The sequence below is a fragment of the Dyella sp. PARNA 12/25 genome (assembly GCF_055702865.1).
Map to the genome: position 1 here is coordinate 56,895 of NZ_JBVQCI010000004.1, position 230,686 is coordinate 287,580.

Here is a 230,686-nt window from a genome sequence, read left to right on the forward strand (position 1 = left end):
GGGGATGACGGTGAGGGGCATGCGACGGTGAGGGGGGCACGGGTGCTCGCGAGCACCCACCCCTCACCCCAACCCTCTCCCGGAGAGGGAGAGGGAGAAAAGCACGCTCAGCCCGCCAACCGCCACCGCGCCCCATCCCCCGACACCCTCGAATGCGCCAATGCGGACTCGGGAACATAGCGCCACTGCGCCAACTCCCCAGGCAACCGCGCCTGCGCGCAGGTCATACGAGTAGCGATCAACGCCGCTTCCGCCGTCTCATGACGACCTATCTCTTGCGCCTCGCACAACACCCGCCACTGGCGACCGTGCCGGACGATGCGAAATAAGCCAATTTTTGAGGGGTAAACATATTGCGCCAGCATGGGATCAGACGATCTTCTTTTGACTGATGGCGCATAGCCTGCCGCATGCCCATGACTCCCCTGTGATTCCTGTCTGGCTTCTCCGTGACGCCCATGCTGCGTTTCTGTTGCGGGCGTCATGTGAATCAGCGGCGCGTGAAAATGCCATTTGGTGGCCGCAAAAAGAACGGCCCGCATCGCTGCGGGCCGTCCCTTACGCACTTCGTCGATCGCCTTTACTTGCGCTGCGCTGTCGTCGCGTCGCGGGCGGCGCGGAATTCCGAATCCTTGCTCCAGTTCGGCCAGGCGTCGGAATTGGCCAGGTCGCTGCCCAGCGTGTAGAGGATCTGCAGGTCGCGCGCCATGCCGGTGAACGGCCAGCTTGCCTGCCACTCATCTGACGGCTGGTGATAGTGCTTGGTCACGTACTCTTCCTCAGCAGCCTTGCCAGCCGCCACACCACCATCGACCCAGTCGTTGCCCGACTCGAACGAGATGGCCGGCACGCCACGCTTGGCGAAAGAGAAGTGATCGGAGCGGAAGAAGTGACCGGCTTCAGGCTTCGGGTCACCTGAATACACCAGATCCCACTTCTTCGCGGTACCGGTCAGGTCATCGAGCAGACCGAGCTTGGCGCTGCCGGAGATGCTGAAGTTGCGCGCCGGACCCTGCGGGCTGAAGCCGTCCATGTTGATCACGCCGACCGTCGTAGCGAGCGGATAGAGCGGCTTGGAGGCGTAGTACTCCGAGCCCAGCAGGCCCTTCTCTTCGGCGGTGACGTTGAGGAACACCACCGAACGCTCCGGCTTCGGCTGGCTGGCGAACGTGCGGGCCAGCTCGATCAGCGCGGCGGTGCCGGTGGCATTGTCCACCGCGCCGTTGTAGATCTTGTCGCCCTTGGCATCCGGCGCGCCGACGCCGAGGTGGTCCCAGTGCGCGCTGTAGATCACCGTCTCGTCCGGGCGCTTGGTGCCATCGATGCGCGCCACGATGTTGTGCGAGGTGATCACCTTCGAGTCGATCTTGTAGTCAGCTGAGAAGGTTTCGCCCTTCAGCTCAACCGGCTTGAACTCGCGCGTTTGCGCCTGCTTCTTCAGCGCCTCGAAATCCAGCCCGGCAGCCTTGAACAGGTTCACCGCCACGTCGCGTTGGATCCATGCTTCCAGCGGCGTGTGCACAGTGGAGGGGTGGTCACGCACCACGTCGAACTGGGTGTTGGTGTTGGAGTTGGCCACCGTGGCCCAGCCATAAGAGGCCGGTGCGGTTTCGTGGACGATCAGCATGCCGGCCGCACCCTGGCGGGCGGCTTCCTCGTACTTGTAGGTCCAGCGGCCGTAATAGGTCATGGCCTTGCCGCCGAAATCACCCACGCCGGTTTCGAAGTCCGGGTCGTTGATCAGCACCACGGCGATCTTGCCGTGCAGGTCCACGCCCTTGAAGTCGTCCCAGTTGCGCTCCGGCGCCTTCACGCCGTAACCCACGAACACCAGGGGCGCATTCTTGATCGACACGGCCTTGGAGCCGTCGAGTGCCGATCGCACGGCGATTTCCTTGCCCTGGGTCAGCGGCTCGGCTTTGCCGTTGACGGTGAAGGCCAGCGAAGGCTTACCCGCGATATCGGACCGCAGCAGCGGTACGGCCTGGGTCCATTCGCGCTTGCCGTTCTTGAGGTCGCCGCCTGGCTGCAGGCCGGCTTCCTTGAACTGTGCCACCACGAAGTCGATGGTCTTGGTTTCGCCTTCCGTGGCAGGACCGCGGCCTTCAAATGCGTCGGACGACAGTGTTTTGACGTCTTCGGACAGGCGATGCGGATCAAAGGTAGGAGCGGTGGGGGCAGCGGCAAACAGCGCGGACGACACCGACAGGGCGAGCAGGGATAAGGCCAATCGCTTCATGGACAGCACCTAACGTGGAAACGAACCTCGATAGTAGAGAGCGCCGCCGCCGCGGGTCCATAGCAGGGTTGCCCTACAAAGGTCGAGGCGGCCGGCCCGAGCGAAAAAAAAGCCCTTAAAAACAGGGTTTCCGAGGGGGTAATCGTGACTTTCTTCACCCCTGCCGGGCTTTGGAAGCAAAAAATCCATATTTTTTCTGCTTTGCCGCTTGGCGACATGGGTTTCTTTGCCATACATTCCGCATGCCGAGAGGCATTCAAACACCAACACTTTGATGACCACGGGGAAATGTATGGCGAAGGCGCAAAAAGCAGCAGCAAAGAAGAAGGCCGCTCCCAAGGCCGCAAAGACCGCCGCTAAGGCAGTCGTGCACAAGCCGATCAAGGAAGCGCTGGGCAAGTCGGGCCTGGTGGCCCACATCGCCGAGGCCAGCGGCGTGATCGCCAAGGACGTGCGTGCCGTGCTGGCATCGCTCGAAGCAGCCGTGACCGGCTCGATGCACAAGAAGGGTGCCGGCCATTTCACCATGCCGGGCCTGCTGAAGATCACCGCCGTCCAGGTTGCGGCCAAGCCGAAGCGCAAGGGCATCAACCCCTTCACCAAGGAAGAGCAGTGGTTCGCTGCCAAGCCCGCCACGGTGAAGCTGAAGATCCGCGCGCTCAAGAAGCTCAAGGACGCTGCTCTCTAAGAGCGGCTTTCCCATAGCTTCAAATGTCAGGTGCGGCGTTCGCGCCGCACCTGACGAAAAGTGGAAAACATGGTTGTCCGCTGTCAAAGTGGGCAAACAGAGAAGAAGACGCCGGTGGCGTCTTTTTTTTTGGCCCCGCCACTGATCGCATCCCCAATTGACGCCTCTGGCCACCAGGCCCACCCGTGACATCGGCGTCACGATGGGAACGATAGTGTCCTGAGAATCCGCATGGCCTCCAGCACTGCGCGCGGTGGTGACGTGACAAAACCACCGGTCAGTGCTTGCGATGGCGCGACAGCGGTCATCATCTCGTTCATTGGGGATAAGGCCATGACTACCCAAAGCGACCTGGCGCTGAATCTCTACAAGACCAACAGCGAACTGCAGCTCCGCATCAGCAAACTGGTGATGGAGAACTGGAAGAAGTGGCTGGAGCTTTCTACGCGCGCGGTCGACGATGGCATCGCCGAGTCGCAGGCGAGAGTGGAGCAACTGCTGAAGGCGCAGGACTGGGCCGCCCTGTCGACCCTGCCCGCCGAGACGTTCTGGCGCCTGCTGCAGCAACGCATGGGCGACAGCAACCTGACCAACCATATAGCCGCTAATGTGCAGGCCCACTTCGCCAAGGGTCTGCAGGAAGCCATCCAGGTCTGGCAGCAGGACACAGCCCGTGCGATGGGTAGCGTCGGTGACCTGGGTGCTGCCAGCCAGCCGTGGAGTGACATGATGGAGCAGTGGGGGCACATGTGGCCGTGGGCCGAGGGGAAGGGCGCCACCCGCGATAAGTAGTCCTGCCTCCGCGTTTCGCGGATTTCCGACCGTCATCCTGCAGCTAAGAGATGCGCGGGCGTCGAATTTGGCATTTTGCATATGGCTGCCGTTACCCAGGCGCGACCGCCGTGTGCGGCGATCTGCACACTGCATCGCGTTACGGTGGCCCCGCTCATGTTGAACTGCAGCGCCCCTGCGGCCGAATCGACTGCGCAGCCTGGACAGGCGAGATTCGCCAGCGAGCAGCCAGATCGCCGCGGGCAGAGAGGGGAAGCGTTTCATTGTGCTGGACAGCTCGCCTCCGGGACTACGCCGACAGAGGCAACCCTTGGTTGCGCGGAAAACGAAAAGGGCATGTTGGTTACTAGTCTTGTCACAAAGGTCTAGTTATCTACGGATACCCTGCTTCGGCCAGAGTGCGATGCGCTCCGGTGCCGTGCATTCCAGGAGTGTCAGGTGCCGTAGGTGAAAAGACGAACGAGACGGGTGATATGAGCGTGGTGGAACAGGAACAACGCGTGGCGTTGTGGAGCCGGAGCGACGACGTCCTCTCCGGGGAAAATCCCTTGGGTCGGCACGGCGTGCCGGCTGAACTTGCTACCCGTCACTTCTCTGGCGGCTGTACGTCGCTGGTGCCGATGGCGGATGACTGATGCGCTACGCGATCTACTTCTGCCCCGCGCCGGCCAGTGCGCTAGCGTCCCTGGGGCGTGACTGGCTGAGTACCGAGATGACGCCCAACGGCATCCCGGGCATCCCCCCGAGCCGCTGGAACGCGCTGCTGAGCGACGTTCGCCGCTACGGCTGGCATGCCACCTTGCGCTCGCCGTTTACGTTGTCGCCGGACCATGACATCAACGATTTGCGCAGCGCGATGCGTAGCATCGCCAGTGCACATGCACCGATCAATCTCACGTTGCGCTGCACACGTCTTGCTGGCTTCCTGGCCCTGCGTCCCGTTGGAGACTGCAGGGCGGTCCATGCACTGGCCAATGCCTGTGTCGAAGCGGTGGAGCCGTTACGGCTGCCCTTGGCCGAGCACGATTTCCAGCGCCGCGCTTCCGAGCTCGACGCTATCGAGACTCACTTTCTTGGACGTTACGGGTATCCCTACGTGTTTGAACGTTATCGGTTCCATATGACGCTGTCGGCGCCAGCTTCGGTGGATGAAGAGCGCGCACTCCAGCGTTGGCTTTCCATTCGTGCGGCGATGCTCCCCGCGGCGCGCATCGATGCGCTGACGTTGTGCGTTGAGACATCGCCCGGCGCGGCCTTCGAGCCTCTCGAGCGCATTTCGCTGGCCAAGGTTTCTGCTGCATGAGAGCGGGCCGCCTCTATTACGTTATGGGCTCCCCTGGGGCTGGCAAAGACAGCGTGCTCGGCTGGGTGCGCGAGAATGGTCCTTCCCATGGCGTGGTCTGCGCGCATCGTTACATCACGCTGCCGGTGCAATCGGCTGGCGAAGATCATGTGGCGCTCAGCCCGGTCGAGTTCGACCTGCGTGAGCGTCGTGGACTGTTTGCGCTCACCTGGCAGGCGCACGGCTTGCGTTACGGTCTCGGCAAGGAGATCGAACATTGGTTGCGGCAAGGTGTGGACGTGCTGGTGAACGGCTCGCGTGAAGTGTTTCCGCTTGCACATGCGCGTTTTATGGACATGGTGCCCGTACTGATCGCCGCGAGTCGCCAATCCAATGTCGGCCACCTGCACACGCGCGGACGTGAGGCGCCGGAGCAGGTCGAACAACATATTGCGCGCTGCGGCGATGATGTCGTGACGGAGCCGATGCTCACCATCGTCAACGAGTCCAGCCTGCCAGAAGCGGGAGAGGCGCTACTCAGTGCCATTTGCAGGCACGCGTCGAGTCGCTGAGTAAAGCGACAGCGAGGCAAAAGCGGTTGCTTAGCGCATGTGGCCGTGGCGCTGTCTTTGCTGCATGGTGGTCGCTGTTGTCTCCGCGTCGCCATCGCCCGCGCCCGGGATGAGGTGCAAGACCCTTTTACCCGTCCATTCGCAGGAACTCACACGCGGTTGACGCCCAGGCGCACAATCTGCAGTCGGCACGAACGTGCCGGCGGCGCAACATGTCCTGTGGCCCGCGCCGCCAGCCTTCCTGATGCACGATCTGGGAGCGCGCGATGAAAAAGACTGTGTGGATCGTGGTGGCCAACCGCGCCGTCGCGCGCGTGTTCCAGACCAACCAGCCCGTAGGTCCGATCCAGGAACGGGAGTCGTTCATCCATCCTGAGAGCCGTCTGCCTGACCAGGAGCTGGTGTCAGACCGTCCTGGCCGGGGATCCGATCGCATGGGCCCGGGGCGACACGCCGAGGACCCGGATACCACCGTAACCGCCGTGGAAACCGCCAATTTTGCCCAGGAACTGGCACGATTCCTTCTGAAGGGGCGCAACGACGGGTATTTCGATGCGCTGGTGCTCATCGCCGCGCCGGCCTTCCTGGGTGCCCTGCGTGAACGCCTGGACGGCCAGACGCGTGAACGCGTGATGCTGGAGGTGGACAAAAACCTGGTGCACCTCGATGCGGCGGCCCTGCGTGGCTATTTGCCCGATCGCCTGTATTCGTCGGTTGAGGGCTAGGGGTGTGAAGGGGGCGACGCCGGACCCGCTGGGTCGTTATGTGAACTGGAGCACATTTCTCATATGCCGTTGTGTACGTGCCGTCTATTTGTCAGAACAGGTGCCGATCAGGCATTTGCGGAGCCCACGGCGGACTGCGAAACTCGGACGAGCTGCGGGTAGCCAACTGGCGTTCTCCCACTATCGACAGGGTTGGATTCACTGTTTCTTCACTGTGATGCTTATTGGATCCATTCCTTTGTATGGCGATTCGCGTACGGGAATTGCCGACCGAGTACCTTCTTGAGCTAAGGGGTAGCCTGAGATGCGAAATGGAACAGGGGACCGTGCCTGGATGGCGCATGTCGCGGTCGCGCTTGCGTATGCCGTCGGCTCGACGCTCCTTCATCAGATTTCCTTTTCGCACTGGGTGATTTTCTCCGGGTTCCGGCTGTGCGCCCTGTTGTTCGTTCCCCTTCGGTACTGGCCTGCACTCGCGGTGGGCGAGCTCGTGCCACTTTCATACATCAGCATCACTTGCATGGACGAGTTCGGCTGGCTGTGGTCGTTGGTGGCGGCCATTCCCCCTATCGTGGTGGCTATGCCGGTGGTCTACTGGTGTCGCGAGCGTCTTCGCATTTTCCCCAGTCCGTCGACCGTGAAGATGGGCGTGCTGCTGCTGTGCATGTTTCTGGTATCGATACTCTGGACGCTCTGCAATCTCTCTTCGCTTGCGGTGACCAACCTGCCCGCCGATTACCCGACACTGCATTGGGATGTGGTGTCGTCGAACTGGTTCATCGGCAACTTCCTTGGCGTACTCACGCTGACGCCGGTTGCCGTCTGGGTTCGTGAGTGCCTGGCGGTGACGCCCAAGGGCGCTCGTTGGGGGCAGTTCCTCGAGAGCCGGCTGCTGCTCGAAGGCATGTCCACGCTGTTGCCCACGCTTGCCTTGCTGATCTGGCTGAGCTTCCATGCCGGCAGCGAAATGGCGCGCGAGGCAGCGCGCATGGCTATGTTCCTGCCAGTGATCTGGGTGGCGGTGCGCCACGGCTGGCAGGGCGCAGCCATCGGTGGCACCGCGGCCAGTATTGCGGTGGTGCTGACCATGCCCAACAAGTACGAGCTGAGTACGTTGCAGGTGCAGGTGTTTATTGCGTTTGCCATCACCTCGATGCTGCTGTTGGGGGCGCGCATTTCCGTCCTCAATCATCGCGACCGCGAGGAGCGCGCCGAACTCCGGTTCGCCCTGGCCATCGCGCAGCGCAATATCTACATCAGCGAGATGCAGTTGCGGCAGGTGTCGCAGGCGGTCGAACAGATTCGTGAGTCGGTCAAGATGGGTTACGGCCATCTGATCACGCGCTTGCGTCATACGGTGCCCGTCGTCGATGAGCGCAGTTATATGCGGCAGGCGGCGGTTGCACAGGAGCAGCTGTTCCGCCTGTCCGACAGTCTCTATCCCACCATTTGGCGCGAGCGTGGCCTCCCCGCAGCTCTACGCGAGGGTTCCATCGCACGTGGGCTCGAAGAAGTGGGTGTGTCGTACTGGTGCGAAATAGAAGGGCGCGGGCTGAGCCGACTTTCTCCCAACATCCATATCGCGCTTTATCGCCTTGCCTGCGAATGCATTGTGCTGGTTTGCACCAAGCACAACGCCAGCAACATTCATCTGCGCATTCGTGGCGGCATGTTCCAGGGGCGCCGCTGGGCCGTGCTTTGCGTGGACAGCCAGGCGAACGCAGCGCGAGGTGCGCATGCTCGCCCGGATGACCTGATGGTGCGGTTGGCTTGCAGCGGTATGGGCTTCGATGCCATTCAGCATCGTGCACAGGCTTTTGAGGGAACAGCGCGCCGCAGGGCAACTGAAGCCGGTGAACGGATTAGCCTGATCCTTCACGATCCCGAACTGTAGCGACGGCACGGCCGCCGCTATAGTTCAACAACCGTCAACCTCGACGGACAGTGCCTTACTGATAGCGCGTGTTACATGTGATCGGGTCGCAGCCCGCGGCCATCGCCTTCAACTGCATGGTGCCGTCGCTCAGTGGCGTCGCCGTTACCTGCGTGGCGGTGTCCTGATAGACCGTGGTGGACGCAGCAGCGGGAGCTGCCGTCGACACGGCAGGTGCCTGCTGCGGTGTGCTCACCTGCTGTGAGAAACGTCCGATAGGCAGCGTGATGAATTGGCCATTGGACGTGCCTACGGCGCCGAGCACGTTGCCATTGGCATCGTTGATCTGCACGTATTGAATGCCGCCAAGCACAAACACATAAGCGTGGAAGTTGGGGCTGCGGCTCACGTCCGATGCGTTGGGCCAGGATTGGCCAAGACCGGAGGCGGGTGGCTGGGCGGCAAAAGCAGCACCCGACAGGGCGAGAGTCAGCAGGCCGGCAAGGCATGCGCGAGACGACAGGGCTTTCATCATATGGGACCCCTTTCTTGGTAACGTGCTCAGGCGTTGAGCAGCGAAGCCGAATGTAGCATCAACCCAGTCCCGTGCCCTGTGACAGTTGGCTGATGTGCGCCCAGATGTGGGGCCAGGGGTACAGCCTTCAGACGTCCATTCGGAGATGAACGCCTTGCGCCCGGAATGAGCCTGTTAAGAACAGCTGGCGCGCGGATCATTCCCGCAGTACCCGTTTAGTGTGCTTTGGAAATCATGGGCTTAAGTGGCCTTGGTGGTCATTGGGGAGGCTGTTGCACCACGGCGTATGGCCTGCGCTCAACCTGGCCCGGTTCATTCAGGTCACCGCAGCGATCCACGGCGCTGAAGCGAGGCTTGCGCTCGTCAGTCATCCTCGTCAGTGCCGTCCACGATCTTCCGCTGAATACGGTCAAGATATTCGTCGAGTTCCTTCACGCTGGAAAAGACATCGCTCACCGGCACGGCTTTGACGATCTCGAACACCTTGCGCACTTGCGGCTGGGGGTTGCACAGCAGGGTCTGGCCTTCACGTGAACGCATCGACTTGCGGATCTTGGCAATGCTGCGCAAGCCCGCGCTACTGATGTACTCGAGCGAGGAAAGCTCGAGCACCACGGTGCTTCCCGTAGCCATCTGATGTAGCACCTGCGCCGCCGCGGCATCGAACTCGCCGAACGTCACGGCGTCGAGTCGCCCATGCAGATGCAAGGTGGAACGCTGCGGCGACACGTGGTCAGCGTGCAGACTGAAGGTCATGGTCCTGCTCCGGCCGATTGGGGTAGATGAAACGCAGTTGAAGATGATTGCCCAGCTCGTCGTGCGCGTAATTGAAGTCGCTGGCCATGGCGCGTACCAGGTGAATCCCCAGACCACCCTCGGCATCGGCATCGGCGATGTCGCCGCTAAGCACCGGGGCAGGGGACAGCAAAGGGTCGAACGGTTGGCCGTCGTGATGCAGCTCGACGGTGATGGCGTCGTCGGCTGCGGTCAGACGCAGCTCGATGGTTCGGTCATGTGCCGTCGCGTTGCCATGCTGCACCATGTTGACCATCAGCTCCTCGAGAACCAGCCGTACATCCGCGCGCACATCGGGATCGATACCCGCTGCGCGCAACGCCTCGTCGCAGCGTTCGAGCGTCTCGAACACATGCGTTATGGAAGCGGCGATGGTGATGTCGAACATGGACGCCTCCGTTTCCGTCCCATCGTGATGCCAGCGTAGTGCAAGCACAGTGATATCGTCGGCCTGGTGCTGGCCGGTCGCAAAATGTTCCACGTCGGCCACCAGGCGGTCGACAGGGGCCTCGTCGCCATCGGCAACCTGTTGCGTCAGGCAGGCCAGCATGCGTTCCTGACCGTACATGGTCATGCTGTGGTCGGTGGCCTCGGTGATGCCATCGGTATACATCAGCAGGGTTTCGCCGGGGCGCAAGCGGATGCGGTGCGCTGGATAGGTGGCGTCCTCATCCAGGCCCAGCGCAGGGCCAGTGCTTAGCTCCAGCAGGCGCGGCGCGTGGCGGCCCCATAGCACCGGCCGTTCATGGCCTGCGCTGGCCAATGAAAGGTTACCGGTAACGGTATCCAGCAAGCCGCACAGCAGGCTGACGAACATGCAGCCGTCGTTGTTGCGGCATAGCTCCTGATTCAGCAGCTGCAGCAACTGCTGGGGCGACTGGGCGCGCGGCGCCAGCGCCTTGGCCAGCGTGATCGCACGCGCCATGAACAAGGCAGCGGGAATGCCCTTGTCTGACACATCGCCCACCATGATGTAGAAGCGCTGGTCGTGCAGCATGAAATAGCTGTACAGATCGCCGCCGACCGTTCGCGCCGGCTTCAGCACCGCATGCAACTCGAAGTTGTTGCAGCGAGCATCCAGGTAATGCGCGCCAGGCAGCAGCGCCGTCTGGATCTGCTGGGCAATCTCCAACTCACTGGCGAGCCGTTGCTGTTCGCGTGCTACGCGCGTCAGTTCGGCCATGTGCTCGGCCAGCTCGGTGCGCATGTGGTCGAAGGCGCTGGTGAGTCGGCCAATTTCATCGTGCCGCCGCACCGCAGGCAGCTCGAAATCGAGTGCGCCGCGCGCCACGTGCTCGGCGCGCTCCGTCAGCACGCCCAGCGGCTGCATGATGCGGCGGGTGATGGCAAAAATCATCACGGTCAGGATCAGCAGCGCAAGCCCACCGACAATCAAGGCGAGCAGAAACGCCTGGCGCACACCGGCGTAAGTGCTGGACTCGGGCACCATCATCGCAAACTGCCAATGGGTTCCCTTGATGGGGGCGTGATAGAGCCACACCGGTTCGGTGGCGCGCGAGTGCCGTGTCAGCACCAGCCTCACGGGGGCGACAGTGGGCTGGTTCAGTACGCCAAGCACATCGGCACTCGTCGGTTGGCCGACCAGCTCGGGATAGTCGCTGGCGAGGTATGTGCCTCGCTGGTCGATGACAAAGGCTTCGGTGCCCGGTGGCTTGTTCAGCGACTTCAGCACGCTTTGCAGCCATTCCAGCGTCACGTCCGCATTGAGCACGCCGATCGGCTGGCCATTGACCATGATGGCCGACGAATAATTGACTAGCTTGCGATGCCGGGACTGAGAGAAAAACGGTTGCTGCCAGCAGCCCGTGGTGCAGGTCAAACCCGTGCGAAACCATGGGCGATCCCAGTACGGGGCGGGATCCAGCAGCAGGTCGCGCGTCACCAGCGAACCATCGTCACGGCGACTGACGAAAGGCGACTGACCCGCCGCCAGAGCGGCAGCCGAGTGCGGGATATAGGCTGCCGACAACCCTGCCAGATCCTGGTTGTGTTGCACGGCATCGTGAATCAGTGACGCCGCATCGTCGGGCCGTGGACCAACCAGAGCGGCGAGCATCTGCGTGGTATCGATGATCTTGTCGAGACGTTGCTCGATGCGGTTGCCAGCATCGCGTGCCAGCGTGGCGGACTCCCGATGACTCCGCTCGAGGATCTGATGACCCATGACGCGAAAGAGCAGATAGCCGCCAGCGACGATCACCAGCGCCGTGCCGGCCAGAACGCCCAGGGCAAGCCGTGAAGCAATGCTGCGCAACACCATGCGACTCCCCCTGAAGTGAAGACAATCTAGCTAGTCCGCGCAGGACCCTGCAAGAGAACAGAGTCTCAGTGGCGTTTTGGTACGGGCGTCTATCCATCCGCACATCGGTTGTGATGGCGTCAACGCCATCCTCACATTTCACCAAACTGTTACCGCCTTGTTGCATTGCGTGGCATGCCACCCGCGGCGTAACCTGCGGGCGTTAGCCGGACGTCTTGCTTCGAGGGCCATGCACCTTATGGGCAGCCGCGACATTGGTGAGATGCACCATGCCGACCCACAGGGCAGCGAAGCGCCCATGGCAACTCGCGCACAGGAAATGGCGCATGTGGGAACCCTGGAGTGGGATATCCCCTCGCATCGGGTCGTTTGGTCCTCCGAACTATGTCGCATCCACGGCATGGAGGGCGACCGATACGAGTCCACCATCGAAGACTATCTGTCACGCCTTCAGGCCGACGATAGGGAGCACGCAGCACTGTTGTTCGGGCAAGTGCGCAGCGATCACAAGCCGTTCGAATTCGACGCGCGGGTGAGTCTTTCCGATGGCACCGTTCGCATCCTTGGCCATCGCGGGCTCGTACAGGTGGACAAACACGGCCATGCAAAGCGTGTGCTGGTGGCCTGCCAGGACATCACCGAGCAGAAGCGTTCGCAACAGCTCGCCATGGGGCAACACGACATTCTTGTCGGCATGGCGGCCCAGCATCCGTTGTCGGAAAGCCTGGATCGCATCGCGCGGCTGCACGAATCGCTCAACCCCGGCGCGTTGTGCTCCATCCTGCTGGTGGATGACGAGGGGAGGCACGTGCTTCATGGTGCAGCACCCAACCTTCCCAGAGCTTACAGCGCCTTGTTGAATGGTCTGGAGATCGGCGACGAGCAAGGCTCATGTGGTACGGCAGCGTGGCGCCGTGAACGTGTGGTGGTCGGCGACATCGAAACGCACCCCTACTGGGCCGATTACAAGGCGCTTGCGCTGGCCCACGGCCTCCGGGCGTGTTGGTCCACGCCGGTGCTTGGCAGTGATGGGCGGGTACTGGGCACCTTCGCCGTGTATTTCAACGAGCCACGCGAACCACGCCTGGACGAACTCGAAAGCATCGACCAAATGGTGCCCATTGCGGGTGTCGCCATCGAAAGCGCGAAACTCATCGAGCGACTGCGTGTCAGAGATCGCTTCTTCGACATGTCGCTTGAGCTGTTCTGCATCATGGACCCGGTGGCGGACCGACTAATCCAGTTCAACCCCTCGTTGCAACGGCTTACCGGTTACGATGCCCAAGAGCTCACCAGCCGAAGCTATCGCGAGCTGTTTCTGGAAGAGAAGGGCGAGCACGTCGAATGGAGCGGGCCGACCTTTCATGGCCCTACGCGAGCGATCCGTGAATTTGTCACACGTTGCATCTGCAAGGATGGCACTGAACACATCCTCGAGTGGGTGTCTTTCGCTGCACCGGATGGCTTGCTCTATGCCGTGGCGCGTGACATCACCCAGCGACTGGCGGTAGAGGACAAGCTTGCCTATGCCTCCTCCCATGACGCCATTACCGGCCTCAAGCATCATCTGCTGTTCGAACATCACCTCGCCGACCTGTTGCACGAGGAGCCGTCGCTGCTGTCGGTGATGGTGATCGGCCTGGATCGCTTTCAGGTGGTCAACGAATCCATTGGTCACATCGCTGCGGATGATGTGCTGAGACGACTGGCCGTTCGGCTTCAGACGGCGCTGCCCGAACATGCCTTTATGTCGCGCATTGCAGGCGACCAGTTTGTTATTGCGATCCCCGATGTCGAGCCGACCGTGGCGCGCGATCTTGCCGCACGCATGCGGGCCGTAGTGGCCAGCCCGATGGAGTGCGCCGACTACCGCTTGATGTTGACGGCCAGTGTCGGCGTGAGTCACTACCCTCATCACGGGCGTAATTCCGAGGATCTGCTTCGCCGGGCCGAAGCTGCGATGAATCAAGCGAAGCGGGACGGTCGCGACCAACTTGCCGAATTATCGGTAGCGCAGATGGTCGAGCTGGAGGACAGAGTGCTGCTCGGCACCCGCTTGCAGGACGCCATCAAGCGGCGAGAGCTGGAGCTCTACTTTCAGCCGCAACACACTGCCAACGGGTTACGCCTGATCGGTTTCGAAGCCTTGCTGCGCTGGAACTGCACTCAGTTTGGGCCACTGCCGCCCGCGCGCTTCATCCCCATTGCCGAAGCGCTGGGCCTGATGCCTGAAATCGGCGTATGGGTGTTGGATACCGCGTGTCGCCAGACGCGTGCATGGATGGATCTTGGGCATTGCGGCTTCATTGTTGCCGTCAACGTATCGGCGCAACAACTGATGCGACCTGGTCTGGTCGAGAGCGTAAGTGACATGCTTCAGCGCCACGGGGTTCCCGCCGCGATGCTCGAAATCGAGATGACGGAAAGCGCGCTGATGGAAGACGTCACGCGCACCCGGGATACGCTCGGCGGCCTCAAACACCTTGGGACGCGTCTGTCGCTGGACGACTTCGGCACGGGCTACTCAAGCCTCTCCTATCTCCGCCAGTTCCCCATCGACAAGCTGAAGATCGACAAGAGCTTCATCAACGGCCTGCCGCTCGACGCGAAAGACGTAGCCATATCCACGACCATTGTTACGCTCGGCCACCAGCTCGGCATGGAAGTCGCCGCGGAAGGCGTGGAAACGCAAGGGCAGGCCACCTTGCTTGCAAAGATGGGATGCGACGTGCTGCAAGGGCACTACCTCGCGCCCGCATTGTCGGCGCGTGAGGCCCAGGTTTACTTCGGCAATATTCATTACGGCGCGGCCTGAGCGCCACCGCAGCGTGCGCCGGTGGCATTGGCGCGGTCGACTGGCCGGATCCGTCGTTGTGCTTACCCATGCCTTTGGGCGTAAAGACCTGACGGCAGATCCGTTGCACCTGACGGAACGCCTGGTCGACTGGTACGCCGTGATCTTTTCGGGGAATACTAGCGAGAGCAGCCACCCCGCGACCCGCAGGGTGCGGCCATTCGACCTGACCTGAAGGCGAGGTGTAGCGAACTTATGAACCCATCAGAGCGCATTGACCAGCTCATCGCAGAACTCACCGACTGGCGCGGCAAAACCATAGCCAGCATTCGCAACAACATCCTCGCCACTGATCAGGACATCGTCGAGGAATGGAAATGGAAAGGCAGCCCGGTGTGGTATCGCGACGGCATCATCGCTGTCGCCAATGCCCACAAGGCCAAGGTGAAAGTCACCTTCTATCACGGTGCACATCTCGACGACCCCGACAAACTGTTCAATGCCGGACTAGAGGGTAACGCGTGGCGAGCCATCGACTACCTCGAAGGCGACAAGGTCAATGACCGCGCCCTGCAAAAGCTGATCAGAGCTGCGATCGAGTACAACCAAAAGAAGCCTAAGAAAAAGCCGACGGCAGCCACCCCAGCGAAAGCGGCGAGAAGCAAGAAGGCATGAGGTGGGCGGGCCACACTTCCGGCAATATCGCCACGGTGATGCGACTTGAGCGTCGGCTCCCGTTGATGTCGCTTGAGTGATACCCAAGGGGCGCTTGAGGTGTCCGTCTTCGACCCAGAGCGGAACTTTCGCGGGTAGTGATCTGAGATACTTACCGTGCAGTTACGCTATCAAGTACAAGGAGGTGCCTATGAAAGTGCTGACTTCCTTTGGAACGTCATTCCTGAGCGCATTGGCAACCGTTATCGTGCTGATGCTTGTGTTCGCCTTATTTGATACCCACGCGTTCAGGCCTTTGGTTGGTGTTGGCATTGCGACTGGCATCGGGCTAGCCAATGCTATCCGCGCATGGAAAGGTTTGTCCTTGAACACCTTTGCCTTGCTAGTGGCCGTCCTGGTGTCGCTTGGGTCTGCAATGGGCAGCTGGTTCTCAAATGGATAGATGTTGTTGAACAGCGTGAGAGGTCCGCTTCCGACCCGAAGCGGACCTTGTCATGATCGATTTCCCGGTAGGGTTTCAAGCCAAGAGGGATGGAGCGGCACATGAGCACTAAGGCCAAATGGATGCTGATTTGGGCTGTGATGCTTATGGCGGGAGCGGGCCTCATAAGTTCGGCGATTCATCATTCGGTATCCGGCACGCTGGTCTCTTCCGGTGGCCTTCTTGCTGGAATATCCCTTCTCCTGAACGTCCGTCTACTTCTCAATAAAGTCGATAAGATTCCTGTCGCCGCGAAGTCAGCTGGTTATGATCGACGCAGCCACTTCTACTCTAGAGCAGCCGCTCTACTACTGTTCGCGGGCATGCTGGTTGCGCTTCTCGGTCACTAGCCGCCGGGCGAGTTGATGCGTCCGCTTCCGACCCGAAGCGGACATCGTTGCCGAGCGAATTGAGACTTCAATGGGAGGGGGTATGGGGTTTCCGCTGCAAACTAAGAACCTTCGGCGCCTTAATCGGTTGAGGTCACTTCTGTACATCTTGATGGCTGTGATTGGCTTCGTGGCCTTGGGTATCGGCTTGCTCACGAGACACTCATGAAGCTGTTTGGTTACGAAGAAAGGAATGAGCAGCAAAGGCAGCCCTTGCGGCTTTCGGAAGCAAGCATCCTGACGAGCTCGATCGAACTCAGGGCAATCGCTAAGGTGCTCGCAGAGTTGGCGGACGAGATGGAGAATCAAGGCTTCGGCCATGTGCACCTCTCCGATAGGCTCCAGGGCCTAGGTGATGATGTGGACCTGATCGTGGTCAAGGCTGAATAGCCAAAATCTGAGGGTCCGCTTGCGACCCAAAACGGACACTTCGATTTCTCAATCGGATCTTAAGCAGAGGCCCGCCAAAGGAGAGGCAATGCCAAACCTATCCCACCGTGAATCTGGGCTTCCTAGGCGGGCCCTACGGCTTGTCCGGTGGCTGGCGTTTATTCCGGCTGCGTGGGAAACATGGGGTGTTCATGGATTGATACTCAAAGCCTTTGGCGTGCCGATGAGCGATTACGCCGTCTCGGTCAACGACAGTGACCTGCTTGCTTGGGCGGTTGCCGGCTTGCTAACGCCCATATGTGTCGTTGCTGTTGGTGCTTGGGTCTACCCCAGCAAGACCAAGATATGGCCAGTATTGGCCCTGTGTGCGCTCTGTATATATGCCGGAGTAAGCGTTCTGCAACATGCAGGCACGCTTGGAGGAATCGCACGTCCTTTAGGCTTGAATGGCGTTCTCACGATTGGCATTTCGGTTGCGATTGCGGGTGGTTGGCTATTCGTATCTTGGTGGCGACGTCCCAGTCATTGAGGGCAACGGAAGCATCACGCAAACTGTCTTGGAGTGTCCGCTTTCGACTGCGGATTCAGTCGGTCGATGCAACACTCCTTCCGCTTGGGCGTCTATAGTGTGTTGCATCGACCGACTGAATCCGCAACCCATAGCAGACCTTACGAAGAAGTACACCTGCGCCACCAAGGGTTTGATGGATGAGCGAGCCACCGATCCAAAATCTCGAAAACATTGATGTTCTTGGGCGCCGCAGGGATGGAGGCATCGACCTTGTCATTGTGGTTAGCGGCCCTTTGCGGAATACGGCGGATCACCTCGATCGAGTTGAAAGGAAGGTTCGGGGCTATGTCGACGAAATCTCATCATTTGGGTTTTCCGAGCAATTCCCTGCCAATGGAGTCTTGCGACAGATTTTGCTTGCCACCGAGCACACCCTCGATCCGGCTGTTCTTGCCTTGATTGGCTCGCTTCGGCACATTGCCATGAGTGCTGGTGCGGCCTTGGAGATTGTTACTCCCAGTTACTTCTCCAACGACCAGCTCCGACATGTTCAAGGATTAGCGGACTAACCTACATGTCCGTTTTCGACCCGAAGCGAACATAAGAGATCCGGTATGTGGCACAGGTGGAATCGTTCAAATGAGCAACGTCGTCTCTATCGATTATGAGGATCGCTTCGTCGGCAGTTGGAAGTGCTGCGACGGCTTTTCGGATATCACTTTCCATGTTGCGGCCATGGACGGATCTTTCACCGTGTCCGTTGATGACCCCGACAGGGAGTCGGTTCCGGAAGTGTTTGGCGTTCTGTATCAACCTGCCAAACGAACGCTGGAGTTCTCGGTTCACTGGAGTCACACGGGGCGGTGCGTGAAATATCGCCTTATCCCTTCACCGATAAACGGGCGCGTGGATGTGACCTTCACTTATACGGCTCAAGAGCTTTGGGAGCGGATAACGTGACCGTTCCGAAGGGCCGGCTGGGAAATCGCTGATCGACAGCCATGTCCGCTTCCGACCCGAAGCGGACCTAAACCACACGTGAGACAGGTTAGGTTCGAGATGGAAATCGAGTGCGTGGAACTTCCTCGGAAAGGCGCGTCCCTCCATAGAGGGATGGGAGACTTTCAGCTTCGCACGCCCGGTGGTGAGCATCGGGTGGAGGTTCTCTATCGGGGTGAGCCGCCCCATGGCGATTCTTTCCATGAGATCGTCGTTGATGGCGTTAGCCTGCCGGGTTACGCATGGGGATGTAACTTCGCTTGCACCGAAGATGATCGCTATCTGGCATTTAGCTGGATGGAAAGACGAATCGAACGCATCACGGCCGTAGTCGACATGGCTGATAGGAAGTACTTCCTTTCGCCAACTTATATCTACGATTTCGTTTTCAGTTGGCCCAGGCTAGAAGGTGTTGGCAAGTATTCGAATTTGTCATTCGAATTTGTGGGCGACGAGCACTGGCTCAGCTACGTCCGCTGCCGTCCCGAGGACGATATTTGCTAACGTTGAATCGTCCGCTTCCGACTCGAAGCGGACATCGCCGCTATCGACATGTAACAGGCATATATTCGAAAGTTGGCCTTGCTAACCGCGATGGGCGAGTAACTGGTCTGCGACCGGATCCGGATGCTCTTTCCCGCTAAGCCAGTGAGTGAATCAGCAGAAGGTTGCCTTTCCGCTGAGGGTGCCCAAAAAACAAAAAAACCGCCTGCGAAGGCGGTTTTCTTTTCATCCTGCACGCGACTGAGTAATGCGTTAGGAGGTCACTGCGCAGCGGCAGTAGAGGTGGCATCCGCCGGCTCGCACGTAAAGACTACCTCGGCTTCCGCGAAGTGGCCGCCGCCGCCAATCGCCCAACCTTGGCCCATGCCAGCAACTCCCTGCTCTGCCCGCTGCCCGCTGCCCGCTGGCCGATTCCATCACGGCCTCGGTCCCGGGTTTCTTCTCTACGCAATATGCGTTGGCGATCTTCATCGCCTTGGCCTGCAACTTACCTGGCGATCCGAAAACAGTGTTGGCGCGACCGCCGATCATGTAGCGCCCCTTGCCAAGCGGGGTGACATCGGACAGGCCGGCGTGCGCCGATAGAGATGCCAGCGCGAGGGCGCTGGCGATTACGATGGTACGGGCGTGCATGGAAAGAGTTACCAGGGGGGGAGTTACGACCCAAGAACTATGCATTACCGTCCGTGCTTCTTCCCCCCTCCTTATGGAGGGGAAGACCGCCCCGCGCGTGTCGCGCGGGTATGCGACAGCGCGCCTTACTTCATGTCGCGGAAGTTCAGCCTCAACTAGAAGAAGGTGTTTCGAAAGGATCTGAAAGTTTCCATGGAGGGCTTACGAAAAGAGTTGGGCGAACCCATATTTGAGAGCGCCATCCATGGTGCCAGGACAATGTTTGAACGGATCGAAGCTAGCAACGAAAATTACTGACCGTGGCTCGTGACTTTTACCGCCTGGCAAAGGAACTGTGCCCCGATGCAAAATTCGTGAAGATTGGCCTCGACTATGAAGCCAATGCGCAATACACGCCCCACGTCGTGATTTCACAAGCAGCTCGTCGATGCCTAACCATGGTGGGTCGCCATCAGGGCGCAGTCCAGGCCCGATCCAGGATGGTGAAAAAGGTCCGCTACCGACCCGAAGTGGACCTAAAGCTGTGAGCAATGGAGAGAGGCTTGTGATGATGGCCGAACGGCCTGCAGAGGCTGGATGCCCGCTTGCGTTGGAGGTTCGGGAAGGGCGCGGGGATCACGTCTCCGACCAGAACGAGTAGCCGCCAAAGGCTTATGCGCCACTCATTGACGAGTTGAGACGGCGGTGCCCAGGCTACCGCGATGACGAATACGGTCGTGTCCTAGCGGACGGTTTGTTCAATAGTAGATAGCGTCCGCTTCCGATCCGTTGCGGACGCTTCACAGTGGTTCAGTCGAGAATCGCGAGGGGCGGAACGGGTGACAAGATCGCAACTGCGATAAAGGATCAACGTGCTTCTGTCAGGGAACACGCGAGCGAAATTACCACTCGCCCCATTTGCTTGGTTATCGCCAAATTGCCTGGCTGCCGATGATTGCTTTATATTCACGCCGTTGATTCGACACTTGGCGGGTTGACCGACGCCCAGCATGCAGAGGTCGAGCCGCGGCGGTGCAGGAGGCAGGCATGGGATCTTTTGCCAGACCCGAGTCAAAGCCCGATCAATCGAAGCGCGACGCAGCGTTGATGCGAAGCTTCGCTCCACGCTCGGTGCATGAAACGCTTGCCGCTCCGGGCCGCTCGCTCGACACCGACTCGCAGCAGAAGTTTGGTGCCGCGTTCGGTTTCGATTTCAGTCGCGTCCGCATTCACGATGATTCGCAAAGTGCACGCTCCGCGGATGACGTCGCTGCACGCGGCTACACCGTTGGCGAACACGTTGTCATGGGCCATGACAGCGATGCGCACACGCTTTGCCATGAACTGGCGCATGTTGCGCAACACCCCGCACCGAACGGTATTCCTCTGCATTTGCCTATTGGCGATGCACAGTCCTCGCAAGAGACGACCGCGCGCCATGCTTCAGAAAGGGTGATGGCCGGTGAGCACGTGCGGGTGCCGCCCACCCATGGTGTCGTTACCCTTCAGCGCGATCCAAAGCCGGGCGATCAGGGCGCAAAGGCCGGAGACGACAAAGGCGAAGCAAAGAAAGAAGCGCCCGAGCCCACGCCGTGGCTCACGCTGCAGGCGGAGGGTCTGCTTCAGTACTCGCGCTTCTACACCATACCCGCGCCGCCGCCCTGGATGCTGGGCGCACAACTTGCCGCGAACGTCCAATTCCACAGCGCTCCCAACAGCAGGGGATTTGAACTGGCGCTGGTTGGCCAGTACGGACGAATCATGAAGTGGCATAGCAGTGCGACGGCTCCCGGAAACCAGTGGTCTGGAGCGCTGCAGCCTTCGTATCTCATTATCAACACCGGCAGCACGCAAGTCGCCTTGTTCGGTCAGGGTGGATTTGCCTCCACTTCGTCCAGTGACCCCGCTCTAGTCGGCAAACAGTTCAGTCTGCTGGGCGGCGCGCAGGTCACGCAGGATATCGTGCCGATGGGGCCGCTGAAGTTGCAAGGCGTGGCGTCCCTGGCTGGCGGCGGGGCGTGGTCAAAAGGACCGACGGATGATCGCTATGCCGGGGCTCTCACGTGGCAGGTAAGCGTCGGATTCCAGATCGCCTGGGACGCGGTGAAGCGCAAGCCAGCGCCGCCTCCGGAAAGAGTGGAAGTGAAGGTGCCCGAGGAGGTGAAGTCGCCCGTTGAGGTTCCCAAGAAAACGGACGATCAACAGAAGTGCACCGGCCCCACCAAGGAGACTACGAATCCGCCAGAGAACAAACCTGCTGATAAGCCCGCCGACAAGCCCGTCATTCCGCCGCCACCATCCGACGCCAAGTTTTTCTTCGCCAAGGATCGCCCGGCGCACGGCGCGGGGAACGACGGAGGAGTTTTAGTAAGTGGCGATCTCAAGACCCTCAAGGCGCAAGTTGAAAAAGCGCTGACCGCTGATGCGCAATTGAAGATTTCCATCTTGGGAGCCGCCTCCATCGAGGGGACCGCTGATTACAACTGTGATCTTGGATTGCGTCGCGCCGAGTGGCTGCGGCAGCAGCTGAACGTGCCGTTGGCTCGCGTTGCCGATCCCGAATCAGAATGGCTGGCAGGCGCTTGCGTCGATCACAACGGACTGGTCAGCTTCGGTTCCACCAAGGCAACGGACACCACGGACGAGTCAAAACGCGCCGCAGATCGCTACGCCGTGGTGCACTTCCACCGCGGAAAGTAGCTTCCGTCGGGTCACGTCGCACGTGCTGCCGTTGACGGGGGACTCCGGCATCGGGCGGCACGAAACAGCTGAGTTTTCGAGCACGAGACGCTTCGAAAGGTGGCCCGTCAGGGCCAGGGTTGGGATGATGTCGGGAGTGCCCCTTTCCTACTCTCCAGCGGCCTTCCAAGCACGGCCATTGTCGAAATGGATCAAGCTGATTCGTCGTCTTTGTAAGCACCGCTGCCGGGAGGAGCACGATGAGGGAGTTGATCTTGAAGATGTCCATATCCATCGATGGCTTTGTGGCCGGCCCGGATGGTGGAATCCAATGGATATTCGATACTCGCGATGACAAGGCGGCGCAATGGGTCGTCAACACCATCTGGGACGCGAGTCTGCACATTATGGGCAGCCGCACCTTTCAAGACATGGCCGCCTACTGGCCGACGTCCACGGATGTGTTCGCGGCGCCGATGAACGAAATTCCCAAGGCGGTGTTCTCTAGGCAAGGTACATCGACGCTCACGGGGACCAACACCACGGCCGCGCTGAGTGATGCCCGTGCCCATGCTGGGCGCGAGCAACGCGGTACGCTGCAACCTGGCGCCGAAAGCTGGGCACAAGCCCATGTCGCCCATGGAGAGTTGCGCGAGGAAATTTCGAAGCTCAAGGCCCAGCCAGGCAAGCCTATCGTTGCCCATGGCGGAGCCAGCTTCGCACGCAGCCTCGTCGCCTCAGACTTGGTCGACCAGTACGTCTTGCTGGTGCACCCGGTTGCGCTTGGCAAGGGTTTGCCGCTGTTTGCCGGCTTGTCAGCACCTAGAATCTTCAAGCTAGTGAGTTCCACAACATTTCCACGGGGTACCGTCGCGCAGGTTTACCGACCGGCGTAGTCCTTGCCAGGCATGGTCAGTAAGGTTGGAATGCCCGCTTCGGACCTGTGGTGGACCTTACAGATCCGAGCAGAGCGAGCGTTAAGGGTTGCAACACCAGATTCTGATTCGGATGGCACTGAAATGTTTTTCGGCGCATAACAGAATCCACACTTGGGCTATGCCGAGTCACACCCCAAACTTGGTGTAACCTGAACGGGAACGGCAAGGGAGGTCGAACAAATGGCTGCAGAGTCTGCCTCTGCTGCGTGGATTGCGTTCGATACGGTCCAGATCGACACCCTGGGCCATCGCCTGTTTGTTGATGGCGAGGAGGTCGGGCTGGAGCGCAAGGCGTTCGCCGTACTCGTGCTGTTGGCACGGGAGCCAGGCCGCGTCTTGAGCCGTGACGAGATTCTCGATGTGGTCTGGGGGCATAACCACGTCACGCCCGCTGTACTTAGCCGCATCATCGCGGTTTTGCGTCACGCGCTTGGCGAGAGCGGCGAAGAAAGCCGTTACTTGCATACCGTGCATGGGGTCGGCTTTCGCCTTGATGCCGAGGTGCGATTCGGTCGGTCGCGTGAAGAGTTGATGACGGGCGGCGCGTTGGCGGGCACCGAACCCACATTCGTGCCGACCCTCCCCAGAAATGTCACGGCGCTACCGGTGGCGGCGGTTGCGAAACCGACAACACCCTCGCGACCCGGTGAGATGCCTTGGTTCAAAAGACCACTCTTTGCAGCCGTGATCTCGGGATTGTTCGTGGTGGCGGCCGCGCTGCTCGGTTGGCATCAGTTCGGGCGGCACCCTGCGGAAACGGTGCCGGTGGTCGATCTCAAATCCATAGCGGTGCTGCCATTCGAGAGTCTCAGTACTGACGAGAACAACGCCTACTTCGCCAGCGGCATGCAGGACATGATTCTGACCGAGCTGGTGGGCATCGGCGGACTCAAGGTCATTTCCCGCACCTCGACCGAGCGGTACCCGAGCCATCCTGAAGACGTGAAATCCATCGCGCGACAACTGGGCGTCGCGACGCTGCTGGAGGGCACGGTGCAGAAGGCCGGTGATCAGGTGTTGGTCAATGTGCAGCTGATCGATGCAAACAGTGGAAACCATCTTTGGGCCAAAGCCTATACGCGCACGCTGGATAACGTTTTCAATGTGGAAGGCGAAGTCGCGCAGAACGTCGCAGAGGCGCTGAAGGTGGAGCTGACATCGGCCGAGACCGCGCGAATCGACAGCGTGCCGACCCGTAACGCTGTCGCCTACGACCTGTACCTGCAAGCCGGCGCGCATGCCAATCGCGCCTACGATGATCCATCGATGTCATCGTCCGAGCTGCCCACGGCCATATCACTGTATCAACAGGCCCTGGCCAAGGATCCGAACTTCGCATTGGCCGCGGCCGGCCTGGCGCGCGCCCATATGCATATGTACTTCTTTGCACCCGATCGCACCAACACGCGGTTGGATGAAGCGAAGGCCGCCGCCGATCACGCCTTGGCGCTGCAGCCGAATCTCGGTCAGGGGCATTACGCGCTGGGGTTGTACGACTACTGGGGGCACAGGGACTATGCCGGAGCAACCACGCAGTTGGCGTTGGCGCGGCAGGCCTTGCCAAGCAGCGCCACGGTCGAGCTACTTATCGCTGCGATCGCCCGGCGACAAGGTCGTTGGGATGAAGCGATGTCGATGTTCCGCGAGGCCACGGTGCTGGATCCACACAGTGAATTTGCGTTCAACCAACTCGGCGTCACTTACCAGAGCATGCGCCGTTACGCAGACGCCGACCGGGCCTACGCCGCTGCCCTTGCAGTGAGTCGAAACCCGAACGGCGAGCGCGTGTCACAAGTCTTCAACGAGCTGATGTGGAAGGGCGATACGGCGCCGTTTCGCGCGATGGTTGCGGCCATCAAACCGGGTACGGACGCTTATGCCGGCAATATCATGGGCATCTATTTTGACCGCACGTTGGCGCACGACTATGCCGGCGCCGCCAAGATAGCTGCCGCGGACAAACGGGAGAATTGGGACGATGCGGACAATATCGCTTTGCCCCGACGCTTATTTGTGGCGTGGGCCCTGCAGGAGGCGGGCGAGACGGCTAAAGCAACCGCAGCGTTTACCGAAGTGGCGGAAAGCACTCGCACGGCCCTGATTGAGCGGCCAGATGACGCTGACCTGCATCTCGCACTCGGGTATGCCTATGCCGGGCTTGGGCGAAAGTCGGAGGCTGTCGCTGAAGGCGAGCGTGCCGTTGCCTTGATGCCGGTCGCCGAGGACGCGATCACTGGAGCGGATATGCTCGAGCACCAGGCGCTGCTCTATGTGCAGGTCGGCCAGCCTGATCAAGCTATTGCCCTGCTCGACCGCGTGTTGTCGATGCCTGCGGGTGGCGTCATTTCGAGTGCCTTACTCCGGGTCGATCCGGTATGGGACCCGCTCCGCGCCGATCCACATTTCAAGGCGTTGCTGCAGAAGTACCCCAGCAGCAGCTAGTCCGCCGTTTACGTCATTCGATTCGATGGCACGCGCTTCTTCGGGCCTGTTCGGCCGAGGGTTCGGCATCCCTTGTTGGTCGTCGCGAGCGCGACGAATCGTGAGGTCTGTATCCCATGCAGAGTACGGCGTCGTGAGTCCGCACCAAGATCAGTCTGCCATGCGCTGGCGCGACGGGTATCGGTGATCAGTCGATCGTAAGCATGTTCGCGCTGTCTGCTTCGACACGAAACCCTGAGGCTTTCATCGCGCGCACCAAAGGTGGTGATCCGTTGGGCATGGTCGCGCCGGGCTATCGCGCCGACCCGATCCTCTCTGCGGACAATCCACTCGACACGCTTCGCACACTCCGTACGCCCATGGGTGTGATGGCGCACGGCCAATGGTGGGATGCCAACGCACTCAAGAAGCTGACTGACAACGTGCGCCAGAGTTACCAATAAGCGTCGGAGACTCTCTGAATTCGGTACGCCGGTTGGGTGTTGGTTTTCGGCGCTAGACGCTCACGTTGCCGAGTACCCCATCAACGAGCGTCAAGGCATTTCCGCCGATCCAGATATCGCGGCCACCGGCATTCACGTGAATGGTTCCGGCGCGTCCCAGCACTCGGCCTTGATGGATCACATAGTGGTCAGGCGCAAGCTGATCGCTGTTGAGCCATTGCGCCAGACCGGCAGCGAGGCTACCAGTGACTGGGTCTTCAGGCATGGCGTCGCCAGCGATAAAGGCGCGCAGTTCGAACGCCGCACTGTCGTGCTCCTGGCTCGCTGGCCATCGCGCAAAAATCCCGACGGGGGTGTCCCCAAGCTGGGCTAAATCGGGCTTTGCGCGAAGAACGACGTCAGGGCTCGATAGGCGCAAGGCAAGCCAGCCGGCACCGTTATCCACCCATTGCGCATCCAGCACATCATCCGTGTCCACGCCCAGCGCGTGGCAGATGATCATCACCTGTGCTGCTTCTACCCGGCCCGAGCGCAACAGTGGTGGTGCCGTGAATGCAAGCCGGCCCGTCTCCCGTCTTATGCGCACCAGGCCGACGCCGCACTCTTGAATGATCTCTTCGCCCTTGGGTTTGCCACCGGCTTCGAGCCACGCGTGACAGGTTCCCAGGGTAGGGTGTCCGGCGAACGGTAGCTCATGCAGGGTCGAGAAGATGCGGACTCGATAGTCGGCGCTGGGATCCACCGGTGCGAGCACGAAGGTCGTTTCGCTGAGGTTCGTCCAGCGCGCGATGGCCGCCATCTGTACTTCGGAGATGTCATCGGCATCCAGGACAACTGCGACCGGGTTGCCCTTGAAGGGCTGGTCGGAAAACACGTCCACTTGCTTGAACGGACAACGGAACACAGCGAACTCCTCGGGTGATCGCCACAAAGGCAGAAAATCGTACCCGAAGGATGCAAGGGCCGGTTGCCCGGTTCGGCAGATCGGCCGTCAGTCGTCCGCAGTGATGCCGTGCACGACGCCCGGAGCCTTGCCGAATTGGGAGGCCAAACCATAGGCGATGGAGCCGTAGATGGTGATGCCGAGCAGTGACAGGAAGATCAGCGCGACCGTCGTTCCGGTCGGTTTCTTCAGCTTCAGTTTTTTCATGGTCATGTGGCGCTCGGGGGATAGCCCGCGCGAAGGCTCTGGATGGGGATGGGAAGTCTGACAGCTGGCTGGATCAGCCTTGTGCGGCAAGGAGGCGCATGCGGCAAAATGCTCGTAGCCACATCCAGGCATTGACGGTGCGCAAGTTTTTTCGTTGGACGGCCAGTTGGCTTCTGTGCTCAATGCCGCGTTGGCACTTCCGTGAGGGTAAAAATCCCTTCGACCAGCATGATCTTGAGCGTCGCCTCGTGCGGCGTGTTTGAGAACACGCATACCGGTCTTGCAGTTGCGAGCTCCTCCCACAACAAGCATTCCACGGGCATGGCCTCGCGAACCAGGTTGGGTAAGCCAGGGGCGAACAATAGCGGGGGCTCGTTGAATGGCCAGCCACTGGGGTGTGTCACAAGGGTGGCGTGCTCTGCGTGACCTAACAGCATCGCGTGGTTGTCAGGCCATGCCGTGGGCACAAACATTTCCCGCCCCAGGACGGCGCGATAGATGGCTTGCTCGATGCGGCACCAATACAACGCTGCAGGGTCGTGCCGCAGGTCGTTGGCAATGAATTGCAGGAACGCGATTGCTTCCTCCGCACCAAACGCGCCGCGGCCGCCGCCTCGATCCACCCAGGCGTCGATCAGCACTTTGCGTCGCTTGAGTGGCAGTGCAGAGAGTGTGTGTTTCGCGAGCAGGCTGACCCGCCCCTCGCACCATGACCGTTGTATGCAGCGGGTAAAGGCGAAGCCCGTGCTCGCCAGCAACGCATCCAGTGATGCGCGTCCTTCCGATGGACGCTCACCGCCTTTTGCATCGGGCGTTGATGACTCGGATAGGGCCTTGCCAAGGGTCGCCTGGAAATCACGAAGCCGCATAAATCCTCTCTTGCGGCGCGTGGTGGCGCAGCCAGATATCGCGCGCGCGTTCCAGGTTGCGGGCAATCTTGCCAATGCCCAGCTGTATCGCGTACGGCTCGAGCAGCTCAAACACCACGCCGCCAACATTTGGGCAGCGGGGCAGTGTGTGCTCCAGAAGATCCCAGACCACGTCAGGCACAGCGCTATCGTGGGCGTCGGTCCAATAGCCGCTATCCCAATGCCCGCCGGCGACATGAATCTCCACCACGCGCTCGAGCGCGAAGTGCTCCACGGCGTCAAAGGGATCAAAGCCGCCGTTGATGGCATTGCAATAAAGATTGTGCAGATCAAGCAACTGACCACAGCCAGAAGCGCCCGTGATCCGATTCATCAGCGCGAACTCGTCGGCTATCGCGGGTTCACAGGGTAAGTCGGTGAGGTAGTGGGCCGGATTCTCCAGCAGAAACGGCACGCCGTAGCGTTGCAGCAGCGTTGTGCTGCGCATCGTCACCAGATCGGCCGCCTCTTGTGTCATCGGCAGCGGTAGTGGCGTGCCGGTGGGTACGTCGTTGCCACTGGCATCCTCGTAAGTCTGGAAGTGGAGATGCTCGCTGTGCCACAGGAATGGCCAACGCTTCTGCAGGTCGTCCAACATATCGAGGTAGGGCAGGTTCCATCCATGCGCCGAGCCGATGGACAGTTCAACGCCGTGCACCACCATCGGAAGCTCAGCGCACGTGGCGCGTGCTTGATCGTAACGTTCCGGCGTAAGCATCAGCGCTCTACCGCTGGGCGTCAGTTGTTCGCTGCATAGCGTCTCAGGTGTGAGCTCTACGAAGTCCAGCAAGTCCGAGGTATAGATCTCCGCTGGCAAACCGATGATGTAGCCCAGGCCAACGCCGAGCGCACGTGGAGGCGCCCCGGCGAACCGGGACGCCTCTCCACGCAATGGCATGACGACGGACAAGGCGACACCTAGAAGCCTTGCAGCTGCACCGACGTGGCGCCGTTCTTCGAGAAGTCGGGTGCCGGGTCGGACACGAAGTCGACATGCAGGATGGCCAGCCGACCACAGTGCAGGCATCCGCTGACTTTGAAGATCTCATCAACGACCGCGTGCACGCGTTCGCTGGTCTGGCCGCGTGGATCCAGCATCACCGTGGCATGCTGGGAACGGGAAGAGTGTGCGTTCATGGTTCGCTCCTAAGGAAGAGTCCGGCGATGGCGCAGCGCTGTCCGCACTGCCGGTAGGTGCGGGCAGGTCGATGAACTCTGGAGAGATGGTTCGGTGCGGGGTGGGAGGGCACCAGGCGCGCTGTGGCGCATCACGGGCAGATTGTACGCAGCGCCCGTCGCAATGCGATCTGTCATTCGCTAAAGATGAGCACGGCTCTACGGCGTAGGAAAGCGCTTACGCCGAGAGCCGTGATTCGCGAAGCGCAATGGGTCCGCTTGATGCATGCAGTTTTGAGGTCTTTTGCACGTGGGCTCCGATGACGGGAGCCCACGTGCGATCAGCGCCGCCATCCATGCAACCCAAACACAGCGGTTGCCGGTTGGCGGCCAGGTAACGTCAATGTATTTCGCTATAGCTCACCGGAATCCACTGATAGCCAGCGCCCGCTTTGCGGATGTGGCCAAGGCCCGGGAACGATACGTGCGCGGCGGCAATGAGGTAGCCATGCGCGTCGGCATCAGCCAGCAGTTGCTGGCGTGCTTTTTCCGCAAGCTGCACATCCGTGTCGAAGCTCATGCGCACATCCGGATGGGGGATCTGCAGCTCCGCCACGTGCACCGTATCGCCCCAGACAATCATTTTCTGGCCCTTGCTTTCCACCACGTAGGAGGTGTGGCCAGGTGTGTGGCCAATAAGATTGACGGCGCGAATGCCGGGCACCAGATCCGTGTCGCCCTGGAACGGCTTGAAGCGATCAGCTTGCATATACGGACCGAGCATCGCGGCGGCGCCGTCAAAGCGTTCCTTCAGATCCGCCGGCGCCTTCTCCCTGTTCGCCTTGCTCAGCCAGTAGTCCGCTTCGCGTTGGTCGGCACGCACTACCGCATTGGGAAACATCCGCTTGCCATCCACCGTCAAGCCGCCGATATGGTCCGGGTGCATGTGGGTGATATAGATCTCATCGACCTGCTCAGGCTGATAGCCAGCCGCTTTCAGGCGATCGGCCAGTTCGCCCAGGGTGGGCCCAAGCGAGTGGCCCGCACCCGTGTCGATCAACACCAGCTTGCTGCCGGTGTTGATGAGAAATGCGTTGAAGGTCATCTCATAGGGTTGCGGCTTGTACACCGCATCCAGGGCCTGATGGATCTTGTTGGGGGTCGTGTTCGAAAGCAGCTTCTCAATCGGTAGCACCAGCGTGCCATCCGAGAGCGACGTCACCTCGAAATCGCCCAGCATCATGCGGTAATACCCGGGTGCCGAAGTCTTCACCATCGGCGCCGCCGCGTGAGCGATATCCGGTGACGCCGCCATCATCGCGCCGCCAAAGATCAGAGCGGCTGCCAGAGCCGCGTGCGCGAATGCTTGCCTTGTCTTCATCATCTGTTCCTTGCTGTATGAGGTGACTGACTTGCGGATACCTGACGCGATCGCCGCTTGTTACTATCCATTGGATCCCTGTCCTGCCGTTGACCCCGCGTTTGATGATCGAGCTAACGACAGGTTTGGTCGCAGGCCGTCAGGTGACGTGCGACATGGTTATGCTGCGAAGGATTTCAAGCGCACGTTTGCTGACAACGTGTGATGTCCGTCCGCTTTCAGAAGTGCTTTGACATGGGTGTGGAGTAAAGCGAATGGAACCTAAGACTGATGTTTGGGAGCGGGTGAAAGAGTTTGCGACGCTGCTTGCCCGCGAAGACGAGCCGGAAAGCTATCGAGTCAACTACAACGCCTTCAATGACTATTGTGTAGCGCAAAGTCTTGGCGGTTATAACCATCCGTTCCTGTGGGAAACCCTCGCGGATTTCACGCTGGATGATGACGCCGCCATTCCGCTTTATCTGCGTGCGCTGGATCTTTCCGGGGGTGATGAAGCGCGTGAATACCGCGTGTCGATACGGTTTGCACTGGCAGAGCGCTACAAGAGCAAAGGTGACGTGGCGCTGGCGCGTCAGTACGCCATCGAGGCGGACGATGAAGCCAGGGAAACCGACGACAGGGAATTGAGGCGAAGGATAAGCCGCTTCCTGTTGGCGCGAGAGTAAGGGCGAAGCGGGGTCGGCTTTCATGCTCGCGGCAAGGCAAGCATTCCCAATCCCATTCGATCAGGTCGATTGCACGCCCGCCGGGACTGCCGGCTTGCCAATCACTTCGCACGCCATGGCGTAAACGCGCCTCGCGAACACCATGCCGATAACAAACTTGGCCTTGGCGTCCGCCTCAAGCTGCAGGTCGCCCTTGGCCATCTCGATGCCCATGGTGAGCGTGTTGTAGAGATCCCTGATGCTGTCCTGAAACGCTTCGTTGATTGCTTGCTGCTCATCCATCGCGTGTTCTCCTTGTATGTTGGTGAGGTAAACATCAGGTGGTCGATGCCTCAGTGGAGGCGATCTGAGCAGGCGTAGCCTTCTTTTTGCTTACCGTGGCATGGTTCTCGTCAGCCAGGCCGCTCAGGCGATCGCAGGTCATCCATCGGTTTTGCCGATGCCGTGTATCGAAAATTCCCGTTTCTTTGTTGGGGTGCCGATGGATTACAACGTCGCTCCCATCAAGGAGATCTGCCATGCAAGACACCCAGAAGGCCTCGGAGCACGTGCTTATCGTGGGCGGAAGTTCGGGTATGGGCCTGTCATTGGCTGCGACGCTGCTTGCCGACGGGGCAAGGGTGACCATTGCGGGGCGCACGCAAGAGCGTCTCGATGAGGCCCGCCGCCAACTACCACCGAGTTCGCAACTTTCGACCGTCATGGCGGATATCACTAAGGAAGACGAGGTGGTCGAGCTATTTGCACAAGTAGGGCCGCTCGATCACATCGTGACCACCGCAGCGACGCTCGACGGCGTCTACCGTTTGTTACCTGAGCTCGAGCTGCCGGCGATTCGCCGCGCGATCGATTCCAAGCTGTTGGGTCCATTGCTGTTGGCGAAGTACGGTGCATCTTCATTATCCAGCCACGGCTCCATCACTTTCACGTCCGGCATCGCGGCTTATCGGCCTGCCGCGCGGGGTTCCGTCGTTGCCGCCGTCAACGGCGCGCTGGCGTCGTTGGCGTATGCATTGGCCATTGAACTCGCGCCGATACGCGTGAATGTGGTGTCACCCGGTTGGGTGGATTCACCAATCTGGGCGGCGGTCGCGGGCGACAAGAAAGCCGAGATGCTTGAGGCGATGGCGCAACGTTTGCCGGTAGGGCGCGTCGGGCAGCCCGCCGATATTGCGCAGGCAATTCAGTTTCTGATGCGCAACGGCTTCGCTACCGGCACCGTGCTACACGTCGATGGGGGTCATCGTCTCGTGTGAGGCCTCGGTGTCACCCAGCACCTCCATGAAGGTCTGCAGCGCCGGCGTGGGTATCGCCTGCTGGCGCCGCAGCACATGGATGGCTGCGGAACGTTTGGTGCCATGCCAGGGGCGCATCAAGATGCGCTTATCCCGAATGGGAACCGCCATGCGAGGCATCAGGGCGCAGCCTGCACCCTGTGCCACCATGGCGCAGATGGCTGCGAGGCTCTCGAACTCGCCGACGATGTTCGGCGCGACTTCACTGCCACCCAGGGTCGCCTGATCAAAGATGCGTCGATAAGTGCATCCTTTTGCGGTCACCAGCAAGGGTTCACCGCTGAGATCGGCGGGGCAGATGGTCCTCTGTTTTTTCCAGTGATGGTGCGCAGGTGCGACGACCACCAGCTCGGACCTATCGACGACGATGCTGGCAAGGCCGGGCTCCGGCTCGGCATCAAAGACCACGCATGCGTCCAGGTCGCCGCGACGGACGCGAGCAAGCAGATCGCCGGTGCCTGCCACTTCGACCTTCAAGGTCACGCCAGGCCGCGCTTGCCGCAAACGCTCAAGGGGTGCCGACAACCAGTGAGCGCTCAAGGTCTCGAGTGCGCCGAGCGAAAGCTCACCGCCTGCCACCGAGGTACCGGCAACGGCACGGCGTGCTTCGCGGTCCAGCTCCAGCAAGCGATCTGCATACTCCAGCAGTCGATGGCCCGCCTCAGTCAGCCTCAGCTTGCGGCCGGACCGGTCAAACAGCGTTGCGTCCAGCTCGGTTTCCAGCAAGCGGATCTGTTCGGTCACGCTGGATTGAGCCAGATGCACCTTCTCGCCTGCCCGCGTAAAGCTCAGCGTGGAAGCGACCGCCACAAAGGTGCGTAGATGTCGAGGCTGCATGGCTAGGTCATCTCCGGGGACTCAGGCCCATGCTCGCACAGGATCCTCATCAACGCGGCCGTGTCGTTCGTTTGCCGCGATATCGTGATCAATGGGCGCTTGCTCAAGGCATTGGCTTTTCTTGCTTCGTTCGTCTTATCGTCGCCGTATGATCGTACGAGAACAACAGCATCACCAAGGAAGGAACTTCATGAAAGCGCGCTCGTTGCCTGTTCTTCTCGCCGTCCTGACACTGGCGGGCTGCGCTACGTCGCCTACCGGGCGCTCGCAGTTGATGATGGTGTCCGACAATCACATGAGTCAGCTTGGCTTGTCGTCGTTCAACGACATGCGTAAGCAAGGCAAGTTCGTGGATATGCCACGCGAGCGCACCTACGCCACCTGCGTTGCCGACGCTCTGATTGGCGTGCTGCCCACGCCTTGGAACACCCAGGCGTGGGAGGTGCAGATTGTCGACGACGACAGCGCCAACGCATTTGCTTTGCCTGGTGGACGTATCGGCGTCAACAAAGGCATGTTCAAAGTCGCCACGGACCAGGACCAGCTTGCCGTCGTGCTGGGGCATGAGCTGTCGCATGTGGTGGCACGGCATGGTGCCGAGCGCCTCTCCGACAACATGGCAGCCCAGGCTGCTGTTGCCGCAGGAACCATCTACGCTGGAAGCCGTGGCACCGACGCGGGCTATGCGGCCGCTGCGCTGGGTCTCGGCGCTGAAGTAGGCATCCTGCTGCCATTCTCGCGCACCCAGGAAAGCGAGGCAGACACCCTGGGGCAGCGATATATGGCACAAGCCGGCTTCGATCCGCGCGCTGCCGCGACGCTATGGCAGAAGATGGCGGACCAAGGTGGCGCCAAGCCACCGGCATTTCTCTCGACGCATCCGGCGCCGGGAAATCGCGCGCAAGTATTGGGTCAGCAGGCGCAGGCACTGATGCCTGTCTATGAGAACGCGCAAGCGACTGGGCATAAACCTGACTGCATCATGTAAAGCGGTAATCAACAGGCATGCATTGATGGTTGGGTTGGGGATTGAAGCTGAGGCCCAGAACGCTGATCGCTAAGGAGCCGTACGCCATTGCGCGGCGTGCTCCTGGATAAGCTGCCAGAGTTGGTTCGCCACTGGCCCGTGTGGACGATCCTGGCGACGCGCAGCCACCAGTTCTTCCACGCTGCCAGGCAGGTATCGGCCTGCGAGGGATATCAGGCTACCTTTCCGCAGCTCCTTCTCGATGAGGAAGCGAGGCAGGTGCCCCCAGGCCATGCCCTGCAGGATGACTTCCTTCTTCATGAGTTGATCGGCGACCGTGCATTGCGGCGCGCCATCCACCACAAAATAGTCGCGTGCCTCCGGGCTTTGCGCCGTGTCACGCATGATGCATTGCGTGTACTCGCTCAATTGCTCGCGCCGTATCGAACGCGTCGTGCGAAATGACAGAAAGCCCGGTGCCGCTACGGGTATGAACGGCACCGGGCACAGGTCCACCCATTCAATCCGCGCATCGTGCTTGTCCACGCGATGGAAGATCAGGTCGGCGTCGTCATTGAAGAGGCGTTCCCACGGGCCCGTGACTGCCTCGAAATGGAGATGCAGTCGAGTGCTGGGGTGCTGTGCAAAGAAACTGCCTAGCAGGCGCAACGTCTGTTGCAATGGGCACATGTCCCCAATCACTACTCGCAGTTCACTTTCCGCTCCCATGGCCAGTTGTGCGGTGTGAGCGTGCAGGCCTTCCAGTTCGCGTAGAAGCGATTGTGCGCGGCGATGAAAGGACAGGCCGGCTGCGGTGAGTTGTACCCGGTAGCCGCCACGCTCCAACAACACGAACCCCAGCTGCCGCTCGAGCTTGGCGACAGCGGCAAACACCGCCGGGTGCGAGCGGTTCATTCGCTGTGCGGCGGCTTGAAAGCCGCCTTCCTTGACCACGGCATCGAAGCATTGGAGGTCGTGCAGGGTAAAGGCGCTCATGTCCGAAATTCCTACAGAGATGTTCCAAACTTTGTAATTTATACCTGAGGCGACGGCGCTTAGCATCCTCACCCGAACCGAGCCCTTGCCCGGCCCCATCCTGAGGAGCGCAGCGCCATGAATGACACCACTTACATCACCACCGGCGACGGGTACCGTCTGGCCTACCGCCTTGATGGCGAAGAGACGAAGCCGGTACTCGTCCTTTCAAACTCCATCGGTACGACGCTGCACATGTGGGACGGCCAAATACCCGCGCTGACCCAGCACTTTCGCGTCCTTCGCTACGATGGCCGCGGCCACGGCGGCTCGGATGCTCCGGCAGGCGCCTATTCGATGGATCGGCTTGGCCGCGACGTGATTGAGTTGCTTGATGCGCTCGACATCGAGCGTGCGCACTTTCTTGGCTTGTCGCTTGGTGGCTTCGTCGGGCAATGGCTTGGCATCTACGCGCCGGATCGCATCGGTCAACTTATTCTGAGTAATACCTCAGCCCACCTGGGGCCTGCCAGCGAGTTCGATGCACGCATCGCCGCATTGAAGACATCGCCCGATATGGCCGCTGTGGCGCAGGCCTTTCTGGCCAATTGGTTTCCGGCGCATATGCTCGAAGCAAGTGACCCCGCCGTCGAGCCGTTTCGGGACATGCTGCTCGCCACTACTCCTCAAGGGCTGGCAGGTTCCTATGCGGCGGTACGAGACAGCGACATGCGGCGCACGATCGCGCTCATTACCCGTCCCACCTTGGTGATCGCAGGCACCGACGATACGGTCACACTGGCAAGTCATGGCGAGCACATTGCATCGACTGTGCCGGGCGCACGCCTGGTGATGCTGCCGGCTGTCCACCTGCCCAACGTGGAGCATCCGGATCTGTATGCACGCACGGTGGTGGACTTCTTGATGGAAGACCGGGCTGCATGAAGGGTTGAGACGGGCACAGATGATTTAACGGCGCGATCATCAAATCAACACGCCGATGGTGGTTCGAGGGCGTAAGTTTGCGGCGATATCGCGAGCACAGCTTGCGATATCGCTGCGTGCAAGGGGTTCGGGTATCCGTTGGATACCCGTTCAGAGCGCCACTCGACGCGGCAGAACCCTTTTGCGCTCCTCTTCTCGACCTGACTTCGAAGTAACCCAACGCAGATCTTCAGAAACCGGAGGTGGGTTATGTCCAGGTGTGATGAAAGATCCCGCTTCACGCATATCCATGCGGGTACGGCGCGGGCATCGCTGGTTTGCAAAGAGGGACCAAGCTGGAACACGAACATAAAGATGGTTGCCAAGCTTGTCGCATTCGGGATTGCTTGTGCCATGGCGCCCCATGCTGCCGCGCAGGCAAGCGGCAACTACAGCTTTGATGCGGAAGCCGATGACATCACCGGTACCGTGACCTGCGCTGATGGATCGGTAAACACGATCGCCCCTGATGTTCAGGACGTCACGGATCAAAGTGGCGGCAACTATCGAGAGAATTCGCAAGAGCCCATCACCGCATGCGGAAAGACCATCGCATCATTGAGCAACGGTCTTGCGATCAGCGATGCCGATGACACGACGTCACAAGATGGCGGATTCGGAGAGATCAACGAGGGCGCGGGCAGCCTGCTGGGCGGCATCGTCAGCTGGAGCGCTCTTCAGTCGGCACTGGAATGCGACAGTGCCAGTCTTGGTGCCGCCACATGCTGGGCTCCCACGCAGTTCGCGGCGCTGGCGATTGATGGACAACCAGTGGCTCAAAGCATTTCGCCCGGCGCAACGTACAACTTGACCCAACTGACGGTCCTGGGCTCGAACTGTACAGGTGTCGAGTTGTTCACCGGTCAGGTGACCCTGCAAGAGGTGACTCAACGCACCCACTCGACCACCGAATCCGTCGACGTGGTTGCCATCCATCTCAAAGGTTCCTCGACGTGCGTTGGCCTTCCTCTGGGAACGACACAGTACGACCTGTCTGTCGCAGGACCCTATGTCCAAATGAACCTCGTTAGCGGTGATGTGCCGATCACCAATGGCGGCGACAAGGGAACCAATGTCGCCGAGCCTGCGCTCATCAATCCATGGGGGACTCAGCTGACTTATACGGATGCAGCCTATGCTCCGCCTGGAACCTCCGGCAACTATGCGTCGTATGGCCTGCCAAGTTATTAGCCGGCGTTGAGGTACTTTGTGCAACGAAGGGGAAGAGTGCTTTTCTAGGGTAGAGAAGAGCACTCAACCCCTTTTCCTTTCGGCGTATTGCACAAGCGGGAGTTACACAGGTGATGCCAATCCAATGGGCGCTTGGCGCATTCGCTGGCAGCCTGGTGGGTTTCACACTCGGCCTCGTGGGAGGCGGCGGCTCGATCCTGGCCGTCCCTCTTATGGTCTACCTGGTCGGCGTCAGCGACCCACATGTCGCCATGGGTACCAGTGCCATGGCGGTGGCGCCCAACGCGCTGATTGGCCTGACCCATCACGCTCGCAACAACCATGTGAAATGGCGATGCGCCTTGCTATTCGCTACAGCGGGCGTCGCTGGGGCTTGGCTAGGTTCGTTGGGTGGTAAAGCGATGGACGGGCAGCAGCTGCTCGCTCTCTTTGCCTTGCTCATGCTGGTGGTGGCTGCATTGATGTTTCGTTCGCGCGGGCAGGAGGGCGACCCGGCCGTTGTGTTGAATCGTGCCAACGCACCCAAGCTGCTGGCGTCGGGCGCAGCAACGGGTGCGCTCTCTGGCTTCTTCGGCATCGGCGGGGGATTTCTTGTCGTGCCTGGCCTTATTGCGTCCACCGGCATGCCCATTCTGTTTGCGGTGGGCTCTTCATTGGTGGCCGTCACGGCCTTCGGCTTGACCACCGCGATCAGCTATGCCAGCTCAGGACTGATCAACTGGCCGCTGGCGGCGAGTTTCATTGCCGGTGGCGCCTTGGGCAGCCTGCTGGGCACTCGCTTGGCGGAAAGGCTGGCCGATCGCAAGGGTATGCTCACCTTGACCCTCGCCGTGCTCATCATTGCGGTTGCGCTATTCATGCTGTATCGCTCAGCCGCGCAGTTCGGTTGGCTTTAGTGGTTCCATGGGGCGCTTTGTCATCGTTCCCCGCGGCAGGCATCACGGTCCGCGACGTATGCTCTGATTCATAACGATCAAAGAAGGGGAGGCCGATGCCACACCGTCACCGCGAGCGCCACGTTATCGAACGCATCGGTTGGCTTCGCGCGGCGGTGCTCGGCGCCAATGACGGCATCGTGTCCACCGCAAGCCTGGTGATGGGCGTCGCGGCGGCTCACGCCACCCGGCCGTCCATCCTGGTCGCCGGTATCGCCGGCCTGGTCGCCGGCGCCATGGCTATGGCGGCGGGCGAGTATGTGTCGGTCCACTCGCAGGCAGATAGCGAAAAAGCCGACCTGGCTCGCGAAAGCAAGGAGCTGGAAACCGATGTTGAAGGCGAGCACAAGGAGCTGGCAGCGATCTACGTCAAGCGTGGACTGGATCCGCAGTTGGCCCGTCAGGTGGCCGAGCAGTTGATGGCGCACAACGCGCTTGATGCGCATATGCGCGATGAGCTTGGCATCACTGAAGCGCTCAAGGCACGCCCCCTGCAGGCTGCGGCCGCCTCGGCGGTAAGCTTCGCCGCCGGTGCAGCATTGCCGCTACTGGTGGTTCTGCTCGTTTCGGTGAAGGGGCTGCTGATATGGGTCTTTGTCACCGCGCTGATCTTCCTGGCGGTGCTCGGCGGTATTGCTGCACGTACCGGTGGTGCCAGTGTCCGCACGGGTGCGCTACGCATAACCTTTTGGGGCGCGCTGGCGATGGCCATTACCACCGGTGTGGGCATGTTGTTCGGGGGCGTGGCTTGAGGCGGGCATTACCATCACGCATGGCAGGGCGTGGGTGAGCGGCCTATCTGCACATCCCGAGCTGATTTGCGCTCAATGCTTGCCGGTTAGCGAAGTCAGATTGCCGTTTCGGTCAAAGCCTTGAGTACTGTCTTGTGACCTGCCAATCACGCCGGGCCCACTAGCATGCTGTCGCGCCGCTGAGCCATGCCCACGCCCAGGAGCTGATCATGAGCTATTACTTCTCAAAGCAGCTGAGCATGGATTTCGAGCAGGCCATCGAGCGCGTCACAGAGGCGCTCAAGCAAGAAGGCTTTGGCATCATTTCGACCATTGACGTACAGGACACGCTGAAGAAGAAAATCAACGTCGATTTTCGTCCCTACCGAATCCTTGGCGCTTGTAATCCGAAGCTCGTTTACGAAGCCCTTTCCGTTGAGGATAAGGTGGGCACCATGTTGCCGTGCAACGTCGTGGTACAAGCGCGGGAAGATGGAACCATCGAGGTGGCCGCTGTCGATCCGGTGGCGTCGATGCAAGCCATCTCCAACCCGAAGCTCGAAGCAACGGCTGGGGGCGTCCGCAGCAAGCTCAAGAAGGTCATCGATTCGCTCTAGCCGCCGTATTCGTCGTCATATCGCCAGGCTCACCTAAGGGAGGGGTTTGCTTTGAATATGTATCGCGCGACGCTGATCTTCGTGTTTACGCTGGCAACCGGCACGGGCGCTGCCCTGGCAACTACTGCCGACACCGTAGCAGTGAACAACGCTTCGACGATGACGCGGGAGGACGTCGCGCACATCATCGACAACCATCGCATGATCGTCTCGCCGCAAGGTGTGGATGAAACAGTCATGTTGCGCATCGGTGGTATCGACCAATGGGTGTCCATTCGTGGCAAGGATCGCCGCAATCCGATTCTGTTATTCCTGCATGGTGGCCCGGCAGCGCCCGCGATGGCGGAGTCGTACATGTTCCAGCGGCCCTGGGAGGACTACTTCACCGTCGTGCAGTGGGACCAGCGCGGCGCCGGCAAGACGTATCGCGCCAATACAGAGGCCGCGATGACGTCGGGCCTGAGCATCGAGGGCATGACCGACGACGCGGCGCAACTGGTGCAATACCTGCGTGAGCACTACAGCAAGCAGAAGATTTTTCTGCTTGGACATTCCTGGGGCACCATCCTTGGTGTAAATCTCGCGCAGCGTCACCCCGAATGGTTCTACGCGTATATATCGGCTGGCCAGGTAGTGAACACCCACCGCAACGAAGAAATCAGCTATGCGTTTGCCTTGCGTCGCGCCAGAGAAGAAGGCAATCAGACGGCCATTCGCGAGCTGGAAGCGATAGCGCCATACCCAGGCACCGGCAAAATGACAGCGGCTCGCATTGGTGTGCGTGGCAAGTGGGAGACGTATTACGGTGGCCTTGCATGGGGTCGCAAGGATCACAAGTACGAGGACGATGCCGAGCAGCTCTCGCCGGACTATAGTCGCGAGGACCTGGAGGCCATGGGGAAAAGCAGGCTGTATTCATTGAATCGTCTGCTGCCGCTGGCGCTGAATGTCGATTTCGATCACGTCACCACGTTCGGTTGCCCGGTGCTCGTGTTCGTTGGTGCGCACGACTACACCACGCCGTTTGAGCTTGCCGAGGAATGGTTTGGCCACATCGAGGCGCCATCGAAAAAGCTGGTGACCTTCGCCGATTCGGCGCACATGATGATGCTGGAGCAGCCCGGTCGTTTCCTGACCCATCTGGTGACCGATGCGCTGCCGCTCGCGCAGCAGGCGGGAGATGTGGCGCCGGCGGAGGCTGTGCGTGAAAGGTAGCGTGCGAGTTCTTGTCGAGGACAAACCAGCTGGCCGGTTGCCCCCTTGCCGCACCTTTGCAACGAAGCTAGATTCCGAAAAACGCCCGCAACCCAGGAAGGATTGCCATGGTCACGCAGAAACTCCCTGTAGCATCGCTACTCTGCATCGCCGTTTTGTCTTCCTCCATGGCATTCGCCGATGATGATCTTTCGCAGAAGACCATTCCGACGGATGCGCCGACCGGCAAGGTGGCGATGGTTCGCGTCGATGACCCGGGCAAAAGTGTCGACCGCGGCTTCAATACGCCCACCGACGACGGCCGACCCGGTGAGTATTACTTTGCGCTTGGCGTGCAAGCGGTGAAGAAGGGTGACTATGAGCACGCCATCGCCATGTACAAAGTGGCTGCCTCGTGGGCGTACAAGCCAGCCGAATACAACCTTGGCGTGATGTACCTGAGCGGCCAGGGGACACCCGTCGACCTGCCTCGCGCGTTGGCATGGATGGCACTTGCCGCCGAGCGCAATGATCCCCAGTACGTGCATGCGCGCCAACTGGTATACCAAAACCTGACGCCGGAGCAGTATCAGCAGGCTAATGTGATCTGGCGCGAGCTGCTGCCCACCTATGGTGACGAGCATGCATTGGCGCGCGCCAAATCACGCTGGCGTGAAGCACTCAGTGACGCCACGGGTTCTCGCGTTGGTTCGTCCGCAGCACCCGTACAGGTGGGCGGTGTCGATGGCACGGCCAGCCACATTCGCTCTGCGAACTACGACGTGCACGACCACGGCCACGTCGGAACCAGTGCGGTCGAGCTGGTCGGGGCGCACAAGGCGGACGGCTCCACGGCGTACCAGACGCTCCGCACTTCGGATAATCCGTACGATGCAAAGGTGATGCCGGTGAGCGGTCAGGTACAGGTGGGTGATGTGTCGACCGTGGACCCGAAGGAGGGCGCGGCAACCAAAGACCAGAACAAGGACGGCGAGGGCCATCCTTGAAGGGTCGACGAGAGCCATTGCCGCGCAGCCGCGGCAATGGATGAGAGTCCGCGATGCGCTGCAGCGATCAACGCTACATAGGGCCAAGCCGTTGTCGACGCCAATTCCTCAAGTCCGTCGCGTCCCTGGTGGGTTCTATCGAGCCACGTTCTGATGCGACATGCTCAGCGAAGTCATAAATGTCTCGAGATCGCGGTTGAATTCGTCTGGCTGATCAAAGAACACCGCATGTGCAGCGTTATGTATGGCGATGAACTTTCCTGATGGAAGCATATCGAGCATATGGCGCTGCTGTTCCAGCAAGGGACTCTTGTCCGAAGCGACCACCAGCGTTGGCTTCAGGAACTGACGCAAAGCCGGTCGACGATCGGTGGTAAACATGTCCTGGACCAGCATGGATATGCCGACATCGGATGGCGTCTTCATCGCTTCATCGTCCAGTTGTTCATAGACTCGCGGCGACGTGGGTGTGCTGATGATCGCGTGCATCAAGCCGTCCACATAGCTTCGTGGTTGGCTCGAATAGGTGGGGATGCCGTGCAGAACCGTGGAGACAAACCCGGCATTTTCCTGCACGTCGGCGGTGCCTGAGCTCGCAGGGCTATCCACCAGAACCAATCCGCTGACTGCGTCGGTACCGAAGCGCGCCACATAGGCACACACGTCTTGCGCGCCCTGTGACCAACCCACCATGACCACGTTGCGCAGCTTCAATTGCGCGATCAGGTGATCAATATCCGATGCTCGATTTTCAGGGGCGTTACCGGTCGTAACGACGGTCGACCCGCCCTGTGAGCGTGAATTTATCGCGATGACGCGATATCCATGCGCTGCAAAGTAGTCGATCTGTTTGTTCCAGATGGCCGCGCTTATGGTCCAGCCGGGTATCAGCAACAACGCATGCTGGGCGTTTTCCGGCCCTGCTGCCAGGTAGTGAATGTGTACGCCATCGTCGACGTCGGCAACTTTCTCAAGAGGCGCAGCGCCTGCGCTTCCCGCGATGGCCAACAGAACAAGCGACCAGAGCCAGCAGATTGATCTCATATCCCACTCCTGGTTTGCGCATGGCAAGAAGATCAGGCTAGCGGGAAATACCTGGATGGGAATGAGGCGCTCAGTGCAACAGGGACTTGCGCCACAAGTCCGCTTTGGCCTGATTAAAAATGGGGGAAAGCTAGATAGGCAAGAAACCCTACCCGGTAGAGCGGAAGGCACTCTGCTCCCGCCACTCACTTTCTTCAACCCCCATGCTTCACAGAGGCCGTTTCAAATGGTGCAGCAGCAGCAGGGGGCACCAACGGCGCCACGGGTCTGCTTGCACGTCGCCGCAGCGAAGGCGTTAGCGGCGACGGGTGCGCCGTCGACCCATCACAATATGCGTGACGAACATCACTGGCATGGCCAGGCCCAGCCCCCAGTGGGTGATCGAGCTGATGCCTCGCCAGTGGTCATCGGTGAGGTAATAGAGCAGGTAGCCGGTCACGATCAGCAACCCCAGAGCCGCCACCGCAATGCCGCCAGAGATACGCTGCCGTCTCGTGTGCCAGCCGGCCACGATATGCACGCCCCATACGAGGCCAAAGCTCCACAGTGCCGCAAAGGCAAACACAGCGTGCAAACGCAACCACCATGGTTCGAGCGGATGGGGCGTATCGCCGAACTCGCCCTTGCTCATGAACGCGTAATGGAACAACAGCCATAGCGCACCACTGAGCCAAAGCAACCAGCCCACCGTGTAGACGAAATAGCGGCGTTGGCGTGACAGCCGCAGGGGTGCCCGGTGCTGGCCGATGACGCTGTGGGGAGGGAGATGTTTCGTCATGGGGTGGCACCGATGCCGATCCAGCGCCCGCTTGCGTCCTGAAGATAGGCGACGGCATCGAACTGTTGAAGGATAGCCGCGCTCGCTTCGCCCAGGGCCAGCACGACCTTGGTCAGCGCGTCGGCATGCATGCAGCGTGCGGTGACGACCGTAGCCACCTTGTCTAGGCCGGTGTCGACGTGCTGCCTGGCATCGATATGGGGGCCCCTGCCTTGGGTGGCATAAGCGCGGCCGCTGCTGGTGGCGACGGCGGCTTCGCCGATTTCCAGGACGGGGACGTGACTGGGGTTCGTTTCGTCGGTGGCAATGGCGATGCGGTGCGGGCCCTCGCCCAGCGTGCGCAAATCACCACCTGCATTGACGCAGCCGTGGGTCACACCACGGGCGCGCAATGCGTCGATGGCGCAGTCCACCGCATAACCTTTGGCGATGCCGCCAAGATCAATCCATGCCGCACGCCGAAGGCGGATGTAACCCGCATCATCGAGTTCGATGTCTTCCCAGCTGGCATCCGCCGTCGCAGGGGTTTCGGTGGCTGGCATGGGCAGCAAACCACGATCCACCAATCGCTTGCCGACCGTAACGTCGAACGCCCCGCCGCTGAGGGCCGACAACCTCAACGCTTCGCGCAGCACGTCGGCTGTCTGCTTGTCTACCGGTACCCATTGGCCAGGGCCGGCAGCGTGCAGACGCGAGATATCGCTCCCGCTTTCGTGAAAGCTCATCAGCGTATGGGCGCGCGCCACCGCATCGAAGGCTGCGCCGATGGCCGCATGCGCGGCGGCATCGTCGTCGTGTTCAACGCGGATAGTGACCGTGGTGCCCAGTAATGGGCGTGCACGCTCAATGTGGCTGCTTGGAGAGCACGAGGTCATAGGTTGTCAGCAGGCGTTTGATACCGTCGGTGATGTGGCGACTCGACAGCGTGGCACCCGAAATGTTCTGGATGTCGGTGCCCAGCTTGAGCGGCGCGGCGTGCGTCTTGCCGGTGAACTGTGCACGCCAGGCTTGGTTGCGCACCTGGTCACCGTAGGTTTCGCGGTACTCGAGAATTTCGACGGACTTCACCGCGCCCTGGTCGTCCAGCGCCAGTGCAAACGGAATGAACTCGTGCTTGCCCACCACCTGGTCTGCAATAAACCAGCCGCCGGTGGAGACGCGCCAGGCCTTGAGGTTGGGGCTGAGCACGTTGACGTCAGTGGCCTTTTCAATGGCCTTCATCTGCTCTTGCGTGAGTGTCACGAAGTCCGGCGTGAACGTGGCGCCGGGGAACATTTGCGCCTGGGCCTGCTCGACGCTCATGTACACGGTCGCCTGCGCCGGTGCGGCGACGACGAGTGCATAGGCGGGGATCAACAAAAAGCGGGTTTTCATGGCGATGCCTCAGAAATACCAGCCGGCTTTGACGCGAACGCGATACCGCTCAAAGTCGTTGTCGTAGATACGGCCGCCAACAATGGCGCCGGGCACGGTGTCCGCATGGTGTGTCGCCCACGGGAGTTGTTCGAGGAACGTGGCGGTCAGAAAGAAACTCTTGCCGCCGTAGTGGATCACGGGGCCAACGAAGTAACCGTCGTTGGACTCGTTGCTGAAGTTGTAGCTGTTGTATTCGTGCTCGTTGAGGAACTCGATGCCTGCCGACCAGTTGGGCGCAAAGCGATACGAAGCGGCAAGGTTGAGATTGACGTCGGTCTCTTCCTGCCAGCGCTTGTGGGTCATCGCGTCATCGGCCCAGTCGTAACGCAACTCTGGCGCATAGGTGAAATTGAGGGCCGTCACCAGGCGATCGTCGAGAAAGTTCTTTTGCAGGATCAACTTTGTTTCCAGCTCACGGAACTGGGGGCCGACGGTCGGTTCCACATAGACGGCCACGCCGAGCGGGTCGGTGTAGGGACTCCAGATGCGATAGATCGCCTCGCCCGAGAAACCGACAAAACGCCTGGCGTTGTAGTGATCATCCGGGCCCGGGCGGTCGTAGGAGAGCGGCTCAGGCGGCGTGGTCTCTTCGAACGGGCCATTGTGAAAGGCGCGGGCCCATACGTAGTTGGCATAGAACGCCAGCTGCAGTCTGTCGGTCGCCCCACACTCGAACGCCGTGCGGCCGTCGATCTGGTCGAAGTAGCCGGCCACCTTCTGGTGGCGCCAGGTGGCCCACTGCTCAATTTCTTTCGCGCCCTGGGGAAGGAGGTCGGTGGTGTAGACGTAACCGAACGCGGCTTCTTCCGCGTGAAGCGTGCTGCCCATGCTGACCCCGAACAGGCCTGCTGCCACGACGAGACAAGCACCGGCGCGGATGCACCGGTAGAACGGGAAATGCATGAGACGGCATCCTTGGGTCAGGGCAAACGGATGCGTAATTTTAAATAAGAGTAATTCGCGTTTGCAATCCGGCTATCGCGAATCGCAGGAAATTGCGCGCATTGGGCGGCGGGCGCGTTTCGGGGCGAGAGCAGGCGAGTCGGGTATGGGCCCTGGAAAGCCCAGGTAGGGGCAGGGCAGCGTGCGCCTCTGGTGCGGGAAAACTACGCCGATTGTTTTGGCTGCCACGAGTTATGGCGGACAGCCAGTAGCTGGCCGCATGCTGGCGATATAGCTTTCGGCAGCTTACCCACCCCTCCAGGAGCCCCTGCATGTACACCAAGACCCTCTACGCCGGCTGGGGCGACATGGATTTCAACTCACACATGCGCAATACCGCCTATCTGGACAAGACGGCGGATGTACGGCAGATGTTCCTGAAGGAACACGGATTTCCGTTGGAAGAATTTGTGCGCTTGAGGGTCGGCCCGGTCGTCATGAAAGACGAGATCGAGTACTTCAAGGAAGTGGGCCTGCTGCAGGAGATCACGGTCACCTATGCCATTGCAGGCCATTCCGACGATGGCAGTCGCTTCCTGCTTCGGCACGAAATCTTTCGCGCGGACGGGAAGCTCAGTGCGCGCGTCACCAGTGCGGGAGGGTGGCTCGATCTCACTGAGCGCAAGCTCATTGCACCGCCGCCACAACTGATTGCCGCGATGAATTCGCTCGAAAGGACGAGCGACTTTGTGGTGCTGCCTTCGAGCATCAAAGCGCGCGTTTGAACGTTCGCTGGTGATGGCTACAAAAGAGAGAGCGGTGCAGCAGAGGAAGCGCCGATAACCTCTCAACCTAGGGCCATGCGTTTGAGCGGAAGCGTGGTCACGCTCAAGTTTCTTTCCCCCATGCGATGTAGCGGCAAACGCTGACAGGCGCTGCGTACTCGCGTTTGCTAACGTCGGCCTGTCGCTTGCGCCGTTGCTTTCGGGGCATCGTGGGCGACCACAGCAAGCCTGCTGTGAGTAGCGCGGGCCGCATGAGCGGACACTCATACGACCCGCTAACCATCAACAACTTAACAGGAGTTGATCATGGCTACGCCAGATCATACGTCACGTTCGCACCCGCCCTAGTCCCCCTTCGGCACCGTCACCCGACATCCCGATCATTCAGCGGCCGCGAGGATACCGTTGAGACTGCTCCGGTCCGTTAATGCGTCGACAAAGCCGCAGGCACTGCCATGCGCGACGTATGACGGAGGGCTTGGAACGGAGGCCACACAAGGGTTTCAACGACATGCCGGGATGCCCGGACACGGGCCAAGGGTGACTCACCAACGTCCGATGATCCGCCCCCGTGGCGTATCGGCCCGCACGGCGATACGCCACACCTGGGACTTCACGGACAGCAAAACCGGGTTTTACCTTACACGGAAGGCGGCGAGCGCCTAGCCGTCGATCCGCCATTTCTGATCACCGGGAAAGGGCAGGGCACAGCACTGCTGACGCCTGCTTTGGGACTTACGCGCTAGCCGGCAGACGTAAGTACAGGCGCAAAGCCGCCACCCGGCGTTCTGAAGTTGGTGGTCTGGCCCTGATACAGGCGTGCCGCGTACAACAATGGCTGCCCTTGGTAGGCATAGCAGCGGATATCGGTCTTCAGCGGTTCGTCGACGTTGGGCGTGTGTCGCTCACTCGGCGGCACCAAAGCCTGCGCGATGTAGGTGCCTTCGCCAATGCTTTCCCATACGCGGCGCGTCAGCTTGTCGCCACGGTAGCTCGCCTTGCTGCCGAAGCCTGCCGCTGGTTTGAAGAAGAGTTCGCGTCGGCGATGCCACAGTTCATCCCGATTCTCCGGCGTCACCAGGATCGTCGCCGGCACGGCCTCCGCGAGTGTGTCGATGACGTGGTCGGGAGTACCCGTGCTCTGCAGAAACGCCCTGTCGCCCAGCAGCGCCAGATTTCGCTTGTCGGCGTAGAGCGCGTGCGCGCGTGGATGGGGTGAAAGAACAACTTCACCCGCAAGATAGCTGGCGCGGATGACTTCGTGGCCGGGTTCTGCAAAAGAGAAATCGGTCAACCGGTTGTAGATCATGTCCACGGCTTTGCCGTGAACCCAGAGACGGCCATCTCGACGCTCGAGCTCGATCGGATCGCAGATCGTGGCGTCGATACCGTGTCGAAGAAACAGCTCACGGAACAGCAGAAACTCGGGATAGAGATACTGGGTGGTTGGGTCTGCGTCGACAATCGCGATGGAGCTGAGCGGCCGGCTACCGCGCTGCAACTTCCACTCGTGTCGCATGCTCTCCAAAACGTGCTGCTCGGCTTTCGCCACGTCGGTGGAAGCGCTGATGATGTCCTGCATGCACTGATGCACGGTGTCACCCGCGAGCGTATTCAGCAGGGCGCCACCAGGATTGGTGTTGATCTCAATCAGCCGAGGCCCCGTGGGCGTGATATGAAAGTCCAGCCCAAGCATGCCACCCGGCGATCCAGGATCGAATTGCGCAATCGCCGGTGCCCATGAGAGTACTTTCGCCTGATAGCCAGGCAACGCGACCACAACCTCAACCGCCGCAACCATGCGATCGATCGCCGCCAGGTGCTCCCGCGCTACGTACACGGGCAACGCAGCAAACAGATGAGGGTGGGAATCGGCAGAGGTGACTGGCAGTCCATGCGCGCCGATGGCGGCCGTCAACGCAGCATGCATGGCGTCGGGCGCCAGGGCCACGCAATGGCAAACGCGATTGAGCGCCTCCATGGGGCCCGGGCTCCCAAGCGCAACATTGCAGGCAGCTGGACGCATATTGGATGGATCGTCGATGGTGGTGGCCATGTTGTATCCCTACGAATGTGTTCTGGACACCTCAGGTGGGTCGTTCGTTCCCACCATCGCAGGCGGATTTGTTACTCGTATGGTGACCGGTCGCTGGCAATGGCGAGTCGGGTGAGGTGAGCCATCTTTCGACTGCGAGTGCCACCAATGCGCCTGCAGTTTGCGACGCAACGAAGCCGGCCACATCGTTCGGGCGAATCCCTGCGAAAGTCTGGGTTAGTGAGCGTGCCAATGCGACCGCTGGATTGGCGAACGAGGTGCTTGCCGTGAACCAATACGCTGCAAAGATGTAGCTAGCCACCAGGGCCGGAATGGCAGTCGGACGGTGCCGTGCGCCGAACAGGATGGTTATCAGCAATCCAAATGTCGCGACACCCTCGCTGATCCATTGGGCAAACCCCGTTCGCGTGTGGGTGCCCAGTTGAATCAGTGGTTGGTTAAACATTGCGTGGGCCAATAACACGCCGGTGATCGCTGCAATGATTTGAACAAGTACATATGCGCCAGTGTCGCGGCGACTGATATCGCCGCGTAAGTGCATCACCAGCGTGACCGCAGGATTGAAGTGGGCGCCGGATATGGGGCCGAAGAGCACAATCAAAACATAGAGCGCGCAGGCGGTTGCACCGGCGTTCGCGAGCAGTGCAACGGCGTTGTTCCCGTTGGCCAGCATCACGCCCATGATGCCGGACCCAACGACAGTGGCCAGCAGCAGCGCCGTTCCAAGAAATTCTGCGACCAGCTTGCGCGAAAGGCCCATCACAGCTCCGATAGAAGCTGCTTTACGCGCGCTGCAATGTCATCTCGCACGGCGCGATAGCCGGCATCATCCATGTGCTTGGGATCGGGCAGGCCCCAATCTTCGCGTCGCTTGGCGGGTACCCAAGGGCAGTTGTCACCACAGCCCATCGTAACAACGGCGTCGAAGTCGCCAGTGATGTCACTCAGCGACTTGGAGGCATGCGTAGTCAGGTCATAGTCCAGTTCGCTCATGAACCGGATCGCCTTGGGATTGATGACGCCAGAGGGCTTGGAGCCGGCGCTAAGCGCTTCGACCTCCTTGCCGCCGTAAAGGTGCGCGAAGGCTTCAGCCATTTGGCTGCGATTGGCGTTTTCAACGCAAACAAACAGGACGCGCTTCATGTTGGCTAACCCGGAGGAAGGTTTCGTGGCAAAAGGACAACACGCTGCGAGTCCCTTGGTTCATCGTGCGCTTCGGCGTGGACGTGGCGTACAGAGTGGGGCGGGACTGCAGTCGACCCCGTCAGCGCAGCAGTTTTCGGTGAGATAAGTCAGCAAGGCATTCATCTGATCGAAGTTTGCCGTGACACGGATAACCCGTCCTTCGCGCTCGTCCTGCACCATGGAGGCCATGCGCAACACATTAAGGTGCGCTGTCAGCGTGGCAGGGGGCACATCGAGTTCGTCACGCAACTCGCCCACAGACAAGCCGGCAGGTCCGGCCTTCACCAAACGGCGAAACGCAGCCAGCCTCGTTTCGTGGCTCAATGCATTAAGGGCGGCGAGGGCGCTATCCATCTTCATATTTCTACTATTCCAGAAATTAGGAACTATTGCAAAATCGACCATTGAGGTGTTTAGGGGCTCCGAAGGAACAATGACAGGTCGCATTCTTTCCCGGTCGGCACATCAATCGGGTACAGCTGTCATGGAGCTCTGCCTTGCCGGGAGGTGCTGCCGTTACGGTTGGTGTCTCATGCCCTGAGATGTCGTGCCGATAACGTCATGCCATGACCACTCGCGCCCAGCTCCAGAAAGCCCTGAATCGCATCGAGGCCTATCTGCCGCATCTGCTGGATACCTTCCCGGAGCCGGCGGAGTTCTGGCCGGCCTTCGCGGGCGAGGCCGAGGCCGTCATCGAAGGCGCGCCACCGGCGGATCACGAGTGGGTCTGCGACAAGCTCGAGAGTATGCTGGCCTTCCACGGGGCGCCGGCTCCGTAAAGGAGCGTGCCGTGTGCTACTCCGCACAGGTCTGGTCCGACTTTCAAAAGTACGAGCGCCTGGGCGGCAAGCTTGATATCAAGGCGTACGTAGAGCTGTTCTGGGAACGCAAGCGCAGTGGCGACTGGATCAAGGTGATCCCCAAGGGCATGCGCGATGGCTTCATGCACCCGCGCAATGCAAGCGAAGAAGAAGCCAAGGTGGCATCGCTGGCGGCTTATCGCACCGTGTCATTGGGGCTTGAAGAAGAGATCGCCAAACAGACCGAGCGCCTCGCCAAAGCCGAAGCCGTGCTGGCATCGCCCAAGCCGACCAAAACCGCAGCGAACGACAAGCGCGTAGCCACCAACAAAATCGAAGCAGCCAAAGAAAAGCTCGAAGAACTAGGTCGCTTCGCAGAAACCGACGGCTACGACCGCATCTGGCCCGGCCACTACTGCCCGGTACTGATCCGCGACCACGCGACAGGCGAGCGTCACATCGTACCCATGCGCTACCGCTGCCGCCTGCCCGGATGGACCGAGCAGATGGAGCGCGAGAAACCCGGCACCTACAACGCACGCCGCGACAAACTCTCCACCGTCTGGAAGCAACTCTTCGGCCACAACCACGGCGTCATCGTGGCCAGCCGCTTCTACGAAAGCATCTCGCTCCATCGCTTGCAGCATCGCGAACTGGTTCCCGGTGAACGCGACCTCGCAGTGGAAGTTGAGTTCGAACCCGAACCCGCGCAGGACATGTTCCTCGCCTGTCTGTGGCGGTACGTTGAAGGAGAGGGCGATCACTCCGGCTTCTACTCATTCGCTGCCATTACCCGCGATCCGCCGGCAGAGGTGGAAGCTGCAGGGCATGACCGATGCATCATCGCCATACGCCCCGAAAACCTGGACGCCTGGCTTGATCCAGACGCGAGTCATCTGTCAGCGATGTACGCGATTCTGGATGACCCGATAGATGTGTACTACCAGCACGAGTTGATGAAGAAGGGCGGTGATGGGGGGGATGAGTCGTATTCACCTGTAGAAAACGAAGAGAGGCCGAGGTTTTTCTGATAGAGGGAGACGCGCTCTTCCCTCATTCTTCAGATCAAGGAAAGTGCACTCCGACCCTGATGCTTCGACTGCGGCCGCCTATCGCTGCCAGTTTATGGCTGACCGATTGGGCGAGGCTTTTGCAATATCCAAGTCATGCCGTAGGTGGTCAGGTCTTCTTCTGGGTAGGTGGCGAGCAGCTGCTTGAATTCGTCCGATGCTCCCGCCTCTGGGAGAGTGAATCCACGCTGGGCTTCGTGAAAGAGCACTTGGAGCCCGGAGCCCTCGACCGCATCGTCGAACGCCTTAGGCGTCCAGCCGTTCAGGCTATCCAGAATATTGTCCACCTCATTCGGGACGCCTCCCTGATCGAGGATTGCTTGCCTGATTTGCTCGCGCGACATTAACAAATGCGCCCATGGCTTCATTAATCCAACGGTCCCTGGTAAGTGCGAGCCGCTGTCCGAGAAGTACAGAGGTGAGAACTGCAACAGGGCGATGCCGCCTGGGCGAAGCACGCGGTGGATCTCGATCAGCGCCCGGTCTGGATGGGGAATGTGCTCCATCACGTTCAGTGAGTACACCAAGTCGAAACTGGCGTCGTTAAAGTCTAGCGCCTCCGCGCTCATGGTAATAAGGCGCGTCCGGCGCATCACTTTGGGAATGTGCTCCGGATCAGCGAGCTGCGCCAGGCGGGGGATACGTTCGAGAACGGTCCTTTGAAGGCGAAAGGCTTCCTCAAGTCGCTGCCGTGGAGGAATCGGCGCCTCAGCGTCATATGTCGCGATATCAATGCCTGTCACCGAGGCGCCACTGTAGGCGGCCATCAATGCACTTAAATGACCCTCACCCGAACCAATCTCCAGCAGCTGGTGCGATGTATCGAAGGGATAACTGGACAGCGCCTCATAGAACTTTCCACCCCTCGGAGAAAAGATTGCCAACTTATCGTCCATTACGTACCGGTCCGGAAAGTCATCCGTGGCGACATCGATGATGCGCACGTCATACAGCGCGACATGGTGAACGGCTGGCGTGTTATCGCCGCAGGACGTCGATACCCGCAATTCAACATTGCGACCGCGATGTTGCTCAACGACTGCAGCTGGCAGTTCAAAATAGTAGTTTCCGTAGCCCGGAACAGGCTTGGTCGCGAGCACGTGCCCGTTGATGCGTACGGTCAACGTTGCGCTAGGTGTTGATGAGAGCGCGCGTATCACGAGGTAGGGCGAATGGAAGAGGCGATCCTCGACTGCGGTGTAGCACAGCACCCTATGACCAATCCAGCGAAACCCGTCAGGCAATTCGAGCTCTCCAAAACCTTGGCTGGCGGGTTTTCCGTAGACAAAGCCGAGCCCCTTCTGAAATAGGTCAGTACGTGGCAGCAGGGTGCGGCGAAGCAGGGCCATCGATTGCTGGAACATCCTTTGTCCTCTGGCGTGCAGATCAGTTGGCGGACGTACGAACCTAAAGACGCGGCCACGTTGGCTCGAATACGGGTTGCTTCAGGTGATTGCGTCTGACTGGGAGTATGGGCATCCGCTTCGAGCCAGAGGCGGACTGCATCAGCATATAGCGGATGGCGCACCCCAAACCAGTAAGACGGCGAACAAGATGTAGAAAAGGGGTTAGAGTGCTTTTCTTGTAGTGGGAAAGCACATTGACCTCCAATTGTGCGCCTACGTGCTGCGACTACTGCCTTAGGTCGATTCCGGCAACGCCCAAGACAAACCCGCCGGCAACGGCGGACCATAAAGAAAGTGCAGGACTCGGCGATGCATCGGAGACTGCGACTTGCTGGAAGAGTGAATCAGCAATGGCCGCATAACAAGCACACCGCCACGCGGCACCACGCATTTGATCCTGTGCCCGGCATGCCGACTGACCTCGGCGCTTGCCAGCCTGCCCTTGGCGTGGCTCCCTGGAACAACTTCTAGCGGCCCCGTCTCCGATGCATTCGCATCAAGTTGAAGACGCACTGCTATAAGGTCTTCGAGGAAGGGTGTAGGGGGCTGGGTAAACCAGACGTTTTCCTTCCTGGACCATCCTGACCAACCGTGAATATCGGCACGCTCGGATACGGGGACGCTTAAGTCTTGATGCGGCGTCACCGACCAATTTGCGACATCTCCTTTGGCAAACAAGGAGCATTGGACGGCGCGATGTCGTTCGCCGATTAGGCCCAGGCCAAGAAGGTGCTGATGCAGGACGTCCGCAGTGCGCGCAATGACTTGCTGGCCAAGCAAATCGCGTGATCCGGGTTTGCGTGGATCCCTGCTTGAGATCGCCTGGATCAGCTCATCGCATGCCTCCGGCGAGATCACGTCAGGAACGATGGTGAAGCCATCGTTTGGAAACGTCACTTCTTTTCCCTGAGGCACACGATTTCAAAAGCAAGGGTTGAGTTCATTTTCATAAGGTCAACTCTGCGCCTGTTCTGACAGGTGTTTTGGCACCATTTCTCTGCCGTTGTCTTGCCGAAGCTCAGGCTGTCCGAGGGTGAATGTGGCTCAATCCATTTCCGATGTTGCGCCGTGCACACTCCAGCGCGTAGCTCTGCTGCAGTTTGAGCCAACTCTGGACATCGGTGCAGAAGTAACGCGCCAGGCGCAGAGCGGTATCCGCGGTGATTCCACGTTGCTCGTTCACTATCTCGTTGATGCGTCCTGGCGTGACGTGGATTGCGCGTGCAAGTGCGTTGCTCGACAGCCCTATGGGGGCCATGAACTGTTCGCGCAGTATTTCACCGGGATGGACTGGGGGTAAAAGCTTTTTGGTCATGGTGCCCTCCATCAGTGGTAGTCCACGATTTCAACGTTGTAGGCATCGCCATGAAATCGTAAAGGGGATGGAGGTGCTTCAGGGAAGAATGTGTCGCCCAGTACCTGTAGGGGATCAGCGCTTTCTCACCTGCCAGCATGACGGCAACACAAAGAAAAAGCCCGCTCTCTCGAGCAGGCTTTTTCTTTGAATCGATGGTGGCCGGGGACGGAATCGAACCGCCGACACGGGGATTTTCAATCCCCTGCTCTACCAACTGAGCTACCCGGCCAAATCTTGTCCAGCAAACGTCGATGACGTCGCGTGGAGCCGTGCATTAAATCGGATGTGGGGCTCGGCGTCAAGACTTGGCGTCGGGGGCTACGTAGCCTTCGGGCTGTTTTACGTCGCCACCGAACAGGAATTTCTCCATTTCTTCGCTCAGAAACTGGCGCGATTTGGGGTCGAGCGGGTTGAGGCGGTATTCGTTGAGCAGCATGGTCTGGTGGGCCAGCCATTGCTGCCAGGCCTGCTTGGAGATTTCAGCGTAGATGCGCTGGCCAAGCGGGCCGGGCCAGGGGGCGAAATCGAGGCCTTCGGCGTCTTGGCCAAGCTTGGCGCAGTGGACGATGCGACTCATGCGGTGGGGCTCATGATGGGTGGTTCAAAGGTCCTGCAGCAGGCTGCGCACGGGGGCGGGCAGGCCGAGGGTGGCGCGTTCGCTGGCATCGCACCAGCGCAGGCCGGGATTATCGGCGATTTTTCGATGTGCCGTCGCTGCGTCGAATAGCAGCGGTTCTACTTGCAGGCGGTAGTGGCTGAATACGTGCACGAACGGCGTCAGCTGCTGCGCGTCGTCGATCTTCGCCAGCGTTTCCGCGGTGCGCCATGCGGTGTCGTGGTCGCTGGCTTCGGGCAGGCTCCATAGGCCGGACCACACGCCTTGCGGCCCGCGTCGCTCGAGCAGCACGCGGCCCTTGGCGTCGCGCAGTATCAGCATCACGGTGTCGCGTGTGGGGATGCGCTTGGTCGGCTTGGTGGTGGGCAGTTGCGCGGTGAGGTTGTCGCGCTTTGCTACGCAGCTTTCCGCAAGCGGGCAGGTATCGCACTGCGGCCGTGCGCGAACGCAAACGGTGGCGCCGAGATCCATGATGGCTTGCGTGTAGTCCGCCGTGCGTTTGGCCGGCATCAACGCATCGGCGTGCTGCCACAGCACGTTTTCCACCGCGCTTTGGCCGGGAAAACCGTGCACGCCGAGATAGCGTGTGAGTACGCGTTTGACGTTGCCGTCCAGTATGGGAAAACGCAGCCCGTGCGCTTGCGCAAGGATGGCACCTGCAGTGGAGCGGCCGATGCCGGGCAGGTCAGCGAGCGCATTGAAATCGCGCGGCAGTTCGCCACCGTGTTTCTCCACGCAGATCTGCGCGGCGCGCTGCAGGAAACGCGCGCGCCGGTAGTAGCCGAGGCCAGCCCACAGGGCGAGCACGGTGTCTTCTTCGGCGGCGGCGAGATCGCGCAGCGTGGGCAGTGCCGAGACAAAACGCTGGAAGTACGGAATGACCGTAACCACCTGCGTCTGCTGCAGCATCACTTCGGAAAGCCACACGCGATACGCATCGCGCGGGTGCTGCCAGGGCAGGTCTTTGCGGCCGTGGTGATCAAACCAGGCCAGTAGTGCTTGGGCAAACGGTGTCATGGCTTGCGCGTTGCCGCAGGTTTGGCAGGCGTGGGCTTGGCCGGTGTCGGTTGTGCGGGTGCTGCGACGGTGGCGGCAGGCGCGGGCACATCGGCGCCGGCCCTGATGGTGAGACCTTCGATGGTGTAGTCGCCGGATTCGATCTTGGCGATTTCGGCATGCCCGCTACCGGGCGGCACCGAGAGTTTCGGGCCGTCGTCGTGATCGAGCTGTGCCCACCAGCTGGTAAGTGCCAGCGGTGGAATCTGCAGGTCGGCGTGGTTGTCGGGGCCGTCGAGTTTCAGCGCCAGCATCAGCGGGCTGCTTTGGTCCGCTGGCATCAGCTTGAGTGAGGTGTCGTACTGGCCGGTGTCTGCGTGGTCGAGCTTGCCGGTGAGGCTGGCCGTGGCGTCTGCCGCGCCGCGCCAACGTGCGTCGCCGTCGAGCTGCAGCGTCAGTGTGGTGCTATGGGTGAAGTGCAGGGCGATGTCGTCCAGCTCCAGCGCGCCGCTCTTGACGCGCGGGGTGAGCGAGAGGCGCAACTGCGTGGGTACGTCGCGCGCATCCTTGGCGGAAACGGTGAGTACGAAGCGATGGCCGGCGGCAAGTCGGCCGGTTTCCAGTTCCATGTCACCCAGCAGCAGCTGGTTGCCGCGTACGAGGCTGCCACGTGTGATGTGGACGCCTGCATCGATGCGTGGAATGTCCGACGGTGGCGTGGCCGGGCCGGAGGGCAGGTCGTCGAGCCACGATTGCAGTGCGTCCAGGTCGACGCGTGGCGAGTCGATCTGCATCTTGGAGATCACGGTTTCGCCGCGAAACAGCGTGCGCCACGGCAGCGCGAGTGTGCCGCGCGAGGCCAGCAGAATCGGCAGGTTTGCGTTCTGCGCGCTGAGCGTGATGCCTTCCAACTCCAGTGCCGGGCGCGGGAACAAGGCCGGTGTGGCGGGGCTGGCGAGGCTAAGTTCCAGGCCCGCACTGCGCGCCTGGCTTTGCAGCATGGCGGTGATGCGCTCAGGCTGCAGCATCACGTGCACGGCGATAAGTGCAACCGCTACCAGCAGCAGCGTGGTGCTGCTGGCGATGAGTAAGGTGATGCGGAGCCAGCGCGGCACCGGGCGCGGCTCCTCAGCCTTGACCCAGGGTGGCTGGGAGCAGGCCGTCCACATAGGCCTCCGCGTCGAATACGCGCAGGTCAGTGGCGGTTTCACCCAGGCCCACGTAGCGAATGGGCAGGCCAAACTCGCGTGCCAGTGCAAACACGACGCCTCCCTTGGCAGTGCCATCGAGCTTGGTGACCACCAGGCCAGTGACGCCGACGATCTGGCGGAACTGACGCACCTGGTTCACGGCATTCTGGCCGGTGGTCCCGTCGATCACCATCAACACTTCGTGCGGTGCTTCGGTGTCGATTTTCTTGAGCACGCGGGCGATCTTGCCCAGTTCGTCCATCAGGCCGCCCTGGGTGTGCAGGCGCCCCGCGGTGTCGGCAATCAGCACATCGGCGCTGCGCGAGCGGGCGGCCTGCAGGGCGTCGAAGATCACGCTGGCGGAGTCGGCGTCCTGACCCTGGGAAATGACTGGCACGTTATTGCGTGCGCCCCAAGTCTTGAGCTGTTCCACTGCGGCGGCGCGGAAGGTGTCGCCGGCGGCAAGCATCACCTGGCGGCCATCGTCGCGATAGCGACGCGCCAGCTTGCCGATGGTGGTGGTCTTGCCCACGCCGTTGATGCCCACGGTGAGAATCACGTAGGGCTTGAAGCCATGCACGCTCAGCGGCTGCTCCACCGGCTTGAGCTGGGCCACCAGTGACTGGCGCAGCGCAGTGAGCAGGGCGCCGGCATCGGCGAATTCGCGCTTGTGCATGCGCTTGCGCAGGTCTTCCACCAGCGCGGTGCTGGCTTCGACGCCGACGTCAGCGGTGATGAGCGTGGTTTCCAGCTCGTCCAGCAGGTCGTCGTCGAGTTTGGGGTGGCGCGTGAACAGCGAGTTGAGGCCGCGTGCAAAGGCGCTGCCGGAAAGACGCTCGCGCCAGCTGCGCTTGGCCGGCACCGCTGCCTCGGCAATGGCGGCGAGTTCAACCGCTTCGTCTTCCGCGGGAGCTTCCGGCTGAGGCGGGGTTTCGGCCAGTGCTTCGTCCAGCGTGGGGCTGGCGTGGTCCAGTGAAGCGGCATCCGTGTCGTGTGCGAAACCGGCCGCTGGCGTGGGCTCAGCCGCAGGTGCGGCCGGCTGGCCCGGTGCGGTTTCGGCGGGTTTCTTCTTCCAGAACTTGAGCATTGAGGCGGCGATTCAAAGACAATGGACGGCATGCTACCACCCCCACCTGTACTCACCGCTGAGTTGTTCCTTTCATGAGGGCGGCGCCAGGGCGCGTCCGCATCATTGGCGGCCAGCTGCGTAATTCACGTCTCGATGTCCCCGACCTGCCGGGCCTGCGCCCGACGGCGGAGCGGGTGCGCGAAACCCTGTTCAACTGGCTGACGCCGGTCATCTCTGGTGCCCGCTGCCTGGATTTGTGTGCCGGCACCGGGGCGCTGGGCGTCGAGGCCCTGTCGCGTGGCGCCAGCAGCGTGCAGTTTGTGGAGCGCGACGCCAAGGCGGCGCAGGCCCTGCGTGACAACCTGTTGCGGCTGAAGGCACAGGGCGGCCAGGTGACCACGCTCGATGCGCTGGCGTTTCTGCAGGGGACGCCGCAGCCTTATGGCCTGGTGTTTCTGGATCCTCCCTTTGCGCAGGACCTGTGGACGCCGCTCGCGCAACGGCTGGAGCAGGGCGGCTGGCTGACCCCTGGGGCATGGATCTACGTGGAGTCGCCCAAGGTTGGTGTGCTCGCGTTGCCGGGCAACTGGTCGGTCCATCGAGAAGGTACGGCGGGCGAGGTGCGTTACGCGCTCTATCGCCGGATAACCCCGGCTGCCTGACGGCGGCGTATGGGTTTTCAGCATTTAAACGGGCTAGGCGGAGGCCCCGAACGGGCCTAAGCTAGCCGCCCCTGTCCCCCAGTGATCCGTCACGTGAACAAGTCGCCGGTCAACAAGCGTCTCGCCGTCTACCCGGGCACCTTCGACCCCATCACCAATGGTCATGCGGATCTGGTAACGCGTGCCGCCCCGCTGTTCGACCGCATCATCGTGGCCGTGGCCGAAAGCTCCAGCAAGGGTCCGGGTTTCAGCCTCAACGAGCGCATCGCGCTGGCGCGGCTGGCCCTGGCGGATCTGAAGAATGTGGAAGTGCGCGGTTTCGACGGTTTGCTCGCCCACTTCGTGGAAGAGGTGGGCGCGGGCGTGATCATTCGTGGCCTGCGCGCGGTGTCCGACTTCGAGTACGAATTCCAGCTGGCCAGCATGAACCGCCACCTGATTCCGCAGGCTGAGACGCTGTTCCTTACGCCGGCGGAGCAGTACAGCTTCATCTCGTCGACGTTGGTGCGCGAAATTGGCCGTTTGGGCGGCGATATCTCGGGGTTTGTGCATCCGGCTGTGCAGCAGGCCATGCGGCAGCGTTGGCAGCGTGAGCGCCATAGCGCGGCGGATTGAGCGTCGGCTTCGGTTCCTTGGCGCGGCTGTTGTCGCCTTGCCGTCATTTCCACCTCACCGTCATCCCCGCAAAAGCGGGGATCCAGCGACTTTCGGTTTCCCTCTGCGCCAAAAGGCACTGGATCCCGGCTTTCGCGGGGATGACGGTGAGGGTTTGATCGCGGTGAGGCACGGCTAACGGTCGGCGGTCGATAAGAGTGCACCACCCCGCACCGCAGCACGTCCGCCCGTGTCGGGCCAGCCCATCGTCGTGTATGCTCGCTCGCATCCTGCGGACAGGACAGTCGCTCGCCGCGGATCAGGGGTAGCAAGGCTGGCATGGCTGCATCGTCGCCATGGTGGCTTGTCGATATCCCGATCCACCGGCCCTGTCGCGTGACAGCCGGAAGGCCAAGTCATCCAACGGATTCAATAACCAGATTCCACCATCCAAGGTGACCACCATGTACAAGTACGCCCTTCTTGCCGCCCTCGCGATCACCGGCCTCACCGCTTGCAACCAGCAGGACGAGTCGCAGCAGTCCTCCGAGCAGCAGGCTGCCCAGCCGGCCGTTTCCAAGCCGACCGACCCGAACGACTCCAAGGCCTGGAATGCCTACCTTGGTTCGATCGTCCAGAAGAACATGCAGGGCATGACCGCCGCCCAGCCGTACCCGTACCTGGTGCCGGCAGGTGAGGGCGACGACGCCAACGCCGTGCGCCAGCGTCAGCTTGAGAATGTGCAGGACACCGTGGCCCGTGGCGTGCTGCCGGGCAACATGCTGGTGTTCGCCGGCCCGAACTCGGGCAAGACCGCTGACTTCGTGACCGAGGCGTTCAAGGACGCCAAGCCGGGCCAGTTCAAGGACGTGATCATCCTGGTGATCGGCGACGCTGCCGACAAGGATCGCGTGAGCACCGTGCTGCAGCCGACCGGTGCCACCGTGCGTTACGTGAACATGTAAGTTCCGGTTTTCCGGAGTGTTACCGAGCCCGCGGCACGTGAGTGCCGCGGGCTTTTTCTTGGCTCTTTCTTGGCTTTTTGAGGGCGGTGGAGGCGGTTTTCTGCGGCGGGTCAGGGCACGCCGGGGGCCCCCTGCATGTAAACTTGCGCGATGTCTCTGAAAATCCTTGATACCTGCGTCAACTGCGACGTTTGTGAACCGGTTTGCCCCAACAAGGCCATCTCGCTGGGCGAGGAGTACTACGTGATCGATCCGTCGCTGTGCACCGAGTGCATCGGTCACTACGACGTGCCGCAGTGCATTGAGGTCTGCCCGGTCGAGTGCATCATCATCGACCCCGAGCACACCGAAACGCATGACCAGCTCGACCTGAAGTACCGACACCTGATGGCCGCAAAGGAAAACGGATGAAGCACTTGTTGAACTGGCGTGTGACGCTGCTGGCTCTGCTCGTTTCCTCCAGCGTCGCTTACGCCGACAGCCGCCCGTCCGCCCCTTCCGCCACCACCCCTGCCACGCATGTCATCGCGCAGCGTCCCGGCCATGCCGGCATTGCCAGCGCCAACTTCCACGCGACGGATGCAGGCCTGGAAGTACTGGCCAAGGGCGGCAATGCGTTTGATGCGGCCATTGCAGTAGCGTCCACGCTTTCCATCGTGGAGCCCGAAAGCTCGGGCATCGGCGGCGGCTTCATGGCGGTTATCCATCGTGCCGACGGGCACGAGGTGTTTATCGACGCGCGCGAGACCGCACCGGCAGCGGTGAACCTGGACGACTACATCAACAAAGACGGCTCACCCAATCGCGACAACGCCCTCAACGGCCCGTTGTCGGCTGGCATTCCCGGTGAGCCCGCCGGCCTGGTGTGGCTGGCCGCGCATTACGGCCGGCTGCCGTTGAAGGAGTCGCTGGCGCCTGCCATCCGCATTGCGCGTGATGGCTTCAAACCGGATGGCCGCTTCATCAATGCCATTACCGAGCGCGAGCAGGAGATTCGTCGCTGGCCGGCCTCGGTGGCCAAGTACCTGCCGGGTGACAAGCTGCCTACGGCAGGCGAGGTGTGGCGCGATCCGGATCAGGCCCGCACGCTGGAACTGCTCGGCGAGCATGGCTTCGACGGTTTCTACCGCGGGGCAACCGGCAAGCAGCTGGTGGACGCCGTGCGTGCCGCCGGTGGCAACTGGACCGCAAAGGATCTGGAGAGCTACCAGGTGAAGGAGCGCACGCCCATCACGGTGGACTACCGCGGCTATCGCGTGGTCACCGCGCCGCCGGCTTCATCGGGCGGTGTGGCGGTGGCCCAGATCCTCAACATCCTGTCGGGCTTCGACCTCACCAAGCTGGATGATGCGCATCGCACGCATCTGGTCATCGAAGCCATGCGTCGCGCGTTCCGGGACCATAACGACTACCTTGGCGACCCGGACTTCGTGAAGATGCCGCTGGACATGTTGCTGTCGCCCTACTACGCGGCGGGTCTGCGCATGACCATCCTGCCGGACAAGGCCACGCCTTCGTCGATGCTGCCGGTCAGCATCGGTGTTGATCCGGGCATGCACACCACGCATTTCTCGGTGATCGACAAGGACGGCAACATCGCCTCGATCACGCTCACGGTGAACTACACCATGGGCTCCACCTTCGTCGCCGCCGGCACCGGCGTGCTGCTCAATGACGAGATGGACGACTTCGCGTTGGTGCCGAACAAGCCCAACGTGTACGGCCTGCTGGGCAGTGCGGCCAACGCACCCGCACCGGGCAAGCGCATGCTGTCGTCGATGACGCCGACCATCGTGTTCGGCCCGGATCGCGTTGGTGTGATCGGTTCACCCGGCGGCTCCACCATCATCACGCAGGTACTGCAGGGCGTGCTTGCCTTCATCGATGGCAAGGATGCAGCGGGTGTCGTGGCGCAGAAGCGCTTCCATCATCAGTACATGCCGGACCGCGTGGATATGGAGCCGGGGGTGTTCGACGCGAAGACGGCCGAGGCACTGACCCGCATGGGCCACACGCTGAGGGAGCGCAACCCGTGGGGCTTCATGAACGTGGTCACGTGGGATCTGAAAGCGAACAAGCTCGATGCGGCGAGTGATCCGCGCCGCGAGTCGGGCCTGGGCAAGGTGCAGTAACGATGCAAATGTGGTCGCTGATTGGAAACTCCCAGCAACTTGATGGCGGTGCCATGTTTGGCAACGCGCCGAAAGCGTTGTGGTCCCGCTGGATTGCACCGGATGCGGAGAATCGCATTCCGCTGGCATGCCGCTGCCTGCTGGTGAAGGATCTGGACGGCCGTAACGTGCTGTTCGAAACCGGCATCGGCGCGTTCTTCGAGCCGGCGCTGCGCGAACGTTATGGCGTGGTGGAAGATCGCCACGTGCTGCTCGATTCGCTGGCTCAGATCGGCCTTACGCACGAAGATATCGACGCCGTGGTGCTGTCGCATCTGCATTTCGACCATGCCGGCGGCTTGCTTGCCGCGTGGGAAGAAGGGCAACCACCGCGCTTGCTGTTTCCCAACGCGACCTATCTCGTCGGCGCTGAACATTGGCGTCGCGCGCTCAAGCCGCATCCGCGTGATCGTGCATCGTTCGTGCCCGAATTGCAGTCGCTACTTGAAGCGAGTGGGCGGTTGGAGCTGGTGGAAGGCGAGCACTCGCGCACGCTCGGTGAGGCGGTTCGATTCAGCTATTCAGACGGCCATACGCCGGGCTTGATGCTGGCGGAAGTCGGTGGCGTGGTGTTTTGTGCCGACCTCATTCCGGGGCGCTTCTGGGTACACCTGCCCATCACCATGGGCTATGACCGTTATCCCGAAACGCTGATCGACGAGAAGCGCGCCTTCCTGGAAGACAAACTGGCGCGCAACGTGCAGTTGTTCTTCACGCACGATCACGATTGCGCCGTGGCGAGTGTGGTGCGTGACGAACGTGGCCGTTATGGCACAGCAGGCGAACAACGCGAGCTGCGAGGCTGAGCTTCGCGGACAGAGGGCAGGGGGATCGACATGCAGCAGTGGATACGACGCGTGCTGGGGGCACTGTTGCTGCTGAGCGGCGCGGGCCTGGTGGCCATGACCGAGCAGGGGCTGCTTGATAACCGGCATGCCTCAGACCGACACGGCGGGCAGATTCTGGACGTGGGCTCGGGTGAGTCGCCGGACATGGCCCAGCACGGCTATCTCGTGCGCGTGGCGGGTCCGGTGAGGGTGGTGGAAGAGCCCTACGATCCGGACTTCGGCCAGCGAGCGAAGGTGCCGGTGTTGATTCGCCGTGTGGAGATGTTCCAGTGGCGTGAGATACGCGTGGGCGGCGACGTGCACTACGAACAGGACTGGGTGGACCGTCCGGTCGACTCGCGTCGCTTCGCGCAGCCCTCAGGACATACCAACCCGGAACGTTTCCCAATCGAAGGCAAGCAATTCGATGCGGGCCAGGTGCGTGTGGGCGGTTATGCCTTGTCGCCGACGGTGCTGCACGCGCTTCCCGGCAACGATGTCGTGACGCCGGACTTGAAGTCCGTGCCCTCCAATCTCGCCGCGAGTTTTGCGTTGCACGATCAGTATCTGACCACTAGTTCCCACCCGGATCAGCCGCGCCTGGGTGACTTGCGGGTGAGTTGGGAAACGGTACCCGTGCAGGTCGTTACGGTCTTCGCGCAGATCAACGGCGATGAATTGGTGCCGGCGGCGCATGCGGCCGACGGCAAGGGTTACGACGTGCAGACGGGTGAGCGCTCGTTGGTGGATGTGGTGCCTGACGTGCCGGCGCCGCCGTCGTTCGTCTGGCTGCGCCGTATCGCCGCGTTGTTGCTCGCCGCATGTGGTGCCTTGTTGCTGCTGCCGGAGCGGTCGCGTACGCATCACGACTTGCTGCTGGCCTCAGGGGCGGGGGCGTTGTTGGTGGCGGCGGTGGCTTGTGTGTTGTGGTTGGGGACGGATATGGCGGCGGGTGCGATTTGGTTTGGGGTGGCGCTGCTGGGGATGGCGGTGGCGGTTTGGCGGATTCGTGCTACCGCTGGGTGATGCTTTTGCGCCCTCTCTCCTCCGGGGGAGGGTCGAGGTGAGGGGCGGGTGCTCCCGATAAGGCGTGTTCCCCTCACCGTCATCCCGGCGCAGGCCGGGATCCAGTGACTTTCGCCTTTGATCCAGCGTCTCCGCCAGCGTGCCGCCTACGCGGCGGGCGTTTCGACCTTCTGCCGAAGGCCGAGTCACTTTTCTTTTGCTGGCCCAAAAGAAAAGTAACCCAAAGAAAATGGCCTATAGAGCTCTCGTAGCGTCGTGTGGAATACAAGCCTTGAAGGCTTCGATAATCGGCACCGCACGATCCATCCGACACACGGTACGGCTAAACCGCAACGCGCCATAGCGCAGAGGTGCTCTGCATGGCGTGGAATACAAGCACTGAAGGTTCCGGAGCCCGGATTGCGACAGGCGCAGCGCCGCCACACCGCGGCTACCCCGCAACGCGTCGATACCAAGAGGGCTTAAAGCGGCGGCTCGCTTTGCGACATGGCGTCCCGGCATTTCTGTAGGAGCGCACTTGTGCGCGACCGCAACGTGAGGTTCCAGCGCAAAGGTTCGGACACGCGAAAACACCCCATGAGGTAATGACAACGCTCTGCGGTCGCGCGCCAGCGCGCTCCTACAGGGTGGCGTTGGCTCTGGGCTTTTCGTTTTTGATCGTCGGGCCCCCTGTGCGGCGGTGAGGGGCGGCCGGGCTTTTTGCCCGGCAAGCGCCAAGCGGGGGTGCTCTTTCTTTTGGTAACTTTTGACGCGAAGCTAATCCCCGTGGGACTTTGGGCAAGCAAAGAAAAGTGACCCGGCGATCGGCAGATCGTCGGAAGCCCGCCGTAGGCGAGCCGGGTCGCCGTATTGCGACAACCGAGCGCAAAATCACTGGCCCCCGACCTGCGCCAGGGTGACGGTTCTAATGAAACGGTGAGTCGAGCACCCGCCCGTCACCACCGTGAAGGTGGCAATGCCACAACGCTCTCCCCCTAAGGGGAGAGGGTGCAAAGGGCCAACTCAATTCGGCCGCTGATCCGCAAACGCGTAAACATGATCCGCCCACTGCGTCGCCTCTAGATAAACCGCCGCCATGCGACGAATCACCTGTGGCTGCACTTCACCGCCACGCAGATCACCCGCTTCCCACGCACGAATCTGTTCCAGCAGTGGGGCAAACGGGCCGGTGTTTTCCAGCAGCGCACCACTGATCTCGCGTGCCAGCGGCAAATGCCACAGCACGAAATCCATTGGTGCTTCCATCAAGGTATCGAGCAATGAGAACAGGCCGGCGGTGAAGGCCATTTCGCGTTGTTCGGCGGGCATGTGCTGGGCAAGCTTTTCGCACATGTGCGCGCGGATGAGTGCGGCGCGCAGGAGTTCGGGCGGGCGATCCCCCATGCCGCTGAGCGCCATGGTGTAGATCCAGTTGCGGATGCGCGCGGCGCCAAAGAAGATCGCAGCCTGTTGCACGGATTTGAGCTGGCGCGGCAATGCGAAGTAGGCGGAGTTCACGCAGCCCAGCAGCTTGTAGCTGAGGATGGCGTCGTCGCGCACGATTTGTCCCAGTTCCACCGGGCCGGGGTTGCCGTCCTGCAGTGCTTTCATCAGGCGCAGCAGGTTCAGGCGGTTGGCGGTGAGCACGGGTACTTCCACCGGCTCGGGCTTGAGCAGGAAGCGGCCCTGGATGGCGTGCACCGGCAGCTCTTCGCAGCGGTGGTAGGTGGCGTGGTCGTCGACCTGGCCAACAATCACATGGGTGCCGCGGCCGTGCAGGTATTCACTGCGCGAGCGCAGGGTGGCTGCGTCGAGTTTGCTGGCGTCCAGTCGTACGAACTGCACGAACTTGAGCAGCGGCTCGACCGCGGCGTTGTATTCCAGCGGTGTGTCGCCGGCATCGAGCATCAACGGGCAGCCACGCTGCGCCATGCGCGCGAGGCGCTCTACCAGTGCAGGATCCGCCGCAGCTTCCGGCTTCAGCAGCACGCCGAAACGCGGCTGGTGCTGCAGCACATCGGTTTCTTCCATCAACAGTTCGCGCGTCAGCCGCAGAAAGGTGCGGTTGCCACGCACCAGGCGCGCGAGCGCGCCGTCGGTGATGGTGGCCAGGGCGCGGCGCATCAGTGCGGCCTCATCCTCGGCGTCGTTCTGGAACACGATTTCGTACGCGAACAGTTCGCGCTTGGTGTCCAGCATGGGCAGACGGATGACCGGCAGCGGGTGATCGCTGGCTGCAGCGGATGCGTCGTGGGCAGAGGGGATGGCCGCGGCTTCGCTCATGGTCACTCGATGTGATCGTTTAGTGGGAAAGGGCAGCGGGCGCTGCCGACAGGCGAGCGCGCGATTTCGTAGGGGGCGCGCGCATCATGGTTCTTACGCTTCGGCCAGGGATTGCGAGCGCAAGCTGGTGTGCAGTTCGCCTCCGCGGCCGTACACGCTTGCTTCGGTGTCGTTGCCGGTGAGTACCGCCAGCGCCTTGCGCACCTGCTGCAGGCGGATACCGACCAGGTAGCCGTTGCGCTGGTTGAGCTGTTGGCAGGCACGCAGCGACTGCAGAACTTCTTGCCACTTCGGCGCCAGCGTGCGGCTGGCGTCAGGGGCGCCCTGGCTCAGTTGCACGCGCTCGCCGTCGAGCTGTTCCAGCCGCAGCATCAATGCGTGCTTACTGGCGCCCGTGTGGTTGAGCGCTTCGACGTCGGCGGTTTCCAGGGCGGTGCGCTCGGTTTGAAGCGCATCCGTCAGTTGCTCCACTGCGAGCCGCATCTCCTCGACCGCAGCCGTCAGGGCATGGTCCAGTTCGGCTTGCAGGGCGGAGTTCATGGCTTGTTGTTGAGCTGGTTTTCGAGCGCGAGCATGCGGTCGGCAATGCGGCCGGCGTCGACCTGGTAGGTGCCGTTAGCCAATGCCTGACGAATCTGCGCCACCTTCTTGGTGTCGATCTCGGCGCCATGGCCGGCACGGGAGGCTTCCTGCAATGCGCGAGCGGAATCGGTCAGTTGCACGCGGTCATCCGAACCTGTGGTGCTAGCCGTGGCTTCGCTGCCGGCGGCGCCGGTCGCGTTCTGCGTCGAACTGCCCTGGCCGCTGGGGGCCTGGGGAAGTTTGGGCAAGCCGTTGTTGAATATGGTGGTGTTCATGGGGTCCGTTCTCTGAAGCGGTTTTGGCCCTGTTGCCAACAGCATCGGCCGTCAGGCCGCAAACTTTAATGTTACGTAGGGTCGCAAGCTATGGGAGGGCGAGTACCTCGCCCGGGGCGGTGACCATGGCATCCACCACCTTGCCCGAGCTGCCGTTGCGCACCCGCAGCCGCGAGCCGCTATCCCCGCTGCCCAGGGCCACCCCGTTGGCGCGCACTTCGATGCCGTCCAGGCGGGAGACCAGCTGTACCTGGTCGCCGGCCTTGACCGCGCTGCGGCCACCCAACGCACCGGGCGTGAGCACGCTGCCCACGCCAAGGGCGCGCGATAGCGAGCGTCCTTCGAGCTCGCCCATGTCGCTGACAAAGCCGTAGCCCAGGCGGGTGATGTCGCGTTCCTCGCTGTGCACGTCGTCGGCGCGCACGCCGTCACCGCGCTGCAAGGGGCGGGTGACTACCAGCACCTGCCGGAACACCTGCAGCTGCACGGGTATGCGAACGGTCCAGCCGTCCGCTCCGGGGCAGCGCACGGTGACGTTCATGCGTGGCATCAGCCGTGTGCCTTCCTGCAGGCTCGCATTGAGCGGTGCGGGGCAGGGCGCAAGCTGCAGGCGCGGATCGATCGCGGCGGCCTGGGCCACCACGCGATTGCCCTGCGTGCTGTACTGACCACGCAGCCATTGTTCGGCCAGCGTGCGTGCAGCTTCGGCCGGCTCCGCGGCGTGGGCGGGCAGCACGAGGGCGAACAGCAGCGTTGTAGCCAGCCGTCGCAAGGTCATAGATCGGAAAGCAGCACGTTGAGTTGGGCCAACAGCGTTTCGCGCTCGCTTTCGAGTTGCTGCACGAGCTGGCCGGCCTGATCGAGCTGGCCGTCACACAACAAGGTGGCGAAGGTGCTGCCTTGCTCGCGCAAGCGTGCTCCTGCGGCGGTCAGTGCGCTGGCGGCGGGGTGATGGGCGCGGCCTTCGGTCAGCCGATTCAGCGTGCGATTGAGTGCCTGCGTGTCGAACCAGCGACGATCGAGTGCGGCCGGCTCCTGCAAGGCCAGCTCCATGGCCTGGCGCAGGCTCTGCGCGGCTTCGCGGATGGTCAGGCTGAGGCTGGCCGGGTCGGAGCCGCTCTCAGTTTCCAGCCAGTCCAGCGCCAGTCGATGAGCGAGCAGGGCACCTCGGCTCAGTGCTTCGGTCTGGCGGCTGGCTTCCGCCGCGCGGCGATGCCACGCACCCAGCGCTGCCTGCGCGGCAACGGCGCGGGCGTGCTGGGCATCCTGATTCTTGTGCATGGTGCTGATGCGCTCGCCGATCTGGCGCAACGCCTCACCACTGTCCTGCAGCGAGGTTTCGGTTTGCGTCAGGCCGCCTTGTGCACGTTCGAGACGCTGCAGGCCTTGCTGCACATCGCTATCGAGCTGCTGTGAGAACTCGCCGATGGAACTGGTGACGCCTTCGATCTCACCGGTGGCCTGGCTGGTTTTCTCAGCCAACTGCTTCACCTCATCGGCCACCACGGCAAAACCGCGACCCGCCTCGCCGGCGCGTGCCGCTTCAATGGCGGCATTGAGCGCCACCAGGTTCGTCTGGTGCGCAATCTCCTGCACCACGCCGGTGAGTTTGCGGATCTGCGCTACTTCTTCGGCAAGCTTGCTCTGGTTGCGGTTCATCGCCGACAGGGCTGTACGCAACAGGCGAAGCTGGCCATCCAGCTCGCTCACGCTGCGCTCGCTGGCTTCGCCGGTTTGACGTGCGTAGTCCAGGCCGGTGGCAATCTGCTGCAGAGATGTCGAGATTCCGGCGCTGCCATCCGTCAAGCGACCGACGTCGTCACGACTTTCCTGCGCCGACTGGTGCATGGCCGACTGCTCGCGCACCAACTGTTGCGCCGAGCCCAGCACCAGGCCCTGCTGCTCCAGCGTCTGCAACGCCACGGCCGCTGGCGGCTTGGTGGTGGAAACCGCTACCAACAGCGGCGCCAGTGCCTTCGCGGCGCGCGGGTGGCGGGCGGACAACTGCGCCACCCGCGCCTGGTCGCCCGCCGCGGCGGCGTGCGCAAGCTCGGCTAGATGCTGGCTCCAGATCAGACTCATGGGTGGATCATTCCTTCCTATAAGGGTCGCCCCGGCATCGGCGGCAAACGTCGGAACTTGAGAAGCAAGCGACGTGCCACGTGTCGCAGGGCGCGCGAACAAGCGCTGTTCAAGCTGACGCGGGACTGGCCGATACGTGGGCGTAACCTGCGGCAATGCCGCCAAGCGAGGAGTCCGCATGAGCGGCGCGTGGATGGACAAGATCGAACAGCAGACCCGGCTGGCCGGGCACAACCGCATTGCCATGCTGTTGTTCCGCATGGGTGACGAGCAGCTGTTCGGCATCAACGTATTCAAGGTGCGCGAAGTGATGCGCCGACCGCCCATGGAGCGCATGCCCGGCGCACTGCCCTTGGTGGCCGGCAGTTGCGACTATCGGGGCACGACCATTCCGGTGATCGATCTGGCGGTGGCGCTTGGCTACCCCTCCTTGCGCGACGAGCCCTCCGCGCACCTGATGGTCACCGAGTTCAGCCGCACCGTGCAGGGCTTTCTGGTAGCTGAGCCGCAACGCCTGATTCACTGCGACGGCGAATCCATGGCAGCACCCGCACCGGCGCTGGGTTTCGGCACCCGCGTCAACGCGGTGACGCGAGTCGACGGCGCGCTGGTGGCGGTGGTCGATGTGGAACAGGTCCTGGCCAGCCTCAATGCGACACCCACTGAGCTGTCCGCCCCCATGCAACGCATCTCCCGCGTACACGACCTGCAACCGCGCCGCGTGATGGTGGTGGACGACTCGCTGGTCGCGCGTAATCAGCTGGTGAATCTGTTCCGCCAGATGGATGTGGAATGCATCGTGGCGCAGGACGGAAAGGAAGCCTTGCAGCGCCTGCAAGAGCTCGCGCAGGTGGCGGAGGATGACGGCGTGACGCTGGTGGTGTCGGATATCGAGATGCCGCGCATGGACGGCTACGCACTGACGCGTGCGATTCGCGAGACGCCTGCGCTGCGCTCGTTGAAGGTGGTGCTGCACAGTTCTATCAGCGGCATCTTCAATGAGGCGATGGTGCGAGAGGTGAGTGCGGATCGCTTTGTGGCGAAGTTTCAACCGGATCTGCTGGCGCAGACGGTGTTGGAGTTGATGCCGGAGAGGTTTGAGCAGTTCTGAGGCTTGTGGGCGCGCGGTCGCGCCCTAACTCCCTCTCCCCTCTGGGGAGAGGGTTGGGGTGAGGGAAAGGTGCTTGCGGGAGCGTGTGTTCCCTGCGGCGTCATCCCCGCGAAGGCGGGGACCCAGCGCCTCTGCTCTGATGTGAGGTTCTCGCAATTTGGCTCGCCTACGGCGGGCTTCCGACGATCTGCCGATCGCCGGGTCACTTTCTCTTGCTTGCCCAAGAGAAAGTAACCAAAGAGAAAGGCACCCCCGCTTGGCGCTGGCCGGTGAAGCCGGCCAGTCCGTGAGGGGCTGCCGGGCTTTTCGACAGGACATCCTTGTCCTGTTGAAAAGGGATCGGCGTCCTGCCGATCCCCCTGCGGGCCTGATCGTCCACCCCTCACCGCCGCAAAGGGGCCCGAAGATCAAAAGCGAAAAGCCAAAAGCCAACGCCGCCTTGTAGGAGCGCACTCGTGCGCGACCGCAGAATGTTGTCGTTGCCTCACTGATTGGCTTTCGCGTGTCCTACCGCTGAGCCAGAACCCAGCGTTGCGGTCGCGCACGAGTGCGCTCCTACAGAAAAAGCCGGGGCGCCAGGTCGCTAGGCGAGCCGTAGATTTAAGCCCTCTTCGCTGCGGCGCGTTGCGGGGTAGCCGCAGTGTGGCGGCGCGACGCCTGTCGCAATCCGGGCTCCGAAACCTTCAGTGCTTGTATCCGACGCCATGCAGAGCACCTCTGCACTATGGCGCGTTGCGGGGTAGCCGTGCCGTCTGTCGGATGGATCGCACGGTGCCGATGACCGAAACCTCCAAGGCTTGTATTCAACACGACGCTACCTGAGCTCTGAAGGCCGTTTTCTTTGGGTTACTTTTCTTTTGGGCCAGCAAAAGAAAAGTGACTCGGCCTTCGGCAGAAGGTCGAAACGCCCGCCGCGCAGGTGGCACGCTGGCGGTATCGCTCATCCAGAACTAAGAGCAAAGTCACTGGATCCCCGCTTTCGCGGGGATGACGGCTCGGATGAGGCGGTGAGGCGGTGAGGCGGTGAGGCGAGAATGCTGCCACCCACAACCATGTCGAGGACAACGCCCCCACCTAATGCCTAGCCTCCAACACAATATTGAACGGCGTCTCCGCCGCCCTCCGAAACCTGCTAAACCCACCACCATCAACAACCACCTCCCGCAACCGCGCTTCCCCCGCCTGCGCCCCCAACGCCGGCCCATGCCGCGCCAGCGACACCGGCACACAGATCTGCGACGACGCGCCGTAATACACCCGGCCGACCGGGTTGAGGTTGTCCTTCACGCGATCCCCGGCAAACGGCTCCACGATCATGCAGCTGCCGTCCTCCTTCAACGCCTCACAGGCATGCCGGGCAGCGCCCACCGGGTCGCCCATGTCGTGCAGGCAATCGAAGAAGGCAATCAGGTCGAACTCCTTGCCGTCGTAGCCCACCGCATCCGCCACCTCAAACGACACATTGCTGACGCCGGCCGTGCGAGCACGCTCACGTGCCACGTCGATCGAGGGCGCGTGGTAGTCGTAACCCACGAACTCCGCCTCGGGGAACGACTGCGCCATGAGGATGGCACTCGCACCATGGCCGCACCCCACGTCCGCCGCGCGTCCGCCATGCTGCAGCTTGTCCACCACACCTTCCAACGCAGGTAGCCATGCGCCGATCAGGTTGGCGTTGTAGCCAGCCCTGAAGAACCGCTCAGTGCCCTTGAACAGGCAGGGATGGTGTTCGCCCCACTCCATGCCTTCGCCGTTGCGGAAGTGGTCCAGCGTGCGGTCCTTGGCGTGGAAGATCGCCTCCACGATCCCGTACGCACCCGGCAGATCCACCGGGCCGTTCGGGTTGGCCAGGCATAGCGCCTGCTCTTCGTTCAACCCATAGGTACCACTGGCTTCGTCGTAGTCGACGTAGCCGCCGGCGGCTTGATTGCCAAGCCACTCACGCACATAGCGCTCGTTGGTGCCGGTGCGCGCGGCGAGCCCCGCCGGGTCCAGCCGTTCGGCCGCAAGCGCCCGATAGAAACCCAGTTCGTCGCCGATTTCGATCAGGGTGGCGCTGATGGCCGCCCCAAGGTCGCCCACGGCCTTGCCCAGAAACGCCTGCAGTCGCTGCTCGTCGATTGCCATGACACACGCTCCGCGGCACCGCCCACGTGGCGGTGGAGTACGATGAAACACCCTGCATACGCCTTCGACCGCCAACGCGCCTCTCCCAAACCGGACAGCGCGAAAGCCATAGGTTGATGGCTGGAGCCCTCCATGCGAGAGCCGTCGCGGCATCCGGTGACGCGGGAACCACACGCAAGTCCCTTACCTGGCGCTTGCGACGCGGAGCTGCTGTCCACCCTGCTCGATCAACTGCTGATCGGCGTGATGCTGGCCGACGCTTCGGCGCGGCTGTGCTATGCGAATCGACGGGCGCAGGAGCTGCTGGCTGAGCGCGACAGCCTCGTGCTGGGCCCTTCCGGATTGGTCGCCGCCACCAACGGCGATACGCGCCGGTTGCGCCACGCGCTGGCTCTGACGGCCGCTCCTCGTCCCGACTCGCCGCTGCCCACCCGTTACCTGGCCCTGCCAAGGCGCTCGCCGCAGGGGCGCGTGCTCTTGCTGCGACTTTCCCCCTTACCAGGCACCGCACCGTTGGCGGCCATCTTCATCACACCGCCTGAACATCTGCCACTGGTACCGCGCGAGGCCATCACCGAAGCGTTCGGGTTGACGCCCCGGGAAGCCGCGCTGGCCGGCCTGCTGGCCGAGGGACACGAACTGCGCGATTGCGCGCGGCTGTTGCTGATGGGGGAAGGCACCGCCCGCAGCCATCTCAAGCACGTCTTCGAGAAGACGGTAAAACACAGCCAGTCCGCGCTGGTGGCGGAGCTTTGCCGGATCGCCGGCCCCTGCCGGTGAGCGGTGGAACAGGTGCTGGAGCCCGCTAGGGATGCCCGGATTAAATCGCCGCACCCGTCACCGCACGGTAGGCGCGCAACGCTTCGCCCCGCCACCTCGACAGGCAACCAGCCTGCCTTTGACGGCGTGACTGTGCGTTGCGCGCCTACCGTGCGGCCCCAACAGTTTGAATGTAAATGAAGGGGTGACATCCAGAAGGCCCACAAGCGGCGGCGCGCGACTTGAACAGACGGCCAGTCTGCCCTGCGTCACGCACCACCGCCTGTGGGCCTTCTGGATGTCATGCCGGGCACGGGGATTTGATCAGGGCATCCCTGGCCCTGACCTAGCGCTGACCGCACAACCAAGTCTTGCATTGAGCCCGATGCGCTCCATGGTTAAGCTCTTAACGCTTTTCGGCCTCGTGTGAGGCAGCCACGGGGACCGTTTTGAGTAACGCATCGAACCACGACAGCCGGCATCCGCTGCTCACGGCTACTCTGCTCGCCCTGATCGTGGCGGCCATGAATATCGGCCTGTGGTGGTGGAGCAATCTCCCGCATGGCCCCGAGGACTGGAAAGGGCCGATCGGCGGCTTCGCCCTGTCCGCCTTCCAGCGTTACCAGAGCCCGCTGAAAAACGATTTTCCGTCGGACGACGAGATCGAAGGCGACCTGAAACTGCTCAAGCAGTACACCTCGCGCGTCCGTACCTACTCGACGTTGGAAAACCCGCAGGTGTACCGCCTGGCGGAGCGGCAGGGTCTGCACGTGCTGGCTGGCGCCTGGATTGATCGCCGCCTGGACAACAATGAAAAGGAAATCGAAACGCTGATCGCACAGGCGCGTCGTTTCCCCAATTCGATCGACCGCGTGCTGGTCGGCAACGAGGTGCTGTACCGCAACGACATTCCGGCGGAGCAGCTGATGGCCTACGCCGATCGCGTGCGCGCGGCGGTGCACCAGCCGGTGTCGATTGCCGAGCCCATTGGCGTGTGGCAGAAGTACCCCGAGCTGGCCGATCACGTCGACTTCATCACCGTGCACCTGTTTCCGTACTGGAACGGTATTCCGGTGACCGGCCCTGGCAGGGGGCTGAATGCGTTCCCCGCCGTGGCCGATGTGCTGGGCAGCTATGAAGTCCTGCAGAAGATGTTCCCCAACAAGCCGATCGTGATCGGCGAAGTCGGCTGGCCGTCGAACGGTGACCGCTTCAAGTACGCCGACCCGTCGGTGTCGAATCAGGCGATCTTCCTGCGCACATGGTTCAACGAAGCCAAGAAGCGCAACATCGACTATTACGTCATGGAAGCCTTCGACCAGCCCTGGAAGGAGAAGCTGTCGGGTCGCACCGAGGCGTACTGGGGCATGTTCAATGCCGACCGCCAGCTGAAATTCCCGTTCACCGGCCCGGTGACGGAAGACACCGCCTGGCCGTGGAAGGCGCTAGCCGCCAGCCTGCTGGCGCTGTTGCCGATGATTTGGTTCGCCAGCCGCTACAGCCGCTTCAAGCTGATGGGCCGCTTCTTCTTCTGCGCGCTGATCCAGCTGGCCTGCGGCCTGATCACCTGGTCGGCCACGCTGCCGTTCAATTTCTATCTGAGCTGGATCGACTGGACCATGCTGGCCCTGCTGTTCCCGGCCCAGATCGCAATCCTCGCCATCCTGCTCATCAACGGCTTCGAGTTCACTGAAGTCTTGTGGCGCCGCAAATGGATTCGTCACGCCGGCCTGCTCGCACCCGACCCGGTGGAAAAGCAGCCGTTCGTGTCCATCCACCTGGCCTGCTACAACGAGCCGCCGGAAATGGTCATGGTGACGCTCGACTCGCTGGCCGCGCTGCACTACGAGAACTACGAAGTCCTGGTGATCGACAACAACACCAAGGACCCGGCGATCTGGAAGCCGGTGCAGGAGTACTGCGAGAAGCTCGGCAGCAAGTTCCGCTTCTTCCATCTGGAACCGTGGCCCGGCTTCAAGGCCGGTGCGCTGAACTTCGGCCTGAAGGAAACCGACCCGCGCGCTGACGTGGTGGCGGTGATCGACGCCGACTACGTGGTGCGCGAAGACTGGCTGTCGGCACTGACCGGCTACTTCCACGACCCGAAGGTGGCCGTGGTGCAGTGCCCGCAGGCGCATCGTGACTTCGAGCACAACCGCTTCCGCCGCATGACCGCGTGGGAGTACGACGGCTTCTTCCGCATTGGCATGCACCACCGCAACGAGCGCAACGCCATCATCCAGCACGGCACCATGACCATGGTGCGTCGCTCGGCGCTGGAAGGCACTGGCGGCTGGTCCGAGTGGACCATCTGCGAAGACGCCGAGCTGGGCCTGCGCCTGATGCACGCCGGCTATGAGCTGGTGTACGTCGATGAACTGATGGGCGTGGGCCTCACCCCGGCCGACTTCAAGGCGTACAAGAGCCAGCGCTATCGCTGGGCATTCGGCGCCATGCAGATCCTCAAAGGTCGCTGGGACTGGATGACCAAGAAGGGCCCGCTTTCCGGCGGCCAGCGCTTCCACTTCCTCACTGGCTGGTTCAGCTGGTTCGCCGATGCGCTGCACCTGATCTTCACCATGATGGCGATCTTCTGGACCGCCGGCATGGTGGCCTTCCCCACCTTGTTCACGCTGCCGATGCAGCTATTCCTGATCCCGGTCATCGGCTTCTTCTTTGCCAAGGCCATCTTTGGCATCGTGCTGTACCGCGTGCGCGTTCCATGCAGCTGGTACGACACGCTGATGGCCTCGCTGGCCAGCATGGGCCTGTCGCACGCCATCGCGCGCGGCATCCTGCACGGCCTGACGCGCGAGAAGACTTCGTTCGTGGTGACGGCCAAGAGCCGTCGTCTGGGCGGTAGCAATTTCGCTGCGTTCGCTCCCGTGCGTGAAGAGCTGCTCATGGCCATCGCCCTGACCGGCTGCATTGTCGGCATGGCATTGAGCTTCGGTACGCAGTACATCGAAGGCACGTTGTGGATGTTCATCCTGGCCGCGCAGTCCATTCCTTATGTGTCCGCGGTGATCGGCGCTTGGATAGCGCATAAGGCTGGCGACAAGGCGGGTTGATATCCGTCGTCTCGGCGAGCCGCTGTTCACCAGCGCTCGCCCATGGATCGGCTAAGCTTCGGGTCGCCTGTTTTTCACCCCACAGGCGACCCCACTCCAGGACGGAACCAGGATCGGATGCGCCGACTTCGAGGCCTGACACTACTGTTGCTGTGGCTGCTCCCCATGCTTGCGCATGCGGGCGTACAGCTGGTGGTGGAAGGCGTGGACGATCCGCTCAAGAACGCCGTGACCTCGGGCGTCGACATCTCCGCTTACGCCAATCGCGAGGTCACCGAAGCGCAGGTGCACCGCCTGTACAACCAGGCGCTCGATCAGGCCAAGAGCGCGCTGGAGCCTTACGGCTATTACGAAGCCCAGGTGCACGGCCAGCTCAATCCGATAGGTGACGGCTGGCGCGTTACCTTGCACGTCACGCCGGGCCAGCCGGTGGTGGTGACGGCCGTGAACATCACGCTCGACTCGCAAGCGACTGCCATTCCCGCTGTACGTCGGGCGCAACGCGCCATTGAGAACCTCAAGGGGCAGACGCTCAATCACGGTGACTACGATTCGGCACGTGACGCCTTGAGCGGTGCTCTCACCGCCAACGGCTTTCTCGATGCGCGACTGGTCACCCGCCGCGTGGAAGTGAATCGTGGCGAACGCAGCGCCGTGGTTCGCCTGGCATGGGAGACCGGCCCGCGCTATCGCTTCGGGCAGGTGCACTTCGAGGGCTCGCAATTCCGCGAAGGTTTCCTGCAACGCTACGTACCCTTCAAGGCCGGCGACTACTTCTCGCAGGAAAACCTGCTGCGGCTACAACAGGCATTGAACTCCGCCGACTACTTCTCGATGGTCAATGTGCTGCCCGATGTCGAAGACAAGAAGAACAACGTAGTGGACGTGAAGGTGGAGCTTTCGCCGGCCAAGCGCACCATCTATTTCGGCGGCCCCTTCTACGGCACCGATACCGGTATTGGCGTGCGCATCGGCAGTGAACGACGCTGGATCAACCGCCGCGGCCACAAGTGGCGCAACGAGGCGGTGATCTCGCAGAACCTGAAGACGATCTCCACGCTCTACACCATCCCCATGCCCGGCTCGAACCAGCGCAGCTTCAACTACGGCGCAACGTACGTCGACTCCAATACCGACACCTCTAAATCGAAGACCTTCCAACTGGTGGCCAACGAATCCCGCCAATGGCATGGCTGGGTGCGCACCATCGGCTTGCGCGCGCTCGACGGCACCTTCACGGTGGGACAGAAGAGCGGCGAATCCTACAACACACCGGGCGTGGAGCACGGCAGCAGCAACCTGTTCTACCCAGAGGCCACGCTGTCGCGCAAATCCGGCGACAATCCGGTGTTTGTGCGCAGCGGTTGGTCACTCGCATTCAGTGCACGCAGCACCGTCGGCGGGTTCTTGTCCAATGCCGCCTTCAGCCAGGTCACTGCCGACGGCAAGTGGATCGACAGTTTCTGGGGCAACAATCGCCTGATCCTGCGCAGCTCCGCCGGCGTCACCTGGACCAACGACTTCAATTCCCTGCCACCGCAGTTGCGCTTCTTCGCTGGCGGCGACCGCTCGGTGCGTGGCTACGGTTTTCAGGCCATCGGCCCCAAGAATTCTTATGGCCGCGTGGTGGGTGGCAAGAACCTGCTGGTGGGTAGCTCCGAGGTGGAACACTACTTCACGCGGCAATGGGGCATGGCAGCGTTTGTCGATGCGGGCAACGCGTTCGATGGCACCGATTACCGCCCCAAGGTGGGTGCGGGTTTAGGCGTACGCTGGTTGTCGCCGGTGGGCATGATCCGTGTGGATGTCGCCACGCCGGTGCATAACCCGGATGACCACGGCGTGGAACTCCACGTGGTGATCGGACCGGATTTGTGAGCACGCCGCGATGACCGACACGCCCTCGCCCGCACCCACCCAATCGCGCCGCCGCTGGCTGCGTTGGACGCTGCTGACACTGTTCGCCCTGGTGGTGTTGCTGCTGGCGTTCGTCGGTTGGCTGCTGGGCACCGCGCCGGGCTTGCGCTTCGCACTCGCGCGCGCCGAGGGGCTGACCAACGGCGCACTCACGGTGCAGTCTGCGCAGGGGCGCCTTATCGGCCCGCTCGATATCACAGGCCTGCGCTATGCCGACGGCAGCGGCCTCGACGTCAACGTTGCCAAGGCCCACCTGGATCTGCGTGCGCGTTCGCTGCTGCGCAAGCAACTGCACGTGCTCGATCTCCATGCCGATGGCGTGGAAGTGGCCCTGGCGAAAAGCCAGCCGGACCAGTCCCAAAGCAGTTTTTCCTGGCAGCCTCCGATCAACATGGTGCTCGACCGGGCGCGTGTCGGCACGGTGAAGATCACCCAGGACGGCCAGCCGGTGTTCGCCTCCGATGCACTCGATGTGGCTGGCAGCTGGACCGGCCACGGCATCGAGCTGCGCCAGCTGACACTGCGCGCACCTGATGGTCATGTGGATCTCACCGGCAACATCATCGTCGGCGGCAAGTATCGTGGTGACGGCAAGCTCAATTTTGCATGGACGCTTAGCGGCACCGAATACGCCGGCGAGCTGCAGGCACGCGGCGATGGCAAGCAAGCGCATCTCGATCTCGAGCTTACGCAACCCATGGCGGCGCATTTGCAATTGCAGCTGGCTCAGGGCGGCGACTATGCGTGGACAGGGCGTGTCGACGCGCCGCGTTTCAATCCGAAGCCGTTGCTGGGCGACAGCTCACTCACTGGTCTGGCCGTCGCACTGAGCGGCCAGGGTAATCGCCGCAGTGGCACGCTCACTGGCCAGCTCGGCCTCAACGACTACCAGCTGCAACTGCAGCCATTGAGCGCACGCTTCAGCGAGGACCTCAAGACCCTGACGGTGGAACAGCTCGGCGTCAGCTCCACGCAGTTCAAGGGCAACCTTGCCGCGCGCGGCACGATACAACTCGCCCATCAGCCGTTGACCGCTGACCTCACCGTCGACTGGAAGGATGTCGAATTGCCCGAATCCATGGTCGGGCAGCTCTTGCTCAGCCACGGCAGCCTGCATGCCACCGGTGGCATCGATCAGTTCCATGCTGAAAGCGCTCTGGCCATCGGCCCGCCCGACAGGCTGGCCGACATCACGCTCAATCTCGACGGCACACAGCAGCTGCTCAACCTGCACGCGTTCACCATCAAACAAGCGCAAGGCGAACTGCAAGCCAACGGCACGATCGCGCTGCAACCCGTGCTGGGCTGGCAACTCGAAGCCACCGCCAAGACGTTTGACCCCGGCCATCTGCTGGCCAAGTGGAACGGCTCGCTCGATTTCGATATCGCCACGCAAGGCACGCTGCCGCAGGATCGTCCGGACGTAGCGCTGGAAATCCGCAAGCTGGAAGGCCGTCTGCGTGACCGCACGGTTCGCGGTGAGGGCAAATTGCACCTGCCACCGGAAGGTGTGGTCGAAGGCCGGTTGCATCTGGTATCCGGCGGCAGCGATGCGGTGATTGAGGCGCGTCCTGGCAGCAGCAACGACGTCACCATCCGCCTCGCCGTTGCCACGCTCGGTGACTGGTTGCCGGATGCAGCAGGCCGGCTGCAAGGCACCATCCAGGTGCGCGGCAAGCACCCGCGACTTGCGGTCGATGCGAATCTGCAGGGACAGGCGCTGAGTTATGCAGGCCAGCGCGTGGACAGCCTTCGCCTGCTCGCCAATGTGCCTGATATCAGTCATCCCGGTGGCAGGCTGGATCTGCAGGCGGGTGGCGTGAATGCAGGCGGCCTCAACTTCACTCAGGTCAACGTGCGTGGCGATGGTACGGCGGAGCATCACAGCCTTAGCTTGAACGCACACGGCTCGCCGCTCAGCACCGATCTTGCCGTGAACGGCAGCCTGCGAGGCTCGTCGTGGAGTGGCACGCTGTCCACGTTGAATATCGACCTTGCGGGGCTGCCACGTTGGCGCCTGCAGCAATCCACGACGCTGTCGTACAACGACGGCGCCATGAACTTGTCTGAGCTATGCCTCACCGCCGGCGAACCGTTGCTGTGTGCGGCGGCCAGGCAGGACAAGGCCGGCAATCTCGACGCCAGTTACCGTCTGCGCAACATGCCTATCGCCTTGCTGATGAGCGCCATCAGCAGCAGCAAGGTGCCGATGCGCGTCGCCGGCACGCTCGAAGGTGACGGTAATGTCCGTCGCAACACCGCAGGTGCGTTGAATGGCACCGCGTCGATTACCTCGGCTCACGGCGCCATCGCTTATGCCGACCGCCCCGACGAGCCGCTGATCACCTACAACAACCTCACGCTCAATGCGCAGCTGAGTCCCGCCAACCAGCATATTGAACTGCACGCGGGGCTCAGCAATCAGGGGCGTCTGGATGGCCAGGTCAACATCAGCGGCGCACAGCAGGCGCTCAGTGGACGTGTCTCTGTTCAGGCCAACAACCTCGCGTTGCTGGAAATCTTTACGACCGAGGTGGTGAATCCGAAGGGTGTCATCCAAGGTGACTTCACGCTTGGCGGAACACTTGCACAGCCTGCCATCAACGGCCAGGCCGGCCTCAATAATTTCGCTGCAGAAATTCCTGCCATGGGCCTGAAGCTCAGCCAGGGTCATGTCACCGTCAGCACACCGGATACTCAGCATTTCCGCATCGACGGCAGCTTGCATTCCGGCGATGGCAACCTGGTCCTGCAAGGTAATGCGTCACTGGGTGTCGATGCGCAAAGCGTGTTGACCGTAAAGGGGAGCAACGTCACTGCCGTGGATATTCCGGCAGCCAAGGTCACCGTCTCGCCTGATCTCGCCTTGCGCCACGGCACCGAGGGTCTGGACATCACCGGCAGCGTGACCGTCGACAGCGCCGACGTGAACCTGGACAAGCTACCGGGATCAGGCGCCACCCGCGCCTCGCCCGATGTCGTGATCGTGGACGCCAAGGAGCCGCAGGAACAGGCCAGCCGCATGCCGATCACGGCGACGGTCACTGTCGATCTCGGCCACAAGACGCACTTGGTCGGCATGGGCCTGGATGGTCGTCTGCGCGGCCAGCTGGTGGTCAGTGAACGCCCGGGTCGCGCAACCACCGGACAAGGCCAGATCCTGGTGGATGGCACGTACAAAGCCTACGGCCAGAATCTGCAGATCGATCGCGGCCAGTTGTTGTTTGCCTCAACGCCCATCGACAACCCCGGCCTCAACATTCGCGCGGTCCGCCGGATCAACCCCAACGCCACCGTCGACGATGGCCAGCAAGTGGGCATCCATGTCGCCGGCACGGCGCAACGACCTGTGCTCACCATATTCTCGCAACCCGCGATGGATCAATCCGACGCGCTTGCTTATCTGGTTACCGGCAGGCCGCTGAACCAGGTGAGGAGTGGCGAAGGCAGCACGGTGAATGCGGCCGCGCAGGCGTTGGGTTCCGCTGCCGGCAATTTATTGGCCAAGAGCATTGGCTCGCGTCTTGGCTTCGACGACATTGGTGTCAGCAATAGCGATGCCCTCAATGGCGGCTCAGCATTCACCATGGGCAAATTCCTCTCGCCACGCCTGTATATCAGCTACGGCGTAGGCCTGTTTGATCCGGGCCAGGTCATCACCTTGCGCTACCACTTCAATTCGCGCTGGAGTTTCGAGGCGCAAAGCGCAACGGATTTCAGCCGTGCGGCGCTTAACTACCGTATCGAGAGATAGCGGCGCCTCGGGCCTTCTCTCTCACTCGTCATTCCGGCCTGTGCTGGGGTGAGCGACAAATACATGCGTCTTCAATCTTCCTTTTTGACTCGAGCGTTTTCAGCTTTTGGTGTTACAAAATAAGGCCTGGTATGAATCGAAATAGGGAAGGCTTGTTTGAAACGACCGCGAAGACATGCCTTCGTCGTCGCATCCCAGAACAAATGCCCCTCGCTAGCAATCACATGTTGCCGACGCAAGCCTCCAAGGGCCAAGACGCGACTCAGTCGCGGTTCGCCAACAAATAACCTACGCGATACGGGCTAATTATTTCTTAAACGGTCGATCGGGCGGGTCTATTCCATCCGCTGCTGAACGCCAACCTGTGTACTTCCCGCACTTCGGATAGGTCGTCGTACCGTCGTCGTGGTCGACATAAACGGCATACTTTATGACACCACCATTGACGCTCTCAACGCAAAAATAGGTAGCAAACATCCTCACAAATCCTGTCTTGTCTGGGATGCCCTGCAAAACGAACATATAGGTTTCACCGGCAGCAAGTGGCTTTCCGCCCCCCATCTTGGTGTAACCCGGAACGGGCTTGTTGTAGGTAATGCAAGCGCCCGCTCGCAGATGCACAGGCTTTGCGCCTTGCTGCAACACTATCGCCCATTCTTCGGGCGGCCACTCCGCATGAAATGCCATAACGCCAGCGGCGCGCAAATCGAAGGCCTCGGACCCACTCGCCAGACAGCCCTTTATGACGCTTCCTTCCTGCGTCAGGTCTAAGGCGGGGAAGTGCACCGGACCATCGCTTGCATAGACGTTTCCCGCCAGGAAAGAAGCGCCGATAAACAATAGAATGCAACGCATAGCGTTCTACTTGGGCAGGTGGGAAAGACTAAGCGGATTCACAAACGGCGCCATAACTCGATATAGATCGAAGAAGTTTGCATTCGGATTGTACGCCGCCCATCGGTGCTTATAGATGCAAATCATGTAGTAGTCAGAGATTAGATCGCCTTGTTGCTCCATGTTGAAATCACTTAGTTTGCTTGTTGGCGTCAAGGTGTAGCTGTAGGAGGATGAACCAGCCAATTGCAACGCGAGCCCATTCCGCTTTACTCCGTAGCCTCGTTGAAATTGCCATACATGCACCATTTCATGGATGAAGCGGCGTTTATCGTCGTCCGGCGCTATTGAAAAGTCGTCTTGATAGATCAGGGATGGAAAATACATTTCACCATCCGGCGTCATTGCTCTACCGGGATCTTGAAAGCCGAACGCGTAGCCAGAACCGCGGTGATGTACCTTCACCGTACCGTAATTGATGCCATCACCGAACACCGTGCGCGCCATGAGTTGCTCACCTGCGGTGAGGCCACGTGATCGTCCTTTGGGCAACGGTACGGACGTAACTAGCGGCGCGTCCGTCTTCGTGGTTGTTGCGAGCGCACGTGCGCCCCCTCCCAAATAGATGCGTTCTTCATCGTTCCACCACAAATCCGGCGCATGGCAGCACATCGTCTCGCGACGGTCCCTTATTGCCGTCAAAGTCATTGTCTGTATATCTGCCGGCCTGGGTGTCGAAATAACCGCCGATAGCCCGTTCGCGTCTGTGGTCCCGCTAGGACGGGAGCCGTCGCTCAGGTCAAGGCAATACTTAACATTGCGTACCGGCTGGCCTTCGCCTTCAAATACAACGCGAATTTGCGCGTTGTAGTCGTAGGGGTTGATCCTCGGTGCTGGCCATTGCCCCCTAAATTCTGGCCAGCAAGTAGCACAGCGGCTCTCTCGTGGGCATTTTTCCATCGAACAACCCTCTAGCGTGTAGAGGGCTCATGTGAGCCGACAGAGAAAGCCGCCACAATCAGCAATTGACTCCCTTTCACGTAGGTGCGCCAAACATGGCGCATTCCCCCCGCGTTTCGAATCGCGCGGCCTTGCTCGTGCTGATGCCTTGACCTCTGATCGGCAAGCAGCCAGCACTCAAGGTTGCATTTGCCGCAATCGCTGCAGCTCACCCTTCAGCCAAACTGCCGACAACTGTTCCTTGCCGTCGCAATTCACCTTATAGGGTTTGCCGCTGAAGCTGCTCTCGCTCCCTGCGCGCTCGATGAACTGCTCCGCTGAATTCACGATGTTCTTGCGCACGAGATAGTCCAGCTTCTGCCGCAGATGTGCTTGCGCTTGTGTAGCGCTGTACGCGCTGCCGTTGCGAATGAAGGTGCAGTGGCTGCTGCCAACGAAAGCCAGCAATGCATTCACCTCCCGCTGACCGGTTGCATCCAGCGCTGCGTGCGCATTCACCGATAACCCACTCGCGCCGGCCAGAAGCACCGCAATCACGCCACCACGCCACCTACCCTGCATCACCTTGCCCTCCCATGGCAGGCTCGCCCATCGCAAATAGTCACGAATTATCACCGTAGCCCATTGGTCATACCCCACGCACCCTCGCCTCGGGCTATTGTGGTGCCCTTTTTATCCTCAGGAGTATGCGGCCATGCGGCAATTTCGTTGGATTCTCACGGCAGCGGCGCTGACCAGCACCTGCGCGTTGGCGGCCACCCCGACCGAACCCGCAGCGGCCCACGCACCCGCCCGTAGCGTCAGCGGCATCGACCTTGCCGGCATCGACCACGGCGTGCTGCCAGGCAACGACTTCGATAACCATGCCAACGGTACCTGGAAGAAGACAGCCGAGATTCCGGCCGACCGCTCCAGCACCGGCGTGTTCCTGGAAGTGTTCCAGAAGGCCGAGCAGCGCACCGCGGATCTGATTCGCGACGCGGGCAAGGGCAATCCGGCCAGCGGCAGCAACGAGCGCAAGATCGCCGACTACTACGCCGCCTACATGGACGAAGCCGGCATCGAGAAGCTTGGCCTCGCCCCGCTGCAGCCGGAACTGAAAAAGATCGACGCCATCAGCACCAAGGCGGACCTCGCCCGCGTGCTCGGCGAAGGCCTGCGCGCGGATGTGGACCCGGTGAACGCCACCAACTTCCATACCGAGCATTTGTTCGGCTTGTTCGTCTCGCATGGTCTGGTGGACGCGCAGCACAACATCCCGTACCTGCTGCAGGGCGGTATTGGCATGCCCACGCGCGACTACTACCTGTCGGACGACAAGGCGATGGTCGAAACGCGCGGCAAGTACCAGACCTATATCGCCGCCCTGCTCAAGCAGGCTGGCATCGCCGATGCCGACGCGAAGGCCAAGTCCATCCTCGAACTCGAAACGAAGATCGCCAAGGCGCAAGTCGACATCGTCGAAAGCCAGGACGTGCACAAGGCCAACAACCCGTGGCCGATGGCGTCGTTCGCGAAGAACGCACCGGGCCTCGACTGGGCCGCGTTCTTCAAGGCGGCTGGTCTTGATCAGCAGAAGATCGTGAACGTGTGGCAGGTACCGGCCATCAAGGGCCTTTCCGCGCTGACCGGCAGTGAATCGCTGCAGACCTGGAAGGACTACCTCACGTTCCACGCGCTCAACGAAAGCGCGAGCTTGCTGCCCAAGGCGTTTGCCGACCTCAGCTTCGGCTTCAACGGGCAGACCCTGTCGGGCACGCCCAAGCAGCGTGATCGCTGGAAGCGCGCGGTGGCCAGCACCAATGTGTCGCTCGGCGACGCGGTGGGCCAGATCTACGTGAAGAAGTACTTCCCTGCCTCGTCGAAGCAGCAGGTCGAGCAGATGGTGAAAAACATCCTCGCCGCGTTTGACGACCGCGTGGATCACCTCGACTGGATGACTCCGGCCACGCGCGAAAAAGCCAAGGCCAAGATCGCCGCTATCCACGTCAGCGTGGGTTACCCGGAAACCTGGCGTGATTTCAGCACGCTGGAGATCAGCCCGAACGATGCACTGGGCAATCAGCAGCGCGCACTGAAGTTCGAGTACCTGCACCAGCTCGCCAAGCTTAACCAGCCGGTGGATCGCGGCGAATGGTGGATGACGCCGCAGACGGTAAACGCGGTCAACCTGCCGCTGCAGAATGCGCTGAACTTCCCGGCCGCCATTCTCGAATCGCCCTTCTTCGATCCGAAGGTGGATGCTGCCGCGAACTACGGTTCGATCGGCGCCATCATCGGTCACGAGATCAGCCACAGCTTCGACAACCTCGGCGCCGAGTTCGACGCGCAGGGCAACCTCAACAACTGGTGGACACCGGAAGACCAGGCGCACTTCAAGGCCGCAGGCCAGAAGCTGGTGGAGCAGTTCAACGCCTATGAAGCGCTGCCGGGCCTGCATGTGAACGGCCAGCAGACGCTGGGCGAGAACATCGCCGACGTATCGGGCCTGACCATCGCCTATCTCGCGTATCACAAGTCGCTTGGCGGCAAGCCGGCACCGGTGCTCGACGGCCTTACGGGCGACCAGCGTTTCTTCCTCGCCTTCGGCCAGTCGTGGCGCGAGAAGGTTCGCGAGGCCGCCATGCGCGCACGCGTGATCGGCAACGAACACGCCCCGGGCCGCTTCCGCGCGCAGACCGTGCGCAATCTTGACGCGTGGTACGACGCCTTCCAGCCGAAGCCGGGCCAAACGCTGTATCTCGCGCCGGCGGATCGCGTGAGGATCTGGTAACACACCACCCATGCGATTAAACGAAAAGCCACGCCTCGTAAGAGGCGTGGCTTTTTCTTGGAGCACTCTTCAGACCACACTGTAGGAGCGCGCTTGCGCGCGACCCCAGCCAGCCTCAGTCCCGACTATGGGGACCCAAATGCCGCGCTAGACCACATCGAACGTACGCATCATGAACACGCTGTACGGATCCTCGACATAGTCCGCAAACGGCCCGCAATAAACGAAACCGAATCGCGCATACAACTGACGCGCCGCCTCGAAAGCGACGGGTGACCCTGTTTCCAGACTTAGCCGACGGTAGCCTCGCCGCCCGGCTTCATCAAGCAAGTGCTGCAACATCAGCGCAGCCACACCCCTGCGTCGATGCCGGTTGGACGTGCGCATGGATTTGATCTCCCCATGCGACGCATCCAGCTGCTTGATGGCGCCACAGCCGAGCAACTCGTCTCGTTCCCAGACAGTCCAGAACGTGATTTCCGGCTGGCGTAATTTCGCCAGATCCAGCGCATGGATGCTCTCCGGCGGCGAGTGCAGCGCCATGTCGTCGAGATGTTCCTGCAGCAGGGCGGCGATGGCGGCGCCGCTCAGATCATCGATGCGGATGTCCAAGTCATACCCCCTTCACATGAGGCCCCAGTCTACGCGACAGCGCCGCCTTCTCTGTAGGAGCGCACTTGTGCGCGACCGCAACACTACCCGGTTGCCGCTCCGTTTGGTTGTCGCGCACAAGTGCGCTCCTACCGAAAACGAGAACGCCCTCAGGCGATGCCCAAACCTTCGATACCAACGATGTCGTGCGCATCAAAACCAGCCATCTCCGCGAATCGGCGACCGCGATCGGCGTAGTCGTGGAATTGGTCGAAGCTTGGCGCGCCCGGTGACAGCACGATGGTGCCGCCCGTGGGGGTCATGGCACGCGCTCGCACCACGGCCGCAGCCAGGTCATTCACCTCTTCCACCTTCACGCGCGCTTTGCGCAGCGCATCCGCGATGCGCGGGCCATTGGCACCCTGTGCCACGATCGCGTGCGGAGCGTGCGCCTTCATCGCAAAGACAAACTGACTCCAGTCCAGACCGCGGTCATGCCCACCCACGATCACAGTGACTGCCCGGCCCTGCAGGCTGCCCAGTGCCGCCAACGTCGCCAGCGGCGTAGTACTGATGGAGTCGTTGACCCAGTGAAAACCGTCATGCTCACCCAGCGGCTGCAGACGATGTGGCAGAGGACGGAAGGTAGCAAGCGCCGCTGCGGCTTTCAGCGCATCGAAGCCCATCGCCTCAAGCGCCGTCAGCGCAGCACAGGCATTGAGTGCATTGTGAGCGCCCGGCGCTCGCAGGCCCGCGATTTCAAACACGGGCTGCGAACCTCGGCGAATGAAACCGCCCGCCACATGCCAGCCATCGACGTGGCCAAACACGATGCGGTGCGGATGCTTCGCCGTGCGTTTGAGTAGAAACGATTGCGTGGCATTGACCAGCAGCTGCTTCGACACATCCGCCAGCTTGAGCTTGTCGTCGATGTAGCGTTCACGCGAGCCATGCCAGTCGAGGTGTTCTTCGTAGAGGCTGGTGATCACGCCAAGCTCCACCGGGCCGGCTTCACCCGTCTGGAAACTGGAAAGCTCGATGACCCAGAGATCGGCCGACGCATCCAGCAGCTCCAGCAAGGGCATACCGATATTGCCGGCCAGTGCGGTGCGCACGCCAAGGCTGCGCGCAAGGTGCGCCAGCATCGCCGTGGTGGTGCTTTTGCCTTTGGTGCCTGTAACGGCGATGACGCGAGCCTGGGGCTGCTCGGCAAACCACAGCGCGGTGCCGGAGGTGATGTGGATACCGGCCTCGTGCGCCGCAAGCAGCGCCGGCTTGTACGCGGAGATGCCAGGGGACTTCACCACCACGTCGAACATGGCCAAGGCGGTTGCGTCGGGCTCGTGCCCGCGCACATCCAGCGCGGCGTCGAAGGCCTGAGCCGATACCACTTCGGCATCGGCGCAGAACAGCGTCAACGGCAGCTGCGGCAAGCGCGCGCGGATGGCCGAGATGGCGGCGCGCCCTTCCCGGCCAAAACCCCACACGGCAACACGCTTGCCAGCGAGATCGGCGATGCGCAGTGGTGACGCTTCGCTCACGCGAAGAACGCCAGCGCCGGCTGCAAGCGTGCGGGAATTCGGTGCTCCCCCGAAGGCTGCAGCCACGGCTCCAGTGCCAGCTCCTGCACATCGAGTTGCGGCAGGATCTCGCTGCGGAAGCGGGCCACCAGGGCATCTTCCTGCCACTCCGAACGCTGGCTCAGGGCTACCATCGCCGCGCGCGCTTCCGCGCCTTCACCCACGCATTCGAACGGCTTGTGGTCCTGGTACTCCAGCAAGGCATCGAAACCCGGCGCAAGGTTCTCGTCGTCCAGCAGGTTGCGGCCGAAGATGGACAACAGCCGCGGCTTGGCCAGGAACGGCGCCAGGGCCAGAAACACAAAGTGGCACTTCGGGCACTGCCCACACCAACGATCAGCCGGCTTGGGGCCGAGCAGCTTGAAGTTGCGGTTACAGCTGGAGAACACGTCGAAGTACAGCGTGAGTTTGGAGAACGAACGGGTGACCGCCAGCTCCGAATACGGGCGCAGCAGCGAGCAATAAGTGAGATCGGCAGCGACATGCTGGTGCAGCCAGTCGCCCAGCAGCTGTTCAAAGGTGTAGCCCTTGCTCCACTGATGGTTCACCTGCTGGCCTTCGTACTCCAGCGTGGCAGCGGAAGCGGAGCGCTCGTTGGCAAACGCAATGCTGTCAAAACCATAGAGAATCGCCGCCACCGCGAGGATGGCCGAGTTCACCGCCGTCACCGGAATATGGCCGTTCCACGCGCCCAGGCGGTTCAACTCGAACAGCACCGGTGACAGCTCGCGCTGGATGTTGAGCATCGGCAGGCCGGTACGCTCGGCGCAGGTGGCGATCAGCGGTGAATTGCCGACCCACACGGCGGTGGCTTCGCCGCCGATGGATTTGATGGCTTCCACCGCGACCAGCGAATCCTTGCCTCCGCCGATGGGCACCAGGGTGCGATGCGGCAGGTTCAACGCCTTGACGGCAGGCTGTGCGGCCGCGCCGCGCGGGAAGCCAATGCGGCCGCGCAGATCCAGGCCGTTGCGATAGGCGAACTCCGCCAGGCCGTGCAGATAAAGCGCGTCGAGCAGGTCGGCGGTAGCGTCGTCGAGCGGACCACTGGCCACCTCGATTCGCGGCGGCACACCGGCCTTGTAGTAGCTGACACCAGCGATCAGATGCAGCAACTTCAGCGCCTGATCAAACGCCGCCTGGTGGCTGGACGGGATGGCCGGCGCATTCGGAAAGCGCACGCGCTCGATCAGCTCTTCGCCGTGGTCGAAGGCATACACCAGTTCGGCCACGCCATCGGCGTAGCTGCAGCGCACGAAGCGGAATACCTGGGTCAGGCGGGGGTTGATGTTGGTCGTCACGCCTCAGTCTCCATTGCATGCTCCCTCTCCCCTCCGGGGAGAGGGTTGGGGTGAGGGGTCGGGGCTGGCCAAAGCCTCCAGAATCACCTCGAGCACGCTGTCAGTGTTTTTCAGTACATCATTGTTCCAGAAACGCAGCACTCTGTAGCCCATGGACTGAAGCTCGCAGGTCCTGCGTTCGTCGTAAATCAGCTGATCGCCATGCTGGCCGCCGTCGCGCTCCACAATCAGGGCCGCATCCGGGCAGACAAGATCGACGATATACGAACCGATCTGATGCTGCCGCGGGAATTTCCAGCCCGAAAGGCGACGATTGCGCAGGTGATACCAAAGCAATTGTTCTGCGTCGGTTTGACCGATCCGCAAGTTGCGAGCCCGATCTACGTGCAAACGCTTCATCCTGAGCGTCCCTGATTGATACGTCACCGCGAGCACCCGCCCCTCACCCCAGCCCTCTCCCCGGAGGGGAGAGGGAGAAGTGGGGTTCCCGGTTACTCCAGGATGATCTCCTCGGCGTCATCCCGCAGGTTATACGGCGACGACATCACCTTGCCGTACGCGCCCGCCTGGGCCACCAGCATCACGTCGCCTTCCTGCGGCTCCGGCAGGCGACGGTCAGTGCCCAGCACGTCGCCGCTTTCGCAGATCGGGCCGACCACCTGGAACAACGCCGTTGCCGACTCTTCCAGCCGCGTGAGGTTCACGATCTCGTGCCAGGCCTCGTACAGCGCAGGGCGAATCAGGCTGTTCATGCCCGTATCCACGCCAAGGTAGCGGATCTGGCCGTGGCCCTTGCCCTTGGTCTGCGTGACCTTGGTAATGAGCACGCCGGCATCCGCCACGAGATAGCGGCCCGGTTCCATCCACAACTTGTAGTGCGGATAGGCGGCCTTCACCTCGCGCAACACCTTGTCGAGCGCGGCGATATCCAGTCGCGCCTCGCCCGGATGCGACGGCACACCGAGGCCACCGCCAATGTCGAGGAAGGTGACGCTACCAATGCGCTCGGCGAGGCTGGCCAGCTGGCCGTACACCTCACCCCAGTGGGAATCATCAAGGATGCCCGAGCCGAGATGGGCATGCAGGCCACGCACGGTCACGCCATGGGTGTCGGCCAGTCGTAGGAACGCGTCGAGCTGTTCCACCGGCAAACCGAACTTGCTGCCGCTGCCACCGGTGCGCACCTTCTCGTGGTGGCCGAGGCCACGACCGAGGTCGAGACGTAGCACCACTTCCTTGCCACGGAACAGCTCACCCCAATGTTCCAGCTGATAGAGCGAATCCAGCGACAACGTGGCGCGCGTGGTGAGTGCCCACTCGTAATCCTCGCGTGGCGCGAAGTTGGGCGTAAACAGCAGCGGCGCTGAGTCGGGCACCACGGCCATCACAGCTTTCAGCTCGCCCGGCGACACGCACTCGAAACCGAAACCCTCTTCGGCCAGTGCCTTGAGGATGGCCGGATGCGTGTTGGCCTTCACCGCGTAATGCAGGCGATCCACTGCTGCCAACGTTTTCAGCTCGCGCGCCTGCTGGCGCACGGTGGGCAGGTGGTAGACGTAGCGCGGCGTGGCGCCAGCACCGATCTTGAGCAGATCGGCACGACGCTCCTCGCGCCACCACGACGCAGCGGGCGGCAACACTTCGCCCGTGCCGTACAGCGCCTGCCAGCTCGGACCGAACAGCGCGCTGTCGTCCGTGCGCAACGCGCCAGCGGTGATCAGCAGCTCGTGCAGGTGAGGCAGCAGTTCGTCGACGACGTTCTCATCCACCACGAAGGTGAGGTTCAAATTGTTGGACGACTGCGAAATCATGTGCACGCGCAGCTGGCCGAACTCCGCGAGCACGGTGGACAGCGTGTGCAGCATGGAACGCATGCCGCGCCCCACCAGCGTGATCGCAGCGCACGGCGCGATCACCTTCACGCGACATACCTTGGCCAGATCGCTGGCCAGCGCGGCGAGCGCGTCGGAATCGAGCAGGTTTTCGGTGGGATCCAGAGAGACCGTCACGTTGGTTTCAGCCGAACCGATCATGTCCACCGACAGACCGTGCTGCTTGAACTGCGCGAACACGTCAGCGAGAAAGCCAACCTGCTGCCACATGCCCACCGATTCCATCGACACCAGGGTGATGCCCTTGCGTGCGCTGATGGCTTTGACGCTCGGCGCATGCTCGCGCACTTCCGGGCCGATCAGGGTGCCTTCCAGCTCGGGCCGGTTGGTGTCCTTGATCAGCAGCGGCACGCGCGGCTCGCGCAGCGGCGAGAGACAACGCGGATGCAGCACCTTGGCGCCGGTGGAGGCGATTTCCTGGGCTTCCTCGTAGTCCAGACGTTGCAGCAGGCGAGCACTGGGTACCTGGCGCGGGTTGGCAGTGAACATGCCCGCCACGTCGGTCCAGATTTCCACGCGCTGCGCTTTCAGCAATGCGCCGAAGTACGAAGCCGAGGTATCCGAGCCACCACGGCCAAGCAGCACCGTGCGGCCCTGCGATTCGCGCGCAATGAAACCCTGCGTGATGAACACATCACCCAATACGGCGAGGCGCGCGTTCAGTGCCGGATCCGGTTTGGCCTCGACCATCGCCGAGAGCAGCTTGGTGCGCTCGTTCTGGTTGGGCAGTGCAATCGCCGAGAGGCAATCGCGCGCGTCCACCCACTGCGTGTTAAGTCCGCTATGGGTGAGAAACGCCGAGCCCAGCGCGCTGGACATCAGCTCGCCATGGGCCTGCACCAATGCTGCCCAGGCAAGCTCGCCCAGCAGCGACGGGCCCTCTTCGGCCAGTCGGGCGAGCTCGGTGAGGCGAGCGTCGAGGGTGTCCGGAACCGCCAGCTGCATGTGATCGAGCAGGTCGTAATGACGCTGTGCGATCGCCTTGGCAGCCTCGATGCGTTTGCCCTTGTCTTCCTGCGCGCACAGATGTTTGAGTGCGTCGGTGATGCCGGTGAGCGCGGACACGACCACCAGCACGCGGGCGCCTTCGGCGCGGCGGCTGGCAACGAGCTCACGGATGTTCTGCCAGCGCGGCAGGGTAGCGACACTGGTGCCGCCAAACTTCATCACGATCCAGGATGCGTCAGCAGGAAGCGACGCGGGGCTTTGCGGGTTCACGAGTACCTTCGTTGGTGGTTGGGGAAAACAATTTGGCCAGTGTTGCGCCGCAGCAGGCGGATTGCAACCGCTGGGGGCTGTATGTGTTTGGATGGCTAAATGCGGGGGTGTACGGGAAGCGAGCCTCGGGGCGCAAGATCAGCCAGCCCCATCGCATCCTAAGAGCCGTCATTCCCGCGAAAGCGGGAATCCAGTGCCTTTGCAGCCAAGCCTCGCGGTGTAGCGGTGGAAAGGCGCTGGATTCCCGCTTTCGCGGGAATGACGGTGAGGGTCACTAACTTTGTCGCTAGCCCCTCACCTTATCTCCCTTCCCCGGAGGGGAGAAGGAGAAGTGTGGTGTTACGCCACCACCACAGGGATCTTGCCAATGCGCGCCTGCCATTCTTTCGGACCGGTCTGGTGCACGGAGGTACCGGCCGAATCCACGGCGACAGTCACAGGCATGTCCTTCACTTCAAACTCGTAGATAGCTTCCATACCAAGATCAGCGAAGCCAACCACGCGCGAAGCCTTGATCGCCTTGGACACCAGGTAAGCAGCACCGCCCACGGCCATCAGGTACACCGACTGGTGCTTCTTGATCGCCTCGATGGCCGCCGGGCCGCGCTCGGCCTTGCCGACCATGCCCAGCAGGCCGGTCTGCGCCAGCACCTGCTCGGTGAACTTGTCCATGCGGGTGGCGGTGGTCGGGCCGGCCGGGCCCACCACTTCGTCGCGCACCGGATCGACCGGGCCCACGTAGTAGATGAAGCGGTTCTTGAAGTCGACCGGCAGCGACTCGCCCTTGTTGAGCATGTCGACCATGCGCTTGTGCGCGGCATCGCGACCGGTGAGCAGCTTGCCGTTGAGCAGCAGCACTTCGCCCGGTTTCCAGCTGGCGACGTCTTCGCGCGTAACGGTGTCGAGGTTCACACGACGACCCTTGCTGGAGTCATACGTGAGCTTCGGCCAGTGCTCCAGCGACGGCGGGTCGAGCGCGACCGGGCCCGAACCATCCAGCGTGAAGTGCGCGTGGCGCGTGGCCGCGCAGTTCGGGATCATCGCCACCGGCAGATTGGCCGCGTGAGTCGGGTAATCCTTGACCTTCACGTCGAGCACGGTGGTGAGGCCACCCAGGCCCTGCGCGCCAATACCCAGCGCATTGACCTTCTCGTACAGCTCGATGCGCAGCTCTTCGGCGCGGTTCTGCGGGCCGCGGGCGATCAGCTCCTGGATGTCGATGTGCTCCATCAACGATTCCTTGGCCAGCAGCATCGCCTTCTCGGCGGTGCCGCCGATGCCGATGCCCAGCATGCCCGGCGGGCACCAGCCGGCGCCCATGGTCGGCACGGTCTTGAGCACCCAGTCCACGATGGAGTCGGACGGGTTGAGCATGGCGAACTTGGACTTCGCCTCCGAACCACCACCCTTGGCGGCCACGATCACCTCGACGGTGTCGCCCGGCACGATGGACATGTTGATGACGGCGGGCGTGTTGTCCTTGGTGTTGCTGCGCTTGCCGGCGGGATCGGCCAGCACGCTGGCACGCAGCTTGTTGTCCGGGTCGTTGTAGGCGCGACGTACGCCTTCGTTGACCATGTCTTCCAGCGACAGGGTGGCGTCCCAGCGCACATTCATGCCGACCTTGAGGAAGACGGTGACGATGCCGGTGTCCTGGCACAGCGGGCGATGGCCTTCGGCGGCCATGCGCGAATTGATCAGGATCTGCGCCATGGCGTCTTTCGCGGCCGGCGACTCCTCGCGCTCATAGGCGGCGGCGAGGTTGGTGATGTAGTCGACGGGGTGGTAGTAGCTGATGTACTGCAGGGCGTCGGCGACGGACTGGATCAGATCGTCTTGCTTGATGGTGGTCATGGCGATTGCTTCGACTCCGGGGAAAGGCGGCGTCGAAAACGGGGCTACCCACGACGCACAACCCTTCTATTGTGCCGCAAACAGCTCTCCGGCCCCAAAAGACCATGGTCTGGCCGTCGGGGGGGTCCTGCGGTCTGGGGGAGTCGCCGCCAGCGCGCCCTCAGGCAACTTCGTCAGCCAAATGACATACGCGCAATTTCTTTCGTCGCGTTTTGAGGCGTGGTGCGGGTTTCGTCAGTTCGTGCGATTGCTCAGGCACTTCACGGCGAGTCGCCCGCATTGCTAGGTTTTCATGGCCGGGGCGAGTGGTTTCTTCAGGGGGTCGCCCGGGTGTTAGGGGAAGGTGACCAAGTCCGTCTCACAGACTCCCGCCGAAAGGCGCGGCGACGTGCAATGCGTCGTCGACGCGCGGCAGGGGATCCATTTACCCTGGAGAAAATCACATGCTTTGGAACTTGCACCGCAAGTCGCTCGCAGCCTCTCTTGCCGTATTGCTCACGTCTGTCTCTGCCGGCGCTATAGCAGCAGACGTCAAGCCGGCCATCGATACGGGACCGGCCAATAACTCGCAAGTCATCAATGTCACGCTTGTCCTGCGATTGCATAACCAGGAGCAGCTGGAGAATTACATCCAGCAGACGGTCACCCCCGGCGGCCCCAATTACCGGCGCTTCCTTTCCACCAGCGAATTTGCCGGCAAGTACGGCGCGACCGATGCCGAGATTGCGCAGGTGCAGAAGTTCCTCAAGCAGAACGGCTTGAGCGGCACTGTGCTGGGCAACCGCATGGCTATTCGTACCAGCGGCACCATGGCCCAATTCAGCGCGGCGTTCAAAACGCCGATCCACACCTTTACGTCGAAAGAGAGCGGACGCTCGTTCCACCGCCCCACGCAGTCGCTGGTGTTGCCCAACGAGCTGACCAACACGCTGCTGTTCGTCTCCGGCCTCAACACTGAACACAAGTACGCGTCGCATGCCGTCAAATCGGTAGAGAGCCGTCAGGCGGCTGCCGGCACGAAGGCGTTGGCCCGCAGCACGCTCAGCGCACCGTCCAGCTCGAATGGCAATCCCACCGCGACCGGCACGCCGGGTGAGTTCACGGTCGGCGACGTGGCCAACATGTACAACATCAATCCGTTGTACGCACAGGGCGTCACCGGCCAAGGCTCGACCATCGCTATCGTGACTCTGTCCAACTTCTATCCGAGCGATGCAGAGACGTACTGGAACGGCATCGGCCTGACCACCAAGCCCAACCGCATCACGCAGATCCATGTCGATGGCGGCGGTGCGTTTGATGGCGGCAGCGGCGAAACCTCGCTGGATGTTGAGCAGTCCGGCGGCCTCGCGCCTTTCGCCGATGTGCTGGTGTACGACGCGCCCAATGCCGGCAACGGCTTCACCGATGCCTTTATGCAGGCCGTGGTCGACAACAAGGCCGACACCATTTCCACCAGCTGGGGCACGCCGGAGATCTTCAACTTCGCCGCGCTCAATGTGCCCGGGGCCAGCAACACCGATACGAGCGACGCTGGCGATCTGCAGACCTTCCACCAGATTCTTCTGGAAGCTGCCGTGCAAGGTCAGTCCACGTTCGCCGCGAGCGGTGACTCCGGCGCCTATGACACGGTGCGCGACCTTGGTGTGGGTACCGGCCCAGGCACGTACAACGCACCGCTCACCGTCGATTCGCCCGCATCGGATCCGTACATCACGGCAGCTGGCGGCACGACCGTACCCTTCACCTATCGTTTCCACCATAACGGCGTCCCTGGCCCGTATGCATCGATTACCAAGGAGCAAATCTGGGGCTGGGATTACATCCAGAATTACTTCGACAAGAATTTCGGCAAGGGCTTGATCAATCTGTTCTCGGTCGGTGGCGGCGGTGGCGTCAGCGTGTACTGGCAGACGCCGGTGTACCAGTGGTTCACCAATGGCATCCGCCGCAGCGAGAAGAAGCAGACGCTCACCTATATCGACCCTGTCGCCGGTGCGCAGACGCAGCTGGTATTGCCGGGCAACTTCCATGGACGCAACGTGCCGGATCTCGCCCTCAATGCGGACCCCGAGACGGGCTACATCGTGGTATCGACGGTGGATGGCGGCGTAATCACCGGTTACGGCGGCACCAGTTTCGTGGCGCCGCAGCTCAATGGCATCAGTGCCCTGCTGACCCAGAGTACCGGCCATCGTGTCGGCTTGTGGAATCCGCAGGTGTATTTCCTGCAGAACGCGTTCGGCTACGGCAAGTGGTCGGCGTTCAACGACATCCGCGAGGGTGACAACTGGTTCTACTACGGCAAGAACGGCTATGAACCGGGCGCCGGCATTGGCACGCTCAACGTGACCAACCTGGCTTTGTTCCTGCAGAGCTTCTGATGCAGAAGCCGTGCATGGGACTGCCATGCACGGTTGATCGACAAGAAGCCGGCTCCCCACGGAGCCGGCTTTTTTTGTGCCGCTGCACACTCCCTGTCGATGACAGTTCTGCAGGACTTGCCGCAGGTCGCCGCACCCGCCATCCTCGCTGGACTTTCCCGCAGCGGGTATTTCATGAGCGACACCCCCACTTCCGGCGGCTATGTCCGCCGTCTCCGACCGTGGGACGCCGCCCTGATCGTGGTCGGCGGACTGATCGGCGGTGGCATTTTCCTCAACCCGTACATCGCGGCGAACCGGACCGAGTCCGGCCTGGCGCTGCTGTTGGTGTGGATCGGCGCCGGTGTGCTCACCCTGATCGGCGCTTTGTGCTACGCGGAACTAGGCGCGCGTCGCCCGCATGCTGGCGGCAGCTATGTTTACCTGCGCGAGGCGTTTGGCCCACTGGCCGGCTTTCTGTTCGGCTGGACCATGCTGCTGGTGATCTATTCCGGCTCCAGCGCCGCCGTCGCCACCATCTTCGCCAGCTATGCCACCGCCGTTTTCGGCATGCCGGCCACCATGGTGACGCCGCTGGCCGCCGGTGCACTGGCCTTCGTGGCGCTGATCAACCTGTTTGGTCTGCGCATCGGTGCGCAAGTGCACAACCTGTTCACGCTGCTGAAGCTGCTGGCGGTCGCGGTGCTGGTGGTGTGCGGCCTGTTCCTCGCCGGAGCCGGCAACAGCCATCCGCTGGCAGCCGATCCCGCACGCGCCGGCGTAGGCTTCATGGGTGCGGCGCTACCAGTGTTGTTCGCCTACTCGGGTTTCACCTACCTCAACAATCTCGCCGGTGAGGTGGCCGAGCCGCAGCGCACGCTGCCGCGAGCGCTGTTCATCGGCATGACGCTGGTCATCGCCGCCTATGCCCTGGTAAACCTGGCCTACCTCGCCGTGCTCGGCCACGACGGCCTTGCCGCCAGCCACACACCGGCAGCTGACGTCATGCAGCGCGTATTTGGCACCACGGGCGCGAAGATCATGGCCATCGGTATCGCCATCTCGACGCTGGGCTTCTGCAACATCACCCTGGTGTCCGGCGCCCGCGTGCTTCAGGTGATGGGGGAAGACGGCCTGTTCTTCCGCAGCGTGGCGCGCCTGCACCCGGTGCATCGCACGCCCAACGTCGCGCTACTGCTGCTCTCGGGCTGGGCCATCGTGCTGGTGCTGTCGGGCAGCTATGGCCAGTTGCTCGACTACGCCACCTTCGGCGACTGGCTGGCGTGTGCCGTGGGCGTGGGTACGCTGTTCTGGTACCGCCGCAACGAGGGCTCGCAGGCCAGCTTCCGCGTGCCAGGCTACCCGCTGCTGCCGCTGGTCTTCATTGGCACGGTAGGCCTGGTGGTGGTGCAAAGCCTGCAGGCAAGTCCCAAAAACACCGGCATAGGCGTGCTGATCATGGCTGCGGGCATCCCGGTTTACCTGGTGTGGCGACGCCTGTTCAGCCGGGTCACCTCCTAACACCCGTCCTCCAATGCCACAATGCGTGGATTGCGAAGGAGAGTTCCACCGATGGCGAGCGCGCAAGACCAGATCCTGACACCCCGATCGAGCAGCACCATCGTGCCCGAGAAGGTACGCGAGGGAGTCGACCTGGCGATCAACGGCAGGAGTTACCGCCACACCGGCGATGATGAGATGCCGCTGCTGTGGTATCTGCGCGACGTACTGCGGCTCACCGGCACCAAGTACAGCGGTGAGCACGGCGAAGGTGGCTATGACCTGGTGCTGGTGGACGGCAAGCTCACCTCCGCCAACAGCGTGCCGATGGCCAAGCTCGCCGGCAAATCCGTCACCACGGTGGAAGGTCTCGCGGCAGCCGACGGCAAGCTGCATCCGCTGCAGCAGGCCTTCGTGGATGAAGACGCCATTGGCTGCGGCTACTGCACGCCGGGCTGGCTGATGGCTTCGCTCGACCTGCTCAATCGCCACCCGCAGCCGAGCGACAACGACATCGACCAGTTACCCAACCTCTGCCGCTGCGGGTGCCAGACGCGCGTGCGCAAAGCCATCAAGCGCGTTGCCAAGGGAGGCCACGCATGAGCGGGCACAGCGACCATACCGTGCAGCTCTCGCGCCGCCGTTTCCTGCAGGTGCTGGCCGGCACAGCCGGTGCGCTGGTGGTGGGCATTGGCTTTGCCGACGCCGCGGATCTTCCGGTACCCGCCGCCCTGCGCGGCGACACGCTTTACGGTCTGGGCGGTTATGTGCGCATCGATGCCGACGGCAACGTGCTGATTGGCGTGCGCGACCCGGATACCGGCACCGGCACCTCCACCTCGCTGCCGCGCATCATCGCCGATGAACTCGATGCCGACTGGACGCGGGTCAGCGCCGTATCGCTGGGCTTGGGCGTGGAAGACGACAACGGCCAGCCGCACTGGACCTTCGGGCACCAGATCGGCGGCCAGGGCAATGCGATACCCGCCGCCTGGGCCGATCTGCGCCAGGCGGGCGCGCTGGCGCGCTGGCTGCTGTTGCAGGCCGCCGCGCGCCACCTAGGCGTGCCTGCCGATCGCCTGCACTGCGATGAAGGCTCGGTGATCTCGCCGGATGGCCGCCGCTTTGGCTACGGCACCCTGGCCGCAGCCGCAGCGAAGATCGCGCCGCCGAGCTCGCCGGTACCCGTCAAGACACCTGATCGCTACACCCTCATCGGCCAGCCAGCGGGCGATATCGATGCCCGCGCCATCGTCACCGGCCAGACCATCTACGCGCTGGACAGCTATCTCGGTGATGCGCTGGTGGCTGTGCTCAATCATTGCCCGTGGACGGACGGCTCGGTGGAAAGCCTGGACACCACCGACACCATGGCTGTGAAGGGCGTGGTCAAAGTGGTGCAGCTAAAACCCGAAGCCGGCTTGCCGCTGGGACAAACCGTCCGCGCACCGGCCGTGGCCGTGCTGGCAGAAAACACCTGGGCGGCGCTGCAAGGTCGCGCCAAACTCAAGCTTGCGTGGAAAGCCGGCAGCCAGAGCGAAAGCAGCGCCGCGTTTGAGCAGCAGGCTTCTGACCTGCTCAACGACAAGAACGCCGCGCCCACTGCGCGCGTGCGCAACGATGGTGATGTCGAGGTTGCGGGCAAGAAAGCCGCGCATCGCGTCGAGGCCACTTATGTGCAACCGTGGCTGGCGCATGCCACGCCTGAACCGATGAATTGCTTGGCGCGCATCACCAAGGATGGCGCCATGCTGGTGGTACCCACGCAGGCACCACAGCAGGCGTGGAAGGTGGTGCAGCGGCTGACCGGCTTCGCGCCCAGCCAGATCGAGATTCGAGTGCCGCGCGTGGGTGGTGGCTATGGCCGCCGCCTCGATCACGACTATGTGGCCGAAGCGGTGCTGCTGGCCAAGGAAATGGAACGGCCGGTCAAGCTGATGTGGACCCGCGATGAGGACCTCACGCAGGACTATTACCGCTCCGCTTCCGTGCACAAATTCAGCGCAACCCTCGATGGCAAACGCCAGCTCATCAGCTGGAACCAGCGCATGGCCAGCGCGTCGGCACTCACCCATCGCGGCGTGCCTGACGACCGTCTCTGGTCGTCCGAGGTCGATGCGCACCAGTTGCCTGCCGGGCTCGTACCCAACCTGCGCAGCGACTGGTATTCGCTGTCGTCGGCCATGCCGCGCGGCCCGGCCCGGGGCATGCCTCACCTGAGCAATGCGTTCGCGGTCGAAAGCTTCGTCGACGAAATTGCGCATTCGATGAAGGAAGATCCGCTGGTCACGCGTCTGCGCCTGATCGGCGAGCCACGCATGATCCCGCTCGGCGACGGACAGACGCTCGACACCGGCCGACTGATCAATGTGCTCAAGCTGGTGGCCGACCGCATCGAGTGGAAGAACTGGCTGCGCACCGTCAACGGCCTGGGCATTGCCTGTTGGCACATCAACGGCACTTACGTCGCGCATGCCGTGGAGGCTTCGCTGCAAGGTGAACGCCTCAACATTGAGCGTGTGGTATGCGCGGTGGATGTGGGTCGCGTCATCAACCCCACGGGTCTCGAAGGTCAGATTTCGGGTGCCACGCTCGACGCCTTGTCCACGGCGCTCAACCTTTCCATCAGCTACAAGGACAGCCAGGTCCAGCAGCGCAATTGGAAGGACTACCCGCTCGGCAGCATGGCGCAGCTGCCCGACACCACCGAAGTCATCCTGGTGCCGGGCGATCGCGACCCGAGCGGTGCCAGCTTCCTGGCCATGCCCACCGCGGCGCCAGCACTCGCCAATGCGGTGTTCCGTGTCAGTGCAGTGCGCGTGCGTCGTCTGCCGCTGATGAAAGAAATGTTGCGCTTGCTCTAAGTGACATGGGCCTGCGCAGGCCCATGTCTTTCTTATCGCATCACGATCGCGAGACGCAGCGTCAGCAGAAAATTTTGTGACGAAACCGTGTATCGGCCTTCATGCCGATGCACGGTTGTGCTTACATCAACGCAAACGACATCGGTTCTATCATAGGATGCCGTATCGTCGGCAATGCCTGGCCTTGCCGCGTCCCTTCAGAAAGGACTATCAATGCGCCGTTGTTTCGCACTGATCGCGTTGCTGTTGCTATGTACGCAGGCATTGGCAGGATCGCCATCATCGTCCCCTACCCCATCTACCACGCCGTGCATTGGTCTTGTGCTCGGCGGCGGTGGCGCGCGCGGCGCGGCACACATTGGCGTGCTCGAAGTGCTGGAACGCGAACACATTCCGATCTGCCGCATTTCAGGCACCAGCATGGGCTCCATCGTCGGCGGCCTGTACGCAGCCGGCTTCAAGCCGCTGGAGATGCAGGACATCATCACGACGCTGGATTGGAATGATCTGTTCTCCGACGACCCTGCACGCTCGGAGATGCCAATGCGGCGCAAGGACAACGACTATCGCTACCTGCTGAATTTCGAAGTGGGCTACAAGGACGGCCGCATCGTGACGCCTGCTGGCGTGGTGCAGGGGCAGAAGCTGTTGCTGCTGTTGCGTCGCTTGCTGTTGTCCACTTGGGACGTGCACGACTTCGACCAGCTGTCGATTCCGTTCCGGGCGGTGGCCACCGATATCGTGGCGGGCAAGCCGGTGGTGTTCGGCTCGGGTGACCTGGCCTTGTCGATCCGCTCCAGCATGTCGGTACCCGGCGCTTTCGCGCCCACCAACGTGGATGACAAGTTACTGGTCGATGGCGGCCTGATGGACAACGTGCCGATCGACGTGGTGCGCGGCATGGGTGCGCAACGACTCATTGTGGTCAACGTGGGCTCACCGCTGTTGAAGAAGGACCAGCTGACCAACCCGGTATCTGTGCTCAACCAGATGGTGAGCGCACTGATGGAGGAAAAAACCCAGCGCCAGCTCGATACGCTGGGCCCGGAAGACATCCTCATTACGCCGGCACTTGGCGACATGAGCGCCGCCGAATTCAATCGCGGTGCTGAAGCCGTCGCGATCGGTCGCGCTGCGGCGGAAGCCGCCCTTCCCCGTTTGCGTGCGCTCTCGGTGGGGCCCGATCAATGGGCGGCCTTCGTGGCCCAGCACCGCAAGCGCGATTTCGATCCGGGGCTGGTGGCCTTTCTGAACGTGGATCGCAGCCACACGGTCAACGCGCACTATGTGGACCAGCGCCTGGTCAAGAACGTCGGCCAACCGTTCGACCCGGCCAGCCTGGAGAAACAGATCGGCAGCATTTATGGCACCGGTGACTATCAATCGATCGACTATCGCCTGCAACAGAAAGACGATCAGCGCGGCGTACTGATCATTCCGCGCGACAAGCCCTGGGGCCCCACCTACGGCAAGGTGGGCTTTGAGCTGAATGACGACTTCAAGGGACGCAGCGAATACCTCATCTCCGCCCAGATCACCGCCACCAACGTCAACCGCTACGCGGCGGAATGGCGAAACACCGTGTGGGCTGGTCGCTTCGGAGGTCTGGAGACCGAGTTCTACCAACCGTTCGGGCGAGGCGCTTCGACGTATGTCATGCCTTATGGGCTGCTACGCAACGAGGACTATCCGTACTTCGTCGACGATGCCAAGCAACAGCTGGCGGAATACCGCATCAAGCGACGGTACCTTGGCGTGGAGACGGGCTGGACGCCCTCCACCAACCTGCGCTTGTACACCTCGTTCGCACGCGGGCGCGACAACGGTGATTTGCGCGTCGGCAACCCGGTCGACTTCTTCAACAGTACGGAAGACTACAGCGTTGCCAAGATCGGCGCGGACTGGGACAGCCTGGATAACGCGCAATTTCCCACCCGTGGCGCGCACGTCAATTTCGACTACAGCTTCTATCGCCCGTGGCTAGGTAGCAACTCCAAAGGTGATGTCGCCCGCTTCAGTGCCGACTGGGTACCCAACCTCGGCTTGACCAATACTCGCTACCACCTGCTGCTGGGCGTGCGCGCGGCAAGCGCCATCGACAATGCAAACTTCTTCGAAGCGCAGAGCTTCCTGGGCGGCTTCCTCAATCTGTCGGGCTATCCCGAGCGCTCGCTGTACGGCAATCAGTCGGCTTATGCGCATGCCGTGCTTTACCGGCGAACCGGCCAGATGGACGCCATCTTCTCCACGCCCATCTATGTGGGCGCCAGCCTGGAGGCGGGTAATACCTGGCATGACAAGAGCCAGGTCGAGCTCAATTCACTGCTCTACGCAGGCAGTCTGTTCCTTGGCATCCAAACGCCGCTGGGGCCGTTGTTCCTGAGCTACGGCTATGGCGAGGGCGGCCACTCGTCGGTCTACCTGACCTTTGGCTCGCTGCTGGGACAGCAACCGTGAACCCGGGCGTGGCCTGACGGTATCAACACGTGTGGCGGAAAGGGCGTTGCGCGGCAGTAATCGCGCGGCGTCCACAGGGGCGGACACACAATGCGCTGCCGCCCCCAAGGCGCGCCCATACCTGGAGTCCATGCCATGAAACCGATGCGCTTACTCATGCTTGTCACCGGCCTGCTGCTCAGTGCCTGCCAGACCGTGAGCGTCACGAATCAGTGGCGCGACCCGTCCTGGCCGGGCCCGCCGGCGTCCAGCGTAGTGGTGGTGGGTATTTCTCGCAGCGACACCATGCGCCACATTTTCGAGGACACCTTCTCCCAGCAGCTGCAGGCCGCCGGCGTGCAGGCATTGCCCAGTTACACGCAGATTCCCCCAGGCACAACCGGTGCCGTGAGCTTGCGTGATCTGGTGAAAAAGAACGGTGCCCAGGCCGTGCTGGTCACGCGAGTGCAGCGCGTGGAGCAAAAGATCAACGTGACACCGAGTGGCCCGATGTATGGCGGGTTTTATGGCTGGTATGGCGGTGCGTGGGCATCCGCCCCCAATGTGTATCAGTACGACGTGGTGACGCTGGAGACCAGTGTGTGGGATGCGAGGACCGAAAAGCTCGTCTGGACCGTGACCACGCAAGGCGTGAGAACCGACGACATTCCCAAGACCACGACACAGCTGGCGCAAACGCTGATTCCAAAACTCAGGGCCGATGGCATTCTTCGCTAAGCGTCATTGATAGAACACATTGCCATTCCAGCAAAGGCTGGAATGGCAATGTCGAGCGGTCGCGAGTTTTCTTTACGGGCCCCGATGCAGGATGCCCTCAAGGGGACTCCGGCTTAACGCCGGAACCCACCACGGAAACCGCCACCGCCAAAGTGACCGCCACCGAACGACGGACGGTAACCACCCATCTGGCCATGAAATCGGTCGTTGACGTTGCTGCGGTCGAACTGCTGGCGCTGGGAGTGATCCTGCGAGCCGTTGAACGACGATCCATTCATACTGCTGCCACGGGCGACGCGGTCCTGCTCCGTACCCGCGCCGTCGGGGCTGGCGACATGGCTGAAGTTGCTATTGGCACCGGCTTTTTCCCAACCTTGCCCCGGGTTGTACCGGTACACGTTGCCGTCATGGCCTGCATAAATATGGTCATTCGCATTGACCACACCGCCATGGTTAACTTGGCCCGTTGAGCTGTTGTAGTTCACGTAGCCCGCACCGTGTACGTTGCCGGCCACTCCCTGCGAATTGAAGGCGCCCGCCGCAGCCGCACCTTGATTGGTGCGACCGGCAACGCCGCCGGCCTGCGTGACACGACCGGTATGGGTGTTCACCGCCGTATGTTCACCGCCAGCGACGGCATTGCCCGTGTACGGATTCACCGCCGCACCACCCTGACCCATAACCGCGCGACCGGTCTGCGGGTTGTAACGCATGCCAGCCGCGCCGCCGGAGGTGATGCCGGTGTAGGCGTTGGTGTTGCGCCATGCATAGCCCTGGCCATGCCCGCCGGTGGTCGGGTTGTAGTACCCGCCACGTACGGCACCGCCGTAGTTCCCCGTCCACGGGTTGCTCCACGCCACGCCACGACCGGCCACCGCGCTGTTACCCCAACGGCCATAAATATTTGCCGCGGAAATGGCACCGCCCCAGTAACCAGGGTAATAACCGCCCCAATAACCCCACGGGCCCCACCAGGGTCCGTACCAGGCCGAAGCCCAGGCAGCACCCCAGGCAAAACCAAAGGCCCAGCCTGCCCACGGCGTCCAGCCGAAGGACACATCGAAACCATAAGTAGCCGGGCAGCCGTACCACGCGTTGCCCACCCAGGAGTTGCAGGCGTAACCCGTGCCGTAAACCACCACACCATCCGTCACCACGGTGCCAAAGTAGCCCGGTGAGTAGCCAACGTAAACCTGATCGTCTGAATGACCGTAGACATACACGTAGGTGATGTAGTGCAACGGCGAGCTCGCGGGAATCGAATAGATCACCGCCGGCACATTCATCGCCACCGACCAAGGGCCGTTCGGCGCTCCTGAGGTAAACCAGACACCGTTCTGCACCGAGTAGTAAGCGTTCGCACTTACCTGGATGACCGGCACGGGCGTGTTCCATGCATAGAAAAGCGACGTGCCATCAATCGGCTTGAACTGGGGCGCACCGTCGTAAGACAGGTGCAGCTCCGTCGTGTGCGTGTTGACGGTTGCCGTCTGCGGGATGCTGTTGGCGATCAGCGACTCCCGCGCCTCGGGTGTGCCGGGGATCGATGCAAGTACCGCGCTCTTCGGGCTGTCGGAAGGAATGTTGGCGAAATCCGCCGGCAGATCCTTGCCCGCCACGTAATGCCAGGGACCGTTTGTCGAATCCGCGGTAAACCAACGACCGGAGACCAACAAGTACCACGCAGCACCATGCGCCTGATCGACAAACACATCGGCCGACGTATTGGTGACATAGGCGAGTTGGGTACCGGGAATGGCCTCGAACTGCGGATCGCCATTCACCATGATCAGTTCGGAAGGCTGCGTGCGCACCACGATGTCGGGCGTCTGGCCGGAGGCCAGCACCTGCTTCAGGGCGTCCGATGGATGGTCCAGCGGGTCCACCTGCTCGGTCTTCACGGCAGCTTCCCCTGCCTGCACGACGGCAGCCGGTGGCGTCTTCACCGATACCCATGGGCCATCCAGCGTGGACGACTTCACCCAGCGGCTGGCGAACTTCAGGTAGTACTGATCACCTTGTTGCAGCAGCAGCGAACGCGTATTGACGACACGGCTGACACCGGCCGAACCGGTGGGTCGTGGCGCAGGTGTGCCGTCGATCAGCACCAGCAGCGCCGGCTTGAAGGAGAAAATGATCTGCGGCGGGTCGTTGCGCACGGCCACGTTCTTCACGTCGCCCTGCTCGTGACTGATGGCCAGCGATGCCTCCAGCGTATCGAGGTCGGCTACCTGATTGCCGCGAGCGGCGATGCCTTGCAACACGTCCTTGTAATGTGCCTCCCGCGTCGTATCCGTCGGGAACGCCACCTTGTCGATTGTCGCGTTTACCAGGGTAACTTCGCGCGCCATTTTGTCGGTGACGGTGCGCGCCGTGAACCAGGCGACGCCGTAGGCCATGACGTCGTGCGACTTGCCATCACTGCCAAGTTGCGTGCCGGTTTTCACCTCCACCGCAACGCGTCCCTTCAACTCATTGCCAGTCCAACTGTCGAGTTGAGGGTGATGCATGATCAGGTGCAGGCCGTCGACATCGAACGTATGTGGCCAGGGCCGCAAGTCCACCGAGCTCTGCGTGGAAACAGGCGCATGGGTGGGAGTTTGCTGGGCGAGACCCGGGTCGTTCATGACCAGGCCCAACGCCAGCACCAGAGCAGACCAACGCGCTATGTACATGCGGTACCTCATGGCAATGAACCCTTGTCATGTCATTGGCTCGCGCCAAAGCAAGGGTGTGGCGGTGACACTGCCGAGCATGCGGGGCGATACACATGATCGGTAGCGCAATTTTTCGAAGCGCTGGTAAGTAGATCTACCTAGCAGCAACCGGTCGGACGGAAATAGTGCGCCGTCTCATCGACTACCCATGCTCGCGACGGCATCCGACTATTTGTCTTCGCTGATGGTCAGCGCGCCGACGGTTACGCCCATCTCCAAACCGTGCCCGACACCGGCGATCGCCAGCGAGACGACGCCCTTGGTAAGCACCTGCGCATCGCCGGCTTTGATGGCGGTTCTCGCATTGACGTCGGCGTAAGTGCCAGGCACTTCCGTGATGGAATGCAGCGCGGTGAACACCCCGGTGCCATCGTCGACGCTCGAGCTGCCCACCGAAAGCCCACCGCCGTGCGCCTCAAGCTTCACCTTCATGGATTGGCCGTTGCTGCAGGTCACCACGCCGTTGCCGCTGACGTGCTCATAAATGAGCGACCAGCTGCTGAGGTTGTAATGCAGCTTGCAATCCAGCTCTTCATTGGCGTGCGCATGCGTCCCAACCAACAAGCCGGCGAGCAACAACGGAGCGATCAGGTAGTTCTTCATGCGCTGGCCTCAGGCAACCAAAACGGCAGCCTAGCCACCCGTCAGAGCGCGTTGCTATCAACCTTTTCCTACAGCCCGCAACGCAAAACTACCCGGCACCGGCATCGGCGTACGCGATGCGCCCGCTCGGGTCAGTGGAACTGATCGCTGGCAGGAACCCACGTGCTACCACTGCGCGCAGGGCTTGCAGGGATGACTGGAGGATCGATCTGACACCCCGGCGGTAGGGGTCCGCCTGCAACACGAGCGGCAGCGCACTGAGCGCTGTTGTCCAGTTTGATGGTCGCCGTGTTGGGCGTGGCGCTGGCAGGTGCCGGCGGCGGAACCAACGGATTGGTTGGTGCGAGCTTCATCTTGTCGTAGACCACATCGTCCACCGGCTTGGGCGGCGGATCGCCAGAGCCGCAACCAAACAGCGCCACCGGGAACAACGGCATGACCACGCACTCGACACGCACGCCGCGCGGCAGATGGAACGTGTGGCGCATGGTGGTTTTCTCCACCGCATGTCGCAACGCGGTGTCGATCGAGCTTTCACCCTCCGGCGTCCAGTCCTTTTCGAAGCGCGTGGACTGGTAGCCAATGTTCGGCGTGTTGTGCGACATGATCTCCGTATTGCCGTGCGGCTTGAGTTGCACGTAGCTGCCAGTGCCGCCTTCAGACTCGCCCTGCCCCTTGTTGCCCTGACCGCTGCCCTGGCCCGGCGGCAAGTTGAGGTTGAGGCCGCTGCTGCCAGCGGTGCTCGGCGACTGGTTCACACCGTTGGGTTGGCCCGGTGTTCCGGATGCGCTGCCTTGCGGTGTTGCGTTGGGCGCGCTACTCACGCCGCTTTCGCCAGGCGCACGGCTCGCTTCGTTGCTGGCGGTGCTTTCCTTCGCGCTCGAGGCACTGGACGTCTGCGACGCCGCGGGTGCCGCAGGTGAGGCGGCGCTGGCCTGTGTGGGTGACGCCACCGAAGGCGTTTCCGTGGATATCTGCGGACGCTCGATGGAGGGTTTGTTGTCCAACGCAACCGCTTTGGGTGCCACCGTCTCAAGACGCGGCGCCTCCGGTCGCTCCAGGCTTGGCTGCGGATTGGGCGGCAGCGGTACCGCTTCCAGCTCCGGCTCCTCGGCGACGCGAACGGCGGGCGATGCGACCTTGGGTTGCTCGCGCGGCACCACCGGTGTCACCTGGTTGGGCTGCGGCTGCAGATTGACGGTGGGTGCCGCCTGCGCGGGCAGCGGCACGGCCTGCATTTCCGGCTCCGGTGGCGATACCGGCTCTTCCGGGCGAACGGCGGGTGCAATGCTGGGCTTGCTCGCGGTGGGAGCGGCCTTTTCCATCGCGATAGTGGGCGGCGTCACCATGGGCGCCGATTGCGGCGGCACCTCGGGAATGGCCAGCGATGCCGGTGGCGGCATGGCCTGATTGCCTTCGGCCTGCGGTTTGCGCACAGGTTCGGGTTGGAATTTCGGTGGCACCGGCTTTTCCACCGCTGGCGCCTCCATGGCTACCTGTGGCGGTTCCGGTGCGACCGGTACCGGCTGCAACTGCTCGGTCGGCGCCGGCTTGGGCACCGTCACCGGCGGCAGCGGCGCCGCGGTGATCTCCGGCTTGGGCGTGCTGGCCTTGGGTACGTCGGTGACCACCGGCGTCTGCAACGCCGGCACCGGAACGGGCGCGAGTTCGTTGTTGGTTTTCGCGGAGGACGTGCTTTGACGTGCCGTTCGCGGCGCCTGACTGGCGTTGCCGTGATGCACCGGCCCAACTTCCTTCGGTGGCGTACCACGCACAGGGGGCGGCGGTGGCGGCTCTTCCTTCGGCTTCTCGATCAGACGCACCACCAACGGGGCGTTCGACTCCTCGTTGTGCTCTTCCATCTCATAGGCGGACCCGAGCACAGCGCCAAACAGAAACACCAGGTGCACGATCAGCGCACCTGCCAGACCCACAATGCGCAGCCAACGCTCGCGCGGCTTTTCTGCGCGACGACGGCGATAGACGAACGCACGCTCCGCCGCCGACTTGGGCGATGGAAGCGTCACGGTCAGTCGGTCTGCGGATTCCCGGTCCATGCGTGCAGTGTAGCGGGCGCCATGGGCGTTCTGAGAAGCCCGGCGCGCCGATCACCCGCCTCCCTGATCGTTTTGATGTGCTGCACGCTCGCGCATCTCGGCATCCACGGAACGAGTGGGTGTATCGACCGGGCAGCCTTGTGGCAACGGTTTATCCGCGCGATAGATGGCAATGCATTCCTCGACGCTGGGCGTCTTGGGTGCCGAAGGAGCCGGCGCCAGTACATTGGCGGGTGCCATATTGAGGCGCATATCGCTGCTCTTGGACGATGGCGTTGGCGGCGGGTCGCCGCCGCAGCCACCCGCCAGCGCTGCGAACGATACGGCACAGTGGATGCGTACGCCCGGGGCGACATGGAACGTGTGCTTCACCGTCGTGCTGTCGACTGCATTTTTCAGCGCATCCTGGACGACGTTGCCGCTGCTCTTCGACCAATCCTTGTCAAAGCGCGTTGCCTGGTAGGTAACGGGGCTGTTGTGCTGCATCACGTTGCTGTCGCCGCGTGGTCCGCGCTGCACGTAATCGGGCGTCCCCGGCGACGGCGCGCTGCCGACACCCGCCGGCAGCGCAATCTGTCCCGATGAGTCATAGAGTTGCGCCGCTGGTGGCGCCACCGATGTCGCAGGTGCGGGCGGCAGGCTCACCGTCATCGCGTTCTTGGCCGGCGACTCATGCACAACCGGCGGCTTGGGTACCGGCGCGGGTGCAGGCAGCGGCGATGGCGGTGATGGCGCTTCGATGGGCGGCTTCGGTGCGGGCCGGGGAATCAGCCGTACCTGCAACGCCTCGCGCTGGCCTTGCTTCGCTGCTGCCACTTCCGGTGGTGACTGCATTTCGTGCCAGGTCAGCCAGATGAACAGGGCGTGCAGCACCAGCACGATGCCCACCACCAGCCAGCGCCGCCCGCGGCTAGGCGGGGTCTTGCGCCAGCGAAGCTGATGCAGCAACGCGCGTGTGGGGCCATCGAGGGGCGCCAGCCCGCGTGCGTTTGGGGCGGGCAGCGTCCAGCGATGGTGTTCGACCTGCTCGGTGTGTTCGATGGGGATTCCCTTCTCACATGGGAAAACACCTCACGCTAGCTTCCTGCTGGTGGCGTAAGGGGGGACTTCTGCTGACAAGCAGGACACCCCAAGGGTTCCCCTTCCCCGCACTGCAACTTGACCCCGCCGGGCAATGGTTCAAGGCTATGCAAACGGTCACCCCTGACCGTACCCGCCATGACCGCCCCCGCGTCCCGCACGCCTGGACGACCATGACGGCCCGCCATTGTCAGCCGCTTGCGCGGCTTCGTGCGGCGCCGCAGGTCAACGTCGGCACGATTCCGCGCCCAGCCATGGGAGGGTCGCATCGTGTCGTACAACACGGAAAACATCCGCAACATTGCGCTTGCCGGACATGCCGGCACCGGCAAAACCACGCTATTTGAAGCCCTGCTGCATGCCGGCGGTGTCATTCAGACCCAGGGTTCGGTAGAGCGTGGCAGCACGCAATCGGATACGGACGAACAGGAAAAAGCGCGCGGACACTCCATCGACACCGCTATCGCCGGCGTGCCGTTCGGCAGCAGCCATATCAACCTCATCGATACCGCCGGTTATGCGGATTTCCGTGGGCCAACGCTTTCTGCGTTCGCTGCCGTCGAGACCGTGGCCATCGTGGTCAACGCGTCCAACGGCATCGAGTACGGCACGCGACGCATCATGGAGCGCGCCGCCGAGCGCAGCCTCGCTCGCGTGCTCGTGGTGAACAAGATCGACTGCGATGGCACCAAGCTTGCGGCTCTGGTCGACGCGCTGCGCGATGAGTTCGGTACGCAGTGCCTGCCGGTCAACCTGCCGGCGCAAGGTGGCAAGCAAGTGCTCGACTGCTTTTTCCACGGCGATGGCGTCACGGATTTCTCCTCACTCACCGATGCGCATCAACGCATCATCGATCAGGTGGTGGAGATCAACGAATCCGTGATGGGCCACTACCTCGATGCCGGCGAAGGCGATCTGAGTCCGCAGGAGCTGCACGACGCCTTTGAACAATGCCTGCGCGAAGGTCACCTGGTGCCGATCTGTTTTGTCAGCGCCCGTACGGGTGTCGGCATCAAGGAATTCCTGGAACTCGCGGATCGCCTGCTGCCCAACCCGGCCGAAGGCAATGCCCCGCCCTTCCTCAATGGCGAGGACGAAGCCGTCACCGTCAACGCCGACGCCAGACAACATGTGATTGCTGACGTCTTCAAGATCGTCAACGACCCGTTCGTGGGCAAGCTGGGTGTGTTTCGCGTATGGCAAGGCACCCTTCGACGCGATACGCAGCTGTTCATCGATGACAGCAAAAAGGCCTTCAAGGTAGGGCACCTGTTCCGCTTGCGCGGCAAAGCGCATGAGGAGGTGGATCAGGCCATTCCTGGCGACATCGCCGCCATCGCCAAGGTCGAAGAAATCCATTTCGACGCGGTGCTGCACGATTCACACGATGAGGACCGCATCCATCTACAACCCATGCGCTTCCCGCAACCCATGTTCGGGCTCGCACTCGAGCCCAAGCACAAAGGTCAGGAGCAGAAGCTCTCGCAGGCGCTGGCGCGACTGGCGGAGGAAGACCCGTGCTTTCGCGTGGAGCATCACAAGGAGCTCAACGAAACCGTAGTGCGCGGGCTATCCGACCTGCATCTGAAGGTGATGCTCGAGCGCATGAAAGAGCGTTATGGCGTCGAGGTGACCACGCATCCGCCGCGCATCGCCTACCGGGAGACCATTGCGGCTCGCGCCGAAGGCCATCACCGACACAAGAAGCAGACCGGTGGTGCCGGTCAGTTTGGCGAGGTGTTCCTGCGCGTGGAGCCGCTCGATCGTGGCGCTGGCTTCGAGTTTGTCGACGCCATCAAGGGTGGCGTGATCCCCGGGCAATTCCTGCCGGCGATCGAGAAAGGCATTCGCCAGGCGCTGGAGGCTGGCGCCATCGCCGGCTATCCGATCCAGGACGTACGCGTGATCGTGTACGACGGCAAATACCACCCAGTGGATTCCAAGGAAGTGGCCTTCATCAGTGCAGGCAAGAAGGCGTTTCTGGATGCCATAGGCAAGGCACGTCCGATCGTGCTGGAACCCATCGTGGACGTCGAAGTGGCGATTCCCGAAGCCAGCGTGGGCGACGTCACCGGCGGCCTCGCCGGCAAGCGCGCCCGCATCCTTGGCACTGATTCGCTGCGCGGCGGCGAATTGGTCATCAAGGCACAGGCGCCGCTGGCGGAACTCACCGACTACCCCACCGAGCTAAAGGCGATGACTGGAGGTCGTGGGCGCTACAGCCTGGATCTCAGCCATTACGAACCGGTGCCGCCGCCGGTCCAGAAACAGCTCGCCGAGGCATGGAAGCCACACGTGGAAGACGACTGACCGCTCGCCTCCAGCAGACCGGCGCGGCGTGAACCGCGCCAGTCTGCCCCGCGAACGAAGCTTGAGGCGCGACGACAACGTCGCCATGTATTGACCGACGATATGCACCGGATCTCCGGCGCTGGAGGCATGCGATGAGTCGCTCCTTCGTGAAGGATGCGGATGAATCCGCGGGCGAACGCCTACCGGATATCCCGCTGAGCGAACATCCCAACTACGTGACCCCGCGGGGGTTGGCGCAGCTGCGCGCGCGTCTGGTAGCGGCGCGTGAGCAGCGCGATGCCCTGCATGCCTCGGGCGGCGAGACGCTGCCACAACAACGGGAGCTGGCCGCCATCGAACGCGAGCTGCGCTGGCTCAACGCACGCGTAGGCAGCGCCATCGAAGTGGATCTGGCACAGCAGCCGCGCGACCGCGTGGCCTTCGGTGCCCTGGTGACCGTGGACAGCAACGATGGTGAAGCACGCTATCGCATCGTCGGCGAGGATGAGGCCGACGTGGAACATGGTCTGGTGAGCTATGTGTCGCCGCTGGCTGCCGCACTACTGGGTGCGCGGGTGGGCGATGAGGTGGTGTGGCAAAGGCCGGCGGGTGACATCACGGTCGAAGTGATCAGTATCGACTACCCCGACGACACCTGATGGCGCTGGCTGTAGGAGCGCACTCGTGCGCGACTGTTACGTCTCTCGTAACTGCTGTACCCGGTTGTTGCCAGGTATCCATCGATCAATCGCCAGACCACGGCGTCTACGGCCATCGGCGACAGAGATACACCCCATCCCTGCGGTCGCGCACGCGTGCGCTCCTACAGGGATGGGTGGGTGGCTTGGTTCAGCGCTTAGACTTGAGCAGCGTGCCCGTGCACTTCTTGGAACCGCAGCGGCACTCCCACAGCTTCTTCAGCCGCGCGGTATGCGGCATATCCAGCGTGATGCCGTAGTCGTAGGTCAGCTCTTCGCCCGGCTTGATGTTGCGGATGGCTTCGATCAGCACGCGGTCCTTGCGCGGATTGCCATCGGCGTTCTCTTCGATCACGGCCTGGCAGTTTGGCTCACAGCTGTGATTGATCCAGCGCGCTGTGTTTCCCTTGCGGTTGGCGTCGATCAGGTACTCGTCGTTCAGCGTGAACAGGAAGGTGTGCCCGGTTTCACCGCCGTCGCCGTACATCTCGTCGGCTTCCGCGTGCGTCATCAAGGTGCCCTTGTACTCGACGATTTCTTCGCCCTTCTTAAGGGGTGCGACAGCGAAAACACCATTGCCATGGATGGGCGAGCGACGGGCTGCGATGCGACGGGTCATGGGCAAACAGGAGTTATGAGGGGAGCCCGCGATGATGCCTGTTGCGCTGCGCAATGGGAACCTTTCCTTCAGGCCCCCCCTCAATCACGGGGGTGTGATCGCACCTCAGGTGAGATGAAGTGGATGGGTCCTGGTCATGGACAGACGCCGAGGTCATCCTCGAGAGCCTGTTTGTTGGCTATGCATGGCCCGCGCCGGGTCTGTTTGCTCGCAGGCCAAGGAAGAATGAGGGCGTGTATGTCGATACATAACCGAGTGATGACGCAGGCATGCGGGCAAACAGGCCCGGCCCGAAGGGTTGGTCCGGAGTGGCCCCTAGGGAGCGCGGCGCGGCTTGACCTGACCACCAGTCAGGAGCTTCGCCACCCCCCACTCCCTGGGGGCCACTCCGGACCAACGCGGGCTATGCATAGCCAGCAAACAGGCTCTAGAATTCAAACAATCGTTTGAGGTGATTCCATGGGACGACTGCTTCGCTATGTAGCGCTGGGTGTTCTGGTGGCTGGCCTGGTGGCTTGCGGGCCGCCGCGGAAGAGTGTTTTTCCGCCAACCGTGAGCATCCAGGAAATGACCGCCCAGCCGAATGGCCAGTGGCGCGTCACCGTCCGCATTCAGAACAACAGCTACGGCGGCATGGAATTCACCTCGATCGACGGCGAGCTGAAGGTGGCCGACCTGGTGCCAGTGCGCCTGCATGGCCGCTTCGACCTGGACATTCCGCCGTTCGCTGCCGACGTGACCCAGATCAACCTGCTCCCCACACCCGAGATGACGGCCGCCATCAAGGCCGCCGCGGTCAAGGGCAGCGCCGGCAGCGTCCCTTACAGCGTGAGCGGCTCGGCCAACGCCAAACCCGAGCAGGAAGGCAAGGCTCGCGATTTCAATTTCCACGGCAACGACTGGCTTTCGCCGGTGCCGGGCATCCCCAACACCTGGCGCTGATCAACAGCGCCTGCATGACCCACACAGGAACTTCGCCATGACCATCTACAAGGCCCCGCTCGACGACCAGCGTTTCGCTCTTTTTGACGTGCTCGGTGCCGATGCCGTGCTGACCAGCCTGACCGGTGGCGAAGGCCATACGCGCGATCTGATCGACGCCGTGCTGGAAGAAGCCGGCCGCCTGAGCGAAGCCGTGCTGGCCCCGTTCAACGCCAGCGGCGATGAGGAAGGCTGCCACTTCGACAAAGCCAACCACACGGTGACCACGCCCAAGGGCTTCAAGGAGGCCTTCAAGGCGTTTGCCGAAGGCGGCTGGACCGGCCTCACCCAGGCCGAGCACTTCGGCGGCCAGGCGCTGCCGAACGCCGTCGGCACCGCCACCACCGAGATCTTCCAGTCGGGCAACCTGTCGTGGAGCCTGTATCCGCTGTTGTCGGAAGGTGCCTGCCACGCCATGGAAATCCATGGCACCGAGGAGCAGCAGCACACCTACCTCAAGCCCATCGTGGAGGGTCGCTGGACCGGCACCATGTGCCTGACCGAGCCGCAAGCCGGCTCCGACCTGGGCCTGCTCAAGACCCGCGCCGAAGCGGGCGAGAACGGCAGCTGGAAGATCACCGGCACCAAGATCTTCATCAGCGCGGGCGAGCATGACCTGGCTGAAAACATCATCCATCTCGTGCTGGCCCGCCTGCCCGACGCGCCGGCCGGCAGCCGTGGCATCTCGATGTTCATCGTGCCGAAGTTCAAGGTGAACGCCGATGGCTCGCTGGGTGCGCGCAACACCGTCGCGGCCGGCGCTATCGAGCACAAGATGGGCCTGCGTGGCTCGGCCACCTGCGTGATGAATTTCGACGCGGCCGAGGGCTACCTCATCGGCCAGCCGCACAAAGGCCTGGCCGCCATGTTCACCATGATGAATGCCGCTCGCCTCGGCGTGGGTGTGCAGGGCCTGGCATTGTCCGAGCGCGCGCTGCAGAACAGCACCAACTATGCTCGCGAACGTCTGCAGGGCCGCTCGCTGACGGGTCCGAAGTTCCCGGAGAAGGTGGCCGACAACCTGATGGTGCAGCCGGACGTGCGTCGCATGCTGCTGACCCAGCGCGCCATGGTCGAAGCCTCGCGCACGCTGCTGCTGTACACCTCGCTGCAGACCGACGTGGAAGCCCGCGCTACCGATGAGGCCGCCCGCAAGACTGCCAGCGACCTGGTCGCCTTCCTGATTCCGATCGCCAAGGGCGTGGTCACCGAGCTGGCCCAGGAGTGCACCAAGGAAGCGCTGCAGGTGTACGGCGGCCACGGCTACATCGCCGAGAATGGCGTAGAGCAGTTCGTGCGCGACGCCCGCATCATCACCCTGTACGAAGGCACCACCGGCATCCAGGCTGCTGACTTGCTGGGCCGCAAGATCCTCCAGCTGCAGGGCGCAGGCTTCAAGGTGTTCGCCAAGGAGATCCAGGCGTTCTGCCAGCAGCACGCGCAGGATCCGGCACTGGCCGGCCTGATCGGCCCGCTGGCCGTCCATACCAAGGAGTGGGCGGACCTCACCCTGTCGCTGGCCCAGCGCGTGATGGCCAACCCGGAAGAGCTGGGCGCTGCCGCTATGGACTACCTGTACTACTCCGGCTACATCACCCTGGCCTACATGTGGGCGCGCAGCGTGGCCGCACTGGCCAACGGCAGCCAGCAGGAGGCCTTCAAGCAGGCCAAGCGCGATACGGCGAAGTTCTACTTCGCCCGCATCCTGCCGCGTTGCCTGGGCCACAAGGCAGCCATCGAGGCCGGCGTGGACACCATCCCCGCCATCGCCTGATGTGATGCACCGAAGGGCCCCTCCGTGACGGAGGGGCCCTTTTCTGTTTGTTGGAGCGCACCCTGTGCGCGACTGCGACCAGGCCAGTCGCGCACAGGGTGCGCTCCCACAGGTGGGTTCTCTTCTTGTCTTCAGGGACTACCGCCATCACCCGGCTGGGTGTAGAAACGGTGGACCCTTCTCGCTAATCCGGCTTTCCCGCATGAGCGATACCACGTACCTGATTCGCCTGGCCGAGGACGACGACGATTTCATCCTTGGTCTCGTGCCGCGCTTCGTCGACTTCACCCTGCCACCCTGGCGTCGACGTCACGAGTGCATCGAAGGCATCCGCAACGACTTGATGCGCCACCTCGACGAGCAACCGGCCAACAGCTTTCTGTTTGTGGCCGAAGACGACGACGGCGAACCGGTGGGTTTCATCCACCTGCAGAAGACCCAGGACTATTTCAACGGCCGCTCCAACTGCCATATCTCGGATATCGCGGTGGACGGGGACTACGAAGGCCGTGGCGTAGGTCGTGCGCTGCTCGATCATGCCGAGTCGTGGGCACGCGAGCATCGCTGCCAGCTCATCACGTTGGCGGTGTTTCCTGGCAACGAACGGGCACGTGCCATCTACGAGAGTGCGGGATATGCGGCCGATCTGCTGAGGCTCGCCAAGCCCGTGCGCTGAAGCTGTAGCAGTGAAGGGCACAAGGCCGCCACGCAGGCGGCCGTTGGAGGAGCCTGCCATGAACCAGCCGCTGCACAACGTACGATTCCCCGGCGAAAGCCACGCTTATCGTGTCGCCCGCGACCGTCTGTTGCGTGCCGAAATGGAGTTGCGCCGACAGGTTGAAGCTACGGCGGCCTTGCGCCGTGCTCTGCCACTCGGCGGCCCCGTTCCGGTGGATTACTCCTTCGACGATGAAGGCGAGACACCCATCGACACCGACATCGAACGTCAGGTGCGCCTCTGGGAACTGTTCGAGGAAGGCAAGGACAGCCTGGTGATCTACAGCTTCATGTTCGGACCGGCCATGACACAGCCATGCCCGTCGTGCTCGTCCATCCTCGACGCACTCGACGCCGAGATGCCGCATCTGCGACAGCGCACCAATGTGGCCGTCGTCGCCAAGTCGCCGATCCAGCGCATCCGCCATTTCGCCCGCGAACGCGGCTGGCGCCACCTGCATCTGCTGTCGTCAGCGCACAACACGTACAACGCGGACTATCACGGCGAAAGCACCGATGGGCGCCAGTTGCCCGCCCTCAATGTGTTTACGCGCCGCGATGGGCAGATCCACCACACCTGGGGTAGCGAGCTGATGTTCGTACCCACCGAACCAGGGCAGGATCCTCGTCATGTCGATCCCATCTGGCCACTGTGGAACGTGCTCGACTGCACGCCCGAAGGCCGCAGCGCGGAGTGGCGACCCAGTCTCACGTATCCCGATGAGGCGAAGCCTTGATGCAATCAAGCCCCACGCGCCGAGATCCGTTCACCTGACCTACGGCTGCGGCAACCCCATCTGGCGGAACACCGACGCCGCGTCGCGCGCGCGCCAACATCGCTCGATGTGGCCGCCCCTCACCACAAACCACTCCATGGCGATCACCTCATAGTCACGCCCGGTCACTTCTCCCCCACGGAATGACTCCACCGAACGGCCGCGCTCGGTGTAGCAGACAGCCACGGCATCCCCCTCGGCCACGACGTCGTCGGCTTCAAGGCTGACCTGGAAACAACGCATAAGCTCCCCCCACTCGTCCCGGGCGATAGCCAGCCCACCCCAGCCCTGCGCGCCGTGAATCTGGGCATCGGGCGCGAAGACGGCGCACACCGCGTCGATATCGGCGCGATTGAAGGCGTCGACGTAGGTCATCACTACGCGCTTGTTCTGCTCAGACATGCCGCGCCCTTGGGGGAGAGCTCCTCCGGAGTGCGCAAGCCTCCGGGCCTCACAAGCATATCGCCTGGCCGTGCGTGGAATATGTGAGGAGGTCGGGCTATGCGCCCTGGGGCGCCTCAATCGCAACGCCTTGCGCGTTGCGAGGCGGGTGTCGCGGCATCACCGGATGCCGCGACACCACGAACTTCAGTTCTTCAGAGCGGCAGCGGCTTCTTCCGCCTGCTCACGCTGGATCAGACGCTGTGCCACGCGGTCGATGTTGGCCAGCGACAGCAGATGGGCATAGATCCAGCCAAACACGCCTTCGCGCAGGAATTCGTGCGTGGTCTTCTCGTCCAGCTGGCGCAGCTTTTCCTCGTTGACCACAAACAGGCCATTGAGATTGATGCTCTTGCCGTCCCTCTCCAGACGAATGTTGCGCGGCTCGAGCAGGTCATGCTTGCGCAGCTGCTCCATGAACCACTGGGTGCGCGACACGTGCTGCTGGAACTCGCCTAGGAATTTCACGGCATTGGTAAGCAGCTCGGTTTCGGTGCCGTCTTCCTTGAACAGACGATCGCCGTCCGCGGTGCCGAAGCCTTCGTAAGCCTCGTCGAGGAACACGGTGAAATCGTCACCTTCGGCGCCCACCGGCTTCTCGGCCAGCACGAACGGATAGCGACGGACGAAGGCCGGGATATAGATGTTGGCTTCCCAGCGGCCATCGGCATCGATGAACAGGTTCTCGTTCTGACGCATGCCCAGCAGAGCCATCGGGCCGGCATCTTCGGGCGTGGTACCACCGAACAGGACAGGCAGGTCACGCGCTGCAGCGGGGAACTCCACACCAGTCAGCGGCACCGAGTGCACCGCGCTCGCGAACTTGAGGTTCGGGATCGGCTTGATGCGCAGGTCCTTGTGCTCGGTACGGTTGAGCGGAACGGGACGCTCGTAGAAAAGAATTTCAGCCACGTTAACTACCTCTCCCCAGCCGCGCCGGGGTCGCCACCCAGGCTCCCCCTCCCAAACCCGGCCTCGGGTTTACAGATGAACGAACACTATATCAGCGCCCGGCACGGCGGGAGAACACCCCGTTTCGGGACCGTTCTGCCAACCGGGACAACCATTTGCGTGTGTTCTGTAACGAATTTGGTCTATCCTGACCCGGTTACGAGCATCTTTGCATCGCCCGCACGTTCATTCCCCTGGGTTGAAGGACGGTTTTGCATGCTGATGGAAGTACCTAGCCGCGTCGTCGACCTCCATTCGACCCGCGTGCTTTCGCTGGACGCCGCCGGCCGTATTCTTGATTGGATCAGCTGGCAGGAGGCGGTTTGTCTCTATGTGCGGGACGCTGTGGCCTGGACCCTGGGCGATCCTTGCCTCACGGTGCATGGCGGCCACAACCGGGCCAGCGGCGAGCAGAGCAAACTCTCCCTGCATCCGATCATTGCCAGCACGGGTCACTGCCGCGATCACGCCATCGACCCTGCGCCCGCACTCACCAACACCGCCTTGTTCGCCCGCGACCGCTTTCTGTGCATGTATTGCGGCGAACGCTTCAGCCGCGGTGAGTTGACCCGCGATCACGTGATACCCATCTCCAAGCGCGGCAAGGACACCTGGGAAAACGTGGTCTGCGCCTGCCTGGCCTGCAATCTGCGCAAGAGCAACCGTACGCCGCAGCAGGCCAATATGCCGCTGCTGGCCGTGCCCTACCGCCCCAGCTGGGTGGAGCATCTGATTCTCTCCAACCGCAATATCCTGGCCGATCAGATGGAATTCCTGGTTAGCCACCTGCCCCGCGATCGCCGGGAGCAGATGGCCTGAACGGCCCGGCCTCTGGGCACCGAAATGACGGTCGCCCGCAGGTTTTCACCCCTCTGCCCTTGCCCCGCCTCCCGGCTGGTCCAACAATACGCAGATGAACGACCTGTCCCGCTACCCCTATCTGGCGACCATCGAGACGCCCGCTGACCTGCGCCGCATCTCCGATGAGGAGCTGCCCGCCGTTGCCGATGAATTGCGCGAGTTCCTGATCGAGTCCGTCGCCAGTTCCGGTGGCCATTTCGGCGCAGGCCTGGGCGTGGTGGAACTCACCGTGGCGCTGCACCATGTGTTCGATACGCCCACTGATCGCCTGGTGTGGGACGTGGGTCACCAGTGCTACCCGCACAAGATTCTCACTGGGCGCCGCGACCGTATCACCACGATCAAGAAGAAGGACGGCCTGGCACCGTTCCCGCGTCGTGAGGAAAGCGAATACGACACGTTCGGCGTGGGTCACTCCTCCACTTCGATCTCCGCTGCGCTGGGCATGGCAATCGCCGCGCAGCGCAAAGGTGACAACCGCAAGGTGGTCGCGGTGATCGGCGATGGTGCGATGACCGCCGGCATGGCGTTCGAAGCGCTGAATCACGGTGGTGACGTCGAGCCGAACATGCTGGTCGTGTTCAACGACAACGGCATGTCCATCAGCGAAAACGTCGGCGCACTGACCAAGATGGCCGCGCGTGCGATGTCCAGCCGCCGCCTCAACGCGCTGCGCGAGCGCGCCAAGAAGGCGATCCCCAAGCAATCTATCTACGGCCGCTTCTTCAAGCGCTGGGAAGAACACGCCAAGGGTATGTTCGTGCCCAGCACGCTGTTCGAAGAACTGGGCTTTCACTACACCGGCCCGATCGACGGCCACAACCTGCCGCAGCTGGTTGCCGCTCTGCGCACGGTGAAGGGTCTGCCCGGCCCGCAGCTGCTCCACGTCATCACCACCAAGGGCAAGGGCTACGCCCTGGCCGAACAGGCGCAGATCGAATACCACGCTGTGGGCCCGTTCGATCCGCAGGCGGGTCTGGTGAAAAAGTCCGGCCCGTCCAAGCCCACCTACACCGACGTCTTCAGCGACTGGCTGTGCGACATGGCCGCCGCCGATGAGCGCCTGCTGGGCATCACGCCGGCGATGCGCGAAGGTTCTGGGTTGGTGCGCTTTTCCAAGGAATACCCGCAGCGCTATTTCGACGTAGCGATTGCCGAACAGCACGCGGTGACGCTGGCTGCCGGCATGGCCTGCGAAGGCGCCAAGCCGGTGGTGGCGATCTACTCCACCTTCCTGCAGCGCGCGTACGACCAGGCCATCCACGACGTGTCGATCCAGAACCTCGACGTGACGTTCGCCATCGATCGCGCAGGCGTGGTCGGCCCCGACGGCGCCACCCACTCGGGCAGCTTCGATCTCACGTACCTGCGCTGCCTGCCGAACATGGTGATCATGGCGCCGGCCGACGAGAACGAATGCCGCATGATGCTCACCACCGGCTTCGAGTATCACGGCCCCGCCGCCATCCGCTATCCGCGCGGCACCGGCCTCGGCGTACCGTTGCAGAAAGAACTGGAAACGCTGCCCATCGGCAAAGCCGAACTGCGTCGCCGTGGCCGTGGACTGGCGCTGCTCAGCTTCGGCGCCATGCTCGCTCCCGCCACCGAAATCGCTGCCGAGCTGGATGCCACGCTGGTGAACATGCGCTTTGTGAAGCCGCTGGACGAGGCAATGATCCTCGAACTGGCGCGGACCCACGACGCTTTCGTCACGCTGGAAGACAACGCCGTCGCCGGTGGTGCCGGCAGCGGTGTCGCCGAATGCCTGGCCGCGCATGGCGTGGTCAAGCCGATCCTGCACTTGGGTCTGCCCGACGTGTATCTGGAACACGGCAGCCGCGAGGAAGTACTGACCATGGCGGGCCTCGATCTGCCCAGCATCCGCCATGCGATTCGCGCGCGCTTTCCGCAAGTCGACACGCTGAATCAGGTCACGGCCTGATTCCCGTCTAAGATTTAACGGCCCGCTCAGCCAACCTGCAGAGTCCGGTTAACACCTCACTGTCATCCCCGCGAGACGCTCTAAAACAACCGAAGGTTGGTCAAGCGGGGATGACGGCAAGGCAGCTCAGCCTAAATCACATGCGCGAGTACATTCCGCATTCCGCAACACGGCGACATGACCGCCTTGCGCGCCACGTCAAAGCCCATGCCAGCAACCGCCACTGACGCGGTCACGCTGCTCAAGGTCCTGTGCCGTGAATACCTCGCGATAACCCGCTGCCTGTAACACGGTCCGCACCGCCTCACCCTGATTCCAGCCGTGCTCCATCAGCAACCAACCACCGGAGTGCAGATGCGTGCGCGCGCCCTCAACGATGCGGCGAATGTCATCCAGGCCATCGACACCCGATGCGAGCGCCGTGGCAGGTTCGAAGCGCAGATCGCCTTGTTGTAGGTGCGGGTCCGCCGATTCGATGTAAGGCGGATTGGAAACCACCATATGGAAACGCTGGCCTGCCAGTGACGCAAACCAGTCGCCGTGAAGAAAGCGCACACGGTCCATGCCATGTTTCGCCGCATTGCGTTGCGCCACCGCCAGCGCATCCGCACTGGCATCGGTGGCGGTGACCTGTGCATGTGGGCGCTCATGCGCGATGGCGAGCGCGATGGCGCCGCTGCCGGTACCGAGATCGACCACCTGCGCGTCAGGCGGCAAACGCTCCAACGCCAACTCCACCAACAATTCGGTTTCCGGACGGGGAATCAGCGTCGCCGGCGTCACCTCCAGCTCCAGCGACCAGAAGCCGCGACGCCCGGTGATGTAAGCGACCGGCTCCCCATGCTGGCGCCGCCGCACCAGCGCTTCGAACGCGTCGATGTCCGTGGGCTCCAGTGAATCCGTCGCATGCGCGATCAGCCAGCTGCGCGGCTTGTTCAGCGCATGCACCAACAGCACCTCGGCTTCGAGCCGGTCACCGAGCTGCTGCGCAGCATCGCCCAACACGCTACGCACGTCAGCCACGCGATGCTCCACGCAATGGATGGGCAATGAGGCCAAAAGACGAGCGCGGCATCGGAGTTTCCGTGATCAAAAGGCGCACAGTGTAGAGCCAATACGCGTTGCGTCAGCCCGCTTCAGGGTGCAGGTAACGATGCACCGCCTGGATGACCACTGAGCCCTCCCCCACGCTGGACGCCACGCGCTTGACCGAGCCTGCGCGTACATCGCCCACGGCGAAAATACCGGGCTTGGTGGTGGCATAAGGTGATTCCAGCAAGTGACCCTGGGCGCAACGCCCGGTCAGCACGAAACCGTTGGGGTCCAGCGCCAGGCAATCGGTAAGCCAGTCGGTATTCGGCTCCGCACCAATCATCACGAACATGTTGCTCGCTGGGCATCGGGTCAACTCGCCGCTGTCGCGATCCCGCCAGATGACGCTGTGCAACCGGTCATCGCCATCCAGCTCGGTCACTTCGCAACGCGTATGCAAGGTGATGTCGGAGGACCGGGCGATGCGCTGTACCAGATAGTCGGACATGGTGGCCGCCAGCCCGTTGGCGCGCACCAGGATGTGCACGTGTTTGGCGATGCGTGAAAGAAATACGGCCGCCTGCCCTGCGGAGTTGCCGCCACCGACCACCACCACTTCTTCATCGGTGCATAGCTGTCCTTCCATGGCTGTCGCTGCGTAATGGATGCCCGCTCCCTCGAAACGGGCGTAGCCAGGCACATCGAGTTTGCGATAGCGCGCGCCAGTGGCCACGATGATCACGCGCGCCGTGATCTTTTGCCCGTCATCCAGATGCAGCCGATAAGGCAGCTCCGCGCAATCGATGCCGGTGGCATGCCGCGACACCGCCAAGCGCGCGCCGAACTTCTGCGCTTGCGCCTGGGCACGACCGGCCAGCGCCTGCCCGGAGATGCCGGTGGGGAAGCCAAGGTAATTCTCGATCTTTGACGACGTACCCGCCTGCCCACCCGGCGCGAGGCCTTCAACAACAATGGTGGAGAGCCCTTCAGATGCTGCGTACACGGCTGCCGCCAGCCCACCAGGACCCGCACCCACCACGGCGACGTCATAGACGTGCTGTGGGTCAATGACTTCGGTGAGTCCCAGTTCGTCGGCCAGCTCCGCGGTGGTCGGATTCTGCAGAAAGCAGTGCTCGGCACAGACCACCACCGGTAGTTGTTCCGGGCTCAGATTGAAGCACGCGAGAAAGCCGTCTGCATTCGAGTCGGCGTCGGTATCAATGAGTCGGTGCGGGTAACCATTGCGTACAAGGAAGCGTTCCAGCCGCAAGGTATCCGCACTGCGCCCTGGCCCCACCAGCACGACGCCGCCGACGCCAGTGCGTATCAACCCCACGCGACGCAGGATAAATGCGCGCATGACGATTTCGCTGATATCCGCTTCCATGGCCACCATGCGACGGAACTCGTCCGCATGCATGCGTATCACCCGAGTGTCCACCGCCGCCCGCGCCGATACCATGATGGCGCGCTGGTTAAGCAGGTTCATTTCGCCGCTGAACTGGCGTGGTCCGTGCGTGGTGAACACGCGTGGCTGGCCAAAGCGATCCAACTCGAATATCTCGATGAAACCGTCGAGCACCAGAAAGAAATCCACACCGCGCTGACCACGTTCAAACAGCAGCGTGCCCCCCGCAATCTGCTCCTCGTGCCCGTATGCCGCCATGCGCCGAACCATGTCAGGGCTCAGCTGCGGAAACATCTGCTCCCTGCGCCGCATCGGATCGGTGGGGTCGTAGACAACCTCGGGCGGTGACGACTGGGCCGACATTCAATACGCCTCGTCTCGTGGGATTTCCACATCGTGCGCCCGCGCCGACGTCACTCGCAAGTCATTCCTGTGTCGGCAGGATGGCTTGTGTAATCGCCGTCACAACGCACTCACGAAACCAGCGATGGGCGAGGTCTTCTTCCTTCGAATCGTGCCAGTACGCCACGATGGGAAACGCCTTTACCCGAACAGGTAAGGGTCGCACGGTGATCGGCAGCAACCCGGCCAAATGATGCGCGTAGGCCTGCGGTACGGTCAGCAGGAGATCGCTGGCAGCCACGATTTGGCACGCGGAGAAGTAGTGCTGGCAGACCAGGCGCACCTCGCGAAACATGCCGTTCTGCCCCAACAGGAGATCGAGTGCGTTCGGCTCACCCAGCGGTGACACAGCCACGTGCGCCGCGGCGAGATAATCAGCACGTCGTAGCTGGGTAGCCAGCGGATGGTCGCGCCGCATCACCACCACCAGGGTTTCATCCAGCAAATGGCGATGCGCAATGCGTGGGCCCGCGCGTAGCGGACGGTCCACCACCAGATCCAGCGTTCCGGTGGCCAGCTCGCGCTCCACTTCATCCGCAGCCACACGGCGGCTGACCACGCGCACACCTGGCGCCTCGCGGCCAATGCTCGCCATCAGGCCAGGCAAGGCAAAGGATTCGAGAATGTCGCGAAACCCGATGACGAAGGTCATCTGCAGACGCGATGCATCGAATTGCGGCTGGGCATGGGTGCTGGCCAGCAAGCCCTTCAGGTGGGCCTGCACAGCCGGCATCATCGCCCGCACTTTCTCGGTCGGGAGTAGACGATTGCCCTGACGCACGAACAAAGGGTCGCCCAAATGATCGCGCAACCGACCCAGGGCGTGCGTAACGGCGGGCTGGGTCAGATGCAGCACGCGCGCCGCCGCGCTCACGCCGCCGTGGGTGTAGATGGCGTCGAGTACGCGGAACAGATTCAGGTCGATGCGGCTGTCTCGTTCCATTGCGTCTCTCTCTACTGGTAGCGAACCCATCTCTTCTCGAACGGTATGCTTTCCCTCACCGTCATCCCCGCGAAAGCGAGGAAGACGGTGAGGGTAACCAACCCATTCACACCACTAATGCACTGCCATAAAGCATATTCATTTCAATAATCGGATGACACAGGCGTAGGCTGCAACGAAGTCAGGAGAGCCCCATGGACTTCAGCCCCTCCGAGCGCACCCAGGCGCTCACCGAGCGCCTCACCCGCTTTATGCGCGAGGAAATCCTTCCCGCTGAATCGCTCTACGCGTCGCAACTGATCGGCGGCCCCGATCACCGGCAATGGCGCCAGCCTCCAGTAATGGAAGCGCTCAAGACCCGTGCCCGCGCCGCCGGCCTGTGGAACCTGTTCCTGCCGGACGCTGAGCACGGCGCCAGCCTGAGCAATCTGGAGTACGCCCCGCTGGCCGAGATCATGGGCCATTCGTTCATCGCGCCCGAAGTGTTCAACTGCAGCGCGCCGGACACAGGCAACATGGAGGTGCTGCATCGCTACGGCTCACCCGCGCAACACAAACACTGGCTGGCGCCGCTGCTGAGCGGCGAGATCCGCTCCGGCTTCGCCATGACTGAACCGGAGGTGGCCTCCTCTGACGCCACCAACATGCAAGCCACTGCCCATGTCGAGGGCAGCGAGGTGGTTCTCAATGGCCGCAAGTGGTGGACCACCGGCCTCGGGCATCCGCATTGTCGCTTTGTGATCTTCATGGGCCTAAGCGATCCGCAGGCTGCGCCTCATCATCGTCACAGCATGGTGCTCTGCCCGCTGGATACGCCTGGCGTGCGCATCGAACGCATGCTCCCGGTGTTCCACGACTACGACGAACCCGCTGGGCATGGCGAGTTGAGCTTCCACAACGTGCGCGTGCCGTTGGAGAACGTGATACTCGGCATCGGTCGCGGCTTCGAAATTGCGCAGGGCCGGCTGGGCCCGGGCCGCGTGCACCATTGCATGCGTGCGCTGGGTGCGGCCGAACGCGCACTGACGCTGCTGTGCCAGCGCGCGCAATCACGGGTGGCGTTCGGCAAGCCGCTATTCGAACTAGGCGGCAATGCCGATATCGTGGCGCATCTGCGCATGGCCATCGAACAGGCGCGCCTGCTTACGCTCAAGACCGCCTGGATGTTGGATACGCAGGGACCCAAGGCGGCGCTGAGCCTGATCTCTCAGATCAAGGTAGTGGTTCCTTCCGTGGCGCAGCAGGCCGCCGATGCCGCTATCCAGATCCATGGCGGCGCAGGCTTCACCGACGATCTCCCCCTTGCCCAGCTGTACGCTTATGCACGTGTGCTCCGCATGGCCGACGGCCCCGACGAAGTTCACCGTGCCGTCATCGCCAAGCTTGAAGCAAAAGCCCAGCGAACCCAGGAGACGCACGCATGACCGCCACCCCGGATCAGGCGCGCCCAGTGCGTGAGGAAGATGCGTTCGATGTGGCGCGCGTCGATGCCTTTATCAGGCAACACATCGACGGCCTCGAAGGCGTGCCCACCGTCACACAGTTTCCCGGCGGCGCATCCAACCTCACCTACCTTCTCAGCTACGCAAATCGCGAACTGGTGCTGCGACAACCGCCACGCGGCGCCAAGGCAAAATCCGCGCACGACATGTTGCGCGAAGCGCGAGTGATGCATGCGCTGAAGGCGAGCTACCCTTATGTGCCCGCCATCCTCGCGCGCTGCGACGACGCGAGCCTTATCGGCCAGGACTTCTACGTGATGGAACGCCTGAACGGCACCATCCTGCGTCGTGACCTGCCGCCAGCACTAGGGCTCGACCGCGACCAAGTACACAAGCTCTGCCTGGGCTTCATCGACCGCCTGATCGAATTGCACCAGGTGGATACCGCGCAGCCCGATCTGAAAGACCTCGGCAAGGGCGAGGGTTACATTGCCCGTCAGGTGGCAGGCTGGAGTGATCGCTGGCGTCAAGCCGCGACGGAAGGCTCCGACCCGTGCGATGACGTACTCGCCTGGCTCGACGCCCACCAGCCGGCGCGCGACAACGCCAGTTGCGTCATCCACAACGACTACCGTTTCGACAATGTGGTACTGGCACCCGAAGATCCGCTCGACCTCATTGGCGTGCTCGACTGGGAAATGGCCACTATCGGCGATCCGCTGATGGATCTCGGCGGCTCGCTCGCTTATTGGGTGCAAGCCGACGACGACCCGGTATTCCAGTCATTCCGCCGCCAGCCCACGCACGAGCCAGGCATGCTGACGCGCAAAGAAGTCGTTGCCTACTACGGCGAACGCATGGGGCTGGATGTGTCGCGCTTCGGCTTCTACGAAGTGTTTGGCCTGTTCCGTCTGATGGTGATCATCCAGCAGATCTATCGGCGTTACGCTCTGGGCCAAACTACCAATCCCCAATTTGCGGGATTTGGTGACGCCGCCCGTTACATGGGCACGCGCTGCCGTCGGCTGATGGCGATGGAAAGCTGAGCGATGCGTGAGCTCTGGTTGATACGCCATGGTCAGGCGAGTTTCAGCGCTGAAGACTACGATCAGCTCTCGCCCACCGGTGAGGAACAATCCCGCCTATTGGGCCGATGGCTGACCGATTGCGGCATCCAGCCAGACCTCGTGGCGATCGGTCCCCGCGTTCGGCATCGCGATACAGCGACGCGTTGCCTGCAAGCGGCTGGTATCGGGACACCGCCCGTGCTGCTGCCCGGCCTCGATGAAGTCGATCACCACGAATTACTGGCACGCCTTCGCCCTGACCTTGCGGGCCCTGGTGCACTGCATGCGGAATTGAAACAGTGCGCGAATCCGCATCGCGACTTCCAGCAGCTTTTCGCTGACGCCATCGCGCGCTGGGTGAGTGGCGACCACGACGCCGACTACCGCCTCAGCTGGGGCGCCTTTCGATCCAACGTGCTGGAGGCGCAGCAACAACTCGCCGACCACCCCGCTCGCACCATCCTGGCCTTTACTTCCGGTGGACCGATTGCAGTGATGACCGGTGCATTGCTTGGCACCCCGCTGGCACGCACCTTCAAGCTCAGCTGGCCGCTGGTGAACACCGGCATCACGCGCCTGCGACTAGGTTCACGCGGTACCACGTTGATGACTTACAACATGTGGCCGCATCTGGAACGCGCTGGGAACGACGCATTGGTGACGATGCGATGAACCGACTTCTCACACTTGCAACAGTTTGCACTTACTCGTCATTCCGGCGCAGGCCGGAATGACGGCAGCAACGAAGCGCCCCGAAAACCTTGCGACCTTCAGGAATCCCGTCATGACCACACCCGCCACGTTTGACCTCACCGGAAAAGTCGCCATCGTCACCGGCGCCAGTCGCGGCATCGGCGCGGAGATCGCCAAACTGCTTGCTGCACACGGTGCCCATGTGGTCGTATCCAGCCGTCGCCAGGTCGACTGCCAGACCGTCGTCGATGCCATTGCCGCCGAGGGTGGCTCAGCTGAAGCCATTGCCTGCCATATCGGCGAGATGGAGCAGATTGCCGCGCTCTTTGAACACGTCGAGAAGAACCACGGACGTCTGAATATCCTGGTCAACAACGCGGCGACCAATCCATTCTTTGGCCACATTCTGGATACGGAACCGTCAGTCTTCCAAAAGACCGTGGACGTAAACATCCGAGGCTACTTCTACATGTCCACCCACGGCGCCCGCCTGATGGCGAAGAATGGCGGGGGATCGATCGTCAATGTCGCATCGGTAAACGGCGTGGTGCCCGGCGTGCAGCAAGGCATCTATTCAATCACCAAGGCCGCGGTGATCTCGATGACCAAGGCGTTCGCCGTCGAATGCGCCGAACAGGGCGTACGCTGCAACGCGCTGCTGCCGGGCCTGACCGATACCAAATTCGCCTCGGTACTGGTGAACACGCCCGCCATTCTCAAGCAGGCGTTGGCGCACGTGCCGATGCGGCGCGTGGCGCAGCCCTCCGAAATGGCAGGAGCTGTTCTCTACCTCGCCTCCGATGCGGCCTCGTACACCACCGGTGCGGTGCTGAATGTCGATGGCGGCTACCTCTGCGTTTGATGCCAAGGAGCACCCTATGACGTCGACTCTTCCTCCGCGCGCTGCAGGCAAACGCGCCTTCGTTACCGGTGCCGCCGGTGGGCTTGGCGCCGCTTCGGCACGCATGCTTGCGCGTCATGGCGCCAGGGTCTTCCTGACCGATATCCAAGGCGACACGGTCGCGGCCGTGGCGGCGGATATCAACGCGGAAAACGGGGCCCAGGTCGCATGGTCAGCAACCCAGGACGTGAGCGACGAAGCCATGTGGCAGCACACCCTGGCCGAAGCAGCCAAGGCCATGGGTGGACTATCGGTGCTGGTCAACAACGCCGGCATCGGTTCGCTGGGCGGCATCGAGCGCATTGAGCTGAAGGAATGGCATCGCGTCATGAGCGTCAACGTCGACAGCGTCATGCTTGGTTGCAAGTACGCGATGCCGTACCTACGCGATGCGCAGCCCGCATCCATCGTCAACATCTCCTCGCTGGCGGCATTCAAGATCGACCCGGACTACACCGCGTACAACACCTCCAAGGCCGCCGTTGCCGTACTGACCAAATCGGTGGCGATGGATTGCACACGCCAGAAGATCGACGTGCGCTGCAACTCGATCCACCCGGCCTTTATCCGCACCGGCATCGTCAAGCCGTTCTTCGACAAGCTCGGCGAAGAGGAAGCAACCAAGAAGCTGGTGCGTGGCATTCCGATGCATCGCCTCGGCGAGCCAGACGACGTGGCCTATGCCGTGCTCTATCTCGCCAGCGATGAAAGCCGTTATGTCACCGCCACTGAACTTGTGATCGACGGCGGCGCTCGCGCCGTCTGACCGGGAGAATATGCATGCCCTTCACCAATCGCCAACTGCTGCTGAAGACTCGCCCCGAGGGCCTGGTGCGCCTCGACAACTTTGAACTGCGCGAAACACCAACGGCAGAACTGGCGGAAGGCCAGGCGTTGGTGCGCGTGCTGTATATCTCCATGGATCCCACCAATCGCGTGTGGATGAGTGATATCCCGCAGTACATGCCGCCGGTGGCCATCGGCGAAGTGATGCGCGGTGTTGGCATTGGCCGTGTGGTGGCGTCAACGTCGAAAAACTATGCCGTGGGCGACCTCGTGCAAGGCCTGGTGGGTTGGCAGGACTACGCCCTGATCGACGAGGGCAAGATGGGCTACTGGGTAAAACTGCCATCCAAACCGCCAGTCGCGCTGCCCACGCTGTTGGGCGCGTGCGGCTTCAGCGGCATCACCGCGTACTACGGCCTCACCGAGATCGCGCCGGTCGAAGCCGGCGAAACACTGGTCGTCTCCGCGGCCGCGGGATCGGTGGGCTCCATCGCCGGGCAGATCGGCAAGCTGCGCGGCGCGCGCGTGGTGGGCATCGCGGGTGGCGCCGAGAAGTGTCGTCACCTTGTCGAAGATCTCGGCTTCGACGCCGCCGTCGACTACAAGGCCGACGACTTCAAGCAGAAGCTTGCGCAAGCCACGCCCGACGGCGTACACGTGAACTTTGAGAACGTGGGCGGACCGGTGATGCGCGCGGTGCTATCGCGCATGGTCAACGGCGGCCGCGTCGCGTTGTGCGGCCTCATCGCCAATTACGCGAGCGGCGGCAAGCCCGCCGACGACTACGGCGTCATCATTGTCAAACGACTCACCGTGCGCGGCTTCCTCGCCTTCGATTACAAAGACCAGCCGCGCGCTGTGAACGATCTGGTGAGCTGGGTCATCAGCGGCAAGATCAAGGCCGGTGAAACGGTCGCCGACGGGCTCGAAAACGCGCCGCTAGTGCTCAACCGCCTGTTCGACGGCAGCCATATGGGCAAGCTGGTGTTGAAAGTGGCGGACGATACGTGAGTCGGCACTACTGCACGAACAAGAAGGGCGCCATCGGCGCCCTTCTTGTTTACTCAGATGCTTCAGGCACCGGTGGAGGTTCTTCCATTTTCGGCTTGCGTGGCCGCCAGTAGCCACCACGGCTCCAAGCTTCAAAGCCCCAGCGCAACCAGCCGATCAGCGCATTGGCGAGCCACAGTGCCCACAACAGCATGGCGATCTTGTAGACCCACAGCGACACGCTGAATACGCCCGCCTGCGGCAGCGCGTTGTCGGTTTGGTCGGCAAACCAGTGGAGTTGCGACGCGGTGGAGTCGTTGCCGGCAATGTGCATATCAGGTAGCCCCAGCAATCCCTTGGGCACGGCAGACACCAGCACCGCGATGGCCAGCAGGGTCACCAACGCCAGGCCGATCTGCGTCAGGTTGAAACTCCTGCCGAACCGCTCTGGCATCACGTGGCGCGCGCGCAGGCCCAGCAGGATCAGCCATGCCACTACCAGGGCATACGCGCCCCACGCGAAGGCCGAAAAGCCCAAGCCAAGCAACAGCCAGTGATGGAAGCGCAGCGGTGTCGGTGCGTAGCGGGCCAATAGCCATGCGGCCAACAACAATACGACGAGCTGCGACCAGTAAGTGACGGCTGGGCCCATGGTCGGGCCCCACGTCCATAGCACCCATCGACTCTCGGGCAAGGCCTGCGTGATCGCGACATTCGCCGCGGGCGCACCCAGCGCCAGCGACGGCGTACGCCCCCATAGCGACACCCCGTTCGGCTCGCGCAGGCGAAGCGTGTAACGATGCTCTCCCGGCAACATCGGCAGGCTGATCTTGCCGTCGCGGATGGCGAGACTGACCGACGCATCGTCACGCCAGGCCCCCAACAGTTCGGCGCCGGCAGGAAGAACAATGGCATGCTCGCCGCCACGCGTACTGCGCGCGACCAGCGTAAGCTTGCTCTCCGTGGTGCGGTCACCGACCTGGCTTTCTATCTCCACCTGATCGAAGGCAAGGCTGTCGCCCGCGATGGCCTTCGGTTGCGTGACGTGCACCTGCAGGCTCTCGCCAGGTAGTGGCTGGAACAGCAAGCCATCGTCACTGAGGCTCGGCGGCACGCCCGCTGCATCCAGATGCCAGATAGGCGCGGCCTGCAACACCCACTGTTCGGCACGATCACCAAGGGCCGGCGCTTTCAGCGTGAAAGCGTCCGTGCGATCGATGCGGCTGTTCCAGCCCACTCGACTCTGGCCCACGTTGAAGGTGACGCTGATGTGGCCGTCGCGCACGCGCACGTTGTCGCCCAGCGGATGCTCACCCGGCAGCAAAGGCAACTCGAGGCTGAAGCCAGCATCGAAGGGCGCCAGTCGTTCGACCGTGTTGGTGACGTTCCACTCGTTGCCCAGCTGGAGCGTCCGGGTCAATTTCACATAGGGCGGAAACACCTGTGCCACGGCATCGGTGCTTTGGCCGTCCGCTGAAGCCCGCACGCGATTGAGCGTGAGGCTGTCGCCGAGCAGGCGTGTATCGTCTAGCCCACTGGGTTCCCAGCCTTCGCCCTGGAACACCACGCGCTGTGGTCGCAGCGTAAAGCGCAGGCTGGTGGTGTCCACGGACGCCACGCGGTAGCGCAGCGAGAGACGATGCACGCCACGATCAAGTGCCACCAGCAGAGCATCGGCTCGGTGTGACAGCGTGGCATCGCGTCCATCCATCGTCACGGACACCAGCTGCAAGGCATCGTCGCCTTGCGGCAACGGCACGGCCACTGGCGCGCCGGCGTGAATCTCCAGGTCCAGCGCCACACTGTCGCTTTTTGCCTGCAGCATGGCCTGGGCAACAGCCACACAATCGGGCGCGCATTTGGGTGCCTCGGTAAGGCGACCGCGTAGCTGATTGAGCAGCTGCTCATCGGGCAGGTTCTGGGCATGCACGCCATGTGGCAACAGGGTCAATGCCAGCAATACAGCAGCAGCCCCGCGCGAACCCCAACCCTGCCAGCGAGCATTGCCGGGACGCAACAGCGCCAGCGCCAGCTTGCCAAGCAAACCGATCAGCAACACCAGCATGCCTACGCGCAAAAGACGCACGAGCCATGCGGGTGCAATGATCAGTCGCGTGGTCTGGTCCGACGTGATCGGCCCCGACCAACTCAGGCGATAGTTGTTGCCGACGTCCCACTGAGGCACACCGCGGCCGGCCTGGACAATGCTATGCGCGTCACGCTCCTGCCCTATGGTGTCTGCCGCGGTGATGCGGGTACCGGTGACTGTCACCGACGACAGCTTCTTCGCCATGGCCTCAGGTGACGGCGGTGGTGGCAGTGGCGAACCCGCCATGGGCGCATTGGAGGGCGCGAGATCTGCCGGAGGAGCCGGCGGTGCGGGAGGTGCCGGTTGAGCGGGCGCGTACTCGGCATTCGTCGATGCCTCCTCCGCCATCGCCTTCGCCTTGCTCGGCTGTGCCTGTCTCATCGCTGGTTCTTGCGGCGCGAACGACGCCATGCCGCCGCCCTCCAGCTGCGGATGCAAGGCAACACTCATCTGCGTGGCCGCAAACGGCAGCGCCCACAGCACGGTGAGCGCGAGCAACGCGCCTGCCCCCATGCGGGAGAAGACACGCAGGCGGCCCTCCGGCAGCACACGCATGAGCAGCGCCAGAGCAAGCGCCACCGCCAGCGTCCCGCGCGGCGCCCCGCCCTCATGCTGGGAAAGCGCCAGGAATCCGACGGCTACCAAGGCCCACGGCCATCCCAGGAAACGCCCGGCAAGCAATGCGATCAGTGCGACCACGAACAGATCGAGCAGGCTCCATTGCGCGATCCACGAATCCGGCGAGTGATCCGCGCCCGTCGCGCCGAGCAAACGGTAGCCGTAAGGAAGGTGCAACGTGGCATCGATGTTTTCCATCGGCAGCTGCCAACCGGAACTGGGCATCGCACCGCGCTCAGGCATGCGCAGACCTGTGAAGAGATCCAGCTGCGTTTGTCGCAACTCCAAGCCGCCGTGATTGTCGCTGGTGGTAACGAGCAACGGCGTCCCTTGCTGCTCTGCCTGCATGAGTTGCCAGGGTGAGGACACATTCAGCCGCTGGCTATGCCTCAGCACACCGGTAAGTTTGTCGGCAGCGATAAAGCCACCGCCGTCAAAATCCAGCCACAGCTGTCGATGCAGAGAAACCTGATCGCCCTGCCCACCCTCGCCTGCTCGCGTGCCCTGCTCAATACTCAGGCCATTGGCATCATCAAGCACGTAGGCGGGTAAGGAATCCCATTCCGGGGGAACATCCGCCTGACCCGCATCAGTGGCTTGCCCTTCGATGCGCGTGCTGCGCCATGAGGGATTGTCCGCGTAGCTCCAGAATTCCTGTTTGGGCCAGGGCTCACCCGGCAATGCGAGGCTGATGTGTTCGAGTACATCGGTGCCACGCGCGCCCAACGAGAGCGTCCATTGACCGGGACGCAGCTGTACGCGCAAGCGGCCGTCATTCTCGAGTCGTGCAGGCAACTCGCCTTGCAAAGAGGTTGCGGTAAAACCCTTGGGCAGCGCGGGGCCGAGCAGTTGCTCGCGGGCACTGCCGGTGACCTTGAACTGCAGTTGCGTTTCCAGTGTCGCCGGCAAGCCATCGGAGAGTTTGCGATAGATACGTAGCGATAGCGCATCCGCCGCGCGTTGCGCAGCGGCCGCCTCACCCACGGTGAGCTGGTCACCGTTGCGCTCCACGCGATTGACGGCATGGCCGTCCAGGGTAAGCGTCACCAGCCCGATCGACTCGGGCACGCGCAGGCGTGCAGGCCGGCTATCCCACGGCAGTGTGCCGCGAATGGCGTAGTCGCCAGGCATGAGTTGAAGCGTTGGCACACCGCCGTGATCGAGCACCACGACCGGCTTGCCATCGGCGCTGACCTGCTGGGGCCAGTTGCGGGCATCACCCGGAAGCGCCACCCAGCTTCGCCCATCCACATGCACGTCAAGGCTGAAGCGCGCGCCGTCCTTGCCCGCATCCAGCGTCAACCTTCCCGGCCAGGCGCATTCCCTGACACCCACCGTGCCACCGCTGGTGGCCAGCATGGGACATGCGTGTTGCGGCACATCGTGCAACACCCAATCCTGCCAGTCCTTCAGAGCTGTCGGCACGTCCTGCGCCATGGCCGGCGCCATGAGCAACGTGAGCAGCCACAACCATCCCCGCGGACGACGCATGCCTTTCTCCCTGTCTTACCCTGGTTGGGCCGCCCCAGTGTAGGTGCCGGCCAAGAGCCACGGAAGGCACCCTCGTCCATGGAACGACGCTCGCGGACAAAAGGGGTTGGCATGGGCACAAAAAAACGCCGGACGGTTCACACCGCCCGGCGTTGATGGGAACCAGCAACGATCAGCGAAGGATCGCGGCCGGATCCTGCTTCTCTGCGAGTGCCGAGCACAGCAGCGTGGATTCGCTGGTCTGCGCCAGGCCTCGTTCGGCGCCGGTCACGTCCTTGGCGCGGGTCTTGAAGAAGTCCTGCAGGCGATCGGCTTCTGCCTGAGAGCAACCACCACCACCCATGAGGCCCGGCAACTGGCCGCCGGCGAAGCTGCCGGTACGCTCCACGATCTTGTCGTAGTTGGCGGATGCCCACTGCCACGAAACATCGCGCTGTGCGCGCGTGTCACGACCACCACGCAGCAGCATGGCCATTTCGCCCACTTTCACCTTCTTGTCGAGGCCGAAGTTGCGCACCTGCACCGCAAGCGCCGGATCGGTGACTTCGCTGAGACCACTGAGGATGGCGTTGCGGTAAGCCGCGTCACTGGTCTGGGGCAGCTCGGCAATCAGTGCGTCCACGGCGCTCTTGCCACGTTCCTGCACGGCGACAGCGAGGGCGGAATCCAGCAGGTCGTGATCGGCGGCTGCCAGGTCGAGGCGGCCGTCGGCCTTGCGCTTCAGCGCCGCATCGCCTTGCTTGAGCAGCGCGGCGCGCACTTCCGGCACCTTCACCACCAGGGCCAGCTCGTCAGCCAGCGCATTGCGCAGCAGCGTATCGCTGTCTGCCTCGTTGGCCTTGCGCTGGTAGCCGAGTTGCTTCATACGCGGCAGGTACGCATCCGTGGCCCACGCGGCAAGCTTGGCGCGCTGTGCGTCGGTCTGCGCAAGGTTTTTGTAGATCCAGTTGAAGCTGGACAGCGGCGCCGTGGCGACTTCGCGAGTCTTCGATGTCGTCAGCGGCTTGAGTGCGGCGAGCACGCTGCCGGCATCGAGATCGCCATGCTTGAAACTGGCAAACACCGCGTCGGCGTAGGCGAGCTGCTCGGCATCGTCGAGCTTGCCGATCTGCTTGCCCAGGCTGACCAGATCGTTCTTGGCCATGGCAAAGCGGTAGTAGCCGGTGCCGTTGGCATTGGGCAGCACCCAGGTCGGGTTGCTGGCGCCGCTCAGCACCATGATGCCCTGCGCCTTGTCCAGCAGTTCGCAGCTCACCTTGCTGCCGTCGGCAGTGCCATAGCGCACGCACATCGGCACGCCCCACACCTGCTTGTCGTTGCCCTTGCTGCCCACCGGCAGATAACGGCTCTGACTCAGGTGCAGCACGGTCTTGCCGTCTTCCTGCGTCAGCTGGGTCTGCACATACGGCACGCCCGGCTGGTTGAGGAAGCTCTTGAAGGCCTGGTTGAAATCGCTGCCCTTGTCGGCGGCCTTGGCGATGGAGTTGATCAGGTCATCCGCGGTGGCATTGCCGAACTTGTGATCCTGGATATAGGCACGCATGCCCTTCTGGAACGTCGACTCGCCGACGTAGCCTTCGAACATGCCGAGCACGGCCGCACCCTTCTGGTAGGTGATGCCGTCGAACGCGGTTTCGATGTCGCCGTTGCCGGTGATCGGTTGGCGGATCTTACGCGTGGTGACCAGGCTGTCACCGTTCATCGCACCCTGCGCACCACGCACCCGATCGAGATCGGCGCGGTATTCCGGGTGCACCTTCTGGGTCACCTTCTGCTGCATCCAGGTAGCGAATGCCTCGTTGAGCCACAGGTCGTCCCACCATTCCATGGTCACCGTGTCGCCGGTCCACTGGTGGGCCAGCTCATGCGCAGTGACGTCGAACGAACTACGCACGTAGTGGGCCGGGGAATCGGGATCGAGCAGCAGCAGCCAGTCGCGGAAGGTGACCAGGCCCGGGTTCTCCATGGCGCCGGCAGAGAAGTCCGGCGCGGCGAGCAGGTCGAGCTTGTCCCACGGATAACCGAAGCCGTAGTAGTTCTCCAGGGTGTGGATGATGCTCGGCGTTTCGCTCAACACGTGCTGCATGCGGTGGCCTTCGCCCTTGGCGGCGATGCCACGCAGTTCCAGCACCTGCGTGCGGTGCTCAGTCGGCGAAATATCGGGCCCCTTCACCACGTCCCAAGGACCCACGCCAAACGCGACCAGATACGTCGGCAGCGGCTTGGTGGTGGAGAAGGTCACTGTTTTCCAGCCCTCACCGGCAGGCACTTCTTTCACCTGTTTGGTATTGGCCACGCCCACTTCGTCGTTGGGGATGGTCAGGCGGATATCGAACGGTGTCTTGAACGCGGGCTCGTCGAAGCCCGGGAACGCGTAGCGCGCACTGATGGGTTCCATCTGCGTCATCGCATATGGCTGCCCCTCGTGACTCACCTTGTACAGGCCTTGCAGCTGCTGATTGAGCGGCGCGGTGTATTCGATGGCCAGGGTGAGCTCCTGCGGCTTCAGCGTGCCGCCGAAGTCGATGCGCACCACACCTTCCTGCGGCGCCACGTCCACGTATTTGCCGGCGCGGGCCTTGCCCGCTGCATCGGTCACCGTGACCTTGCCTACCTTCAGCTCGCGACCATGCAGCCACAGGTGATCTGACGCCTGCGCCAGCTTGACCTTGATGGTGGTGGTGCCGGAGAAATCCTTCTGACGCGGATCCACCTTGAAGTCGAGCTGATACGACTCGGGCTGCGCCCAACCCGGCAGACGGCCATGCGGCTGGTCGTCGGCAGCTGGCGCGGCCAGGGCTGCGCCGCAGCAGGCGGCCAGAGCGGTGAGAACAAGTGGGCGAACAAGACGATGCATGCGAGGGAGCTCCCCTGGGGACTGACAAACTACGAACGCTAGGTGGAGCCATGACTCATGACCCAGTGCCAGAAGGCATGGCCTCCGGCGACACCCCACAACCGCGCAGCCGCAAGCCCCGTGTCAGTCCCACTTAACGCCTGACTGTGACGGGCGTCGCTGCTCCGCAACCATGCGCCTTCCCTCTGACATTTTCCGATATCCACCCCACCAGAGCCGGGCGTAGGGTGGGGCTTCCACCGCAGAGCAGCCCAGGGCGTGAGATGAAACCTTTCTTGTCGGCTTCACTGGAACCGCGATCAGCCATCTCGCAAACCCTGCGAGATACCAGTGACCACAGCCGGCACTCATGAAAGGTCTCACTGCATAGCGGGTTTCTGATTACCCCAAGGTAGCGTCAATGAGGCCCACCGCCTCGCGCCCGACGTGTGTCTTCGCCGTTGCCCAGGAGTCGCTGTCGCCTTATGCATTACGCCGTACCTGCGCCGAACTGCACGATGCTCCGCCCCGATAAACGCAAAGCACCGCCAACGGTGCGTCACGCATGAGGGCTCAGGACGAAGCGACCGGCACGCTGCAACAAGCACTGCAACACACGGCACACCTGCTCGAGAACCAGCCGACGCTGGCGGCAGAACAGGCGACGGAAATCCTGAAGGTGGTTCCAGAACACCCGGCGGCGCTGCAGCTGCTCGCGGCGGCGCGATCCGCGCAAGGCGATCCGCAGGGCGCCATCGAGATCCTGCTGCCGTTGACCCGCAAACAGCCCGCGTGGTCGCTTGCTCACTATGATCTCGGTCTGGCGCTAGGCCAGGCGGGGCGGCATCGCGAAGCGATCGACGCGCTGCGCAGGGCGGCAGCGTTGAAGGCGGATCTGCCGCAGGTATGGCGTGCACTGGCCGATGGCCTGGCGACGGTGGGCGATCATATCGCCGCCAATGAAGCCTATACGCACCACGTGCGCCACGCCGCACGCGATCCGCGTTTGCTCGCCGCGGCGTCAGCGCTGGCGGAGCAACGCTTGCCCGAGGCGGAAGCACTACTGCACGAACAACTGAAGCTGGCACCGACGGATGTCGCGGCGCTGCGCATGTCGGCTGAAGTGGCCGCTCGCCTTGGTCGACATGACCATGCTCGCGATCTGCTCGAGCGCTGCCTGGCCCTGGCACCGGGCTTTGCCGCCGCGCGCTTCAACTATGCGCTGATGCTTCATCGCAGCAACCAACCGGAGTTGGCACTGGCGGAAATCGATGAGCTGCTGGCCGCGGAGCCCGATCACGCGGGCTATCTCAACCTGAAGGCAGCCGTGTTGTGCCGCATTGGCGACTATGAGCCCGCCATTCATATCTACGGCGACCTGCTCAGCCGAGACGCGCGCTTCCCGCGCATGTGGATGAGCTACGGCCACGCGCTGAAAACCGCGGGTTACGCTGATCGCGCCATTGATGCGTATCGCCGTGGACTGGCACTGGAGCCGTCATGCGGCGAGATCTGGTGGAGTCTGGCCAATCTCAAAACCTTCCGTTTCGGCGCCGATGATCTGGCGACGATGCGCCAGCAATTCGCGCGCACCGATCTGGGCGACGACGACCGGCTTCATCTCGCCTTTGCCATCGGCAAGGCGCTGGAAGATACCGGCGACTACGCGCCTTCGTTCCAGCATTACGCGCACGGCAACGCGATACGCCAAGGGCAGCTTCGCTACAGCGCGGATGACACCCGTGCTCGCGTGCGTCATATCCAGCGGCGCTATACACGCGAGTTCTTCGATGCTCGCGCCCGCATCGGTAGTGATGCCCGCGACCCCATTTTCATTGTCGGCTTGCCGCGCTCCGGCTCAACGCTTATCGAGCAGATCCTCTCCAGCCACAGCCAGGTCGAAGGCACGATGGAGCTGCCGGAGATCACCTCGATTACGCGCGTACTGCGCGAGCAAGGCGACGCTGAAAGCACCGTGCCTTACCACGACGTGCTTGCCACGCTCGATGCCAAGGCACTTCGCGACCTCGGACAACGCTACCTCGACCATACTCGCATTCATCGCAAGACTTCGGCACCGCTGTTCATCGACAAGATGCCGAACAACTTCATGCACATCGGCCTGATCCACTTGATGCTGCCCAATGCCAGGATCATCGATGCGCGCCGCCACCCCCTCGCCTGCTGTTTCTCGGGGTTCAAGCAGCACTTCGCGCGCGGCCAGAGCTTCAGCTACAGCCTTGAAGACATCGGACGCTACTACCGCGACTACGTGTCGCTGATGGCCCATTTCGACGCGGTGCTGCCAGGCCGCATCCATCGCGTCATTTACGAACGCATGGTCGAGGACACCGAAGGGGAGATTCGGCGTCTGCTCGATTACTGCGGCCTGCCGTTCGAGGCGTCCTGTCTGCAGTTCTTCGAGAACGCGCGGCCGGTACGCACAGCGAGTTCGGAACAGGTGCGTCAGCCGATCTACCGCGAAGGCGTAGATCACTGGCGGCACTACGAGCCATGGCTGGCACCGTTGAAGGAGGTATTGGGGCCGGTGCTGGGGAGCTATCCCGAGCCACCGACATGCGAGGCGACATAACAGACATTCAGAAGTCGCCTATTTCTTGGGGAGGAAAGTCGATGCACAAAGTCAGGCCGAGGGGGCCGACACGTACGCGGCGCATCACGTTGTCGCGGCTGCCATTGACGGCAGCGATCTGTTTAGCCATGGCGTCACCGGCGGTGGCGCAGGATGCAGGCCAAAATCCGGCGCAAAGTCCGTCAGCCAATCCGGCGCCCGTCGCGCAAGACAAGACCAAGACGCTGGCGGCGGTGACCGTAACAGCGCAGAAGCGCGAGGAAGACCTGCAGAAGGTGCCGATCAGCCTGCAGGTACTGGACACTCAAAAGCTGCAGGAACTTCACGTCCAGAGTTTCAACGATTATGTGAAGTATCTGCCCAGCGTGTCGTTTCAGACCTATGGGCCCGGTTTTGCGCTGATCTACATGCGCGGCGTCGCCAGTGGCGGTGACGGTAACCACTCAGCTTCGCAACCCAGTGTGGGTGTGTACCTGGACGAGCAGCCGGTGACGACGATTCAGGGGCCGCTCGACATCCACATGTACGACATCGCGCGCGTCGAGGCGCTGTCTGGTCCGCAGGGCACGCTGTATGGCGCCAGTGCGGAAGCGGGCGCGTTGCGCATCATCACCAACAAACCCGACCCCAGTGGATTCGCCGCCAGCTACAGCGCGGGCGTGAACTCCGTTTCGCACGGTGGCGTTGGCTATACGGCTGAGGGCATGGTCAACATCCCCATGTCACCCAGTGCAGCGATCCGCCTGGTGGGCTGGAGCGAACATGATGCGGGATACATCGACAATGTCGAGGGCTCGCGAACCTTCCCGTCCTCAGGCATTACGGTGAGCAATGCCTCGGGTTGTTCGAACCCGCCGAACCTGGTCTGCACCGGCCAGGCCAGAAAGAACTACAACGATGTCGACACACAAGGTGGCCGCGCTGCGTTGAAGTTCGATCTCAACGATGACTGGTCGATCAGTCCTACCGTGATGGGACAGCACCAGATCACCCATGGCTCGTTCTCATCGGATCCGCAGGTGGGTTCGCTGGCGTTGACGCACTTCTATCCTGACTACGCCAACGATCGTTGGGTGCAGGCCGCGCTGACGGTCGAAGGCAAAATCGGCAATTGGGATCTTACCTATGCCTATTCGCATCTCACACGCAATCAGGAAGAAGACAGCGACTACAGCGACTACTCGTTCTGGTACGACACCATTGCGCATTACGGCGCGTATATCCATGACAACGCCGGCAACCTGATCAACCCGTCGCAATACATTCAGGCGCACAACCACTACAGCAAGCAAAGCAACGAACTGCGCATTGCCTCGCCTGCGGATGAGCGCCTGCGGCTGGTGGCCGGCGTCTTCTTCCAGCGGCAGGTGCACGAAATCCAGCAGGATTACCTTATCAACGGACTGGCCACCGAGCTGTCGGTACCCGGATGGCCGAACACGCTGTGGTTGACCGAGCAGGAGCGTGTCGATCGCGATCAGGCGCTGTTTGGTGAACTGTCGTACGACTTCATCCCCGAGACGCTGATCGGCACCATCGGCGGACGCTGGTTCCACACCAACAACAGCCTGAAGGGCTACTACGGCTTCAGCGAGGGCTTCGCACCCACCTCGACGTATGGCGTGGCCGGATGCATTTCGCCCAATCCCTTCCACGGCGCGCCATGCATGGATTTCGACAAGTCCACCAAGGAAACCGACTCGCTAGGCAAGGTCAACCTGACCTGGCAGATCACTCCGGACAAGATGATCTACGGCACCTGGTCGGAAGGTTTCCGCCCTGGCGGCATCAACCGCCGAGGGTCCCTGCCGCCCTACAAGTCGGACTTCCTCACCAACTACGAGTTGGGCTGGAAGACCACCTGGTTTGATCATCGGCTGTCGTACAACGGCGCGATCTTCCGGGAGAACTGGAAGGACTTCCAGTTCAGCATCCTCGGCGCCAACGGCCTCACTGAAATCCGCAATGCGGGTCAGGCGCGCATCAACGGTATCGAGCAGGACCTGAACTGGGCCGCCACCTATAACCTGCAGATCGGTGCAGGCATGGCCTATTACAACGCCAAGCTGACTCAGGACTACTGCGGCTTCACCGACACCAGCGGCAACCCGATCACCAGCTGTCCTGCCGGCTCGATCAACCCGATCACCGGCGCCGTGGTGACCGGTCCGCTGGCACCCAAGGGCACGCGACTGCCGGTGACGCCGAAGCTGAAGTACAACGTCAACGCGCGTTACACCACCAACATTGGCAAGTACGAGGTGTTTGGCCAGGCGGCGGTGGTGCACGTGGGTGGACGCACGACCGACCTGCGCGTGTTCGCCAATGACCTGCTAGGCAATATGCCGGCCTACACCACCATGGATTTCACGGTGGGGGCGAAGTACCACGGCATGTCGCTGGACCTTTACGTCAACAACGCTTTCGACAAACGCGGCCAGCTGTTCCGCTACGCCGAATGCGCGGCAGCGACCTGTGCGGCGCACGATGTGGTGCCGCAGTATCCCAATGGTCAGGTCTACACCGTGATGAACCAGCCGCGCACGGTGGGCATCCGTTTCAGTCAGGAGTTCTGAGCGAAGCGATGGCTGTGCGTCCTGAGCCCCGGCGCATGCCGGGGCTTTTTTTTGTCCACGCGGGGCAACACGCTTTCGCTCGTCATCCCCGCGAAGGCAGGGATGACGAGCATAAGGACGCGCATTGCTCGTGGCGATGAAAAACGCCAATATCATAGACCCGAGCTATCAGACTCACGGGATACCTGACCTATGAACCTGCGTGACCTGCACTACCTCGTCGCCTTGGCCGAACACCGTCATTTTGGCCGCGCCGCCGAGGCGAGCTTCGTCAGCCAGCCCACCCTGTCCACCCAGATCAAGAAGCTGGAAGACGAACTGGGCGTGGCATTGGTGGAGCGCACACCACGCAAGGTGCTGCTGACCGAAACGGGTCGCGAAATCGCCCGCCGCGCACGTGGCGTGCTGTCGGAGATCGAGGAGATCAAGGCGATTGCGCAGCGCACGCGCGATCCCGAATCGGGTACGTTGCGCCTGGGCATTTTCCCCACGCTTGGCCCATACCTGCTGCCGCACCTGGTTCCCTTGGTACGCACGCACTTTCCACGACTGGAACTGCTATTGGTCGAGGAAAAGACCGAGCAGGTGATCCGCATGCTGCGCGAAGGCTCGCTGGATGTGGGCATCCTCGCCCTGCCGTTGCACGAAGACAGCCTGCACGCGGAATTCCTGTTCGAGGAACCTTTCGTGCTCGCGGTACCCGAATCGCACCCGCTGGCTCACCGTCAAAAACGCCTCAAGCTCGACGATCTGGAAGACGAAAGCCTGCTGCTGCTGGAAGACGGCCATTGCATGCGTGATCAGGCGCTGGAAGTGTGTCAGCTTGCAGGTGCCGGCGAACGCTCCGGCTTCCGCGCCACCAGCCTGGAAACGCTGCGCCAGATGGTCGCCGCCAATGTGGGTATCACCCTGCTGCCGACGCTGGCGATCAAGCCACCCGTGGCGCGTACCGACAATGTGCATCTGCTGGAATTCGCCGGACGCCCGCCCAGCCGCCGCATTGCTCTGGTGTGGCGCAAGAGTTCTTCGATGGCGCCGTTCCTCAAGCGTTTTGCGGAAGTGATCCGTGATCTTCCCGCTGGCTTGCTGCAACCGGACCTGACGGAAACCAAGACCCCCAAACAGGCAGGACGCTAAGCCGCCGTGCAACGACTTCTTTTGATCGGCGTAATGCTGGTCTGCGTCCTGGGTGGCGCGCATTGGTTTCACCACCGCCCCATGACGCCATCTCCCGGCGTACTGGCACCGGACGCGCCGGTGCAGAACGATCTCAGCGACGGCGCCGCGCTGCAACGTGGCGACACCACGCTCGTGACGCGTGCGCGTTTCGAGCTGACGGCACGCGTGCTCTCGCGCGAGGACTACCGCTTCGACGCCGGCGCTTCACTCGCTCCGGTGGATCTGGCCTTAGGCTGGGGCCGCATGTCCGACAACGCCGTGCTGTCGCAGGTCGAGATCAGCCAGGGCAACCGCTTCTATCACTGGCATGTCGATCACTTTCCGATTCCACGCCGCGAAATCGAAACATCCAGCGCCAATATGCACATGATCCCCGCCGACGCGCTCGTGCGTCGCCAGCTCGACAAGGTGCGGCCCGGCGAGATCATCCATCTGGAGGGTTTTCTGGTCGACGCCAGCCGCCCGGACTGCTGGCGCTGGCGCACCTCGATGACACGCGAAGACACTGGCAACGGTGCGTGCGAACTCGTTTACGTCGAGAGCGTTGGACCGGCGTCGCCGTAAACCAGCCGACGATCAATAGCTCAATAACGCGTGCAACGGAGCACCTTCTTCCCAGCGCATGCGCCCCTGCAGTTCGGCAAGCTCGATCACCACACTGGCACCGACCAGCTCCCCGCCAAGCTTCGCCACCAGCGCGCGCGCCGCCGCCAGCGTGCCGCCGGTTGCCAGCACATCGTCCACGATCAACACGCGCTCCGCCGGACGCAGCGCATCGTTGCGTGCTTCCAGTCGATCGGTGCCGTATTCCAGCTGGTAATCCACCGACACTACCGGCGGCGGCAGCTTCCCGGGTTTACGCAACGGTACGAAACCGGCGTGCAACTTTTGCGCAAGCGCCGCGCCGAAGATGAAGCCACGCGACTCGATGCCGCACACCGCCTGCACTCCACTGCCCTGCCACGGTTCGGCCAGTGCGTCGATGCAACGGGCGAAACCGCCGGCGTCCGCCAGCAAAGGCGTGATGTCGCGAAACACTACGCCCGGCTTGGGAAAGTCCGCTACGGCGCGAATCAGCGACTGGATTTGTTGCAACGTGGTTTCCAAGGGTCTGCTCCGTGATCTGTGCGCCACGAAGGATACCGCTCAGATACCGACACAGCCGAACTGAAACGTGTGGGTGTAGCGCTCAGCCGAAGGCCGGATACGGTGCGTCGGGGTCTTCGTCGGGGTCGCTCAAGGCGAGGCGCGCCTCCTGCAGGCTTCGCTCGACCTCTCGCACCACCTGCTCGGCTGCGGCGAGGGAGGCTTCGGGAACCAGGACGGCAACGTAATCCAATGCCGGCAATTGGCCCACGGCACCCGTGAGGTATTCACCTGAGACAAACGCTGGGATTTCGGCGCGTTCAAGCGCGTCCTTCACCAGGTGGGCGTCGATCAGGCTTTCGGCTCGGTAGGCGATGCGCATGGGGTCACGCTAGCGCTGTGGGCGTGGTGGGGCAAGTTTTTGCTTAGGGTGTGATGGGAGGGTGAAGGGGTGCCCGGGTTTTCTAGAGGCGGCAGTCCGCCGGGTGGCTCGCTTTCATCCTTTACGCAAAGAGGCCTGAATGCTCGCGGCAACATCCCTGTAGGAGCGCACTTGTGCGCGACCGCAGCCCCTCGCCGTTTCCTCGATGGTCGTTTTTCGCGGACCTCCGCCATCAGGCAAGCACCCGGCGCTTCGGTCGCGCACAAGTGCGCTCCTACAAGGTGGCGCCGGCCTTGGCCTGGCTTGCCAGCCCAGAGGACACGGCGGCTGGGTGACTCGCTGTGCCGCCTATTGCCAGCCGCCGCCCTCCGAGATCTTCGGCTACAGGCTGAAAACCCAAAGAAACACCCCCACCTAGGGACGAGGTAAACTTCATCGTTTCCGCCACCGCGTACGAGCTTCGATTCCCGATGTCCACCGAAAACGCCGCCGTTGAACCCATCGCCTCGCCCGCCAACCCGCAGGCCGAGGGCCAACGCGCCGATCTGCAAAGGGATTTCATTCGCCAGATCATCCGCGAGGACCTGGCCACCGGTAAGCATCACGCCATCCGCACGCGCTTCCCGCCCGAGCCCAACGGCTACCTGCACATCGGCCACGCCAAGGCGATCTGCCTGAACTTCGGCATCGCCCGTGATTTCACGGGCTGGTGCAACCTGCGCCTGGACGACACCAACCCGGGCAAGGAAGACCCGGAGTTCGTCGAGGGCATCAAGGACGACGTGCGCTGGCTGGGCTACGAGTGGCACGACCTGCGCCACGCCTCGGACTATTTCGAGGTGTTCTATGACTCAGCGGTCAAGCTGATCAAGGACGGCGTGGCTTACGTGGACGACCTCAGCGCGGATGACATGCGCGCCTACCGCGGCACGCTCACCGAGCCGGGTCGCAACTCACCGTTCCGCGATCGCAGCGTCGAGGAGAATCTCGAGCTGTTCCGCCGCATGCGCGCCGGCGAGTTCGCCGATGGCACCAAGACGCTGCGCGCCAAGATCGACATGGCGTCGGGCAACATGAATATGCGCGACCCGGCGATCTACCGCATCCGCAAGATCGCTCACCAGAACACCGGTGATGCGTGGCCAATCTACCCGATGTACGACTATGCGCACTGCCTGTCGGATGCGCTGGAAGGCATCACGCATTCGCTGTGCACACTGGAGTTCGAAGACCATCGCCCGCTGTATGACTGGTTCGTCGACAAGGTGGATCTGGTCAACCATCCGGAGCTGTGGCAGCACCTGCGCGAGGGCGGTTTCCATACCGAGCCAGCCAAGCCGCGACAGATCGAGTTTTCGCGCCTCAACCTGTCCTATTCCATCACCAGCAAGCGCAAGCTGGCGCAGCTGGTGACTGAGAACCTGGTGGATGGCTGGGACGATCCGCGCATGAACACGCTGCGTGGTCTGCGCCGCCGCGGCTTCACGCCGGGTGGCCTGCGCCTGCTCATCGAGCGCCTGGGCGTGAGCAAGCAGAACAGCATCATCGATTACTCGATTCTCGAAAACTGCATCCGCGAAGACCTCGACGCCAGCGCACCGCGCCGCATGGCCGTGCTCGATCCGCTGAAGCTGGTGATCACCAATTTGCCGGAAGGCCGCGAGGAACAGCTGACCTTCTCCAACCATCCCAAGGACGAGAGCTTCGGTACGCGCCAGGTGCCGTTCTCGCGCGAGCTGTGGATCGAACGCGAAGACTTCGCCGAAGTGCCGCCGAAGGGTTTCCACCGTCTCAAGCCCGAGGGCGAGGTGCGCCTGCGCGGCGTGGGCATCGTGAAGTGCGAGGAGCTGGTGAAGGACGCCGATGGCAACGTCGTCGAACTGCGCTGCTCGCTCGATCTCGAATCGCGCCAGGGCATGCCGGGCGCGGATCGCAAGGTGAAGGGCACCATCCATTGGGTGAGCGCCAAGCACGGTGTGGCTACCGAAGTGCGCGTGTACGACCGCCTGTTCAACGTGGCCGATCCGGACGATGAAACCGACGGCAAGAGCTGGATCGAGCACATCAATCCAGATGCCAAGCGCGTGGTAACGGCATGGCTGGAACCGGCCGCGGCCAACGTCGATGCGGAGCAGCGCTTCCAGTTCGAGCGCCTGGGTTATTTCGTCGCGGACCGCATCGATCACACGGCCACCAAGCCGGTGTTCAACCGCACCGTCACGTTGCGTGACGCGTGGTCGACCAAGCAGGCCTGACGTCCGCGTCACAAGGAACGTTACATGCTGCCTCAACAGATTCACCTGACCCTGCCGCCATGGATCGGCGACGTGGTCGACACCAACAAGCGTTACATCACCGATGAGGAACGCGTGGCACTCGCCATCGAGCTCTCGCGCCTGAACGTCGAACGCAGCCATGGCGGTCCGTTCGGTGCCGCCGTGTTCGATGCGCACGGCCGCGTCATCTCGGTGGGCGTGAACCGCGTGGTGCCGCAGGCCTGTTCCGTCGCGCATGCAGAAATGATGGCGTACATGAGCGCGCAACAGCGCCTCGCGTCGTTCCGTCTCAATGCCGATGGCGGACGCTACACCCTCGCCACCAGCGCGCAGCCGTGCTGCCAGTGCTATGGCGCAACGGTGTGGGCTGGTGTGGACGAGCTGTTGATCGGCGCACGGGCCGAAGACGTGGAAGAACTCACCGAGTTCGACGAAGGCCCGCTGCCGAGCGACTGGGTGGGCGAACTCGAACGCCGTGGCATCGCCGTGCGTCGTGACATCCTGCGCGAGCAGGCACGCGGGGTGCTGGCGACCTACGGCCAAAGCGGGCAGCACTATTGAGCCGCCTGCGCGCCGCCCTCCCCCTGATCCTGCTGGTACTGGCTGGCATCGTGCTGTTCAGTTCAGGCGCGCTTGATCGCCTGCATCCTGAGGAGCTCGTACGACACCAGACTCAGCTGCACGAGCAAATCCACGACGCGCCGTGGCTGAGCCGGCTGGCTTTTATCGGCCTGCTCACCCTGGCCATGTCCACGGGCATCCCGGGCACGGTCGTCATCATCATGGCCGGCGGTTTCGCCTTCGGCGTGGTGGAGGGCAGCATCTACTCCTCCATCGGGCTCACCCTGGGCACGCTGATCCTTTTCCTGGCCAGTCGCTACGCCTTCGGCGCGGGCAGCAAGCACCCACCCGCGCTCGTGGACAAGCTGCATCACGGCTTCGAACGTCATCCCGTGGCCTACACCATGTTCCTGCGCTTTGTGCCGGTGGCGCCGTTCGGGCTGGTCACTGTGGCGCTGGCTTGGTTGCGTTGCCCGCTGTGGCTGTTCCTGGGCGCGAGTTGGGCTGGCGGCACGGTGTCGCTGATTTTTGAAACATCGATCGGCGCTGGCCTGGGCGAGGCGCTGGCCCAGAGCCATGGCCATTTCGGCGTAGGCCTGCTGATGCAACGGGCGGTATGGCTACCGCTCACCGCTATCGCCGCGTTAGCCGTGTTGCCGCTGCTGGCCGAGCGCATCACCCGGAAGCGGCGCCAGGCCGCCGCGCTCAAGCCGCGCCAGTCTGATCTCTAAGGCAACACTGATTAAGTATCGCCTTAGGACTTAGGGCTATCAGGGCCTGTCCAAACGACTAGCTGCCCTGTCAGGCAAATCGCGCTAGGCTGGTCCGTGCCGGCGCTGGGAGCGCCTGAAGGGGCGAGGCCAATGGTAGGTGCAGGGGCGAACTCCCGCACGGTGCGATGGTGGCGGCGCACGTCGCTGATGCAGCGACTGGCCATGGTCGCCCTTGTGCCCACGCTGGTGACGGCCATCTTGCTGGTCGTCATCCTTACCCAACACCAACTGACCAGCCTGCGCGAGATGGCGCAGAACACCGCTGACGCCATCGCAACCCAGGCCGCGTCCGTGTCTACCGCGCCACTGCGGGATATGCAGCGGCGGGAGCTGGTACGCATCGCTGAATCCATTGGCGAGCTGCCCCATGTCGCGCGCGTGCAGATTCGCGCGGCCGACGGTGAGATCCTCGCCGACAACCTCGGGCGCAGCGGCGCGACCGGCAACGAAACGCTCACCGTCGTGCGCGACGTGGTGGACCCCGACCTCCCCGGGCATCCCCTGTTGGGTTCGGTGATGGTGGACGTGAGCCTCGCCGATGCTATCGCCGCGCAACACGCCAGCCTGCGCAATGCGCTGGCGGCTCTGGTAGCCAGCCTGCTGGTGGCCGCCATCATCGGCTGGCAATCCGCGCGCTGGATCAGCGCGCCGCTGCGGCGACTGGTAGCCGCCGTGCATCAACTGGGACGGGGCGATCGCCATGTCGAAGTGGCGGTCACCGACCAGACCGAAATCGGCGAACTGCAGCGTGGCTTCAATAGCGCCGCCATGGCGCTGTTCGATGTACAGCGCAGCATGGAGAAGGAAATCGAGCAGGCCACGGTGGAACTGGCCCGCAAGAACGCCGCACTGGAAGCGGCCAGCGTGGCCAAGGCGCGCTTTCTCGCTGCCGCCTCGCATGACCTGCGACAGCCACTTTATGCGCTGACGCTGTTCTCGTCGTCGCTGGCCGAAGACGAGCGCGACCCGGTACGACTGGATCGCATTGCGCACATCCAGGAGTGCGTGGAAGCGCTGGATCACCTGTTCAGCGAACTGCTCGACCTGTCGCGACTGGAAACCGGCGCCATGCAGATCGAGATCACCGAATTTCCGTTGGATCAGATCTTTCAGGAAGTCAGCCGCAACTTCCGCATGATTGCCGAGCAGCACGGGCTGCGCCTGATCATGCGTGCAACCAACCTGTGGGTGCGCAGCGATCGCACCATGCTCGCGCGCATTCTCAATAACCTGGTCAGCAACGCCTTGCGCTACACCCATCGCGGCGGCGTGCTGGTAGTGGCGCGCCGGCGCGCCGACGGCACCGTACGTGTCGATGTGTGGGATACCGGCAGCGGCATCGCACCTGAGCATCAGGCGCGTGTATTTGATGAGTTCTATCGCGTGGAGTGCCACAGCAACCATGAGCACGACACCGGTCCACGTCGCGGTCTCGGCCTGGGCCTGGCCACGGTACAGCGACTGGCGGAGTTGCTCGATACGCAGGTGCAGCTGAAGTCCACGCCCGGCCGCGGCAGCGTCTTCAGTTTCCACTTGCCCGAAGTGGAGCCGCAGCAGGTGTTCCATGCCTCGGCAGACGAGGTGTCGCCCGACGTATCAGGCATGCGTGTGCTGGTGATCGACGATGAGCCGGCCATCCTCTCGGGCATTCGCTATCTCTTGCGCAGCTGGGGTTGTGAGGTCGCCGTCGCGGAAGATCGCGCGCAAGCGCTACAGGCCGCCGAAGAATGGGCCACGCCGCCGGATATCGTGATTTCCGACCTGCGGCTGCGCGATGGCGAAAGCGGCCTGGACGTGCTGGCCGCCTTGGACCTGCATTACCAGAACGACGGCAACGCGCCCTTCCCTCGCCTGCTCATCACGGGCGAAACGCGCAGCGATCGCCTTCGCGAAATCATGGCCGCGCGCATTCCGGTGCTCTACAAGCCAGTATCACCGGAGCAACTGCGAGAGGCGATGATGGCCGCATGGAGCACCACGCGTACCACACTGGCCTGATCGAGACCTATCTCGAGATCTGAAGCCTACAAAAGCGCAATCCGTCATTTGCGCGAATGCGGGAATGACGAACGAAAGGTGTCGCTCGCTCAATACTTGATTGGCTCTGCTTATTCCTCTGGCGCGATGCGCCGCGCCAGCCAGCGATCTGCCGGAAGGAAGCGATTGAACAGATCATCGACAAAATCGCCGCCCGGCGCTTCTGCACGCGAACCGCCGGTCACGTAGATCCCGCACCAGCGGAGACGACGCCCACCGGCTTGCTCATTGGCCAGCATCCGCAGGAGAAACGTCTGCATGCCGCGCTGCAGATCCGGAAGCGATTGCACAAACGCAAACAGCTCACGGCGGCCACGCGGGTCACGCTGCATCGCCAACGCTGCCATACCTGCGGCCTGCAAACGGCTTGACACGGCATCGCTACGGACGTCCATACGTCCACGATGACCGTCGCTCCCCGGTTGGGTTGACCGACGCCAACCCAGCACGCGACGGAATGCGGCCTGCGGCAGGCTGGCACGAAACGTCGCTAATCCAGGTACCGCGTCGAGCCCGGTCACCACGATATACAGCGGCAACTGCAGATGAAGCCGGCTGGCGGCCTCGTCTGCCAGCCGATAGAGCCGGTCCGCATGTGCGGTGATGGCGGCATCCGACTCCCTCAGGCTTTGCGCCGCGACGCATAAAGCCACACCGTCGAGCGGCAGTTTGCGGCGCTCTCGTGCCAGCAACGACAACGCTTGCGACCAGGGAGATTCGGCACCCCCAACGCCTGCATCGGCATGCGTAAGGCGCACACCGGGTTCAATGGCGACCAGCGAGCGGAATACCCACCAATGCCACGGCCGCGCAACGTCGCTACCGACCTGGTCGCGGGCGTGAGGCGCATGGGCCGCAGCCTGCAGCAGGCTACGCACATCAGCCGCGCTGTCGCCCAGGAACAGTAGCCACGGGTGCCGCGACAAACGCCGCCACTCACCACGCCGACGGAACGGGTGCAGCACGGCGCCGCGCACACGTCGAGCGGCATCCGCGATGGCGGACCATAGATTACCCACACCATAGGCAGCCTCCGGGCTATCGGCCACACGGGTGTGTGCCCGCATCACCATCAGGGTCTGCCAGGCAAACGTAAGCAACCATCCGAGCACACCGGCGAGGGCGACCGCGATGCCTGCGGCGAACCAGGCCTGCTCTGACATGGCATGGCTGAAAACGGGTGCCACGAACGACACCAGTACCAGCAACACAAGGGTAGCGGCCACCCATTGCACCGTGCGCTGCCCGGTAACAGGACCCGGCAGGCGCAATACCGGCGAGCCTGGGGCGCGATAGGGCTGTGGGGTAATCGCGTCGCGATGCAGCGACTGCAACAACGCTGGCGCGCCTGCCCAGGCATGGCTATAGAGCGCCTTGATGCGGCCAAGCTCTCCCGTGTCACCGTGCTCGTAGTAGTACTGCCCGGTGAAACCGAGCAGCAGCGCCATGCCGAACACCTCGCGCACTTCCTCGACGTTGCCGGACAGCCCGCCCAGCAGATCAAAGAATTCGTTGGCCGCGTTGCCGGTATGAAAGAGCAGGAGTTGCAACGGGCTGCCCTGGTTGCGCCAGCCACCGTGCCGCGTCACTACCTCGTCGAACCAGGCCACGACGGCGAAACCCGCCAGCTCCACTTCCGTCAGGGGGCGTCCCTCGGCAAGGGCCGCCATGCGCGCCTGCTCGACCAGGGCACGCGCGCGCAATTGCACAGACGCCAGCTGGTCGTCAGGGATATTTTGCTTGCCCGCCTGCTCGTCAAGCTGCAAGCCGTACGCGAACAAGGGCGCGAAACAATCCAGCAAACGCATGGCGTTAGCGTCGCACGGAATGGATGAAACGGCGCGCCGCGCTCATGGTGGCCTCCGGGCGGGATGGATGCAGGTTCACCCACACATCTGGTGAGCCGCGTCCACCGTGCTGCCGCCTCATCCGAAGCGCGATCCCCATGAGCGACTCCCCTGTGGTGTCGCGATTTTCCAGAGCCTGCGTCAGGGCAGCCATATCACCTAGTGGCTATGCCATTCGGATGCGTCTTACGGTTGCTGTAAGCACAGGCAGGGGCTATGTTGCGAAACGGGTGGACGGCGATGGGAGTGCCGTGCGGCGCCTTGGGGAACGACATGCGCATTTTGATTGCGGACGACCATCGGCTGATCGTCGAGGGGGTCAAGCTCAAGCTGGGCGAGCTTGGGCCTGATACCGAGTTTGTCATGGCCATGGATGTGGCAGAACTACGAGAGGCGATCCATTCGCCCGATGCGTCGTCGCTGTCGCTGGCACTGATCGACCTGGCCATGCCCGGTGTACGCGGTAACGAGCACCTTACCGAGGTCATCGAACAACTGCCGCGCGTACCAGTGATGGTGCTTTCCGGTTCGGAAGACCCCGGCCTGATGAAGGGCCTGCTGGCCATGGGCGTACAAGGGTTCATTCCCAAGGCGTACTCGCCCGATGTCATGCTGTCGGCGGTGCGACTGGTGCTGTCCGGCGGTGTCTATGTGCCGCCACTGCTGCTGCAGGAACGCGCGGATGGCGCGGCCGCAGCCACCTTGACCAGCAACGCCCAACCGGCGCCTGCGTCACCCGATTCGCTGGAAGAACGCCTGCGCAAGCTGCTCACCGAACGCCAGATCGATGTGCTTCGCCTGTTATCGCAAGGCAAACCCAACAAGCTGATTGCCCGTGACCTGGGCATCAGCGAAGGCACCGTGAAGATCCACCTCGCCGCCATTTTCCGTGCACTCAATGTGCGCAACCGGGTCGAGGCCGTGGTGGCCTCGCGACGCATAAGCGGGCTGTAGTACACCGGACCCGCACAACAACGAGGCCGATGTATGCAACGAGTACCGGGGGAACAGGGTCCGGCTCTTGCGTTCAAGCATGCTAGTCAGTCGCCACGAATCGTCCGCTCGGCGGCCGATGCGCTTCACCATAGGCGGCTGTTGCGCGTGGCCATGGTTGCCTGCGTGCTGCTTGCCGGCCTGCTCGGGGCCAACCTGCTGAGTGCCCGTCAACCTCCCCCTGCCGCCACGCCAGCGAAAGTCAGTGGCCACATCAATGGGCTTACCTTCGGCATTCTGCCCATAGGTGGTCCGTCGGAATCGCTGGCCGCGTGGCGACCTATGCTGGCCGATCTCAGCCGCACCCTGCACCTGCCGGTGCACAGCCTTTCGGTGAGTACGTATGAAGGCCTGGCCCAGGCCATGGCCGAGGAACGCGTCGACTTTGCCTTCGTATCGGGCCGGTTGGCGCTGGATGCGGTGACCCACGACCGCATGCAGGTCATCGCCCAGCTTTCGAGCAGCAACGGCGCACGCGGCTATTACTCCGTGCTGCTGGTGGCCAAGGATTCGCCGCTGCACACGCTCGACGACATGTTCCGCCACCCGGGAAAGCTGCGTTACGCGCGCGGCGAGGTACTTTCGGTATCGGGCTACCTGGTGCCTGAAACGCAGGTGTTCGCCAACCGCCGATTGGATTCGGATACCTTCTTCGCCAGCGTCAGCGTGGACAATCACCAGAACAATGCGCTGGCCGTCGCCAACAACGAAGTAGACGTGGCGACCAACAACACGGCGGATCTCGAACGGTTCGCCGAGCGCTTTCCCGATCAATATGCGCGAGTGCGCGTGCTGTGGCAGTCAGGCCTGATCCCGCATGCGGTCGTGGTCATCCGCACGGACCTGCCGTCGGAGCTACGTCAGCGGGTTGCCGCAGCGTTTACCACCTATGGCAAGGGCAAGAACGGGCCTGCCGAACTGGCCAAGCTGCAGCTCATCCACGATATGAATGGCTTCGCCCCTACCGGCAACGAGGCGCTGGTGCCGTTTGCCGACATGGAATTCAACCTTGATCGCCGGCGCGCCTACAGTGCCCAGTGGGTGAGCGACGCTGCCTTGCAGACGCGCCTGCACAAGATCGACGCCGAGCATGAAGCGCTGGTGCGCCAGCTGATGGCGCCCAGCATGCCTCCCTGAGCCGCACCGCTTAATGCTGCTGGTGCATGTCCTTGATGTTCATGGACTGCCCATTGGGGAGCACCATGTCGCCCGGCTTCTGGCCCGCAGGGCATTGGCCCACCCAGCGACCGGAGCTCGCAATGGGCATTTCGCTACGGCCCATCATGGCGGGCTGAAATTTCGTGGTGCCCTTGGTGGTGTACGAGGTGTCACCATCGAACGTGGTTTCGCTGCGACTGCTCATGGTGACCGGACCGTTCGGCATGTCCAGTTTGCATTCCGCTTCGGACACCACCGTATTGCCCTGCACCGTGACGTTGAATTTGCTGCACACTTGGCCGCTCATCTGCGCGCCCATCTTGTACATCGACCGGTCGGTGTCGGCGTCCAGGCAAAGCTTCATCACCTGCGATTGGCCACCCATGCCCGACGACTGCATCTCCCACAGACCCGGCTTGCGCTTGGGCATGTTGGCGGGGAGATCCTGCGCGAGGGCAACGCCGGTGAGGCCAAGCAGGGAAACAGCAAACAACAGGCGGGAACATGCAGACATGGAGTTCTCCCATCGACCATGAGTGAGTGTGCGGGTGTGCAAGGTAACGCCAAATCGACCCGGCGTCATGCCACGGCATTCAGGAACGTGATGTCGCCACCGCGCCGCAACATCGGCATGGCATGAATAGACCATTCGTACTATGGCGCGTCGCGCTAGGTCGAAGTGCGTATCGTAGGAACCTACCTGATTCTCTAAAGTGCGAAGCACGGCGTCGCGGGTTTGCCGCACGCCTGCCAGGGCCGCATCCATCGCCTACCTGCCGCGGGTTCCATCACCATGCAGCCGACCGTTGTCACGATCTGCCCAAGCACTTTCAGGCGACTCGCCGGCGCACCCGTTTCGTTCGACGGAACGATGGAGGCCTGACGCATGGATCCGCGTCCGCATCTGCTCACCCGCCTGTTCATCGATGTGGTTCTGCCGAGCACCATCGCCGCACTGGCACTGATCCTGGCCCTGTGCGTACAGCAGACCCACAACCTCGGCGAGCGGCTCGAGACCGCTGCCGCACTGCGGATGGCCCACCTCGCCGGCGAGTTGGTCAGCAATGACGCGAGCTCGCCACAGGCGGTGCTCGACAAGGCGATGCATCAAAGCTCGGATATCCCAGTGCTCAAGGTGGAGCTCCATCGTCCCGATGGCAGCTTGTGGAGCAGTGGCACAGCGGCCGCGCAGACCGGGGCCACCTATCGCAGCGAACTGGGCGGTCATGACGGCTCCTCGTGGCTGAGCATGCAGATCGATACCCGCCCGTTGCGCCACGCGCAAGGCATGGTCTGGCTGCTGGGCACCCTGTGTGCAGCCGGCATACTCGTATTGGCGTGGTTGGCCCGGGTGTCGCTGCGCCATCGGGTGCTGGAGCCGCTGTCCCACGTGCAGCAAGCCGTGCATGAGCTGGTCAACGCACGTCCACCGCAGATCGATATCGCCCAGGCAAGCGCGGAATTCGAAGACATCCAGCAAGCGTTGCTTCGCGTGTCGGAGCTGCAGGAAGCGCAGCGGCGGGACTGGAGTGAGATGCAGCATGACAATGCGGTCGAAGCACTCGATCGCCTGCGCCAGAGCCAGGCAGCCACGCGCAGCAAATCCCAGTTCATTGCCTTGGTGAGTCACCATTTCCGCCAGCCGCTGCAGGCATTGGAGTTGTTTGCGGCAGGGCTCGACCATGCGGTCAGCGACGAACAGCAATCGCTGTTCCAACAGATGCGCACCAGCATCGGCTCGATGACACGCCTGCTCGATGCGCTGCTGGAAATTTCGCGGCTCGACGCCGGCGTGATCGCAGTGAAGCCCGTGGGCTTTACTGTCGCCGAGTTGTTCATGCGTGACCGTACATCACTCAATCATGAAGCGGCACGACTTCAGGTAAGCCTGCTTTGGCGCGGCAGTCACCATCAGCTACACGGTGACGCCGATGTCGCCGCCAGCCTGCTCTATCAACTCGCCAGCAACGCCATCGCCAACGCACCGCAAGGGCGCGTGCTCATCGTGGCCCGTCGCCGTGGCCAGGCCATTCGTATTGAAGTGCGCGACAACGGCCCCGGCATTGCCATGATCCATCAGCAACGGATCTTCGAAGAGTTCGTGCAACTGCAGACCAGCGAGAGCGATCGCCGTGGCGGCTACGGCCTTGGTCTGGCGATTGCCGAACGACTGGCCCGCTTGCTCGGCACGCGCATCGGACTCCGCTCAGAACCCGGACGCGGCAGCACGTTCTGGTTCGATCTGCCGCGCATGCCTGTCATCGAACGCAACACCAATCCGCGCAAACACCCTGCCCCGGCGTGGCGGCAAGCGGGCTGAGTGTGGCCTCGCGCCACCATGCGGCTCGCGGGTGTTTGCCCCGCCATGCCCAGGCAAAAAAAAGACCTGCGTCTCCGCAGGTCCTCCAATGCTTTGGTGGGTCGTCCGAGATTCGAACTCGGGACCAATAGATTAAAAGTCTACTGCTCTACCGACTGAGCTAACGACCCACGCTTCAAAAGCAAGCCCGCTATTTTATGGGCTCGGCGCCCATGGCACAAGCAAGCTCGTTCAGGCGTAGCGCGTGGGGTCCGGCAGGCCGGCCGCGCTGAAGCCCTGGGCGCGGAGGCGGCAGGCGTCACAATGGCCGCAAGCCCTGCCCTGTGCGTCGGCCTGATAACAGCTAACCGTTTCGGAGAAATCCACGCCAAGTCGCTGCCCCTCACGGGCGATATCGGCCTTGCTCATGCGCATCAGGGGGGCTTGGATACGGATGCCCGCCCCTTCCACGCCGGCCTTGGTCGCCACATTGGCGAGCTGCTCGAAGGCCTCGATGAATGCCGGGCGGCAATCCGGGTAGCCCGAATAGTCCACCGCGTTCACTCCGCACCAGATATCGGTGGAACCGAGCACCTCGGCCCAACCAAGGGCGATCGACAGCATGATGGTGTTACGCGCCGGCACGTAGGTCACCGGAATGCCCTGCTCACCGGTCTGGTCCAGCGGCACGTCGATATCGGCGGTGAGCGCCGATCCACCAATGGTGCGCAGGTCCACATGCACCGTCTTGTGCTCGATGGCGCCGAGCATGCGCGATACGCGCTCGGAGGCTTCCAGTTCGGCGCTATGACGCTGCCCGTAGGCCACGCTCAGCGCATGCACCTGATAGCCCTGCTCGCGAGCGATGGCAATGGTAACGGCCGAATCCATGCCGCCAGAAACGAGCACGACGGCCTTGCGGGGGGTAGGTTGTGACATGAGTTGCATCCACTCCTGGGTTCAGGCCGGTGATCCAGCCGAGAAGCGCCACCAGCAACACAGGCTGGCGCGCGTAATGCGAGAAGTGAGTGAAGAGGAGTGAGAAGTTAGAGCGCGACGACGGGCTTTTCTCTGACTTCTCACTGCTCGCTTTTCACTCCTGGGTTCAATGTCCTGGTTGATCGTTCCACAGCAGCTTGTGCAGCTGCAGCTGGAAGCGCACGTCCAGCTTGTCGGCGATGATCCATTCGGCCAGCTCACGCGGCTGGATGGCGCCATGCACCGGCGAGAACAGCACCATGCATTGCGTGTTGAGCTTGTGCTCGGCCACCACATCACGTGCCCATTCGTAGTCGGCCCGACTGGCGATGACGATCTTCACCTGGTCGTGCGGCAGCAGGTGATCAATGTTCGACCACAGATTGCGCTTGGCCTCACCGGAATCCGGCGCTTTCAGATCCATCACCTTGCGAACGCGCGAATCAACCAGCGACACATCGAGTGCGCCCGACGTCTCCAGTGACACGTCATGACCCGCATCGCACAAGCGCTTCAGCAGAATCAGGCAACGCTTTTGTGCCAGCGGCTCACCACCGGTCACGCAAACGTGTTTGGCGCCATAAGAGGCCACTTCGGCCACGATGTCGTCGATGGCGCGCCAGTCGCCGCCATAGAACGAATACTCGGTATCGCACCACACGCAACGCAGCGGGCAGCCGGTCAATCGCACGAACACGGTGCGCCAGCCGATGGCATCGGCTTCGCCTTGAATCGAGTGGAAGATCTCGGTGATGCGCAGGCGCTCGGCCGGGACCTGGGCTGGCGTGGTCGGTGCCACGCTAGCATTACTACCGTTCACAACTGCAACCTCAATTGGCCGGCTGCGTCTGCAGGCGGCGCAAGCGCTCCTGGGCCAGGCTGGCTGCCTTGGACCCCGGGTACTTGGTGGAAACTGTCTTCAGGGTCGCCTTGCCGGCGTCGATCTGCTTGAGCTCGATCTGGCTGTAACCCAGCTTGAGCATGGCGTCGGGCGCCTTTTCGCTCTGCGGGAACTGGCTGAGCAAGGTCTGGAACGTCTGCAGCGCCACCGGGTAATTCATGGTGACGTAGTACGACTCGCCCAACCAGTAATACGCATTGGGGATCAGCGGACTGTCCGGGTATTGCTGGATGAAGCCGCGGAAACCGCGCGAGGCCTGCACATAGTCGCCAGCACGCAGCGCCTTGAACGCTTCGTCGTAAGCGGCCTGTGCACCAGCGGCATTGGCTGGAGCCTTGCCCGCTGCAGCGCCCGCGGCAGGTTTTGCACCCTTGCTTGCGTCGACTGCCGGCGCAGGCGCCACCGTCGGCGCTGCATTGGCAGCGGGCGCTGCGTTGCCCGCATTAGCCGCTGCTGCACCGGCACCGCCTTCGAGGTGACCCAGGCGCGAATCGAAATCCGTGGCTTGCGCCTTGTTCTTCTCGTTGGCTTCCTGCAGCTGATGCTGCAGTTCCTCGATCTGGCCTTGCATCTGCTGCATCTGGGACTGCAGCGCCTGCACTTGGTTGACCAGCGTGGTGCCACCTTGATTCTGGTTCTGCGCCTGCTGCTCGAGTCGCGATACGCGGTCTGCGAGGCTCAGGCGCGAATCCTGCGCGAATGCCGGGACAACAAAAAGCATGGCGGACGCGATTGCGCCCGCCATGCCCATCCTGGCTGTGAAGCTGTTAGCCAGTCGCTTCTTCATTACTTCGCCGTGTAGACGATCTCGACGCGACGGTTCTTGCTCCAGCAGTCTTCGTTGTGCTCACGGCACACCGGCTTTTCCTTGCCGTACGAGATCACGTTGAGCTGGCTGGCCGAGCCACCGTTCGCCTGCAGGGCGCTGGACACGGCGTTGGCACGACGCTCACCCAGACCGAGGTTGTACTCGCGGGTGCCGCGCTCGTCAGTGTGGCCTTCCAGACGGATCTGCGCCATCGGGCGATCCTGCAGGTACTTGGCATGGCAAGCCATGATCTGCTGGAACTCCGGACGGATAACGTCCTTGTCGAAATCGAAGTACACGACGCGCTGACGCAGGCAAGCGTCGGTGTCGAGGTCAGCCGGGGTGAACTTGGCCGGGCCGGAGGCCGGGGCCGTCACAGGAGCCTGCTCCGGAGCCGGCTGGGGCTTGACTTCCTGCTTCTTCGAGCATGCGGCCGCGCCAACGCAGAGCAGGGCGACCAGGGCGACGCGAACGGTCTTATTCATGGTGGACGTTCCTTCAAACAGGTTTGAGTTCCGACAGTCAATAATGATTGCGGTTTCGGGACAGTTTTCGCCGGTGAACCGGCTGTTATTTTGACATTTTGCTGCCGGCGGTGCGCTGTCTCGCAACCACCTGGCCCGCTAGCCGCGGCGGATTGCCACGGCCAGCAAGCGGTTTGACCCGGAGTGTCGTTTGTCACTTCACGCCCGGATCACATGGCCGTGACGCTTACGCGTCACGACATGAACTGATTAACGCTGACGATAAGGACCCCATGCCGGTTCGCGGACGTCGCCATCTGCGAGCACGAGGCGCTGCCGGACCAGGCCATCAGCAGACACGGCGTAAAGAACACCGCGCCTTCCTTCGGAGGCGGCATACAGCAGCATGCTTGCATTGGGCGCGAAACTCGGAGTTTCATCGATCGGACCCGGCGAGATGAAGCGCACCTGCCCACCCAGACTGCGATCCATAATAGCAATACGATACACGTTCCCGTTGCCCTGCACCATGGCGATCTGCTTGCCGTCGTAGCTGATCGAGGCGTTGGCGTTGAACTGCCCCTGGAAAGTGATGCGCTCAGCCGCGCCACCGGATGCTGCCACCTGATAGAGCTGCGGGCGGCCGGAGCGGTCGGAAGTGAAGATGATGCTCTGGCCATCCGGGGTCCAACGCGGCTCGGTGTCGATGGCCAGGTTGTTGGTCAGGCGGGTTTCCGCACGACTACCCAGATCCATCACGTAGATCTCGGGGTTGCCCTGATAAGACAGCGCCAGCGCCAGCTTGGAGCCATCCGGCGAGAAGTTCGGCGCACCGTTGATGCCCTTTGCACGAGCGGAAATCAACTGACGCGAACCGGTGGTGATGTCCTGCAAATAGATCGCCGAATTACCGCTCTCGAACGACACGTAGGCAATCTTGCGGCCGTCCGGCGACCATGCCGGCGACAACAGCGATTCGCGCGAACGCGCGACAACCTGCGGGTTGTAGCCATCCGAATCGGCCACGATCAGCGAATAGGTCGTGTTGTTGCCCAGGCCCACGGACGTCACGTAAGCGATGCGGGTCCAGAACGCGCCACGCACACCAGTGATCTTTTCGTAGATGGCATCGGCAATCTGATGGGCCACGCTACGCAGGTCACCCGCCGGTGCGGTATACGCCTGCGCCAGCAGACTTTGCTGACGGTTGACGTCCCACAGTTCGTATTCGACGCGCAGCATGCCGCCACCCGCATCGCTGATGCGGCCGACAGTGATGTAGTCCTGCTTGAGCAGACGCCACGTGGCGAAGTTGATGTCCGAGCCCTTCGACGGCGTTTCCACGATTTCGCTCTTGGCGAGCGAGCGGAATTTGCCGGAGCGATTGAAGTCGTTGCGCATGACATCGGCGATGTCAGTGGGCAGCGGCGCACCACCTGCCTGCGCGAACGGCACCACGACAATCGGCGTGGCCGACTTGGTGACGCCTTCCACCGTGCCGGTGAGCGTGGAGGTCTGCGCGGATACCAGGCCGGCGAACAGCAGGCCAAGGAGTCCAAGCAATAGGAGCAGATACCGGGAAGTGTTTTTCATCAGGTGATCACCTATGGCTTGAAGTACATATCAACATTGCGGCTAAAGACACTTTCAAATCCTTGATACGGCAACTGGTTGGCCCTCATGGCCGCGTCTTCGACAGATTTGCGCCCCACCTCATCGAAAGGACAGCTGGAGTCGACCTTGGCGCTTACGACCTGGCCACCCTTCAACTGCACGATATGCAGCAGGCATTGCTGGTTGGGCGGCATGTTATCCGGGCCGACCCAGTTCTGTTTGAGCGTATTCTGAATCGCGGCCAGGTATTGGGCGCGCAAACCGGCATCCGGACCGTTGCTGCCAGTCTGGGGCTGGGCGGCGTAAGGCAGATTTTCCCGGCCGTTCTCCTGGGCGTTCTTCAGATCTTCCATCTGTTGCTGGGCCTGCTTGACCTTGCTCTGCGCCTGTTTGCGCGAGTTATCGGCCGCGTCCATCTTGGCGAACAGCTCGTCGATCTTCTTCTGCTCTTCCTGCTTGTGCTTGGCTGCCTGGGCATCCAGTTCGGCGGCGCGCTGGCGCTGCTTCTCTTCCTGCTCCTTCTTGGCGTCCTCAGCCTTCTGCAGAGCATCGGCCACCACCTTCTCCTGATCCTTGGTATCCGGATGCTCGGGCGGGGGCGGCAGGGTCTTCACCTTCGGCGTTTCTTCGGAGGGCGGCGGCGGCACGCTGGGCGGCGGCGGCACCGTTTCGGGCACGGGCTTGGCCTGCGTGTGCTTCGGCGGTGGCGCCGCAGTCACCCCGATCAGCTCGGCCTCGATGATTTCACCTTGCAGGGAAACCGGCTTGGTACAGGTGATCGGGTTCCAGCTCGCCGGCAGGTGCAGCGTCTCGAACAGGCTTTCGTAGAACGAGCACGGCACCACCGCGAGAGCCAGAAAGCCCACGATGCCTAGATGGAGAACGGCGGAAAGGATGACCGCCTTGGACGTGCCCTTGGGGGAGTCGGCCCTCATTTCTTGCTGCCCGACTCCGGCGCGCTCATCAGACCCACTTTGGCCACGCCGGCCTGTTGCAACTGGGCCAGCACTTGATAGACGCCGTCGTAGGTGCCATCACGATCGCCCGCCACGATCACACTGACCTCGGGGTTGGCTTTCACGAAAGCACTGACCTTGGCCTTCATGGCGTCAGCGTCGATGGGCTCTTTCTTGGCCGTTCCCAGGGTGAGGTACAGCTTGCCCTGCTTGTCGACAGAGACGATCACCGGCTCCTTCTTGTCCTGCAGCGACTTGGCGTTGGCCTGCGGCAGGTTCACGTCGACGTTGGAGTTCATCATCGGCGCCGTGACCATGAAGATGATCAGCAGCACCAACATCACGTCGATGTAGGGAACGACGTTGATCTCGGATTTAAGCTTGAGGCGCTTATGGCGCGCGGAGCTACGCATCACTCAGGCCCTCAACCGCCGGCTTCGTCGGTCTGGATCTGACGCTGCAGCACCGAAGAGAACTCTTCCTGGAACACCTCGTAGCGGGAAGCCACGCGCTCCACCTTGTTGGCGAAACGGTTGTATGCCCACACCGCAGGAATGGCCGCGAACAGACCCATCGCGGTGGCGATCAGCGCTTCGGAAATGTGCGGGGCGACCACGGCGATGGTCACGTCCTTCATTTCGCCCAGGCCCTGGAACGCGCCCATGATGCCGATGACGGTACCGAACAGACCCACGTAAGGACTGATCGAGCCGACGTTGGCGAGGAATTCCAGATTGCGTTCCAGGCGCCCGATTTCGCGAGTGCCGGCCACGCGCATGGCGCGCTCGGAACCCTCGATGACAATGCGCACGTCATGAACACGACGCTGACGCTGGCGCGCGAATTCTCGAAAGCCTGACTCGAACACGTTTTCCATGCCGCCGTTGCCAGCACCGCGGTTACTGACTTCGCGGAACAGCTGGGCGAGGTCGGCGCCAGACCAGAAGCGCTCCTCGAAGCCCTCGGCCTCCTGCATCGCCGCATTCAGCTGCTGGTGCTTGCGGATGATGATCACCCAGGACATGAAGGAGAACACCAGCAGCACCAGCATCACAAACTGCACCAGGATGCTCGCTTCCGCGATCAGCTTGAAAATGTTCACTCCACTGTTCATTGCTCGAAGGTTCTCCAGCGCACGTACTTTTATTGAGGGGAAAGGCCGGGGATAAAGTCGGCCGGAATCTGCACCGGACGCATGCGGCTGACATCAACGCATGCCACTCGCACGGTCGCGCGGATCAGCTCCGAGCCGTCCGCCCGGCGGATCGTCTGGGCGAAAAGGATACTGGCTGCACGTCTTTCTTTGACTTCGACGCTCACCGACAGTTCATCATCCAGCAGGGCTGCACGGAGAAAGTCGATCTGCATCTCGCGCACCAGAAAGGCCAGGCCGGTGGTTTCTTTGTAGGTCGACTGGCTGATGCCCATGACACGCAGCCATTCGGTGCGGGCGCGCTCCATGAAACGCAGGTAACTGGCGTGGTAGACCACCCCACCTGCGTCAGTATCTTCCCAGTAGACCCGGATGGGCCAAGTGAAGGGCGTGCTGGGCGTTGACTGGGTCATAGGGGCAAGGAGTGAATTGAGAGGCGTGAGAGGTGAGAGAAGTGCACTGCCCCATTTGTAGTGGTAGCAAGGGCTTGCGAGCTTTCCTCTCGCTGCTCATTCCTCTTTACTTGCTTCTCAAACATCATCACTTCCCGTAAACAGGTCCGCTGCCACCGGCTGGCGTGGTGGCGGGGTCAGTCCCAGGTGGCGCCAGGCCTTGGCGCTGGCCATGCGGCCACGCGCGGTGCGTACCAGGAAGCCCTGCTGGATCAGATAGGGCTCGACTACGTCCTCGAGGGTGCCGCGGTCTTCGCTGAGCGCAGCGGCCAGGGACTCGACGCCGACCGGGCCGCCATCGAAGTTCTCGATGATGATGGATAGCAGGCGGCGGTCCAGCTCGTCGAAGCCTTCGGCGTCGATCTTGAGCATGTCCGTCGCCGCACGAGCGGCATCACGGGTGATCTGGCCGCCGGCGCGCACTTCGGCATAGTCGCGTACGCGTCGCAGCAAACGGTTGGCAATACGCGGGGTCCCGCGCGAGCGGCGGGCGATTTCTTGCGCGCCTTCCAGCTCGCAGGGGATGCCCATGATGCGCGCCGAGCGACGCACGATCGCGGTCAACTCGTCGGGCGTATAGAACTCCAAACGCTGCACGATGCCGAATCGGTCACGCAGCGGCGCGGTAAGCAAGCCGGCGCGCGTGGTAGCGCCGATCAGCGTAAACGGCGGCAGGTCCAGCTTGATCGAGCGGGCTGCGGGGCCTTCGCCGATCATGATGTCGATCTGGAAATCCTCCATCGCCGGGTAGAGCACTTCCTCCACCACGGGGGAAAGGCGATGGATCTCGTCCACGAACAGCACATCGTGCGGTTCCAGATTGGTGAGCAGCGCAGCCAGATCCCCTGCCCGCTCCAGCACCGGACCGGAAGTGGAGCGCACATTGACGCCAAGCTCGTTGGCGATCACATGGCTCAAGGTGGTTTTGCCCAGACCCGGCGGGCCGAAGATCAACACGTGATCCAGCGCGCCACCGCGCTTCTTGGCCGCCTCGATATAGATCGACAACTGCTCGCGCACCGCCTGCTGGCCCAGGTATTCGGACAGGCGCTTCGGGCGAATGGAGGCTTCCAGAGCCTCATCGTCCAGTTGGGCGGCAGCGGTAACGATGCGGTGTTCGGTCATGGGGCGAAATTATGGCAGAGCAGAATGACGCAGGCTTGAAAAAAAGCCCGTCAGGTCTCGCCCTACAAAGAAAAAGGGTGCCCTAGGGCACCCTTTCCATCAGATTTCGACCTGGGCACCCAGTTCGATCAGGCGGTTACCCGGAATCTGGAAGAACGCTGTGGCCGGCAGTGCGTTACGTGCCATGAAGGCAAACAGCTTGTCGCGCCACAGCGCCATGCCCGGCCGTTTGGCGTCGGCGATGATGGTTTCGCGCGACAGGAAGAACGTAGTGTCCATCATGTCGAAGGGCAGACCCACCTTGGAGCACTTGGACAAAGTCAGCGGAATGTTCGGGTCCTCGGCAAAACCGAAGCGCAACGCCAGCCCGTAGAAGTTGCCGCCCAGCTCGGTGATGGCAATGCGCTCTTCTCGCTCGGCGGTGGGCGTTTCCAACATTTCCACCGTCAACAGCACATTGCGTTCGTGCAGCACCTTGTTGTGCTTGAGGTTATGCAGCAGGGCATGCGGCACGCCGTGCTGGTTGGCGGTGAGGAACACCGCCGTGCCCGGCACGCGCAGCGGCGGGTGCTCAGCGATGTTCTCAATGAACGGCTGCAGCGCCAGACCCGACTGCTTAATCTCGCGCACCACCAACTCGCGACCACGGCGCCAGGTGGTCATCACAATGAATACGCCCACGCCGAGCACCAGCGGGAACCAGCCGCCGTACTCGATCTTGATCAGGTTGGCACCGAGGAACGAGAAGTCGATGGTCAGCAGGAAGATGCCCGCCACGATCACCGTGAACATGTTCCACTTCCACTGATGGTACGCGACGATCAGGGCGAGGATGGTGGTGATGGTCATAGTGCCGGTCACCGCAATGCCGTAGGCCGCGCTCAGGTTGTCCGAGCTGCGGAAGCCGAGCACCGCTGCCAGCACCATCACCAGCAGGAAGTTGTTCACCCACGGCACGAAGATCTGGCCGGACATTTCACGCGAGGTGTGCACCACCGGCATGCGCATGGAGTAACCCAGCGACATCGCCTCGCGCGTCATCGAGAACGCGCCGGAAATCACCGCCTGCGAAGCAATCACCGTGGCGACGCAGGCCAGGCCAATCATCGGCAACAACAGCGGCGCGGGCGTCAGCTTGAAGAACGGGCTGTCGATGGCTTCGGGATGTTCGAGCAACAACGCGCCCTGACCGAAGTAATTGAGCACCAGTGCCGGCAGCACAAAGCTGAACCAGGCGTAGCGGATCGGCTGCTTGCCGAAGTGGCCCATATCCGCATACAGGGCTTCCGCACCGGTGAGCGCCAGCACCACGCCACCCAGCGCAATGAACGCCTGCAGGCCGTGGGTGAAGAAGAACTTCACACCGTAGTAGGGGTTGATCGCCCACAGCACATGTGGGTTATGCAACACCATGCGCGCGCCCAGCAGCGCAATGATCACAAACCACACCACCATGACGGGGCCGAACAGCTTGCCCACGCGATCAGTGCCGTGCCGCTGCAGCGCAAACAAGAAGAACAGGATGACGGCCGTGACCGGCACCACCCAGTGCTCCAGATTCGGTGCGGCCACTTTCACGCCTTCCACCGCCGACAACACCGAAATGGCGGGTGTAATGACGCCATCGCCATAGAACAGCGAGGCGCCGAAGATACCGATGATGGCGAGCAGCCAACGCTGCTTTGGCTTGCCGCCGACGCTGCGCAAGGCCAGCGCCAGCAGCGCCATGATGCCGCCCTCGCCTTTGTTGTCGGCGCGCATGATGAATACGACGTACTTGAGCGACACCACCAGGATCTGCGCCCAGAAGATGAGCGACAGCACGCCATAGATGCTCTCAGGCGTGGGCTTCATGCCGTCGTGACTGAGCGTGGTCTGCAGTGTGTAGAGCGGGCTGGTACCAATGTCGCCATAGACCACGCCGATAGCGCCCAGCGCGAGGGCAGCAAGGCGTTTCTTGGTGTCGGCGTCGGTCATGCCGTGGCTGGAATCCGGGGTCACGTATCAGTTCCCTAGTGCGGCGCGCAGCGCCTTGCGGATGATCGATTCGGCGGTGTCGCCCTCGGCGGCGACCTTCTGCACCAGGCGGGTCACCTCGGCAGGCTTATAACCGAGCTGCTGCAGGGCCACGGTGGCTTCACCAGCCGGGTCGAGTGGCGCGCCATTGGCCTGAGGGCCGGTGCCAGGCAGGGTGACGGCAAGGCCGTCGACGCGATCACGCAGTTCGATGACGATGCGCTCAGCAGTTTTCTTACCGATACCGGGGATCTTGGTCAGCGCCACCACATCGCCGGCTTGCACCAGGCGTGCGAACTCACCGGTCGACACGCCAGACAGCACGGCCAGCGAAATCTTCGCGCCGATGCCGCTGACCTTTTGCAGATTGCGGAACAACGCACGCTCGGCCTCATGCAGAAAGCCGTAGAGCGCCACGCTGTCTTCCTTCACCGCGTAATGGGTGAGCAGGGTCACTTCTTTGCCGGTGGCTGGCAGGTCGTAAATGGTGGACATGGGCGCTTCCAACTCATAGCCCACGCCGCCGACTTCCACCATCAGCCACGGAGGCTGCTTGGAGACAAGGGTGCCACGCAAACGACCAATCATCAGCGACGCCTCCAGGCCGTGCGCGGAATACCGACGCGCGCCAGGCTGGCACGGGTATGTGCATGCGTCACCGCAATGGCGAGCGCATCTGCCGCGTCGGCCTGCAACGGCCCTTTCAGTCCGAGCAGGACGCCAATCATGTGCTGCACCTGGGTTTTATCGCCGCGACCGCTGCCGACCACGGACTGTTTTACTTCTGTCGCTGCGTACTCGTGCACGGCGATCCCTTGACTGACGACCGCGCAGATAGCAGCTCCCCTCGCCTGCCCCAGCTTCAGCGCCGAATCCGCGTTGCGCGCCATGAACACGCGCTCGATACCGCACTCGTCCGGTCGATGCGCGGCGATGATGACACACAGCTCGTCAAAGATGCGTTTCAGGCGCAGGGGAAAACTGGCCTCGCCGGCCACCGCCAGTGCGCCATGGAAAACATGGGACAGCTTGCCGCTGGCGTCGACATCGATGATGCCGACACCCGTGCGCTGGCTGCCCGGGTCAATGCCAATGATGCGTGTCATGGGCGTAGTTCCGCCGGGCCTGCGCCGCTCAGCAAATCAGCCTGCAGCTTCGGCAGGCAACAGCGCGTTGTGGGAAACCTCGCTGACGTCGTCGAGCGCATCGAGCTTTTCGAGCAGGTCGAGCAGCGGTTCCAATGCTTCTTCCGGCACCGGCACGCGGTTGCTCGGACGCATACCCACGCCAGCATGCTGGGCATTGAGGCCGGTAGCCGTCAGCGCCTGCTGCACCGCTTCGAAGTTTTCCGGCGCGCACAGCACGGTGCTCTCGCCGTTCTCGTTCACCACGTCGTCGGCGCCAGCGTCGAGCGCGGCTTCCAACACCTTTTCTTCGGCGGCCTCATTGCCACCGGTGGAGAACACCAGCTCGCCCACGCGCGCAAACTGGAACGCCACCGAGCCAGAGGTGCCCAGGTTGCCGCCGTGCTTGGTCAGCGCATGGCGCACGTCAGCCACGGTACGGGTCGGGTTGTCGGTGAAGCAGTCGATGATCAGCGCGATGCCGCCTGGGCCGTAACCCTCGTAGCGCAGCTCCTCCATCGCCGCGCCGCCATCGGCACCCGAGCCGCGCTTGATGGCGCGCTCGATGGTGTCCTTGGGCATATTCGCCGACAGCGCCTTGTCCACCGCCGAACGCAGCCGCGGATTGAGTGACGGGTCGGGCACGCCGGCGCGCGTCGCAACGGTGATTTCGCGGATCAGCTTGGTGAACACCTTGGCGCGCTTGGCGTCTTCGGCGTTCTTGCGACCTTCGATGGACGGGCCTCTACCCATGGCACTACCTGCAAAGCTGGTGGACGGACAAGCGGCGAATTCTATCGCCTCGGGATGGCACACAGGCAAGCGGGCAAATCAAATTCCCGCCCGAAACAGCCGCCTCAGGGTGCCGCAAGGTGGTCGAAACGGCCCTGCTGCAGGAATTGGGTGACCTGTCGGGCGGCTTCCTGCGAAAACAGCAGGCCGGTATGGTTGGTTTCGATCACGCAATGATCGGCAATGCCCGGCAGGACGGTTTCATCCACTGCCACCGTGCCATCGTTGTCGCCACCGAACTGCCCCAGCACCGCGCCCAGCCCCAGTGGCAGGCGTCCGGCCACCACGCCGACCTGGCGTGAGCCGCCCCAACGCTCGAAGCCGTACTCGAGCAGCTCGCGGTTATGCCCGAGCAACACTTCTCCGCCACGGCCCATGCCGGCGAAACGGCGGGCGGCGGCACTGCCCTTCAGGGGTGAACCGAGACACACGACGCGCCCAGGCGGAAGACCGATGTCCTCGGCGCATGCCTGCAGCGCCAGCAATCCGCCCAGGCTGTGGCCGACCAGATGCACCGTCTCGGCTTCCTGCGACAGCTCGTGAACGCGATCTTCCAGCCGCCCCAGGATGCGCTCCTGGGTGGCAGCGATGCTCATGTAATCGAAGCGATGGACGCGAAAGCCGGCTTCCATCATGCGCCTGTGCAGCATCAGCAGCGCGAAACCGCGCATCCACAGGCCGTGCAGCAAGATGACATGGTCGGTCATGCGAAAGCCGGAAACAGAAGGGCGACGTGGGTGATCTTCTTGCTCGTCATTCCTGCGAGACGCTTTAAAACAGCCGAAGGCTGGTCAAGCAGGAATCCAGTGACTTTAGCTCTTAACGCACGCCTAAAAGGCGCTGGATTCCTGCTTTCGCAGGAATGACGATTTGAAGACCGGTTCGACAGGCAAGCTACTCACTCATTGAAGGCAGCCAACCTGTCACACCATCGGCCCATCCCTGGCCGGCAATCCTCAGTAGTGCTGCTTGTCAGCGGCGGCGATACGCACGTGCAGCTCCTTGAGCTGCGGCTCCGACACCATCGACGGCGCGTCGGTCATCAGATCCTGCGCGCTGGTGGTCTTGGGGAAGGCGATCACGTCGCGGATCGACTCCGTACCTGCCATCAGCGCGGCAATGCGATCGATGCCAAACGCCAGGCCACCGTGCGGCGGCGCGCCGAATTTCAGCGCCTTGAGCAGGAAGCCGAACTTCAGCTCCGCCTCTTCCGGGCTGATGCCGAGCAAATCGAACACTGTGCTCTGCATATCGGGGCGATGGATACGGATGGAACCGCCGCCGATCTCGGCGCCGTTGAGCACCATGTCGTAACCGCGGCTCACCGCATTCGCGGCATTGGCGCGCAGGTCGTCGATATCGTCCACCTTCGGCGCGGTGAACGGATGATGCAGGGCAACGAAGCGCTTTTCTTCCTCGTCGTACTCGAACATCGGGAAGTCGGTGACCCACAGCGGCTTCCAGGTGTTTTCCACCATGCCGCGATCCTTGCCGACTTTCAGGCGCAGCGCACCCATGAAGTCGGTGACGGCCTTCCAGCTGCCCGCGCCGAAGAACACCATGTCGCCACTCTCGGCGCCCGTGCGCTTGAGCACGCCTTCGAGCGCCTGGTCGTCAAGGAACTTCGCCACCGGCGAATTGATGCCGTCGCGGCCCTTGGACAAGTCATCCACGCGCAGCCAGGCCAGACCCTTGGCACCGTACTTGGCGACGTACTCGGTGAGCTGGTCGATTTCCTTGCGGGTGAAGGTGGCGCCACCCGGCACGCGCAGCGCGGCCACGCGGCCGTTAGCGTCGTTGGCCGGTTCGGCAAACACCTTGAACTCCACGTGCTTGACGGCGTCGGCGATATCCACCAGTTCCAGCGGATTACGCAGGTCCGGCTTGTCCGAACCAAAGCGGCGCATGGCTTCGGCCCAGGTCATGCGCGGGAAGGTGGTGTCGAGCTCGACACTCTGCACTTCCTTGAACACGTGGCGGATCAATTCCTCCACGAAGTCCTGCACGTCCTTCTCTTCGACGAAAGCGAACTCAAGGTCGAGCTGGGTGAATTCCGGCTGGCGATCGGCGCGCAGGTCTTCGTCGCGGAAGCAGCGGGCGATCTGATAGTAGCGGTCGAAACCAGCCATCATCAGGATCTGCTTGAACAGCTGCGGCGACTGCGGCAGCGCGTAGAACTGACCCGGATGCACGCGGCTCGGCACCAGGTAGTCACGCGCGCCTTCCGGCGTGGCCTTGGTGAGGATGGGCGTTTCGATGTCCTGAAAGCCACGCGCGTCGAGGTAGCGGCGCAGCGCCTGCACCAGCTTGATGCGGGTGCGCATCATGCGCTGCATCTCGGGGCGGCGCAGGTCGAGGTAGCGGTAGGTCATCCGCATGTCCTCGTTGGGGTTCTCGTGCAACGCGAACGGCAGATCCCTCGCGGCGTTGAGAATCTCCACCTTGTCGGCCAGCAGCTCGACCGTGCCGGTGCGCAGTTTGTCGTTCACCGACAGGCGCTTGCGGATGGTGCCGGTGACACGCAGGCAGAATTCATTGCCGACGTCGCCAGCCACGGCAAAGGCCGCCGCGTTCTCGCGTTCGACCACCACCTGGGCGAGACCCTCGTGGTCGCGCAGGTCGACGAAAGCCACGTGGCTCTGCAGGCGGATGGTGTTGACCCAGCCACACAGGGTGACGGTCTGGCCAACCAGTGCCTCGTCGATGAGGCCGCAATAGTGCGTGCGCATGCGCTTGGAACTCCGGGCCGCGCGAGGCGGCGAGATGCGTGGAAAAGACCGCGAATGTTAACACCGGCAGGCCCGATGGCGGACGATGGCCGCTGGCGCGGCCATCGTTGGCACGGGTTTCTTACCAGCGGCGGTCGATCGAGAACAGGCCACGGCAGCCCCGGTCCACCCAGATGCCAGCCCGGTTCCAGCCCCAGCTGTAACCCTCCTGGCAGCCGCTGTCAGACAACTGTCGCACCAGTCGCGCACGCCCACGATGGCCCAGGTCGACCATGCAGAACTGGTAGCGCCGGTCGTTGCTCTCGCATTGCAGGCGAATCTCACGATCCCAATCGGGACCCGGGCGCCAGCCACCGCCGCCCTGCCTGCGGTCGTCGTCATCGTCCTGCCAGCCGCCACCACCGCGCCAACCGCCACCTCGCCCCATCTCGACGAACTGGCCGCGGCAACCGCGGTCGACCCACAGGCCGTAACGATCCATGCCCCAGGTGTCGCCGCGGGTGCAGGGACTGTTCGATTCCTGGCGGATGATTTCGGCGTCGCGCCACGGCACGCCGCACCGGGCGAAACGGCCATCCGTACTGCCGCAACGGACCACGTCGCGGCCTTGCGCCTGCGCGGCAGGGGCGGCTACCGACAAAAAGCCGGCCATGAGGCCGGCAAACAATCCCATCAAACCCGCTTGCGTGCGAAACACCGGCGCCGACTCCTTCTCTGTGACGTGGGCGTCACGCTAGCGGGCGCTGGCTCAACCGATATTGAATATCTTGCGATGACTTCGCAAAAAACTTCGTGTCAGCCATGCGGCGTTCACACGCCGCAGGAAATCAGCTGTCGCTGCTGGAACTGGAAGCCGGCGCCGCGGCGGGCGGACTGCTGTCACCGGCCAGGTTGCGCTTCTTGTCGCCGTCTTTCTTGAAGTCGGTTTCGTACCAGCCGCTGCCGGCCAGCCGGAAGCCCGGAGCGCTTAGACGGCGCTTCACCTCGGCCACGTCACACGCCGGGCAGACCGAAGGATCGGGGTCGGACATCTTCTGCAGGCGGTCGAAACGATGACCACAGCTGCTGCATTCGAATTCATAGATAGGCATGGAAACTCCGGATAACCGCCGCCGCTCCGTCGGTCCTTATGCCGACAGCCTGCGGTAGCAGCTCACCATTATCGAGGCGAACGGGGGGAATTCAACGTGGAGAGCCGGGACCGCCAGACCTTCCGGCATTCCCCTTGCGACTCTGCGCACCGGCTCTTCTGTAGGAGCGCACTTGTGCGCGACCGCGGCACGGGATCTTGCCCAGTAGCGGAGAGCACGCGAAAGCCGACCAACAAGGTACCGGCGAAACGTCGCGGTCGCGCTCAAGTGCGCTCCTACAAGGCGATGCCTGCCGTGACTTCGACTTTCACTCCCCTTGTCGCGGGAACATAGGCCCTGAAAAGCTCGAGGCGTCCCGGTGTCACGCATCCAGCGCCAGTGCGACCAGCACGGCCGCCTCGACCAGCTCGGTCAGCGCACCGCAGGTATCACCCGTCATACCACCCAACCGCTGCATGCAGCTCCAACGCCAGCCCGCGAACACGATCAGGCCCGCGAGCAGGGCCCGCAGACCATGCCAGCCAGCGACCAAGGCCATCAGCAAGGCAAACAGCAGTCCCACCAGGCAGGCCGTTCGTGGCGCCGTCACCAACGCGCTGCCCATACCGCCGCTGCGCACATAGGGCGTCGTGAGGAAAGCACCCGTCAGCGCGGCTCGCCCCAGCAAGGGGGCCAGCCACAACGCCGAGCCCGGATGCGGCAAGGTAGCCAGTGCCGCGAACTTCACCAGCAGCACCAGCACCACCGCAGCGACACCCATGGGGCCGCTACGCGGATCCTTCATGATGGTCAGCGTGCGCTCGCGGTCACCCAGGCCGCCCACCCAGGCATCTGCGCTGTCGGCCAGGCCGTCCAGATGCAAACCACCGGTCAGAGCAACCCAGCCAACCAGGAGCAAGGCCGCAGCCAGTAGCGGCGATGCGCTGTGCAGCAGCCATGCCAGCACCCACAGCAAGCTGCCGATCAGCAGCCCCACCACCGGGTACCAGGCGAGCTGAGCCGAACGCGCCTCCGTGCCTTCGAACACGCGTGCCGGCACTGGCACGCGTGTAAGAAAGCCGATGGCGGCGAGCAGCCCTCGCATCAGGCGCTCACCTCACCTACCGCCGGCGCAGCCCATTCCAACGCATGCAGCGAAGCATGCGGCACGTCGATATTGGCCATCTCGCCAAAATCGCGCCCCTCCGACTCACAGCGCAGCAGGCGAATGACGCCGCCATGGGTCACCACCAGCACACGCTGAGATGCCGCCTCGATCGCCACATCATTCAAGGCGGCGCAGAGACGCTCGCGGAACACCGCAAATGTCTCAGCGCCCGGCGGCGGGTTGATCACCGGATCGGCCCAGAAGCGTGCCAACGCATCGCCCTGCTCCTGCGCCAGCGTCTCGATGGGCACACCCTGCCAATCGCCAAAGTGATATTCGGCTAACCGCGCATCCACCCGCACGGGCACGCGTCGTGCTCTCGCCAGATCATGGGCAAACTCGGCGCAGCGACGCAGTGGCGAGGTCACGATGACGTCCCAGCTACGACCAAAGATGGCCGCGCGCAGTTGCGTCCAGCCCAGTGCACTGAGGCTGTCGTCCAATTGACCGCGATAACTGCGCTGACCGGTGTCTCCATGACGCAACAAATCAATACCGAAGCGCCTCCCCGTCATGCGCCACTCACTCCGGCCTGAGCAAACGTGGCCATACGCGAATGCAGTTCGCAGGCAAAGCGCATCAACGGCACCGCCGTGGCAGCACCACTGCCTTCGCCCAGGCGCAAGCCCAGATCGATCAGCGGGTCGGCCTGCAGCGCAGCGAGCAATCGCGCGTGGCCGCGCTCGCGCGAACGGTGCGCAAAAAACATCCAGTCGCGACAACTCGGATTGATGCGTACCGCGGCAAGTGCCGCCGCCGTGGTGATGAAACCATCGATCAGCACCGGAATGCCACGTTGTGCGGCTGCGATATAGGCACCCGTCAGCGCAGCGATCTCGAAACCGCCAACGCGACCCAGCCATGCCAGCGCGTCGTCATCGGCGGGATACAAGGCCAGGCCGCGTTCGATCACCGCTGCCTTGCGCTGAATGCCGGCAATGTCCAGGCCGGTACCGGCACCCGCCAGAGCTTCCGGCGTTTCGCCGAGCAACGCACACGCCAGCGCGGCCGCCGAGGTCGTGTTGGCGATACCCATTTCGCCGCCGATAAACAGATGCGCGCCCGCCACATGGGCGGCGGCGGCACTGTCCGCACCGGCACGCAAGGCCAGTTCCAGCTGCACGGCGCTCATGGCCGCGCGCTCGCAGAAATTGTGGGTTTGCGGAGCGACAATGGCGCGCCGCACATTGGGCAGGTCACCCGGGTCGTTGACCGTGCCCAGGTTCACCACTTCCAGCAAAGCACCGAGCGAACGAGCCAACACGCTGATAGCAGCGCCGCCGTGCGCGAAGTTGCGCACCATTTCGCCGGTCACCGCCTGCGGAAACGCCGATACGCCTTCCGCCGCCACGCCGTGGTCGCCCGCGAAAATACTGATCCACACGCGCTGCGCCGATGGCATCACGGTGTGCTGCAAGCCGGCCAGGCGAACGGCCAGCGCCTCAAGTGTGCCGAGCGAGCCAGGCGGTTTGGTCAACTGCGCCTGATGTTCAAGCGCGCTTTGCTTGCTCTCCTCGTCAATGGTGAAACAGGGTTCTGCTAGCCAGTCATGGCTCATGCAAGGCTTCCTTTGAGCGTTAGCGGCATACCCGCTGCAACAAACAACACACGTTCACAATGGGCGGCGAGCGCCTGATGCAAGCGACCTGCCTCGTCGACGAAGCGACGCGTCAGCTCTCCCATAGGCACCACCCCAAGCCCTACTTCATTACTCACCAGCAATATCTGGCCAGTGAGAGAAGGCAACAGATCAAGCAGGGCGGCGCGTTCGCGCGCCAACCTTCCTGCATCGTCTGCACCAAGCAAATTGCTGAGCCACAGCGTGAGACAATCCACCAGCACGCAGCGCCCTGGACGGGCGTGGGCTTTCAGCGCATCAGCCAGCGCCAGCGGTTCCTCGACGCACAACCATTGCTCAGGTCGGTTGGCGCGATGATGCGCAATGCGCACCGCCATCTCCGCGTCGTGCGCCTGCCCGGTGGCGATATAGACCACGCCATGTCCGGACTCCACCGCCAGGCGTTCGGCCAATGCGCTCTTGCCGGAGCGCGCGCCGCCAAGAATCAAGGTGCGCATACCGCCCCTTTGCTGCCGCTCTGCACCCATCGCCACAACGCTTGGGTATCCAGATGACGCTCCACCGCATCGGCCACGCGATCGATGCTGGCCTCACGCAAGGCGCGCATGTCGATGGTAGGCGCATGGTGCAGACCAGCCCATGCGAGCAGCGCCGACAACGCCTGCGGCTCGTCGAACAATCCGTGCAGGTAGCTACCTAACACTTGACCATCCGTCGTCAGCGTGCCGTCAGGCACGCCACCATCGAGCACGCTCGAGGGTTGATTCAACGCTTCACCGCGACTGACGCCGCAGTGGATTTCGTAGCCGCTCACCCTTGCTTCTCCCAGGACCAGTGTTCCAGCCACGCGACGCAATTGCTTGTGCGTCTCCAGCGTGGTTTCCATCGCCAACCAACCCAGTCCTTTGCTTGAGCCCGGCTCACCTTCGACCCCCTGCGGATCATGCACGAAGCGCCCCAACATCTGGAAGCCACCACATATCCCTATAACTTTGCCGCCGTAACGTAGATGCCGCGTGATGAACTCCTCCCAGCCATGCGCTCGCAACCAGTCGAGATCGGCGCGCGTGGATTTGGAACCCGGCAACACGATGAGATCGCAAGCGGTTGGTTCCTCGTGCGGCCCGACGAAGCGCAGGTCGACCTGGGGATGTGCACGCAGCGCATCGAGATCCGTGTGGTTGCTGATACGCGGCAGCGCCGGCACCACGACGTGCAAGCGTATGTCGCTTTTGTGAAGTGCATCACACGGCAAGGCATCTTCCGCTTCCAGCTGCAGACCGTGCAGGTAAGGCAACACACCGAGCACGGGCTTGCCGGTTTCCTGTACCAGCCAGTCCAATCCGGATTGCAGCAACGCGATGTCGCCACGAAAGCGGTTGATGACGAAACCGGCCACACGACGTCGCTCGCTTTCGGAAAGCAGTGCCAGGGTGCCGACCAGATGCGCGAACACGCCGCCCCGATCGATATCGGCAATCAGCACCACCGGGCAATCCACCGCCTCCGCATAACCCATATTGGCGATGTCGCGATCACGCAGATTGATCTCTGCCGGGCTGCCCGCCCCTTCGACGATCACCGCCTCGTACTGCGCCACCAGCCGGTGATGCGAAGCGAGCACCGCCTCCATCGCGATGCGCTTGTAGTCGTGGTAGTGCCGGGCCTCCATGTTGCCAATGGCATGCCCATGCACGATCACCTGCGCACCGGTGTCACTGTTCGGCTTGAGCAGCACCGGATTGAAATCGGTATGTGGCGGCAGGCCGGCTGCTTGGGCCTGTACCGCCTGCGCCCGGCCGATTTCGCCGCCGTCGATGGTGACCGCCGAGTTCAGCGCCATGTTCTGCGGCTTGAATGGCGCCACGGCCACACCGCGCCGGTGCAGCCAGCGGCACAAGCCTGCCACCAGCGTGCTCTTGCCCGCATCGGAGGTGCAGCCCTGCACCATCAATACGCCAGCCGTCATGGGGTCACCTCCTATAGAGCGAGACGCCGCAACGCCTCATCGAGCCGATGGAATCCCGCCTCGTCGCCGGGCAAGCCAAAACGGAGGCTGTGCGGCGCGTCGAACAGGCGGGTAAGGATGCCCTGCCGGGCAAGCGCGCGGTGCACTGCTTCGGCGCGATCATCGCGCCACCAGTGAAAGAACGCGCAGCCAGCGGTTGGCGTAAGCCCGTGCAGGGTCAGCGTATGTGCCAGGCGAGCGCTGCACGCATGCAACAATCCACGCGCGTGCACATGCCACTGATCATCGGCCAGCGCTTGCGACAGCACATGGCGCGTTGGCCCGCTTAAGGTCCACGGTCCTAGTTGTTCGCGCAATGCGTCGAGCAAACCGGCTTCCGCGGCGACGAATCCAGCCCGTGCGCCGGCCAGGCCAAAGAACTTGCCGGTGGAGCGCAGCACGATCAGTCCCTCTCGCCCTGTCTCCGCACACAGGCTTTCTTCGGGCGTGGCGTCCATGAAGGCCTCGTCCACCACCAGCCAACCACCGTGACTGGACAGCTGCGCGAGCGCGTCGAGCAGCATCCCGTGATCGAAGTAGTCACCGCCGGGGTTGTTGGGGTGAATCAGCACGATCACATCGAAGCGTTTCAGCTGCGTCAGCAGTACGGACGCGGGTGCGCAGGTCACCTCATGCCCCGCGCGACGCCATGCATGCGCATGCTCGGCATAACCGGGCGCAATCACCCCCACACGAGAAAGGGGTCGCAACAGCGGCAGCGCCTGGATCGCCGCCTGGGAACCCGCGACTGCAAGCATGCAAGGCGCGCCGTAGTAACGGCATGCGACATCCACCAAACCATCATCGTCATCCGGCAAACGCATCCAGGCGGTTGGCGGCAGGGGCGGTACCGGCCAGGCGAAAGGGCTGACGCCGGTAGACAGGTCCAGCCAATGCGCATGCGCTATGCCGTACTCGCGAGCTGCCCGAAGCAACCGCCCGCCATGCTCAAGCATGATGACCTCCCACCCGGAGTGCGCCCAGCCACAGCACCACCAGCAGCCAGGCCACCACGCTACGCCGCACCAGGCGCAGGGCACGCAGTATGGTCGAGGCGTTCGGTGGCTCGCCTTCACCCAACGACGGACGTCGCTCCCACACACCGTCATAGGGAGCTGCGCCACCCAGACAGACGCCCAACGCGCCCGCGCCTGCCGCCATCACCGGGCCTGCGTTGGGGCTGTCCCACTGCGGTGCCTGCGTGCGCCAGCAACGCCACGCCCGCGTCGCATCGCCGAACAGGGTATAGCTCACCGCGGTAAGGCGCGCGGGCACGAAGTTCAACGCGTCGTCGATGCGTGCGGCGGCCCAGCCGAACCGTTCGTAGCGCGCCGTGCGATAACCCCACATGGCATCGAGCGTATTGGCCAGTCGATACAACACCGCACCTGGCGCACCTAACACAGCGAACCAGAACAATGCACCGAACACCGCGTCGTTTCCGTTCTCCAGTACGGACTCGGTGGTGGCGGCGGCGACGTGCTGCGCATCCAACTCATGCGTATCACGGCTGACCATGCGACCCACCGCATCTCGCGCCGCTGGCAGATCGCCTGCCGCCAGTGCATGAGCTACCGGCAAGGCGTGTTCGCCCAGGCTACGCAAGCCGATGGTGAGATAGAGCATCACGGCCTGGAAAGGGAATGCGAGCCACGCCGCCGTCTTGCCCAGCATGGCGCAGGCAAGCCACGTCACGCCGATCACCGGCAACACCGCGAGACACCAGGACCAGACGCCGGCATGGCGCCGGTCTGCGTAAAGGCGTGACTCAATCGCACCGGCAAGACGCCCGAACATCACCAGCGGATGATGTCGCTTCGGCTCACCGAGCCAAGCGTCGAGCAACATCGCCAACGCCATGGCCATGGCCGTACTCATGGCAGGAACAGCGCGATCGCCGCTTCGGGATGGGAGGGAAAGTAGTAATGCATGAAACTCGCCGTCATGCGCCGTCGACCATAGACACCTTCCCGGCTGGGGCCGCCATCGGGATTGACGGCCATGACCAGCGGCGCTTCGTCGATGGTGGCGTGCGCATAGTGAAACGTATGCCCGCGCAATTCGCCCTCGGGCAATTCAACGGATTGCATGCCGAGTCCGCCGAGGCGAGTTTGCATGGCGGCTTCGCCACGCAACAGGCCTGCCATGCGATGGCTCACGCCTTCGCGATCGGTCAGCGCATCGAGCGCGTACAGCATGCCGCCGCATTCGGCGACCAGCGGCCGACCCGCATCTACATGGCGGTGCAGCGCCGTGCGCAACGCATGATTGGCGGAAAGCGTCGCGGCATGCAGCTCCGGGTAGCCACCCGGCAGCCATACGGCGTCGCAATCGGGCAATGCATCGCCCGCCAAGGGCGAAAAGAAACGAAGCTCCGCGCCGGCGTCTCGCAATACGTCCAGGTTGGCCGGGTACAGGAAGCAGAACGCTGCATCGCGCGCGACGGCGATGCGGCGATCACGTAGGCGCGCCGGCACCGATGCAACTGTCGCCGCAGGAAACGTCACTGCAGGCGGCAACGCCGCCGACGCGTGCGTGGCCCAGGCATCAGCGAGCGCGTCCAAGCGTGCATCGATATCCGTCAGCTCGCCCGCCGCGACCAGGCCGAGGTGACGTTCCGGCAAGGCCAGCGAGGCATCGCGCGGCAATGCGCCCAGCCAGTGCAGATCGGCAGGCAGACTTTCCGCCAACAATTGCGCGTGATACGCGCTGCCCACGCGATTGGCTGCAACGCCATAGACCGTCACGCCTTCCCGGTAACGGGCCAGGCCAAGTGCGAGCGCACCAAAGGTCTGCGCCATCGCCGAGCCATCGATGACCGCCAGCACAGGCATGCCGAATCGCTGCGCAAGATCCGCGCTGGACGAGCCACCATCGAACAAGCCCATCACACCCTCGACTAGTATCAGGTCCGCCTCTCGAGCAGCCTGGTGCAAGCGGGCACGCACATCCGCCTCGCCGTTCATCCACAGGTCGAGCTGATAGACCGGGGCACCGCTGGCACGCTCGAGCACCATCGGGTCAAGAAAATCCGGCCCCGTCTTGAATACTCGTACGCGCTTGCCAGCACGCGTGTGCCAACGCGCCAATGCAGCCGTTACCGACGTCTTGCCCTGCCCCGAGGCAGGTGCCGAAATGAGTAGCGCCGGACACTGCGCGGTTGTCGACATATGCTTCTCCGCCTAGAGCTCAATGCCTTTCTGGGCGCGAATCCCTGCCTGGAATGCGTGCTTCACCACACGCATCTCGGTGACCGTATCGGCCAGTTCCACTAACGCATCCGGTGCACCGCGCCCGGTAATCACCACATGTTGCGCAGGTGGCCGTGCACGTAGCGCCTCGCACACTTGGGACACATCAATGTAGCCCTTCACCAGCGCGATGTTGAGCTCATCCAGCAGCACGAAGTCATAGCGTGCATCTGCAAGCATGCCGGCCGCCACCTTCCACGCGCCTTGGGCAGTCTGGATATCGCGCTCGCGGTCCTGCGTTTCCCAGGTGTAGCCCTCGCCCATCACGTGATAGTCCACCTCATCGGGGAAGCAACGGAAGAACGCCTCCTCACCGGTGGAAAAACTGCCCTTGATGAACTGCACCACCCCGCAATGGAAACCATGCCCCATCGAACGGGCCAGCATACCGAACCCTGACGAACTCTTGCCCTTGCCGTTACCCGTGTTGACCACCAGCACGCCGCGCTCAATGGTGGCGCGAGCGATCTTGCGGTCCACCAACTCCTTCTTGCGTTGCATGCGCTCGCGGTGGCGTTCTTCCGGGCTCAGCGCCGGTCGCTCGGTCAGATCACTCATGCTCAGACTCCCTTATGACCCGCCGCCACCGACAGCGACGCGGCGCGAACACACAGCACTTGCGCGGCCAGCGCCACGGCAACGTAGGCCATGGTGGTCCGCACAAACAACGGCCCCCACTGCCACAGCCGAGCGAGATACTCCGTCATGTGCGGCTGCGCATAACGCCCACCCAGCCAGTAGAACGAGCCGTTGGAGATCGCAAACGACACCACCGAAGCAACCAATGCGATGCCGAATGCACTTGCCAGCGACATCGCATTCTGCTGCATGCGCGACGCATACCAGCGACCGGCGTACCACAACACCGCATACGCCAGCGGCAGGAATGAGTACGCCAGGGTGACGCAGAAGTCGCTCACGCCCGCATAGCGGATGGATACCCAGTCCAACGCCACGGCAAGCAGCACCATCGCCACAAAGGCCCAGTGACGACGCAGCCATAGGCCACCAAGAAAGAACACCGCCATCGAAGCGTCAGGCAAATGCAGCATGTCGCCGAAATGCTTGAAGCGCGTGGCCATCATCACGGCAACGAGGACGAGCCAGAGCGCTGTGAAACGAGAACCGGACAGTGCTTTCATGAAACGACTCCTGATTGATCCAGCAGGGAAAGGCACCGGGCCCCATGCAGGGCCCGGCATCACGCATTACTGCGCTGGCTGATAACGAAGGGTCAACATGTAGTTACGACCCGGCTGGTTGTAGAACCAAGCCGTCTCGTAGTTCTTCGCAAATGCATTGTTGAGCGCCAGCTGCAACTTGAAATCACGCGACAGGGCATAAGCAACGCGCAAATTGGTAATGGCATAGCCGCCGAGTGGGTGGCGATTGGCAAGGTCGTCATAGCGACGACCCGAGACGAACCAAGTGCCACCGATGCTGAAATCACCGAAGGTGCGGTCGACATCCACGTTCGCCGTCTCGCGTGCACGGCGCGGCAACAAGTTGCCGTGATAGACGTCCGACTGGTCGCGCGGGTCGAGCCACGTTGCAGTGGTAGTCACCAGCCAGCCGGCGAAGTGACCGCTGACCACACCTTCCGCACCACGAATACGAGCGTCTTCGACGTTGCCCGGCGCGTGCGTCGATGCGTCGTAGGTGATGAGGTCGGTAACCTTGTTCTGGAACGCATTGAGCGACCAGTAGCCCCAGCCGTAGCTGCCGCGCAGGCCAAGCTCAAAGTTCTTCGAGCGCTCCGGCTTCAGATCCGGATTGCCGTAGTACGGGTAGTACAGCTCATTGAAGGTCGGCGCCTTGAACGCGGTGCCGTAACTGGCGGTGAGACGCAGCGTCTGGGTAAAGTCCCAGCCCCACAGCAGGCTGCCGGTGGTCTTGCCGCCGAACTGGCTGTTGTCGTCATGACGCACGCTGGCCTGCACCGACTGGCTGCCAAAGGTCTCCTGCCACTGCGCGAACACACCGCGATTGATGCGGCTGTCGACCGGTACCCCGGTATCGGCATTCACGTACTGGGTCGTGCTGTCGACGCGATCGCGCTGCCAGTCGAAGCCCGTGCTCAGCAAACCACCCCAAAGACCTATGTCTGCCTGCAACGAGCCGATGTCGCGATGCGTGTCAAAACGGCTGACATAGACGTCTTGGTAGTAGTTCTTGCTGAAGTCGCCGCTGGTGCCGAGGCTGAGCGTGAGGGTCACATCCTTGGTCGGGCGATAGTGCACGCGACCGCCCACTACTTGCGTCGCGCTTTGGTCGGAGTCGGTGTAGGTACCGTCGTACCAGTTATGGCCCTCGCTGCGAAACATGCGCAGGTCGGCATCCCACTGCTCGCCGAAGCGATAGCCGCCCTGCAACGTCGCAGCTGTATTGCGATAACCATCCTTGTCCGGCTGGTCGGCAAAACACGCCGCCCCCACTTCCGCAGCCCCAATGCGGCACGCATTGATGCCGTGCGTCTGGTCATGCGAGACCTCCAGCGAATACCAGCCGTTACCACTTTGCCCGGCGAGACCCGCCGAGCCGTTCAGATCGCGATAGCTGCCCACGCCCAGGCTGAAGGACGGCACAAAAGCACCCTGCGGGCGACGCGTGAAGATCTGGATGACGCCACCAATGGCCTCTGAGCCATAAAGGCTGGAGAACGGACCGCGCACGATTTCGATACGCTCGATCTGCTCCACCGGAATGTTCTGCAACGACGCCTGGCCAAGCGTGGCCGAGCCGACCTTGATGCCGTCGATCATCACCAGTACGTGGTCGGATTCGGTGCCGCGCAGGAAGGCGCTGGTGGCCTTGCCCGGGCCGCCGTTGTTGGCAATCGACATGCCTGGCGTGCCACGCAACAGATCGGCCAGGGACGCCGGCTGCAAGCGCTCAATATCAGCACGGTCGATCACCGTCACCGCCGACAGCGTCTGGCTTTGGGTCTGCTCAGTACGCGTGGCCGTCACCACCACACTATCGAGATCGGTGGTGCTGTCGGCAAACGCCGGAGTAATAACAGCGAAAAGCGCCGTCGCCAGAACGGTACGACGGATCATGGAAATTCGAATGGCCAAAATACTGCTCCTCAACCGCGCCTGCCCGCGCGGAACGCATGGGATAAAGGACAGGCGGAAGGAGACGTGGCGGCCGCGCACGAGGCACGACATCCATGACGTGGCCCACCGCCAGTCTGGTCGTACCTCAAGGCCGGTCTCCGGGCTCGCGAACCAGGACGTCATGTCCTGCGGAACAACGCCTTCCCATGCACAGGGCACAGTGGCTTGATGTGGTTCCGGCGATCAGAGGATCGCAGCTCGCCTACCGTTGCGGGGGCAGCTCCGGAATAAGCGCAGACGCGCCGCACCGGATTCCCGTTTCAACCACCGGCACAAGCCGGCGGTCACCTCAGGCGAGGCGAATGGTAACAGACGGGAAATGGGAAGGTTTGACGGGGGTCAGTTTGCGGGGAGAAGGCACCCGTCACAGGGCATCAGACAAATCCAGGGCAACCGCCACCATGTAGGAGCGCACTTGTGCGCGACTGCGGCGCTTCGCTGTGACCACACGGGTTGTTTTGCGCAAGCCAGCGCCATCAAACGGGCACCCAACGTTGCGGTCGCGCACAAGTGCGCTCCTACAGAGGCTTTCCGGCGAGCTTGTGCCCGTGGCCGTCTCCATAGGGAGAGGGCGCAAACGACTTGCGTCCCCCCCCCAAAAAAAAGTAAGCGCCCGCCCCACCAAAGCAGAACGAGCGCCTCTCCCAGCTAACCAAACCTCACTACAAAGACATCACTGCTTGTGAAATGTGAGATGCCCTTGCGCCGCATCCACCACAATGGTCTGCCCGGCAGTGAACTTGCCTTCCAGAATTTCCCTCGCCAACGGGTTCTCCAGCTGCTGCTGAATGGCCCGCTTCAGCGGACGCGCGCCGTACACCGGATCAAAGCCCACATTGCCCAGCAGATCCAGCGCCTTCTCACTGATCTCCAAGCGCAACTGACGCTCCGCCAGACGCTTCTCCAGATAGGTGAGCTGGATCAGCGCGATCTTACGGATCTGCTTCTTCTCCAGCGGGCGGAACACCACTAACTCATCCAGACGATTGATGAACTCCGGACGGAAGTGCGCCTGCACCACGCCAAGCACTGCCGCCTTCATCTGCATGTAGTCGGCTTCGCTGTCGCCCGAGTGCTCCTGGATCATCTGCGAGCCGAGGTTGGAGGTCATCACGATGACGGTGTTGCGGAAGTCCACCGTGCGACCTTGCCCGTCGGTGAGGCGACCGTCATCGAGTACCTGCAGCAAAATGTTGAACACATCCGGATGTGCCTTCTCCACCTCGTCCAGCAGAATCACGCTGTACGGGCGGCGACGCACGGCCTCCGTGAGGTAACCGCCTTCCTCGTAACCCACGTACCCCGGAGGCGCGCCGATCAGACGGCTCACGGAGTGCTTCTCCATGAACTCGCTCATGTCGATACGCACCATCGCGTCCTGCGTGTCGAACATGAATTCGGCCAGCGCCTTGCATAGCTCGGTTTTGCCGACACCGGTGGGACCCAGGAACAGAAACGAGCCATTGGGACGATTGGGATCAGACAGGCCGGCGCGCGCGCGACGGATCGCATCGGATACCGCACGCACCGCTTCGTCCTGGCCCACCACGCGCTTGTGCAGCGCTTCTTCCATATGCAGCAACTTGTCGCGCTCGCCTTCCAGCATCTTGTTGACCGGAATACCGGTCCAGCGCGAGACCACCTCGGCGATTTCTTCCTCGGTGACGCGATCCTGCACCAGCTTGAATTCCTGCTTTTCAGCGGCCTGCGCGGCGGCAAGCTGTTTTTCCAGTTCCGGCAGCTTGCCGTACTGGATCTCGCTCATCTTCGCGTAGTCCTGATGACGCTGAGCCGCTTCCAGTTCTACACGGGCCGCTTCGATCTGCTCCTTCACCTTGGTGGCACCCTGCAGCGCCGCCTTTTCGGATTTCCAGATCTCGTTGAGGTCGGAGAATTCGCGCTCCAGCTTCTGGATATCCGCATCGAGATCGGCAAGACGCTTCTTCGACGCGTCGTCGGTTTCCTTCTTGAGCATCTCGCGCTGGATCTTCAACTGAATCAGGCGGCGCTCAAGGCGATCCAGCTCTTCCGGCTTGGAATCGATTTCCATGCGGATGCGCGACGCGGCTTCGTCCATCAGGTCGATGGCCTTGTCCGGCAGCTGGCGGTCAGGGATGTAGCGGTTGGACAACGTGGCGGCGGCAACGATGGCCGGGTCGGTGATTTCCACACCGTGATGCACGGCGTAGCGCTCCTTAAGGCCACGCAGGATCGCGATGGTGTCCTCTACGCTGGGCTCACCCACGTAAACCTTCTGGAAGCGGCGCTCCAGCGCGGCATCTTTTTCGATGTACTTGCGGTACTCATCGAGTGTGGTCGCCCCGATGCAATGCAGTTCGCCGCGCGCCAAGGCAGGCTTGAGCATGTTGCCTGCGTCCATGGCGCCGTCGGCCTTGCCGGCGCCGACCATGGTGTGCAGCTCGTCGATGAACAGGATGATCTGGCCCTCGTTCTTGGCGAGATCATTGAGCACCGCCTTGAGGCGTTCCTCGAATTCACCGCGGAACTTGGCGCCCGCAATCAGCGCGCCCATGTCCAAAGCGAGCACCCGGCGATCACGCAAGCCTTCGGGCACTTCGCCCTTGACGATGCGCTGGGCCAAGCCCTCAACGATGGCGGTCTTGCCGACGCCGGGTTCGCCAATGAGTACCGGGTTGTTCTTGGTGCGACGCTGCAGGACCTGAATGGTGCGACGAATTTCTTCGTCACGGCCAATCACAGGATCTAGCTTGCCGCTCTCTGCCCGCGCCGTAAGGTCGATACAATACTTTTCCAAGGCCTGGCGCTGTTCTTCAGCATTCTCGCTCTGCACCTTCTCGCCGCCGCGCAGCTTATCGATGGCCGCTTCGACATTGGCCTTGGTGGCGCCGGCTGTTTTCAGCATGGCGCCCAGCTCACCCTTGTCGTCCAACGCCGCCAGCACGAATAGTTCGCTCGCGATGAACTGATCGCCACGCTGCTGTGCAAGCTTGTCGGTGAGATTGAGCAGGCGCGTCAGCTCGTTGCCGACGTGCACGTTGCCTTCCTGCCCGCTCACGCGCGGCAAGCGCTCCAGTTGTTCGTTCACCCGCTGACGCAGCGCGGGCACATTGACCTGCGCCTGGGTCAGCAACGGTGCGGTGGAACCACCTTGCTGCTCCAGCAGTGCCGCCATGACGTGCACAGGTTCAAGCATGTTGTTGTCGCGTCCGACCGCGATCGATTGCGCGTCGGCGAGCGCTTGCTGGAAGCGCGACGTGAGTTTATCCATCCGCATGGGCATCTCCCCTCAATCAATAGGATTTGGCGGCCACGCCGCCACTGCACCGTGAGATGTGGCTCGCCCCTAGATGATTCAAGCGCCGTCAACGCGAGGTGTAAATCAGGTCTTCAGCCAACACCATCTTGTCCATAGCTTGCCTTCACATTCGACTTGCTAGGCTCGGTTTCGTGCCTGCCCCACTCTCCCCCGCCGCCATGTCCGCGCCACTGACCTTACCGGCTCCGCCCTTGCCGGGCGCAGACGACCATTGGGCCATGTTTCTCGACGTGGACGGGACGCTGCTGGATTTCGCCGACAGGCCCGACCACGTGTGTGTGGAATCGCGGCTGCGCGAGCTGATAGAAGACCTCTATGGCTCGCTTGATGGCGCACTCGCACTGGTGAGCGGTCGCAGCCTGGACGATCTCGACGACCTGTTCGGCCATCCGCCCTGGGCCATGGCCGGTCTGCACGGGCTGGAACTGCGCGACGCCGATGGACGTTATCGCGGCGTGCACATCGGCACCGCGCGTCGCTCACTGGTACGCGACATCGCCGCTGACATCGCTGCCGGCCTGCCCGGTGTGCTGTTGGAAGACAAGGGCATGGCGGTGGCCCTGCACTGCCGCACGTCGCCGAAGCAATGCGAGACGTTGCGCAAGCGCGTGGAGGCCATTCTGCCATCGTTAGCCGGTTACGAGATGCAGGTCGGCAACATGGTGGTGGAGCTGAAACCTGAAGGCATGGACAAGGGCCGGGCGGTGGCGAGCCTGCTGGAACGCACGCCGTTCCATGGCCGCGTGCCGGTCTATGTCGGTGACGATCTTACGGATGAGCACGGTTTCTCCACGGTAAACCTGGAAAGCGGCTTGAGCGTGCGCGTCGGTAGTCGCGAACCCAGCGCCGCCCACTATTCGCTGCCGGAGCCCGCTGCTGCGCGCGCCTGGCTTTACCGCGTGCTGCACGCGCTCAAGCATGGAGCCCTCTCACATGCCCACTCCTCAGGAGGAAACGCCTAGCTCACAGTGCAATCTTGCACTTGGCGTCATTGGAAACGGCAGCATTGCTGCCTTGATTGATCAACGTGGCCGCATCGTCTGGTGCTGCCTGCCTCGCTTCGATGGCGACGCAACGTTTTGTGCACTGCTGTCGCCACAGCGCGACGGTGGCGAGTGGACGATCCAGCTCGAAGACTTCGAGCGCGCCGAACAACACTACCTGCCGAACACGGCCGTGCTGGTCACCCGGCTCTACGATGCGCATGGCGAAGGTGTCGAGCTGGTCGACTACATACCGCGATTCCGGGCCCACGGACGCTTCTACCATCCCGTACTGATTGCCCGCCGCGTGCGACCACTGGGCGGCTCACCCCGCATTCGCGTGTTGCTGCGGCCACTGCGCAACTATGGCAGTGAACAACCGCAGACCACTTCGGGCAGCAACCACATACGCTTTTTGCTCGATGGTGTCGTGCAGCGGCTGACCAGCGATGTGGCGGTGCCGATGATCGAGCGCGGCTTGCCCTTCATCCTGAAACGACCGGCGCATTTCGTGTTTGGGCCGGACGAAACACTGGCCGACAGCCCTGCCGATTTCATCCACCACACGCTGGAACGCACGCTGGAGTACTGGCGCGAATGGGTGCGCAACCTTTATGTGCCGTACGAGTGGCAGGAGGCGGTGATCCGTTCCGCCATCACGCTCAAGCTGTGCCAGTACGAGTCCACCGGCGCCATCGTGGCGGCGCTGACCACCTCCATCCCCGAAGCGCCGCAAAGTTCGCGCAACTGGGATTACCGCTATTGCTGGCTGCGTGATGCAGCCTTCACCGTGCGCGCGCTCAATCGTCTTGGCGCCACGCGCAGCATGGAGGAATACATCCGCTACGTGTTCAACCTGGTGGCAGCGGATGGCGAACGCGAAATTGGTCCGGTGTTCGGCATCACCTTCGAGCACGAGCTCACTGAAACGCAAATGGACAGCCTTGCCGGCTACCGCGGCATGGGCCCCGTGCGCGTGGGCAACGATGCCTGGCGCCAGCGACAGAACGATGTCTATGGCTCGGTGGTGCTGGCCTCTGCCCAATTCTTCTTCGATCGCCGCCTGGAACATCCGGGCGACGAGCTCACGTTTCGGCGGCTAGAGCGCATGGGCGAGATGGCGCTGCGCATGGCAGAACAACCGGACGCCGGCCTTTGGGAATACCGAGGACGCGCCGCCGTGCACACCTATTCCGCCGCGATGTGCTGGGCCGCGTGCGATCGCCTCGCCCATATCGCCACCGAGCTCGGCCTGGACGATCGGGCCCGCTACTGGCACGACGAGGCGATTGCACTGCACGGGCGTATCGATGCCCGCGCATGGAACGAAAAGCTCGGTACCTACGTCGACACCTACGACGGCGAACACCTCGACGCGAGCCTGCTGCTGCTCGCCGACATCGGCTTCATCGACGCCTCCGACCCTCGCTTCGCCGCCACCGTGGACGCCATCGGGGCCGCGCTGAAGCGTGGCGACTATCTGTTCCGCTATGTGGCGCCCGACGATTTCGGTGCTCCGGAAACCAGCTTCAACATCTGCACGTTCTGGTACATCGAAGCCCTGGCCGGCATGCAGCGCAAGGAGGAAGCGCGTGCGATGTTCGAGCACATGCTGGCCCAACGTAACCACCTCGGCCTGCTCTCCGAAGACATCGCGCCAGCCACCGGGGAGCACTGGGGCAACTTCCCGCAGACCTATTCGATGGTGGGCCTGATCCAGGCCGCCATGCGCCTGTCGCGGCGCTGGGAGGACGCATTGTGACGATGCTTGGACGCCCCCACGTCCAGGGGCGGCTGGTGGTGGTCTCCAATCGGGTGGCATTGCCGGACCAGACCGCCACAGGTGGATTGGGCTCGGCCATGCGAGCGGCGCTGCAGGAACAGGGTGGTTTGTGGTTCGGCTGGAGCGGCAAGGTGGCGCGACTGAGCGGAGGCGAAGTGCACCGGCTCAGGGACGGCATGGTCGAGTACGACACCATCGACCTCTCGCGCACCGATCACGACGAGTTCTACGACGGCTTCGCCAACCGCACGCTGTGGCCGTTGTTGCATTACCGCCCCGATCTGGTGGATTACGACCGCAAGCACCTGGCTGCGTACCTGCGCGTCAATCAGCTGTTTGCCGAGCACCTGATGTCGTTGATTTCGCCGGGCGACATCGTATGGATCAACGACTATCACCTAATTCCGCTGGCCTCGATGCTGAGAGATCGCGGTATGCGCAATCGCATCGGCTTCTTTCTTCATACGCCGTTGCCTGCAGCGGGTTTGCTGATTACCCTGCCTCATCACAGCGAGCTGCTGGAAACACTGGCTTGCTACGACTTGATAGGCCTCCACACACCTCGCGACCTCCGCGCACTGGAGGAATACTTCCTGCATGAGCTCGGCGCCACGAAACGTCGAGGCGGGCGTCTGTTCACCAAAGAAAGCCGCACCTTTCGTGCCGAAGTGTTTCCGATCGGCATTGATACGGCCGAAGTCGCGCGAACGGCCAGTCATGCGGATGAACACGAAGAGATCCACGACCTCAAACAGAGCCTGGAAGGCCGCGCGCTGATCATCGGCGTGGATCGCCTGGACTATTCCAAAGGCTTGCCCGAACGCTTCCATGCTTACGCACGTCTGCTGGAGCGCTCGCCTCAGCTCCACCGCACGGTGAGTTTTTTGCAGATCGCCCCGCCGTCACGTGGCGGCGTGCCGGAGTACCGGCAGATCCGTCGCGAACTCGAACGCATGGCAGGCCATATCAATGGCCTGTACGCCGCGCCGGACTGGGTGCCTATCCGCTATGTCAACAATTCATTCCCACACGAGCTGCTCTGTGGTTATTACCGCAGCGCGCGGGTGGGGCTGGTAACGCCATTGCGGGACGGTATGAATCTTGTGGCGAAGGAATACGTGGCCAGCCAGGACCCGGAAGATCCTGGTGTGCTCGTGCTTTCGCGTTTCGCTGGCGCAGCGCAGGAGTTGACGGAAGCGCTACTGGTTAATCCGGCAGACACGGAGGAAGTGGCAGAGGCGTTGGGTGTCGCGCTGGAGATGCCATTGCACGAGCGCCAGCGTCGCTGGCGCGTGATGATGGATGTGCTGGAGAAGCAGGATGTGACGGCGTGGAGGAATGCGTTTTTGAAGCGGTTGACGGAGTGAGCACTCCGCTCTTCTGTAGGAGCGCACTTGTGCGCGACCGGCGCGCAGGGTGTTTGCCTCATCCGACCGTTACGCGACCCACGGGCACTGAGATATCGACGTGGCGATGCGGTCGCGCACAAGTGCGCTCCTACAGAACGGCTACCTTACCCTTCGAGCCAAATCAAACTGGCAAACCGCCCACTGAGCGCTCCATCCCTCCGATAGGAATAAAACCTCCCATCGGTACGCGTATCAAAGCCACCACCATGCACGCTGGCAACGCCCGCAGCGCCTAAACGCCGTCGCGCCAGCCCCGCCAGATCGCATAGCCAGTGGCCCGGTCGCGTGGGCTCAAAACACTCGGCCGCAGCGGGATCCGTAGCAAGAAAGACATCACGCACCTCCTCGCCCACTTCGTAACTCGCCTTCCCGATGCACGGCCCCAGCCAGGCCAGCACCTGCGAAGGCGGTGCCGGCAACGACGCCAGGGCAGCTTCCAACACGCCAGCCTGCAATCCACGCCAGCCCGCATGGGCAGCGGCCACGCCACTGCCGTCCACGGTGCAGAACAGCACCGGCAGGCAGTCGGCAGTGAGTATCGCCAGCGGCTCGCCGGTACGGCAGGTCACCGAGGCATCCGCTCGGGGTTCGTCGTCGTCAATGAGGCGGTCAACATCCGCCACGTCAACGCCATGCACCTGCTGCAGCCAATGCGGTGGCCGCTCCAGCCCCAGCGAAGCGTGGACCGCGGCACGATTGGCCGCCACCGCCTCAGGCGCATCACCCGAGCGTGCGCCCAGGTTGAACTTGCCGTAGGCACCCACGGAAATCCCGGGCCCCTGACGCGTGCTCACCGCCGCCCGCACTCGCGCGGGCGCGGGCCAGTCCGGGATGATCCAGGCGTCCATGCTCACTGCCAGTCGCCGGGATCAGCCTGCGCAGTATCGACCCGCAGTGCGTCGATCAGGGCCTGCAGGTCGGCGGGGCGCTCCGCACTGAACGACATCGGCTCATGGGTGACCGGGTGTTCAAACGCCAGCCGCTCCGCGTGCAGGGCCTGTCGGCGGAAGCCGCGCAGAGCCGCCACCAGCTCCGGGCTGGCGCCCTTGGGTAGCTTCAGACCACCGCCGTACAGCGGATCGCCCACCAGCTGATGGCCGATATGGGCCATGTGGACGCGAATCTGGTGGGTGCGGCCGGTTTCCAGGCTGCACTGAAGCAGACTGTGGGCCCGAAAGCGCTCCCGCAATCGGTAGTGGGTGACGGCGCGCTTGCCGTCCTCCTCGTCCCGCACGGCCTGACGCAGGCGGTCGCCCATGTGGCGGCCAATCGGCGCGTCCACAGTGCCACCCGCGACCAGGGTGCCCACCACCACGGCCTCGTATTGCCGCTCCACATCGTGGCGGGACAGCATGTCGACCAGGGCGGTATGGGCCGCCAGGGTCTTGGCCACCACCATCAGGCCGGAGGTGTCCTTGTCCAGGCGATGCACAATGCCGCCGCGCGGCAACTGAGCCAGCGACGGATCGTGGTGCAGCAGGGCGTTCAGCATCGTGCCGGCGCTATTTCCTGCGCCCGGATGCACTACCAGCCCGGCCGGCTTGTTCAGCACCAGCACGTACTCATCCTCGTGGACGATATCCAGGGCAATCGCCTCTGGCTCCAGCTCCACCTCGGTCTCCAGCTCGGCCTCCAGCAAGACCTTTTCCCCGCCCCGCAACAGCTGGCGGGGGGCCACCACCGCCCCGTTCAGGGTCACGGCACCCGCCTTGATCCAGCCCGTGAGGCGGGATCGGGAGTAGTCCGGGAACATCTCGGCCAACGCCTGGTCGAACCTCCGACCCGCGGCAGACAGGGGCACCGTGGCCTCATGACGTATGGTTGTCATGGCCGGCTCCCCGGAAAACCGGTGGTTTCGGCTATCATCCCTTTTCGCTCAAACATCTGAACCCTTTCTCATGCGCGTAACCAAGCTGCCGGCTTTCAAAGTATTTGTCGTGCTCGCCATCGCCGTATCGATGAGCGCCTGCTCGATGTTTGGCCACAAGAAGGACACTAACGACACCCTGCCGGTAGACAAGCTTTACGCCAAGGCGCACGACTCGATGGAGCACGCCGACTATGCGGCAGCTGCCAAAGCGTACCAGCGTCTGATCGCGCGTTTCCCGTCCGGTGACTTCAACGAGCAGGCCCAGCTTGATCTGGCCTACTCGCAGTACAAGGACAATCAGCCGGATGACGCGTATTCCACGGTCAACCGCTTCATCAAGACGTACCCGACTCACAAACATGTGGATTATGCCTATTACCTGCGCGGTCTGATCAATTTCGACCGTACCGGCGGCGCCATGGAGCGCCTGCTGCAGCCTGGCGACCCGCAGACCCGCCGCGACCAGGGCTTCAACCTGAAGTCGTTCGATGACTTCTCCGAGCTGTCGCGCCGCTTCCCGGACAGTGCCTATACGGCCGATGCCCGCCAGCGCATGATTTACTTGCGCAACCTGCTGGCCCAGTTCGAAATCAATGTGGCCGAGTACTACCTGCGCAACAATGCCTATGTGGCTTCGGCCAACCGCGCCCAGTATGTGATCGAGCATTACCAGCAGGCGCCGCAGACCGGCGACGCCCTGGCCATTCTCACCCGCAGCTACCTGGGCATGGAGCAGAAGACCCTGGCTGACCAGACCCGCCAGGTGCTGGCCATGAACTACCCGGATCATCCGTACCTGAAGGATCCGAAGTGGCCGCACTCGCCGTCGCTGCTGCGCAAGGCGATTCCGTTCTCGGGTCACCATTGATCGAACATCCGGATGACTGGATTGGATGGCATGAAAAAAGCCGGTGCAAATGCACCGGCTTTTTTTATTGCCCCGCGCACTCACGCTTCCTTGTAGGAGCGCACTTGTGCGCGACCGCAGGGCATGTCGTTTACCGGAACATTGGGTTGTTGCGAGCCTGCGGGCAGGATCACCATTGACCGAGGTGCACCGCAACTCCGCGGTCGCGCACAAGTGCGCTCCTACAACGGCCCGGTTGTGGGTGGCGCGTTACTTCCAGCCCGAGGTAATCGGATATCGCCGCTCGCGCCCAAACGCACGCGTGGTCACCCGCGGCCCCGGCGCGGACTGACGCCGCTTGAACTCATTGAGCAGCACCAGCCGCACCACGCGTCGCACGGTGTCGGCGTGGAAGCCCTGCGCGGTAATCTCGGCCTGCGACTGCTCGCCCTCGATGAAGCGGGCGAGGATGGCATCCAGCTCGTCGTACGGCGGCAGCGAATCCTGGTCGGTCTGGTTGTCGCGCAGTTCTGCCGAGGGCGGGCGATCGATCACGGCGGAAGGAATCGCCTCGGGTTCACCCAGGCGTGCCGCGTGCGCATTGCGCCAGCGCGACAAGCGGTAGACCACCGTTTTGTAGACGTCTTTCAGCGGCGCGTAGGCGCCACACATGTCGCCGTAGAGCGTGGCGTAGCCCACCGCCATCTCGCTCTTGTTGCCGGTCGCCAGCAGCAGACGGCCGTGCTTGTTGGACAGTGCCATCAAAGTCACGCCACGCGTGCGCGATTGCAGGTTCTCTTCGGTGGTGTCGGCCGCCTTGCCGGCGAAGGCAGGCGTGAGCGCACCGAGAAACGCGTCGACCATCGGCTCGATGTTGATGATGTGGTACTCCACGCCGAGCTGCACCGCCTGGTCGCGCGCGCCGTCCAGCGACAATTGCGAGGTGTAGCGCGTAGGCATCATCACGGCGGTAACGCGATCGGCACCAAGCGCATCCACGGCAAGCGCCAAGGTCAGCGCTGAATCGATGCCGCCAGATAGACCCAGCAACACGCCCGGAAAACCATTCTTCTCGATGTAGTCGCGGATGCCGCGCACCAGCGCTGCGTACAGAGTGGCTTCGGACGATGCATCCTGCGCGGCCGGCCAACCTTCCGGGCGCAGCGTGCGCGTTTCGCTATCGAATTCGGCCCACAGCATCGCATCGACAAAAGTGGGCGCGCGAGCCGCAATGGAGCCGTTGCCGTTCACCAGCACGGAACCACCGTCGTAAACCACTTCATCCTGGCCGCCGACAAGGTTGAGATAAACGATGGCGCAGCCGGTTTCCTGGGCACGCGCCACCAGCACTTCTTCGCGCGAGGTCTGTTTGGCGTCATCCCACGGCGAGGCGTTGATGACGACGATCAGCTCGGCACCCGCTGCTGCGGCTTTGGCCGCAGGTTCGGGCTCCCACACGTCTTCGCAGATGATCATGCCGACGCACACGCCATCAATCATCGCCACGGCGCTGTCGCTGCCCGGGCGGAAATAGCGCTTGTCGTCGAACACACCGTAATTGGGCAAAGCCTGTTTGTGCGTAGTGAGCTCAATGCGGCCACCGCGCAGCAGGCTCGCTGCGTTGTACACCTCGCCTTCGCTGTGGGGATGACCCACCAGCGCCGCCACACCATTGGTGGCACCCGCGAGCGCGTTGAGTTCGCATTGGCACGCAGCCAGAAAACTGGGGCGCAGCAACAGGTCTTCCGGTGGATAGCCGCTGAGCGTCAGCTCGGGAAACACTACCAGCGACGCCCCGCCCTCGCGCGCCTGGGCCATCAGATCTCCCACCTTGGCGGCATTGGCTGCCACGGCGCCAACCGGGAAATCGAACTGGGCAAGCGCGAGACGTAGGGTCGACATGCGGCAAGGATCCGTGCGGGTGGGGAGTTGAAATGATACCCGAGGCCAGCCTGGCCACCCCCAGGGGCCTTCACTTAAGCACGTCAGGGCCGGTGCTAGGATCCCTGACGCAAACTGACAGGGGACAGCGTTGCATCGTTCTTGGTCGATATGGGCTGCGATCGGCATGCCGCGGACGGCGTGCTGGTGGCGTTTTGCGCTGCTCCTGGCCCTGACTGTGCTGGGGGTCTCCGCTGCGCATGCCCGTGAGCCTCGCTCACTGTTTGGCCCGGCTCCCCTCGATGCGCCCGTTAGCGCTTACCGAGCCGTGCCTCAGGAGCAGGCGCCGCAGGATTACGCCAGCCTCATCGCATGGACCGCGGCCCAACAGCGCGTGCCCTCCGTCAGCATGCTGGGCGGCGACTACTGGCTCACGGCGCCATTGCAGTCACCCTCAACGGCATCCGAGTGGGTGGTGACCTTCAGCAACACTTACTACCGCCGGGCGGAGCTATGGGTACTGGGGGACGACGGTACCCGCCTGTCCTTCATGGCGGGGCGCGGGGTGGATGCCAACGTCATGCTACGCGGCGTCGCGCCGGTAACGCTGCACCCCGATCACCGGTACGCCGTAGTCATCCACGTCACCACACCCTTCTTCACCGCGCGCCCTCGTATCGACCTGCAGACGCGCGAGCAGTACCAACGCCGACTGACCAACGAGTCGGCATTGATGCTGCTCTCGCTAGGGGTGCTCGGTGGCCTGGGTGTTTTCGTGTTGTTCGTTGGACTGTGGACGCGCAATCTCAGCTACGCCTTGTACGGCTGCCAATCGCTGATCCTGATGATGGGCTGGGCGTCGTTCTTCGGCCTGCCGGAGAATTGGCTGGGCATGCATGACGGGCGGCTCAACTTCACGCTGTGGTTTATTCTGGTGCCGGTGGTGCATGCACCTTTCACCATCCGCTTCCTGGAGCTCAAGCGCCACGCGCCGTTCGCTGCACTTATCGGCAACACCATCGCTGTAGCCTGCGTGGCTGCCGTGCCGGTTGCGCTACTGCTGCCGTCATTGGCGTTCCTGATCGCCACTATTGCGATCACTTCCGTGGTGATGTTCTCCGCCAGCGTGAGTACCTGGGCGCTGCTTAACGGCATCCGCCAGGCCCGCTTCTTCGTGCTTGCCTATGTGTGCGTGCTGTTGCCTGGCGCGATCATCCTGCCGGTCAATTTCGGGCTGATGCCGAGCCCGGTCGACAACGCCGACCTGCTCACGCTGATGGGCAACAGCGGCGAAGCGATGCTGCTCGCCTTCGCGCTCGCCGACCATATGAAGCTGGTGCAGGCGGCGCGCGAACGCTTCCGCCAGGGCATGCTCGACGCCATCGCGCGCGCATCCACCGATCCTTTGACCGGGCTTGGCAATCGCCTCGCCTTCAACATGAAGATCGAGGAGATCACCCGCCCTACGCACGCCCTGACATCCACCGTGGAAGGTGCATGGCAAGTCGCCATGATCGACCTGGATGGCCTCAAACAAATCAACGACAGCGAAGGCCACGAACGCGGTGATGCGCTGCTGCAGGCGGCCGGCCGCAGCCTGAGCCGACTACCCTGCCAAGGCCACGCCTATCGCCTCGGTGGCGATGAGTTCGCGGTGATCGCCTTTGGTGACGAACTAAGCCTGCACCGGCTCACGCGCGCACTGGCAAAACTCGACAAGCAACTGCACGAGTATGGCTTCCAGGGCGCAGGTCTCAGCTTTGGGGTCTGCGGCTCCGCCATCGGGCAGACACTGGACAGCAGCGATTTCGCCGAACTCGTGCGCGAAGCTGATCGCATCATGTACGAACACAAGTCGCGTCGCCGCACGCCTCCCGCTGACGATCGCGAAGCGCCGGCCGAAACCGAGATCTGAGGCGGCGGTGATCGCAAACGATCACCGCACTCTCTTACCAGCCCTGCTCGCCGGCGATCGTTGCCGGGTAACCACTGATGGCGCGACTGGCCTGCATACCGCCCATGACCGCAGCCTCCACACAACCGGCATCGAGGCCGGTCTTCAGCCAATCGCCGGCAAGAAACAGGTTGGTGAATCCGCTTTCGTCAGCATGCAACCGGAACGCCGATGTTCCCACCAGCGACTGCACGTAGCGTTCGGATGGGTCGACATTCACACGCCAGTACTGCCGGTCGAAGCGCGCCGCACCCTCGCCACCTTCAGGATCGACCAGCCATGTCCAGTCGAAACCCTGTGCGCCAACGTTGGTCCATAGCACACGCATGTCATGGTTGAGCTGATGGATCGCCGAAGCCTTTACCTGGTCCGCACAGCGCACGGGAAAATCGTGATCGCTCTCTGGCGGATAATGGCTCACCGCAAAGGCGTTGCAAAAGTAAGAAACATTGAGCGGCTCGTCGCCCTGTGGCCAGGTTTCGCGACACAGCAGCTGGTCCATCGACGCCCAAGTGTCGAACGGCTCGGTGAAGCCCGACAACACTGGCTCTTCGCCATCGGCGACAGCGCAGCTCCAGCCCATCTCCTGCAGGTTGCGGCGCGTCCATAGCTGGTACGCCTGCGTAGCCACGGCGGCTACGTTGTCACTGCAGTGGCGCAATGCGGGACTGCGTTCAAGCAGCGCTGGCGCCACCACTGGCAAGCTGGCCACCGAAAGCCCGAACACAATGTCATCGAAATCCACGCCACGTCGCAGCGTCTTTTCCGGCAGGGGCTGATGGAAACGTTCTTCGTAACGTTGCGGCCAGTCGGACCACTGACATTCCAGATTGACGCGGTACTGCCTGAGCACCTCAACCTGCTCGGGATCCAACTGTTCGTAACGCGGCTCGGAAGGCCAACATGGCAATCCCTTCACGTCCCTGAGAGGCTCATAGACGGTGCGCCCACTTTGCAGTGCCACTTGCTGCTGCAGCACCAGCTCCTCCACAGCGGTACCGCTGCCATCGGGTCGCAGTGCAAGCAATTTATGCAAGTAGTGGAACCGCACACCGCGACGTTCAAGCAATTCATGCAGCGGGGCAAACACGACATCGCCCATGCCCGCCTGCATCTTGTACATGATGGCGCCACGGTAGCCGAGGCCCACCTTGAGCATCCCGCGCAGCATCGTGCCCGCTTCGATCTCCGGCCGCGCGGGATCGCCGTCGCGATACGCGAAGACCAGGTCGTAGAACCCGCGCACCGGCGCGCTATTCACGCTTGCCGGTTGCGCGCCATTGACGGCCAGCCAAGCGCAGAAGTCGACGTTGTTGATGACCTCGAAGCCCTTGCCCACCACATCATCGGCCAGCATGCCAATGCCAACCGCCAAGGCCAGATCCATGCACAGATAAAGCCGGCGCACATCATCCGGCCAGAGACCGGCCTTCTGTAACCACGCACCCACGTCGTGCAATGCGCCTTGCAACCATTTCAGCAGTGACAGCACGTTTTGCGCATGCGTAGCGGACTCCGCCTGTGCATCGAGATAGGTCAGCTCACTCGCCCTGCCAACAAGGGCGGCGACATCTTGGTTGAGAACTTCATTGAGCAGAACCGACGACGCTTCGAGCCCCTGCACATCCAGAACCAGCGGCTTGCTCGCGAGGCCATTCCACTCATCCACCCAAATGCGAATCTGGCCCAGTACGCTTGCGAGCGCCGACGTTATGTTCGTCATTTCACGCGGCGTGCCCGGCTCACCCGGCAACAACGGCGTAAGGATGGACCACACCCGCCATGCGTCATCAATGGCTTCGGTCAGGCATACAAGGCGATGCTTCTTGAAGGCCTCATCCCATGTCGCCAACGGACTCCCGGGCGGACGACCAAGCGCGCTGTAGGCCTCGCGCATCAACTGGAAGGCGTTGTCGTAGAAGCCGAACCAGATATGCAGCCCATGCTCTTCAATGCGCTCGGCCATGCCCGCATTGCGACCACTCGCCCCCTTACCGCCGAGGCGCCAGCCCATCTGGTAAACGTCGATCTGATACTCGTTCTGCCAACCCTCGCGACTGGTCAGCCAGAACGCGGCCGTCATGGCCCCGACGCCACCTCCGAGGATGGCGATACGGCGTGGTCGTGCAGACATCAGCGTGCCTCCGTGCCCGAACTGTTGTTCACCAGCTCCACGCCGGGTTCGACGTGAAAGTCAAAGTCGATCCGATAGCCGAAATACGCCTTCTGTTCACCCAGCGACCAGCCCAGCGTGTGGGCGAGCGGGAAACTCGCAAAGTCGTGCAGATGCAGGCAGTAGTTGTTTCCCAGCACCTTCAGCTCGTGGATGGACTGCACTCGTGCATTGGCGGCCACGATGGCTTGATAAACCGCCTGTTCGCCCGTGGCGTCGGGAAACTGCTTCAGGAAAATCTGTGGCATGGCCGGGAACTGCATGAACCACTGATCGAACGGCTCACGCCACGACGACTCACCACACCAGAAGTTCGGCGCCTGATTCAACTCCCCCAGCAAATCGTATCGCCAGCTCTGTGCATCACTGACGGGGCGTCCGCCACCGAGCTGGGCCTCACCCGTTACTTCCAACAGGGGATGCACGCTCAACTCGCTCTCGGGTGCGAAAGGCTGGAATCCTTTGGCGGCCAGCGTGAATGCAAGCGGCGGATCGTCGGGCCCGGGCATGGTGTAATTGCACAGGTACTTCGGATAACCGAACACCTCGCGCCCCACAATCAGCGCCATGCAGTCGTCGACCCAGATATGCAGCGGGTACGCGTAGAACGACGGCAGCGTTTGTCCCGGTGGAAATCCAGCCACCAGCACCCACGCCACGATATCGACTTCACGACCCCAGCCCTTCGCACTATCGTCCGGCCACAGGCTGTAGGCACGCGCGATGTCGGTGAAGGTCATCAGCACATAGGGAGACACCACATAGCATGGCATCTTCCCTCCCCCGCCTGCGTTGAGCGTGGCATCGATGCTCGCCTGCAAGGCCTTGCCATTGCCAGGCACCCAGAACCCATACATGCGGGCCTTGGTGAGCGCCAACGGCGGATGCATCAAGGGTGAACCTGGTGGATACAGGAACGGCGGACGCGACGGTGCTGCCATGCGAATTCCCCCCGGAAACGTATGAGAGACCATACGCTCGCATGATGACTGGTTGTTGTCGATCCGCCGCCTGGTGTCAGGCCATCGTTGATCCGACAGCGCTTACCCAACGGGGTGACGCAGCAGCACCACGACCAGTGTCAGCATGAACAAGGCAATCGCCACATCGAACACGCGCCAGGCCAACTGGCTGCGAAACACCGGCAGCAGCAGACGGGCGCCATAGCCCAGCGACAGAAACCACACAATGCTTGCGGTCGACGCGCCTGCCGCGAATGCCCAGCGCTCGTCACCTTCGTAATGGGTGGAAAGACTGCCAAGCAATACCACCGTGTCCAAATACACATGCGGGTTGAGCAAGGTGAAAGCGAGGCAGGCCGTCACGACGCGACCACGACTGAGCATGCCGTCTCCTGCCGGCTGCAACCCGCTCTCTCCCCGCCATGCACGTCGCAGCGCCATAGCGCCATAAGCGGCAAGGAAGGCCGCACCGGCACAACGTAGCCAGTCCAACAGGCCCGGATGCTGCTGCACCATCAACCCCATACCAGCCACGCCGAGCAGGATCAGACTAATGTCTGCAAGCACACACACCGCCACCACCGAACCGATGTAGTGGCGCTGCAAGCCCTGGCGCAACACGAACGCATTCTGCGCACCGATGGCAATGATGAGGCCGGCGCCCGCGCCGAGACCGGCCAGGTAAGCCGAAGAAAACATGGGAAACCCCCTTGAAAAGGCGTCCACTGTGCCGCGCGAACGCGCTTCAGTAAAACTAAATATGCTTAGGTCACTTAAGTTTCTCTAAATCTGGAGTGTCGCCATGAGCCTGCTCAATCCCCAGCTGACGGCCTTTGCAGCGGTGCTCGACGAGGGCAGCTTCGACGGCGCTGCACAGCGTCTCTCCCTTACCCCTTCGGCCATTTCGCAGCGAATCAAGGCGCTGGAGGATCGCCTGGGCCAGGTACTGATTCTCCGCCACACACCATGCACCGCCACCGCGGCGGGCAAGCAACTGCTGCGCAGCGTGCAACAGATGCGACTGCTGGAAGCCGAAACCCTGGAAACCTTTCGCATCGGCCAGCCAGACGCCGGCCCGACATCGGTGGCGATTGCGGTGAATGCGGATTCGCTGGCCACGTGGTTCCTTTCCGCGCTCGCTCAGTTGCACAAAGATCAGCAACTGCTGTTCGACGTACGCGTGGAAGACCAGGATCACTCCACCGACTTGTTGCGTGATGGCTCGGTCATCGGCGCCATCACCTCCATTGCTCAACCCGTGCAGGGCTGCAGCGTAAAAAAACTTGGCGTGATGCGTTATCTGCCAGTGGCTTCGCCGGGGTTTGTGAAGCAACATTTCGCCCGTGGCTTGGACGCAACGTCGCTAAGTCAGGCACCGATGCTGGTCTTCAATCGCAAGGATGCCTTGCAATGGCGCTTCATCCACAGCGTCACTCGCGCACGCCTGGCGCCGCCAATGCATTACCTGCCGTCGTCCACGGCTTTCGTCGAGGGCGCCGAGTTGGGCCTGGGCTGGGCCATGGCGCCTGAGTCGATGTTGGAAAGAACCTTTACCGAAGGCCGCTTGAAACCCATTGCGCCCGGGCGCTGGCTCGACGTGCCCCTCTATTGGCAACACTGGTCGATTCGGTCTCCCACGCTTTCCATGGTGACCGACGCATTACTGCAGGCGGCACGACGCGGACTCCGCCAATCGCGCTGAGGGCCGGCGTTCGCGGACGAACGAGGCTCGCCGCAGGTCGCACGCCAGTGCCGGATCGCGCATGCGAGCCCAGTGACCAATGGCAAGCGTGCCATCGCTTACACTGTGCCGCTTCCCCTCCACGGATCATCCCGCGATGGCGCTCCAAGCCACCATCCACAAGGCGGAGCTGCAAGTCAGCGACATGGACCGGCATTACTACGCCACCCATGCCCTGACGCTGGCCCGCCATCCCTCCGAAACCGAACAGCGACTCATGGTCCGCCTGCTGGCCTTCGGCTTGTTCGCCCATGACAAGCTGGAATTCGGCAAAGGCCTGAGCAGCGACGACGAGCCCGATCTCTGGCGCAAGGACTACAGCGGCGAGATCGAGCAATGGATCGAACTGGGGCAGCCCGACGAAGCGCGTATCCGCAAGGCCTGCGGACGTGCGAAGCAGGTCGTGGTGATCAACTACGGCGGTCGCGCGGCCGACATATGGTGGGACAAGAACGCCACGGCCCTGGCCCGCCACCGCAACCTCACCGTGCTCGACGTGCCTGCGGAAACCGTCACCGCACTGGGCAACATGATCGAACGCAGCCTGCGCCTGCAGTGCTTGATCCAGGATGGACACATCCATCTGCTGGGAGACAACGCCGAAGTGGCCGTAGCACTGCGAACGCGAATGGCCTCTGCGTAACCGGACGTTCCCATTTGGCGTCTGCAACGAATGACGCATCCAGGGTGAACACGAACAAACAAAAAGGGCCGCATCGCTGCGGCCCTTTTCGTATCGGTCAAAAAGACCCGAAAGACTTACTTCTTCATCAGACCGGCGAGGGTCTTGCCGAGGTCGGCCGGGGACTTCACCGTGGTGACGCCCGCCTTCTCCAGCGCAGCGAACTTTGCAGCTGCCGTGCCCTTGCCGCCCGAGATGATGGCGCCAGCATGACCCATGCGCTTGCCCGGAGGAGCCGAAGCGCCCGCGATGAACGAGACCACCGGCTTCTTGACGTACTCGCCGATGAACTCGGCGGCGTCTTCCTCAGCGCTGCCGCCGATTTCGCCGACCATGATGATGCCTTCGGTCTGCGGATCGTCCTGGAACATCTTCAGGCAGTCGATGAAGCTCAGGCCGTTGATCGGGTCGCCGCCGATGCCGATCACGGTGGACTGGCCCAGGCCTTCGTTGGTGGTCTGGAACACCGATTCGTACGTCAGCGTGCCCGAGCGCGACACGATGCCGACCTTGCCCGGCATGTGGATGTGGCCCGGCATGATGCCGATCTTGCACTCGCCCGGGGTGATGATGCCGGGGCAGTTCGGCCCGATCAGCACGGTTTCCGGATGCTGCGCCAGCACGTTCTTCACGCGCAGCATGTCGAGCACCGGGATGCCTTCGGTAATGGCCACGATGACCTTGATGCCGGCGTCGATGGCTTCGAGGATCGAGTCGGCCGCGAACGGCGGCGGCACGAAGATGACGGAGGCGTCAGCACCGGTTTCATCGACGGCTTCGACCATCGAGTTGAAGACCGGCAGGCCGATGTGCTCGGTGCCACCCTTGCCCGGGGTCACGCCGCCCACGACCTTGGTGCCGTAGTCCAACGCCTGCTGTGCGTGGAAGGTGCCCTGCTGGCCGGTGAAGCCCTGCACGAGGACCTTGGTGTTCTTGTTGACGAGAACGCTCATGGTTTAGTTGCTCCTCAGGCCTTGGCCGCAGCCACGGCTTTCTGCGCCGCGTCGTTGAGATCGTTGGCCGGCGTGATCGCCAGGCCGGAGTTGGCCAGCAGTTCGCGGCCCAGCTCCACGTTGGTGCCCTGCAGGCGCACCACGACCGGGATCTTCAGACCCACTTCCTTCACGGCCGCGATGATGCCTTCGGCGATCAGGTCGCAACGCACGATGCCGCCGAAGATGTTGACCAGGATGGCCTTCACCTTGTCGGAGGAAAGGATGAGCTTGAACGCCTCGGTGACGCGTTCCTTGGTGGCGCCGCCGCCGACGTCAAGGAAGTTGGCCGGCTCGCCGCCTGCCAGCTGGATCACGTCCATGGTGGCCATGGCCAGGCCTGCGCCGTTGACCATGCAGCCGATGGAGCCGTCCATCGTGACGTAGTTGAGGTTGTGCTGCACGGCAGCGGCCTCAGCAGCGTCTTCCTGGGTCAGGTCGCGCATGGCGGCCAGGTCCGGGTGACGGAATTCGGCGTTGTCGTCGGAATTGACCTTGCCGTCGAGGGCGGCGAGGTTGCCGTCTTCGAGGATGGCGAGCGGGTTCAGCTCAACCAGGGCCAGATCCTTCTCGTTGAACAGCTTGTACAGGCCCAGCATGATCTTGGTCAGCTGGCCGACCTGCTTCGCGTTGAGGTCCATGGCGAAGCCGAGCTGGCGGCACTGGTACGGCTGCAGGCCTTCCACGAAATCAACCACGATGGTGTGGATGTCTTCCGGGGTGTCCTTGGCGACCTGCTCGATGTCCACGCCGCCGTGCTTGGAGGCGATGAACGAGACCGACTTGGAGTCACGGTCCGTCAGGATCGACAGGTAGAGTTCCTTGGCGATGTTGGTGGCATCCGTCACCAGCACCAGGTTCACCGGCAGCGCACGGCCGGCGGACTGGTAGGTTTCCATGTTGGTGCCCAGCATGCCCTTGGCTGCTGCGCGCACATCGTCAAGGCTCTTGCAGAACTTGACGCCGCCGGCCTTGCCGCGGCCGCCTGCGTGAATCTGTGCCTTGACCATCCACTGCGAACCACCAAGGTGCTTGGCGGCGTCGACAGCGGCATCGGGAGAGTTGGCGACCTTGCCCGGGGGCACGGCAATGCCGTACTTCGCGAACAATTCTTTGGCCTGGTACTCGTGGAAATTCATGGATACCTCGAGAGTACGGGGAAACATGGCGGCCGTTGGGCTGTGGGAAACCCAGACGGTCAGGGGAACGACGGCGGTACGAGCGCTGCCGGATGCAGTGCGCCGCCGTCAGGCCTTGTGACATGACGAAAACCGCGCAATACGGCCGCCTATTTTCGCGGAAGCGGCCCCTGATGGAAAGGGGCGACGCCCATCAGGCGCCCCATTAGGCCGTTCGGAGGAGGCCTCTACCGTCTGTCGCCCGTGAAGACCGCGTCTATACTGGGCCGGACGTCCCGAGAGTGCCCAGCCAGGTGTCCAGCACCGTGCAGCCCACCTACCCTGTCGCCCGCTCAGCCCCCGAGGCGGCGCGGCACGAACTCCTGTTTCTGAACAGCTTCCGCCTGGCGCAGGCCCTGGTCTATGTGGGTCTGGCGCTGAGCCCGAACGCCCTGGGCTGGCCGAAACTGGCCGATGTGGGGCTAGCGCGTGGCGTGGCGGTGCTGTTCCTGCTGTTTGCACTGGGCATGCTGTCGCTCACCCGTCGATCCACGCCGTGGATGCGCTGGGCGGTGTCCGGCTCGCTGGTGGTGGACATCATCGCGGCGGTGCTGGCCATCATCACCATGCATGACGCCCGCATCGGCATCGCCATGATGCTGGCGGTCAACCTGGCGGCGGGCGCGCTGATCCTGCCTTTGCGGCTGTCCTGCTTCTTTGCCTCGCTGGCCACACTGGGTGTGCTGGGCCATTCGGTGTTCGAGATCCAGCACGGCACCGTGGGCATGGACCGGGAACTGCTGGAGTCGAGCCTGTTCGGCGTTGCCTACTTCGCCATTACGGTGCTTTGTTACGTGCTGAGCCGGCAGATTCGCGCCAGCGAGGCCCTCGCCGAACAGCGCGGGGTCGACCTCGCCAACCTGGGGCAGGTCAACGAATTGATCATCCGCCGCATGAAAACCGGCGTGTTGCTGGTGGATGACGCCAATCGGATTCACCAGATCAATGAATCGGCGTGGATGCTGCTGGGCAACCCGTCGGCCGACCAGCGCGACCTGGGCCGCGTGGCGCCGGAACTGTCCCGTCGCCTCTACCACTGGATGACCTCAGGCAAGCTGGACGAATCGGCCACCCAGCTGGCTGACGGCGTGCCCGAAGTGGTGCCCCGTTTCAGCCGTCTGGCGCCGAACGACGACTCGCACGTGCTGATCTTCCTGGACGACACCTCGCTGGTATCGCGTCGCGCGGAAGAGCTCACGCTCAGCTCGCTGGGCCGCCTGTCCGCCTCCATTGCTCATGAGATCCGCAACCCGCTGGCGGCCATCCGCTATTCCGCGCAGCTGCTCGCCGAGTCGGAAGACCTGCCGCCGACCGACCAGCGCATGGTGGAGATCATCAACAACCACTGCGTGCGCTTGAACGAGATCATCGAGAACATCCTCCAGCTATCGCGCCGCGAGCGCTCGCGGCCGGAAACGCTGGACCTCGGCCACTGGGCCAACCAGTTCGTGGAGGAATACCGCCAGGGCAACGACCTGGGCGAGGATTCGCTACGTGTTATCCAGGCCAGCACCCCGGTGGCCGCCGTGGCCGACCCGCAGCAGTTGCAGCAAGTGGTCTGGAACCTGGTGCAAAACGCCCTGCGCTACGGCCGCATGCCGGGCGAGCCCGCCCGCGTGATGGTGGTGGCGCGGCACGGCGAGCATGGCGTGCCCATCCTTGAGGTGATCGACCGCGGCCCCGGCATCGCGCCGAAAGTGGCTGCGCAGATCTTTGAGCCGTTCTACACCACGCATGAGTACGGCACTGGCCTGGGCCTGTATCTCGCCCGCCAGATGAGCGAGGCGAATCAGGCATCGCTGGAATACGTACGCGTGGCCGGTGGTGGCAGTTGCTTCCGCCTGCTGCTGACGCCGGCGCGGATGGGCAAGGCCACGGGCGATACGGCGGCGGCGGGCTGAGTAGGCGCTTTTCTGTAGGAGCGCACTTGTGCGCGACCGGTGTGCGTCACAGTTTCGACCGGACGCCGCGGTCGCCCACAAGTGCGCTCCTACAGGTTATATGGCGTGAACCAGGTCACACTTCCCGCGCCCTCACAAATAGCCCGAGCCAGCTGTACACCCAACAGCAGCCTGGGCGGATCTTGACCACGCGCCCCAAGGCGCGCCCAGTGGCAGGCTATCCGCCTCGATGGGCGCCACTTTCATCGGCCCAAATCCGCGCCGGACAAACCCCTGCGTATGGCATGACCTTTGCCCACTTTGAGGGTGGCGGTTATCCTACTCGCGACTATTGCCCATACCGACGACATGAGCCAACAGACCGTCCTGGTCATCGACGACGAACGCGATATTCGCGAGCTTCTGACCATTACCCTCGGCCGCATGGATTTGCTGGTCGACGCCGTGGGCACCGTAACGGAAGCACGGCGCGCCCTCGCCGAGCGGCACTACGACCTGTGCTTCACCGACATGCGCCTGCCGGATGGCACCGGCCATGAACTGGTCGAGCTGATTTCGGCGGAGCACCCCGACACGCCGGTGGCGATGATTACCGCCTACGGCAATGTCGACGCGGCGGTGAATGCGCTGAAGGCAGGTGCTTTCGATTTCGTCTCCAAGCCGGTCGACATCCAGATGCTGCGCCGCCTGGTGCGTACCGCCCTGCGTCTGGCCGAAGAGCGCCGCAGCGGCCATGCCGCCGCCAAGCCCGACGGCAACGAGCGCCTGATCGGCGAGTCGCATGCCATGCAGCAGGTGCGCGCCACCATCGCCAAGCTCGCGCGCAACCAGGCGCCGGTGTACATCGCCGGCGAATCCGGCGTGGGCAAGGAACTGGTCGCCCGCCTCATCCATGAGCAGGGCCCGCGAGCCACCGGCCCGTTCGTGCCCGTGAACTGCGGCGCGATCCCCTCCGAGCTGATGGAGAGTGAATTCTTCGGCCATCGCAAGGGCAGCTTCACCGGCGCGGTAGGCGACAAGGAAGGCCTGTTCCAGGCTGCCCATGGCGGCACGCTGTTCCTCGACGAAGTGGCCGAACTGCCGCTGCACATGCAGGTGAAACTGCTGCGCGCGATCCAGGAAAAGGCGGTGCGTCCCATCGGCGCGCGCGAGGAAGTGCCGGTCGACGTACGCATTCTCTCCGCCACGCACAAGAACCTGGCTGCGTTGGTGGAGCAGGGCCAGTTCCGTCAGGACTTGTTCTATCGCATCAACGTGATCGAACTGCGCGTGCCGCCGCTGCGCGAGCGCCGTGGTGACGTGCCGCTGCTGGCGAGCTTCGTGCTCCGCCAGCTCGCCACCAAGAGTGGTGGCGCCCAGGGTCGCCTGCTGCCACCGGCGCAACAGGCGCTGGAGGCCTACGACTTCCCGGGCAACGTACGCGAGCTGGAGAACATTCTCGAGCGTGCCATGGCGATGTGCGATGGCGACCAGATCGACGTCAGCGACCTGATGCTGCCGCAGCGTTCACCGCGCGCGCAGGAGTCGGTGCCAGCCATGGCAGCTGTTGCCGGTATGGCGCCTCCCGCAGCGCCCGTGCCTGCCGCCGCCCCGTCCGCCAATGGTGGCCTGGACGACTACATCAGCAATCTGGAACGCACGGCGATCATCAAAGCGCTGGAGGAATCCCGCTACAACAAGACGGCGGCGGCGAAGAAGCTGGGGATTACGTTCCGGGCGTTGCGATACAAGTTGAAGAAGCTGGGCATTGATTGATGCGAAAAGGCCGAACGATGTTCGGCCTTTTTGTTTCTAGGTTTCGCTATTGCTCCCTCTCCCCTAAGGGGCGAGCGAGCTAAAAGCCCGCGCCACCCAGCTCACGGAAACAACACCCCTACAACAACCTCTCCGACAACTCCCCACCCACCCCGGCTTCCAGCGCCTCTCTCACCGTCCGCAACAACTTCAACGTAGAGATCGGCTTGTCGACCAGATAGAGATGCTCCATCACCGGCAACTCATCCATGTCAGGCGGCGCATCAGGACGCGCCAGCAGAATCACCGCGCTGCGATACCCGTGATCAAACAGCGCCGCCAGCGTACGCACGCCGGTGAACAGATTCATGTCCGCATCCAGCACCACCAGGTCCGGCACACCTTGCGCCTCGAGCCACTGCAACGCCGCCGTACCACTCTGGCTGGCGTGCGCCTGATAGCCCCAGGAGTCGAGTGTGTCGACCAGCAGCGACAGCTGACCGGCCTCCTCCACTACCACAAGCACGCGTTCTGCCTCGCCCTGCAGGTCGATGCTTCCTTCGTCCTCGCACAGAAGGACCGACTGCTCGAGCAGTGGAATGTAGAGATGAAAGCGGGTGCCGTTGCCCGCTTCGCTTTCCACCCGCATCACACCGCCATGCGCGGTAATGATGCGTTTGCACGAAATCAGGCCGAGGCCGGTCCCGGATTCCTTGGTGGTGAAGAACGGCTCGAACATGTGGTGCAGAACATCTGCACTCATGCCGGTACCGGTGTCGGCAACCGTGAGGCAGAGGTAGTTGCCTTCGCGCGCTTCCTCACCCGGCAGAAAGAAGCTCTGTGGCAAGGAAGACTGTGACGTGCGAATGCACAGGCAGCCGCCCTCCGGCATGGCTTGCAGCGCGTTGAGGCTGAGATTGAGCAGACACTGCTGCAGCTCGGTGTGGTTGCCGGCGAAGGTAAGTTCGGCATCGTAGGCCTCCATCTCCAGCGTCACGTTGCGCGGCACGCTGCCTTGCAGCAGCAGGCCGAGCGCATCGAGCAAGGCGCCGACGCGCACCTGCTCGGCGCGGCGCGCACCGCGTGCAAAGGAGAGCATCGACTGCACCATGTCCAGCCCACGCTTGCCGCAGTCGCGCACGAGGCGTCCCAGTCGGGCCAGGCGTGGGTCGTTCTGGTAATCCTGCAAGCTATCGCCGGCGAGTAGCAACGGCTGCAACAGGTTGCGCAAATCGTGACTGAGGCCGCCGGCCAGCATGGCGAGACTTTCAAAGCGTTGCGCGCGAATCAGCTCCGTTTCCGCGCGACGCCGTGCGCGCTGTGCCTCTGCCTCACGCAGCGCGCGGCGCACGGCCGAGGCAAGGCGCGCCGGGTTCTGTTTGAGAATGTAGTCCGTGGCACCGTTGCGCAGCGCTTCAATGGCGGCTTCTTCACCCAGCGTGGCGGACACAAAGATAAAGGGCAGATCCTGGTCGCGTTCGCGCAGAATGTCCAAGGCTCGCTGACCAGAGAAGCCAGGCATGCTGAGATCCGAAAGCACGATGTCCGGCTGGAAATTGTCCAGCGCAGTCAGGTACTCGCGTTCGGCATCCACCAGGCATACGTCGTACTTGATCGCGTCCGCATCGAGTTCGGACAGCACCAGTTCGGCATCGAGCTGGCTGTGCTCGATCTGAAGTACGCGAATTCTGGGAAGGTCCCAGTGTTGCCTGTCCGCCATCTGTGACTCCGTGTTGGGCCATCCATGTCCCGTCCTGCCTGGTGTTGCCTTGGATCAGTTCTGCTCTGGGCCCTGGTTGAGCACCGCCCAGAACTGCCCCAGCGTCCGCACCGCTTCAAAAAACTGGTCGACGTCGACCGGCTTGATCACATACGCATTCGCGCCGATGTCCCAGCTGCGCGCCAGATCACTCTCTTCGCGCGAGGATGACAGGATCACCACCGGCACGCGACGAAAACGATCGTCGGCACGCAACTGGGTGAGTACTTCAAGGCCGCTCATGCGAGGCATCTTGATATCCAGCAACACCACGGCCGGGTCGACTGGTTCGCGACTGGACCACTCGCCGCGGCAATAGAGATAGTCGAGACAATCCACGCCATCTTCGAGATGCACGACGGGATTGGCGAGATTGGCGCCGGCCAATGCATCCATGGCCATTTCGGCGTCGGCGAGGCTGTCCTCGACCAGCAGAATGGTGCGAATGTCTCGGTGATTCATGGGCGTCTCTGCGCAAAGCTTTCTGCCAGATCCGAAGAAGGCAGGGTGAAATGGAAACGCGCTCCCTGACCGGGTTGCGCGTCTGCCCACACTCGACCGCCATGGCGCGTCACGATGCGTCGCACGTTGGCGAGGCCGATGCCGTTACCAGGAAACTCCGAAGCCCGATGCAGGCGCTGGAAAACGCCGAACAGCTTGCCGGCGTACTGCATGTCGAAGCCCGCACCATTATCGCTCACCAGGAACTCATAGCTACCGTCGCGGTTGCGCTGCACGTCCACATCAATGCGCGCCACGTCGCATTTGCCGGTGTACTTGACGGCGTTGCCGAGCAGGTTCTGCCATACAGTGCGCAACATGTTTTCGTCGCCGATCACGATGGGCAGCGGCGCAATGGACCAGACGATATGGCGCCCATGGGCATCTGTCTCCGCCAGCGCGCGCGCTTCATCGGCCAGCGATTGCATGTCTACCGGTTGCAAGCGCAAGGCGCCGCGACCAAGACGCGAGAACACCAGCAAATCTTCGATGAGCAAGGCCATGCGCCGCGATGCGTCGTTGATGACCTCGATGTAGTGCCGCGAGCGCTCGTCCGCGCCATCGCCGAGATGCTGCGACAGCTTGCCGGCAAAGCCACTGATATGACGCAAGGGTGCACGCAAGTCATGCGACACCGAGTAGCTGAACGCCTCCAGCTCGCGATTGACGTCGGAGACCTGCTCGATCTTGCCTTCGAGCTGACGATTGAGCTCTTTCACCTGCTGCTCGACCAGGGCGCGCGCGGTGACGTCGCTGAGCGTGAGCAACAGCACCGGGTCGCCGCCGCCGTCCTGCTCCAGGCGGCGCGCATTGATCACAACATGACGGTCCACGCCATCGATGGTGCGCTGGATGAGTTCGTAATCCCACAATTCGCGATCCAGCAACAGCACGTCGTTGAGTCGCTGCAGCAGTGCGCTGTCGGTCCAGGCGCCGTCGCCGATTTCAGTCAGCGGCATCGATTGGCGGAAGTCGGGAGGCAGGCCATACAGCTCGCCGAAGGCCGCGTTGACCAGCAAGGTGCCGAGGCTGGCGTCCAGCAGCGCGATGGGTTCGCGCACCGCCTGCACGATCAGCTGCGAGCGCTGCACCGCCTGCCCTTCGCGCACTTCGGCGCGCAGGCGGCGGCTGATCTGGCGCTCGGACACGATCACCACGATGGCCAGCAGCAGTATCTGCGCAAAGGCGGTGATGGTCAGCGCCAGGCTACTGTTGAAGGACTCGCGATTGGCCTCGTCACGCCGCTTCAGCAGCGTTGCGTTTTCATTGCGCACGATGCTGTCGATAAGGTCGTCCATCTTGAACAGCGTGCCGGAGTCGCGCATCGCAGCGGCGGCGCCCTCCTGATCACCATGCTCATGCCGCATGATCGCCTGCCCGCTCAGCGCCAGCCTCCCACTGACGGTGGAGCTGAGCGAACCGATCAGGGCCTGCTGGTCCGGACTGTCGCGGGTCATTTCGCGCAATTGCGAAAGCAGACCCGGCGCTTCGTGGCCGGCCCGTTCTGCCCGGATGCGCACCTGGGGGTCGAAGTCGCCGTGGATCAGGCGGTAGATGGCGGCCTCGCTATCGCGTGTCACATAGGCGATGCGATAGGTCAGCGACTTCACCTCGGTCGAGTGGGTGACGCGCTCGTTTGCCACGATGGCTTCGCTGGCCCCGTTGCGGGTCACCATGTACGGCAAGGCGACGATCACCAGCACGGCGGCCAATAAGCCACCTAATCGCCACCGCAAGGCCACACGGTCCTTCATGGCCGGTCGGAGCGTCGACGCCAGTTTCCAGGATGAGCGCAACATGTCTGGCATGTTTGCAGAATCACCCCGACCTTTACCACCTCTCATTGCCGGCTTTTTGATACGTCTTTAGTAGGTATTCCCTGACACTGGTTTAGACCCGACTGACATCACACTCATCGAGGACGGCCGGGCCTCCGCCCGCTGTCCCCAGGCGCGATTGGGCACGGCTTGCATGGTGAAGTGCAGCTCGCCACCGGCGAGGATCTCGCCATGCCGCAGGAACACGCGATCAAGCGGCTTGCCATTGAGGGTGACCTGACCGACGTACGGGTGGGCATCGTCCAGCGGATCGGCACTGACCTTAAAGGTTTTGCCGTTGCTGAGATGCAAGGTTGCGCTGGCCACGAACGGGCGGCCGATGGCGTATTCGTCGCTGGCCGGCGTCACCGGGTAAAAGCCCAGCGCCGTAAAGATGTACCAGGCGGACATCTGCCCCAGGTCGTCGTTACCTGCCAGCCCATCGGGCCGCGTGCCGTATTGGCTGTCCATGATCTGCTTGAGGCGCTTCTGGGTTTGCCACGGCGCGCCGGCGTAGTCGTAGAGATAAGCCAGGTGATGGCTGGGCTCGTTGCCATGGGCGTACCAGCCGATCAAACCGGTGATGTCCTCGACGTTGGCGAAATGCGAGGGGTCGACCTTGGCATCGAACACGCTGTCCAGCTTGGTGACGAAGCGCTGGTCGCCGCCCATGGCCTTGACCAGGGCCGCCACGTCTTGCGGCACATACCAGGAGTACTGCCACGCGTTGCCCTCGGTGTAGTCGCTGCCGTAACCCGCCGTATCGGGGTTGAACGGTTCGCGGAACTTGCCGTCGCTCTGGCGTGCCCGCATGAAGCCCGTCGAGGGGTCGTAGGCATGGCGCCAGTTGCCGGCGCGCTTCTCGAAGGTGGCGGCCACGTCTTTGCGCCCCATGGCCTTGGCCATCTGTGCCAGCGACCAGTCGTCGTAGGCGTATTCGAGGGTCTTGGAGGCGCCTTCCGGTTCCTTGTCGATAGGCACGTAGCCGAGCTTCATGTAATCGCCCAGGCCCCCATAGGGAGCATAGGTAGCGCTCGCCACCATGGCCTTCAGTGCGGCATCCGTATCAAAGCCGCGCACGCCTTTGATATACGCATCGGCGATTACCGGCACCGCGTGGTAGCCAATCATGCACCACGTCTCCAGGCCCTGGTACGCCCACACCGGCAGGATGCCGAACGGGCTGGCCTCGCGCGCCGCGATGAGCGAGCGAATGAAGTCGGTGCTGCGCTCGGGCATCAACAACGCCATCAGCGGCTGCTGCGCACGGTAAACGTCCCACAGCGACCAGGTGGAATGGAATTCGAACTTGCCGTTGGTATCGGTGGCCTGATGCACGGCACCGTCGGGGCCACGGAATTCCCCATTCACGTCCATGCTCAGCGTGGGCGACAGCAAGGCGTGATACAGCGAGGTGTAGAAACCCACGCGCTGGTCTTTCGATGCGTCCACGTCGATCACGCTCAACGCCTTGTCCCAATCGGCACGGGCCTGGGCACGGCGCGCATCGAAATCCCAGCCCTGGCCGTCGGCCTCGAGGTTGGCGACCGCATTGGCCTCGCTCACCGTGGAGATCGCCACCTTCACGCCCAGCGGCTGTTTCAGGTCGCCGAAATCAAATACGCCGACCAGGGCGCGCCCCTTCTGAGCGTCGTGATCCTCAGGTTGATTGCCGGGCCCCTTGAAGCCCTTATAGGTGATGTCAGTTTCGCGGTTGTAGAGCGTGCGCGAGCGCATCGGCTGCGAGAACCGCATGGCAAAACACAGCTCGCGCCCTGGCGCCCACCCCCGCGTCTCGCGGCAACCGGTGACGGTGCCGTCCTCGTGCACACGCAGCGAGGCCCACAGCACCTTGCCCGGGTAGTCGTAGATGCTGGGGCGCAGATCAAGCAGCAGATGTGCCGGCTTACCCTTGGGGAAGGTATAGCGATGCCAGCCGATGCGACGTCCGGCAGTGAGCTCCGCACGCACGGCGTAGTCGCTCAGGGTCACCGCGTAGTAACCCGCTTCGACCACTTCGCTGCCATGGCTGAAGCGCGAGCGGTAACCACTGCCCGGCGTGGCCGGGTCGCCCTGCTCCAGGCGCACCTCACCGGCAATCGGCATCACCAGCACATCGCCAAGGTCCGAATGACCGGAACCGGAGAAATGCGTGTGCGAAAACCCCAGCAGGCTGCTGTCGCCATACTGGTAACCGGCCGCCCATTTGTAGGCATGCTTGAAGTCTGGCATCGCCGTGTCGGGCGAGAGCTGGATCATGCCGAACGGCACCGTAGCCCCCGGAAAGGTATGGCCGCCGCCGCCCGTGCCGATGCGCGGATCGACATCCACCGAGTGACCTGTCTCAGCGTGAGCTACGGTCGGCATCGCGAGCGAAAACGAGATGGCGGCTGCCAGCAAACCAGGCAGCCAGGCACGAATGGGCGAACAGCTCATGAGATCCCCGGGGTCGCAATTTGAATCGTTCTAATTCTGGTCGACGCTAGCATCTGGAACGGCGCTGTTGCATGCTGCGACGCGCCATCGAAGGGAGTTCCGTTCGATGCGTGCGGCGGGTTACCTTTGGATCGTTCCAATCACCCAGGCCTGCAATGGAAAGCCAGACCCCGGTCGGTCGCAAGATCACTCTGAACGACATTGCAGCGACCTGTGGCGTGTCTCGCGCCACCGTGTCGCTGGTGCTTCGCGGCAGCCCTTTGGTCAACAAACTCACCCGGGCCAGGGTCGAGGAGGAGCTGCGCCACCAGGGCTACGTGTACAACCGCGCTGCAGCAAACCTGCGCCGACGCACGTCCTCAAGCATCGCGCTGGTGCTGAACGAGCTGGCCAACCCCTTTTTTGGTGAATTCGCGGCGGGCGTCGACGAGACGCTGGGCGAAGCCGGCTTCGTGACGCTGCTGGGCAATACCAGCGAATCGAGTGCACGTCAGCAGGCGGTGCTGGGCTCGCTGGTCGAGCATGGTCCGGGCGGCATCATTCTCTCCCCCGCTGAAGGCAGCGAGGTGCGCGATGTACTGGCAGCAGTCGGTACGCACACCCCGCTGGTGCTGTTCAACCGCGAGCTTGGCGGCGCCGTGCCCGAATACGCGCGCTGGGATCGCCTGATGCTGGACAACCAGCGCGGCACCCGGCTTGCCACCGAGCACCTGATCGCCCAGGGCCATCGCCGCATTGCCTTCTTCGGCGGCCATGACGATGCCAGCTCCACCCGCGAGCGCCACGCCGGCTACCTGCAGGCCATGCAGGCCGCGGGCCTCACCGTTTCCCCGCGCTGGCGTGTGCAGAGCATGCCCACGCGCATGGCAGCCGCGCGTGCGGCGCCTGCGCTGTTCGAAGGCGAGACCACACCGACCGCAGCGGTCTGCTACAACGACGCCACGGCGCTGGGCCTGATGCTGGGCTTGCACCAGTGCGGTCGACAGGCGGGGCGCGACTTCGCCGTCACCGGCTTTGACGACATTGCCGAAGCCTCGATGAGCATGCCATCGCTGACCACGCTCTCCACCTCGCCGCGCCTGCGCGGACGGCAAACCGCCGAGCTTCTTCTCGCCCGCCTGCGCGACCCACTGGCACCCGCAAGCACCACCATTGCGCCGGTGGAACTGGTCGTGCGCGAAAGCAGCTGTCCTCTTTCCTGACCTTCGGACTTCGCATGGCCTTTACAGCTCCAACTTCCCAGTCGGCGGCCACGTCGCCGGCCACTAGCTCCACGCGCTATACCGACTACCCACTGGCGATGGGGGTACTCACCACCATCTTCTTCATGTGGGGGTTTCTCACTGTCCTCAATGACATCCTGATTCCGCACCTGAAGTCGGTGTTCGAGCTGAACTACGCCCGCGCGATGCTGGTGCAGTTCACCTTCTTCGGCGCGTACTTCCTGATGTCGCTGCCAGCAGGTCGCCTGGTGGCGGTGCTCGGCTACAAAAAGGGCATCATCGCCGGCCTGGCCATTGCCGCGCTTGGCGCCTTCGGTTTCTGGCCTGCGGCGCTGCTGCATTCCTATGGCGCATTCCTTGGTGCGCTGTTCGTGCTCGCTACCGGCATCACCGTGCTGCAGGTGGCTGCCAATCCCTACGTCGCCCTGCTTGGCCCCGAGCGCACCAGCTCAAGCCGCCTGACGCTGGCGCAGGCGATGAACTCGCTGGGCACCACGCTGGGTCCGTTGTTTGGCGGTCTGCTGATCCTGACCTCGGTGTCCACGTCGATACCTGACGATCTGCGCAAGGCGCCGGAGACGGTGCAACTGGTGCAGACGCTCAACACCGCGTCGCCCACCGATGTCGTGCAGGCCATCCAGCAGGCGCCTGCGCCGCGCCTGGTCGCCGCCATCAACGATGCCGCGGCGACTGCGCTCGACCGTGTGCCCGCGAAGGATGTCGCCGCCAGCCTCGCTCAACTCGCCCCCGCGCAACTGGCCGATGTGCTCGACAAACTGCCGGGCGAAGCCTTGCTCGATACGTTGGCTACGCAATCACCACACCAACTCGCCGCGATACCGGTGGATCACCTCGCTGGTGCACTCGAGAAGCTCACCGCCTCGCGCCTGGATGCCACGCAGGCAGCACAGCTGGCCACGGTGCGCGCAGCCCTGCCACCTGAAATTCAGCAGCAGCTGCAGTCTTATCGCCAGAAGCAGGCAGAGCTGGTGCAGGTGCCGTACCTGGGTCTTGGCGTGGCACTGCTGGTGTTGGCGGCAGGCGTTGGCCTGTTCCGACTGCCCGCCCTCACCGAATCCACTGAGCGTGCGGACATGCAGCACCACACCTTGCTCGATGCCTTGCGTCACCCGCATGTGTTCTTCGCCGTGCTGGCGATCTTCTTCTATGTCGGCGCCGAGGTCTCGATCGGCAGCTTCCTGGTGAACTACCTGTCGCTGCCCAACATCGGCCACATGAGCGAGCAGCAAGCATCGCACTACGTGGCGCTGTACTGGGGTGGCGCCATGGTGGGTCGTCTCGCTGGCTCCGCCCTGCTGGTGCGCTACAACCCGCGCAAGCTGTTGGCACTGTTTGCCGGCGTGGCGGGTTTGCTCGTGCTCACCACCATGCTGACACACGGTGCGCTGGCCATGGGCAGCGTCATCGCTATCGGCTTGTTCAACTCCATCATGTTTCCCACCATTTTCGCGCTTGGCATCGAGCGCATGGGACCGCTTACCGGCAAGGCTTCCAGTCTGCTGATCATGGCCATCGTCGGCGGTGCATTGCTGCCGTGGATCCAGGGCAACCTCGCCGACCAGGTGGGCGTGCAGCACGCCTTCGCGCTTCCCATGCTTTGTTACGGCTATATCGTGTTCTTTGGACTGCGCGGATCGCTCATCCGGGACGCCGCCCCTTCTGCTTCCACCGTTGGTAATACTTGATGTCACGTAGCATTCTCTGTTTCGGCGAAGCATTGATCGACTTCCACAGCGAGGGTAGCGACGAGCTCGGCTTCCCGCGCGCGTTTGTTCCTTATGCAGGCGGCGCACCGGCCAACGTCGCCGTCGCCGTCGCGCGACTGGGTGGACAGGCCGCATTTATCGGCATGCTGGGCAACGATCCATTTGGCGGTTTCCTGCTCGACAGCCTGCGGCGCGTGGGCGTCGACACATCCGGTGTCGTACGTACCGGCGAAGCGAATACGGCACTCGCCTTCGTTACGCTCGATGCCAAGGGCGAACGTAGCTTCAGCTTCTATCGCCCGCCGTCTGCCGACCTGCTTTTTCGACCCGAACACTTCCGCGAGGAAAGCTTTCGCGAAGCAGCCGTGTTTCATGTCTGCTCCAACAGCATGACCTGCCCCGAGCTTGCTGAAGCCACTCGCGAAGGCATGCGCCGCGCGCGCACTGGCGGCGCACTGGTGAGCTTCGATATCAATCTACGTCCTGCGCTGTGGCCCAGCGACGCCAGGCCTCGACTGTCGCTGTGGCCGGCGCTGCATCTGGCCGATGTGGTCAAGCTCAGCGCAGAAGAATTCGCCTGGCTTGCGGTAGATGGTGAAGAAGCAACGCTTGCGAAATTATGGGAAGGTCACGCCCGCCTGTTGGTGATAACCGACGGCGCCAATACGTTGCGCTGGTTCCACCCCGATGCCGAAGGCGAACTACCGGTCTATGCCGTTCCTGCGGTAGACACGACCGCTGCCGGTGACGCCTTCGTCGGTGGGTTGCTGTGCCAACTCGCCGCGCTGGATGCCATGCCGGATCGCCTCGACCACCTGGTGACCGAACTGCCGCGCCTGCACGCCGCATTGCGCTTTGCTTCAGCCTGCGGCGCGCTCACCGTCACCCGCCAGGGCTCATTTACGGCACTGCCCGACGAGGCCGAAGTGCTCGGCTTCATGGAGACCTACGCATGACCACGCCCGACTTTCGCAGCGAGGCGTTTCTGCGTGCCCATGTCGCCGACACCATGGCGTTCTATCATCCACGCGCGATCGATCCTGCCGGTGGTTTCTTCCACTACTTCAAAGACGACGGCACCATCTACGATCGGCACCACCGCCACCTGGTGAGCAGCACCCGTTTCATCTTCAACTATGCAATGGCTGCGATGGAGTTCGGCCATCCGGAATACCTGGAAGCCACCCACCACGGCTTGCGCTATCTGCGCGAGGTCCATCGCAACCCCGACACCGGCGGCTACGCCTGGACTGTTCGCGATGGCAAGCCGGAAGACCGCACCAACCATGCCTACGGCGTGGCCTTCGTACTGCTTGCCTATGCCACCGCACGCAAAGCGGGCATCCGCGAAGCCGATGCGTGGATGGACGAAACCTGGAACTTGCTCGAACAGCGGTACTGGGACGCCGGTGCGGGCCTGTATCGCGACGAAGCTGACGAACACTGGAACTTCAGCGACTACCGCGGCCAGAACGCCAACATGCACATGTGTGAGGCGATGCTGGCGGCGTATCAGGCCAGCGACGAACCACGCTATCTGGAGCGTGCGTTGCAGCTAGCCGACCACATGACGCGGCGCCAGGCTGCCAAGGCAGATGGCCTGGTGTGGGAGCACTACGACGCGCAATGGAATGTGGATTGGAAGTATCACCTTGATGACCCCAAGCACCTGTTCCGACCGTGGGGTTTCCAACCCGGTCACCAGACGGAATGGGCCAAGCTGCTGCTGATCATGGAGCCTTTGTTGTTGGAACGCGGACGTGAGGAGAATTGGCTAGTACCTACCGCCATGCATCTCTTCGACACCGCGCTGGCGCGTGCCTGGGACAACGAGCACGGCGGCATCTGCTATGGCTTTGCGCCTGACGGCAAGGTGTGTGACGACGACAAGTATTTCTGGGTGCAGGCAGAATCGCTCGCTGCGGCTGCGTTGCTACATGCACGTACGGGTCTGGCTGAGTATGACACGTGGTATGAAAAGCTTTGGGCTTATGCGTGGGCGCATTTTGTCGACCATCGCTTCGGTGCGTGGTTTCGCATCCTGACGCGCGACAACCGTAAGGTCGATGACGAGAAGAGTCCGGCGGGGAAGACGGACTATCACACGATGGGCGCGTGTTATGAGGTGATGGCGCTGGTGCGTGAGGGTGGGGTGCCGTAAGGGGTTTTTGCTTCTGTTGTCTTTGGGGTGAGGGGTCACTCTTGCCCCACTGTTGGTTTAGAGCTGTCATCTCCGCGAGGCGCTTTTCAGCAGCCGAAGGCTGGTCAAGCAGGAAGCGCTTTGCTACGGCGAAGCTCATCATCCAGTGGCATTGAACCTGGCGTTGCCGCCAGCGTGCCGCTTACGCAGCGGGCGTTTCGACCTTCTGCCGAAGGCCGAGTCACTTTTCTTTTGCTGGCCCAAAAGAAAAGTAACCCAAAGAAAATGGCCTTGTAGAGCTCTCGTAGCGTCGTATTGAATACAAGCCTTGGAGGCCTCGGTAATCGGCACCGATCGATCCATCCGACACGCGGTACGGCTACCCCGCAACGCGCCGTAGCGAAGAGGTTCTCTGCATGGCGCGGAATACAAGCACTGAAGGTTCCGGAGCTCGGATTGCGACAGGCGAAGCGCCGCCACACTGGGGCTACACCGCAACGCGCCGTCGCCAAGAGGGCTTAATGCTCCGGCTCGATTTACGACCTGGCGGCCCGGCTTTTCTGTAGGAGCGCACTCGTGCGCGACCGCAACGCCAGGATCTGGCTGAGCGGTAGGACACGCGAAAACCAATCGGTGAGGTAACGACAACGCGCTGCGGTCGTGCGCCAGCGCGCTCCTACAAGGCGGCGTTGGCTCCGGCTTTTGCCTTTCGCTGTTGATCTCCGGGCCCCCTGTGCGGCGGTGAGGGGTGGACGATCAGGCCCGCAGGGGGATCGGCACGGATGCCGATCCCTTTTCGACAGGACATGGATGTCCTGTCGAAAAGCCCGGCCGCCCCTCACGGACTGGCCGGCTTCACCGGCCAGCGCCAAGCGGGGGTGCCTTTTCTTTTGGTTACTTTTGACGCGCAGCTAATCCCCGTGGGACTTTGGGCAAGCAAAGAAAAGTGACCCGGCCTCCGGCAGGAGGTCGGAAGCCCGCCGCAGGCGAGCCAGGTTGCGGAAACTTCACACTAGGGCAAAGTCGCTGAATGACCAGCCATTCGGCTGCTGAAGAGCGCCTCCCTCTTTCGCGGCGATGAGGGTGAGGGAAACACGCGCACTCGCGAGCCCCCACTTTTCGGCGCTCACCCCAACTCCCCAAGAGGAGAGAGGGAGACAAAAAACCCACACCCCATCAATCAAACGTCACCGCCAACCCCAACGACACACCCCGCACATTCTGTCCAATCACATACCGCACCACCGCTCGCGCACGCGAAATCCACAACGGGTGATACTTGCTCGTATCAAGTTCCAAACCCGTGCCCAGCGACGTGAGATGGTTGAACCCCACCACATTGGCGTCCTGCCCAAAGTACGACGTATGGGCAAACTCCAGCACATAACGTACAGGCCGATCGAGCGCGCGCATGCCGGTCGGTGCGCGATAACGGGCCCACAGGCCGGCGTTCTCGTTGCGTGAGTGGCCGTGCACTACACGCGATGAGTCGTTGACGCTGTGCAAGTAGATATTCGTGTAGCGTAGCTCGACGTCCACCTCATAGGCCTCCACGTAATGCTCGTAGTCGAGCATCAGCGAACCACCCATGCCCGCTGCGTCATAGTGGCCATGGGCAAGGAAATCGAGGTCGATATTGGTGTTACGGGTGATGTAGAGGCTACCTAACGATGCGTCGCTTTTGACGCGACCATAGCTTCCGTTGACGATGGGCCGAAGGACCAAATCGTGCGTGAGATGAAAGTCCCAGCCCACACCAACGGTACCGATGATGCTGTTCCAGCGCGTGGGCAGTTCGCGCGTTTCCTGGCCGTCACTCGCGATGAAGCGGGGATCGTAACGCGCGTAACCGAGGGTGCCCTCAAGATAGACCGGCACGCTGTCGCTGATGGTGAAACCACCACCCAGCGATGTGTTGTTGAAGGAAGGGTCATTGGTCGCGCTGTTCTTGATGGCCAACGCGCCCGAGGTAACGTCCGGTGTCTGCGAATAACCCATCAGGGCGAGTATGCCGTTCGCCCGCTGCTGCAACCTACCCTGGACGATATGGAAAACCGGGCCCTGTTGCGCCGACGCCGCAAGGGGAAACACTAGCCAAACCAACGCGACCAAGAACGTCCATAGATGCCTCACGCAACACCACCCTTTGACGCTCTTGAACCCGCGAATGCCCACGCGCCCATCGGACCACCTGCCCCCGGTGGTCTGGCAAGGGAGGGCGTCGTGCGCCCTCCCCCTCCATGCATCAGCCCTTCGGCTTGGCCTTGGCCTTCGGCGTCACCGTGACGGCAAGCGCCTCGACGTAGGTGATCACCACCATGTCGCCAATCTTGAGCTTCTTCAGGGCCTGCTGACGCTCGGGATCCGTGACGTTGACCACGCGTGAGTGGCCATCAGCACCGGTCAGGGTGATGGTGTTGTTTTTCACGTCCACGGCGGTGAGCTTGGCCGTCACCGTCACAGCCCTGCCTGTCTTGAGTCCCGGCTTTTCGCCCGGCGCAGCGGTGGCCGTACCGCCTTCTTGCACCACGCCGGCCTGGGCGCTCTCGGCCGGCATCAATTGCACGGCCACTGCGGCCTGGTAATGCGCCGTCACCTGGTCGCCAACCTTGAGCTGGGCGAGATTCTTCACTTCCGGGCCCGCCTGGATCGTCACTTCATCGCCCTTGGGGCCCTTCAGCGTGATGAAGCGGCTTTCTTGATCCACCGCTGTCACCGTGGCGGTCACGGTCTTCTCATCACGCATCAGCTCGCCGGCGGTGCTGGTCACCGTCGAAGCACTCGCAGGTGCGTGCGTCTGGGCGGAGGCAGCCATCGGCAATGCGAGTGCAACGGCCATCGCGGCGCCGAGCAGGTAGGACGGGGAAATAGTTGACTTGCTCATCATGGGTCTCCTTTCTGGTGGTCTTGGCTGAAATCGCCCGGTTGCTGCCAGCGCCATCGGTACGCCGAACGCATGCAAGGCTCCCGCGATGTTCCGATGAAGGCCGGAATGGATCTGCCAGTGAATGGCCGCATGCGTTGTAGGGATGGCGATAGCGTTTCTTACCGGGGCATGTTCAATCAGGAGACGCGTCGCGACGAGCGTAAAACCACTCAAGCCCGCTAGGTAGTTCTACCCGTGGAGACTCACTGGTAATGACAGGCCAGCCGAACATAGGCAAGCTTGAACCCGGCCTCCCGCTTAGCGCCACACCGGGATACCACTCCCTCGCCACGAGGCAACGTCATGTCATTTGCGGAGCAGCTCGACACCGTCCTGATCACTGGTGCGTCGGCTGGCATCGGCGCCACCTATGCCGACCGGCTGGCCCGCCGGGGGCACCCGCTCGTGCTGGTCGCCCGTAGTCAAAACAAGTTGCAGTCGCTGGCTGAACGCCTGGCGCGTGAATATGGGGTGAAAGTGGAGGTCATGACGGCCGATCTCACCCATCCGCAGGATCGCCTGCGCGTGGAGCAGCGGCTGAGCGACGACCACAACATCGGATGGCTGCTGAACAGCGCCGGCATGGCCGCTGGCACGACCATCGCGGAGGCGCCGCTGGAGGCGGCCGAGTTGATGATTCAGCTGAACATTGTCACGCCGACACGGCTGATCGGCGCGATCTTGCCGCGGCTTCTGACTCGAGGGCGAGGCAGCATCATCAACATCGCGTCCATGCTTGCGCTGGCCCCGGAGTTGTTCAACGGCGGATACGCCGCCAGCAAGAGCTACGTGCTGAACTACACGTTGGCTTTGCAGAAGGAAATCGGGGGTCGCGGCATCCGCGTGCAGGCGGTATTGCCGGGCGTGACGCGTACGGAGCTTTGGCAGCACACCGGTGGTACGCCAGAACCCGTACCGCCAAGTACCATCATGGAAGTGGACGAAATGGTGGATGCTGCCCTGACCGGTTACGACCAGGGCGAAGTCGTCACCATCCCTTCGCTGATCGATAGCGAAGACTGGAACCGTTACGAGTCGGCACGCCAGCGCCTGGTGCCCCATCTGTCGCGCGATCACGCCGCTGACCGCTACAAGAGCGACATCCCCGAGGACGCCTGACCGCCCTGCCACCCCATACGGTGGACGGCCATACTGCTAAAAGGTCGAATGCGCCGCCGTACTTCACCCGCGATATAGTGTGCTTGACCGCACCGCCTGGCGGTCGCGGCCGGCGCGGGCGAATATGCCCGCAAGCGTCACGTAGATTCATGGGAGAACGACCATGCGATATACGTTACTAGCAGGCAACAAAGACGGCATGCTTCTCCTGGCACGCGTACTGTTGATGATCCTGTTCGTGATCTTCGGCTGGAGCAAGCTCACCGAGTTCTCAGGCACCGCCAGCTATATGGCGTCGACAGGCTTGCCGCTGCCCACGCTTTCGGCAGCGATTGCCGTGATCATGGAGTTCGTCGTGGGCGTGGCCATCGTCATTGGCTTCTACACCCGCCCCCTGGCGCTGGTGCTTGGTTTCTACACACTGGCCGCCGCCGTGATCGGCCACCAGTTCTGGAACATGGACGACCCGGAACGCATCGGTGCGATGATCAATTTCTACAAGAACGTGAGCATCACGGGTGGCTTGCTGCTGCTCTGCCTGACGGGCCCGGGAAGGTATTCGCTGGACCGCAAATAGACGCTGGAACCCGTGATGCCACGGGTTCTCGCGGCTCAAGGCAACACTGACCAAGTAGCACCGTCGTCATGATGTCTGGAAGGCTCGTCGCATTCACTTCGAGCCGCCTCCTCCCATGCTGTCCAGCAATTGCTGCGCCTCGGCGGAGTTCGGGGCCACTGCCAGCAGGCGTTGCGCATAGTCCTTCGCCTGCGCCATATGACCCGCGTCGCGCTCCAGGCCGGCGAGCGTGAACAGCAGGGAGGGGTCGTAAGGCGCCGCTTGCAGAGCATCGGCGAGCACCTTTCTGGCTTGCTCGCCCTGACCGGCGGAATTGAGCGCCACGCCATACACATAGGCAAAACGGGCATTGGCGGGATCCGCCTGATGCGCGCGCGCCAACCAGGGCATTGCCTCCGTCTGCTGGTGAATGCGCACCAGTGACAAGCCCTTGGCGTGCAGCAGATTGGCGTTGTTGGGCGAGACGCGTAAACCTTCGTCGATCACCTTGGCGGCATCGTCCTCATGCCCCAGCGAACGGTACATGTCCGCCAGGTTCGCGTACGCAGGAATAAAGTCCGGCTGCAACTTCAGCGCCCGGCGGAAGGCCTGCTCCGCCTTGGCCGTGTCGCCGCGCTCCACATAGATCAGCCCAAGGTCGAAGTGCGACTCCGGTCGGTCGGCCACGGCTTCCTGGGCCTGCACATAGGTGGCGAAAGCACGATCCCGCGCAGCACGCTGGCTCGCATCGAGCTGCGCATCCGGCACACCTGCCAATGCGCGCCCCGCTTTTACGCGCACATCCAGTACCGGATCGTCGGCGAGCGGCGCGGCCATTGGGCCACGCACCTCGGCAGGAAACGTGGCAAGGGCATCCAGCGCTGCCGCACGCATCATCGGATCGGCATCCGCCAGTGCGGCCTGCAAGACAGGTACCGCCGCCGGGCTGGCGTAATGTTGCAACTCGTTCACCGCCGTGGCGCGCGCAATGATGGGAGAACTGGTGTCACCCGCTAGCGTGGCAAGCAGGTTCGCCGCACCGGGCTTGCCGTGACGGCCAGCGTCCAGCGCTTCCACGAAATGCTGGTAACCCTTGCGTTCGGGTCCATGTGCCTTCTCGATGGCATCAGCGGCCCATTTGGCACCCTTGTCGGCATGGCAATTGGCGCAGGCATTCGGTACGCCGTAGGTAAGGGTCAGATCCGGGCGCGGAACGCGGATGGAATGATCCGGCCGCCCGTTGATCACCATGTAGTTCTTGGAGGGCATGTGGCAGGCCACGCACTGCGCACCCGCACTTCCCTCTTTGTGCATGTGGTGCTCGGCAGTGTCGTACGTCTTGGGCGTGTGGCAGGTTTCGCACAGCGCGTTGCCCTGGGCGCGGGTCTTTGACGTATGCGGATCATGGCAGTCGCTGCAGGTCACACCCTTGGCAAACATGCGGCTCTGCAGGAACGAGGCATAGACGTAGACTTCATCCAGCTGCTGT

197 protein-coding genes, 2 tRNA genes, 2 pseudogenes and 1 riboswitch (1 of these 202 running past the window's edge) are annotated in these 230,686 nt (G+C 62.6%); of the genes and pseudogenes, 93 read left to right on the top strand and 108 right to left on the bottom strand.

Translation table 11 applies throughout. From position 1 onward, the window contains the following. Positions 1-580: 580 nt before the first annotated feature. The gene (locus AC0GUR_RS10545) at positions 581-2,239 is read right to left on the bottom strand and encodes a M28 family metallopeptidase (protein ID WP_472877433.1); all 1,659 of its coding nucleotides are present in this window, start codon (positions 2,237-2,239) and stop codon (positions 581-583) included. 144 nt (positions 2,240-2,383) lie between these two features. Between AC0GUR_RS10545 and AC0GUR_RS10550 the strand changes: the two genes are divergently transcribed. The 8 genes from AC0GUR_RS10550 to AC0GUR_RS10585 all read left to right on the top strand — a co-directional run bounded on the left by AC0GUR_RS10550 (position 2,384) and on the right by AC0GUR_RS10585 (position 8,192). Beyond that, positions 2,384-2,599, top strand: coding sequence for a hypothetical protein (locus AC0GUR_RS10550; protein ID WP_472877434.1), 216 nt, complete (start codon positions 2,384-2,386; stop codon positions 2,597-2,599). After that, positions 2,532-2,927, top strand: coding sequence for an HU family DNA-binding protein (locus AC0GUR_RS10555; RefSeq protein WP_472877435.1), 396 nt, complete (start codon positions 2,532-2,534; stop codon positions 2,925-2,927). Before AC0GUR_RS10550 ends, AC0GUR_RS10555 begins: the two co-directional genes overlap by 68 nt. 333 nt (positions 2,928-3,260) lie before the next feature. After that, the gene (locus AC0GUR_RS10560) at positions 3,261-3,719 is read left to right on the top strand and encodes a phasin family protein (RefSeq protein ID WP_472877436.1); all 459 of its coding nucleotides are present in this window, start codon (positions 3,261-3,263) and stop codon (positions 3,717-3,719) included. 473 nt (positions 3,720-4,192) lie between these two features. Further along, a complete protein-coding gene (locus AC0GUR_RS10565; RefSeq protein ID WP_472877437.1) occupies positions 4,193-4,354 on the top strand; it encodes a hypothetical protein in 162 nt (53 codons plus the stop codon). Continuing rightward, entirely contained in the window at positions 4,354-5,022 is a 669-nt protein-coding gene (locus AC0GUR_RS10570) for a DUF1045 domain-containing protein (RefSeq protein ID WP_472877438.1), read from the top strand. The genes AC0GUR_RS10565 and AC0GUR_RS10570 overlap by 1 nt, the downstream gene beginning before the upstream one ends. Continuing rightward, entirely contained in the window at positions 5,019-5,573 is a 555-nt protein-coding gene (gene phnN, locus AC0GUR_RS10575; RefSeq protein WP_472877439.1) for a phosphonate metabolism protein/1,5-bisphosphokinase (PRPP-forming) PhnN, read from the top strand. Before AC0GUR_RS10570 ends, phnN begins: the two co-directional genes overlap by 4 nt. Before the next feature lie 266 nt (positions 5,574-5,839). After that, on the top strand, positions 5,840-6,298 hold the full coding sequence (locus tag AC0GUR_RS10580; RefSeq protein WP_472877440.1) for a host attachment protein: 459 nt from the start codon (positions 5,840-5,842) through the stop codon (positions 6,296-6,298). 334 nt (positions 6,299-6,632) lie between these two features. Beyond that, positions 6,633-8,192, top strand: a complete 1,560-nt coding sequence (locus tag AC0GUR_RS10585; RefSeq protein ID WP_472877441.1) for an MASE1 domain-containing protein — start codon at positions 6,633-6,635, stop codon at positions 8,190-8,192. A gap of 55 nt (positions 8,193-8,247) precedes the next feature. Here AC0GUR_RS10585 and AC0GUR_RS10590 read toward each other — a convergent pair whose 3' ends face one another. The 3 genes from AC0GUR_RS10590 to AC0GUR_RS10600 form a co-directional block, all read right to left on the bottom strand. Next, complete coding sequence (locus tag AC0GUR_RS10590; RefSeq protein ID WP_472877442.1) at positions 8,248-8,706, bottom strand: hypothetical protein; 459 nt, start codon at positions 8,704-8,706, stop codon at positions 8,248-8,250. 363 nt (positions 8,707-9,069) lie between these two features. Continuing rightward, complete coding sequence (locus AC0GUR_RS10595) at positions 9,070-9,462, bottom strand: STAS domain-containing protein (protein ID WP_472877443.1); 393 nt, start codon at positions 9,460-9,462, stop codon at positions 9,070-9,072. Beyond that, positions 9,440-11,782: a SpoIIE family protein phosphatase gene (locus AC0GUR_RS10600; RefSeq protein ID WP_472877444.1), complete on the bottom strand. Its 2,343-nt coding sequence runs from the start codon at positions 11,780-11,782 to the stop codon at positions 9,440-9,442. Before AC0GUR_RS10600 ends, AC0GUR_RS10595 begins: the two co-directional genes overlap by 23 nt. Before the next feature lie 298 nt (positions 11,783-12,080). Here AC0GUR_RS10600 and AC0GUR_RS10605 point away from each other — a divergent pair, with 298 nt between their 5' ends. The 12 genes from AC0GUR_RS10605 (at position 12,081) to AC0GUR_RS10660 (ending at position 25,639) form a co-directional block, all read left to right on the top strand. Then, positions 12,081-14,597 carry a bifunctional diguanylate cyclase/phosphodiesterase gene (locus tag AC0GUR_RS10605; RefSeq protein ID WP_472877445.1) on the top strand — a complete coding sequence of 839 codons (2,517 nt, stop codon included), beginning with the start codon at positions 12,081-12,083 and terminating at the stop codon, positions 14,595-14,597. A gap of 234 nt (positions 14,598-14,831) precedes the next feature. Then, complete coding sequence (locus tag AC0GUR_RS10610) at positions 14,832-15,251, top strand: DUF1801 domain-containing protein (protein ID WP_472877446.1); 420 nt, start codon at positions 14,832-14,834, stop codon at positions 15,249-15,251. A 190-nt stretch (positions 15,252-15,441) separates the two neighbouring features. Further along, entirely contained in the window at positions 15,442-15,693 is a 252-nt protein-coding gene (locus tag AC0GUR_RS10615; RefSeq protein ID WP_472877447.1) for a hypothetical protein, read from the top strand. Between the two features lie 101 nt (positions 15,694-15,794). Further along, on the top strand, positions 15,795-16,082 hold the full coding sequence (locus AC0GUR_RS10620) for a hypothetical protein (protein ID WP_472877448.1): 288 nt from the start codon (positions 15,795-15,797) through the stop codon (positions 16,080-16,082). 204 nt (positions 16,083-16,286) lie between these two features. After that, on the top strand, positions 16,287-16,511 hold the full coding sequence (locus AC0GUR_RS10625; RefSeq protein WP_472877449.1) for a hypothetical protein: 225 nt from the start codon (positions 16,287-16,289) through the stop codon (positions 16,509-16,511). 708 nt (positions 16,512-17,219) lie between these two features. Beyond that, on the top strand, positions 17,220-17,591 hold the full coding sequence (locus AC0GUR_RS10630) for a hypothetical protein (protein WP_472877450.1): 372 nt from the start codon (positions 17,220-17,222) through the stop codon (positions 17,589-17,591). Between the two features lie 70 nt (positions 17,592-17,661). Continuing rightward, the gene (locus tag AC0GUR_RS10635) at positions 17,662-17,982 is read left to right on the top strand and encodes a hypothetical protein (protein WP_472877451.1); all 321 of its coding nucleotides are present in this window, start codon (positions 17,662-17,664) and stop codon (positions 17,980-17,982) included. Between the two features lie 99 nt (positions 17,983-18,081). Beyond that, positions 18,082-18,525, top strand: coding sequence for a hypothetical protein (locus AC0GUR_RS10640; protein ID WP_472877452.1), 444 nt, complete (start codon positions 18,082-18,084; stop codon positions 18,523-18,525). 1,644 nt (positions 18,526-20,169) lie between these two features. Further along, positions 20,170-21,837 (top strand): eCIS core domain-containing protein, encoded by a 1,668-nt coding sequence (locus AC0GUR_RS10645; RefSeq protein ID WP_472877453.1) that lies wholly within the window; start codon positions 20,170-20,172, stop codon positions 21,835-21,837. 239 nt (positions 21,838-22,076) lie between these two features. Next, positions 22,077-22,712, top strand: a complete 636-nt coding sequence (locus AC0GUR_RS10650; RefSeq protein WP_472877454.1) for a dihydrofolate reductase family protein — start codon at positions 22,077-22,079, stop codon at positions 22,710-22,712. A gap of 222 nt (positions 22,713-22,934) precedes the next feature. Then, positions 22,935-25,196 carry a winged helix-turn-helix domain-containing tetratricopeptide repeat protein gene (locus tag AC0GUR_RS10655; RefSeq protein WP_472877455.1) on the top strand — a complete coding sequence of 754 codons (2,262 nt, stop codon included), beginning with the start codon at positions 22,935-22,937 and terminating at the stop codon, positions 25,194-25,196. A gap of 203 nt (positions 25,197-25,399) precedes the next feature. Beyond that, entirely contained in the window at positions 25,400-25,639 is a 240-nt protein-coding gene (locus tag AC0GUR_RS10660; RefSeq protein ID WP_472877456.1) for a hypothetical protein, read from the top strand. A 52-nt stretch (positions 25,640-25,691) separates the two neighbouring features. Here the strand turns inward: AC0GUR_RS10660 and AC0GUR_RS10665 are convergent, their stop codons facing one another. The 6 genes from AC0GUR_RS10665 to AC0GUR_RS10690 form a co-directional block, all read right to left on the bottom strand. Then, a complete protein-coding gene (locus tag AC0GUR_RS10665; RefSeq protein WP_472877457.1) occupies positions 25,692-26,543 on the bottom strand; it encodes a PhzF family phenazine biosynthesis protein in 852 nt (283 codons plus the stop codon). Between the two features lie 87 nt (positions 26,544-26,630). After that, complete coding sequence (locus AC0GUR_RS10670) at positions 26,631-26,795, bottom strand: hypothetical protein (RefSeq protein ID WP_472877458.1); 165 nt, start codon at positions 26,793-26,795, stop codon at positions 26,631-26,633. Between the two features lie 173 nt (positions 26,796-26,968). Next, a complete protein-coding gene (locus AC0GUR_RS10675; protein WP_472877459.1) occupies positions 26,969-27,658 on the bottom strand; it encodes a hypothetical protein in 690 nt (229 codons plus the stop codon). Further along, complete coding sequence (locus AC0GUR_RS10680) at positions 27,645-28,607, bottom strand: MbnB/TglH/ChrH family RiPP precursor modification enzyme (protein WP_472877460.1); 963 nt, start codon at positions 28,605-28,607, stop codon at positions 27,645-27,647. The genes AC0GUR_RS10675 and AC0GUR_RS10680 overlap by 14 nt, the downstream gene beginning before the upstream one ends. An 8-nt stretch (positions 28,608-28,615) precedes the next feature. Then, on the bottom strand, positions 28,616-28,834 hold the full coding sequence (locus AC0GUR_RS10685) for a hypothetical protein (RefSeq protein WP_472877461.1): 219 nt from the start codon (positions 28,832-28,834) through the stop codon (positions 28,616-28,618). Between the two features lie 379 nt (positions 28,835-29,213). Beyond that, a complete protein-coding gene (locus AC0GUR_RS10690) occupies positions 29,214-30,194 on the bottom strand; it encodes an MBL fold metallo-hydrolase (RefSeq protein WP_472877462.1) in 981 nt (326 codons plus the stop codon). A gap of 254 nt (positions 30,195-30,448) precedes the next feature. Between AC0GUR_RS10690 and AC0GUR_RS10695 the strand changes: the two genes are divergently transcribed. Further along, positions 30,449-30,859, top strand: a complete 411-nt coding sequence (locus tag AC0GUR_RS10695; RefSeq protein WP_472877463.1) for a hypothetical protein — start codon at positions 30,449-30,451, stop codon at positions 30,857-30,859. Positions 30,860-30,919: 60 nt separating this feature from the next. Here AC0GUR_RS10695 and AC0GUR_RS10700 read toward each other — a convergent pair whose 3' ends face one another. Continuing rightward, a complete protein-coding gene (locus AC0GUR_RS10700) occupies positions 30,920-31,141 on the bottom strand; it encodes a hypothetical protein (protein WP_472877464.1) in 222 nt (73 codons plus the stop codon). Positions 31,142-31,377: 236 nt separating this feature from the next. On the opposite strand from AC0GUR_RS10700, the gene AC0GUR_RS10705 reads away from it, so the two are divergent. Then, complete coding sequence (locus tag AC0GUR_RS10705; RefSeq protein ID WP_472877465.1) at positions 31,378-32,115, top strand: SDR family oxidoreductase; 738 nt, start codon at positions 31,378-31,380, stop codon at positions 32,113-32,115. Here AC0GUR_RS10705 and AC0GUR_RS10710 read toward each other — a convergent pair. Further along, positions 32,083-32,991, bottom strand: a complete 909-nt coding sequence (locus AC0GUR_RS10710) for a LysR family transcriptional regulator (RefSeq protein WP_472877466.1) — start codon at positions 32,989-32,991, stop codon at positions 32,083-32,085. The two genes, AC0GUR_RS10705 and AC0GUR_RS10710, sit on opposite strands and share 33 nt — an antisense overlap. Positions 32,992-33,181: 190 nt before the next feature. Between AC0GUR_RS10710 and AC0GUR_RS10715 the strand changes: the two genes are divergently transcribed. After that, positions 33,182-33,979: a M48 family metallopeptidase gene (locus AC0GUR_RS10715; RefSeq protein WP_472877467.1), complete on the top strand. Its 798-nt coding sequence runs from the start codon at positions 33,182-33,184 to the stop codon at positions 33,977-33,979. A gap of 69 nt (positions 33,980-34,048) precedes the next feature. On the opposite strand, the gene AC0GUR_RS10720 is transcribed toward AC0GUR_RS10715, so the two are convergent. Further along, a complete protein-coding gene (locus AC0GUR_RS10720) occupies positions 34,049-34,954 on the bottom strand; it encodes a LysR family transcriptional regulator (protein WP_472877468.1) in 906 nt (301 codons plus the stop codon). A 117-nt stretch (positions 34,955-35,071) separates the two neighbouring features. Between AC0GUR_RS10720 and pcaD the strand changes: the two genes are divergently transcribed. From pcaD to AC0GUR_RS10755, 7 genes are all read left to right on the top strand, one after another. After that, complete coding sequence (pcaD, locus tag AC0GUR_RS10725) at positions 35,072-35,878, top strand: 3-oxoadipate enol-lactonase (protein WP_472877469.1); 807 nt, start codon at positions 35,072-35,074, stop codon at positions 35,876-35,878. Positions 35,879-36,232: 354 nt separating this feature from the next. Beyond that, positions 36,233-37,108 (top strand): choice-of-anchor P family protein, encoded by an 876-nt coding sequence (locus AC0GUR_RS10730; RefSeq protein WP_472877470.1) that lies wholly within the window; start codon positions 36,233-36,235, stop codon positions 37,106-37,108. Positions 37,109-37,221: 113 nt separating this feature from the next. Continuing rightward, a complete protein-coding gene (locus AC0GUR_RS10735) occupies positions 37,222-38,004 on the top strand; it encodes a sulfite exporter TauE/SafE family protein (protein ID WP_472877471.1) in 783 nt (260 codons plus the stop codon). Between the two features lie 95 nt (positions 38,005-38,099). Next, positions 38,100-38,795, top strand: coding sequence for a VIT1/CCC1 transporter family protein (locus tag AC0GUR_RS10740; protein WP_472877472.1), 696 nt, complete (start codon positions 38,100-38,102; stop codon positions 38,793-38,795). 239 nt (positions 38,796-39,034) lie between these two features. After that, a complete protein-coding gene (locus AC0GUR_RS10745; RefSeq protein ID WP_472877473.1) occupies positions 39,035-39,391 on the top strand; it encodes a DUF302 domain-containing protein in 357 nt (118 codons plus the stop codon). Between the two features lie 57 nt (positions 39,392-39,448). Beyond that, on the top strand, positions 39,449-40,606 hold the full coding sequence (locus tag AC0GUR_RS10750; protein ID WP_472877677.1) for an alpha/beta fold hydrolase: 1,158 nt from the start codon (positions 39,449-39,451) through the stop codon (positions 40,604-40,606). A 107-nt stretch (positions 40,607-40,713) separates the two neighbouring features. Beyond that, complete coding sequence (locus AC0GUR_RS10755) at positions 40,714-41,592, top strand: tetratricopeptide repeat protein (protein ID WP_472877474.1); 879 nt, start codon at positions 40,714-40,716, stop codon at positions 41,590-41,592. 135 nt (positions 41,593-41,727) lie between these two features. On the opposite strand, the gene AC0GUR_RS10760 is transcribed toward AC0GUR_RS10755, so the two are convergent. The 5 genes from AC0GUR_RS10760 to AC0GUR_RS10780 all read right to left on the bottom strand — a co-directional run bounded on the left by AC0GUR_RS10760 (position 41,728) and on the right by AC0GUR_RS10780 (position 45,733). Then, positions 41,728-42,636, bottom strand: coding sequence for an alpha/beta fold hydrolase (locus tag AC0GUR_RS10760; RefSeq protein WP_472877475.1), 909 nt, complete (start codon positions 42,634-42,636; stop codon positions 41,728-41,730). 295 nt (positions 42,637-42,931) lie between these two features. After that, entirely contained in the window at positions 42,932-43,414 is a 483-nt protein-coding gene (locus AC0GUR_RS10765; RefSeq protein ID WP_472877476.1) for a hypothetical protein, read from the bottom strand. Then, the gene (locus AC0GUR_RS10770; RefSeq protein ID WP_472877477.1) at positions 43,411-44,289 is read right to left on the bottom strand and encodes an FAD:protein FMN transferase; all 879 of its coding nucleotides are present in this window, start codon (positions 44,287-44,289) and stop codon (positions 43,411-43,413) included. Before AC0GUR_RS10770 ends, AC0GUR_RS10765 begins: the two co-directional genes overlap by 4 nt. After that, positions 44,258-44,788 carry an FMN-binding protein gene (locus AC0GUR_RS10775; protein WP_472877478.1) on the bottom strand — a complete coding sequence of 177 codons (531 nt, stop codon included), beginning with the start codon at positions 44,786-44,788 and terminating at the stop codon, positions 44,258-44,260. Before AC0GUR_RS10775 ends, AC0GUR_RS10770 begins: the two co-directional genes overlap by 32 nt. A gap of 9 nt (positions 44,789-44,797) precedes the next feature. After that, on the bottom strand, positions 44,798-45,733 hold the full coding sequence (locus AC0GUR_RS10780; protein WP_472877479.1) for a DUF6662 family protein: 936 nt from the start codon (positions 45,731-45,733) through the stop codon (positions 44,798-44,800). A 311-nt stretch (positions 45,734-46,044) separates the two neighbouring features. Here AC0GUR_RS10780 and AC0GUR_RS10785 point away from each other — a divergent pair, with 311 nt between their 5' ends. After that, positions 46,045-46,497: a thioesterase family protein gene (locus AC0GUR_RS10785; protein ID WP_472877480.1), complete on the top strand. Its 453-nt coding sequence runs from the start codon at positions 46,045-46,047 to the stop codon at positions 46,495-46,497. A 742-nt stretch (positions 46,498-47,239) separates the two neighbouring features. On the opposite strand, the gene AC0GUR_RS10790 is transcribed toward AC0GUR_RS10785, so the two are convergent. Genes AC0GUR_RS10790 through AC0GUR_RS10805 form a run of 4 tightly spaced genes read right to left on the bottom strand, consistent with a single transcriptional unit; the run spans position 47,240 to position 50,098 of the window. Beyond that, on the bottom strand, positions 47,240-48,553 hold the full coding sequence (locus AC0GUR_RS10790) for a hypothetical protein (RefSeq protein ID WP_472877481.1): 1,314 nt from the start codon (positions 48,551-48,553) through the stop codon (positions 47,240-47,242). Positions 48,554-48,584: 31 nt separating this feature from the next. Continuing rightward, positions 48,585-49,313, bottom strand: a complete 729-nt coding sequence (locus tag AC0GUR_RS10795; protein WP_472877482.1) for an aquaporin — start codon at positions 49,311-49,313, stop codon at positions 48,585-48,587. Then, complete coding sequence (locus AC0GUR_RS10800) at positions 49,313-49,696, bottom strand: arsenate reductase ArsC (protein WP_472877483.1); 384 nt, start codon at positions 49,694-49,696, stop codon at positions 49,313-49,315. Before AC0GUR_RS10800 ends, AC0GUR_RS10795 begins: the two co-directional genes overlap by 1 nt. A gap of 60 nt (positions 49,697-49,756) precedes the next feature. Further along, positions 49,757-50,098, bottom strand: coding sequence for an ArsR/SmtB family transcription factor (locus AC0GUR_RS10805; RefSeq protein ID WP_472877484.1), 342 nt, complete (start codon positions 50,096-50,098; stop codon positions 49,757-49,759). A gap of 206 nt (positions 50,099-50,304) precedes the next feature. On the opposite strand from AC0GUR_RS10805, the gene AC0GUR_RS10810 reads away from it, so the two are divergent. Continuing rightward, on the top strand, positions 50,305-50,517 hold the full coding sequence (locus tag AC0GUR_RS10810; RefSeq protein WP_472877485.1) for a hypothetical protein: 213 nt from the start codon (positions 50,305-50,307) through the stop codon (positions 50,515-50,517). Positions 50,518-50,528: 11 nt separating this feature from the next. Then, on the top strand, positions 50,529-51,569 hold the full coding sequence (locus AC0GUR_RS10815; RefSeq protein ID WP_472877486.1) for an SOS response-associated peptidase family protein: 1,041 nt from the start codon (positions 50,529-50,531) through the stop codon (positions 51,567-51,569). A gap of 92 nt (positions 51,570-51,661) precedes the next feature. Here AC0GUR_RS10815 and AC0GUR_RS10820 read toward each other — a convergent pair whose 3' ends face one another. The 8 genes from AC0GUR_RS10820 to ftsY all read right to left on the bottom strand — a co-directional run bounded on the left by AC0GUR_RS10820 (position 51,662) and on the right by ftsY (position 58,260). Then, positions 51,662-52,972, bottom strand: coding sequence for a class I SAM-dependent methyltransferase (locus tag AC0GUR_RS10820; protein WP_472877487.1), 1,311 nt, complete (start codon positions 52,970-52,972; stop codon positions 51,662-51,664). Between the two features lie 276 nt (positions 52,973-53,248). Then, positions 53,249-53,911 (bottom strand): phytanoyl-CoA dioxygenase family protein, encoded by a 663-nt coding sequence (locus tag AC0GUR_RS10825; RefSeq protein WP_472877488.1) that lies wholly within the window; start codon positions 53,909-53,911, stop codon positions 53,249-53,251. 121 nt (positions 53,912-54,032) lie between these two features. After that, a complete protein-coding gene (locus tag AC0GUR_RS10830) occupies positions 54,033-54,329 on the bottom strand; it encodes a HigA family addiction module antitoxin (RefSeq protein ID WP_472877489.1) in 297 nt (98 codons plus the stop codon). A gap of 195 nt (positions 54,330-54,524) precedes the next feature. Beyond that, positions 54,525-54,600 (bottom strand) — tRNA-Phe (locus AC0GUR_RS10835). A 69-nt stretch (positions 54,601-54,669) separates the two neighbouring features. Next, positions 54,670-54,948, bottom strand: a complete 279-nt coding sequence (locus AC0GUR_RS10840) for an oxidative damage protection protein (RefSeq protein ID WP_472877490.1) — start codon at positions 54,946-54,948, stop codon at positions 54,670-54,672. A 24-nt stretch (positions 54,949-54,972) separates the two neighbouring features. Beyond that, positions 54,973-56,004, bottom strand: a complete 1,032-nt coding sequence (gene mutY / locus AC0GUR_RS10845) for an A/G-specific adenine glycosylase (RefSeq protein WP_472877491.1) — start codon at positions 56,002-56,004, stop codon at positions 54,973-54,975. After that, a complete protein-coding gene (locus AC0GUR_RS10850; RefSeq protein WP_472877492.1) occupies positions 56,001-57,098 on the bottom strand; it encodes an AsmA family protein in 1,098 nt (365 codons plus the stop codon). The genes mutY and AC0GUR_RS10850 overlap by 4 nt, the downstream gene beginning before the upstream one ends. 13 nt (positions 57,099-57,111) lie before the next feature. Then, the gene (gene ftsY / locus AC0GUR_RS10855; RefSeq protein ID WP_472877493.1) at positions 57,112-58,260 is read right to left on the bottom strand and encodes a signal recognition particle-docking protein FtsY; all 1,149 of its coding nucleotides are present in this window, start codon (positions 58,258-58,260) and stop codon (positions 57,112-57,114) included. A 74-nt stretch (positions 58,261-58,334) separates the two neighbouring features. Between ftsY and rsmD the strand changes: the two genes are divergently transcribed. The 7 genes from rsmD to AC0GUR_RS10890 all read left to right on the top strand — a co-directional run bounded on the left by rsmD (position 58,335) and on the right by AC0GUR_RS10890 (position 64,487). Beyond that, entirely contained in the window at positions 58,335-58,904 is a 570-nt protein-coding gene (gene rsmD, locus AC0GUR_RS10860) for a 16S rRNA (guanine(966)-N(2))-methyltransferase RsmD (RefSeq protein ID WP_472877494.1), read from the top strand. 93 nt (positions 58,905-58,997) lie between these two features. Beyond that, positions 58,998-59,519 (top strand): pantetheine-phosphate adenylyltransferase, encoded by a 522-nt coding sequence (coaD, locus tag AC0GUR_RS10865; protein WP_472877495.1) that lies wholly within the window; start codon positions 58,998-59,000, stop codon positions 59,517-59,519. Positions 59,520-59,962: 443 nt separating this feature from the next. Then, positions 59,963-60,463 carry a hypothetical protein gene (locus AC0GUR_RS10870; RefSeq protein WP_472877678.1) on the top strand — a complete coding sequence of 167 codons (501 nt, stop codon included), beginning with the start codon at positions 59,963-59,965 and terminating at the stop codon, positions 60,461-60,463. 150 nt (positions 60,464-60,613) lie between these two features. Then, positions 60,614-60,874 (top strand): YfhL family 4Fe-4S dicluster ferredoxin, encoded by a 261-nt coding sequence (locus AC0GUR_RS10875; protein WP_472877496.1) that lies wholly within the window; start codon positions 60,614-60,616, stop codon positions 60,872-60,874. Next, positions 60,871-62,595 carry a gamma-glutamyltransferase gene (gene ggt, locus AC0GUR_RS10880; RefSeq protein ID WP_472877497.1) on the top strand — a complete coding sequence of 575 codons (1,725 nt, stop codon included), beginning with the start codon at positions 60,871-60,873 and terminating at the stop codon, positions 62,593-62,595. Before AC0GUR_RS10875 ends, ggt begins: the two co-directional genes overlap by 4 nt. Positions 62,596-62,597: 2 nt before the next feature. Beyond that, positions 62,598-63,440: an MBL fold metallo-hydrolase gene (locus tag AC0GUR_RS10885; RefSeq protein ID WP_472877498.1), complete on the top strand. Its 843-nt coding sequence runs from the start codon at positions 62,598-62,600 to the stop codon at positions 63,438-63,440. Between the two features lie 30 nt (positions 63,441-63,470). Then, positions 63,471-64,487 (top strand): TMEM43 family protein, encoded by a 1,017-nt coding sequence (locus AC0GUR_RS10890; protein ID WP_472877499.1) that lies wholly within the window; start codon positions 63,471-63,473, stop codon positions 64,485-64,487. A gap of 1,002 nt (positions 64,488-65,489) precedes the next feature. Here the strand turns inward: AC0GUR_RS10890 and AC0GUR_RS10895 are convergent. From AC0GUR_RS10895 to AC0GUR_RS10915, 5 genes are all read right to left on the bottom strand, one after another. Then, complete coding sequence (locus tag AC0GUR_RS10895; protein ID WP_472877500.1) at positions 65,490-66,749, bottom strand: EAL and HDOD domain-containing protein; 1,260 nt, start codon at positions 66,747-66,749, stop codon at positions 65,490-65,492. Positions 66,750-66,842: 93 nt separating this feature from the next. Then, positions 66,843-67,289: a flagella synthesis protein FlgN gene (locus AC0GUR_RS10900; RefSeq protein WP_472877501.1), complete on the bottom strand. Its 447-nt coding sequence runs from the start codon at positions 67,287-67,289 to the stop codon at positions 66,843-66,845. After that, positions 67,286-67,606: a flagellar biosynthesis anti-sigma factor FlgM gene (flgM, locus tag AC0GUR_RS10905; RefSeq protein ID WP_472877502.1), complete on the bottom strand. Its 321-nt coding sequence runs from the start codon at positions 67,604-67,606 to the stop codon at positions 67,286-67,288. Before flgM ends, AC0GUR_RS10900 begins: the two co-directional genes overlap by 4 nt. 88 nt (positions 67,607-67,694) lie before the next feature. Beyond that, a complete protein-coding gene (gene flgA, locus AC0GUR_RS10910) occupies positions 67,695-68,384 on the bottom strand; it encodes a flagellar basal body P-ring formation chaperone FlgA (protein WP_472877503.1) in 690 nt (229 codons plus the stop codon). Beyond that, positions 68,381-69,688, bottom strand: a complete 1,308-nt coding sequence (locus tag AC0GUR_RS10915) for a methyl-accepting chemotaxis protein (RefSeq protein WP_472877504.1) — start codon at positions 69,686-69,688, stop codon at positions 68,381-68,383. Before AC0GUR_RS10915 ends, flgA begins: the two co-directional genes overlap by 4 nt. A gap of 178 nt (positions 69,689-69,866) precedes the next feature. Between AC0GUR_RS10915 and AC0GUR_RS10920 the strand changes: the two genes are divergently transcribed. After that, a complete protein-coding gene (locus tag AC0GUR_RS10920; protein ID WP_472877505.1) occupies positions 69,867-70,799 on the top strand; it encodes a chemotaxis protein in 933 nt (310 codons plus the stop codon). Between the two features lie 1,074 nt (positions 70,800-71,873). Here the strand turns inward: AC0GUR_RS10920 and AC0GUR_RS10925 are convergent. Then, complete coding sequence (locus tag AC0GUR_RS10925) at positions 71,874-72,926, bottom strand: class I SAM-dependent methyltransferase (RefSeq protein ID WP_472877506.1); 1,053 nt, start codon at positions 72,924-72,926, stop codon at positions 71,874-71,876. A 132-nt stretch (positions 72,927-73,058) separates the two neighbouring features. On the opposite strand from AC0GUR_RS10925, the gene AC0GUR_RS10930 reads away from it, so the two are divergent. The 4 genes from AC0GUR_RS10930 (at position 73,059) to AC0GUR_RS10945 (ending at position 82,427) form a co-directional block, all read left to right on the top strand. Continuing rightward, positions 73,059-73,706, top strand: a complete 648-nt coding sequence (locus tag AC0GUR_RS10930; protein ID WP_472877507.1) for a helix-turn-helix transcriptional regulator — start codon at positions 73,059-73,061, stop codon at positions 73,704-73,706. Between the two features lie 503 nt (positions 73,707-74,209). Next, on the top strand, positions 74,210-76,756 hold the full coding sequence (locus tag AC0GUR_RS10935; protein WP_472877679.1) for a glycosyltransferase family 2 protein: 2,547 nt from the start codon (positions 74,210-74,212) through the stop codon (positions 76,754-76,756). A gap of 117 nt (positions 76,757-76,873) precedes the next feature. Beyond that, entirely contained in the window at positions 76,874-78,634 is a 1,761-nt protein-coding gene (locus AC0GUR_RS10940; RefSeq protein WP_472877508.1) for an autotransporter assembly complex protein TamA, read from the top strand. A gap of 10 nt (positions 78,635-78,644) precedes the next feature. After that, entirely contained in the window at positions 78,645-82,427 is a 3,783-nt protein-coding gene (locus tag AC0GUR_RS10945; RefSeq protein ID WP_472877509.1) for a translocation/assembly module TamB domain-containing protein, read from the top strand. A gap of 306 nt (positions 82,428-82,733) precedes the next feature. Here the strand turns inward: AC0GUR_RS10945 and AC0GUR_RS10950 are convergent, their stop codons facing one another. From AC0GUR_RS10950 to AC0GUR_RS10960, 3 genes are all read right to left on the bottom strand, one after another. Next, entirely contained in the window at positions 82,734-83,282 is a 549-nt protein-coding gene (locus tag AC0GUR_RS10950; RefSeq protein ID WP_472877510.1) for a hypothetical protein, read from the bottom strand. 6 nt (positions 83,283-83,288) lie between these two features. Next, the gene (locus tag AC0GUR_RS10955) at positions 83,289-83,969 is read right to left on the bottom strand and encodes a hypothetical protein (protein ID WP_472877511.1); all 681 of its coding nucleotides are present in this window, start codon (positions 83,967-83,969) and stop codon (positions 83,289-83,291) included. Between the two features lie 429 nt (positions 83,970-84,398). After that, on the bottom strand, positions 84,399-84,782 hold the full coding sequence (locus tag AC0GUR_RS10960; protein ID WP_472877512.1) for a YfeK family protein: 384 nt from the start codon (positions 84,780-84,782) through the stop codon (positions 84,399-84,401). A 133-nt stretch (positions 84,783-84,915) separates the two neighbouring features. Between AC0GUR_RS10960 and AC0GUR_RS10965 the strand changes: the two genes are divergently transcribed. Next, positions 84,916-86,994 carry a M13 family metallopeptidase gene (locus AC0GUR_RS10965; protein WP_472877513.1) on the top strand — a complete coding sequence of 693 codons (2,079 nt, stop codon included), beginning with the start codon at positions 84,916-84,918 and terminating at the stop codon, positions 86,992-86,994. A 147-nt stretch (positions 86,995-87,141) separates the two neighbouring features. Here AC0GUR_RS10965 and AC0GUR_RS10970 read toward each other — a convergent pair whose 3' ends face one another. From AC0GUR_RS10970 to AC0GUR_RS10995, 6 genes are all read right to left on the bottom strand, one after another. Next, the gene (locus AC0GUR_RS10970; protein ID WP_472877514.1) at positions 87,142-87,606 is read right to left on the bottom strand and encodes a GNAT family N-acetyltransferase; all 465 of its coding nucleotides are present in this window, start codon (positions 87,604-87,606) and stop codon (positions 87,142-87,144) included. A gap of 149 nt (positions 87,607-87,755) precedes the next feature. Continuing rightward, entirely contained in the window at positions 87,756-89,108 is a 1,353-nt protein-coding gene (murD, locus tag AC0GUR_RS10975) for a UDP-N-acetylmuramoyl-L-alanine--D-glutamate ligase (RefSeq protein ID WP_472877680.1), read from the bottom strand. 14 nt (positions 89,109-89,122) lie between these two features. Further along, positions 89,123-90,466 carry a UDP-N-acetyl-alpha-D-muramoyl-L-alanyl-L-glutamate epimerase gene (gene murL / locus AC0GUR_RS10980; protein ID WP_472877515.1) on the bottom strand — a complete coding sequence of 448 codons (1,344 nt, stop codon included), beginning with the start codon at positions 90,464-90,466 and terminating at the stop codon, positions 89,123-89,125. Positions 90,467-90,469: 3 nt separating this feature from the next. After that, the gene (locus AC0GUR_RS10985; RefSeq protein WP_472877516.1) at positions 90,470-90,865 is read right to left on the bottom strand and encodes an endonuclease domain-containing protein; all 396 of its coding nucleotides are present in this window, start codon (positions 90,863-90,865) and stop codon (positions 90,470-90,472) included. Between the two features lie 92 nt (positions 90,866-90,957). Next, positions 90,958-93,576, bottom strand: coding sequence for a bifunctional aspartate kinase/diaminopimelate decarboxylase (locus AC0GUR_RS10990; protein WP_472877517.1), 2,619 nt, complete (start codon positions 93,574-93,576; stop codon positions 90,958-90,960). 339 nt (positions 93,577-93,915) lie between these two features. Further along, on the bottom strand, positions 93,916-95,430 hold the full coding sequence (locus AC0GUR_RS10995; RefSeq protein ID WP_472877518.1) for a fumarate hydratase: 1,515 nt from the start codon (positions 95,428-95,430) through the stop codon (positions 93,916-93,918). Between the two features lie 443 nt (positions 95,431-95,873). Here AC0GUR_RS10995 and AC0GUR_RS11000 point away from each other — a divergent pair, with 443 nt between their 5' ends. The 6 genes from AC0GUR_RS11000 to AC0GUR_RS11025 all read left to right on the top strand — a co-directional run bounded on the left by AC0GUR_RS11000 (position 95,874) and on the right by AC0GUR_RS11025 (position 105,331). Next, positions 95,874-97,814: a S53 family peptidase gene (locus AC0GUR_RS11000; RefSeq protein WP_472877519.1), complete on the top strand. Its 1,941-nt coding sequence runs from the start codon at positions 95,874-95,876 to the stop codon at positions 97,812-97,814. Between the two features lie 174 nt (positions 97,815-97,988). Further along, positions 97,989-99,314 carry an APC family permease gene (locus tag AC0GUR_RS11005; protein ID WP_472877681.1) on the top strand — a complete coding sequence of 442 codons (1,326 nt, stop codon included), beginning with the start codon at positions 97,989-97,991 and terminating at the stop codon, positions 99,312-99,314. A 51-nt stretch (positions 99,315-99,365) separates the two neighbouring features. Then, complete coding sequence (locus tag AC0GUR_RS11010; RefSeq protein WP_472877520.1) at positions 99,366-99,896, top strand: (2Fe-2S)-binding protein; 531 nt, start codon at positions 99,366-99,368, stop codon at positions 99,894-99,896. Further along, positions 99,893-102,157, top strand: a complete 2,265-nt coding sequence (locus AC0GUR_RS11015) for a xanthine dehydrogenase family protein molybdopterin-binding subunit (protein ID WP_472877521.1) — start codon at positions 99,893-99,895, stop codon at positions 102,155-102,157. Before AC0GUR_RS11010 ends, AC0GUR_RS11015 begins: the two co-directional genes overlap by 4 nt. 213 nt (positions 102,158-102,370) lie before the next feature. Beyond that, positions 102,371-104,614 carry a patatin-like phospholipase family protein gene (locus tag AC0GUR_RS11020; RefSeq protein WP_472877522.1) on the top strand — a complete coding sequence of 748 codons (2,244 nt, stop codon included), beginning with the start codon at positions 102,371-102,373 and terminating at the stop codon, positions 104,612-104,614. Between the two features lie 135 nt (positions 104,615-104,749). Continuing rightward, positions 104,750-105,331, top strand: coding sequence for a DUF4136 domain-containing protein (locus AC0GUR_RS11025; RefSeq protein WP_472877523.1), 582 nt, complete (start codon positions 104,750-104,752; stop codon positions 105,329-105,331). A gap of 113 nt (positions 105,332-105,444) precedes the next feature. Here the strand turns inward: AC0GUR_RS11025 and AC0GUR_RS11030 are convergent, their stop codons facing one another. The 4 genes from AC0GUR_RS11030 to AC0GUR_RS11045 form a co-directional block, all read right to left on the bottom strand. Then, positions 105,445-108,018, bottom strand: coding sequence for a hypothetical protein (locus tag AC0GUR_RS11030; RefSeq protein ID WP_472877524.1), 2,574 nt, complete (start codon positions 108,016-108,018; stop codon positions 105,445-105,447). Positions 108,019-108,216: 198 nt separating this feature from the next. Next, positions 108,217-108,651: a hypothetical protein gene (locus tag AC0GUR_RS11035; RefSeq protein WP_472877525.1), complete on the bottom strand. Its 435-nt coding sequence runs from the start codon at positions 108,649-108,651 to the stop codon at positions 108,217-108,219. 131 nt (positions 108,652-108,782) lie between these two features. Continuing rightward, on the bottom strand, positions 108,783-110,678 hold the full coding sequence (locus AC0GUR_RS11040) for a hypothetical protein (protein ID WP_472877526.1): 1,896 nt from the start codon (positions 110,676-110,678) through the stop codon (positions 108,783-108,785). Positions 110,679-110,759: 81 nt separating this feature from the next. Next, a complete protein-coding gene (locus tag AC0GUR_RS11045) occupies positions 110,760-111,656 on the bottom strand; it encodes a hypothetical protein (RefSeq protein ID WP_472877527.1) in 897 nt (298 codons plus the stop codon). Between the two features lie 402 nt (positions 111,657-112,058). On the opposite strand from AC0GUR_RS11045, the gene fusA reads away from it, so the two are divergent. Both fusA and AC0GUR_RS11055 read left to right on the top strand, forming a co-directional pair. Next, on the top strand, positions 112,059-114,098 hold the full coding sequence (gene fusA, locus AC0GUR_RS11050; protein WP_472877528.1) for an elongation factor G: 2,040 nt from the start codon (positions 112,059-112,061) through the stop codon (positions 114,096-114,098). A 134-nt stretch (positions 114,099-114,232) separates the two neighbouring features. Next, entirely contained in the window at positions 114,233-114,739 is a 507-nt protein-coding gene (locus tag AC0GUR_RS11055; RefSeq protein WP_472877529.1) for a GreA/GreB family elongation factor, read from the top strand. A 190-nt stretch (positions 114,740-114,929) separates the two neighbouring features. Here AC0GUR_RS11055 and AC0GUR_RS11060 read toward each other — a convergent pair whose 3' ends face one another. Continuing rightward, complete coding sequence (locus AC0GUR_RS11060) at positions 114,930-115,397, bottom strand: SET domain-containing protein (RefSeq protein ID WP_472877530.1); 468 nt, start codon at positions 115,395-115,397, stop codon at positions 114,930-114,932. 459 nt (positions 115,398-115,856) lie between these two features. Here AC0GUR_RS11060 and AC0GUR_RS11065 point away from each other — a divergent pair, with 459 nt between their 5' ends. The 4 genes from AC0GUR_RS11065 to AC0GUR_RS11080 all read left to right on the top strand — a co-directional run bounded on the left by AC0GUR_RS11065 (position 115,857) and on the right by AC0GUR_RS11080 (position 119,606). Continuing rightward, a complete protein-coding gene (locus AC0GUR_RS11065) occupies positions 115,857-116,339 on the top strand; it encodes a hypothetical protein (protein ID WP_472877531.1) in 483 nt (160 codons plus the stop codon). Between the two features lie 37 nt (positions 116,340-116,376). Beyond that, positions 116,377-118,152 (top strand): acyl-CoA dehydrogenase C-terminal domain-containing protein, encoded by a 1,776-nt coding sequence (locus tag AC0GUR_RS11070; RefSeq protein ID WP_472877532.1) that lies wholly within the window; start codon positions 116,377-116,379, stop codon positions 118,150-118,152. Positions 118,153-118,354: 202 nt separating this feature from the next. Further along, the gene (locus AC0GUR_RS11075) at positions 118,355-118,828 is read left to right on the top strand and encodes a GNAT family N-acetyltransferase (RefSeq protein WP_472877533.1); all 474 of its coding nucleotides are present in this window, start codon (positions 118,355-118,357) and stop codon (positions 118,826-118,828) included. Positions 118,829-118,886: 58 nt separating this feature from the next. After that, on the top strand, positions 118,887-119,606 hold the full coding sequence (locus tag AC0GUR_RS11080; RefSeq protein WP_472877534.1) for a DUF899 family protein: 720 nt from the start codon (positions 118,887-118,889) through the stop codon (positions 119,604-119,606). 39 nt (positions 119,607-119,645) lie between these two features. Here AC0GUR_RS11080 and AC0GUR_RS11085 read toward each other — a convergent pair whose 3' ends face one another. After that, positions 119,646-120,047, bottom strand: coding sequence for an ester cyclase (locus tag AC0GUR_RS11085; protein ID WP_472877535.1), 402 nt, complete (start codon positions 120,045-120,047; stop codon positions 119,646-119,648). Between the two features lie 186 nt (positions 120,048-120,233). Then, positions 120,234-120,998 carry a SapC family protein gene (locus AC0GUR_RS11090; protein ID WP_472877536.1) on the bottom strand — a complete coding sequence of 255 codons (765 nt, stop codon included), beginning with the start codon at positions 120,996-120,998 and terminating at the stop codon, positions 120,234-120,236. Positions 120,999-121,253: 255 nt separating this feature from the next. On the opposite strand from AC0GUR_RS11090, the gene AC0GUR_RS11095 reads away from it, so the two are divergent. Both AC0GUR_RS11095 and dxs read left to right on the top strand, forming a co-directional pair. Further along, a complete protein-coding gene (locus tag AC0GUR_RS11095) occupies positions 121,254-121,856 on the top strand; it encodes an HNH endonuclease (protein ID WP_472877537.1) in 603 nt (200 codons plus the stop codon). A gap of 94 nt (positions 121,857-121,950) precedes the next feature. Next, entirely contained in the window at positions 121,951-123,840 is a 1,890-nt protein-coding gene (gene dxs / locus AC0GUR_RS11100; protein ID WP_472877538.1) for a 1-deoxy-D-xylulose-5-phosphate synthase, read from the top strand. A 198-nt stretch (positions 123,841-124,038) separates the two neighbouring features. On the opposite strand, the gene prmC is transcribed toward dxs, so the two are convergent. The 3 genes from prmC to AC0GUR_RS11115 form a co-directional block, all read right to left on the bottom strand. After that, the gene (gene prmC, locus AC0GUR_RS11105) at positions 124,039-124,863 is read right to left on the bottom strand and encodes a peptide chain release factor N(5)-glutamine methyltransferase (protein ID WP_472877539.1); all 825 of its coding nucleotides are present in this window, start codon (positions 124,861-124,863) and stop codon (positions 124,039-124,041) included. Between the two features lie 103 nt (positions 124,864-124,966). Then, the gene (locus AC0GUR_RS11110) at positions 124,967-126,643 is read right to left on the bottom strand and encodes an FAD-dependent oxidoreductase (RefSeq protein ID WP_472877540.1); all 1,677 of its coding nucleotides are present in this window, start codon (positions 126,641-126,643) and stop codon (positions 124,967-124,969) included. Between the two features lie 61 nt (positions 126,644-126,704). Beyond that, positions 126,705-127,625 carry a LysR family transcriptional regulator gene (locus tag AC0GUR_RS11115; protein WP_472877541.1) on the bottom strand — a complete coding sequence of 307 codons (921 nt, stop codon included), beginning with the start codon at positions 127,623-127,625 and terminating at the stop codon, positions 126,705-126,707. Positions 127,626-127,819: 194 nt separating this feature from the next. On the opposite strand from AC0GUR_RS11115, the gene AC0GUR_RS11120 reads away from it, so the two are divergent. The 6 genes from AC0GUR_RS11120 to AC0GUR_RS11145 all read left to right on the top strand — a co-directional run bounded on the left by AC0GUR_RS11120 (position 127,820) and on the right by AC0GUR_RS11145 (position 133,525). After that, entirely contained in the window at positions 127,820-129,049 is a 1,230-nt protein-coding gene (locus AC0GUR_RS11120) for an acyl-CoA dehydrogenase family protein (protein WP_472877542.1), read from the top strand. Beyond that, the gene (locus tag AC0GUR_RS11125) at positions 129,046-130,113 is read left to right on the top strand and encodes a phosphotransferase family protein (protein ID WP_472877543.1); all 1,068 of its coding nucleotides are present in this window, start codon (positions 129,046-129,048) and stop codon (positions 130,111-130,113) included. The genes AC0GUR_RS11120 and AC0GUR_RS11125 overlap by 4 nt, the downstream gene beginning before the upstream one ends. Positions 130,114-130,116: 3 nt before the next feature. After that, entirely contained in the window at positions 130,117-130,806 is a 690-nt protein-coding gene (locus tag AC0GUR_RS11130; RefSeq protein WP_472877544.1) for a histidine phosphatase family protein, read from the top strand. Between the two features lie 112 nt (positions 130,807-130,918). Next, positions 130,919-131,689 carry an SDR family oxidoreductase gene (locus tag AC0GUR_RS11135; protein WP_472877545.1) on the top strand — a complete coding sequence of 257 codons (771 nt, stop codon included), beginning with the start codon at positions 130,919-130,921 and terminating at the stop codon, positions 131,687-131,689. 16 nt (positions 131,690-131,705) lie between these two features. Beyond that, a complete protein-coding gene (locus AC0GUR_RS11140) occupies positions 131,706-132,494 on the top strand; it encodes an SDR family oxidoreductase (RefSeq protein ID WP_472877546.1) in 789 nt (262 codons plus the stop codon). A 14-nt stretch (positions 132,495-132,508) separates the two neighbouring features. Next, on the top strand, positions 132,509-133,525 hold the full coding sequence (locus AC0GUR_RS11145) for an NADP-dependent oxidoreductase (RefSeq protein WP_472877547.1): 1,017 nt from the start codon (positions 132,509-132,511) through the stop codon (positions 133,523-133,525). Between the two features lie 49 nt (positions 133,526-133,574). Here AC0GUR_RS11145 and AC0GUR_RS11150 read toward each other — a convergent pair whose 3' ends face one another. Next, entirely contained in the window at positions 133,575-137,702 is a 4,128-nt protein-coding gene (locus tag AC0GUR_RS11150) for a hypothetical protein (RefSeq protein WP_472877548.1), read from the bottom strand. 172 nt (positions 137,703-137,874) lie between these two features. Continuing rightward, positions 137,875-140,559, bottom strand: a complete 2,685-nt coding sequence (locus AC0GUR_RS11155) for a M1 family metallopeptidase (RefSeq protein WP_472877549.1) — start codon at positions 140,557-140,559, stop codon at positions 137,875-137,877. Between the two features lie 544 nt (positions 140,560-141,103). Between AC0GUR_RS11155 and AC0GUR_RS11160 the strand changes: the two genes are divergently transcribed. Then, positions 141,104-143,131, top strand: coding sequence for a tetratricopeptide repeat-containing sulfotransferase family protein (locus AC0GUR_RS11160; RefSeq protein ID WP_472877550.1), 2,028 nt, complete (start codon positions 141,104-141,106; stop codon positions 143,129-143,131). Positions 143,132-143,138: 7 nt separating this feature from the next. Here the strand turns inward: AC0GUR_RS11160 and AC0GUR_RS11165 are convergent, their stop codons facing one another. Then, positions 143,139-143,261, bottom strand: coding sequence for a hypothetical protein (locus tag AC0GUR_RS11165; protein WP_472877551.1), 123 nt, complete (start codon positions 143,259-143,261; stop codon positions 143,139-143,141). Between AC0GUR_RS11165 and AC0GUR_RS11170 the strand changes: the two genes are divergently transcribed. The 3 genes from AC0GUR_RS11170 (at position 143,260) to AC0GUR_RS11180 (ending at position 147,450) form a co-directional block, all read left to right on the top strand. Next, positions 143,260-145,707 carry a TonB-dependent receptor gene (locus AC0GUR_RS11170; RefSeq protein ID WP_472877552.1) on the top strand — a complete coding sequence of 816 codons (2,448 nt, stop codon included), beginning with the start codon at positions 143,260-143,262 and terminating at the stop codon, positions 145,705-145,707. The two genes, AC0GUR_RS11165 and AC0GUR_RS11170, sit on opposite strands and share 2 nt — an antisense overlap. A gap of 192 nt (positions 145,708-145,899) precedes the next feature. Continuing rightward, positions 145,900-146,844: a DNA-binding transcriptional regulator OxyR gene (gene oxyR, locus AC0GUR_RS11175; protein WP_472877553.1), complete on the top strand. Its 945-nt coding sequence runs from the start codon at positions 145,900-145,902 to the stop codon at positions 146,842-146,844. A gap of 6 nt (positions 146,845-146,850) precedes the next feature. Beyond that, complete coding sequence (locus AC0GUR_RS11180) at positions 146,851-147,450, top strand: hypothetical protein (protein ID WP_472877554.1); 600 nt, start codon at positions 146,851-146,853, stop codon at positions 147,448-147,450. Between the two features lie 12 nt (positions 147,451-147,462). Here the strand turns inward: AC0GUR_RS11180 and AC0GUR_RS11185 are convergent, their stop codons facing one another. Then, entirely contained in the window at positions 147,463-147,993 is a 531-nt protein-coding gene (locus AC0GUR_RS11185; RefSeq protein ID WP_472877555.1) for an adenine phosphoribosyltransferase, read from the bottom strand. A gap of 82 nt (positions 147,994-148,075) precedes the next feature. Then, positions 148,076-148,354: a putative signal transducing protein gene (locus tag AC0GUR_RS11190; RefSeq protein WP_472877556.1), complete on the bottom strand. Its 279-nt coding sequence runs from the start codon at positions 148,352-148,354 to the stop codon at positions 148,076-148,078. 470 nt (positions 148,355-148,824) lie between these two features. On the opposite strand from AC0GUR_RS11190, the gene AC0GUR_RS11195 reads away from it, so the two are divergent. The 4 genes from AC0GUR_RS11195 (at position 148,825) to AC0GUR_RS11210 (ending at position 153,962) form a co-directional block, all read left to right on the top strand. Further along, positions 148,825-150,609 (top strand): glutamine--tRNA ligase/YqeY domain fusion protein, encoded by a 1,785-nt coding sequence (locus AC0GUR_RS11195; RefSeq protein WP_472877557.1) that lies wholly within the window; start codon positions 148,825-148,827, stop codon positions 150,607-150,609. 24 nt (positions 150,610-150,633) lie between these two features. Continuing rightward, positions 150,634-151,191 carry a nucleoside deaminase gene (locus AC0GUR_RS11200; protein ID WP_472877558.1) on the top strand — a complete coding sequence of 186 codons (558 nt, stop codon included), beginning with the start codon at positions 150,634-150,636 and terminating at the stop codon, positions 151,189-151,191. Beyond that, positions 151,188-151,922 (top strand): TVP38/TMEM64 family protein, encoded by a 735-nt coding sequence (locus AC0GUR_RS11205; RefSeq protein WP_472877559.1) that lies wholly within the window; start codon positions 151,188-151,190, stop codon positions 151,920-151,922. Before AC0GUR_RS11200 ends, AC0GUR_RS11205 begins: the two co-directional genes overlap by 4 nt. Before the next feature lie 204 nt (positions 151,923-152,126). Continuing rightward, the gene (locus AC0GUR_RS11210; protein ID WP_472877560.1) at positions 152,127-153,962 is read left to right on the top strand and encodes an ATP-binding response regulator; all 1,836 of its coding nucleotides are present in this window, start codon (positions 152,127-152,129) and stop codon (positions 153,960-153,962) included. Between the two features lie 110 nt (positions 153,963-154,072). Here AC0GUR_RS11210 and AC0GUR_RS11215 read toward each other — a convergent pair whose 3' ends face one another. Next, positions 154,073-155,809: a type VI secretion protein IcmF/TssM N-terminal domain-containing protein gene (locus tag AC0GUR_RS11215; protein ID WP_472877561.1), complete on the bottom strand. Its 1,737-nt coding sequence runs from the start codon at positions 155,807-155,809 to the stop codon at positions 154,073-154,075. A 312-nt stretch (positions 155,810-156,121) separates the two neighbouring features. Between AC0GUR_RS11215 and AC0GUR_RS11220 the strand changes: the two genes are divergently transcribed. Continuing rightward, positions 156,122-156,802, top strand: a complete 681-nt coding sequence (locus AC0GUR_RS11220; RefSeq protein ID WP_472877562.1) for a LuxR C-terminal-related transcriptional regulator — start codon at positions 156,122-156,124, stop codon at positions 156,800-156,802. Between the two features lie 153 nt (positions 156,803-156,955). Then, positions 156,956-157,978, top strand: a complete 1,023-nt coding sequence (phnD, locus tag AC0GUR_RS11225; RefSeq protein WP_472877682.1) for a phosphate/phosphite/phosphonate ABC transporter substrate-binding protein — start codon at positions 156,956-156,958, stop codon at positions 157,976-157,978. Positions 157,979-157,988: 10 nt separating this feature from the next. On the opposite strand, the gene AC0GUR_RS11230 is transcribed toward phnD, so the two are convergent. Then, entirely contained in the window at positions 157,989-158,513 is a 525-nt protein-coding gene (locus AC0GUR_RS11230; protein ID WP_472877563.1) for a DUF3617 domain-containing protein, read from the bottom strand. A 372-nt stretch (positions 158,514-158,885) separates the two neighbouring features. Between AC0GUR_RS11230 and AC0GUR_RS11235 the strand changes: the two genes are divergently transcribed. Then, a complete protein-coding gene (locus AC0GUR_RS11235; protein ID WP_472877564.1) occupies positions 158,886-160,319 on the top strand; it encodes a sensor histidine kinase in 1,434 nt (477 codons plus the stop codon). A gap of 94 nt (positions 160,320-160,413) precedes the next feature. Here AC0GUR_RS11235 and AC0GUR_RS11240 read toward each other — a convergent pair. The 31 genes from AC0GUR_RS11240 to clpB form a co-directional block, all read right to left on the bottom strand. Further along, positions 160,414-160,489, bottom strand: a tRNA-Lys gene (locus tag AC0GUR_RS11240). A 61-nt stretch (positions 160,490-160,550) separates the two neighbouring features. Further along, the gene (queC, locus tag AC0GUR_RS11245; protein WP_472877565.1) at positions 160,551-161,237 is read right to left on the bottom strand and encodes a 7-cyano-7-deazaguanine synthase QueC; all 687 of its coding nucleotides are present in this window, start codon (positions 161,235-161,237) and stop codon (positions 160,551-160,553) included. Between the two features lie 166 nt (positions 161,238-161,403). Continuing rightward, on the bottom strand, positions 161,404-162,096 hold the full coding sequence (gene queE / locus AC0GUR_RS11250) for a 7-carboxy-7-deazaguanine synthase QueE (RefSeq protein ID WP_472877566.1): 693 nt from the start codon (positions 162,094-162,096) through the stop codon (positions 161,404-161,406). A 10-nt stretch (positions 162,097-162,106) separates the two neighbouring features. Continuing rightward, positions 162,107-162,964: a tol-pal system protein YbgF gene (gene ybgF / locus AC0GUR_RS11255; RefSeq protein WP_472877567.1), complete on the bottom strand. Its 858-nt coding sequence runs from the start codon at positions 162,962-162,964 to the stop codon at positions 162,107-162,109. Continuing rightward, positions 162,964-163,470: a peptidoglycan-associated lipoprotein Pal gene (pal, locus tag AC0GUR_RS11260; RefSeq protein WP_472877568.1), complete on the bottom strand. Its 507-nt coding sequence runs from the start codon at positions 163,468-163,470 to the stop codon at positions 162,964-162,966. Before pal ends, ybgF begins: the two co-directional genes overlap by 1 nt. A gap of 249 nt (positions 163,471-163,719) precedes the next feature. Further along, positions 163,720-165,042: a Tol-Pal system beta propeller repeat protein TolB gene (tolB, locus tag AC0GUR_RS11265; protein WP_472877569.1), complete on the bottom strand. Its 1,323-nt coding sequence runs from the start codon at positions 165,040-165,042 to the stop codon at positions 163,720-163,722. A gap of 11 nt (positions 165,043-165,053) precedes the next feature. Next, positions 165,054-165,998 carry a cell envelope integrity TolA family protein gene (locus tag AC0GUR_RS11270; protein WP_472877570.1) on the bottom strand — a complete coding sequence of 315 codons (945 nt, stop codon included), beginning with the start codon at positions 165,996-165,998 and terminating at the stop codon, positions 165,054-165,056. After that, entirely contained in the window at positions 165,995-166,432 is a 438-nt protein-coding gene (tolR, locus tag AC0GUR_RS11275; protein ID WP_472877571.1) for a protein TolR, read from the bottom strand. Before tolR ends, AC0GUR_RS11270 begins: the two co-directional genes overlap by 4 nt. 11 nt (positions 166,433-166,443) lie before the next feature. After that, positions 166,444-167,133 (bottom strand): protein TolQ, encoded by a 690-nt coding sequence (gene tolQ, locus AC0GUR_RS11280; protein ID WP_472877572.1) that lies wholly within the window; start codon positions 167,131-167,133, stop codon positions 166,444-166,446. A 29-nt stretch (positions 167,134-167,162) separates the two neighbouring features. After that, positions 167,163-167,585: a tol-pal system-associated acyl-CoA thioesterase gene (ybgC, locus tag AC0GUR_RS11285; protein ID WP_472877573.1), complete on the bottom strand. Its 423-nt coding sequence runs from the start codon at positions 167,583-167,585 to the stop codon at positions 167,163-167,165. Positions 167,586-167,702: 117 nt separating this feature from the next. Next, positions 167,703-168,749, bottom strand: coding sequence for a Holliday junction branch migration DNA helicase RuvB (ruvB, locus tag AC0GUR_RS11290; protein ID WP_472877574.1), 1,047 nt, complete (start codon positions 168,747-168,749; stop codon positions 167,703-167,705). 99 nt (positions 168,750-168,848) lie between these two features. Continuing rightward, complete coding sequence (locus AC0GUR_RS11295; RefSeq protein ID WP_472877683.1) at positions 168,849-170,726, bottom strand: potassium transporter Kup; 1,878 nt, start codon at positions 170,724-170,726, stop codon at positions 168,849-168,851. Between the two features lie 27 nt (positions 170,727-170,753). Further along, complete coding sequence (gene ruvA / locus AC0GUR_RS11300) at positions 170,754-171,353, bottom strand: Holliday junction branch migration protein RuvA (RefSeq protein ID WP_472877575.1); 600 nt, start codon at positions 171,351-171,353, stop codon at positions 170,754-170,756. Next, positions 171,353-171,871 (bottom strand): crossover junction endodeoxyribonuclease RuvC, encoded by a 519-nt coding sequence (gene ruvC / locus AC0GUR_RS11305; RefSeq protein WP_472877576.1) that lies wholly within the window; start codon positions 171,869-171,871, stop codon positions 171,353-171,355. Before ruvC ends, ruvA begins: the two co-directional genes overlap by 1 nt. A gap of 36 nt (positions 171,872-171,907) precedes the next feature. Beyond that, positions 171,908-172,642 (bottom strand): YebC/PmpR family DNA-binding transcriptional regulator, encoded by a 735-nt coding sequence (locus AC0GUR_RS11310; protein WP_472877577.1) that lies wholly within the window; start codon positions 172,640-172,642, stop codon positions 171,908-171,910. A gap of 104 nt (positions 172,643-172,746) precedes the next feature. Further along, a complete protein-coding gene (locus AC0GUR_RS11315) occupies positions 172,747-173,388 on the bottom strand; it encodes an esterase/lipase family protein (protein WP_472877578.1) in 642 nt (213 codons plus the stop codon). 249 nt (positions 173,389-173,637) lie between these two features. After that, complete coding sequence (gene aspS / locus AC0GUR_RS11320) at positions 173,638-175,410, bottom strand: aspartate--tRNA ligase (RefSeq protein ID WP_472877579.1); 1,773 nt, start codon at positions 175,408-175,410, stop codon at positions 173,638-173,640. A 121-nt stretch (positions 175,411-175,531) separates the two neighbouring features. After that, positions 175,532-176,107 (bottom strand): DUF3011 domain-containing protein, encoded by a 576-nt coding sequence (locus AC0GUR_RS11325; RefSeq protein WP_472877580.1) that lies wholly within the window; start codon positions 176,105-176,107, stop codon positions 175,532-175,534. Positions 176,108-176,237: 130 nt separating this feature from the next. After that, positions 176,238-176,501 carry an FmdB family zinc ribbon protein gene (locus AC0GUR_RS11330; RefSeq protein WP_472877581.1) on the bottom strand — a complete coding sequence of 88 codons (264 nt, stop codon included), beginning with the start codon at positions 176,499-176,501 and terminating at the stop codon, positions 176,238-176,240. Between the two features lie 361 nt (positions 176,502-176,862). After that, positions 176,863-177,588: an adenosylcobinamide-GDP ribazoletransferase gene (locus tag AC0GUR_RS11335; protein WP_472877684.1), complete on the bottom strand. Its 726-nt coding sequence runs from the start codon at positions 177,586-177,588 to the stop codon at positions 176,863-176,865. Further along, positions 177,585-178,163, bottom strand: coding sequence for a histidine phosphatase family protein (locus AC0GUR_RS11340; RefSeq protein ID WP_472877582.1), 579 nt, complete (start codon positions 178,161-178,163; stop codon positions 177,585-177,587). Before AC0GUR_RS11340 ends, AC0GUR_RS11335 begins: the two co-directional genes overlap by 4 nt. Beyond that, positions 178,160-179,206, bottom strand: a complete 1,047-nt coding sequence (cobT, locus tag AC0GUR_RS11345) for a nicotinate-nucleotide--dimethylbenzimidazole phosphoribosyltransferase (protein ID WP_472877583.1) — start codon at positions 179,204-179,206, stop codon at positions 178,160-178,162. Before cobT ends, AC0GUR_RS11340 begins: the two co-directional genes overlap by 4 nt. Then, positions 179,203-179,724, bottom strand: coding sequence for a bifunctional adenosylcobinamide kinase/adenosylcobinamide-phosphate guanylyltransferase (cobU, locus tag AC0GUR_RS11350; protein WP_472877584.1), 522 nt, complete (start codon positions 179,722-179,724; stop codon positions 179,203-179,205). Before cobU ends, cobT begins: the two co-directional genes overlap by 4 nt. Then, complete coding sequence (locus tag AC0GUR_RS11355; protein WP_472877585.1) at positions 179,712-181,196, bottom strand: cobyric acid synthase; 1,485 nt, start codon at positions 181,194-181,196, stop codon at positions 179,712-179,714. The genes cobU and AC0GUR_RS11355 overlap by 13 nt, the downstream gene beginning before the upstream one ends. A gap of 11 nt (positions 181,197-181,207) precedes the next feature. After that, positions 181,208-182,191, bottom strand: a complete 984-nt coding sequence (cobD, locus tag AC0GUR_RS11360) for a threonine-phosphate decarboxylase CobD (protein WP_472877586.1) — start codon at positions 182,189-182,191, stop codon at positions 181,208-181,210. After that, complete coding sequence (gene cbiB / locus AC0GUR_RS11365; RefSeq protein WP_472877587.1) at positions 182,184-183,113, bottom strand: adenosylcobinamide-phosphate synthase CbiB; 930 nt, start codon at positions 183,111-183,113, stop codon at positions 182,184-182,186. The genes cobD and cbiB overlap by 8 nt, the downstream gene beginning before the upstream one ends. After that, a complete protein-coding gene (locus tag AC0GUR_RS11370; protein WP_472877588.1) occupies positions 183,110-184,405 on the bottom strand; it encodes a cobyrinate a,c-diamide synthase in 1,296 nt (431 codons plus the stop codon). Before AC0GUR_RS11370 ends, cbiB begins: the two co-directional genes overlap by 4 nt. A 12-nt stretch (positions 184,406-184,417) precedes the next feature. Beyond that, complete coding sequence (cobO, locus tag AC0GUR_RS11375; protein ID WP_472877589.1) at positions 184,418-185,044, bottom strand: cob(I)yrinic acid a,c-diamide adenosyltransferase; 627 nt, start codon at positions 185,042-185,044, stop codon at positions 184,418-184,420. A gap of 2 nt (positions 185,045-185,046) precedes the next feature. Beyond that, positions 185,047-185,628 carry a hypothetical protein gene (locus AC0GUR_RS11380; protein ID WP_472877590.1) on the bottom strand — a complete coding sequence of 194 codons (582 nt, stop codon included), beginning with the start codon at positions 185,626-185,628 and terminating at the stop codon, positions 185,047-185,049. Between the two features lie 66 nt (positions 185,629-185,694). After that, positions 185,695-187,545 (bottom strand): TonB-dependent vitamin B12 receptor, encoded by a 1,851-nt coding sequence (gene btuB, locus AC0GUR_RS11385; RefSeq protein ID WP_472877591.1) that lies wholly within the window; start codon positions 187,543-187,545, stop codon positions 185,695-185,697. Positions 187,546-187,677: 132 nt separating this feature from the next. Then, positions 187,678-187,912, bottom strand: a riboswitch (cobalamin riboswitch). A gap of 366 nt (positions 187,913-188,278) precedes the next feature. Then, positions 188,279-190,861, bottom strand: coding sequence for an ATP-dependent chaperone ClpB (gene clpB / locus AC0GUR_RS11390; protein ID WP_472877592.1), 2,583 nt, complete (start codon positions 190,859-190,861; stop codon positions 188,279-188,281). Positions 190,862-191,034: 173 nt separating this feature from the next. On the opposite strand from clpB, the gene otsB reads away from it, so the two are divergent. Genes otsB through otsA form a run of 3 tightly spaced genes read left to right on the top strand, consistent with a single transcriptional unit; the run spans position 191,035 to position 195,036 of the window. Beyond that, positions 191,035-191,865 (top strand): trehalose-phosphatase, encoded by an 831-nt coding sequence (otsB, locus tag AC0GUR_RS11395; RefSeq protein ID WP_472877593.1) that lies wholly within the window; start codon positions 191,035-191,037, stop codon positions 191,863-191,865. After that, the gene (locus tag AC0GUR_RS11400) at positions 191,837-193,648 is read left to right on the top strand and encodes a glycoside hydrolase family 15 protein (RefSeq protein ID WP_472877594.1); all 1,812 of its coding nucleotides are present in this window, start codon (positions 191,837-191,839) and stop codon (positions 193,646-193,648) included. The genes otsB and AC0GUR_RS11400 overlap by 29 nt, the downstream gene beginning before the upstream one ends. Positions 193,649-193,650: 2 nt before the next feature. Further along, positions 193,651-195,036, top strand: coding sequence for an alpha,alpha-trehalose-phosphate synthase (UDP-forming) (gene otsA, locus AC0GUR_RS11405; protein ID WP_472877595.1), 1,386 nt, complete (start codon positions 193,651-193,653; stop codon positions 195,034-195,036). A 146-nt stretch (positions 195,037-195,182) separates the two neighbouring features. On the opposite strand, the gene pgeF is transcribed toward otsA, so the two are convergent. Further along, positions 195,183-195,926: a peptidoglycan editing factor PgeF gene (gene pgeF, locus AC0GUR_RS11410; RefSeq protein ID WP_472877596.1), complete on the bottom strand. Its 744-nt coding sequence runs from the start codon at positions 195,924-195,926 to the stop codon at positions 195,183-195,185. 2 nt (positions 195,927-195,928) lie between these two features. After that, complete coding sequence (gene rluD, locus AC0GUR_RS11415; protein WP_472877597.1) at positions 195,929-196,906, bottom strand: 23S rRNA pseudouridine(1911/1915/1917) synthase RluD; 978 nt, start codon at positions 196,904-196,906, stop codon at positions 195,929-195,931. 70 nt (positions 196,907-196,976) lie between these two features. Between rluD and AC0GUR_RS11420 the strand changes: the two genes are divergently transcribed. After that, complete coding sequence (locus tag AC0GUR_RS11420) at positions 196,977-197,816, top strand: outer membrane protein assembly factor BamD (protein WP_472877598.1); 840 nt, start codon at positions 196,977-196,979, stop codon at positions 197,814-197,816. Between the two features lie 249 nt (positions 197,817-198,065). On the opposite strand, the gene AC0GUR_RS11425 is transcribed toward AC0GUR_RS11420, so the two are convergent. Continuing rightward, positions 198,066-199,697, bottom strand: a complete 1,632-nt coding sequence (locus AC0GUR_RS11425; protein ID WP_472877599.1) for an NAD+ synthase — start codon at positions 199,695-199,697, stop codon at positions 198,066-198,068. Positions 199,698-199,827: 130 nt separating this feature from the next. Here AC0GUR_RS11425 and AC0GUR_RS11430 point away from each other — a divergent pair, with 130 nt between their 5' ends. Continuing rightward, the gene (locus AC0GUR_RS11430; protein WP_472877600.1) at positions 199,828-201,591 is read left to right on the top strand and encodes a GGDEF domain-containing protein; all 1,764 of its coding nucleotides are present in this window, start codon (positions 199,828-199,830) and stop codon (positions 201,589-201,591) included. Positions 201,592-201,625: 34 nt separating this feature from the next. Here the strand turns inward: AC0GUR_RS11430 and AC0GUR_RS11435 are convergent, their stop codons facing one another. From AC0GUR_RS11435 to AC0GUR_RS11445, 3 genes are all read right to left on the bottom strand, one after another. Next, positions 201,626-203,764, bottom strand: coding sequence for an NAD(P)-binding protein (locus AC0GUR_RS11435; RefSeq protein ID WP_472877601.1), 2,139 nt, complete (start codon positions 203,762-203,764; stop codon positions 201,626-201,628). Continuing rightward, complete coding sequence (locus AC0GUR_RS11440; protein WP_472877602.1) at positions 203,764-204,744, bottom strand: acetoacetate decarboxylase family protein; 981 nt, start codon at positions 204,742-204,744, stop codon at positions 203,764-203,766. Before AC0GUR_RS11440 ends, AC0GUR_RS11435 begins: the two co-directional genes overlap by 1 nt. Before the next feature lie 102 nt (positions 204,745-204,846). Further along, the gene (locus AC0GUR_RS11445) at positions 204,847-205,464 is read right to left on the bottom strand and encodes a LysE/ArgO family amino acid transporter (protein WP_472877603.1); all 618 of its coding nucleotides are present in this window, start codon (positions 205,462-205,464) and stop codon (positions 204,847-204,849) included. 103 nt (positions 205,465-205,567) lie between these two features. Between AC0GUR_RS11445 and AC0GUR_RS11450 the strand changes: the two genes are divergently transcribed. Together AC0GUR_RS11450 and AC0GUR_RS11455 are read left to right on the top strand one after the other, a co-directional pair. Further along, the gene (locus AC0GUR_RS11450; RefSeq protein WP_472877604.1) at positions 205,568-206,467 is read left to right on the top strand and encodes a LysR family transcriptional regulator ArgP; all 900 of its coding nucleotides are present in this window, start codon (positions 205,568-205,570) and stop codon (positions 206,465-206,467) included. Positions 206,468-206,603: 136 nt separating this feature from the next. Then, entirely contained in the window at positions 206,604-207,149 is a 546-nt protein-coding gene (locus AC0GUR_RS11455) for a YaeQ family protein (protein ID WP_472877605.1), read from the top strand. Positions 207,150-207,265: 116 nt separating this feature from the next. On the opposite strand, the gene sucD is transcribed toward AC0GUR_RS11455, so the two are convergent. Then, a complete protein-coding gene (gene sucD / locus AC0GUR_RS11460) occupies positions 207,266-208,141 on the bottom strand; it encodes a succinate--CoA ligase subunit alpha (RefSeq protein ID WP_472877606.1) in 876 nt (291 codons plus the stop codon). Positions 208,142-208,155: 14 nt separating this feature from the next. Further along, positions 208,156-209,319: an ADP-forming succinate--CoA ligase subunit beta gene (gene sucC / locus AC0GUR_RS11465; RefSeq protein ID WP_472877607.1), complete on the bottom strand. Its 1,164-nt coding sequence runs from the start codon at positions 209,317-209,319 to the stop codon at positions 208,156-208,158. A gap of 305 nt (positions 209,320-209,624) precedes the next feature. On the opposite strand from sucC, the gene AC0GUR_RS11470 reads away from it, so the two are divergent. Further along, positions 209,625-211,259, top strand: a complete 1,635-nt coding sequence (locus AC0GUR_RS11470; RefSeq protein ID WP_472877608.1) for a sensor histidine kinase — start codon at positions 209,625-209,627, stop codon at positions 211,257-211,259. A 348-nt stretch (positions 211,260-211,607) separates the two neighbouring features. Next, the gene (locus AC0GUR_RS11475) at positions 211,608-213,014 is read left to right on the top strand and encodes a sigma-54-dependent transcriptional regulator (protein ID WP_472877609.1); all 1,407 of its coding nucleotides are present in this window, start codon (positions 211,608-211,610) and stop codon (positions 213,012-213,014) included. Positions 213,015-213,132: 118 nt separating this feature from the next. On the opposite strand, the gene AC0GUR_RS11480 is transcribed toward AC0GUR_RS11475, so the two are convergent. The 4 genes from AC0GUR_RS11480 to AC0GUR_RS11495 all read right to left on the bottom strand — a co-directional run bounded on the left by AC0GUR_RS11480 (position 213,133) and on the right by AC0GUR_RS11495 (position 219,437). Further along, positions 213,133-214,713: a two-component system sensor histidine kinase NtrB gene (locus tag AC0GUR_RS11480; RefSeq protein ID WP_472877610.1), complete on the bottom strand. Its 1,581-nt coding sequence runs from the start codon at positions 214,711-214,713 to the stop codon at positions 213,133-213,135. Between the two features lie 54 nt (positions 214,714-214,767). Continuing rightward, positions 214,768-215,214 (bottom strand): response regulator, encoded by a 447-nt coding sequence (locus AC0GUR_RS11485; RefSeq protein ID WP_472877611.1) that lies wholly within the window; start codon positions 215,212-215,214, stop codon positions 214,768-214,770. Then, positions 215,211-217,007: a sensor histidine kinase gene (locus AC0GUR_RS11490; RefSeq protein WP_472877612.1), complete on the bottom strand. Its 1,797-nt coding sequence runs from the start codon at positions 217,005-217,007 to the stop codon at positions 215,211-215,213. Before AC0GUR_RS11490 ends, AC0GUR_RS11485 begins: the two co-directional genes overlap by 4 nt. Positions 217,008-217,118: 111 nt before the next feature. Beyond that, the gene (locus AC0GUR_RS11495) at positions 217,119-219,437 is read right to left on the bottom strand and encodes a GH92 family glycosyl hydrolase (RefSeq protein WP_472877685.1); all 2,319 of its coding nucleotides are present in this window, start codon (positions 219,435-219,437) and stop codon (positions 217,119-217,121) included. A gap of 224 nt (positions 219,438-219,661) precedes the next feature. Between AC0GUR_RS11495 and AC0GUR_RS11500 the strand changes: the two genes are divergently transcribed. The 5 genes and pseudogenes from AC0GUR_RS11500 (at position 219,662) to AC0GUR_RS11520 (ending at position 224,617) form a co-directional block, all read left to right on the top strand. Beyond that, the gene (locus AC0GUR_RS11500; RefSeq protein WP_472877613.1) at positions 219,662-220,708 is read left to right on the top strand and encodes a LacI family DNA-binding transcriptional regulator; all 1,047 of its coding nucleotides are present in this window, start codon (positions 219,662-219,664) and stop codon (positions 220,706-220,708) included. Between the two features lie 98 nt (positions 220,709-220,806). After that, positions 220,807-221,499: pseudogene (locus AC0GUR_RS11505) on the top strand (MFS transporter); the annotation flags it as partial. Positions 221,500-221,688: 189 nt separating this feature from the next. After that, positions 221,689-222,435, top strand: a pseudogene (gene gluP, locus AC0GUR_RS11510) (glucose/galactose MFS transporter); the annotation flags it as partial. Beyond that, positions 222,435-223,412 carry a carbohydrate kinase family protein gene (locus AC0GUR_RS11515; RefSeq protein WP_472877614.1) on the top strand — a complete coding sequence of 326 codons (978 nt, stop codon included), beginning with the start codon at positions 222,435-222,437 and terminating at the stop codon, positions 223,410-223,412. The pseudogene gluP and the gene AC0GUR_RS11515, both read left to right, overlap by 1 nt. Continuing rightward, complete coding sequence (locus AC0GUR_RS11520; RefSeq protein ID WP_472877615.1) at positions 223,409-224,617, top strand: AGE family epimerase/isomerase; 1,209 nt, start codon at positions 223,409-223,411, stop codon at positions 224,615-224,617. The genes AC0GUR_RS11515 and AC0GUR_RS11520 overlap by 4 nt, the downstream gene beginning before the upstream one ends. A gap of 1,155 nt (positions 224,618-225,772) precedes the next feature. Here the strand turns inward: AC0GUR_RS11520 and AC0GUR_RS11525 are convergent. Together AC0GUR_RS11525 and AC0GUR_RS11530 are read right to left on the bottom strand one after the other, a co-directional pair. After that, on the bottom strand, positions 225,773-226,687 hold the full coding sequence (locus AC0GUR_RS11525) for a hypothetical protein (RefSeq protein WP_472877616.1): 915 nt from the start codon (positions 226,685-226,687) through the stop codon (positions 225,773-225,775). 154 nt (positions 226,688-226,841) lie between these two features. Next, positions 226,842-227,480, bottom strand: a complete 639-nt coding sequence (locus AC0GUR_RS11530; RefSeq protein ID WP_472877617.1) for a hypothetical protein — start codon at positions 227,478-227,480, stop codon at positions 226,842-226,844. Positions 227,481-227,825: 345 nt separating this feature from the next. On the opposite strand from AC0GUR_RS11530, the gene AC0GUR_RS11535 reads away from it, so the two are divergent. Beyond that, the gene (locus tag AC0GUR_RS11535; RefSeq protein ID WP_472877618.1) at positions 227,826-228,641 is read left to right on the top strand and encodes an SDR family NAD(P)-dependent oxidoreductase; all 816 of its coding nucleotides are present in this window, start codon (positions 227,826-227,828) and stop codon (positions 228,639-228,641) included. A gap of 163 nt (positions 228,642-228,804) precedes the next feature. Continuing rightward, a complete protein-coding gene (locus AC0GUR_RS11540; protein ID WP_472877619.1) occupies positions 228,805-229,218 on the top strand; it encodes a DoxX family protein in 414 nt (137 codons plus the stop codon). A 93-nt stretch (positions 229,219-229,311) separates the two neighbouring features. Here the strand turns inward: AC0GUR_RS11540 and AC0GUR_RS11545 are convergent, their stop codons facing one another. After that, on the bottom strand, positions 229,312-230,686 hold the 3' portion of the coding sequence (locus AC0GUR_RS11545) for a tetratricopeptide repeat protein (RefSeq protein WP_472877620.1). The gene runs 1,094 nt beyond the window's last position; the window shows 1,375 of its 2,469 coding nt (coding positions 1,095-2,469); its start codon lies beyond the right edge, outside the window — the gene reads right to left on this strand; the stop codon is at positions 229,312-229,314.

Coding starts and splice junctions, on each gene's coding strand:
- AC0GUR_RS10545 (WP_472877433.1), bottom strand. CDS start 2,239: ATGAAGCGATTGGCCTTATCCCTGCTCGCCCTGTCGGTGTCGTCCGCG.
- AC0GUR_RS10555 (WP_472877435.1), top strand. CDS start 2,532: ATGGCGAAGGCGCAAAAAGCAGCAGCAAAGAAGAAGGCCGCTCCCAAG.
- AC0GUR_RS10560 (WP_472877436.1), top strand. CDS start 3,261: ATGACTACCCAAAGCGACCTGGCGCTGAATCTCTACAAGACCAACAGC.
- AC0GUR_RS10565 (WP_472877437.1), top strand. CDS start 4,193: ATGAGCGTGGTGGAACAGGAACAACGCGTGGCGTTGTGGAGCCGGAGC.
- AC0GUR_RS10570 (WP_472877438.1), top strand. CDS start 4,354: ATGCGCTACGCGATCTACTTCTGCCCCGCGCCGGCCAGTGCGCTAGCG.
- phnN (WP_472877439.1), top strand. CDS start 5,019: ATGAGAGCGGGCCGCCTCTATTACGTTATGGGCTCCCCTGGGGCTGGC.
- AC0GUR_RS10580 (WP_472877440.1), top strand. CDS start 5,840: ATGAAAAAGACTGTGTGGATCGTGGTGGCCAACCGCGCCGTCGCGCGC.
- AC0GUR_RS10585 (WP_472877441.1), top strand. CDS start 6,633: ATGGCGCATGTCGCGGTCGCGCTTGCGTATGCCGTCGGCTCGACGCTC.
- AC0GUR_RS10590 (WP_472877442.1), bottom strand. CDS start 8,706: ATGATGAAAGCCCTGTCGTCTCGCGCATGCCTTGCCGGCCTGCTGACT.
- AC0GUR_RS10595 (WP_472877443.1), bottom strand. CDS start 9,462: ATGACCTTCAGTCTGCACGCTGACCACGTGTCGCCGCAGCGTTCCACC.
- AC0GUR_RS10600 (WP_472877444.1), bottom strand. CDS start 11,782: ATGGTGTTGCGCAGCATTGCTTCACGGCTTGCCCTGGGCGTTCTGGCC.
- AC0GUR_RS10605 (WP_472877445.1), top strand. CDS start 12,081: ATGGCAACTCGCGCACAGGAAATGGCGCATGTGGGAACCCTGGAGTGG.
- AC0GUR_RS10610 (WP_472877446.1), top strand. CDS start 14,832: ATGAACCCATCAGAGCGCATTGACCAGCTCATCGCAGAACTCACCGAC.
- AC0GUR_RS10615 (WP_472877447.1), top strand. CDS start 15,442: ATGAAAGTGCTGACTTCCTTTGGAACGTCATTCCTGAGCGCATTGGCA.
- AC0GUR_RS10620 (WP_472877448.1), top strand. CDS start 15,795: ATGAGCACTAAGGCCAAATGGATGCTGATTTGGGCTGTGATGCTTATG.
- AC0GUR_RS10625 (WP_472877449.1), top strand. CDS start 16,287: ATGAAGCTGTTTGGTTACGAAGAAAGGAATGAGCAGCAAAGGCAGCCC.
- AC0GUR_RS10630 (WP_472877450.1), top strand. CDS start 17,220: ATGAGCGAGCCACCGATCCAAAATCTCGAAAACATTGATGTTCTTGGG.
- AC0GUR_RS10635 (WP_472877451.1), top strand. CDS start 17,662: ATGAGCAACGTCGTCTCTATCGATTATGAGGATCGCTTCGTCGGCAGT.
- AC0GUR_RS10640 (WP_472877452.1), top strand. CDS start 18,082: ATGGAAATCGAGTGCGTGGAACTTCCTCGGAAAGGCGCGTCCCTCCAT.
- AC0GUR_RS10650 (WP_472877454.1), top strand. CDS start 22,077: ATGAGGGAGTTGATCTTGAAGATGTCCATATCCATCGATGGCTTTGTG.
- AC0GUR_RS10655 (WP_472877455.1), top strand. CDS start 22,935: ATGGCTGCAGAGTCTGCCTCTGCTGCGTGGATTGCGTTCGATACGGTC.
- AC0GUR_RS10660 (WP_472877456.1), top strand. CDS start 25,400: ATGTTCGCGCTGTCTGCTTCGACACGAAACCCTGAGGCTTTCATCGCG.
- AC0GUR_RS10670 (WP_472877458.1), bottom strand. CDS start 26,795: ATGACCATGAAAAAACTGAAGCTGAAGAAACCGACCGGAACGACGGTC.
- AC0GUR_RS10675 (WP_472877459.1), bottom strand. CDS start 27,658: ATGCGGCTTCGTGATTTCCAGGCGACCCTTGGCAAGGCCCTATCCGAG.
- AC0GUR_RS10685 (WP_472877461.1), bottom strand. CDS start 28,834: ATGAACGCACACTCTTCCCGTTCCCAGCATGCCACGGTGATGCTGGAT.
- AC0GUR_RS10690 (WP_472877462.1), bottom strand. CDS start 30,194: ATGAAGACAAGGCAAGCATTCGCGCACGCGGCTCTGGCAGCCGCTCTG.
- AC0GUR_RS10695 (WP_472877463.1), top strand. CDS start 30,449: ATGGAACCTAAGACTGATGTTTGGGAGCGGGTGAAAGAGTTTGCGACG.
- AC0GUR_RS10700 (WP_472877464.1), bottom strand. CDS start 31,141: ATGGATGAGCAGCAAGCAATCAACGAAGCGTTTCAGGACAGCATCAGG.
- AC0GUR_RS10705 (WP_472877465.1), top strand. CDS start 31,378: ATGCAAGACACCCAGAAGGCCTCGGAGCACGTGCTTATCGTGGGCGGA.
- AC0GUR_RS10710 (WP_472877466.1), bottom strand. CDS start 32,991: ATGCAGCCTCGACATCTACGCACCTTTGTGGCGGTCGCTTCCACGCTG.
- AC0GUR_RS10715 (WP_472877467.1), top strand. CDS start 33,182: ATGAAAGCGCGCTCGTTGCCTGTTCTTCTCGCCGTCCTGACACTGGCG.
- AC0GUR_RS10720 (WP_472877468.1), bottom strand. CDS start 34,954: ATGAGCGCCTTTACCCTGCACGACCTCCAATGCTTCGATGCCGTGGTC.
- pcaD (WP_472877469.1), top strand. CDS start 35,072: ATGAATGACACCACTTACATCACCACCGGCGACGGGTACCGTCTGGCC.
- AC0GUR_RS10730 (WP_472877470.1), top strand. CDS start 36,233: ATGGTTGCCAAGCTTGTCGCATTCGGGATTGCTTGTGCCATGGCGCCC.
- AC0GUR_RS10735 (WP_472877471.1), top strand. CDS start 37,222: ATGCCAATCCAATGGGCGCTTGGCGCATTCGCTGGCAGCCTGGTGGGT.
- AC0GUR_RS10740 (WP_472877472.1), top strand. CDS start 38,100: ATGCCACACCGTCACCGCGAGCGCCACGTTATCGAACGCATCGGTTGG.
- AC0GUR_RS10745 (WP_472877473.1), top strand. CDS start 39,035: ATGGATTTCGAGCAGGCCATCGAGCGCGTCACAGAGGCGCTCAAGCAA.
- AC0GUR_RS10750 (WP_472877677.1), top strand. CDS start 39,449: ATGTATCGCGCGACGCTGATCTTCGTGTTTACGCTGGCAACCGGCACG.
- AC0GUR_RS10755 (WP_472877474.1), top strand. CDS start 40,714: ATGGTCACGCAGAAACTCCCTGTAGCATCGCTACTCTGCATCGCCGTT.
- AC0GUR_RS10760 (WP_472877475.1), bottom strand. CDS start 42,636: ATGAGATCAATCTGCTGGCTCTGGTCGCTTGTTCTGTTGGCCATCGCG.
- AC0GUR_RS10765 (WP_472877476.1), bottom strand. CDS start 43,414: ATGACGAAACATCTCCCTCCCCACAGCGTCATCGGCCAGCACCGGGCA.
- AC0GUR_RS10770 (WP_472877477.1), bottom strand. CDS start 44,289: ATGACCTCGTGCTCTCCAAGCAGCCACATTGAGCGTGCACGCCCATTA.
- AC0GUR_RS10775 (WP_472877478.1), bottom strand. CDS start 44,788: ATGAAAACCCGCTTTTTGTTGATCCCCGCCTATGCACTCGTCGTCGCC.
- AC0GUR_RS10780 (WP_472877479.1), bottom strand. CDS start 45,733: ATGCATTTCCCGTTCTACCGGTGCATCCGCGCCGGTGCTTGTCTCGTC.
- AC0GUR_RS10785 (WP_472877480.1), top strand. CDS start 46,045: ATGTACACCAAGACCCTCTACGCCGGCTGGGGCGACATGGATTTCAAC.
- AC0GUR_RS10790 (WP_472877481.1), bottom strand. CDS start 48,553: ATGGCCACCACCATCGACGATCCATCCAATATGCGTCCAGCTGCCTGC.
- AC0GUR_RS10795 (WP_472877482.1), bottom strand. CDS start 49,313: ATGGGCCTTTCGCGCAAGCTGGTCGCAGAATTTCTTGGAACGGCGCTG.
- AC0GUR_RS10800 (WP_472877483.1), bottom strand. CDS start 49,696: ATGAAGCGCGTCCTGTTTGTTTGCGTTGAAAACGCCAATCGCAGCCAA.
- AC0GUR_RS10805 (WP_472877484.1), bottom strand. CDS start 50,098: ATGAAGATGGATAGCGCCCTCGCCGCCCTTAATGCATTGAGCCACGAA.
- AC0GUR_RS10810 (WP_472877485.1), top strand. CDS start 50,305: ATGACCACTCGCGCCCAGCTCCAGAAAGCCCTGAATCGCATCGAGGCC.
- AC0GUR_RS10820 (WP_472877487.1), bottom strand. CDS start 52,972: ATGTTCCAGCAATCGATGGCCCTGCTTCGCCGCACCCTGCTGCCACGT.
- AC0GUR_RS10830 (WP_472877489.1), bottom strand. CDS start 54,329: ATGACCAAAAAGCTTTTACCCCCAGTCCATCCCGGTGAAATACTGCGC.
- AC0GUR_RS10840 (WP_472877490.1), bottom strand. CDS start 54,948: ATGAGTCGCATCGTCCACTGCGCCAAGCTTGGCCAAGACGCCGAAGGC.
- mutY (WP_472877491.1), bottom strand. CDS start 56,004: ATGACACCGTTTGCCCAAGCACTACTGGCCTGGTTTGATCACCACGGC.
- ftsY (WP_472877493.1), bottom strand. CDS start 58,260: ATGCTCAAGTTCTGGAAGAAGAAACCCGCCGAAACCGCACCGGGCCAG.
- rsmD (WP_472877494.1), top strand. CDS start 58,335: ATGAGGGCGGCGCCAGGGCGCGTCCGCATCATTGGCGGCCAGCTGCGT.
- AC0GUR_RS10870 (WP_472877678.1), top strand. CDS start 59,963: ATGTACAAGTACGCCCTTCTTGCCGCCCTCGCGATCACCGGCCTCACC.
- AC0GUR_RS10875 (WP_472877496.1), top strand. CDS start 60,614: ATGTCTCTGAAAATCCTTGATACCTGCGTCAACTGCGACGTTTGTGAA.
- ggt (WP_472877497.1), top strand. CDS start 60,871: ATGAAGCACTTGTTGAACTGGCGTGTGACGCTGCTGGCTCTGCTCGTT.
- AC0GUR_RS10885 (WP_472877498.1), top strand. CDS start 62,598: ATGCAAATGTGGTCGCTGATTGGAAACTCCCAGCAACTTGATGGCGGT.
- AC0GUR_RS10890 (WP_472877499.1), top strand. CDS start 63,471: ATGCAGCAGTGGATACGACGCGTGCTGGGGGCACTGTTGCTGCTGAGC.
- AC0GUR_RS10895 (WP_472877500.1), bottom strand. CDS start 66,749: ATGAGCGAAGCCGCGGCCATCCCCTCTGCCCACGACGCATCCGCTGCA.
- AC0GUR_RS10900 (WP_472877501.1), bottom strand. CDS start 67,289: ATGAACTCCGCCCTGCAAGCCGAACTGGACCATGCCCTGACGGCTGCG.
- flgM (WP_472877502.1), bottom strand. CDS start 67,606: ATGAACACCACCATATTCAACAACGGCTTGCCCAAACTTCCCCAGGCC.
- flgA (WP_472877503.1), bottom strand. CDS start 68,384: ATGACCTTGCGACGGCTGGCTACAACGCTGCTGTTCGCCCTCGTGCTG.
- AC0GUR_RS10915 (WP_472877504.1), bottom strand. CDS start 69,688: ATGAGTCTGATCTGGAGCCAGCATCTAGCCGAGCTTGCGCACGCCGCC.
- AC0GUR_RS10920 (WP_472877505.1), top strand. CDS start 69,867: ATGAGCGGCGCGTGGATGGACAAGATCGAACAGCAGACCCGGCTGGCC.
- AC0GUR_RS10925 (WP_472877506.1), bottom strand. CDS start 72,926: ATGGCAATCGACGAGCAGCGACTGCAGGCGTTTCTGGGCAAGGCCGTG.
- AC0GUR_RS10930 (WP_472877507.1), top strand. CDS start 73,059: ATGCGAGAGCCGTCGCGGCATCCGGTGACGCGGGAACCACACGCAAGT.
- AC0GUR_RS10935 (WP_472877679.1), top strand. CDS start 74,210: ATGAATATCGGCCTGTGGTGGTGGAGCAATCTCCCGCATGGCCCCGAG.
- AC0GUR_RS10940 (WP_472877508.1), top strand. CDS start 76,874: ATGCGCCGACTTCGAGGCCTGACACTACTGTTGCTGTGGCTGCTCCCC.
- AC0GUR_RS10945 (WP_472877509.1), top strand. CDS start 78,645: ATGACCGACACGCCCTCGCCCGCACCCACCCAATCGCGCCGCCGCTGG.
- AC0GUR_RS10950 (WP_472877510.1), bottom strand. CDS start 83,282: ATGCGTTGCATTCTATTGTTTATCGGCGCTTCTTTCCTGGCGGGAAAC.
- AC0GUR_RS10955 (WP_472877511.1), bottom strand. CDS start 83,969: ATGACTTTGACGGCAATAAGGGACCGTCGCGAGACGATGTGCTGCCAT.
- AC0GUR_RS10960 (WP_472877512.1), bottom strand. CDS start 84,782: ATGCAGGGTAGGTGGCGTGGTGGCGTGATTGCGGTGCTTCTGGCCGGC.
- AC0GUR_RS10965 (WP_472877513.1), top strand. CDS start 84,916: ATGCGGCAATTTCGTTGGATTCTCACGGCAGCGGCGCTGACCAGCACC.
- AC0GUR_RS10985 (WP_472877516.1), bottom strand. CDS start 90,865: ATGAAGCGTTTGCACGTAGATCGGGCTCGCAACTTGCGGATCGGTCAA.
- AC0GUR_RS10995 (WP_472877518.1), bottom strand. CDS start 95,430: ATGACCACCATCAAGCAAGACGATCTGATCCAGTCCGTCGCCGACGCC.
- AC0GUR_RS11000 (WP_472877519.1), top strand. CDS start 95,874: ATGCTTTGGAACTTGCACCGCAAGTCGCTCGCAGCCTCTCTTGCCGTA.
- AC0GUR_RS11005 (WP_472877681.1), top strand. CDS start 97,989: ATGAGCGACACCCCCACTTCCGGCGGCTATGTCCGCCGTCTCCGACCG.
- AC0GUR_RS11010 (WP_472877520.1), top strand. CDS start 99,366: ATGGCGAGCGCGCAAGACCAGATCCTGACACCCCGATCGAGCAGCACC.
- AC0GUR_RS11015 (WP_472877521.1), top strand. CDS start 99,893: ATGAGCGGGCACAGCGACCATACCGTGCAGCTCTCGCGCCGCCGTTTC.
- AC0GUR_RS11020 (WP_472877522.1), top strand. CDS start 102,371: ATGCGCCGTTGTTTCGCACTGATCGCGTTGCTGTTGCTATGTACGCAG.
- AC0GUR_RS11025 (WP_472877523.1), top strand. CDS start 104,750: ATGAAACCGATGCGCTTACTCATGCTTGTCACCGGCCTGCTGCTCAGT.
- AC0GUR_RS11030 (WP_472877524.1), bottom strand. CDS start 108,018: ATGAGGTACCGCATGTACATAGCGCGTTGGTCTGCTCTGGTGCTGGCG.
- AC0GUR_RS11035 (WP_472877525.1), bottom strand. CDS start 108,651: ATGAAGAACTACCTGATCGCTCCGTTGTTGCTCGCCGGCTTGTTGGTT.
- AC0GUR_RS11055 (WP_472877529.1), top strand. CDS start 114,233: ATGAGTCGCTCCTTCGTGAAGGATGCGGATGAATCCGCGGGCGAACGC.
- AC0GUR_RS11060 (WP_472877530.1), bottom strand. CDS start 115,397: ATGACCCGTCGCATCGCAGCCCGTCGCTCGCCCATCCATGGCAATGGT.
- AC0GUR_RS11065 (WP_472877531.1), top strand. CDS start 115,857: ATGGGACGACTGCTTCGCTATGTAGCGCTGGGTGTTCTGGTGGCTGGC.
- AC0GUR_RS11070 (WP_472877532.1), top strand. CDS start 116,377: ATGACCATCTACAAGGCCCCGCTCGACGACCAGCGTTTCGCTCTTTTT.
- AC0GUR_RS11075 (WP_472877533.1), top strand. CDS start 118,355: ATGAGCGATACCACGTACCTGATTCGCCTGGCCGAGGACGACGACGAT.
- AC0GUR_RS11080 (WP_472877534.1), top strand. CDS start 118,887: ATGAACCAGCCGCTGCACAACGTACGATTCCCCGGCGAAAGCCACGCT.
- AC0GUR_RS11085 (WP_472877535.1), bottom strand. CDS start 120,047: ATGTCTGAGCAGAACAAGCGCGTAGTGATGACCTACGTCGACGCCTTC.
- AC0GUR_RS11095 (WP_472877537.1), top strand. CDS start 121,254: ATGCTGATGGAAGTACCTAGCCGCGTCGTCGACCTCCATTCGACCCGC.
- dxs (WP_472877538.1), top strand. CDS start 121,951: ATGAACGACCTGTCCCGCTACCCCTATCTGGCGACCATCGAGACGCCC.
- AC0GUR_RS11110 (WP_472877540.1), bottom strand. CDS start 126,643: ATGTCGGCCCAGTCGTCACCGCCCGAGGTTGTCTACGACCCCACCGAT.
- AC0GUR_RS11115 (WP_472877541.1), bottom strand. CDS start 127,625: ATGGAACGAGACAGCCGCATCGACCTGAATCTGTTCCGCGTACTCGAC.
- AC0GUR_RS11120 (WP_472877542.1), top strand. CDS start 127,820: ATGGACTTCAGCCCCTCCGAGCGCACCCAGGCGCTCACCGAGCGCCTC.
- AC0GUR_RS11125 (WP_472877543.1), top strand. CDS start 129,046: ATGACCGCCACCCCGGATCAGGCGCGCCCAGTGCGTGAGGAAGATGCG.
- AC0GUR_RS11130 (WP_472877544.1), top strand. CDS start 130,117: ATGCGTGAGCTCTGGTTGATACGCCATGGTCAGGCGAGTTTCAGCGCT.
- AC0GUR_RS11135 (WP_472877545.1), top strand. CDS start 130,919: ATGACCACACCCGCCACGTTTGACCTCACCGGAAAAGTCGCCATCGTC.
- AC0GUR_RS11140 (WP_472877546.1), top strand. CDS start 131,706: ATGACGTCGACTCTTCCTCCGCGCGCTGCAGGCAAACGCGCCTTCGTT.
- AC0GUR_RS11145 (WP_472877547.1), top strand. CDS start 132,509: ATGCCCTTCACCAATCGCCAACTGCTGCTGAAGACTCGCCCCGAGGGC.
- AC0GUR_RS11150 (WP_472877548.1), bottom strand. CDS start 137,702: ATGCGTCGTCCGCGGGGATGGTTGTGGCTGCTCACGTTGCTCATGGCG.
- AC0GUR_RS11155 (WP_472877549.1), bottom strand. CDS start 140,559: ATGCATCGTCTTGTTCGCCCACTTGTTCTCACCGCTCTGGCCGCCTGC.
- AC0GUR_RS11160 (WP_472877550.1), top strand. CDS start 141,104: ATGAGGGCTCAGGACGAAGCGACCGGCACGCTGCAACAAGCACTGCAA.
- AC0GUR_RS11170 (WP_472877552.1), top strand. CDS start 143,260: ATGGCGTCACCGGCGGTGGCGCAGGATGCAGGCCAAAATCCGGCGCAA.
- AC0GUR_RS11165 (WP_472877551.1), bottom strand. CDS start 143,261: ATGGCTAAACAGATCGCTGCCGTCAATGGCAGCCGCGACAACGTGATG.
- oxyR (WP_472877553.1), top strand. CDS start 145,900: ATGAACCTGCGTGACCTGCACTACCTCGTCGCCTTGGCCGAACACCGT.
- AC0GUR_RS11190 (WP_472877556.1), bottom strand. CDS start 148,354: ATGCGCATCGCCTACCGAGCCGAAAGCCTGATCGACGCCCACCTGGTG.
- AC0GUR_RS11195 (WP_472877557.1), top strand. CDS start 148,825: ATGTCCACCGAAAACGCCGCCGTTGAACCCATCGCCTCGCCCGCCAAC.
- AC0GUR_RS11200 (WP_472877558.1), top strand. CDS start 150,634: ATGCTGCCTCAACAGATTCACCTGACCCTGCCGCCATGGATCGGCGAC.
- AC0GUR_RS11210 (WP_472877560.1), top strand. CDS start 152,127: ATGGTCGCCCTTGTGCCCACGCTGGTGACGGCCATCTTGCTGGTCGTC.
- AC0GUR_RS11215 (WP_472877561.1), bottom strand. CDS start 155,809: ATGCGTTTGCTGGATTGTTTCGCGCCCTTGTTCGCGTACGGCTTGCAG.
- AC0GUR_RS11220 (WP_472877562.1), top strand. CDS start 156,122: ATGCGCATTTTGATTGCGGACGACCATCGGCTGATCGTCGAGGGGGTC.
- phnD (WP_472877682.1), top strand. CDS start 156,956: ATGGTTGCCTGCGTGCTGCTTGCCGGCCTGCTCGGGGCCAACCTGCTG.
- AC0GUR_RS11230 (WP_472877563.1), bottom strand. CDS start 158,513: ATGTCTGCATGTTCCCGCCTGTTGTTTGCTGTTTCCCTGCTTGGCCTC.
- AC0GUR_RS11235 (WP_472877564.1), top strand. CDS start 158,886: ATGGATCCGCGTCCGCATCTGCTCACCCGCCTGTTCATCGATGTGGTT.
- queC (WP_472877565.1), bottom strand. CDS start 161,237: ATGTCACAACCTACCCCCCGCAAGGCCGTCGTGCTCGTTTCTGGCGGC.
- ybgF (WP_472877567.1), bottom strand. CDS start 162,964: ATGAAGAAGCGACTGGCTAACAGCTTCACAGCCAGGATGGGCATGGCG.
- pal (WP_472877568.1), bottom strand. CDS start 163,470: ATGAATAAGACCGTTCGCGTCGCCCTGGTCGCCCTGCTCTGCGTTGGC.
- tolB (WP_472877569.1), bottom strand. CDS start 165,042: ATGAAAAACACTTCCCGGTATCTGCTCCTATTGCTTGGACTCCTTGGC.
- AC0GUR_RS11270 (WP_472877570.1), bottom strand. CDS start 165,998: ATGAGGGCCGACTCCCCCAAGGGCACGTCCAAGGCGGTCATCCTTTCC.
- tolR (WP_472877571.1), bottom strand. CDS start 166,432: ATGCGTAGCTCCGCGCGCCATAAGCGCCTCAAGCTTAAATCCGAGATC.
- tolQ (WP_472877572.1), bottom strand. CDS start 167,133: ATGAACAGTGGAGTGAACATTTTCAAGCTGATCGCGGAAGCGAGCATC.
- ybgC (WP_472877573.1), bottom strand. CDS start 167,585: ATGACCCAGTCAACGCCCAGCACGCCCTTCACTTGGCCCATCCGGGTC.
- ruvB (WP_472877574.1), bottom strand. CDS start 168,749: ATGACCGAACACCGCATCGTTACCGCTGCCGCCCAACTGGACGATGAG.
- AC0GUR_RS11295 (WP_472877683.1), bottom strand. CDS start 170,726: ATGACCGACGCCGACACCAAGAAACGCCTTGCTGCCCTCGCGCTGGGC.
- ruvA (WP_472877575.1), bottom strand. CDS start 171,353: ATGATTGGTCGTTTGCGTGGCACCCTTGTCTCCAAGCAGCCTCCGTGG.
- ruvC (WP_472877576.1), bottom strand. CDS start 171,871: ATGACACGCATCATTGGCATTGACCCGGGCAGCCAGCGCACGGGTGTC.
- AC0GUR_RS11310 (WP_472877577.1), bottom strand. CDS start 172,642: ATGGGTAGAGGCCCGTCCATCGAAGGTCGCAAGAACGCCGAAGACGCC.
- AC0GUR_RS11315 (WP_472877578.1), bottom strand. CDS start 173,388: ATGACCGACCATGTCATCTTGCTGCACGGCCTGTGGATGCGCGGTTTC.
- aspS (WP_472877579.1), bottom strand. CDS start 175,410: ATGCGCACGCACTATTGCGGCCTCATCGACGAGGCACTGGTTGGCCAG.
- AC0GUR_RS11330 (WP_472877581.1), bottom strand. CDS start 176,501: ATGCCTATCTATGAATTCGAATGCAGCAGCTGTGGTCATCGTTTCGAC.
- AC0GUR_RS11340 (WP_472877582.1), bottom strand. CDS start 178,163: ATGACGGGGAGGCGCTTCGGTATTGATTTGTTGCGTCATGGAGACACC.
- cobT (WP_472877583.1), bottom strand. CDS start 179,206: ATGAGCCATGACTGGCTAGCAGAACCCTGTTTCACCATTGACGAGGAG.
- cobU (WP_472877584.1), bottom strand. CDS start 179,724: ATGCGCACCTTGATTCTTGGCGGCGCGCGCTCCGGCAAGAGCGCATTG.
- AC0GUR_RS11355 (WP_472877585.1), bottom strand. CDS start 181,196: ATGACGGCTGGCGTATTGATGGTGCAGGGCTGCACCTCCGATGCGGGC.
- cobD (WP_472877586.1), bottom strand. CDS start 182,191: ATGCTTGAGCATGGCGGGCGGTTGCTTCGGGCAGCTCGCGAGTACGGC.
- cbiB (WP_472877587.1), bottom strand. CDS start 183,113: ATGAGTACGGCCATGGCCATGGCGTTGGCGATGTTGCTCGACGCTTGG.
- AC0GUR_RS11370 (WP_472877588.1), bottom strand. CDS start 184,405: ATGTCGACAACCGCGCAGTGTCCGGCGCTACTCATTTCGGCACCTGCC.
- cobO (WP_472877589.1), bottom strand. CDS start 185,044: ATGAGTGATCTGACCGAGCGACCGGCGCTGAGCCCGGAAGAACGCCAC.
- AC0GUR_RS11380 (WP_472877590.1), bottom strand. CDS start 185,628: ATGAAAGCACTGTCCGGTTCTCGTTTCACAGCGCTCTGGCTCGTCCTC.
- btuB (WP_472877591.1), bottom strand. CDS start 187,545: ATGATCCGTCGTACCGTTCTGGCGACGGCGCTTTTCGCTGTTATTACT.
- clpB (WP_472877592.1), bottom strand. CDS start 190,861: ATGCGGATGGATAAACTCACGTCGCGCTTCCAGCAAGCGCTCGCCGAC.
- AC0GUR_RS11400 (WP_472877594.1), top strand. CDS start 191,837: ATGCCCACTCCTCAGGAGGAAACGCCTAGCTCACAGTGCAATCTTGCA.
- otsA (WP_472877595.1), top strand. CDS start 193,651: ATGCTTGGACGCCCCCACGTCCAGGGGCGGCTGGTGGTGGTCTCCAAT.
- pgeF (WP_472877596.1), bottom strand. CDS start 195,926: ATGGACGCCTGGATCATCCCGGACTGGCCCGCGCCCGCGCGAGTGCGG.
- rluD (WP_472877597.1), bottom strand. CDS start 196,906: ATGACAACCATACGTCATGAGGCCACGGTGCCCCTGTCTGCCGCGGGT.
- AC0GUR_RS11420 (WP_472877598.1), top strand. CDS start 196,977: ATGCGCGTAACCAAGCTGCCGGCTTTCAAAGTATTTGTCGTGCTCGCC.
- AC0GUR_RS11425 (WP_472877599.1), bottom strand. CDS start 199,697: ATGTCGACCCTACGTCTCGCGCTTGCCCAGTTCGATTTCCCGGTTGGC.
- AC0GUR_RS11435 (WP_472877601.1), bottom strand. CDS start 203,764: ATGTCTGCACGACCACGCCGTATCGCCATCCTCGGAGGTGGCGTCGGG.
- AC0GUR_RS11440 (WP_472877602.1), bottom strand. CDS start 204,744: ATGGCAGCACCGTCGCGTCCGCCGTTCCTGTATCCACCAGGTTCACCC.
- AC0GUR_RS11445 (WP_472877603.1), bottom strand. CDS start 205,464: ATGTTTTCTTCGGCTTACCTGGCCGGTCTCGGCGCGGGCGCCGGCCTC.
- AC0GUR_RS11450 (WP_472877604.1), top strand. CDS start 205,568: ATGAGCCTGCTCAATCCCCAGCTGACGGCCTTTGCAGCGGTGCTCGAC.
- AC0GUR_RS11455 (WP_472877605.1), top strand. CDS start 206,604: ATGGCGCTCCAAGCCACCATCCACAAGGCGGAGCTGCAAGTCAGCGAC.
- sucD (WP_472877606.1), bottom strand. CDS start 208,141: ATGAGCGTTCTCGTCAACAAGAACACCAAGGTCCTCGTGCAGGGCTTC.
- sucC (WP_472877607.1), bottom strand. CDS start 209,319: ATGAATTTCCACGAGTACCAGGCCAAAGAATTGTTCGCGAAGTACGGC.
- AC0GUR_RS11475 (WP_472877609.1), top strand. CDS start 211,608: ATGAGCCAACAGACCGTCCTGGTCATCGACGACGAACGCGATATTCGC.
- AC0GUR_RS11480 (WP_472877610.1), bottom strand. CDS start 214,713: ATGGCGGACAGGCAACACTGGGACCTTCCCAGAATTCGCGTACTTCAG.
- AC0GUR_RS11485 (WP_472877611.1), bottom strand. CDS start 215,214: ATGAATCACCGAGACATTCGCACCATTCTGCTGGTCGAGGACAGCCTC.
- AC0GUR_RS11490 (WP_472877612.1), bottom strand. CDS start 217,007: ATGAAGGACCGTGTGGCCTTGCGGTGGCGATTAGGTGGCTTATTGGCC.
- AC0GUR_RS11495 (WP_472877685.1), bottom strand. CDS start 219,437: ATGCCGACCGTAGCTCACGCTGAGACAGGTCACTCGGTGGATGTCGAT.
- AC0GUR_RS11500 (WP_472877613.1), top strand. CDS start 219,662: ATGGAAAGCCAGACCCCGGTCGGTCGCAAGATCACTCTGAACGACATT.
- AC0GUR_RS11515 (WP_472877614.1), top strand. CDS start 222,435: ATGTCACGTAGCATTCTCTGTTTCGGCGAAGCATTGATCGACTTCCAC.
- AC0GUR_RS11520 (WP_472877615.1), top strand. CDS start 223,409: ATGACCACGCCCGACTTTCGCAGCGAGGCGTTTCTGCGTGCCCATGTC.
- AC0GUR_RS11530 (WP_472877617.1), bottom strand. CDS start 227,480: ATGAGCAAGTCAACTATTTCCCCGTCCTACCTGCTCGGCGCCGCGATG.
- AC0GUR_RS11535 (WP_472877618.1), top strand. CDS start 227,826: ATGTCATTTGCGGAGCAGCTCGACACCGTCCTGATCACTGGTGCGTCG.
- AC0GUR_RS11540 (WP_472877619.1), top strand. CDS start 228,805: ATGCGATATACGTTACTAGCAGGCAACAAAGACGGCATGCTTCTCCTG.